Origin of the sequence: Shinella sp. AETb1-6, from assembly GCF_009826875.1 — a bacterium.
In the GTDB taxonomy this organism is placed as follows: Bacteria; Pseudomonadota; Alphaproteobacteria; order Rhizobiales; family Rhizobiaceae; genus Shinella; species Shinella sumterensis.
The window spans coordinates 223,659-446,082 of the sequence record NZ_WUMM01000004.1; the positions used below are offsets into that span (position 1 = coordinate 223,659).

Here is a 222,424-nt window from a genome sequence, read left to right on the forward strand (position 1 = left end):
CGTTCCGCTGATAACAAGCCTGTTGCCTTTGTCTTGGCGGCGAGTCGCCAAGCGCGTTTTGAGTAAAGTAGATCCGAGAGGGAGTTGAAATGTCGGCGGCAACAGGTCAGCGCGGAGAACTGGCGGTTTCGATCGTTGCTGCCGTAGTTGCATTGATTGTCGGCGTAGCGGATTTTTCCGGCTCATTCCGGCAGGTTGATGTGCTGGATTTCGGTAGTGACACCCTCATAACCATATCACGCGCGCTCGCCCAGTATGATCCTTCAATCTATGCGGGCGATTTTCTCTTTTCTTCGCCGCAAAACTATAAATTCTACAATAATGCAAGCGTGTGGTTCTTCTACCTCGTTGAGTCCCTGGGGAGCGGCAACTTCTCTACTTGGTACCGCGCACTGAATATTCTCGTGGTGGCGCTGTTCCTATTTTCTTGGTTTTTTCTTGCGTATCGGCTCTATCGCTCAAGCATTTGTGCGGCAGCGTTTACGGTGAGCTGCGCTGTCGCGATCCCGGTCTTAAGCGGGGACTACTGGGGGTTGTTCAATGAGCCTCAGGCGCGGCAAATGTTCAGCGCCGTCCTTCCTCTGATCATCCTTACCGCCCTGGAAGCTCGTCCGCGGGTGCTGGACTGGATGGGTGTGTTCCTGCTGATGGGCATGGCCATGTGGCTTCATCCCGCGTCCGGGCCGCCGATCGCCCTTGCAATGCTCCTAGCCATGATGGCGTCCCAATACGAAAAGAAGCAGCTGCCGCTCCTCGTTTTGCGCGCTGCCCTGGGTGGGATCGTCTTTCTGGCATTCGCTCTCCCTAACATCTGGCAATACTATTTAGGAATCCGGGAAGCGGCGGTTGGCGCGGATCCGCAGCTCGTACGAATGGCTTGGGAACTACGTTATTCCAGCGACTACACCGATCCAGTGAACGGTGTTTTGGCGGCTGTCACCCGCGCCTTTGGTGGCTGGCGCCTTGTCCTGCCGATCTGTGCAACGATTGGGGCCTGCTTGCTTCTTCGCCGAAATGACAGCGAGATACGGTCGAAAGTCAGGATGATATTGGTCTTCACTCTGGCGATTGCATTTCTTGCTGGAGGAGTTCCTGTCATCGAGGCGGGAGTTGCCCGCGCGATGGGCCGTACCCCGATGCAAATGGACCTCGTCCGCGGTCTCCGTTATTTGGTACCTATGCTGCTGCTCATCGCATTCTGGAGTGTCGCGCATCACGTCAGGGCGACCAAGGCGATGCAAATTTTCGTTTCCCTCACCCTTGCTACGGTCTGGATAGCTGCAAGCCAGCTTAGCCCCCGCTATCGTCAGAATGATAATGTGCTGGCGGGGATAAAGTGCTGGCTCAAAGCACATCCGATTTGCCCGACCACAGGCGAAACAGACTTGCAGCGCGTCCTTGCCGAACTATCTGACAGCGAGGCGTTTCCAGGCAAGGTCTTCTCACCAGAGTTTGGTTTGCAGATCCGTTCCTATGCGCGCCGGGAGCTTGCATTCGATTGGAAAGACACTGGATGGCTAGCCTATTCCAACCATAAAAAGCTCACCGACAATTTGAGCAATATGGAAACCTACAAGGCCATAGCCTCGATGCCGGATGGACCGGAAAAGCAAAGGGCGTGGCTTGCTTTCGGCTCGAGCGTCGGAGCCGACGTCGTTGTTGTCGACGCAATCGCTGGATTCTCTGACCCCGCATTTCCAACTCTGCGGAGGTTTGGCGATCTGGCGATCTATTCAAATCCTTAGATTAAATTGATTGCTCAGCTGGCAGGCTGCTCTTGCATGACCAGGTATCCACGGTCACGCATGCCGGAAATCAAAAGTCTGCTGCCCCATATCGAAAGATGCCCATTGTCGGAATAGACTGGCTTTCCGTCCGCGGTGAAGTTCATACAGCTTCCGTCGTTGCAGAGAAAATCGAAGGGATCGGTGAAACGCGCAATGCCCGACAAGGCGGCTTTCAGTCTCTTGTTGAACTCTTCTTTCGAGGCGATGGACTGAGCTGAGCGGTCGCCGCGGCTGCAGTCGAAATCGGTTTTGAGCGGTCGCGTTGCGCAATCGACTGGCGAAACGGTCATGCCGCTCATCGGGACCGCCCCCACAACTAAGACCGGTGTTTTTGAATCCCGCCGCAGGATATCGATTTGATCCGCGACAAAGCGGGCAAACTTTTCCGGTCCCTGAGTGTCGAGTACGTCGGAAGGATTCTTGTTGCTGTAGACAGGTAGCTCCACGTGCCCCAGCCAGGATTGGTGGATGATAACTGGTGCCGGGTGTTTTTTTATCTCGTTGAAAGCGTCTCGTCTTGCCTCGGCACAAGATGCAGAGCCCCGTGCCGTGATGTACGTTTCAGAGACGAAAAGGCATGCGCTTGGAGCATATATGATGAAGTTAATTTCAGGGATCTCTGCTTTGAGTCCCTCAGCAAGCGCCCGCGCATGAGAGTCTCCCAGTAGATAAATGGTCGCCTTTCCTGAGCCTGGCTGCGTCTCGCATCTCGGAATCTTACAGGAATGCCCGCCGTAATAGGCTGAATGGAATTTCTTCGGTTCGCCGATATAGCGTAATTCCCGGAGCGTGGGAGGGCTGCGCCAGGCCATTCCGTCAACGGCAGCCCAGGTAAGAGGTAGGCACGCGACGGCGAGGGTTGCGGTAACGGCAATCAGCAAGGGTCTTGTTGGGATTCTGAAGCTCGTCATCCCCCGTCTGCGGAATGGCATCTCCACAAAACGATAGCTCAGGAATGAAAGCAGAAGAATGGCGCCAGCGGCCAGCATCGTCTCTGCCGTGTTGAGATCACGCATCAAATAGTATTTGGCCATAACGATAACTGGCCAATGGACGAGATAAAGTGAGTAGCTGATCTTCCCAACGAAGACGCACAAACGGTTCGATAGAACAGAGGCCGAGGCCGCTTTTGAGCCGAAATATATGACAGCGCCGGCGCCGAGGCAGGGAAGAAGCGCGGTTATGCCTGGAAATCTCGTTTCCTGCGTATATACGACTGCCGGGACGAGAATGAGAAGAAGCCCCAGAAGGAAACCGCCTTCGCGAACCCGAGCACCGTGCTGGCTTGTACCGGCAAGCACGATAAGTCCGCCCAAGGCGAGTTCGCTGAAACGTGCGGGCAAAAGAAAATATGCGGCGGTAGGGTCTCTTTGGAGTATAATCTCGGCCGCAACGGTGGACGCTATGATCAGGGCCAGAAAAACAACAGGCCGAACTAGCTTGCGCCGAAATAGCCAAACCAACAGCAGCGGCCATATGAAATAAAACTGCTCTTCCACCCCAAGTGACCATGTGTGCAGTAACGCCTTGGTATCTGCCGCTGCATCGAAGTAACCGCTTGTCTGCCAAAAGTAGATATTCGAAACCGACAAAATCGCCGAAAATGCGCTCTCGGCCAGTTCCTTCAAAGCAGCCGGTGAATAGATCAGAGCGGCGATGACGCAGGTGGCGATGATTGTTGCAAGCAGTGCGGGGGCAATCCGCCGAATACGGGCGATGTAGAATTCGGTAATCGAAAAGTGTCCTTTTTCAAGGTCATGCAGGATTTTGCTGGTGATGAGGAAGCCGCTGATCACAAAGAACACGTCAACGCCGATGAAGCCTCCGGAGACTGTAGTGGAGCCGAGGTGAAAGAGGAGGACCAGGGTAACTGCGACGGCACGCAGGCCGTCGACTTCCGGGCGATATCGCATTGCATCTTGTGACAAAGTAGCGCCCTCGCTTCGCTTTCCTCGGCGAGGCCTAGCACGGCATTGTCACTTTTGGGATGCGCACCGATCCATTTTTTGTGAGAGCCGGGCTGGTTTGCACAAATAAAGAAGGACATCTCGTCATGACGTATTGAGTCGGCGCTTACCCGTGATACTCACATGCGTAGTGCGCAAAGAAATCGGAATCTAAATATGCCGTCGATTGTAATCCTACTTTGCCTTTCCGTGACGATCACAGCTGCTCAAGTCGTCATGAAGTTCGCGGCGCAAGCTTCCAATGAACTCGGAGGCTTCATGCATTTTCGGGTATTGTCGTTGGTGGCTGTTAGCTTTGTTATGTCGTGTCTTGGGCAACTTGTCTGGCTATACGTGCTCAAGGTCTCCACGCTGGGAAGCAGCTATCTGTTCCTATCCTTGGTTTTCGTCTTGGTACCCTTGTGCAGTATATTTTTTTTCGGAGAACGTATGACCGTGCTGCAATCCGTCGGGATATCTTTCATCCTCATTGGTATTGCCATTCAGGGATATGCTGGCCAGCGTTGAAGTGAGGCTCGGCGAGGAACGACCGAACATGACCGCAGCAGCCGCCGTTACGAATGAAAATAAACCCGCGCTCACTCTTTTTGGGCTTTTGGTAGCCTGCTTCGGATTGTTTTATGTCCTGAACGTCATCGGGAAAATCGGCGCTCCGTTGTCGCCCCAAAGCCTTGTGCTATTGGTCGCAGTCGCCTTACCCGCCATTCGACTGCGAGCCAGAGACCTCCCGTCGCAATTCGTAGTGATCGCCTATGCGATCAACGGATGCTGTGTCTTTTATCTGATCGGGATGCATCGCACCTATGATCTCGGTTTACCCTCGCTCTTCAACAGTGTCTGGGCGCCTGTTTTCGTCGGGATGCTCGCATTCAGGTGGCCTGCACTTATAGCCTTCCCGGCATTGGCAGCGCGTTGGGCTAAACTTCATACACAGTTCGAAACCGGCCTCGGCGCACCAAACAGCGCTGATTTCGTCATTATTCCGGATCTCGCCCTCTTCCTATCGATCGCCGTAAGCATCTATGCCGTCTACCGAATTTTAGAAGATCGTTTGCCCGTCACGCGTGTTCGAAAGGAGACATTCTTCAATGCCTGCATCATGATGGCATCGGGAATCCATCTCTCCAACTACTTTCATTCTGGTTGGGAAAAGCTGTTCCTGCCAGATAGCACACCACTTACCTGGGTCTTGCAGAATCCGACCTACTTCCTCGCAATTCATTCGACGGATGCAGGCGCCTTGACGATCCTCGATCTCTTTCCCGATCGGGATACACTGGTACCTTTTCTCACCTGGCTTAACGTTCCCTTGAATGCGTGGGTTCTCGTTATCCAGCTATACGCTCTAGTCAGTCTGCTTTCGCTTCGTGGTAGCGCATGGCTTACGTTCCTTTATGACGTGATGCATGTCGGAATATTTGTCCTAACCGGAATTTTCTTCTGGAAGTGGATTGTTCTCAATGTAGCGTTCATCCTGGCATTCCGGAAAATGCAAAAGGGTGAGCGGCCAAGTGTGGCTATTCGAAGCCTGGGATGTGTTATCGTCCTTGTGGCTCCACTTTTATCGTTCCATATCGTCAAGTTGGCCTGGTTCGATACTGGAGGCGTAAACGACGCATATTTCGAGGCTGCCAATCAGAAGGGCGAGATTCTGCGGGTTCCGTCGGCCTTTTTCCTCAATAAGTCCATTAATGTTGCGCAACAACGAATTGCGCGCCCGACAAATGGCTTCTTGCCGACCGGCACCTGGGGTACCACCAGCCGGGCCTCTATCATGTTTGCCTTGCGGGACCATTGCTCTGCTGAAGCTCGGGATTGGGCGCTTTCAGACGAACAGAAAACACAGCTCGGCAAAATGGTTCGTGCGCATCAAGCGCTCGTGGTCCGCCTCGCCGATGAAAGCGGACGGGTCGCCTATGATCTCTATCCGCATCATATCTGGTCCGCTCCTTGGCTATTTGATGATTTCGCGAAGCTTGATGTTCGTCAGATACGTTCCTATTTCTTCGTTGTCGAAAGCCGTTGTGTATCTATCGGGACGGACGGCCAAGTCATCCGCGAGCCAGTTAGGCGAGAAAGATATGAATTCAAACTTTGACTTGGGGGCACATCCTGAATGGGAAGGCAAATCGGTCGTGATCTATGACGGTGAATGCCCATTTTGTTCAAACTATGTGAAATTTCAACGACTTCGCGAGACTTTGGGCAATGTGTTACTGCTTGATGCACGAGCGGTCCCGGGTCTCGTTCGCGAGTTTGAGGCTGCAGGAAAGCCGCTTGATGACGGCATGGCGCTGATCATGGGCGGGCGGATTTATTACGGCGCTGATTGCGTGAATCGTCTGGCTCTGTTGAGTTCGCGCCGAGGCTGGTTCAACAAGCTGAACGCGCTGATCTTCAGTTCGCCGACGGTAGCGAACGTTCTTTATCCGTTCATGAAGTTTGGCCGCGCGATAGTACTTCGCGTGCTCGGTCGCAAGAAACTTACGGCCGCAGAAGGCGTGTCGGCTGATAGCAACCACACGGCATAGCGGTTACTTGGTGCCTATTACCGTCCAACTGTAGCCGTGGCGGTGATAAAGGCGCACATCAACAAAACCAGCCTTCTCGAGCAGGGCTCTCGCTTCGGCTTCAGTGTAATACTTCGCCCAACGGGGATTCAACTGGTCAACGATGACGAGTCGAATTGCCTTTCCACCGATCGGTTTTAGAACGTTGCGCATGTAATGTCGCATTGGGAGTGGAAGAAACCGGCAAAGTGCAATGTATGCCGCCAAGGGTGGATACATGATAGCTGCCAGCGCTGAATTCATCCATACGGGCAACTTGCGCGTCACCCAACGCAATGGTTCGACGACAGCCAAATAAGCGAAATTGCCTTCGCGTCCGTAGAGCCAGACGATTGCTTTGCCGCCGGGTTTGAGCGCGCCATGCATTTTCTCAACGGTGGACGCAGGGTCTGGAATATGGTGCAGCACGCCAATAGAAAAAATGTAGTCTATATCTTTTATCTCGAACGTATGACCTGCCTCGGCCAGAATTGTTACCCGCTCTTGGAATGAGGCTAGATTCCGTTCCAAAACCGTTTTGGCCTTTGAGGGTTCAATTGCGGTGACATGACCTGCGCCCGCACTGAGCAGCATCGCACTAATCCGGCCAGTGCCCGCTCCTACTTCGGCGCAACGCTTTCCCTGCAAGTCGTTCGCGTCCAATAGAGGCCCGAGAATATCAAGCAGCATGCCTTGGCTGGCGTAATACCCCTCATTTTCGGTGTAAGTCGTCCACTGGTTTCCAAAATCGGCGATCGTTTGCTGTGTCGCCTGCTGAAAATCTTTCGTCATCGGCTAGCGCTCCAAATGCCGACGCCACTGTGCGAAGGTCATGAGTGTCCAGAGAAGGTAAGCGCGGTTCGTTTCCCCGCTCAGATGCTCCGATACCAGCCTGCGAACGGCATTCGGGTTCAAGTACGGCGATACGTAGTCTTCGCGGACGAGCAGGTCGGTGATAACCGACCTGTAGTCCGTGCGGAGGCGATGGGCCAGAGGTACGTTGAAACCAGTTTTTTGCCGCTCTGTAATAGCGGCGGGCAAGGCATAGGAGACGGCCAGATCGCGCAGCACCGGTTTCGTCCGCTTGCCATTTGGCAATCGGAGGCTGCCTGCAATGTGGCTCGTGTATTTTATGAACTCGATATCCAGGAAGGGTACGCGTACTTCAAGGCCATGTGCCATGCTCATCCTGTCGACTTTCATCAACATGTCACCAGGAAGGTAGTAGCTCAGGTCAGCATCCTGGCCCCAACTGGCAGGATCAGCGCTCGAACTCCTGCCCCGTCCGGTATCGATTGCCGCATAATACGCGCGCGCTCCGTCGTCGATCACATCACGCATCTCTGACGACGCGATATCCCGGAGATCCCAAGGCATCCCATACCGTCGCCATTCCGCGTGAGCATGGGGACCCAAGGGAAGCCCTTGCAGAAAGCGGCCGGCCAGTTCCATTGCGGGGTAACGCATGCTGGCAGTATTGTTCTTCGCCAGTAGCTGTCGCGCCATCCATTGCGAAGGCGCCTGTGGAGTAAAAGCAGCGAGGCGGGATGCCAGGCGGGTCGCTCCATACGTTGCGTAACCTCCGAAAAGTTCATCTGCTCCGTCGCCGGACAAAACCACGGTAGCGTGGGGCTTCGTTGCTGCAGAGAGCTTTTTGACGGCCAAGGCGGAACTGTCTGCCAGTTCTCCGTCCATATGCCAAACGACGGAGGAGAATGTTTCAGCCGGTTCCTCGTCGTCGTGAAAAGACGCGACGACCGCTTCCGACTTGAGATGAGTGGCGACCAGACTTGCGTCGCTGCTTTCATCGAAGTCCCCGACGTCACTAGCAAAAATCAGCGAACGGGGACGAGGAGTCGAGCAGGCAGCATTCACCAGGCTGGAATCAATGCCGCCGGATTGCCAGACTGCCAGCGGCACGTCGGAGACGCGCTGGCGCATCACCGCGGCTTCGAATTGTGCTTTTAACTCATCCGGATCAAACGCGTGGATACTGTCGCTGAACCAGCGTGGGGCGAGGTTTCCAATATTCGATATCTGGCCTGCGGGAGATATGCGTAAAACTTGGCCGGGGGCCAGGCTCGTCACGTCCTGCATCAGTGACCGATTGGGGCCGACATATCCCTGGGTGAGAAACGTGGAAAGAGATACGGTGTCGATTGCCCTGCCGAAGGCCGGAATCCCCAAGAACGCTTTGACCTCGGAGGCAAAGGCGATCGCTGAGCCTGATTGAGATTTCCAGATATAGAGGGGCTTGATACCGATCGGATCACGAGCGAGAATTGTCTCGCCGGTCTCGCGATCGTAAAGAGCAAAAGCAAAAATGCCGTTGAAGCGATCGATGTATGACGGACCGAATTGCTCCACTGCCGCTAGGAGCACTTCCGAGTCGCAACGAGACCGCATCTGAAAGTCGGATGCTTTCTGAAGATCGTGGATCAGCGCCGTCTCGTTGTACAGTTCGCCGTTGTAGACGAGCATCGAACGACCGGAATGGCTCGCCAGCGGTTGTCTGCCATTTTCCGAAAGGTCGCGAATAGAAAGGCGACGATGAGCAAGACCCACCGTATGCCCGTGTCCTTCCGTGCTCCAGATGCTCGCCTGATCTGGTCCACGGTGCGCAATGAGCTCTGACATTGCCGCAAGTTCGGACGCAATCGGTCCTCCATCAAATCGGATGATGCCTGCGATACCGCACATGAGATCAGAGCTTTTCCGCGACAAACAGGTTATTCAACCCGTAGCCGAAGCGCTTGTGCAGGGTAAGCTTGAGGCCCGCGCGCTCGAACAGGCCGACAACATCATTGGTATCCATGCCCATGAGCTCATCGGGATGCATCTCGCGTTCCTTGTCCTCACTGTACCACCACAAGGCGTGGCCGATCTTGCCGACGAACGAGCCTATCATGGTGGCTACAACACGCCCACCGGGTCTCAGCAAGCGCGCGGCCTCTTGAATGGCCTCGACACGTTCGGGGATGTGATTGAGGCAGGCAATATAAGAGACGGTGTCGAAGCTGGCGTCATCAAAGCTGAAGTGCGCAGCGTTCTCGATCAGCATGACGTCATCGGACCAAGCGGTGACATCCGCACCAACGCTTTCGGTTGCAGCACAGCTACGATTCTTTTCCCGGTAAAGGCGGAGCAGCATGTTGTCACCGCAACCGACGTCGAGAACACGACCGCGAAGCTCCGGAAGCACCATTCGCAGGCGTTCTGCGCGAAGCGAGGTGAAGCCGAATCGTTCGGATTGGTAGTCCGGCAGGACGACCATTCTGAGCGGTGCTCCGATCAGATCCCACAGCATCTGCGGGGGTGATTTCCGGTGTCGCAACGCCCATTCCGGCGGCGGATTTGAGTGAAAGGCATGAGCTATCTTGGCGTTCCCCGTCATGGCTCAGTTTCCCTTCTTCCAGTTGGCCAAGTAGTTCAGGCCGAATGCGGCGCAATGCTGAAGCCGCAACAGGCCGATTTGGTCTGCAATGATCGCGACGGTCATGATCAATAGAGAAGAGATCAGCAGGAGCGCGCCAAGCACCGGCAGTCCCTGCCCGTTATAAAGGATAACCAGCGCACTGTAGGCAAGACCGGCGGCAAAAAGGGCTCCGGCGAGACTGCCGAACAATCTCAGCGGTTGCAGGAGACTTGCAATCCGCAGAACGGTGACCAAAGTTCGGAAACCGTCAAACAGCTTGACCTTGCTTTGCCCGACCCTTGTTCGCAGCTCGATCTGTTCGAAAGCGAAAGGTATCCGTGATTTGATGAGAAGGAAGGTACTGGTGGTGCTCGCACTGTATCCCGTAGGCAAAAGCAAAAAGAAGCGGAAATACGCTTCTCGCCGGAACACGCGCAGACCACAATTGAAATCCTTGACATAGCCAAGCCCAAGGAGGAGCGCGAACAGGCGGATGAGCATCTTTCCAATTCCTCGGGTACTGGAAACCGAGCCTCCCCGTTGTCCGAGCACGGCTCCCAGGCGCTCGTCTTCCAGACGATCCACCATCCGCGCCAAATCCTCGGCCCGGTGTTCGTTGTCCCCGTCGAACCAGGCGATGAGTTCCCGCGTTGCTGCCAAGGTTCCCTGGCGAAGGGCACCGCCGTAACCTTGGTTGTAGGAGAGTTGCAAAAGCTCCGTATCCGGATAAGCCATCACAACCTCAGGCGTGCTATCTTTGCTGCAATCATCGACGACAAGGATTTGACAGCCGGGCACATGCTGGTGCAAGTCTTCAATCACGGAAGCGATGGCATCCTGCTCATTATGTGCCGGAATCAAAACCGATAGATTGGCATAGTCTCGTTTCAAGCTTCGATCCCTTGTGCTTGCAAAAGAGGATGATCTCGCCGCTTCGCTTGCCAGCACCGAAACGACCGGCGGGCCGACGAGCTGCAGGTCTGCGAATTCGGAGAACCTTTAGTGGCTTTGATGGTCTGCTGCAATACGACCAGTATCGTCACAGTTCTCGTCAAGGCCTTTATCGCCGCCGTCACCCAAGACAGATCAGCCAGACTGTCGGCCGCGCGTTTCTTGTCCATTTGCAACGATTTTTTCTCATGAACGGCGAGCGGTGAATCGCGAGGGGCAAATTTATCACGTCTCGGCGTTTGGAGTGGCCCGCGCAGATAAAGTAAAGGTCGTGTCCGCACTCCTATGGAGATAAAACGGCAGTCGCATTCCCTCGGTGTTGCATCAGAATTTCGGCGATCGCCTTAGAGAATTCCGTTCTGCCTTTCTCGGTTAGATGTGAGCGAGTGGCAAAGTAACTATCGGGATACTCGCTTGGTGTGTTCAATACATGCGAAGCATCGATTTTAAGGAGACGAGCTATCGCTTTCTTTGCCCTTATAAAGCCGCCATCCGATTGTCCGAGAGGAACTGGAGGAATGAGTAGATACACTTTGGATCGATCTATGCCGTCGAGTGCACGGAGTAGCGGCTGCTGTAGCTCCTGAAACGAGTCTGGCATATTTTGATCTATCACTGCCTTGGTGAGAGCTTTCTGGCTGGGATCGACCAGCGACCCACTTGCCGCAATCTCTCGCACAAGTGCTCTAGCGGTCGGATATCGTGCCGTGAAGGCCCCTTTCAGCCTGCCGAAATCTATCGACTCAGGGGCGATGGAGTAGCCGCACAGCCGATCGCTGGAGCACGCCTGAACCAAGTCCTTCCACCGCTTCGGAATTGCCGCTCTGGAAAGTTGCAGGGGGTGGATTACGAGTATGATTTTATCAGGGAGCTTACCACGTTCTCTGAGCAAGCTGATCGCTGCTGCATCCCCTACGGCGCCTACCGATCCAAACATGCAGTATGACGCGATTCGATCTCCGGTTATCTCCGAAATCGTCGGCGGATGGATGCCCGTAAGGCACGAACTGTCGCCGAAAAAGGCCACATCGGTTTGCTCTCCCTGCGCTGCCCGTTTCAGTTGCTCTCTTACGATGTACGTTTCCGATGTCCACTCTCTTGGGATGGAACTTGCTATCCATGTAGTCGCGCCACCTGCAAACAGGAGGAAGCTTCCCAGAACGATGGCCGGCTTGAATATTCCTTGTGGCCGCCATTCGCGCACCGGATTCTCTATGAAATGCCAAGTCGCTGCGGCTAGCACCATCGTGATTGCCAGCAGTAAGAGCGCAGCCAGAATGCCCAGGCTACTTTCAGCGAAATAGAACTTCGTAATGACGTACAATGGCCAGTGCCAAAGATACGCTGAATAGGAAATAAGTCCGACAAACCTGAGAGGAAACCACTTAAGCCCTCGGCTAACGAAACTCGTGGCTTCATGGGCAGGCCAAATGATAAGCGCTGCGCCTAGACAGGGGATGATCGCCCAAAAGCCAGGATACGGATATGCAGAGGTGAAAGTCAGCACCGAAATGGCGATCAGGATGATGCCGGCGGCTCTCATTAAGGCCGACATCTTGCGCGTCGCTATGGTGGGGGCAAGCACCAGGGCTGCTCCAAGTGAAAACTCCCACGCCCTTCCGAAGATCAGATAGAATGCCCCTCGTGGGTCAGATTGCATCTGCAATTGGCCGTATATGAAGCTGATCAGGCCAATGAAGGCAATGAGTGAGAGCAGTACGGCCGGACGCCTGCGGGATACGAGCGAAATTGCGACGAGCAGTGCTGGCCAGAGGATGTAGAACTGTTCCTCAACTGCCAAGCTCCAGAAGTGCAAAAATGGCTGCGCTTCCGTGTCAGCGGCGAAGTAGTCGGAACCGGCGTTGTAATAGAGGTTAGCAAGAAACGTTGCTGCGAAGAATGCGCTTTCCCGGAATTCCACGAAGTCCTGTGGCGGGTATACGCAATATCCGGTGATCAGCGTTGCTCCTACAACGACAAACATCGCGGGCAAAATCCGTTTTGCCCGCCGGGTATAGAAATCGATAAAGGAAAATCTGCCGGCACTGATAGATTCCAGAATTATGCGGGAAATCAGGAACCCGGAGATGACAAAGAAAACATCAACACCGATGAAACCTCCCGTTAGGAAGGGCACCTCGAAGTGATATAGAATAACGGACAGGACGGCGACGGCCCGCAGACCGTCGATCTCATCGAAATAAGTGCTGCTGCTTCCTAAACCCCGCCGCAAAAGCATCTTCCCTACCGCGCCTCGTTGCAGCCGCATCCGATACAGAAAAATGGATATCAAATCTACAGGGCAGGTACGAGGTCGTCATCAGTTTTAGCGGACAAAAGAGAAAAACGGCATGTGCTACAGACTTTACATGTTGATAATCTTCAGCCAGCCACATCAATTTCGTTGGAGGCGTGGCCTGAGCAACAAGTTTTTACCTGCAATACACGTAACCAGATAGGTTTGGGGAATAAGGGGGAGGTGTTTGATTTCAATTAAGCCACCGGTGTTGGTATATGTTCGAAATTGCCCGGGAAGTCGAGAAAACCTTGGGCGGAGGGTTGAACTAGGACGATGAATCACAGACCTGCTTATCTGGCGTGGTTAGAGCAGTCCCTTTCTCGCCGGAGGCTCGTATGGTCATCAACGTAACAGTCGCAGGCATCGGTTATGTCGGTCTCTCAAATGCCGTGCTGCTTGCCCAGCATAATGATGTGATCGCATACGATATCGACGCTCAGCGTGTTGCGATGCTGAACGAGCGCATTTCGCCGATCGCCGATACGGAGATCGAGAATTACCTGCGAACAAGGCCGCTGCATCTGCGGGCAACGACGGACAAGGTAGAAGCCTTTGCCACGGCCAACTTCGTTGTCATCGCGACTCCCACTAACTACGACCCCGACCATAATTACTTCGATACAACGACCGTCGAGGCCGTTGTCGAAGATGTCCGGCAGGTCAACCGGGATGCCACTATCGTCATAAAGTCCACTATCCCGGTGGGTTATACCGCGTGGCTGCGCGCGGCCCGTGGCGACGAAAAAATCCTGTTTTCACCGGAATTCCTGCGCGAAGGCAAGGCGCTTTATGACAACCTCCATCCTTCGCGCATCGTCATGGGAGCGGACACTCCGGAGGCTCGCCAATTCGCCGGTCTGTTACAGCAAGGCGCGGTGAAGGCGGACGTTCCAGTGCTCTTCACCGGTGCCGGCGAGGCGGAGGCGATCAAGCTCTTCGCCAACACCTATCTTGCCATGCGCGTCGCCTATTTCAACGAACTCGACTCCTATGCCATGACCCATGGCATCGACACGCGCCAGATCATCGAGGGCGTCGGCCTCGATCCGCGTATCGGCCAGCACTACAACAACCCCTCCTTCGGCTATGGGGGGTATTGCCTTCCGAAGGACACGAAACAGTTGTTATCGAACTTCAGCGACGTGCCGCAGAACCTCATCCGCGCCATCGTCGACGCGAACACAACACGAAAGGAGTTCCTGGCCGCAGATATCGTGGCGCGTGACCCGGGTGTTGTTGGTGTCTATCGCCTGGCGATGAAGAAGGGATCGGACAATTTCCGCGAGTCCTCTATCCAGGGCATTATGAAGCGTATCAAAGCAAAGGGAATCCCGGTCATTATCTACGAGCCGGATTTCGAAGGGGACACGTTTTTCCGCTCGGAGATCGTGCGCAACCTTGACGACTTCAAGCGCCGCGCCGACGTCATCATCGCCAACCGCCGTTCCGAGGACCTCGACGACGTCTGGGATAAAGTCTACACGCGTGACGTTTTTTTAAGGGATTAATGACGCGTTAAGCGAGTAGTTCTGCGTTGAGTGCGGTCTTGTGAAGTGCGGCAACCATTGAAAGTTAAGCGCGCCGAATTTGGCTGAGGTCGCTTGCTGTCATATCCGGTTCATAAACAGCAAAGAGCGCCCGATCTCACGTGGGGCAAGTCTTCCTCAACCACGAACTTTCGAGCCATGACACAACTCCATCGCCTCGGCGATGGAAAATGGCGGTCGCCATCCCAGCAAATGGCAGGTAGGTGCCGCATCGACTTGAAGATTCTCCGTCAGGCGCGCGACAGCCTCTTGGTGCCTCGTAAGCATCCCGATACCACGCAGGAAGGCAGGAGGAACCGGAATGCTCCTTGGCCGGTGCCCCGCTGCCAAGGTCAATTGTGAAAGCAGTTTATGCGTCGAAAGGTCATGCCCGTCGCTTGCCAAGAACACTTGGTTCGCTGCGTTGGGATGGTCGAGCATTGTGATCAGGAGATCGCAAAGGTTTCCGACATGAATGAAGGAGCGCTTATTCCTGACGGCCGAGAAGATCGAGGGTATGCCGAGGGCTGCCCATTTCATCAGACTGCGGAAATTGCCACCAACCCCCGCACCGTAAACGAGCGGAGGACGGACGATCACAATTTCCAGGCCGGTTTGCCGGCCCAAAGCTGTAAGCGCTGCTTCTGCTTCGGCTTTTGATATACCATAAGGGTCTTGTGGATCCAGTGGGTCGACGGCGGTGAACGGTTTTCCGGGTTCGGTCCGCTCACCGTTTGCCTTGATCGAACTGACGAAGACGAATCGACGTACTCCCGCCTTGGCGGCTTGACGGGCAAGATTTGTTGTCGCGGTAACATTGGCTTCGCGAAACACAGCAAGCGGGTCTGCGGTCGTCTCGCGCATGACATGAACGCGCGCCGCGAGATGCACCACAGTATCGACGCCTATCAGATAGTCGCGCCAATCCATTTCGGGCCCGTAGGAGGGCACCGTTACCAGGCCCGGCAGCGTTTGTCGGCTGATACCCCGGGCGGGCAAGCCGCGACGCGCCATCTCGGCCATTAAATGGGATCCGACAAATCCCGAGGCCCCTGTGATCAGTGTTGTTCCCATGGGAAATCTTTCTCAGCCCTGCGGTCAGCCGTGCGCGATCGCCTGTTCCGGCGGATCCTCGGCGGTAATCAGGGCAAATAGAAGTTTCTTGGCCTGCACTTCGTCTCCGGCAAGTATCGCCTGTTCGATATCCCGAAGCCAGGCTGCTATGTCATAGCGAGCGATCCCAGTCGAATCCGCCCGCATGATTTTCGGATGGCGTGTCGGCCGAGCGTTGTTGCGGTCGTAAAACAGTTCCTCGAAGAGTTTTTCTCCCGGTCGTTTACCGATCACCTCGATGGCAATGCCGTTGTCGGGGTTCTTGCTGTCCCGGACATGGAAGCCGGCCAGCCGGATCATGTTCTCGGCAAGGTCCCCGATACGCACGGGTTCGCCCATGTCCAGCAGGAAGACATCCCCTCCGACAGACAGAGCGCCTGCCTGGACGATCAGTTCTGCGGCTTCCGGGATCGCCATGAAGTAACGGGTCATGTCCGGATCGGTGACCGTTACGGGGCCGCCCTTGGCGATCTGCTGTTTGAAGAGTGGCACGACCGAGCCGTTCGAGCCGATTACATTGCCAAAACGAACGGCACAGAAGACTTGCTTCTCCGATTTTGAATGCGCCTCGATCGCCATCTGCCGAACGATGAGTTCAGCCCAGCGTTTCGTTGCCCCCATCACATTCGTAGGCCGAACCGCCTTGTCGGATGAGATCAGCACGAAGCTTTCGATTTTCTGCTCCAACGCAATGGTCGCCACAGTCAAAGTGCCGAAAACGTTGTTCCGGATTCCTTCAAGCACATTCGCCTCAACGAGCGGGACGTGTTTGTGTGCCGCGGCGTGATAGAGAACCTGGACGCCATGGGTCCGGATGGCTCGTTCCACCGTCTTGGGGTCTGTCACTGAGCCAAGAACCGGGACGATCGGGTAGTCTCCCGCCGCCAGCAGTTCCTGCTCGATCCGGTAAAGCGAGTATTCGCTCGCTTCGAACAGAACGAGCTTCTTCGGTTTCCGGCGGACGATAAGACGACACAGCTCCGAGCCGATGGAGCCACCGGCGCCGGTGACCATGACGGTCTTGCCGGTAAGCGCTTGGTCGAGCAGCTCATTGTCGGCCGGCACAAAAGATCTTCCGAGCAGTTCATCAATCTCGATTTCGCGAATTTGGCTGACGATGTAGCGTCCGTCCACGAGGTCCGAAATATCCGGCAGGCTACGAATCTTGATGCCGAGGCCCGTCACGCGGCTAAGCACGGCCTGTCGTCTAGTCACTGGGATGGACGACATGCTGAGCACTATTTCCTTGATTCCATATCGATCGATGAGTGACGACAGGTCATTGGAAGAAAAGACGCGGTAACCGCCGAGGTCGCGGCCATGATTGGCAGGATCGTCGTCGATCAGCCCCATGACGTAGCGATTGCCATGGCCTTTAAGGGCACGTGCCAGTTGGGCGGCAGCTGGCCCTGCACCGTAGATGAAAATCGGTTCTTCGCCGCGACGCAAGCCTGTACCTGAAACGAGGATACACTTGGCAGCAAAGCGCATACCGCCGATCAGGAGTGTTCCCAGGATGAAATAAAGGAAAGGTACGGATCGGGGGACGATGCCCTGGCCTGCCATTTCCATTAGAAAGATGATAATGACCCAGCTCATCGTGGCGATGAGCATCGCCTTGATTATGGTCCAGATTGCCGCCTCCGGCAGGTAGCGAATCACGGACCGGTATAAGCCCAGCCGAATGAACACGGGAATCGCGACCACAGGAGCTAGCGCTGCAAGAAGCAAGCGCTGGCTTGTTATCGCCGGCGTCCAAATGGACAGGCGGATGGCATAGCTTGCCCAGAGCGCGAACATCAGAGCCATGATGTCGAAAATGATCATCAAAACCCGCTTCCAGAAGCGGGGCGTTCGGATGATTCTTTCCCTAAGGCGCCTGACCAGAGGTCGGTCGATCCATTCCGAGGTCAACATGATCCTGCCACTAAACTCGCTAATGTTGAATGCCGGTTGCGCCGACCACTTTTATGACGGTCATGGCCAGAATGCGCAAATCGAAAAGAAAGCTTTGTCGCCTAAGGTACTCGGTATCCAATGCAACCTTGTCTTCAATCGCCAGCTCGTCCCGACCATTTACCTGTGCCCAGCCTGTGAGCCCAGGCAAAAGCAAATGTACATCCCTTGATGTGCGTGCGGCTATTAGATCTTCCTGATTGAAAAGAGCAGGGCGGGGCCCCACGAAGCTCATCTCCCCCTTAAGGATGCACCAGAGTTGCGGAAGTTCATCCAGACTTGTCTTGCGCAGGAAGCTGCCGAGAGGGGTCAGGTGTCTTGCAGGATCCCCAAGCAGATGGGTGGCGACGACGGGCGTATCGATCTGCATCGTACGAAATTTGGGCATCCAAAACAGATGATTGCCACGGCCGACGCGCTGCGACCAGTAGAGAATTGGCCCTTTTGATGTGGTGCGGACTGCAGCTGCAAGGACAGCCATAGGTAGAGCGAGAGCGGCAAGCGCAGCGAAGGCCAGGGCGATATCGCATGCACGCTTCATAACCATCGTTAATCGCCTCGAACTGGGTTTACGGATAGACAATCCGCGCGTGAATAGGACAAATTGCTTCCAATCACCAGCGTCATGAGGCGCAGACTAAGAGCCATCGGAACAGGAGCAAGGCGATGTGATATAATGCTGCCGCTTCAGCAGGTGACCGGGGGCATCACAGCCACGTCCTTCGCTGCGCCACGATGCATGATAATCGCGTTCGCTAGAGCAGCCGAAGGCGCGGTCCAGAGCAGTGTAGGTCGCTACGAAACGCTGTGTTATCAAGATTGGATGAGCGTTCTATCATAAGCCACTTGCAGACATGCGGCGGAGAGTGTTACGCGCAAACCGCGAGACGGTGAGGCTCGTTTGCGATCGTATCAGTGACGATCTGTGTATCAGGAAAATGGTTTGGGGATGAGCATTCGTATCTACGCGATCAATCTTGACCGTTCGGTCGATCGCTGGAGGAGTCTATCTCTAAGTGCAGACGCTTTTGGCTTTGATCTAGTTCGAATTTCGGGAGTTGATGGTGCAGAAACGCCGCCCGAAGAGCGCATCGACTGTGATTCAAAAAAATTCAAACGTAACAATGGCCGTGGCATGCTGCCTGGCGAATACGGCTGTTATCGAAGCCATTTGGGAGCACTTGCCACATTCTACGCGACGGGTGAACTCACAGCTGTCATTGTGGAAGATGATATTAAGCTGTCTGTGGATCTTGTTGTGCGTGCCGACGCAGCTATCAAAGCCATTCCGGATGCAGACGTCGTGAAGCTATGCAACCACCGCGTTGTCGGTTTCAAGCATGTCACGACTTCGGAAGCGGGCGATGAGATCGGCCGTGCGGTGCATGGTCCGCAAGGATCCGCTGCGTGTTATGTCGTTACGCGGAAAGGCGCCAAGCGTTTGCTCGAAGGCCTGAACATCATGGAATATCCGTGGGATGTCGCCTTGGAGCGTGGCTGGGCTTATGATGCGCAAATCTACACGACGCGTTATGACGTGGCCGCTCCAGGGCGTGATAGCACGACGATTGCCACAAGTTCTGTATACCGTTCCACCAAGTTTCCCTGGTGGAAGCGGTTCAGGACATACGCTATCCGAATCCGGGAGACTATTTGCAGGATCGGATATGCGCGAAATGGCTGAGCAACCTACGGTATCGCGCACTCGTGTGAACGCCGTGCTGTTTTCTGTTTTATGGGCGCTCATGGCATCCGCTATGCTGGTGGAGAGCGATACCTATCGCTATATCTCCATCGCCTTGGTCGTATTCGCCGTTGTCTGGCAGAAGGATGACGTTCGACGTGTTTCCCGGGACTGGTTGACGACTGCCTGCTACGTTTGGGCTCTTTACGCGGCTGGCCGCTTTCTCTTTGGCGTGTTTGTCGCCGGAGAGAAGGGTACATCGGAATGGCTCTACATCTTCCCAGCCGTGTTTCCGATTGTTGGTGTGGCCCTCTACGCCACCAGAGCCTATGTGTTCGCGGCCGCCACGTTGATTGTTTTCGTTGGTTTTGTGGCGCTCCTGACTACGCTGAGTCCTACCACGATCCTGGCAGGTGCGAGGGCGGCGCCGCTATTTCACAACAATCCCATTCATGCGGGGATTGGCAGTTGCATGCTTTTCTTGACCTCAGTCTTCTGGTCGCTCTACGCGGCGGAGACCGGGCGTTTGAGAGGCCGTTTCAAGTTGCCGGTGTTAGGGCTGGGTGTACTCACGGCCATTCTCAGTCTTTTCGGCGCTCTTGGCGCGCAATCGAAAGGCGCTTGGTTGGCACTCGTCTTCGTCATGGTTCTGATGGCTACTCTCACGTTGCTCCATCATGCGGGCAGATGGCGGTTGCATCTCTTGAGCGGTCTCTTCTTGACTGCGGTGGCGATGGTTTTGATTTCAACCTCCTATGTCGAGAAGGTTGCAGGCCCCACGATCGAAGCCGCGGCGAAACTGACGGATGACACCGTTACGACGGAGGGGCCGATTGCATCCATGCAAAGGGCGATCGCTGACCCGTCGACACCGTCACCCATGCGCGAACGTCTGAAATTGTGGTCGAATGCCATTGAGTTGATCCAGGCCGCTCCGCTCTTTGGTTGGGGCAATGAATGGCTGCGTGAGTGGCGCAAAACGACCTATGCGGACGTCGACTTCACGTTGATCCACAATGGTTATCTCGAAATCATGGTTCGCCACGGCATTCTCGGAATAGCCCTCCTGCTTGTTTTCGTGGTGATCTCCGTCCGCCGCATCCATGCTGCGCACCGCAGTGGTGTCATCTCCTCCAGCCTTACAGCCTATTTGTACAGTCTCGGCTTCTTCTTCTTCTGCACGATAACGACGAACTCCAACAACCGTCTCGCTCTGGGTGAATCCTTCTTCATTCTGGGAGCTGCGGCCGTGTTTGCGATCAGTCTCGCGCAGGAAGATTGGATGCGACGTGAGGACCGCGAGCGTTTGTCCGTCAAGATTTAACCCGCGTCTCGGCAAGCCCACCGGATTACGGCTCCCTGCGCGAGCCGGAGAAGCGGCCCCTAATCGACCTACTCGATTAATTCCCCTCTCTCCGGCATCTTGCCGGCTGTCCGGCACCCCGGAATACTTGGCGTCAAATTGTCATTGAGGGTGTTGTGCGGGATGAGTGCTCTTGAAGCTGTAATCGATGGTGTTGGCGATCGCATCGATGGTCTCGTGGCGGCGCATCGGGCGGGGCATGGGCTGGCGAGGGCGTTTTATCAGGATGCCGAGATTTACCGGCGCGACATGGAGCGGGTGTTCCGCCGGCACTGGCACTGTATCGCGCATGAGAGCGTGATCCCCAACGCCAACGATTTCGAGGTCTTCCGCATCGATACGGAGCAGGTGATCGTCACGCGTGCCGCGGATGGCAGCATCCATGCGGTGCTGAACGTCTGTCGCCATCGCGGGGCCGAGGTCTGCACGAAACAGAAGGGCAATGCGCGCGTTTTCGTCTGTCCCTACCACGCCTGGACCTACGGCAACGACGGCAGCCTCAAGGCCGCGCGGCTGATGCCGAAGGATTTCAGGCGTGAGGATCATGGCCTGAAGACGCTCAACGTCCGCGTGGTCGAAGGGCTGATCTTCATTTCCTTCGCCGAACAGCCGCTCGATTTTTCCGAAGTCGAGAACCTGCTGCATGCCACCTGTGGGCAATATGGCTGGGCGAGCGCGAAGGTGGCGCATCGCGAGACCTATCCGGTGGCGGCGAACTGGAAGCTCGCCGTCGAAAACTATGTCGAATGTTATCATTGCGGCCCGGCGCATCCGGAATATTCGCAGACCCATGCGCTCGAACAGCCGCTGCATATGATCGAGGCGCTGAACGAGGCGATGGAGGCGCGCACCTGCGCGCTCGGCATCGAGGTCGGATCGGGCAATCACTGGCAGACGTCGCGCGAGGGCCGCGAGGCGATCCACGCCTTCCGTTATGCGCTCTATGACGGCGTTCAGAGCGGCAGCGAAGACGGCAAGGCGGTCGCGCCGCTGATGGGCCGCTTCACCGATTTCGATGGCGGCGTCACCTCCATCCATCTCGGCGGCACCACGTTCCTCGTCTGCTATCCCGATCACGGCATGATCTACCGCTTCATTCCGAAAACGGCTGAAAGCTGCGAGATGGAGCTGATCTGGCTGGTCGACGGCAAGGCGGAGGAGGGCAGGGATTACGACCTCGCCAAGCTCACCTGGCTGTGGAAGGTCACGACGGAAGAGGACAAGGCGATCATCGAGCACACCGCACGCGGCGTGCAGTCGCACTACTTCGTGCCCGGGCCGATCGCGCCGATGGAGCAGAACGAGCTGCGCTACATCGAGTGGTATCTGGACGAGATCAGCCGCCCGTAATTGTTCTCATGGCTCGGAATATCCGGGCCATCGCTCCCTTCGCGGGATGGCCGGCATCGTCACGGCGATCGTCGCGCTGCCGGCGCGCGGCGCCGGTTATGCAGGTCGCGCGTGACGATTTCCGATCGCGGACACCATTTCAGGCGCGCCGCCGATCGAGGAAATATTGGATAACCGATCATAGCTGTTGACGCATTTTTTACCTCGTCTACTATATCTTGTGTTCGAGGTTCCTTCGATTCGAAAGTGTCGAGGGCTAAGATGGGAACCCGGGGCGGCCATGATGGCCGCATTGTCCGGGGCTGCCCCCGCAACTGTAAGCGGTGAGCGTTCATCCGATGATGTCACTGAGGCGCCAATGCCTTGGGAAGACGGATGACCGTGTCGACCCGTGAGCCAGGAGACCTGCCTCGCGCATGAACGTCCACGGGCGGGGTGTCCGGATGGCGAGCGACGGGTCGCGAATGATCTCGCCCCCGCGTCTCCCTGTGCACCCTGCTGAAACTGTCTCTCGGGGTGAAGCCATGTCGATCTTGTTTACAGTCTCTCCGCGCGTTTAGGCGGACGCCCCTGACCGGTCGTCCCGCGGGCGGTCGCTTATGTCTCTGCAATATTTCGAACGGTCATCGGCGGATGGCCGATCGCTTCCCCATGCCTGATCGAAAACGAGGAAAACCATGTCCATAACAGTCTATTCCAAGCCCGCCTGCGTCCAGTGCACCGCGACCACCCGCGCGCTCGATCGCCAGGGCATCGATTACAGCGTCGTCGACGTCTCCGAGGATGCCGATGCCTTCGCGCTCGTGCAGGGTCTCGGCTATCGCCAGGTTCCCGTCGTCATCGCGGGCGAGCGGCATTGGGCCGGTTTCCGCCCGGACATGATCAGCGCGCTCGCCTGAACGGGCCGATGGGCGGGCTCGTCTATTTTTCAAGCCGGTCGGAGAACACCCGCCGCTTCGTCGAGAAACTCGGCGTCGCGGCCGTCCGCCTGCCGGTCGATGCGACGGACGAGCCGCCGAGGGCGCAGGCGCCCTTCGTGCTGGTCTCGCCGACCTATGGCGGCGGCGGGGAAAAGGGAGCGGTGCCGAAGCCGGTGATCCGCTTTCTGAACGATCCGCACAATCGAAGCCTGATCCGCGGTGTCATCGCGGCCGGGAACACCAATTTCGGCACCGGATACGCGCGTGCAGGCAACATCGTCTCCGCGAAATGCGCCGTGCCGTACCTCTATCGTTTCGAACTGCTCGGAACGGATGAGGATGTCGACAACGTCAGACAAGGGCTGGAACGATTTTGGACACGATGACGATAGACAAGCCGGCAAAGGTGCCGGAAATCACCGCGCAGGACTATCACGCGCTCAACGCCATGCTGAACCTCTACGACGAGGAGGGCAAGATCCAGCTCGACAAGGACCGGCAGGCGGCCAAGCAATATTTCCTCCAGCACGTCAACCAGAACACGGTGTTCTTCCATAATCTTCGGGAAAAGCTCGATTATCTGGTGACAGAGGGCTATTACGAGCAGGAGGTGCTGGACCAGTATTCCTTCAATTACGTGCGCGACCTCTTCGACCACGCCTATGACAAGAAGTTCCGCTTCCCGACCTTCCTCGGTGCGTTCAAATATTACACGTCCTACACGCTGAAGACCTTCGACGGGAAACGCTACCTCGAGCGCTACGAGGACCGCGTCTGCATGGTGGCGCTTGCACTGGCGCGCGGCAACGAGGCGCTTGCCCGCGACCTCGTCGACGAGATCATTTCCGGCCGCTTCCAGCCGGCGACGCCGACCTTCCTCAATGCCGGCAAGAAGCAGCGCGGCGAACTCGTCTCGTGCTTCCTGCTGCGCATCGAGGACAACATGGAAAGCATCGGCCGCGCGATCAATTCGGCGCTCCAGCTTTCCAAGCGCGGCGGCGGGGTGGCGCTGTCGCTCACCAACCTTCGCGAAATGGGCGCGCCGATCAAGCAGATCGAGAACCAGTCCTCCGGCGTCATCCCGGTCATGAAGCTGCTGGAGGATAGTTTCTCCTACGCCAACCAGCTCGGTGCGCGGCAGGGCGCCGGCGCCGTCTATCTCAACGCCCACCACCCCGACATCATGCGCTTCCTCGATACCAAGCGCGAGAATGCGGATGAGAAGATCCGCATCAAGACGCTGTCGCTCGGTGTCGTCATCCCCGACATCACCTTCGAACTGGCGAAGAACAACGAGGATATGTATCTCTTCTCGCCGCATGACGTGGAACGCGTCTACGGCGTCGCCTTCTCCGAGATTTCGGTCACCGAAAAATACCGCGAGATGGTCGAGGACAGCCGCATCAAGAAGAAGAAGATCAAGGCGCGCGATTTCTTCCAGATCATCGCCGAGATCCAGTTCGAGAGCGGCTATCCCTACATCATGTTCGAGGACACGGTGAACCGGGCGAACCCGATCGCCGGCCGCATCTCCATGAGCAATCTCTGCTCGGAAATCCTGCAGGTGAGCGAGCCGAGCGCGTTCAACGCCGATCTCTCCTATGCGAAGATGGGCAAGGACATTTCCTGCAATCTCGGCTCGCTCAACATCGCGGCCGCGATGGATTCGCCGGATTTCGGCCGGACCATCGAGACCTCGATCCGGGCGCTCACGGCCGTCTCCGAGATGAGCCACATCTCGTCCGTTCCCTCCGTGGAAAAGGGCAACGACGACAGCCACGCCATCGGGCTCGGCCAGATGAACCTGCACGGCTATCTCGCCCGCGAGCGCATCTTCTACGGCTCGGAGGAAGGCGTCGATTTCACCAATATCTACTTCTACACGGTGACCTACCACGCCCTCCGCGCCTCCAACCGGCTGGCCGTCGAGAAGGGCATGAGCTTCAAGGGTTTCGAGAACTCGAAATATGCCTCGGGCGAATATTTCGACAAATATACCGGGCAGGAATGGCTGCCGGCGACGGAGAAGGTGCGCGGCATCTTCGAAGAGGCCGGCATCCATATCCCCACGCAGCAGGACTGGCTGGAGCTGAAGGCGGCCGTCATGGACGGCGGGCTCTACAACCAGAACCTCCAGGCGGTGCCGCCGACCGGCTCGATCTCCTATATCAACCACTCGACCTCCTCGATCCATCCGATCGTCTCGAAGATCGAGATCCGCAAGGAAGGCAAGATCGGCCGCGTCTACTACCCCGCCGCCTTCATGACCAACGACAACCTGGACTATTACCAGGACGCCTACGAGATCGGCCCGGAAAAGATCATCGACACCTATGCGGCGGCCACCCAGCATGTCGACCAGGGCCTGTCGCTGACGCTGTTCTTCCGCGACACGGCAACGACGCGCGATATCAACCGGGCGCAGATCTACGCCTGGAAGAAGGGCATCAAGACCATCTATTACATCCGCCTTCGCCAGATGGCGCTGTCCGGCACGGAAGTGCAGGGCTGTGTCTCGTGCGCGCTGTGATTTCGGGGAAGACCATGAATATCCAAGTGAAGACCAAGGCCCCGAAGGCCGCCGCCGCGGTGCGCGCCATCAACTGGAACCGCATCGAGGACGACAAGGACCTGGAGGTCTGGAACCGCCTGACGGGCAATTTCTGGCTGCCGGAAAAGGTGCCGCTGTCCAACGACATTCCCTCCTGGGCGACGCTGAAGCCGGAGGAGCAGAAGCTCACCATCCGCGTCTTCACCGGGCTCACCCTGCTCGACACGATCCAGAACGGCGTCGGCTCCGTCCGGCTGATGGAGGATGCGGCCACGCCGCATGAAGAGGCGGTTCTGTCCAACATCTCCTTCATGGAGGCCGTGCACGCGCGCTCCTATTCCTCTATCTTCTCGACGCTCTGCCTGACGCCCGATGTGGACGACGCCTATCGCTGGTCGGAGGAAAACGAGTTCCTGCAACGGAAATCGGCGCTCATCATGGAGCAGTACGCGTCCGCCGATCCCTTGAAGAAGAAGGTCGCTTCCGTCTTCCTCGAAAGCTTCCTGTTCTATTCCGGCTTCTATCTGCCGATGTACTGGTCGAGCCGGGCGAAGCTCACCAACACCGCCGACATGATCCGCCTCATCATCCGCGACGAGGCCGTGCACGGCTATTACATCGGCTACAAGTTCCAGCGCGCCACCGAGCGCCTGAGCGCTGAGAAGCAGCAGGAAATCAAGGACTTTGCCTTCGATCTGCTGCTGGAGCTCTACGACAACGAGGCCCGCTATACCGAGGAGCTCTATGACGGCGTCGGCCTCAGCGAGGACGTCAAGAAGTTCCTGCACTACAATGCCAACAAGGCGCTGATGAACCTCGGCTACGAGGCGCTGTTCCCGCCCGAGGCCTGCAAGGTCAATCCGGCGATCCTCTCGGCGCTGTCGCCGAACGCCGACGAGAACCACGACTTCTTCTCCGGCTCCGGCTCGTCCTATGTCATCGGCAAGGCGGTCGCGACCGAGGATGACGACTGGGATTTCTGAGCCCCGGGATGTCCTTCGGCGGCGTGTCGCTCGGGGCGCCGTCGATGTCGTATTCCCGAGGGTCCTTTGGCCTGCCAGATGATTTGCTGGGTGCGTACAGGGTGCCGTCCCGGCCATGCCGGGATGGATAATTGGGAAGCCGGTCGAATACCGGCGCTGCCCCCGCAACGGTAGCGGAACGAAAGCTCCGGCAGAGACCACTGGCTATCAGGCCGGGAAGGTGCCGGCAGCGTCCGAAAGGACAGTTCCGAAGCCCGGAAACCAGCCCTGGAACGATGACTCGGCCGATTGCGGTGGGCGATCGAGAGGTGAACGGCGTCCTCTCGATAGGCCCGTTTCCTTCTCCTCTCCATCCTTCGTCGAGCGACGTTCCGCGCTCCGCCGCTTGGCGTGCGCGGTCGTTCCGAGAGGATCCGGCGCGCGCCAGGCGGGCCGGACGAGGCAAAACCCAGGAGGAGACAGAACATGAGCAGGAACAGAGGCGTCGTCTATATGCGACCCGGCAAGGTCGAGGTCCGCGACATCGACGACCCGAAGCTGGAGGCCCCCGATGGCCGCCGTATCGAACACGGCGTGATCCTCAAGGTCATCTCGACGAATATCTGCGGCTCCGACCAGCACATGGTGCGCGGCCGCACGACGGCCATGCCCGGCCTCGTCCTCGGCCACGAAATCACCGGCGAGGTCATCGAGAAGGGCATCGACGTCGAGATGCTCCAAATCGGCGACATCGTCTCGGTGCCGTTCAACGTGGCCTGCGGGCGCTGCCGTTGCTGCAAGTCGCAGGACACCGGCGTGTGCCTCACCGTCAATCCCGCGCGTGCCGGCGGCGCATACGGTTATGTCGACATGGGCGGCTGGATCGGCGGCCAGGCCCGCTACGTCACCATCCCCTATGCCGATTTCAACCTGTTGAAGTTCCCGGACCGCGACAAGGCCATGTCGAAGATCCGCGACCTCACCATGCTCTCCGATATCTTGCCGACGGGCTTCCACGGGGCGGTCAAGGCGGGTGTCGGCGTCGGCTCGACGGTCTATGTGGCCGGTGCCGGCCCGGTCGGGCTTGCGGCGGCCGCGTCCGCGCGCATTCTCGGCGCGGCGGTCGTGATGATCGGCGACTTCAACAAGGACCGTCTGGCCCATGCCGCCCGGGTGGGTTTCGAGCCGATCGACCTCTCCAAGAGCGATCGCCTCGGTGACATGATCGCCGAGGTCGTGGGCACGAACGAGGTGGACAGCGCCATCGACGCCGTCGGCTTCGAGGCGCGCGGCCATGCGGGCGGCGAGCAGCCGGCCATCGTGCTGAACCAGATGATGGAGATCACCCGCGCCGCCGGCTCGATCGGCATTCCCGGGCTCTATGTCACGGAAGATCCGGGCGCCGTCGACAGCGCGGCCAAGCAGGGCAGCCTGTCGCTGCGCTTCGGCCTCGGCTGGGCGAAGGCGCAGTCCTTCCACACCGGCCAGACGCCTGTTCTCAAGTACAACCGGCAACTCATGCAGGCCATCCTGCACGATCGCCTGCCCATCGCCGATATCGTCAACGCGAAGATCATCGCACTCGACGATGCAGTCCAGGGCTACGAGAGCTTCGACCAGGGCGCGGCGACCAAGTTCGTGCTCGACCCGCATGGCGACCTGCTGAAGGCCGCCTGACAAACCGGCCGCGCCGGCTGTAGAAGGCCGGCGCGGTCCACGCCGCCGATGCAACGCCGCGGCGTTCAATCGAGACGGAGGAAACCATGGCGGATATCAGGGATGTCCTGATCGATCATCTCATCGACCGGCGGGCCGGGTGGAGCATGGGGTCTTACGGCGCCGTCGCGGAATTTCACCAGGACCCGGGCGAATATCTGCAGGCCGATGCGCCGACGCTCTTCGTGCGCGCCACGCCGCGTGGCGCCATCCGGCTCGATGCCGATACGGTCGGGCAGATCGTGCCCGTCGCCTATGAGGCGCTGAGCTGCCGCCCGCAGCGCTGGAGCCACGGCGTGGCGCTCTGCCTGCCGCAGCGCGACGCGGCGATGAACGGCCGCAAGGCGCTGACCGAACTCGGCCCCGACACGGAGGCCGTGCGCGTGACGGACCGGGCCGCCATCCTCTTCGATCTCGGCCTTGCCCTGCCGCAATGCGATTTCTGCATCCGCACCGACGATCCGGCCCTTCTCGCCATCCTGCGCGCCGAGATCGGCCGCAGCCTGTTCGATCCGCACAATCCGGCGACGGCGGCCATCCAGAAGGCACACCCGCATCGTGTCGCGCTGACCCGCCTCGGCCGCATCGAGGTCTTCCAGAAGATCGGCGGCCCGGATACGGGCGGTGTCTCGCCGCCGGGACCGCACACCCATCTCCTGCCGCACCTCATCCGCTCGCGGCGCACCCATTCGGCCAACACGCCGATCCCGAAATACCATGCGCCGCTCGGCTATCTGCATCCCGCCAATCCTGTCATGGACAGCCTGGGCCGCGATCTCGATTTCGACATCGACGACCATGCGCGCTTCCAGGATCTCTTTTCGCAGTTCGCGCGCCCGGACCTGCCCATCCTGCGCAAGGCGGTGCTGGATGGGCTGGCGCGGCGCGTGGAACCGGAATCCTTCCTGTCCCACACGGATCGGTTCAGCCGCGCGACGGTGCGCATCACGCTGCGCCAGCAGGACAGGATGGCGCGGCGCTTCGGTGGCGGCTCCTATCTGGCGCTGGTCTCGCAATGGCGCGCCGTCCTCGACAAAGGCGCGGAGGGTATCGCGGCGGACGAGGACGCGCTGGGCCACGAGGCGACGGGCGCCATCGTGCCGTTCCTGCCGCTCGCCGCAGCGGGCTGAGGCGTCACGCGCCGCCGTCGGGACCAGCCGGGGGCGACGCCGTGCCGAAACCGCGCAGCGCCCAGCGGCGCCCGTCGCTCGACAGGTCGAGAAAGCCGAGCGGCTCGACATCGATGCGCCAGACCGCCGTAAGCGGCGCGCCCACCACATGCGCGAAAACCAGCTTGAGCAGCATGGCGTGCGTCACGGCAAGGATGCGCCCGCCCGTGCCGTGCACTTCATCGAGCCAGCCTGTGGCACGGCCCGCCGCCGCCTCGAAGCTTTCCCCGCCATGCGGGGCCGCGGCCGGATCGGCCATCCAGTGCCGCAGCGCCTCTGGAAAGCGTCCCGCGATCTCGTCCACCGTCTGTCCGCTCCACGCACCATAGTCGACATCGCGCAGTGTGGGGCAGGGGGTTGGTGCGGCGGAGAAGGCCGCCGCCGTTTCGGCCGCACAGGCCTCCGGCGCGCAGAACACGCGGTCGAAGGGCCGCAAGCTTTCCGCAAGCGCCGCCGCGCGGGCCGGTTCCTTCGGCAGGAGGCTGCCCTCGGCGGAGAACCGCGCCTGCCGGTTGGCAGCGGTGGCGCCGCGGCACAGCAGGGTGACGCGGGTCGCCCGGCGCGGGCGCGCTGCGGGCGCGTCTTCTGGCATAGTCACGATCTGTCATGCTCCTGACGGGGGCGCTCGGTTTTTCGATTGATAGTCGCATCGGCGCCGGTGGCCAAGCGGCTTTGAAAATCGCATTTGCCGTGTCCGGCGACGGAAGGTGCTTCGCGCGCGGGGGCGGAAGGTGCTATCAACGGTTCTCATTCGAAGACGGGAGACAGGCATGAGCGAGAACAAGGTAGCGGTGATCACCGCCGGCGGCAGCGGCATGGGCGCGGCCTCGGCGCGGCGGCTGGCGGCAGATGGTTTCAAGGTGGCCATCCTGTCGTCGTCCGGCAAGGGCGAGGCGCTGGCCGCCGAGCTGGGCGGCATCGGCGTCACCGGGTCCAACCAGTCCAACGACGACCTCAAGCGGCTCGTCGACCTCGCCGTCTCGACCTTCGGCCGCATCGATGTGCTGGTCAACAGCGCCGGCCACGGCCCGCGCGCCGAGATCACCGCCATCACGGACGAGGATTGGCACAAGGGCATGGACGTCTATCTGCTGAACGTCGTCAGGCCCGTGCGGCTGGTCGCGCCGATCATGAAGGCGCAGAAGTCCGGGTCGATCGTCAACATCTCCACGGCGTGGGCCTTCGAGCCGTCGTCGATGTTCCCGACCTCGGCCGTCTTCCGCGCCGGGCTTGCCGCCTATACGAAGATCTTCGCCGACACCTATGCGGCCGACAACATCCGCATCAACAATGTGCTGCCGGGCTGGATCGACAGCCTGCCGGGCACCGAGGAGCGGCGCGACAGCGTGCCGATGAAGCGCTACGGCACCAGCGAGGAGATCGCCGCGACCGTCGCCTTCCTCGCCTCGGAGGGTGCGGGCTACATCACGGGCCAGAACATCCGCGTCGATGGCGGCCTGATGCGTTCCGTCTGAGGAAACGTCTGGGGGAACGCCTTGGGGGGCGTCAGGCGAGCGTGCCGAGCGGGATGAGCTCGCGCGCGCCGGGCGTCCAGGCCTTGCCCTGCCAGTCGCCGTACCAGCGCTCGACCCGCAGGCCGGCGTCGGCAATCAGCGCCTCCAGCTCTTCCTTGGTGGGAAAGGCGATGCGCGAGGCGGCCGACAGGCGCTGGCCGGTCTGCTCTATCTCGTAATGCGTCTCATAGGTCACGATGCCGGTGCCGGCGTCGAAGGCCGCATCGTTCCAGGCCTGCACGGCGCCGAACCGGGGATGCTCGAGGCGGCGTCGCGATTCCTCCGGCCCCCATTCCTCCCATTCGCGGCAGGCCGGCTCGCGGCTGTCGAAGATGAAGCGGCCGCCGGGCGCCAGATGCGCGGCGATGGTGGCGAGCGCGGCACGCCGGTCCTCGCGCGTGAGGAACACCTGGAAGGCGTGCCCTGTCAGCATGACGAGCGCAAAGCGCCGGCCAAGCCGCAGCGTGCGCGCATCTCCCTCGATGAAGTCGACATGCGCCGCACCCGGCTTGGCGCGCGCGATCTCCAGCATGGCGGGCGCCGGATCGACGCCGACGACCATCCTGTCGCCGGACAGCGCGACGGCAAGTTCCCCCGTGCCGCAGCCAAGGTCGAGCACGCTGTCGGCATCGGCGGCGAGCGCCTGGCAGAAGGTGAAGTCCTCGGACCGGTCCCAGCCGTTTTCGAGATCGTAGAAATCGGCAAGGGCGGGGTCGTGGTAGAGGCGGTCTTCCATGTGTTCCTCCATGAAAAAAAGGCCATGCGTCGCCGCATGGCCCTTGTCAGATCTGCGGGGTCAGCCGCCCGTCACGCCTTCGCGGCGTCGAGCACGGTCTCGCAATGGCTCGGGCCGCCCTTCGGGTCGACGCGGTCGCCGATCGCGCGGATATTGGTGATACGGTAGGCGTCGTTCACGGTCAGCTCGACGGAGCAGGAACGGCCCTTGGAGAAGCCGCCGCGCCACTTGTAGAGCGTCGTGCCGCCCGTGCTGGTGTCGGAAATCGGCGGGCCGTAGGCGGCGAAGAAGCTGCCGGCGGTCTTGCCGTTCCAGCGCGCCTGCAGCGGGTTCGTCGGAACGCTCACGGTGGTGCATGCGGTAAGGGCAAGCGCCAGGCCTGCCAGGATTGCGATGCGGGAGTTCATATGTGCCATTTCCTTGGACTTCGTTCAGCCGTACCCGGTGACTCGGGACGGGCCCCTGATTTCGCCATAGCGCAGTGCTCGCAAAAGGGGAATCATCTCCACGCCAAGTTTGTGGTCATCCCCGGACATGAGGCGGGAAACGTGCGGATTTGCAACAGTGGGCTGCAACCGCCAATCTGGCGCCAAGCGGCGTCATGGCCCGAACCGACGTCTCAGAAATCGATGAAGTCCCGGGCAATCACTTTCACCATGGGGCCAGTCCATTTACGGTGAGGGAATTGAGTGCGGTGTGACCGTTACCGCCGGGCAAAAAGATGGCTCACGACCACCAGCCCGATGACCGCCAGCAGCGCCAGGCTCGACGGGAAGAGACCGATCACGAAGGCGAGCAGGGCAAATCCGATGCCGGCAGCCGAAACGCAAAGCAGCGCGGTCGCTATCGTCTGACGCGTCATCCAAGCTCCCGATTCAAGCGTTTTTGACACGATAACAACACGCGCAAACGCCGGCAACTGCCGCAGCCATCGTCGAAATTCTGAAAGGGTTCGGGAAACATTCAACCGCGCGATCTTCCAGCGGTTTCAGCTGGTCGGAGTGGAGTGATTCGAACACTCGACCCCCACGTCCCGAACGTGGTGCGCTACCAGACTGCGCTACACTCCGTGACCAGCGGCGCCTCTATAGAACAGGCTCAGCCGTTCGACAAGCGGAAAAGTTCAAAAAAATCCGCGATCTTGGGGAAAGCCCGGGGAGGCCGCGGGATTTTTCTCGCACGGGCTCAAATCGCAGACCGGGGACGGCGTGGGCCGGTGTCGCGTGATGGAAATGCGGGCCGCGCGGCCGGCCGTTACACCCGCCGATACCCACCCTTGGTGGAACAAAATCGCGGTGCGCGCATTCCTCGTCCAACGCAATAAAGGAAAGGAAACAACCATGGCTCGCGCTTTTATTCTCTGGTTGATGGGCGTTCCGCTCTTCGCAGTCCTGCTGATCTGGTACTTCTTCTTCTGAGGATTTTCAGATCGGCGGCCGCACAGGCGCCGGAGCCCGGATCATGACAGGCACCCTCGCACCAGGCTTGCTGGCGAAGGGTGCCTTTCTTTTGCGTAGCCAAAACGAAAAGCGGCGCCCGAGGGGCGCCGCTTCTGCGTCTATCGATGGACGGCGACCTATTCGTCCAGATCGCCCAGGATTTCCGCGGCGCGGCCGGCGGTGGTGTGGCGAATGTCCACATCCTGACGGCGGCTTGCGAAGAGTTCGCTCGCCATGATCTTTTCCGCGAGATCGGCGGGCAGCGAGAGCAGCACGCGCTGGTCGTCCTTGTGGATGCCGCCCAGCTCCGAGCGCCGCCCCGTGATCATGCCGCCGGCCACCGTGTTGTTGGTGTCGGGGTCGATCAGGATGAAGGCGCCGGTCGTGCGGTTCTGCTCGTAGGTATCGAAGATCGCCTGCTCGTCGAAGGCGAGATGCACCTTGCCGATGGCGTTCATGCCGAGCCGCTCGGCGGTGCTCCATTTCGACGTCTTCAGGTCGAGCTGGCTCACGGGCTCGATGAGCACGCGCTGGCGGCGCGAGCCGCTTTTCAGCCAGTAGCGCTTGCCCGGCTCGATGCCCTCGGGCTGCAGCGCCACGATCTGCGCGTCGAAGCCGCGGCCGGTCATCGGCTGGCTGTCGATGGCCACGATCATGTCGCCGCGCGACACGTCGACCTGCCGGTCGAGCACGAGCGTGATGGCATCGCCCGCGACGGCCGCATTGCGCACGAGGTCGAAGGTCACGATCTTGGTGACGTTCGCCACCATGCCGGACGGCAGGACGACGACCGAATCGCCCGGCTTCACCGAGCCGCCGGCGACCGTGCCCTGATAGCCGCGGAAGCTTTCGCCCGGGCGCGACACGCGCTGCACCGGCAGGCGGAAGCCGACCGTCTGGTTGGAGCGGGTCGTGGCCTTTTCCAGCGTCTCGACGAGCGTCGGGCCGTCATACCAGGGCATGCTGGCGCGGCCGTCATAAACGACGTTTTCGCCTTTCAGCGCCGACATCGGAATGGCGGTGATCTGCGTCACGCCGAGCGTCAGCGCGAACTCCTTGAAATCATGCACGATCTCCAGGAAGCGGGCGCGCTCGTAATTCGTCAGGTCGATCTTGTTGACGGCGAGCACGAACTGCCGGATGCCCATCAGCGACGCGATGGTGGCATGGCGGCGCGTCTGCTCGAGAATGCCGGCGCGGGCATCGACCAAGAGCACGGCGAGGTCCGCCGTGGAGGCGCCGGTGGCCATGTTGCGGGTATACTGCTCGTGGCCGGGCGTATCGGCGACGATGAACGAGCGGCGGTCCGTCGAGAAGTAGCGATAGGCCACGTCGATGGTGATGCCCTGCTCGCGTTCGGCCTGGAGGCCGTCCAGCAGCAGCGCGAAATCGGGCAGGCCGAGATCGTTCTGCTTGCCGCTGTCGCGGTGCAGCGTCGCGGCCTGGTCTTCCTTGACGGCCTTGGTATCCCAGAGCAGGCGGCCGATCAGCGTCGACTTGCCGTCGTCGACCGAGCCGCAGGTGATGAGGCGAAGCGGGCGGGAATCGCGGATCGCGCGGGCCTGTTCAGCGGCCGGCGCTTCGATCGGAAGCACTTCGGCGGTTGCAGTGGCGGAAACGGTCATCTCAGAAATACCCTTCGCGTTTCTTCTTTTCCATGGAGCCGGACTGGTCGCGGTCGATCGCGCGGCCCTGGCGTTCGGAGACGGTGGCCGTCTCCAGCTCGGCGATGATGTCGTCGAGCGTGGTGGCGTTGGAGCGGATGGCGCCGGTCAGCGGGAAGCAGCCGAGCGTGCGGAAGCGGATGACGCCCTCCTGGCGCACTTCGCCGGGCAGCAGCTCCAGGCGCGGATCCTCGGCCATGATCATCATGCCGTCGCGCTCCACGAAGGGGCGCTTCTTCGCGAAGTAGAGCGGCACGATCGGGATATCCTCGGCCTGGATGTAGCGCCAGATATCGACTTCGGTCCAGTTGGAGAGCGGGAAGGCGCGCACGCTCTCGCCCTGGCGGATCATGCCGTTATAGATGTTCCACAGTTCCGGGCGCTGGTTGCGCGGGTCCCAGCGATGGTCGGGCGTCCGGAACGAGTAGATGCGCTCCTTGGCGCGCGAGGCTTCCTCGTCGCGGCGCGCGCCGCCGAACGCCGCGTCGTATTTGCCGGCATCGAGCGCCTGGCGCAGCGACTCGGTCTTCATGATGTCGGTATAGAGCGCCGAACCATGCGTTAAGGGCGTGACGTTTTCGGCTGCGCCGCGCGGATTGATGTGCTCGATCAGGTCGAGATCGTATTCCTTCACGATGTTGTCGCGGAAGGCGATCATCTCGGCGAACTTCCAGCCCGTGTTGACGTGCAGGAGCGGGAAGGGCACGCGGCCGGGATAAAAGGCCTTGCGCGCCAGATGCAGCAGGACGGAACTGTCCTTGCCGATGGAATAGAGCATGACGGGGCGCTCGAATTCGGCAGCGACCTCGCGGAAGATGTGGATCGCCTCGTTTTCCAGCGCCTTGAGGTGCGGATCGAGCGGCGGCTTGGGCGTTGCGTTCTGCTTCGCTTCCGCCTCGTTACGGATGTCGGACATGGAAATTCTAAACTCCGGATGGGGCGCCTTGGGAGGGCGGGTGTCTGTCAGGCGGCGCTCGGGGCCGGGATGGTGGAAGCGGCGGCCTCATGGACGTGCAGGCCGCATTCGCGCTTCTCGTCGTTTTCCCACCACCAGCGGCCGGCGCGCTCTGGCTCGCCGGGCTTGATGGCGCGCGTACAGGGCTCGCAGCCGATCGAGGGATAGCCGCGATTGTGCATCGGGTTCACCGGCACGGCATTGTCGGCGACATAGGCCTTGATGCGGTCGATGTCCCAATCCGCCAGCGGATTGATCTTGATCAGGTTGCGATCGGCATCGAATTCGGCGAAGGGCGTATCCGCGCGATTGCCGGACTGGCCGCGGCGCAGGCCGGTGATCCAGAAGGATGCCCCTTCAAGTGCACGCGCAAGCGGCTTCAGCTTGCGCACGCCGCAACAGGCGTGGCGGGCTTCCACGCTCTCGTAGAAGCCGTTGAGACCGTACTTCGCCGCATAGGCGTCGATATCGTCCTGCGCGGGAACGTAGCGGGCGATGGTGATGCCGTACTGGCCTTCGGTCTCGTCGATGAGATCGACGGTTTCCTTGAAGAGGCGTCCGGTCTCCAGCGTCACGACATCGATGTCCAGCCGCTCGGTGCCGATGGCCGCCGTGATGACCTGGTCCTCGATGCCGAGGCTGGTGGTGAACACGGCGCGGCCGCCAAGCTCGGCCACGAATGCGAGGCGCCCGGCAAGGTCGAGGCCTGCGAGTTTGTCATTGAGGGCCTGCGCGGTCCCGTTTCCGGTGAGAGCAGTCATTGCGTTCCATGCCTTTGCGAGAATTTGCCGGATTATCGCAGGAGCAGGGACACCGAGACAGCAAAACGGGTTTCTCAAATGTCGGCGCAGGAGCAAATATCTCTCCATTCGCCAAGAAGAGAAGAAATACTGCCGCACGGCCTCGAAAGGCGCTTTATTTCTTTATATTCTACATAAATAGTGGAAAATTATGGTTGCACGAGACTATATTTGGGTCTGCAATGAGGGAGAGGCTGTCATGGTGCGGCGGGCCGCTCGGCGTCGGCCCGCTGGTGTGCCCGGCTGGCGCGGATCGAGTCGGCAATGAAGGCGCGCGACAGGCCGTGGTAAAGCGGCTCGGATGAGATGAACCGGGCCGCGATGTAGCCGAGCATGGAGGCCGCCATCAGTGCGATGACGCTTTCCCGGCTGTCCGACATCTCCAGGATGATGACGAAAGCCGTCATCGGCGCCTGTACCACGCCGGCGAAATAGCCCGCCATGCCGACAAGCGCCCCCAGCGAAATGCTCGCGCCGAGCAAGGTTGCCACGGTACTGCCGAAACCGGCGCCGACGGAGAGCGAGGGGGCGAAAATGCCACCGGGAATACCCGACATCATGGAAATGAAGGTGGCGGCAAGCTTCTCCAGAAAGAAGAAGGGCGAGGGGGCCGTGCCTTCCACGGCAGCACGCGCCTGCTCGTAACCCGTGCCGAAGGTCGCACCGGAGGACAGGATGCCGAGCAGCGCGATGGCAAGCCCGCTAGCGCCGGCCAGCATCAGCATGCGGCGGCGGATATCGGGCTGCGCCCAGCGCTTGATGCGCCGCGCTCCGCGAAGTGCGGCCGTGCTGAAGATCGCCCCGAGCAGGCCCCCGCCGATGCCGCAGATCACGACCATCCACCAATCGGAGGCGTGCAGGGCGGCGGACGGAGCACCGCCGAAATAGGTATAATTGCCGTTGAGGCCGAGCGCGGCGATGCCGGCGAGGATGACGGCCGTCAGCACCGCGCCATTGGTGCGTGACTCGTAAGTGCGACTCATTTCCTCGATAGCGAAGACAATGCCCGCGAGCGGCGTGTTGAACGCTGCCGCAATACCCGCCGCCGAGCCCGCAAGAATGAGGCCGCGGGCTTGCTCGACGCCGCCCCACCGCGCCGCCTGCAGCATGATCGAGGCGCCGACCTGGACGGTCGGCCCCTCGCGCCCGATGGACGCGCCCGACAGGAGGCCGGTGATGGTCAGCACGATCTTTCCGACGGCGAGTTTGAGATTGAGCAGGCGCGCGCGGTCTTCACGGTCATGCAGATGCCGCGCGGCGATCGCCTGCGGAATGCCGCTGCCCTGCGCGTTTGGAAAGAACTGCATGGCCAGCCATGCGCAAAGCACGAAGCCGAGCGGCGTGATGACGAGCGGCAGCAGGAAGGTCCATTGCCCGGCCGTGCGCGCGGTGCTGAACAGATGCTGGGCGACATCGGCAAGCCGCGCAAAGCCGACGCTGACGGCGCCGATGGCCAGTGCGCCCAGCCAGAACACCAGCCGCATGCGCCAGACCTGATACGAGCCCCACATTGCGCGGCCGCGGCGCAGGAGTTTCGACTTGCTGTAATATCGTGACATGGCGGCACACTGTCACGCTCGTCACGCAGGCGACAAGACGCGGGAACGAATTTTCCCGCATCCGGCCTGCCAACGATGCGGGCTTTACCGATCGCTCACCGCCGCCCGCGGATTGACCCAGGGCTCCTGGTTGGAGCGGGCAAGCGGCTGGCGGCCGAGGATGTGGTCGGCGGCCTTCTCGCCGGTCATGATCGACGGCGCGTTGAGGTTGCCGTAGGTCACATGCGGGAAGATCGACGAGTCGGCCACGCGCAGGCCATCCACGCCGATGACGCGGGTCTGCGGGTCGACCACCGCCATCGGGTCGTCGGCCGCGCCCATGCGGCAGGTGCCGCAGGGGTGGTAGGCGCTTTCCAGGTGTTCGCGCAGGAAGGCGTCGATCTGCTCGTCCGTCTCGACGGCCGCGCCCGGCTGGATCTCCGGGCCGCGGAACTCGTCGAAGGCCTTCTGGCCGAAGATCTCGCGCGTCAGGCGCACGCAGTGGCGGAACTTGATCCAGTCTTCCTCGTGGCTCATGTAGTTGAACCGGATGACGGGATCGGCCATCGGGTCGGCGGACCTGAGCGTCACGTTGCCGCGCGATTTCGACAGGTTGTAGCCGACATGGACCTGGAAGCCGTGGCTCTTGGCCGCCGCCTTGCCGTCGTAGGAGATGGCGACGGGCAGGAAGTGATACTGGATGTCAGGCTGCTTCAGCCCCGGCGCGGAACGCAGGAAGGCGCAGGCCTCGAACTGGTTGGACGCGCCGAGCCCGCCCTTGGACAGCAGCCATTGCGCGCCCGCCACGCCCTGCCAGAACCACGGCAGCCAGGAATAGAGCGAGACCGGCTTGGTGGAGATCTGCTGGAAGTAGAACTCCATATGGTCCTGAAGATTGGCGCCGACGCCCGGCCGGTCGACCTTCACTTCGATGCCCATGTCCTTCAGGTGCTGCGCCGGGCCGATGCCGGACAGCATGAGCAGCTTGGGCGAGTTGAAGGAGGAGGCCGAGACGATGACCTCCTTGTTGGCCCGCACCACCTCGACAACGCCGTTGCGCTCGATCTCGACGCCGACGGCCCGGCCGTTCTCGATGACGATCTTGCGCGCGAAGCACCGCACCAGCGAAACATTCGGCCGCTTCATGGCGGGCCGCAGATAGGCATTGGCCGCAGACCAGCGCCGGCCGTTGTGGATGGTCTGCTCCATCAGGCCGAAGCCTTCCTGCTTGGAGCCGTTGTAATCCTCGGTCATCTCGAAGCCGGCCTGCTGGCCCGCCTGGATGAAGGCGTGGAACAGCGGGTTCGTCATGGGGCCGCGCTGCACGTGCAGCGGCCCGTCGGTGCCGCGCCAGCCGGCCTCGCCGCCATGCGAGGTCTCCATGCGCTTGTAGTAGGGCAGCACGTCCGCATAGGCCCAGCCCTGCGCGCCGAGCTCCTCCCAGCGGTTGAAGTCCTCCGCATGGCCGCGCACATAGACGAGGCCGTTGATGGAGGACGAGCCGCCCATCACCTTGCCGCGCGGCGCGGTGATGCGCCGGTTGTTGAGGTTCGGCTCGGGCTCGGAGAGATAACCCCAGTTGTAGCGCTTCATGCTCATCGGCCACGCCAGCGCCGCCGGCATCTGGATGAACGGCCCGATATCCGAGCCGCCATATTCCAGCACCATGACCGTATGCTTGCCGTCTTCCGAAAGCCGGTAGGCAATGGCCGAACCGGCCGAGCCGGACCCGATGATGATATAGTCTGCGTTCTGCATGGCGGTTCTTCTTCAGTTGTTGCAGCGGGTCGGTTGTAAACGGTGAGAGAGGTACGCTGAATTGCTAGAGGCCATCGGGGTGGTCCGATAGCCAATCCGCATATTTGTGTCGGAGAGTTTGGACATGTGCGTGCGATGTCGGGAAGAGATCAAAGCCGCCGTCATAGGGTGCGAAGATCGCGCCATTGGCGCGCTTGAACCATAAGATGGGTCCTGTAAGATCCTTCGCAATCTGCCACAGCAACCGGCGAGATGATCCAGTCTTCCACTTTATTGGACATACATAGGTGGTCCACTCAAAATCGTCGTCCAACTCCGTGATTTTCAAGGCCGCTATGCCTTTGGTTTTGGTTGCGAGACGCTGGCTGTCGGTATCGCCCCTGCATTCGACGAGCCAGCACTCTGATCCATGTCCCAACATGTCAGTTGCCAGTTCATCTGCCCGGCTCAGGATTATGTTCTTTTCCTCCGGCGTCTCTGCATAGCGCTTTGAATTGGGCAGTGCATGGAACCTGAGCCAAGGGCGGAGACGCTCTGCACGAAGATGGTGTGCGAGCGGCCCCGTTGCGCCGATATGCTGAGCCCAGTCGCTAGCAAAAGCTGCTGCTGTCTGGTTCTCAGGCATAGCTGTTCCCCCAAAAAGACTGGTGCCGGATCAATACGGCGCCTCGACCTTGCCCATGGAGACGTAGACCGTCTTCAGCTCCGAATAGTGTTCCAGCGCGGCGAGCGAGTTCTCGCGGCCGAAGCCGGATTGCTTGGAGCCGCCGAAGGGGATTTCCACGGGGGCGAGGTTGTAGGTGTTGATCCACAGCGTGCCGGCCTCCAGCTGGTCGACCACGCGGTGGGCGCGGGTGATGTCGGACGTGAAGACGCCGCCGGACAGGCCGAATTCCGTGGCATTGCCGCGTTCGATGACCTCGTCCTCGTGATCGAAGTCGAGCACGCACATGACCGGCCCGAAGATCTCCTCGCGTGCGATGGTCATGTCGTCGGTGACGTCGGCGAAGACGGTCGGCTGGATATAGGTGCCTTCGGCTGAAACGTCGTTCGGAATGCCGCCGCCGGTGACGAGCGTCGCACCCTCGGCCTTGCCCTTTTCGATATAGTCCAGAACCTTGTCGCGCTGCGCCTTCGAGACCATCGGGCCGAGCTGGGTCGCTTCGTCCAGGGGATCGCCGATGACGATCTTTTCCGTGCGCTCCTTCAGGCGGGAGAGGAACCTGTCCTTGATGCCCTTCTGCACGAAGACGCGGGTGCCGTTCGAGCAGACCTGTCCCGTCGAATAGAAATTGCCGAGCATCGCGCCCCCGATGGCGCTTTCGAGATCGGCATCGTCGAAGACGATGAGCGGCGACTTGCCGCCGAGCTCCATCGTCACATGCTTGAGGTCGGAAGCCGCAGCGCCCGCCACCTTCTTGCCCGTCGGCACGGAGCCGGTCAGCGAGACCTTGGCGACATCAGGGTGGTTGACGAGCAGCGGCCCGGTCGTGCGGTCGCCCTGGATGACGTTGTAGAGACCTTTCGGCAGGCCGGCCTCGACAAGGATTTCCGCGATCTTCAGCGCGCCGAGCGGCGTGTTCTCCGAGGGCTTGAAGACCATGGCATTGCCGCAGACCAGCGCCGGCGCGCCCTTCCAGCAGGCGATCTGCTGGGGATAGTTCCAGGCGCCGATGCCCACGCACACGCCGAGCGGCACGCGTTTGGTGAAGGCGAAATCCTGGCCGAGCGGGATGTAATCGCCGTTGAGGCCCGCCGCCGCGATGCCGCCGAAGAATTCGAAGGCGTCCGCACCGGAGGTCGGATCGGCGATGATGGTTTCCTGGATCGGCTTGCCGGTGTCGAGCGTCTCCAGTTCGGAAAGCTCGCGGTTGCGTTCCCGCATGATTTCGGCGGCGCGCTTGAGGACGCGGCCGCGCGCCGTCGGGCTCATCGCCGCCCATTCCTTCTGCGCCCGCTTGGCGGATGCAATGGCCTTCTCCACGATGGCGGGCGTTGCGGCATGGAGCTTCGCGATCACCTCGCCGGTGGCGGGGTAGATGCTCTCGAAGGGCGTGCCGGCGGCATCCTCGATATACTCGCCATCGATGAAGTGCGATGCTTTCGGTTGGGCTCTCATGTCATTCTCCCCGCGGGTAACGTTTGGATTCCTCGAGATTGTCGAGGTTCATGTGGTTGCGCATGTAGCGCTCGGATGCCTTTTGCAGCGGCTGGTGATCCCAGGGATAATAGCTGCCGTTGCGCAGCGCCTCGTAGACCACCCAGCGCCGCGCCTGGCTTTCGCGCACCGCCGCGTCGAAGGCGGCCATGTCCCAGCGCGCCTCGCGCATCTGGCGGAAGGCATCGAGCGTCGCCTTGACGACGCTGTCTTCCGATGTCGCGAGGTTGTTGAGTTCGTGCGGATCGGCGTCCAGGTCGTAGAGCTGTTCGGGATCGAGTTCGCAGTGAATGTACTTCCACTTGCCCTCGCGGATGCCGACGATGGGCGCATAGGAAGCTTCGGCGGCATATTCCATCAGCACGGGCGTCGTGCGCTCCGCGCCGTTGATGACGGGCAGCAGGCTCTCGCCGTCCGTCCAGGGCATCACCGCGTCCATGGAAATGCCGGCGAGGTCGCAGAGCGTCGGCGTCACGTCGAGATTGGAGGAGGGGGCGAGGTGCAGGCCGGGCGCCACGCCGGGACCCGATATCATCAGCGGCACGCGGGCGGACCCCTCGAAGAAATTCATCTTGAACCACAGGCCGCGCTCGCCCAGCATGTCGCCATGGTCCGAGCAGAACAGGATCAGGGTGCGGTCCAGCATGCGCGTGCGCGTCAGCGTGTCGACGAGCTCGCCGACCTTCTCGTCGAGATAGGAGATATTGGCGAAATAGGCCTGGCGCGAACGGCGCACATGCTCGCCGGTGATGGCGAACTTGGCATAGTCGCAGGAGTGCAGGATGCGGGCGGAATGCGGGTCCTGTTCGTCCAGCATGCCGACGTCGGGCAGCAGGTGCTCGCAGTCCTCGTAGAGGTCCCAGAATTTCTTGCGCGCCACATAGGGGTCGTGCGGATGGGTGAAGGAGACGGTGAGGCACCAGGGACGCCGCGCCTCGTCGTCGTTTTCGCGCGAGAGCTGGTAGAGCTTCTGGTTGGCGAGGAAGGCGACCTCGTCGTCATATTCCATCTGGTTGGTGATCTCCGCGACACCCGCGCCCGTCACCGAACCCATATTGTGATACCACCAGTCGATGCGCTCGCCCGGCTTGCGATAGTCCGGCGTCCAGCCGAAATCGGCCGGATAGATATCCGTCGTCAGCCGCTCCTCGAAGCCGTGCAGCTGGTCCGGCCCCACGAAATGCATCTTGCCCGACAGCGCCGTGTAATAGCCGGCGCGGCGCAGGTGATGCGCGAAGGTCGGGATGGAGGAGATATATTCGGCCGCATTGTCATAGACCTGCGTGCGGCTCGGCAGCTGGCCGGCCATGAAGGAGGCGCGGGCAGGGGCGCAGAGCGGCGAGGAGGTATAGTTGTTGCGAAACCGCGCGGAGCGCGCAGCAAGCGCCTTCATGTGCGGCGCACGCAGCCAGTCCGCCGGACCATCCGGAAACAGCGTCCCGTTGAGCTGGTCGACCATGATGATCAGGATATTCGGCTTGGCGGTCACGGACAGGTCCTTGCGTAATGAAACGTTGGTCTCGAATGTCTATCGCGGCTGTATGACGGGTGCGCGTTTGCCCGCGTCGGCGGCCGCAACGCCTGCGACGGCGGCGAGCTGCGCGTCCACATAACTCTCGGTCAGCGCAATGGAGGATTCGATGCTGACGGGTGCGGAGCGAAGGCCCTGCCGGAGATAGAGCCCGTCGATCATCGCCGCCGCGCCGTCGGCGATGGCGGCGGCTTCCTGTGGTGTGCACAGCCGCTTCAGGCTCGACAGCAGGTTGGAATTCAGCCGCCGCGCATAGACGACGAGGAGGCGCCGCACCTCTTCCGAGCGTTGCGCCTCGGTGTAGAAGGCAAGCCACGCCGCCACCGTCTCCGGCGCGAACTGGTGCGCCTGGAAATTGACGCGGATGACAGCCGAAATCCTGTCGCGCGGCGTGGCGGCCTGCCGAAGCCCTGCCACGGCATCCTCGCGCAGCGTGCGCAGCAGGCTGCGGATCGTCTCGATGACCAGCTGTTCCTTGGAGCCGAAATAGTGATGCGCGAGTGCCGGCGACACGCCGGCATGACGGGCGATCTCCGACATGCTGACGGTGAGCGAGCCATGGTCGCCGACGGCCCGCAACGTGGCGTCCACCAGCGCCTTGCGGCGTAACGGCTCCATTCCGATCTTGGGCATCGCGGTCTCCTGACGTTCATCAAGAATATTTTTAATTGATCGATCAATCAATAAAAAAGTTAGAGCCGTTCACACCGCAATCAGATGTCGTGACGCGACCGTTTTTCGTGCTAGGGTCGGGCGTTCTCATCCATTCTTCGAGGTGCATCATGGTCCTCTCCCCTGGAATGAACCCCCTCTCCGAAGTGCGCGCGAAATGGGGCTGGTTCGTCGCCCTCGGCGTCGTCCTGCTCGTCTTCGGCGGCATCGCCGCGGCCAATCTCTTCATCGCCACCGTCGCCTCCGTCTATTATGTCGGCATGCTGATGATCGTCGGCGGCGCGGTGCATCTGGCCCATGCGTTCCAGGTGAAGGCATGGCGCGAGACGATCGCCTGGGCGCTCAGCGCGCTGCTCTATCTCGCTGCCGGCGTGCTCGCCTTCGTCAATCCCATCCTGACATCGGCGGTGCTGACGCTGCTGATGGCGGCGGCGCTGCTGGTGGCTGGCCTCTTCCGCATCTTCGCGGCGTTTCGCGTGCGGCCGGAAAGCGGCTGGGGCTGGCTCCTGGCCGGCGGTATCGTCACGGCGCTGGCCGGCATCGTGTTCTTCCTCGGCTGGCCGGTCAACAGCCTCTGGCTGCTCGGCCTGTTCCTCGCCTTCGATCTCGCCATGCAGGGCTGGGCGCTCATCGCCTTCGGCCTCGCGCTGCGCAAATAGGCGCCCGACGACCGCCCGCCGACCGAACGGTGCTGCGGGCGGCGTTTGACACGCCGGAATGCAAAGCCTAGAAATTCCGGCGTGGGATGGGGATGGCGTTCCCCGACAACCGCCGACGATCGGCTGATAGCGCCTGCCGGACCGGCCGATGACGGCCGTCATGGGCAGGCGCATGTCTTGCGGCCGCCCGAGGGCGGTTTTTTGTTGTCCGGATGTCGAAACAGCGGACCATGAGGCAGCACGCATGAACTATCTGATCGTCTTTCTCGGCGCGGGGCTTGGCGGAGCGGGCCGGCATGGGGTGAATGTGCTGGCCGCGCGGCTGGTCGGCACGGCCTTTCCGGCCGGCACGCTCGTCATCAACGTGCTCGGCTGCCTGCTGATGGGCCTGATCGCCGGTGCCTTCGCCTTGCGTGTGAACCTGCCGCAGGAGGCGCGGCTGTTCCTGACCACGGGCATTCTCGGCGGCTTCACCACCTTCTCCGCCTTTTCGCTCGATGCGGCCCTGCTCTGGCAGCGCGGGGAGGCGGGTCTTGCGGCACTTTATGTCGGCGCATCGGTCATTTTTTCGCTGCTCGCCGTCGCCGCCGGGCTCGCGCTGGCGCGCATCATGCTCGCAGGAGGTGCATTGTGAAGGCGATCCTGACGTCGTGGCAGGTCTGGGCGCTCGGTTCGGCGGTCTTTGCGGCACTGACGGCGATCTTCGCCAAGATCGGCATATCGGAGGTCAATTCGGACTTCGCCACCTTCGTGCGCACCGTCGTCATCCTGCTGGCCATCGCGATGATGCTGACGCTTGCCGGCAACTGGCAGGCGCCCGGCACGGTGCCGCTGAAGAGCTGGATCTTCCTCGTTCTCTCGGGTTTGGCGACCGGTGCATCCTGGCTTTGTTATTTCCGCGCGCTGCAGATCGGCAAGGCCGCGCAGGTCGCGCCCGTCGACAAGCTCTCCGTCGTGCTCGTCGCCGTCTTCGCCGTGCTCTTCCTCGGCGAGCAGCTTTCGACCGCCCACTGGATCGCGGTGGTGATGATTGGCGGCGGCGCCTTGCTGCTGGCTTTTCCCATATGACGTTTTTCTTTTTCAACCCTTTGTAGTCGTTGAAGTTTCATCGAACTGTCACACTACGGAAACGGTTTTTTCAGGGATCGGGCGAGAGACTTCGGCGCAGTGTCAAAGCCCCGGAGCCCACCATGTCCGCCGCCGAACTGCTAGCCCTTCGTCGCTTTGGCGATGGTGAGATCGTCACCCTCGCCAAGCTGGTGATCGAAACGGCATTCCAGCCGATCGTCGAGGCCGCGACCGGCTCGGTCTTCGGCTACGAATCCCTGATGCGCGGCTTCGATCGCCTTGGCTTCCAGTCGCCGCTCGATCTCATCGACCGGGCGCACGAGGCCGGCCAGCTCATGGCGCTGGAGCACATGGTCAACAGCCGGGCGATCGCCGCCTTCGCCGCGCTGCCGGATTTCCGCGCACGCACGCTGTTCGTCAATCTCGATTCCCGCCTCGTGTCCGAAGGTTCGGTTCTTGTCGACCGCCTTGCCGGCCATCTGCAACGCGCCGGCATTCCGGCGTCGTCGATCTGCTTTGAAATCTCCGAACGCTTCGACAACGATACCCTGCCGGACTTCGCCGATCTCGTGCGCAAGCTGCGCCTTGCCGGCTTCAAGCTCGCCATCGACGATTTCGGCGTGGGCCATAACGGCCTGAAGCTGCTGTGCGATCACCCGGTGGATTACCTCAAGATCGACCGGCATTTCATTTCCGGCATGGAGGCCGATGCGCGCAAGCGCCATCTCGTGCGCCACACCGTCAATGCCGCCCATGTGCTGGGCACCCGCGTCATCGCGGAAGGCGTGGAGACGGAGGCGGAGTTCATCGCCTGCCGCGACGCCGGCTGCGATCTCGTGCAGGGCTGGTTCATCTCGCGGCCGGTGACCGACTTTTCGGCGCTGAGCCCGGTCTATCCGCAGGTCGACCGCGCCGGCGGCATCCGCCGCAACTCCCGCACGCTCGACAGCATCCTCATCCGCCGCGAGATCGAGCATGTCGCGGTGCTGCGCGAGAATGAAAGCCTGGAATCCGTCTTCGAGTTTTTCCGGCGCGATCCCAAGCGCACCTTCTTCCCCGTGCTGAACGCCAATGACGAGCCGCGCGGCATCGTGCACGAATATCATGTGAAGGAGCTGAGCTATCATCCCTTCGGCCGCGATCTCCTGAAGAACAAGCTCTACCAGAAGGGCCTCTCGCATTTCGTCACGACGGCGCCGATTGCCGATCTCGACACGCCGGCCGAACAGCTGCTCGACGTGTTCACCGGCATGGGCGGCAACGAATGCGTCATCCTGACCGAGCGCATGCGCTATGCCGGCATCCTCTCGGCATCGTCGCTCATCAAGATCATCAACGAGAAGCGCCTGAAGACGGCGGAAGACCAGAACCCGCTGACCGGGCTGCCGGGCAATCGCTCGATCCGCGATTACCTTCAGGACAAGGCGCTCGACGGCGATCAGCTGCGCTGCCTGTGCTACTTCGACTTCGACAATTTCAAACCGTTCAACGATCACTACGGCTTCCACAAGGGCGATATGGCGCTCTCGCTCTTCGCCTCGCTGCTGCGCCGGGAATTCGTCGGCGACGATGCCTTCATCGGCCATGTCGGCGGCGACGATTTCTTCGCCGGCGTTTCCGGCCGGCCCGTCGCCGACGTGCGCATCATCCTGGAACGCCTGCTTGCCGATTTCAGCCGCGAGGTGCGCCTGTGTTACTCGCCGGAAGACCAGCTCGCCGGCGAAATCCGCGGCCATGACCGCGCGGGGCAGGCGGCGCGTTTCCCGCTCATGCGCTGCTCGGCCGTCGTGCTCGTCGTGCCTGAAGGCGAGATCATCAGCGATGCCGGGCAGATCAGCAGCCGGATCGCCACGCTGAAAGCCGATGCCAAGGCCAGCGCCGTAGGGCTCGTGCTGGCGTCGACATCCGCCCACGACGAGCCTTTGGCCGGCACTGAGATTTCGTTGCCTTCCTGAAGCTCTGCGAAAACATGCGCAAACCGGGGCAAGCGATTCAAAGGATTCACGCTTTCGGCTAGAATCGCTGCAACAAGGAAGACAGCGCAAACGACCGGGAGGTTTCCATGCCCCATCCAAATTCCATGCTCCATGTCGGCCTGAACGGCTTCGGCGGGCCGGAGGCCATGACCGTGACGGAAGGCCCGGTGCCGCAGCCGAAGGACGGCGAAATCCTCGTGCGCGTCGCGGCGGCCGGCATCAACCGGCCGGACGTGCTCCAGCGCAAGGGCGAGTACCCGCCGCCGCCGGATGCAAGCCCCATCCTCGGCCTGGAGATCGCCGGCGAGGTCGTGGCGGTCGGCAGGGACGTGAAGGGTTACGCGCCGGGTGACATGGTCTGTGCGCTCGCCAATGGCGGCGGCTACGCGCAATACTGCGTGGTGCCCGCCGGCCAGGCCCTGCCGTTCCCGAAAGGCTACGATGCGGTGAAGGCCGCGGCGCTGCCGGAGACCTTCTTCACCGTCTGGGCGAACCTCTTCATGATGGCCGGGCTGAAGAAGGGCGAGAGCGTGCTCATCCACGGCGGCTCCAGCGGCATCGGCACGACGGCGATCCAGCTCGCATCCGCGCTTGGCGCGCGCGTCTTCGCGACGGCCGGATCTGCCGAAAAATGCGAGGCCTGCCTTGGCCTCGGCGCAAGCCGCGCCATCAACTATCGCGAAGAGGATTTCGTCGCGGTTATCGCGCAGGAGACGGGCAACGCCGGCGTCGACGTCGTTCTCGACATGATCGGTGCCGCCTATTTCGAGCGGAACCTGAAGTCGCTCGCCCGCGACGGGCGCCTGTCGATGATCGCCTTCCTCGGCGGCGCCGTGGCCGAAAAGGTCAACCTCGTCCCCATCATGACGCGCCGCCTGCATGTCACCGGCTCGGCCATGCGGCCGCGCACGGCGGCGGAAAAGCAGGAGATCCGCGACGCGCTCCTGGCCACGGCCTGGCCGCTTCTGGAAGCCGGGCGCGTCACCCCGGTCATCCATGCCGTCATGCCGTTCGACAAGGTTGCGGACGCGCACCGGATGATGGAAGAGGGCGATCACATCGGCAAGATCGTGCTGACCTTCTGACGGTTACGATTGCGCCCGCTCGATGCGGTCGCGGCCGAGATGTTTGGCGCGATAGAGCGCCCGGTCAGCCCGTTCGAACAGGTCGTCGGCTGCGTTGCCGCAATATTCGGCGACCCCTGCCGACATCGTATAGGTGCAGTCGAGGCCGGGCTGTGGCTCCTCGCGCGGCAGGTGGCGGCGCAGCCGCTCCATCGCGGCCGTCGCCTCGCCGAGGCTCGTGTCGGGCATCAGCACAAGGAACTCCTCGCCGCCGACGCGGGCGAGCATATCGCCGCCGCGCAGGTGCTGCCGGCCGGTGGCCGCGAAATGGCGCAGTACGTCGTCGCCGCGCGCATGGCCGTAGCGGTCGTTGATCGATTTGAAATGATCGAGATCGATGAGCGCGAGCGACAGTGCCGTGCAGTTGTGGAAGGCGTGCTGCATGGCGGCATCCAGCCGCTCCATCGCCGCGCGGCGGTTGAAGAGGCCCGTCAGCGGGTCCGTATCCGCCGCATGCCGCGCCGCCTCGTGCGCGCGCTGCAGCACCTGCTCGTGCGATTTCAGCAGCGTAATATCCGTGAAGACGTGCCACAGCCAGCCGCCCGGAAGCAGCGTCTCGTCCGCCTGAAGCCAGCGCTCGTCGCTGGTCTCGATCTCGAAGACACGTTGCGGGCTGCTGCGCCGCTTCAGCCGGGCCATGGCCAGAAAGTCCTCGATCGGGGCTTCCATTTTCGGGCCGACCCGCTCCAGATGACAGTGGCGCATGATGTCGGCGAAGGTGCGCGCGCCGGGCTGCACGTCGAACAGCAGCTTGAAGGCGGTCGAGCCGTAGGACAGTTCGTCATCCGGCGAAAACAGCGCGAAGGCCACGCCGGAGGCCTCCAGCCCGGAGAGGATCAGACCCGTCGTCGTGCTGTCACGCAGCAGGGACGGCGGAAGAATCGTCTCCAGCGGCATCTCGCCATGCTCGATCCATCCTTGCCGGCTGTTTTCGCTCATCTTTTCCTCCAGCGACAGAATCGCCGCCCGCCGGTGACGATAGCGGCGCTTTGCACCGGAAGCGAGCAATGTCGTGATTGCGCCGCGCGTTTGTCGTTAATACGCTATGAACTTCAGCCTCTCCTGATCCATTCCGGCACGAAAACCGCTCAGATGCCGATACGGCCGATGGCGGGGATCTTGATGGCCGGGCGCATCAGGTCGACGCCCGCGACGAGGCCCATGATGTGGAGCTCCAGGCCGCTGCGCAGGCCGGCGGAAACCCCGAGCAGGCCGTAGAGCGTGGCATGAACGTCCCTGCCGTCCGCGTCGAGCGCAAACAACTTCCCCTCGGGCAGGTAGTCGCGCCCCACCGCGTCCGGCGGCAGCACCACGCCGAGTTCCGGCACGGAGCGCAGCACATGCGCGACGAAGGTGTTGGAGTTCGGCCCCGGCCAGATGCGGTAGGCGCCGGGCGTCGCATAGGGATAGTCGGCGATCGCCTTCTCGATCTTCGGGATCAGCCGCGCGGCCTCGTCGCCGCTGACGGACACCACGACGCGCGGCGTGTTGGAATACCAGTAGGCATCGGGCGCATAGCCGTTCTTGCGCACGGGCGTGCCCCAGCCGACCTTGTCATAGCGGTTGTAGCCGGCCGCGTTCGCCTCCTTGGTGACGATCCAGGCGTGGCTGGCGACTGCACCCTTCATGCCGCCCGTGGCAGCGGAGAAGATGTGGATCGTCGCCTGCGGCGTGTCCTTCGCGGCGGGCAGGATGCCGGCGGACTTCCAGTTGGCCTCGCGCCAGCTGTGCGGCCGGTCCTTGATGTACCAGTAGCCTGCCGAGGCGAGCGCCGGCATGAGATAGATGACCAGGAACAGGACCAGGACGTTCCTCAGAAGTTTCATGCGGGGCATCTCCGAAAATCGCGTGTGCGCAACCGTGTTTTCGGATAATACCGCACCGGAAACCGGAAATTTGAGGGCATCATCATGGCAAACCCCGTCCTTGTCGAAGTCACGCGCGGCAATCTTGTCGAAAGCCGCCATCGCGGCATGGTCGTCGTGGTCGACGGCGATGGCAAGGTGGTGTTTTCGCAGGGCGATGTCGAGGCCGGTGTCTTCCCGCGCTCGGCCTGCAAGGCCATGCAGGCGCTGCCGCTCATCGAGAGCGGTGCGGCCGATGCCCATGCCTTCGGCAACCAGGAACTGGCGCTCGCCTGCTCCTCGCATAACGGCGAGGCGGCCCATGCGCGCCTTGCCGGCACGATGCTGGCGGCGGCCGGCGTGGATGAAAGCGTGCTGGAATGCGGCGCGCACTGGTCCTTCGAGCAGCCCGTGCTGATCAACCAGGCGCGCCTGCTCGACCGGCCGAGCGCCCTGCACAACAACTGCTCGGGCAAACATGCCGGCTTCGTCTGCGCCGCCTGCCACACCGGCAAGGACCTCGAAGGCTATGTGCGCTACGAGCATCCGGTGCAGGCCGAAATCCGCGGCGTCATGGAAAGCCTGACGGGGGCCGCACTCGCGGTCGACAATTGCGGCGTCGACGGCTGCTCCATCCCCACCTATGCCGTGCCGCTGAAGAGCCTCGCGCACGGCTTCGCGAAGATGGCGACGGGCACGGGCCTTGCGCCCGAACGCGCCAAGGCCTCGCGCCGGCTGATCGAGGCGTGCATGGCCGAACCCTTCTTCGTCGCCGGCACGGGCCGCGCCTGCACGCGTCTCATGGAAACCGCGCCCGGCCGCATCTTCGCCAAGACGGGCGCCGAGGGCGTGTTCTGCGCCGCCATTCCCGAACAGGGCGTCGCGATCGCGCTCAAATGCGAGGACGGCACGACGCGCGCCGCCGAAAGCATGGTCGCCGCCACGCTCGCCCGCTTCTTCACCGAGGAGCCCGATATCCACGCCGCGCTGATGGCGCAGGCCAATCGCTCCATGTCGAACTGGAACCGCATCCATGTCGGCGATATCCGCGTGACGGACGCGCTGGTCGCCTGATCAGGCCTCGATGACCTCGACGCCCATATCGCGATAGGGCGCCAGCACGTCAGAAGACAGTCCGGCCGGCACGATGAGGCCGCTGGCCGCAGCGAGCGGCATGATCTTCCATGGCGAGGCGAGGCCGAGTTTTTCCCGGGTCAGCAGCACGAAGGTCGCGGCCGCGTTTTCCGCGACGCTGCGCTTCGTCGCGGCTTCCTCCATGTCGCCGGTGGTGAGGCCGTGGCTCGGATGGGCGGCGGTGACGCCCATGAAATAGAGATCCGCCTTCAGGCCGCGAATGGTCTCGAGCGCCTGTGCCCCCATTGCCACCATCGAATGTTTGTAGAGCCGGCCGCCGACGAGCACGACATCCGCGCTCGGGTGGCGTTCGAGCTCGCAGGCGATGGTCGGGCTGTGCGTGACCACCGTGAAGGCGAAACAGCGGGGCAGGGCGCGGGCGAGTGCCGCGGTCGTCGTGCCGCCATCGAGAAAGATCACCTGTCCCGGTTCGATCATCGCGGCCGCGCGGGCGCCGAGCGCGGCCTTCTCGTCTGTCGCAAGCGATTGGCGGGCCGCAAAATCGGGCAGCGGCGGCGAGAGCGGCAGCGCTCCGCCATGCACCCGCTTCAGCAGGCCTTCCGCCGCCATGTCCCGCAGGTCCCGCCTGATCGTGTCCTCCGAGAGGTCCAGTTCCGTGGCAAGCGTCTTGGCGATAATCTCGCCGTCGCGGTTCAGCCTCTCGACGATCATGGCTCTTCGCTGGCTTGTCAGCATGTTCGCGCTCCATCTTGACTCTGCATGAAATTACACGAATATGCATGAAGTATCCAGAAAATTCCGGATATTTCATGCATTATTGTGAGGAGTACGACATGCTGATCCTGATCGCCGGCCCCTATCGCTCGGGCACGGGAGACGACCCGCAAAAGATGGCGGAGAACCTGAAGCGGCTGGAGGCGCCGTCCTATGCGCTGTTCAAGGCGGGACATGTGCCGATGATCGGCGAATGGGTGGCGCTGCCCGTCTGGCATGCGGCAGGCGGCGAAACGATCGGTGATGCGTTGCACGAAGAGATCTTCTATCCCGTAGCCCATCGCCTGCTTGAACTGTGCGAAGGTGTTCTGCGATTGCCAGGCGCCTCGAAGGGGGCGGATAACGATGTGCGCATCGCGCAGGCGCGCGGCATCCCGGTCTGGTACCGACTGGAGGACGTGCCGGGCTGCGCTGCCGCATAAATTAATGCAGCCGCATGTCGGGAATGGGCCCGCCGTCACGTCCTTGTGGCATGACGGGGTGACCGTGCCCCGCCGCGCAACCAACAAGGAGGACATCCATGCGCATGATCTTCGTCAACCTGCCCGTCAAGGACCTGGCCGCCACGCGCCGCTTCTTCGGCGCGCTCGGCTTTTCCTTCAACGAACAGTACAGCGACGACACGGCCATCTGCATGGTCGTGGACGAGAACATCTACGTCATGCACCTGACGGAGGAGAAGTTCGCCCAGTTCGTGACCGGCAAGGTCGGCGACCCCGAACAGCAGACGCAGGTCCTGACCTGCCTTTCGGCCTCCAGCCGACAGGAGGTCGATGACCTCAAGGCCAAGGCGCTTGCCGCCGGCGGCCGCGAATGGAAGCCGAACATGGAGTTCGGGCCGATGTACGGCTGCTCGTTCCAGGATATCAGCGGCAATGTCTGGGAGATCATGTACATGGACCAGGCCGGCGGCTGAGCCCACATCGTTGAAAGCAAAAGGCCTGCGCCGGAAACGACGCAGGCCTTTGCATATCCGCGTATCAGGCCGAGCGCCTGCCGCAGTCCTCCGCCATGTCGCGCGCGCGAAACAGGCCGAAGGGCAGGTCGCCCAGGGCGCGGCCGTCCATCGCGCTGATATCGGGATGGGACAGCGGGTCTCGCGCCCAGACAGGCGTGTCCGACCCGTCGGCATCGGACCTGAACATATTCGCCAGCCTGGAGAAAATCTTGAACATTGCCTTCTCCTCGCGATGCGTTACCATTGATGATGGCTGATAATCGCGCCGGAACGCCAAAGCTGCAATCGAGTAGTTCGGGACAAGATTATAGAAAATCTATATGAAGAACCTCAACCAGGTGCATCTGAACGGCCTGCGGGCGCTTGAAGCGGTGGGGCGGCTCGGTTCGCTTCAGGCGGCAGCCGATGAGCTCGGCGTCACGGTCGGCGCCGTCAGCCAGCAGGTCATCAGGGCAGAGGAGCAGCTGGGCCGCCCGATCTTCGACCGTACCGCGCGCGGGCTGCGCGAGACGGCGTTCGGCGGGCCGTTTCTGGCCACGTTGTCGGCGGGCTTTCGCCAGTTGTCCGAAGCGGTCGCCACCACGCGGCGCAGCGACGATGCGATCCTGACCATTTCCGTCGCGCCGATCTTCGCCTCCCGCTGGCTCATCCACCGGATCGACCGCTTCGCCGCCCTTCATCCGGATATCAGCCTGCGCATCGAGGCGACCACAATGCTGGTGGATCTCGCCCGTTCCGATGTCGACCTGTGCATTCGCGTCGGGCCGGGCGGCTGGCCGGATGTGAAGACGGACTATTTCCTGCCGCAGGTGCTGTTTCCGGTCTGCGCGCCGGCGCTGGCGGAGAAGATCAGGACGCCGAAGGACCTTTCAAAGCAACCGGCAGTCGTCGATGGCAACGAGGCCTTCACCTGGGAGCGCTGGCTGGAGGCCGCGGGCCTCGACGTGCCGCCGCCCCGGGCGCGGCATGTCTTTTCCGATGCGTCGCTCTGCCTCGATGCCGCCATGGCGGGGCAGGGGGTGCTGCTCGCCTTTCCCGTCCTCGCCTCATGGGCGCTGCGCGAGGGGCGGCTGGTCGCGCCGTTCCCCATCCGGGTGGAAACCGGCATGGGCTACTATTTCGTGACCGCCCCGGGCGTGCCGGAGCCGCGCAAGGTCACCGTCTTCAAGCAATGGCTGCGTGCCGCCATGGCGGAGGATGCGGACGGCTTTTCCGGCGCCGTCATTCCAGCTCGCCGCTCCGCGTCTCCATCATCGCCTTGAAGGCCGGCCGCGCCTGGCAGCGTGCGAGCCATGCCTTCACATTCGGCGCGGCGTCGAACAGCGCCGGCTGGCCCATCGCATAGCGGAAGACCTCCGCAAGGTTGAGGTCCGCCACGGTGAAGCGGTCGCCGACGACGTGGCCCGTCGCGGCAAGATGCTGGTCGAGCCTCTTGAAGCCGCGCGCCAGCGCTTCCGAGGCCTTGGCGATGACGCTGCGGCCTTCCTCGCTGTCCTGAATGCCGGTATCGAAGGCCAGCACGATCTTCACCGCATGCGGCTCCACTTCGGTGGCCGCCCACATCGTCCATTGCAGCATCTCGGCCTCTTCGGTCACGGTCCGGCCGGAGAGCGGGCCGCCATGCTTGCGGGCGAGATAGAGATTGATGGCAAGCGATTCCGTCATGACGAAACCGCCGTCGTCGATGCAGGGAATGAGACCGGTCGGATTGACGGAAAGGAAGTCCGGCGACTTGGTGTTGAGCGGCGCATCCGCCGCATAGGGCTCTGCGACACGCCGCGCCTGCATGACGGGGACGGAGACGAAGGGCAGGCCGAGTTCGCCGGCGAGCCAGTAGTTGCGCGAGGCGCGCGAGCGGTAGACGCCGTAGATGGTCAGCATGGGCCCTCCTGGTAACGTTGGTTTGCGCGAGAACGAGGCGTTCCCTTCGCCGCCGTCTGGAACGATGATGCGGCGATATCGATCCTGCCGCACCATAGGCGAGGGGCGGGTGCCGGAGTAGCGTGCGGGCCTGATCGATCCATGAATTGTGGTGATGGCTGCCCGCTTTGTCGCATTGACCTTGCCCTGGCGCGGGGTTAAGGCCGAAGGATCCGCCGTCGCGGATGGAGACGAACGATGACGGGACGCATGACACGCTTTGCTGTCTGCCTGCGCATTCTCTGCGCAGTCGCCCTGCTGTTCGTCGGCTTCGCCCATCAGCCGGCGACGGCCGGAAAGCCCAGCGTCCTCGAACTTGCCGACTATGTCCTGCCCGATGGCAGCATGGCCGATCTGTGCATCGGCAACATTGTGGACGGCAAGGCGAAGCATGCCGGCCCCGTCAAATGCGAGGCCTGCCGCATCGGCGGCGCCATGCTGATGCCCGAGCCGGCCGATCTTGCCGGCGTGGCGCTGGCCTATCGGGTCGTCGCCGCTCGGCCCCTCGTGGCCGAGGCGCTGCATTCCAGGCGTGATCGCCCCGGCGCGCCGCCCCGCGCACCACCCTTCCTGTCCGCCTGATGATCCGCCCGCGTGCCGGCCTTCGCCGTCGCGCGTCGCAACCGGCCTGACAGGGCCATTCTACCCGCACGGTATCGACTGCCGGCCATGGCCGCCGTTGCGGGCCCCCATTCCGATCCTGAACTGACAAAGGACACGCTCATGAAACGCATCCTCGCAACCGTCGCCGCCCTCGCCCTTTCGGCAGGCGTCGCCTTCGCCCATGATTACAAGCTCGGCAACCTGGAAATCCATCACCCGGCATCCAAGGCCACGCTGCCCGGCCAGCCTGTCGGCGGCGGCTTCCTGACCGTCACCAACAATGGCAGCGAGGCCGACCGCCTCGTCTCCATCACCGCGCCCGAGGTGTCGGATGACGTGCAGATGCACGAAATGGCCGTCGAGAACGACGTGATGAAGATGCGCCAGCTGACCGATGGCATCGAGATCCCGGCCGGCGCCACCGTCGCGCTCAAGTCCGGCGGCCTGCATGTGATGTTCATGAGCATCAAGCGCCCCTTCAAGGAGGGCGAGAGCTTCAAGGCGACGTTGAATTTCGAGAAGGCCGGCGCGGTCGACGTCGACTTCAAGGTGGAGGCCGCCAAGCCCGGTTCGGGTGCGGGCGAGGGGCACAACCACGGCGGCTGAGCCGCGCGATGAAGGCGGACGAGGGGGCGGCCCGGACGCTACCCCCTCGTCCCATGCGTCTCTTTGTTCGGGCAGAAAAAGAGACGCAACCGAAACGGGCTCAGCCCGTCCTGTTCCGTTCGATCGTCAGGTGCGGATAGCTTTCTGACGCCGTCGCAAGGTCGTCCGTCGTGCGCTCGTTCCAGCGGAAGCCGGCGATGGCGGCGGTTCGGGTTTCCTCGAAGATGTTGCCGGAGATCAGCGCCGAGCCCGCGCCCTCCACCACGCTCACGGCGCAGCCGATCGGGCTGTTGCGCACGAGGTTTCCGTTCACGACGAGGCCGCGCATATAGGGCCCCCAGCCGAGCGCCAGCCCCCATTTCGGTGCGTTTTCCACGGTGTTTCCGGACAGGACCGTATCGGCCTCCACCGCGATGCCGAAGCCGAAGCCCGCGCCGTCGTGGATATAGGGCCCGTCGAGCTTCAGGTTGCGCACGACATTTCCGGTGACGGTGGCAAGCCGCCCGCCCTCGTTGAAATTGACGATGAGGATGCCGTTGGCCGCGCCGTCGATCAGGTTGCCGTTGACGATGGCGCCGGTGAAGCCGAATTCCGAATAGATCGCCGTCTCGCCGCTATCGAGGCAGGTATTGCCCGATATCTGCACGTTCGAGCCCGCATTGGCGCGGATTGCCGAGAAGGCGCAACCGGAGACATGGTTGTTGGTGATCATCACGTCGTCGGCGCGGAAGATATTGATGCCGTTGCCATATTGGCCGGTGCCGCCGCGCGTGGCGGAAATGCGGGCGATGCGGTTGCCCGAGACGATGCTGCCGTCGCGGCCGGCCTGCCAGCGGTGGATGAGGATGCCGCCATTGCCGCAGTCGAAGACGTGGTTGCCGGTGACCGAAAGCGTCTGGCTTTCGACCGCATGGATCGCATGGTCGGCCGCGCCGGAAATGCGGCTGCGTTCGATGCGCCCGCCCGAGCGCTCCATGTAGATCGCGCTCTTGGCCGAGCCCTGGATTTCGCAGTTCTCGATGGTGACATCAGCGACGGCGGAGACGTTGAGCAGACCCTGCACGGTGTCGTCTAGCCAGCGGTTCGCCCCGTCGATGACGAGATTGGCAAGCTCGATGCGGGTGGCGCCATCGGCGGCGAAGAGGTGGCCGTCGCCGCCATAGACGATGCGGGTGGCGCCGGGTACGCCGGTCAGCCGCGTGTTGTCGGGCAGGGTCAGATTGGAGATCACATAGTCGCCGGGCGGCAGGAACACCGGCATGTTCTTCGCCGCCGCCTCCTTCAGCAGCTTGGCGAAGGCCTTGCTCTTGCGGTCGCCCGCGCCGGGGCGAATGCCATGCGCGGCCGCGTCGATGCTGCCCCTCAGGTCGACATCCAGGACCGGGACGCGCTGCGTCTGCGCGCGGGCGCCCGTCGCGGCGCCGGCCGCTCCCAGCGCAAGACCCGACAGAAATGACCTTCTGGTAACCATCACAGCTCCTTTGCCGACGTGCTGCAGGAAGCGTGCCAGATGGATTTGTGTCGAAACGGCACAGGCGGCTTTTCCGCCAGCGTGGGTTGTCATGCTTCCCGAAATGCGCCGGATGCGCGGTATTTCGCCGGTTTCGTTCAGGATTGGATAACGAGTCGAGGTGTACGATTTCCCGGTTGTGTGAGAGGAGGCGGCGACAATGCGCATCCTCGCGTTCGGGAATGCAAGGGTTCATGTCGACGCAACTGTCTCACCTTGGCAACGATGAAGCCGACGCGACGGCCCGGCTGATGTCGGCCAGCGAACGCCTGATGGCCGAGGCGGCCCGGTTGTTTCCGCTGGCTGCGGCGCAGAGCGAGCGCACCATCTGGCTCGAAGCCATGATCGACGAGGTGCCGGACTACCTCTATTTCAAGGACCTGTCCTGTCGCTTCGTCGTCGCCAACCGCGCGATCACCGCCGACAACGGGCGCGAGAGCCTGGTGGGCCTCTCCGATTTCGAACTCCACCCCGAGGCCACGGCCCGTCATTTCTTCAACACCGAGCAGGAGATCATCCGCACCGGCCGGCCCATGCTCGACATGGAGGACCAGATCCGCGATGCCGCCGGCAACCTGAAATGGATGCTCTCCTCCAAGCTGCCGGTGCGCAACGGCAACGGCGAGGTGATCGGCATCGTCGGCACGGCGCGCGACATTACCGAGCGCAAGCTGGCGGAAAGCCTGCATCGCGGACAGGCGGATCTTCTCAAGATGATCGCGCTCGGCGAACCGCTGACCGATGTCTTCTCCGCCCTTATCCTCCTGATCGAGGCGCATGTGCCCGACGTGATCGGATCGATCCTGCGGCTGTCGCCGGATGGCCGGCATATCGTCAACGGGGCCGCGCCCAATCTCGATGCCGGCTATTGCAGGCTGATCGAAGGGCTGGAGATCGGCCCGACCGTGGGCTCGTGCGGAACCGCCATGTGGCGTGGCGAACCGGTCATCGTCGCCGATATCGAGACCGATCCCCTCTGGGCCGATTTCAGGCACCTCGCGCTGGGCATCGCTTCCCGCGCCTGCTGGTCCTGGCCCATCCGCTCCTATCAGGGCAGGGTGCTCGGCACCTTCGCGCTCTATAGCCGCGAAACCGGCGAGCCGTCGGCCGAATGCACGAAACTCGTCGGCATGGCGACCCACATCGCCGGCATCGCCATCGAGCGCAAGGAAGCCGAAGACAGCATCCAGTACATGGCGCATCACGACACGCTGACCGGCCTTCCGAACCGCAGCATGCTGGACGAGCGCGTGGCCTCCGCCATCGAGGCGGCCGACGATCGCGGCGGCTCCATGACGCTCGCCTTCATCGACCTCGACAACTTCAAGCTGGTCAATGACAGCCTCGGCCACCACGCGGGTGATGAACTCTTGAAGATCGTGGCGGCGCGCATGCAGGGCTGTATCCGCGCAAGCGACAGCATCGTGCGCCTGGGCGGCGACGAGTTCGTCATCCTCATCAGCGGGGCGATGCGCCGTGGCGAGGCGGTCGAGGACCGGCTGCGCTCCGTGCGTGAGGCCGTGGCCGAGCCCGTCGAGATCGACGGCCGGTCGTTCCAGGTGACATGCAGCATGGGTGTCGCCGTCTACCCCGAACACGGCCGCAATGTCAGCGAGCTGCTGGCGCGCGCCGACATGGCCATGTACCGCGCCAAGGAGATCGGCCGCGACGCGGTGCAGGTCTTCACCTTCGAGCTTGCCGACCGCGCCCACGAGAAGCTGGAGCGGCAGGAGGAGCTGCGCCGCGCGCTCGCCCAGACCGAATTCTTCCTCCAGTACCAGCCGCAGATGGACCTCGTGACCGGCCGCATCTTCGCCGTCGAGGCGCTGATCCGCTGGCGCCATCCCGAACGTGGCATCGTCTCGCCGGGCGAGTTCATTCCGCTTGCCGAGGAAACCGGCCTCATCGGCCCGATCGGCGACTGGACGCTGCGCACCGCCTGCCGGCAGAACAAGGCCTGGCAGCTGTCCGGCCTGCCGCCCATCGTCGTCAGCGTCAACGTCTCCGCTCGCCAGTTTCAGGAACGCGACTGGGTCGAGCGCGTCGCGGCAGCCCTTGAGGAAAGCGGTCTGGAGGCACGCTACCTGGAGCTGGAGCTGACCGAGAGCCTCATCATGGAGGATGTGCAGCAGGCGGTGGAGACCATGCACCGGCTGGAGCAGCTCGGCGTTCACCTGGCCATCGACGATTTCGGCACGGGTTATTCCAGCCTCAGCTCGCTCAAGCGCTTTCCCGTGGGCCGTCTCAAGATCGACCGTTCCTTCGTGCAGGACCTGCCCGGCGACAGCGACGATGCCGCCATCGCCACGGCCGTCATCTCGCTCGGGCACTTGCTGCAGCTGCGCGTCATCGCCGAGGGCGTGGAAACGCGCGAGCAGCTGGATTTCCTGCGCGAGGCCGGCTGCGACGAGATCCAGGGTTATCACATCAGCCGCCCCATCGATGCGATGGCCCTCCAGGCCCTTCTCTGCCTGTCGGAGTGCTGATGCGGGCCGGCATCGCGGCGGTCGCCCCTTGACATTGCCGTGGCGGCGCCAACGTTACCTGGCATGAAGCCCGATCAGCTCCTCCGCCCGGCCCCCGCCGGCCTCTATTGCCCCGCCGGCGATTTCTATATCGACCCCGTCCGGCCGGTGGCGCGCGCGCTGGTCACCCATGGCCATTCGGACCATGCCCGTGCCGGCCACGGCGCCGTGCTCGCCACGCAGGAAACGCTCGACATCATGGAAATCCGCTACGGCGTGGATTTCTGCGGCACCCGCCAGTCCGCCGCCTTCGGCGAGCGCATCGGGGTCAACGGCGTCACCGTCTCCTTCCATCCGGCCGGCCATGTGCTCGGCTCGGCCCAGATCGCCGTGGAGAAGGACGGCCTGCGCATCGTCGCGTCGGGTGATTACAAGCGCGGGGTCGACCCCACCTGCGCGGCCTATGAGCCGGTGCCCTGCGATATCTTCATCACCGAGGCGACCTTCGGGCTGCCGGTCTTCCACCATCCAGATCCGAAGGCGGAGATGGGAAAGCTCATCACCTCGCTCCGGCAGTTTCCCGAGCGCAGCCATCTCGTCGGCGCCTATTCGCTCGGCAAGTCGCAACGCGTCATCCGCCTCTTGCGCGACTGCGGCTACGATGCCCCAATCTATATCCACGGATCGCTCGCCAGGCTCTGCGATTACTATGTCAGCCGCGGCATCGAACTCGGCGACCTGCGCCCGGCGACCGTCGAGAAGGGCGACAAGACGGATTTCCGCGGCGCCGTCATCGTCGGACCGCCCTCGGCCTTCGCCGACCGATGGGCGCGCCGCTTCAACGAACCGCTCATCGCCTTCGCCTCCGGCTGGATGATGGTGCGCCAGCGTGCCAAACAGGGCGGCGTCGAGTTGCCGCTCGTCATCTCCGACCATTGCGACTGGCCGGAACTGACCGAGACGATCCGTGAACTCGCGCCGCAGGAAGTATGGGTCACCCACGGCCGCGAGGAGGCGCTGGTGCGCTGGTGCGAACTCGCCGGCCTGCCGGCACGGCCGCTGCATCTGGTGGGCTATGAGGACGAGGGGGATTGATGGTGGGAGGCCTTTCCCGAAGGCGCGGTGCGGCCTTTCCCTTCTCCCCGGTGGGGAGAAGGTGGCCCGAAGGGTCGGATGAGGGGGCCTGCGCGACCCTCACCGTCAGTGCAACCCCCTCATCCCGCTGCCGCGACCTTCTCCCCGTGGGGGAGAAGGGGCAAGAAGCGCAGGCTCGGGCGATAGACGACGGTTTCGAAAAAAAGGTCTCGCGGGGCGGGTTCATCGTGGAGTTGCGCCCATGAAAGCCTTCTCCACCCTTCTCGACCGCCTTGTCCTCACCCCGTCGCGCAACGGCAAGCTGAAGCTGCTGGCGGACTACTTCCGCGATACGCCGGACCCTGATCGCGGCTATGGCCTTGCCGCCATCGCCGGCACGCTCGACCTGAAGAGCGTCAAGCCGGCGCTGCTGCGCGAACTGGTGCTCGAACGCATGGACGCGGTGCTGTTTCGCTATTCCTACGACTATGTCGGCGATCTTGCCGAGACCATCGCGCTGGTCTGGGACCAGGAGCGCAAGGAGCGTGTGCCCGATGAGGCCGAGCCGAGCCTGAGCGCCGTCGTCACCCGCATGAACGCGCTCGGCCGCACGGAGGTGCGCGGCGCGGTGCGCGATCTGCTCGACCGGCTCGATCCCTCAGGCCGCTTCGCCTTCCTGAAGCTCGCCACCGGTGCCCTGCGCATCGGCGTCTCGGCGCGTCTCGCCAAGCAGGCGCTCGCCGAATTCTCCGGCATGGACGTGACCGAGATCGAGACGCTGTGGCACGGGCTGGAGCCGCCCTACGAGCCGCTGTTCGCCTGGCTGGAGGGCAGGGCGGAGCGCCCGGTTCTGGCCACGCCGGCGATCTTCCATTCCGTCATGCTGGCCAATCCGGTGGGGGACGGCGATCTCGTCAATCTCGACCCCGCCGATTTCGCCGCCGAATGGAAATGGGACGGCATCCGCGTGCAGATGTCGTCATCAGGCGCGACGCGGCGGCTCTATTCCCGCTCCGGCGACGATATCTCCGCCGCCTTCCCGGATGTGCTCGACGCCATGAATTTCGAGGGCGTGGTGGACGGCGAGCTGTTGGTCGGCGGCACGGCGCGCATGAACAGCCCCACGCGTACTTTCTCCGATCTCCAGCAGCGGCTGAACCGCAAGACGGTCAACACGAAGATGCTGGAGGACTATCCCGCCTTCGTGCGCGCCTATGACGTTCTGTTCGAAGGCGAGGTGGATGTGCGCCCGGCCGCCTTCACCGAACGCCGGAAGCGACTGGCCGGCCTCATCGACAAGACCCCGCACGACCGCTTCGACCTCTCGCCGCTCGTGCCCTTCGCGACGTGGGAGGAACTGGAGGCCATCCGCCGCGATCCGCCCGATCCGGTCATCGAGGGCGTGATGATCAAGCGCCTCGACAGCCCCTACCAGGCCGGCCGCATGAAGGGCCCGTGGTTCAAGTGGAAGCGCGATCCGTTCAACATAGATGCCGTCATGATGTATGCGCAGCGCGGCCATGGCAAACGCTCGAGCTACTATTCGGATTTCACCTTCGGCGTCTGGACGGAAGGTCCTGACGGCGATGTGCTGGTGCCGGTCGGAAAAGCCTATTTCGGCTTCACCGATGCCGAACTCGAAGTGCTCGACCGCTTCGTGCGCAACAACACGACCGAGCGCTTCGGCCCCGTGCGCGCCGTGCGTGCCGAACCCGCCCACGGCTTCGTGCTGGAAGTGGCCTTCGAAGGCATCAACCGCTCGAACCGCCACAAATCCGGCGTCGCCATGCGCTTCCCCCGCATCGCCCGGCTCAGGCAGGACAAGCTGCCCGCCGATGCCGACCGGCTGGAGACGCTGATGGCGATGATCGATGCGCGGGAAGATACCCGCTAGTTGAGGCCGTAGGCTGTCATGGCGTAAATGAAATATGTGAGAGGCACCAGTATACCGCCGAGGAAGACGCCAACAGAAACGTTGTATCTGCGCCCAATAAATATTGCCAATGTCGCGGGCGCCGTAATGACGAGCAGTAAGTACAGGACAACAAGATTAACCGGCAGTGTCTTGCTAAAGCCGTTGACTATTGTCCAGGCATAGAGCCAGAACGCTACCCCCATGAGAAGCCAAATCACGCCGGCAAGCAACAACCCGTATTTGCGGTAGACTCTTAGCGATTCCGGAAGCGTCGCTGCCAATCCCAAAGCAGATATGACCCATATTGATATCTCCATACTACAGCCCCAGCGCTGACAGATCCGGCCCGAGCGGCACGATGCGGTTGGGGTTGAGCGACTTGATCGAGTAGTAGCCCTGCTTGATGTGGTCGATATTGACGGTGTCGCGCACGCCCGGCAGGTCGAGCACGCGCTTCGTATAGGCTGAGAGCGCCGCATAGTCGGCCAGGCGCTGGCGGTTGCACTTGAACAGGCCGAAATAGGCCGCGTCGAAGCGGATGAGTGTCACGAAGAGGCGGATATCGGCCTCCGTGAAGGCCTCGCCGGTCAGGAAGGCGCGGCCGTCGGACATGCGGGTTTCGAGCTCATCCAGCATGGCGAAGACGCCCTGATAGGCTTCCTCATAGGCGACCTGGGTCGTGGCGAAGCCGGCGCGGTAGACGCCGTTGTTGAGCGCGGGATAGATGCGCTCGTTGAGGGCATCGATTTCGGCGCGCAGCGGCTCGGGATAGAGGTCGACGCTTTCATCGGCAAGCGGGCCGAAGCCGCTGTTGAGCATGCGCACGATATCGGCGGACTCGTTGTTGACGATGGTCTTCCTGTCCTTGTCCCACAGCACGGGCACGGTCGCGCGGCCGGTGAAGGTGGGCGCGGCGCGGGTATAGAGCTCGTGCATGTAGGTCGCGCCGTTCAGGTCGTCGCGGTTGGAGCCCGGATAGTCGCCGAATTGCCAGCCCTGGTCGGAGAGCGCCGGCTGCACGACGGAGACGGAGATCACGTCGTCGAGCTTCTTCAGCTTGCGCGCGATCAGCGTGCGCGAGGCCCAGGGGCAGATATAGGCGACGTAAAGCTGGTAACGGCCCTTTTCGGCGGGAAATCCGCCTTCGCCCGTCGGCCCGGCGCTGCCGTCGGGCGTCACCCAGTTGCGGAAGCTCGAAACCTGCCGCACGAAACCGCCCTTGGCGTCCGTCGCCTGAACCGGCTGCCAGTCTTCCGTCCACTTGCCATTGACGAGCATCGCGTCACCTCATGTCCTTGCCTCTGCTCCAGCCGTAGCCCGCGCGCGCGAAAACGGCAATTCGCGCGGTGATTGACACAGCGTTCACAGGGCGGGGGCGGCGTGATGTGGAGATTGTCGCCCCGACCTCTGCTTCCCCTTCTCCCCCACGGGGAGAAGGTGGCCCGAAGGGTCGGATGAGGGGGGCTTGTGCTTCGTTTGCCGTCTGCGCACCCCCTCATCCGCCTGCCGGCACCTTCTCCCCGTTGGGGGAGAAGGGGAAAGTGGCGAGGTATCGGGCATGCCGACCGTCTGCGTCGAGATTGCCGTCGGCCGAGTGGGCTATGTTCACTCCATCAGCCGGTCGATCAGCGCCGAGGCCGCATCCGCGATCACGGTTCCGGGTGGGAAGATGGCGTCGGCGCCGGCCTGTTCCAGCGCGGCGAAATCCTGCGGCGGGATGACGCCGCCCACCGCGATCAGCATGTCGCGCGCGCCGCGCTTGGTCAGCGCCGCCTTGAGTTCCGGCACCAGCGTCAGGTGCCCGGCGGCAAGCGACGAGGCGCCCACGATATGCGCGCCCTCGCGGATGGCCAGTTCCGCCACTTCCTCCGGCGTCTGGAACATGGCGCCGACGATGACATTGAAGCCGAGATCGGCAAAGGCCGTGGCGATCACCTTCTGGCCGCGGTCGTGCCCGTCCTGTCCCATCTTGGCGACAAGGATGGCGGGCTTTTCGCGCTTTGCCTTTTCGAAGGCCGCGACCTTGCCGATTGCCGTGTTGAAGGCCCGGTCGTCCGCGCCCATCTCCTTGCGGTAGACGCCCGAAATCGTGCGGATTTCCGCGACATGGCGGCCGAAGGCCTTTTCCAGCGCGAGCGCGATCTCGCCCACCGTCGCCCGGGCGCGCGCAGCCTTCACGGCGAACTCCAGGAGGTTGCCGTCGCCGCTTTTCGCAACGTCGGTCAACGCATCGAGCGCGCTTTCGGCGGCCGCGGTGTCGCGCGTGCCCTTGAGCTGCTGGAGCTTGGCGAGCTGGCGCGCCCGCACCTCCGAATTGTCGACCTTGAGCACATCGACCTCGATATCGCGCTCCGGCCGCGAGAAGTTGACGCCGACGACGGTCTGCTGGCCTGAATCGATGCGCGCCTGCGTGCGCGCTGCCGCCTCTTCGATCCTGAGCTTGGGAATGCCCTTCTCGATGGCCTTCGCCATGCCGCCAAGCGCCTCGACTTCCTCGATATGGGAGAGCGCGCGCGCGGCAAGATCGTGCGTGAGACGCTCGACATAGGCCGAGCCGCCCCAGGGATCGATGATCCGCGTCGTGCCGCTCTCCTTCTGCAGCAGGATCTGCGTGTTGCGGGCGATGCGGGCGGAATGATCGGTGGGCAGCGCCAGCGCCTCGTCGAAGGAATTGGTGTGCAGCGATTGCGTATGCCCCTGCGTGGCCGCCATCGCCTCGACCATGGTGCGCATGACGTTGTTCATCGGGTCCTGCGCGGTCAGCGACCAGCCGGAGGTCTGGCAATGGGTGCGAAGCGCCAGCGACCTTGCATCCCTGGGCGCAAAATTCTTCTCCATCAGCGCGGCCCAGATCAGGCGCGCGGCGCGCATCTTGGCGACTTCCATGAAGAAGTTCATGCCGATCGCCCAGAAGAAGGAAAGCCGTGGCGCGAAGGTGTCGATGTCGAGCCCGGCGGCGACGCCCGCGCGGGCATATTCGATGCCGTCGGCGATGGTATAGGCGAGCTCCAGGTCCGCCGTCGCGCCCGCTTCCTGCATGTGGTAGCCGGAAATCGAGATCGAGTTGAACTTCGGCATGCGCCGGCTGGTATAGCTGAAGATGTCGGAGATGATCCGCATCGAGGGCTGCGGCGGGTAGATATAGGTGTTGCGGACCATGAACTCCTTGAGGATATCGTTCTGGATGGTCCCGGACAGCTTGTCCTCGGAAACGCCCTGTTCCTCGGCCGCGACGATGAACAGCGCCATGATCGGCAGCACCGCGCCGTTCATGGTCATCGACACGCTCATCTGATCGAGCGGGATACCGTCGAAGAGCTGGCGCATGTCGAGAATGGAATCGATCGCCACGCCCGCCATGCCGACATCGCCGGCCACGCGCGGGTGGTCGCTGTCATAGCCGCGATGGGTCGCAAGGTCGAAGGCGACGGAAAGCCCCTTCTGGCCGGCCGCGAGGTTGCGGCGGTAGAAGGCGTTGGATTCCTCCGCCGTGGAAAAACCGGCATATTGCCGGATCGTCCAGGGCTGCTGGACATACATGGTGGGGTAGGGACCGCGCAGATAGGGTGCGGCACCCGGCCAGGTATCGAGATAGGAAAGGCCGGCGAGATCCGCCTCGCCATACGCGCCGGCCACCGAAATGCCCTCCGGCGTCTGCCATGCGGCCTCGCCGGCGGGGGCGGCGGGGGTGGCGGGTTTCGACCAGGCGATGGATGAGAAGTCCGGGATCCGGCTCATGCGGCGGCTCCGCGTCTGCCGCGGCGTGAGGCCACCCTGCGTATCTCGCCGCCAACAAGTTGGCGTAACGTTGCCGCTTCCCCCTTCTCCCCCACGGGAAGAAGGTGCCGGCAGGCGGATGAGGGGGCGGCACAGACGCCACCCGTCGCGGACACCCCCGCATCCGACCCTTCGGGCCACCTTCTCCCCGGGGGGGAGAAGGTGGAGGAAGGTACGTTGCGATTCCCATAGACGCGCGCTGTGGAAGTGGCCGATGCCCGGCAGCGCAGAGGGGGGTAGGTCATCCGCATCACGCCGCCTCCACGCAGTCCGCCAGCAACACGGGCCGAAGCCCCGGCGTGGCGACGTCCGACAGAGGCCCGAGCACGGTCACCGGACGCTCCGCCTTCAGCGCAAACAGCGTGGTCCCGACAATGGGCCGCACGCGTCGCGCCGCACGCGCTGCCTCCACCATCGCCTTGATCCTGCCCGAGGCGATCGCAGCCGAAAGCCCGCCGGCCTTTTCGATATCCGCAAACACCTCCCACGCTCTTTCCGCCAGCGCATCCGTCAGCGCCTCGATGCCACCCGCGCCCGCGGCGGGGTCGGCGACATGGGCGAGGTGGCTTTCGGTGATGAGCACGACCTGCGTGTTGCGCGCGATGCGGCGCGCGAAGGGATCGGGCACGCCGAGCGCCAGCGTGTGCGGCAGCACGGTGATCTCGTCGGCGCCGCCGGTGCCGGCGGAAAACACCGCGATGGTGTTGCGCAGGATGTTGGTTTCGGGATCGAGCCGCGTCAGCATGCGCCAGCTCGTCTCGGCATGGATATGCGCCGGCTTCGGTTCCGAAATGCCGCAGGCCGCCTGCATGCGCGCATGGAGGAGCCGCGCGGCGCGGAATTTCGCTGTCGTGAGGAACTGGTCCTGGTCGGCCGCAAGACAGAGCGCGGTGGCGGCAAACGTCGTTTCCGGCGCGAGGCCGACGGCATCGAGCCGGCGCAGGTTTTCCGCCAGCGCGGCCGCGACGATGGCGAGTTCCAGCGCTTCACCCGCGCCGGCATTGTGCGCAAGGCGGCCGTCGGCATTCAGCACCGTTCCGGAAAAATTAAAGCCGATCAAGTCCTTGGCGCGGGCAGCGGATTCTCCTGCTTCACTGGAGGTGCCGGAAAGGGCCGCACTGTGGGGATCGAGCCCGAAATGCACGGGCGCGCTGCGGGCATCCGCCTTGTCCAGCGCGCGGGCGAGCGTCGCGGACAACGCCTTGTCTCGGAAATCGGCTTCGAGGCGCAGCGAAAACGGCGTGGCGGCGCGAGCGGCCGCCGTTTGGGCGAAGGCGGTTTCGCCGCTCGCGGCCATCCCCGCGCCATGGGCGGCGGCGCTGCCCTTGAAGACGAGGGCGATGCCCGTTGCGCCATTCTCCAGGTCGTCGGCCATCTGCGCGCGGGCGCGGGATGTGTCGGCGTCGTCGCGGCGCTGGTTGACCGCCCAGGCGCCGCCGGCATGCGGCGTGGCGGCATGGCTGTGGGCGAGCGGCAGCGCGCCCTCGCGGCGCGGATAGATCGGCTGGATGGCGATGCCATCGTCAGTTTGCGACAGCAGCGCCGCGTCGAAATCCGCGCCCTTGAGCGCCTTTTCCGCCAATGCCCTCCAGCCCGCCGCGTCGACGGGCGCAAAGCCCGCCGTCCTCAAGATGCTCGCATCCATGCCGTCGCCATCTCCCGTGTTGCGGCATTTCTATTCATCCGGGATACAGCGTAAAGGGCCACTTTGGTAGAGTGACGCATTGGTGACACCGGACCGCAATTGTGGCGCGCAAGCCTGACACCAGCCGCATTTGCCACATTTATGGCAGGGTTGTGGACCTAATTCGCCCTGCATTCGTTAGTGATTCAGCCTCGCTTCTCCCGCCTCCGTCAAACGGATACCGACCCTTCCATGACCGATACCGCGCTTTCCCGCCGCCGCTTTCTCCAGTTTTCCGGCCTTGCCATGGCCAGCGGCCTTGCCGGCTGCACCTCGTCGATGAACACCGACGAGTTCCGCGAGCAGACCCGGCCTTATTTCCGCAATCCCGCGCTCGAGGGCCGGCCGGAATATCTCGACAACCGCGGACCGATCAGCATCTACGGCCAGACGCCGCCCTCCGGCCTGCTGCCCGATTCCTCGCGTTATGCCGCGATCTACGGCCCGGTCTATGACGGCGGCTTCCAGGTGCCGGCCGTGCCCTACCAGCAGATCGATCCGCGCTTCTATCGCCAGGAAGTGGAAAGCCCCTTCGCCGAGCGGCCGGGCACGATCATCGTCGATACCGGCAACCGCTTCCTCTACCTGATCCTCGCCAACGGCCGCGCCATGCGCTACGGCGTGGGCATCGGCCGGCAGGGCTTCGCCTGGTCGGGCCGCGGCGTCATCCAGTGGAAGCAGGCCTGGCCGAAGTGGACGCCGCCCGACGAAATGGTCAAGCGCCAGCCGGAACTGGTGAAATATTCCGGCGCCAATGGCGGCATGGCCGGCGGCCTCAACAACCCGCTCGGCGCGCGCGCTCTTTATATCTTCCAGAACGGCCAGGACACGCTCTACCGCCTGCACGGCTCGCCGGAATGGAAATCGATCGGCAAGGCCGTGTCGTCCGGTTGCGTGCGCATGCTCAACCAGGATGTGATGGACCTCTACGACCGCGTGAAGGGCAAGGCGCCGATCCTCGTGATCTGATGGCGGGCACAATCTTCCGCCAACCTCTCCTCCGTCATGGTCGGGCTTGACCCGACCATCCACGCTCCGGGCGCAGATTGATCCTCGGGTTAAACCCGAGGATGACGCTGTAGGTTGAAGTGAAGGTCCGGGCCGAAAGAGGATTCTAAACCGCCGGCGAAATCAGATGCGCGCCGTCGCTCTGCGGCAGGTCGCCGGATGTCACGGTCTTGCCGCCCTCCATGCGCACCTTGCCGTCCGCCACGAGCCGCAGCGCGAGCGGATAGCTCTTGTGCTCGACCGTCAGCACGCGGGCGGCCAGCGTATCGGCGGTATCGGCCGGCAGCACCGGCACGGCGGCCTGAACGATCACCGGACCCTCGTCCATGCCCTCGGTCACGAAATGCACCGTGCAGCCGGCAAGGCGCATGCCCGCGTCGATGGCGCGCTGGTGCGTGTGGAGCCCCGGAAAGAGCGGCAGCAGGGACGGGTGGATATTGAGGATGCGGCCTTCATAGCGGTTGATGAAGGCGCCGGAGAGCAGCCGCATATAGCCGGCAAGGCAGATGAGATCGGGCGAAAGCGCTTCCAGCGCCGCAAGGATCGCCGCCTCGTGGGCCTCCTTGTCGGCAAAGTCCTTTCGCAGGAAGGTGCGCGTCGCAATGCCGAGTGCTTCGGCCTTGGCAAGCCCGCCGGCATCCGCCTTGTCGGAGAAGACGGCGACGATCTCGGCCGGGAAATCCGCCGCTTCCGCCGCCTTCGCCAGCGCCAGCATGTTGGAGCCGCCGCCTGAAATGAAGGCGACGACGCGCTTGCGGGCAGGGGTCGTCATAGGGCGAGCGTGCCCTTGTAGATCGTGCCGGCGGCACCCTCTTCACGGCTGACCATGCGGCCGAGCCGGAAGACGGTCTCGCCTTCGGCGGAAAGCACGGTGGCAACGGCATCGGCCTTGTCGGCCGGCACGACGGCGATCATGCCGACGCCGCAGTTGAAGGTGCGCAGCATTTCATGGGCTTCCACGCCGCCGGTGCGGGCAAGCCAGGAGAACACGGCCGGCGCCTCGACGGCGTCGAGGTCGATTTCGGCGGCAAGGTGCTTGGGCAGCACGCGCGGAATGTTTTCCGGGAAGCCGCCGCCGGTGATGTGGGCCAGCGCCTTGATGGAACCGGTTTCGCGGATCGCCTTGAGAAGCGGCTTCACATAGATCTTCGTCGGCGTCAGCAGCGCCTCGCCGAGCGTCTTGCCGGCCTCGAACGGGGCGGCCGCGTCCCAGGCGAGGCCGGAGAGCGAAACGATCTTGCGCACCAGCGAATAGCCGTTGGAATGCACGCCGGAGGAGGCGAGGCCGAGGATGACGTCGCCTTCGGCGATGTCGCCGGCCGGCAGCAGCTGGCCGCGCTCGGCCGCACCGACGGCAAAGCCCGCGAGGTCGTAGTCGCCGTGCGAATACATGCCCGGCATCTCGGCGGTCTCGCCGCCGATCAGCGCGCAGCCGGCCTGGCGGCAGCCCTCGGCGATGCCCTGCACGATGGCAGCACCCTGGTCCGGGTCGAGCTTGCCGGTGGCGAAGTAGTCGAGGAAGAACAGCGGCTCGGCGCCCTGCACCACGAGATCGTTGACGCACATGGCGACGAGGTCGATGCCGACGGTGTCGTGGCGGTCGGCGTCGATGGCGATCTTCAGCTTGGTGCCCACGCCGTCATTGGCCGCCACCAGGACCGGATCCGTGAAGCCGGCGGCCTTGAGATCGAACAGGCCGCCGAAGCCGCCGATCTCGCCATCCGCGCCCGGGCGGCGCGTCGAGCGCACGGCCGGTTTGATCTTCTCGACCATCAGGTTGCCGGCATCGATATCGACGCCTGCATCGCTATAGGTCAGACCGTTCTTCTCCGACTGGCTCATGCTCTCGTCTCCGGTTCAGGCTGTTCGCGCCCGATTGGCATGATGGCGCGGCAAGTGCAAGTCGAATGCCGGGAAATCAGGGATTTTTTCACCGATCTGCATGCCGCACCGAGCATGGCGGCGACCAGCGTCCGACGGGCCCGGCGTCTCCCCGCAAGGCAATCCGCTATAGCATGTATAATGCGACGTCGCCGTTTCCCTTCTCCCCGGCGGGGAGAAGGTGGCCCGAAGGGTCGGATGAGGGGGCCTGCACGACAGGTGACGCTTGCGCCACCCCCTCATCCCCCTGCCGGAACCTTCTCCCCGCGGGGGAGAAGGGGGATGCGGCATGGCTTTCCTTGTGGATGCGCATCCTGTGCCCTTAGGACGAAACTCCGGAGTTCGGGAGCAGTTGCCACCAATGACCGCAGTCGGCCCAAAGCGGACGTTGCGGGATGTCAACGGGTGGGCCTCAGCACGACGAGGGAGGCCAGCTACTCGAGAACCCCTACTGCTGGACTCCCAATCTTGCGTATCTCTTTGGGGGGAAATGGATTCATGTCGATTAGCTTCAGGTCCTGTGCCTGAGCAAGCATGCTCATGTGTGGCAAGGAGTTATAGATTGCGATATTACCTGCATCTCGGGTTCCGCCGAAAGCCAGGATAGGTCTGAAGCCGTAGATTTGGTCAGCCTCCAGTCGTCCAAGCCGCGCACGCACAGCTTCGAAGAGCGGTCTTCCCTCGGCATCCAGGGGATCGAAGGAAACATCATCAACCAACAGCAACCGCGTAAGGACCGTCATGTTCGGATCGATGCCTTGCTTAGGGCTAACCAACCAGCGGCAGGACACTTCACCGTCCACGAGATCGATACGCACGTCACGAAAATCTTCATTCCAGGCGATGATTTCGCCGAAAGCACTGAAGCCGATCACGAAAGTTCTTCTTGCATCCAATTCATGGTCGTGGCCAAGCGCCTGCTCAAGAATTGGTCGGTAATCATCGGGATCACAAAGTTGGAAGTAGCCGCTTAGGAAGACGCCGAGGCCAATACGTTCCCATAGCTGCAAAACGCTTTCTGGAAGACGTCCTCTATAGCTCGTAGCATTCTTAGGACCCTTTCCAGAACTCTTCACATCGGCTGACATGAATTTTGTAACAATGGCGTCTAGCCGTTCCCGATATTGCACCATCCACTTCTTCTCCACCAGTTCCTCGTGGACGACATAAAGCGCCATTTCACTTTTCAAGATGGTGTCGTCAAGAGTGAGCACCTACCTCATTGCCGGAGCGAAAACTCGGATGGCTGCACATGGCGCAAAACTGCCAATGCGGGCTGATCTGGTGGCAGTTGGTACCGAACTACGCGAAACTCCGGGAAGGGCCACGGGCGCACGAAGCCGGCATCGCGCGAACAATGGGGAAATCGAGGAAAACACAGCACCGGTTCCACTTATAGCCGCCGAGCCTTGACGTTTCTCCGGCCCGCATCCTATCTGCTGGTATAACGGCAAACACGGGAAGAGGCGCGATGGCAGCCCATATCAGCGGCGCGGGACTGAAGCGGCAGGTGGTCTTCTGGATCCTGGCGCTCATCGTCTTCGTGATCTTCCTCCTGATTTTCAGCGATATCCTGCTGCCCTTCATCGCGGGCATGGCGCTGGCCTATTTCCTCGATCCGGTGGCGGACCGGCTGGAGCGGCTCGGCCTCAGCCGCATGATGGCGACGGTCCTGATCCTCGTCGCCTTCGTCGTGCTCTTCGCGCTGTCGCTGATGATCATCATCCCGCTTCTGGCGACCCAGGCCGCCGATTTCCTGGAAAAGCTGCCGGCCTATGTCACGCAGCTCCAGCAGCTGGTCGCAAGCTTCAACCCCGATCTGCTGCCGAGCTGGATCAGCAGCCAGATGGACACGATCAAGCAGAGCTTCTCCTCCATTCTGGCGGAAGGCGCGGGTTTCCTCGGCACGGTCTTCAAGCAGCTGTGGAATTCCGGCATGGCGCTGGTCAACATCGTCTCGCTGCTGGTCATCACGCCCGTCGTCGCCTTCTACATGCTGCTCGACTGGGACCGCATGATCGAGAAGGTGGACAGCTGCGTGCCGCGCGACCATGTCGCCGATGTCCGCCAGATCGCGTCGGAAATGGATGCGGCGATTGCCGGCTTCGTGCGCGGGCAGGGCTCCATCTGCATCATCCTCGGCCTTTACTACGGCGTCGGCCTGTCCTTCGCCGGCCTGAATTTCGGCCTGCTGATCGGCCTTTTCGCCGGCATCATCAGCTTCATTCCCTATGTCGGCTCACTGGTCGGGCTGGTTCTGGCCATCGGCGTGGCCGTCGTGCAGTTCTGGCCCGATTACTGGATGATCGCGCTCATCGCCGGCATCTTCTTCTCCGGCCAGTTCATCGAGGGCAATATCCTCCAGCCGAAGCTCGTGGGCTCGCGGGTCGGGCTGCACCCGGTCTGGCTGATGTTCGCGCTGGTCGCCTTCGGCGCACTGTTCGGCTTCGTCGGGCTGATGATCGCCGTGCCGGCGGCCGCCGCCGTGGGCGTGCTTGTCCGCTTCGGCCTCAACCGCTACCTTGACAGCGACCTGTACTACGGCAGCAAGAAGCCCATTCTCCTGGAGGAGAGCCTGCCGCAGGAAAGCCTGCCGCGCGGTGAGTGAGACAGAGTACCCGGGTAGACGCATGACCTCGCGCAAGACCGCCGAACAGTTGCCGCTGGCCTTCGGGCACGATCCCGCCACGGGACGGGACGACCTCCTGGTCGCCGGCCCCGTCGACGCGGCCGTCGCCATGATCGATGCCTGGCCGCACTGGCCCGCGCCCGTCGTCGTCATCGCCGGTCCCGTCGGCTCGGGAAAATCCCATCTTGCCGCGATCTGGCGCGAGCGGAGCGGCGCACGCCTCATCGAGGCGGTGCCGGGAACCGGCGCCGAAGAGGCTGCCGAACAGGGGCCCGTGCTCATCGAGGATGCCGACCGCGCCGGCTTCGACGACCGCACCCTGTTCCACATCATCAACAATGTGCGCCAGCACGGCCACACCCTGCTCATGACATCGCGGCTCTGGCCGATGTCCTGGGTCGTCGAGCTGCCGGACCTGCGCTCGCGCCTCAAGGCGGCGACCGTGGTGGAGATCGGCGAGCCCGACGACGAGCTTTTGTCGCAGGTCATCGTCAAGCTCTTCGCCGACCGCCAGCTCTTCGTCGATGACAGGCTGGTCGCCTATATCGTGGCGCGCATGGAGCGCTCGCTGGAGGCGGCGCAGACGCTGGTGGACCGGCTGGACCGGCTTGCCCTCGCCCGCGGCAGCCGCATCACCCGCCAGCTGGCGCAGGAGGTGCTGGGCGAGATGGTCGGCCCCGGTGATCTCGACGAATAGCGTGGCCGGTCGCTGCCACCCCCTCCGATCTGTCGGCCGCCTCTCCTTCTCCCCCACGGGGAGAAGGTGGCCCGAAGGGCCGGATGAGGGGGACTGCTCGACGTAACGCCCCCTCATCCCGCTGCCGCGACCTTCTCCCCGACGGGGAGAAGGGAGTATGACGGACCCGCACGATTCCATAGGCAAAGCGCCCGGTTGTCAGGGAGACGCCCTAACGAAGAAACGCCGCTTTCGGGGTCCGTCGGCAACCTTTTCCATCGTCGCCGATTGACTGTCACAGTTCTGTCGTCAAACTGCGCTAAGCGCTTCGCGTTAAAGCAGAAATCGTTTCCGTCATGGATGGCGGCAGACAGGACGGACTTCTCATGGACACGGCGAACCCGGACCTTTCCCCCGAAAATCCCGTCGCGGATGCGCAGCCGGACGGCGCGAGCGTCGATGTCGAAGCGCTGATGGCGAGCCCGGAGCGCTTCATCAACCGGGAATTCTCCTGGCTCCAGTTCAACCGCCGCGTCCTTGAAGAAACCCTCAATACAGCCCATCCGCTGCTCGAGCGCGTGCGCTTCCTGTCGATCTCCGCGGCCAATCTCGACGAGTTCTTCATGGTGCGCGTCGCGGGCCTCGAAGGCCAGGTGCGGCAGGGCATCGCCATCCGCAGCCCCGACGGCAAGACCTCGGCCGAACAGCTTGACGACATCCTGAAGGAGATCGACAATCTCCAGATGGAGCAGCAGGCCTCGCTTGCCGTGCTCCAGCAGTATCTTGCCAAGGAAGACATCCTGATCGTGCGCCCGGTGGCGCTGACGAGCGACGACAAGGTCTGGCTCCAGCAGGAGTTCAACCAGTCGATCTTCCCGGTCCTGACCCCGCTGTCGATCGATCCGGCGCACCCGTTCCCGTTCATTCCCAACCTCGGCTTCTCCATCGGCCTCCAGCTGGAAAGCACGATGGGCAAGGAGCCGATGACGGCGCTGCTGCGCCTGCCGGTCGCGCTCGACCGCTTCATCCGCCTGCCGGATGCCGAGGGCGCCATCCGCTACATCACGCTGGAGGATGTGGTCGGGCTGTTCATCGGCCGGCTCTTCCCCGGTTACATCGTGCGCGGCTCGGGCACCTTCCGCATCATCAGAGACAGCGATATCGAGGTGGAGGAAGAGGCGGAAGATCTCGTGCGCTTCTTCGAGACCGCGCTCAAGCGCCGCCGCCGCGGATCGGTGATCCGCATCGAGACCGATTCCGAGATGCCGGAATCGCTGCGCCGCTTCGTCGTCGGCGAACTCAACGTGCCGGACAACCGCGTCGCCGTCCTGCCGGGCCTGCTTGCCCTCAACACGCTGTCGGAGATCACCAAGGCTCCGCGCAACGACCTGAGGTTCGAGCCCTACAATGCGCGATTTCCCGAACGCGTCCGAGAGCACGCCGGAGACTGCTTCGCCGCCATCCGCGAAAAGGACATGGTCGTCCACCACCCCTACGAAAGCTTCGACGTGGTGGTCCAGTTCCTTCTCCAGGCTGCGCGCGATCCTGACGTTCTGGCGATAAAGCAGACGCTCTACCGCACCTCCAACGACAGCCCCATCGTGCGCGCGCTGATCGATGCCGCCGAGGCCGGCAAGTCGGTGACGGCGCTGGTCGAGCTCAAGGCGCGCTTCGACGAGGAGGCCAACATCCGCTGGGCGCGCGACCTGGAACGCGCCGGCGTGCAGGTCGTCTTCGGCTTCATCGAATTGAAGACCCACGCCAAGATGTCGATGGTGGTGCGGCGCGAGGAGGGCAGGCTGCGCACCTATTGCCACCTCGGCACGGGCAACTACCACCCGGTCACGGCGAAGATCTACACGGACCTGTCCTTCTTCAGCTGCAACCCGACCATCGCCAACGATATGGCGAACATCTTCAACTTCATCACCGGCTATGGCGAACCCGAGGCCGGCATGAAGCTCGCCTTCTCGCCCTATACGCTGCGCCCGCGCATCCTGCGTCACATCGACGAGGAGATCGCGCATGCGAAGAACGGCGCGCCGGCGGCGATCTGGATGAAGATGAATTCTCTTGTGGACCCCGAAATCATCGATGCGCTTTACCGCGCCAGCCAGGCGGGCGTGGAAGTGGATCTGGTGGTGCGCGGCATCTGCTGCCTGCGCCCGCAGGTGCCGGGCCTCTCGGACAATATCCACGTCAAATCCATCGTCGGTCGCTTCCTGGAGCATTCCCGCATCTTCTGCTTCGGCAACGGCCACGGGCTTCCCTCCGACAAGGCGCTGGTCTATATAGGCTCCGCGGATATGATGCCGCGCAACCTGGACCGGCGGGTCGAGACACTCGTGCCTCTGATCAACCGGACGGTGCATGAGCAGGTACTCTCGCAGATCATGCTGGGCAATCTCATCGACAACCAGCAGAGCTACGAGATTCTTCCCGACGGAACGTCCCGGCGCATGGAAGTGCAGCCCGGTGCCGAGCCGTTCAATGCTCAGCACTACTTCATGACCAACCCCAGCCTGTCCGGCCGGGGCGAGGCCCTGAAGTCCTCGGCACCGAAGGCGATCGCGGGCTGGCAAGGCCGCCGCAAGAAGTAAAACTGGATATGCATGGTCGAATCTGAAGCGCAGGGGCGGTTGCCTGGAATTGCCCCGGTCTCGGTCGTGGATATCGGTTCCAACTCGATTCGTCTTGTCATCTACGAGGGCATGAGCCGGTCGCCGGCCACGCTCTTCAACGAGAAGGTCATGTGCGGCCTCGGCAAGGGGCTGGCGCGGACCGGCCGCATGGACCAGGCGAGCGTCGACCGCGCGCTGGCGGCCCTTCATCGTTTCAAGGCCCTTTCCGTCCAGGCCCGCGCCACCACCATGTTCGCGCTGGCGACGGCGGCGGCGCGCGAGGCCGAGAACGGCCCCGATTTCATCCACCAGGCCGAAATGATCCTCGGCCGGAAGGTGCGCGTGCTGACCGGCGAGGAGGAGGCCTATTTCTCCGCGCTCGGCGTCATCAGCGGCTTCCATGATCCTGACGGCATCGTCGGCGACCTCGGCGGCGGCTCGCTGGAGCTGATCGATGTCGCGGGCGGCGCGATCGGCAAGGGCATCACGCTGCCGCTGGGCGGCATCCGGCTGTCGGAGGCCTCCGGTGGCTCGCCCGCGCAGGCGCGCATCGTCGCGCGCAAGTTCCTGCGCACCGCCAACCTCCTGAAGAACGGAGCCGGCCGCACCTTCTATGCCGTGGGCGGCACCTGGCGCGCCATCGGTGCCCTGCACATGGAAGTGCAGAACTATCCGCTCCACATGATCCAGGGCTACGAGCTGAGCTTTTCCGACGCCATGGATTTCCTGACCGATATCGTCACGGCCAAGGACCAGAAGGATCCGGCCTATGCGGCGATCTCCAAGAGCCGTCGCAACCTGCTGCCCTTCGGCGCCGTCGCGCTTCAGGAGACGATCGCGATCATGAAGCCGTCGCGGGTCCTCTTCTCCGCCCAGGGCGTGCGCGAGGGTTATCTCTATTCGCTGCTGCCCGAACGCGAGAAGGCGCGCGATCCGCTGCTGGCCGCCGCCGGCGAACTCGCCATCCTGCGCGCCCGCTCGCCCGAACATGCCCGCGAGCTTGCCGAATGGACCGGCCGCGCGATGCCGCTGTTCGGCGTGACGGAGACTGAGGAGGAGCGGCGCTATCGCGAGGCGGCCTGCCTGCTCGCCGATATCAGCTGGCGCGCCCATCCCGATTATCGCGGGCTTCAGGCGCTCAACCTCATCGCGCACGGCACGTTCATCGGCATCACCCATCCCGGCCGCGCCTTCATCGCGCTGACGAACTACTACCGCTTCGAGGGCCTGAACGACGATACGGTCAGCAGTTCGCTCGCCTCCATCGCCACGCCGCGCCTGCGCGAACTCGCCAAGCTGGTGGGCGGCCTCTTGCGCGTCGTCTATCCGTTCTCGGCCTCCATGCCCGGCGTTGTGCCGCATCTCGCCTTCCGCAAGTCGAGCACGCCCGATGTCGATCTCGAGCTGATCGTGCCGCCGGAACATGCGGAACTCGCCGGCGAACGGCTTGATGCGCGCCTCCAGCAGCTTGCGCGGCTTACCGGCAAGAAGCTTGCCTACAGGTTCCTGTGAGGCCGACCATGCGTATGACGAGCTTTCTCATCGGCCTTTTCCTTGCCACCGGCGCCATGGCGCAGGACTGGCAGGCGGTGGAGCGTGTCGAACCCTATTCGGTGCAGGGTGCGACGGGTCTCGACATCTACCGCTCCATCGGCGAGCGCGGCCCGAAACTCGGCGTGGCCCGTGTCATCGCCCATACCGGCTTCAAGCTGACCTGGACGCGCGAATACGAGCGGCAGGGCAATGCCTGCGTCATCACGGTCAACAAGCCGAAGCTCATCATCACCTACACGCTGCCGCAGCTGAAGACCAAGCTTTCCGAGCCGTTGAAGAGCCGCTGGGACACCTTCATCGCCGGCGTGACCGCGCATGAGAAAATCCATGGCGACTTCATCAAGGACATGGTGAAGGAGATCGAGGCGATGAGCGTGGGCATGCGCGTCGAGGACGATCCGGCCTGCAAGAAGATCCGCCCCGCGCTCCAGGCCCGCCTCGGCGAGCTCTCGCAGGCCCAGCGCGCCCGCAGCCGCGATTTCGACAAGGTCGAAATGAGCGAGGGCGGCAATGTCCACCAGCTGATCCTGCAGTTTGTCGATCCGCGGTAACCGACGGCTCTGACTTTTCCTTCTTCATCCTCGGGCTCGACCCGAGGATGAAGAAGGAGAGGTTGTTCAAAGCCAGACGGCGGCGATGGGAAGGCCGCCGCCTGGCATAACCGGTTCGCGCAGCCTCACTCCGCCTTCAAGAACGCGCCCGCTTCCAGCAGCACGAATTCGTTGTCGTCGGCCTTGTCGAGCGCGCGGCCGGCCGAGAAGGGCAGGTTGTTGTCGTTGCCGACGATGATGTGCGTGTCGTCCACGCGATCGACATTCTCGATGGTCACGAACGGCATGTCGTAGAAGCCGTCGCCGCCGCCTTGACGCTTCCTGTTATCAGGGTCGGCGATCTTCAGGAGGTCGATATAGCCGATCTTGCGCACGGCCTTGCCGGCATTGTCGTCCGTCATGGATATCTTGTAGATGCGCTTGACCTTGGAAGGCGTGGCGAAGCAGTCCGGCTTCGGGTCCTTCGGATCGGCGCAGGCCTTGTCGGCCGTGCCCGCGCCGTTGTCGCGCTCGATCACCAGTGCCGTCGTCGCGTCCAGCATGTTGAAGTCGCCGATGGCCTCGCCGCCTTCGGCCAGCGGATAGAGCCAGCTGCGGCCCGTCCAGGCCTTGGATGCGACGTCGAGTTCGATGATGCGCAGCGCCGGGCGGCCGTCGGCCTGCTCGACGGTGGCATTGTCGCGCCAGATCGGGCCTTCGAGCAGGCCGTAGAGCTTCGAGCCGTCCTTCGACAGGGCCAGACCCTCGTAGCCGCCGGAGCGCTTGAGGTTGAAGGCCGGCATCGCCTTGGACGGATCGGCCTGCACGGCAAGCGTCGGATTGTCGGGGGAGGCCACCGGCTTGCCGTCGACCGCGGTGGCGATGACGTCGGTCAGCCGGCCCTCAAGGTCGAATTTCAGGATATAGGGGCCGAATTCCTCGCCGATCCAGAAACCGTCCGCGACGGGCTGGATGGATTCGACATCGAAATCGGCGCCGGTGAGGTAGCGCTTGGCCGCACCTTCCATCACGATGGGGAAGGGCGCCTTCTTGTCCGGGTCTGACAGGAAGAGCGTCGTGATCGGCTCCATCGTGCCCTTGTCCCAGTCGAAACGCACATGATGCAGCATCAGCATGGCGTCGGAAGAATTCAGCTTGGTGCCGAAGCCGTTGTCCGAAAGCGTCCAGAACGTGCCGTCTTCCATGGCCTTGATGCCGGAGAAGCCCTGCATCGGCTGGCCGGCGAAGGGCAGGGCGAGGCCGGTCTCGCGCACGCCGTCCTTGCCCATGACCGTGCCGAGCGCTTCCGTGCGCTTGCGGTCGGCGGTGGTGAACTTGCCCGAGGTCTTCAGGTAATCGGCCGCGTCATCGGGGGCCGCGAGGATCGTGTTGGCCGGGAGGATGGCGTGCGCCTTCAGCGTGGCGGTAAATTCGGTCTCCGCGGCAAATGCGGTCGTGGTCATCAGCAGCGAAAGGGCAGCGGTCGTGAAAAGGTGCCTGGTCATCATCATCCCCATGGGTTTGCAAAGCGACGCCAGTTGATAGGCATCGCGCATGACCGCTGCTTGACAGTTGCTTGTCGCTTTCGTGACGGAGTGTGGATCAGGCGCGCCCTGCGGCAAGTGCCGCGAAGCGGCCGGGCGTCATGCCGTGCGCCTTCTTGAAGTGGCGGCTGAGATGGGCCTGGTCGGCGAAGCCGCTGGCGAAGGCGGCCTCCGCGAGGCTCTCGCCCGCGGTGATCAGGGCGCGCGCGCATTCCAGGCGGCGCATGACGAGATAACGATGAGGGCTGGTGCCGAGCATCCGCCGGAACTGCCGGGCGAGCGCAAAGCGGTCGAGGCCGGTCACCTCTTCGAGGTCTTGAGCGCTGACCTGGCGGACGATGTTTTCCCGCAGGAAGGCGCAGGCCCGCAGCACCTCCGGCTGTGCGAGCCGTTCCGCCCGAGCCTGCGGCGCACCCGCATGGTCGAGCAAGGCGGTGGCGATCTCCGCCATGAGCTCGTCAAACTTCAGCTGTTCGAACGCTTCGCCCATGCTGCCGAAGGCTTCGAGCATCAGCCGCGCCAGCCCGATATCGTCGACGACGGGGCTTGCCACGAAGGGCAGGGCGCGGCCGCGCTCGGCCGTCGCCGGCAGGAACCGTTCCGGCGGGATATACATCATGCGGTAGGTCAGCCCGTCATCCGTGCCGGCCGCGCCGTCGTGCAACTCGTCGGGATGCAGCACGATGACATTGCCGGGCGGGCTGAACCGGGATGCGCCGCGATAGCGGAAGGTCTGGATGCCGGCCATGGTGACGCCCAGCGCATAGGTATCGTGCCGGTGCAGGTCGAAGCCCTTGCCGCGGAACCGCGCCTCGATCCGCTCGATGCCGGCAAGCTCGGGCGCCACGACGATGCGGTCCTTGTCCCTGTCCGTGCACGAACGTTCAAGCGGGCCCTCGACCGCGCCTGCTATCGCATTGTCAGCGGAATGGTCCGCAGCCTTTTCCCGGGAGTATATCCGAATGTTCGATACCAAGTTCGCCGTCGTGCTGCGCGAGGATCTGGAGGTGTGGCAGAAGCTCAATGTCACCGCGTTCCTGTCGAGCGGCATCATCGGCCAGAAGCCGGACCTGATCGGCGAAGCTTATCGCGATGCGGCCGGCCATGTCTATAACGCGCTCAGCGTGCAGCCGATCATCGTCCTGTCGGCCGACGGTGCGACGCTGTCGAAGATCCATGCCCGCGCGCTCGAACGTGCGGTGCCCGCATCCGTCTATATCGAGGAGATGTTCTCGACCGGCCATGACGAAGCCAATCGCGCGGTCTTCGCGACGTTCGGCCCTGACGATGCCAAGATCGTCGGCATCGCGATGCACGCCGACAGGAAGAGCGTGGACCGCATCACCAAGGGCGCCCGGCTGCATGCGTGAGGCTTAAAGCTCGACGGCCTCGATCTTCTTGTCGACGAAGCGCAGCGCGACCTTGCCGCCGATGAGGTTGAGGGCGGTCTCGCCGAACAGTTCGCGGCGCCAGCCGGAAAGGGCGGCGACTTCGGCCGCCTCGCCCTCGATGGCGATCTTTTCGAGATCGTCGGAATTGGCGATGATCTTGGCCGCGACGCCTTCCTTTTCGGAGACGATCTTGAGCAGCACCTTCAGCATCTCGCTGGCCGAGGCCGCACCTTCGGGCACATGGTTCTGGCGCGGCAGGCGGGGCAGGTCGGTCTTGGGGATGGCGAGCGCCTCGCCGATGGCCTCCAGCAGTGCGGCGCCCGACTGTGAGCGCTCCCACCCCTTGGGAATGGTGCGCAGGCGTGCCAGCGCCTCGGCATCGGCCGGCTGCTGCTGGGCGATTTCGTAGATCGTGTCGTCCTTGAGGATGCGCGAGCGCGGCACGTTGCGGCTGCGCGCCTCGCGTTCGCGCCAGGCGGCCACCTTCTGCAGCACGGCCAGCTCCACCGGCTTCTTGACGCGCATCTTGAGGCGGCGCCAGGCGTCATCGGGATGCAGGTCGTAGGTCTCGCGCGATTCCAGCACGGCCATTTCTTCCGTCAGCCACAGCGAGCGGCCCGCTTCCTCCAGCTTTTCCTTGAGCGCCAGATAGACGTCGCGCAGATGGGTGACGTCGGCCAGCGCATATTCCAGCTGCTTTTCGGTGAGCGGCCGGCGGCTCCAGTCGGTGAAGCGCGAGGACTTGTCGATATGCACGCCCTTGATCTTCTGCACGAGCTGGTCGTAGGACACGCTGTCGCCGAAGCCGCAGACCATGGCCGCGACCTGCGTGTCGAAGATCGGATGCGGCAGCAGGTTGCCGCGGTTGAAGATGATCTCGATGTCCTGCCGTGCGGCGTGGAACACCTTCAGCACATCGGGATTGGCCATCAGCTCGAAGAAGGGCGCAAGGTCCAGGCCCTTGGCCAGCGGATCGACGATGACCTCGGTCTCCGGACCGGCAAGCTGGATCAGGCAAAGCTCCGGCCAGAACGTCGTCTCCCGCAGGAACTCCGTGTCGATCGTCAGATACTCGGAACGGGCGAGCGTCTCACAGGCGTCGCGAAGGGCTGCGGTTGTCTCGATGATCTGCATAAGGACTTGGCCGGCTTTCTCGATTTTTTGGATCGGGCAGCTTTAGACGTTCCACGGTTTTGCCACAATCGAAAATTTGAGCACGGGTGCCCGTGCCCCAACCACCATCGTCATCCTCGGGCTTGACCCGAGGATCCACCGGCGTCCGGGGCGTGGATGCTCGGGTCAAGCCCGAGCATGACGGAGGAGAGGTTATGCCACCCGCACATAGCTCGTCATGCCGGTCTTCTGGTGCTCGATGATGTGGCAATGGAAGACCCAGTCGCCGGGATTGTCGGCAACCAGCGCGAGCTGCACCTTCTCGTCCGGCAGGATGAGATAGGTGTCGGAGAAATGCGGGCGAAGCGCCTGCTTGTTGGAATTCATCGGCTTGAAGGCGAGGCCGTGCAGGTGGAGCGGGTGCACCTGCGGCGTCGGGTTCTCGACGTTGAAGATATAGGTCCTGCCCACCTTCATCTCGGCGAGCGGCGCGGTCGGGTCGCCGCTGTCGTCGGCCCACGGTACCTTGTTGATGGCCCAGAAATTGTAGCCGAGCGAGCCGCAGATGCCGTCCTTCGGGCGCTCTTCCGCCGAGGCCGACAGGATGAACGGGATTTCCGTCGCCGCCGAAAGGTCGGGTTCGGAGAGGGGATTGGCGGCCAGCGCCGGCAGATCCTGGAGATTGCGCTTCAGCGATGCGCCGGTGGCGCGGAAGGTGACGAGCGTCGTGGGCTTGGTGCCGCGCAGGTCCATCAGCGCGGCAATGGCGCCCTCGGTCTCGGGCATACGCAGCGCGAGGTCCAGTCGCTGGCCGGGGCCGATCATCAGGTGATCGAGCGCAAAACGGTCTGCCGCGGGATTGCCGTCGGCGGCGATGACGAGGGCGTCCGCGCCATCCACATTGAGAGTGAGGATGCGGGTGACGTCGGTGGCGGCGATGCGCAGCCGCACGAGCCCGCCCGCCGGCGCGTCATATTGCGGCGTCTGGCGCCAGTTGGCGGTGCGCACCGTGCCGAACGTGCCGGCGCGGGCGGCGTCGCGCGGCTTGAACTGCGCGATGAACTGCCCGTCGCCGCCCAGCCGCCAGTCGCGCAGGTTGAGCACGATCTCGGCGTCGAAGACGGGATCGGCCGGGTCCTCCACGACGATCACGCCGGCAAGGCCGCGGCCCATCTGCTCCAGCGTGTTGCAATGGGGGTGATACCAGAAGGTACCGGCATCGGGCGGCGTGAAGGCATAGTCGAAACCGTCGCCGCCATAGACATAGGGCTGCGTGAGGAAGGGCACGCCGTCCATCCTGTTGTCGATGCGCAGCCCGTGCCAGTGCACGGTCGTCGGCTCGTCCAGCCCGTTTTCGAGGCGCAGCGCGAAGGGTACGCCCCGTCGCATGCGCAGCACCGGCGGCACCTCGGCGTCGCCATAGGTCATGGCCGCCCTGGTCGGCCCCTTGTCCGTGATCAGCGCATCGGTGCGGCGGGTCAGAAGCGTGGTTGCCGCCTTGGCGCTCGCCGGTTTGCCGAGCTGGCCGGCAAGGCCCATGCCGCCCGCATAGGCGCCGGCGACGAGTGCGCCCTTCATCAGCGTGCGGCGTGTCAGCATGGCGGTTCCCTCGGTAACGTTCAGCGCAACCCCCTCATCCGCCTGCCGGCACCTTCTCCCCGAGGGGAGAAGCGATGTGCCGCAGCGTTTCCGTTTCCCTCTCCCCTCGGGGAGAGGTCCGCCGAGCGAAGCGGAGGCGGGGTGAGAGGGCGACGCGAAATGCCTTATCCTTCTAAACCTGAGCGCATATCTCAGCAATAACCTGCGCGCGATCAGATTGCCGCAGGCTCAGAGCTTGGTGTCACGCTCCTTTTCCGGAGCGGCCAGCTTGTTGAAGAAGAAGGAGGTGCGCAGCAGGTTGCGGAAGCGGCTGCGGCGCGCGCCCGTCGGCACGCCCGGCCGCGCGCTGATGCGCAACGCCGTATAGCCCATGAAGGCGAAGAGGATGATGGCGGTGTAGAGAAACAGCGCCTGCGGCCCGAAGAACTGCAGCAGCACGGACGCAAAGAGCGGCCCGATGATCGCGCCGCAGGACCAGAAGAACAGCATGCCGGCCGAAACCAGCGCATGTTCGCCTTCGCCGGCATGATCGTTGGCGTGGGCCGAGCAGAGCGAATAGAGCGGCATGGCGAAGGCGCCGAAGACGAAGATGCCGACGAGGTTCTTCCATTCGTTGCCGCCGGCGAAGAAGGCGAGATAGAGCGCGGCAAGCGTCGAGCCCAGCGTGGCGACGAGGATGATCAGGCGCCGGTCGAGCCGGTCGGAATAGATGCCGAGCGGATATTGCAGCACCACGCCGCCGACGATGCCCGCGCTCATGAAGCTCGCGATGGCCGTCACCGAAAGCCCGATGTCGTGGGCGTAGATCGGTCCGAGATTGCGGAAGGCCGCATTGGTCAGGCCCACGACGATGCAGCCGACGGTGGCGAGCGGCGAGATGTTCCACAGTTTCTTCACGTCGAAGCGGATCGCCTCCGGCACGGTGGGACTGGAGCGGTCGGCAAGCGAGATCGGCACGAGCGACAGCGACAGCGCCATGGCGATGAAGGCGAAGATCTCGAACCCGCCGATGCCGAAGCCGGGGATGACATATTGCGCCGCTGTCACCGAGCCGAGGTCGACCAGACGGTAGACGGAGAGCGTGCGCGCCCGGTTGGAATTGGTGACGGCGGCGTTCAGCCAGCTTTCGACGGTGGCGAAGAGGCTGGCGAAGCAGATGCCGGCGACGAGCCGCATGGCGAACCAGAAGACGGGATCGATGACCAGCACCATGGCGATGGCCGAGGCGGACGCGATGGCCGCCATGGCGGAGAAGGTGCGGATATGGCCGATGGCCCGCAGCACGCGCGTCACGTAGATGCAGCCGATGGCAAAGCCGATGCTGTAGCCCGCGCCGACGATGCCGATCACCGAGGTCGAGAAGCCTTCATTGGCCGCGCGCAACGCGATGAACGTGCCCTGCAACCCATTGCCGCCGATCAGGATGCCGGCGGTGATAAGAAGCGGAATCAGGGGGCGAATCGTGGACATGCGCCCACTATGGCGAAGCTTTCACGGAAAGGCAGGCGGGAAAGCGAAACGGGGTGCAAATCGTTTGGGTTGTGGGTGGTGGCCACAACCGAGAACGCCCCGAACCGCCTCAGCCCAGCAGTTCGTCCATCATGCGCAAGTGGTCGGGCACCAGCGGCTTTTCGAAATAGCTCTTGACGAAATCGTACTGCATGGCCCGCTCGCGGTCCTTGCCGAGACGCGAACTGGTCAGCATGGCGACGATGGGGGCATGGACCTCGAATTCCTCCGCGTAACGGTCCAGGAACTCGAAGCCGTTCATCACGGGCATGTTGATGTCGAGGATGATGGCATCGGGCGTGTCGCCGCGCAGCACGTCGAGCGCTTCCGCGCCGTCGAAGGCCTTCAGCACATGGATGGCCGGGTCGTATTTGCGGATCGTGTACTCGCAGATGAACTGATCGTTCTCGTCGTCATCGACGACCAGGATCGACTGGATTTTCATGTTTTTCCTCGACGGGAAGCTCGATGATGAACCGGCTGCCCTTGTCCCTTGCCTCGTAAAGCGCGCTGCCGCCGAGCGATTCCGCGCTTTTCCTCAATATATAAAGGCCAAGCCCGCTGCCGAAGGACCGGTTGGGGTGCAGCCGTTTGAACATCCTGAACAATAAATGGCGGCTGGCGGGCGGAACGCCCAGACCGTTGTCCTCCACCGACAGTCGTATCCCGCCGGCGGAGCGGAGGACGCGGATATCGATCCTCGGCTGCGCCTCCTGCGGATCGTGATACTTGATCGCGTTGGAGAGCATGTTGCCGACGATGACGTCGAATTTCGATGGATTGCTAATAATTGTCAATTCTGCGGCGATGTGATTTTCGATGTGGATGCGCCTGAATTCCTCCAGGTGAGAGAGCGAATCCACGGCATCGGAGACGGCGGCACGCAGCGCGATCGGGCGTTTTTCCTCCTCCATCAGGCGGTTGCGCGTGATGGTGATGATGTTCTGGATGAGGTGGTCGAGCCGGCCGAAATTCTTCTCCATGCGCTGGAGCGTCTGGCCGAGCCCCTTGAGGTCGCCGTCGGCCAGCATCATGCGCGAAATGTTGAGCAGGCCCATCGACGAGGCGATCGGCGAGCGCAGGTCGTGCGAGGTGCGATAGGCGAATTCCTCGAGCTCGGCATTGGCTTCGATCAGCGCGTGCTCGCTCTCCTTCCGGTCCGAAATGTCGCGCACGATGCCGCTATAGACCGTCGAGCCGTGGCGATCGATGCGGGCGACCGCCAGGTCGAGCGGGAAGACCTCGCCGTTCTTGCGCCGGCCCTCCGCCTCGCGGCCGATGCCGATGACCTTGGCCTCGCCGCTGCGCTGGTAGTTGGCGATATAGCGGTCGTGCTCGCGGTGGTAGGGATCGGGCATCAGCATCTTGACGTTCTGGCCGATCATCTCGTCGGGATCGTAGCCGAAGATGCGCGTGCAGGCCGCGTTGACCTTGAGGATGGTGCCGCGGTCGTCGATCAGGATGATGCCGTCGACCGCGTTGTCGATGATGGCGGCAAGCTGAGCGCGGCTTTCGGCGAGGTCGTCCGCCATGCCGCGTGCCCGGCGCGACGAAAAATAGAGATGCGCGACCAGCCCGCCATAGAGGAGGCCGGAGATCACGATGAGCGAGGTGAGCGTGGAGCGCGGATTGCCGGTATCCGCCGTAAACGTGATGCCGAAGGCGACCTCGTAGCGGGTCAGCTCGTAATAGGCCATCGCCAGCAGCACGAGATAGGTGGAAAGGCCCAGGATGCTGGCGAGGGTGGAGCGATGGAAGCCGGTCTCCTCGGTCTCGACGAAAACGATGGAAATGCCGAGCGCGATGAAACAGCTGGCGCTCGGGATGGACATGCGCGTGAAGCGGATCCAGTCATGCGCGATATCGAGCGCGATCGCATAGCCGATGAGGGCCGCGGCGGCGATGATGATGGCCGAGAGCCCGAGCACGACCTGCACGGCGTCGGTCTTGCGCCTGATGATACGCAGCAGCAGCGCCAGGCTGACGAGAATGAAGCAGAGGGCGGTGTTCGGCGCGATGCGGCCCGGCCGGCTGGTGCCGATGTCCACGAAGGGCGTGTTCAGGAGCGTGTCGATGCCGATATCGATCGCAAGGACGTGCTGCGACAGGGCCAGCACACCATAGATCAGGACCACCACCAACATCAGCGCGGGCAGGGTCCGCAAACCGCGAGACGTGAAGAGGACGGCGGCACCGGTCATGGCGGCCGCGAGAGCCGCATTGAACTTCATGCCGAGAAGGGCGGGCAGGCGGGCGGCAAGAGCGGCCGGCTCCGCGAGCCAGAACGTCATCATGCCCATGCCGATGACGAGGCACCAGGTGCCCGCCGCAATGTTTGCCCGTTGCCAGGACCACTGCCGGTTCAATCGTTCCCCCAGACGCGGCTCTGATCCGCCGCGTGGCGCACTCTAGCGGGAAGGGGCGGCCGGCTAAAGGTCTGCGGATGAAGGAACTGGGGAAAGGCCGCGTTCAGGCGGCCGTATCGTGCCGCGCGGCGGCTTCCAGCCGTGCGGTGAGCTGTTGCAGCTCCCCCGTCAGCGACCGCACGCTCTCCAGGGTGCAGCCCGTCGCCTGGCGGATCGCCTTGAGGATGCCGATGGCCGAACCCTGCATCGCCTTGCCCTTGTCCGTGAGGGTGATCAGCACCTGCCGCTCGTCGGCCTTGTCGCGGGCGCGGCGGATATGGCCTGCCGCCTCCAGCCGCTTGAGGAGCGGCGAGAGCGTGCCGGAATCGAGCCCGAGCGTCTCGCCCAGCGCCTTGACCGTGCGGCCGTCCTCCTCCCACAGCGCCATCAGCACGATATATTGCGGATAGGTGAGGCCGTAGGGATCGAGCAGCGGCTTGTAGGTGCGGTTCATCGCATGCGCCGCGGAATAGACGGCAAAGCAGAGCTGCTGGTCGAGGGCCAGCGCGCCCGGCGGAATGTCGTTGGTCTCGGCTTCGTCACGTTTGTCTGTCATGGTGCCATTGTCGCATGGAACGACCGAAATTGCAATTTTGCAAAATCATATTGCGCACAATCTAATTTTGCGCTATCAACAATCATCAACACAGGAAAGGAGACACCCATGCCCATTCTCTACAGGACTAAGGCTTCTGCAACCGGCGGCCGCGCCGGCCATGGCGCAACCGAAGACGGCACCGTCGATGTCACGCTGACCGTTCCCAAGGAACTCGGCGGCGATGGCGCCACCGGCGCAAACCCCGAAAAGCTCTTCGCTGTCGGCTATTCCGCCTGCTTCCTCGGCGCGCTCAAGTTCGTCGCCGGCAAGGAGAAGGTGAAGATCCCGGATGATGCCAAGGTCACCGCGACCGTGGGCATCGGCCCGCGCGAAGATGGCGGCGGCTTCGGCATCGAGGCATCGCTGGAAGTGTCCGCCCCCGGTGTCGACAAGGCCGTGCTGGAAGACCTCGTCAAGAAGGCGCATGTCGTCTGCCCTTACAGCCACGCCACCCGCGGCAACCTGGACGTCAAGACGACCGTCGTCTGATCGGGCGCCCGAATTCGAAAGGCCGTCCCGTGTCCGGGGCGGCCTTTTGCTTGTTCCCCCGGAAACAGCGCATGCGGCCGCGCCGTGAGACCTTCTGATCACCGGACGAGAACAGCTCGTCACCCCAGAGATCAGGAGAGACCCATGCGCACGTTCATCGTTTCCGCCACCATCGCCCTCGTCGCCGCCGTTTCCTTCGCCGCACCCTCGCAGGCCGGAAACTACAGCTACGGCTACAAGCCCCAGTGCTTCATCAAGAAGGTGAAGTCCTACGATTACTACGGCAATGTCGTGATCAAGAAGATCAAGGTCTGCAAATAACCCTTGTCGTTCATGACCTCCCCGAAGGCCCGGATGTCCCCTGCATCCGGGCTCTTTGCCGTCGATACGGTCCTGAGCCGATTGGATCCGCACGATCCACCTCTCCCTTGTCATTGGAAAAATATAGGCTATATTCTTTCTCATGAAAGGAGATCGCATCATGCAGCGCAAACCCGTTCTTCAGGCCAATGCCGAAGGCGTCGTGCTCACCAAGGCGGCGGTCAATGCGGCCGAGCGGCTCGGGCTGACGGCGCGCATCCTCTCGGCGGTCATCGGCGTTTCCGAGGCGACGGTCTCGCGGCTCAAGCGGCAGGATGTGCTTCTCGAACGCGGCACCAAGCCCTTCGAACTCGCCGTGCTGCTCGTGCGCCTGTTCCGCTCGCTCGATGCCATCACCGGCGGCGACGAGGGGGTGGCCCGCGCCTGGATGAGCGCGGAGAACACGGCTCTCCAGGCCCGTCCCGTCGATCGTATCGTTTCCATTTCCGGCCTTGTCGATGTCCTTGCCTATCTGGACGCCCGTCGCGCTCTCGTCTGAGGCGCGGCCCTTCGCAGGCGAGGTCTGGCGGCTCGTCGAGGCGCAGCACCGCGTCTCCACGCTGAAGCTCGTCGATACCCTGGACGAGCAGGCGCTGCTGGAGGACCTGCTCGAAGACAGCAAGCCCGTGCTGCCGCCCGAATGCGCCGGCCTCGATTACCTGCTTGCCACACCCTTCCGCTATGGCGCGGCCTATCCGCACGGCTCGCGGTTCCGCCGCGCCGGCCGCACGCTCGGCGTCTACTATGCCGGCCTGACGGTGGAGACGGCCTTGGCCGAAATGGCCTTCTACCGGCTGCTGTTCTTTTCCGAATCCCCCGCGACGCCGCTGCCGGCCAATGCCGCCGACTACACCGCCTTTTCCGCCGCCATCGCCACCGAACAGGCGATCGATCTCACCCGCCCGCCGCTCGACCGCGATGCGGCCTCATGGACGCACCCGACCGATTACGCCGCCTGTCAGGCGCTGGCCGATGCCGCGCGGCAAGCCGGCATCGACGCCATTCTCTATCGCTCGGTGCGCGATCCCGGCGCCGGCGGCAACATGGCCTTGCTCACCGCGAAAGGCTTTGCCGCGCCGAAGCCGGTGGAGCGCCAGACCTGGCGCATCCGGCTTTCGCCGCTTGGCGTGCAGGCGCTCTGCGACCACCCGCCAAGACGCATCGGCTTTTCCCGCGAGGATTTTGCAGGCGATCCGCGCATTGCCTTACGCAAATAGCGCGGCTTCCTCGAAGAAGTCTTCCGGACCGTCCACCTCGACCAGCCGCCGCTTCTCGATGAGCCAGAAGCGGTTCGCCACCGTCCGCACGAAGGCGCGGTCGTGCGATACGAAGAGGCAGCTCGCCTGTTGGGCGGTCAGCTCCCGTTCCAGCGCTTCCTGTCCCTCGATATCGAGATGGTTGGTCGGCTCGTCGAGCACATAGAAGTTCGGGTTGGTGAGGCGCAGCACCAGCATGCCGAGCCGGGCCTTCTGCCCGCCCGACAGCAACCCGACCGGCCGGCCCTGCATCTCCATGGAAAAACCCGCGCCGGCCAGCAGGCTGCGCGCCCGCTGGTCGCCCACATCGAAGCGGTGGATGATCGTGCCGTGCGGCGTCTCGTCGTCCGACAGGTCCGAAAGCGCCTGGTCGCCATAGCCGAGCACCAGCGAGGGCGTCGGCTTGATGCCCTCCTGCGCCTCACCCTCGATGGCCGCCTTCAGCCGCCGCACCAGCCGTGTCTTGCCGGTGCCGTTGAGGCCAAGCAGCACGATCCTGTCACCCTGGCAGATGAATTTTTTGCCGGTGCGGAAGAGAAGCGTGCCGTCGGGTGTTTCGACCGGACAATCCTCCAACGTCACCAGCACCTTGGCATGGGTGCCGCGATTGGCGAGCCGGATGGCGCCGGCGGCATTCTCCTGATGGGCGGGACGCGCCGCATCCTCGATCCGCTCCGCACGGGCCTTGAGCTGCTTGGTCTTCACCATGAGCAGGTCGCTGCCGGAGTTGACGCCGATATTGTGCAGCTTCGCCGCCTGCTGGCGCAGCTGCGCCGCCGTCTTCATGTCCTTCTCGAAGCGCCGCTCCTCGGCGGCATCCGCCTCGTCCAGCGCGGCGCGGGCGCGGGAATAGGGCAGGGCGAAGAGCTGCGAGCGCTCGGGCCTGAGGAACAGCGTGCGGTTCGTCACCGCATCGAGAAAGGCGCGGTCGTGGCTCGAAAGGATGACCGGCATGTCGCGCGGCAGGGTGGCGAGCCAGCTTTCCAGCCGGGCGATCTTTTCCAGGTCGAGATGGTTGGTCGGCTCGTCGAGCAGAAGCACGTCCGGCTCGCCGACACGCACGCGGGCGATCAGCGCGATGCGTTGCCAGCCGCCGCTCAGCGCCGCAAGCGGACGCTCGCGCAGGTCCTGCGGCACCTCCAGTTCCTCGAGCGTGACATCCGCCCGCCAGCTTTCGCTGTCCCGCTGCTCGGCCGGCAGCGCATCGAGCACCGCCTCACGGAAAGTCAGGGCCTCAAGCCCGGGCGCGATATGCTGCTCCATATGGCCGACGGTCAGGCCGCGGGCGCGGGTGATCTCGCCCGTCGTCGGCTCGAAGGCGCCGGTGATGCATTTCAGCAGCGTGGATTTGCCCCGCCCGTTTGCGGCGATGAGCCCGATGCGGTCGCCGCTGGCGACGGCAAGGCTGAGATTCGAAAAAAGCGGGGTGGAAAACGTGACGCCGAGCGCACGGATATTGATGAGCGACATGAAAGTTCTCTGGTCTTCAAGGCCCCGCGGCGCGGCATCGGCCGTCGGTCACGCGGAGGCACAAGGACATTCGATGCGGTGGACCGCATCGCCGGAAGGGCAGACCAGAAAAGAAAGTGTGTTCGTTCCGATCAGCCCTGCAAACGCATTTGCAGGGCAAAACCAGGGCCATGTGTGCGATGTGGCAGGAAGCCGACCTTCACGGCACAGCCCTCTCTTACGTGTTGCGAACGGCAGATGGGTAACATCGGCGGGACCGATTGGCAACGGGGCGGGTGGGTTACCCCCCCTCTGCCCTGCCGGACATCTCCCCCACAAGGGGGGAGATTGGCTGGAAGGGCAGAGGGGGTGAGCGGCTAACTCCGATGCAGCCCTACCGCCGCAAGCTCCCCAGGATGCCGCGCACCAGCGCGCGGCCGAGGGAGGACGCCACGGTGCGTGCCACGGATTTCATCGCCGCTTCCGCGACCGTCTCGCGCTGATAGCCCGCACGGGGCTTGGCCTGCTTGGGGGCGGACGTGGCGGCGGGCTCCTCGTCGCCGAAGCCGGGCAGGGTCCAGCGGCTGCCGCCGGAGGGCTGCTGGCTCGTCTGGTCGGCGTCGGCCTGCTGCTGCGCGGCGGCGGCATCGACCGCCTTCTTGGCCCGCGCCGTCAGGATTTCATAGGCCGACTCGCGGTCGAAATCCTCGTCATAGAGGCCGGCGACGGGGCTCACCTTCATGATCGCCTGGCGCTCCGCCTCCGTGACGGGGCCAAGCCGCGAGGCCGGCGGGCGGATCAGCGTGCGTTCCACCATCGAGGGCGCGCCCTTGCCCTCCAGCGTCGAGACCAGCGCCTCGCCGGTGCCGAGATTGGTGATGACCTCGGCGCAGTTGAAGTCCGGGTTGGGGCGGAATGTGTCGGCGGCGGTCTTCACCGCCTTCTGCTCGCGCGGCGTATAGGCGCGCAGCGCATGCTGCACGCGGTTGCCGAGCTGGGCGAGCACCGTCTCGGGCACGTCCAGCGGGTTCTGCGTGACGAAATAGACGCCCACGCCCTTGGAGCGGATGAGGCGCACGACCTGCTCCACCCGCTCGATCAGCACCTTCGGCGCATCGTTGAACAGGAGATGGGCCTCGTCGAAGAAGAACACCAGCTTCGGCTTGTCGGGATCGCCCACTTCCGGCAGCACCTCGAAGAGCTCGGAGAGCATCCACAAGAGGAAGGTGCCGTAGAGGCGCGGGTTCATCATCAGCTTGTCGGCGGCCAGCACCGAGATTGCGCCGCGCCCGTCATTGGTGGTGCGCATGATGTCGGAAATCTTCAGCGCCGGCTCGCCGAAGAACTGCACGGCGCCCTGCTGTTCGAGGATCAGCAGTTCGCGCTGGATCGAGCCGACCGAGGCCTTGGAGATGAAGCCGAACTGGTTGGAAAGCGTCGAGGCGTTCTCGCCCATATAGTTGAGCAGCGCCTGGAAATCCTTGAGGTCGAGCAGCGGCAGGCCGCCCTGGTCGGCGATCTTGAAGGCGATGTTGATCACGCCTTCCTGCGCATCCGTCGCGTTCATCAGGCGCGAGAGCAAAAGCGGGCCCATTTCGGAGATGGTGGTGCGGACACGGTGGCCCTTCTCGCCGTAGAGATCCCAGAAGATCACGGGGAATTCCTGGAATTCGTAGGGCGTGAGCCCGATCTGGTCGGCGCGCTTCTGGAGAAAATCCTTCGGCTCGCCGATCGCGCCGATGCCCGAGAGGTCGCCCTTCACGTCGGCGCAGAACACCGGCACGCCGGCATTGGAGAACCCTTCCGCGAGGATCTGCAGCGTCACCGTCTTGCCCGTGCCGGTCGCGCCCGTCACGAGGCCGTGGCGGTTGCCGAACTTCAGGTCGAGATATTCGGGCTTGTTGTTGGTGTCGTCGGGCTTGCGGCTGGTGCCGATATAGAGTTTTCCGTCCTGAAGAATGGAATCCGTCACGTTGAAACTCCCTGACTGCCGGTTCCTGCCACGATTCCCGTGACGGGGCGGATCGCCGCGCCGAACGGTTTTCATTGAATCGTCTCAGGGAGGTTATAAGGATAGTCAGGCACGGGAACAACACGCTTTCACGGCCGCCACCCGGCGGTCGAATTCGCGGCCCACCGGCTTGAGTTTGCCGGAGAACTCATTTACCTTGACGTTAACGTCAATTCCTTTGGAGGATCGTCCATGAATGAACTCGTCACTCGCGTCGCCAATGCCGTCGGCATCGAGCCTGCCCTTGCCGAAAAGGCCATCGGCATGATGCTGGGTTTCCTTCAGCGCGAGGCGGCCGATGGCCCCGTTGCGCGCATGATCGAAGCCATTCCCGGCGCCTCCGACCTCGTCGCCCAGTATAACGGCGAAGGCGAGGGCAAGGGCCTGCTCGGCGGCCTGATGAGCGCCCTCGGCGGCGGTGGCGTCATGGGTCTCGGCCAGCAGCTGATGAGCCAGGGCCTCGGCATGGGCGAAATCACCGGCCTCGCCAAGGAAACGCTCGCCGTCGCCCGCGAACACGCCGGCGCCGAGACGGTCGACGAAGTCGTCGATTCGGTCCCGGGCCTCAGCCAGTTCGTCTGATTTTTTCGATCGCCATCCCGCTCAAGGGCGGGATGGCCTCCTCATGCTGCCTGCGCCTTCAGCCACTTGCGCAGCCGGCCGCGGGCATTGGCATAGCAGCCTACCGCTTCCGCGCCTTCATCATGAAAGCCGTAAAAACCACCAGCCCGATGCCCACCGAGAGCGGTCCGGCCTTGGGGCCGCCGGCTTCCATGATGGCGCCCGTCAGGCCCGATCCCGCCCCGCTGCCGGCCGCATAGGCGAGCGCGAAGGCAGCGCTGCCGGCGACCAGCATGGCGCCGCTGTGGCGTTCGCCGAGCATGGTGAGCGCGCAGGTGTAGAGCGAGAAGGTGGCCGTGCCCATCAGCGCGAAAACGGAGAGGATGGCGATCTCCGAGGTCATGGAAGGCAGGAGCAGGTAGCTCGCGGCCGCCACGGTGACGGCGGTGAGTGCGACGCGTTCGCGCGGGAACCGGTCGAGCAGCACGCCGATGAAGGGCTGGGCGATGGCCGTGGGCAGGGCGAGCACGGTGACGCTGACGGCCGCGAAGGCCTCGCTATAGCCCATCTTCACGAAATAGACCGGCATGGCGGAGATCGCCGCGATATCGGCAAAGCCGAAGACGAAGACCATGCCGGCCAGGAGCGGCGCGGCGCGGAGGAAGCGGAAGACATCGCCGGTGGAGGACGGTTCCGGCACCGTCTTCGTCGAGAACATCAGCATGGCCGTCGCGAAGGCGACGATGGCGAGATAGATCGCCGTCATGGCGAAGCCGATGCCGCTTGCGCTGCCCAGAAGCGGGATGGCGAGCGGCCCGGCGGCAAAGCCCGCGCACATGCCGGCACCATAGATGCCGGAGACGCGGCCGCGCAGGCGGTCCGGGCAGGCGGCGTTCAGCCACGCCTCGCCCAGCATGAAGATGAGGCTGGCGAAGAAACCCAGCAGGAAACGCGCGAGAAGCCAGACGGCGAAGGAGCCGGAGGCCGCGAAGGTGGCAAGGCACAGCGAGCAGCCGATGAGGCTTGCGATGATCAGCCGGTCGGCGCGCCAGCGGGCCGTCAGCGTGCCGAGCATCAGGGTGGAGGCGGCAAGGCCGCCGGCGAAGGCCAGCGCGTTGACGCCGATCAGCCCCGGCGAAAAGCCGCGCGCCTCCAGCGTCAGCGAGATCAGCGGATAGGTCAGCCCCTGCGCGACGGAAAAAGCGGTCACGCCGAGCACGACGGCGACGATGGCCGGCCAGTCCGGCGAAAAGACGGTTGAAGACGAGGATTGCATGAGGGGCTCCCAGCCGCACGCGCGGCGGCGGCTCCATCCATATCCGGCCGCCGCGCCTTTGGGAAGCGGGGCTATTTTTCGCGGTGGAGGCTGGGATTGCCGGGTCTGAGGCGAGGCGGTTCAGCTTCCCTTCTCCCCTTGGGGGAGAAGGTGGCCCGAAGGGTCGGATGAGGGGGAGAGTGAAAGCTGAGCGGCTCCTTGCCTGCGGCATCCCCCTCATCCGCCTGCCGGCACCTTCTCCCCGCGGGGGAGAAGGGGAAACTGAACTGCCTTGCTCCCTATTCGGCGCTTGGCAGAAGCGTATCAGGCAGCCACATCCCACGCCGGGGCGAGGCCGTCCGGGCTGACGATGCGGCCGTCGGCGCGGGCGAGAGCGTGGATGCGCTTCATCTCGTCCGCCGTCAGCGCGAAGTCGAAGATCCCCAGGTTTTCGGCAAGCCGCGCCTCGGTCGCCGTCTTGGTGAGGGCCACCACGTCCGGCTGCTGGATCAGCCAGCGCAGCGCGACCTGCGCGGCCGACTTGCCATGGGCGGCGGCGATCTCCTTCAGCACCGGCGCGGCCGGCACCTTGCCATCAGCCATGGCGAAGTAGGCCGTGAGCGCCATGCCGTAGGTCTCTGCCGCTGCGTGCACCTTCGTCTGGTCGAGGAACGGGTGGTACTCGACCTGGTTGGTGGCGAGTGGTGCTGCGCTCAGGCGCACGGCCTCGGCCATCAGGGCGGTGTTGAAGTTGCTGATGCCGATATGCCGGGTCAGGCCGCGTTCGCGCACGGCATTGAGTTCGGCGATCTGCACGTCGAGCGGCACGGCATCGTTCGGCCAGTGCAGCAGGAGAAGATCGACATGGTCGGTCCTCAGCTTGCGCAGGCTTTCCTCCACCGAGGCGGCAAATGCGCCCTTGGCGTAGTTCGCGACCCAGACCTTGGTGGTGAGGAAGATGTTTTCCCGCGCGATACCCGAGCGCTGGATGGCCTCGCCGACGGCGGCCTCGTTCTCGTAGATCTGGGCGGTATCGACATGGGTGAAGCCGGCCTGCAGCGCCTTCGGCAGGATCGAGAGGACGTCGTTTTCCGGCATGCGGAAGGTGCCGAAGCCGAGCTGGGGAATGTGGGCGCCATTGGCGTCGACGGTTTTCATAAGGTCTCCTTTTGAGGTTGGTGGCCCGCCGGACCGAGAAGGATCGTCCGGCGGGAGAGGGGTTCAGGCAAGCTCGGCGGCGGCGCCCGGCTGGCTGCGTTCGCGGCGATCGAGCGCGCCGCTGAGGAGCGTCAGGCCGAGCGCGCCTGCCACGAGGATCGCGCCGACCCAGGGCGTTGCGCCAAGCCCGAGCGGCGAAGCGACGACGAGCCCGCCGATCCAGGCGCCGGCCGCGATGCCGAGATTGAAGGCGGCGATGTTGAGCGCGGAGGCGACATCGACGGCGGCGGGGCGGTGACGCCGGGCCATGTCGACCACGTAAAGCTGGAGGCCGGGCACGGTGGCGAAGGACAGGAAGCCGATGGCGGCGAGCGTGACCAGCGCCAGGACCGGGGAGGGCGCGGTCAGGGTCAGCACGGCGAGCGCCGCCGCCTGGAGCGCGAACATCACGGCAAGCGCCTGCACCGGATCGCGGTCCGCGATCCTGCCGCCGACGAGATTGCCGATGGCGATGGCGACGCCGTAGAGCACCAGCACGAGGCTGACCATGTTGGCGGAGAAGCCGGTGATGTCCTGCAGCAGCGGCGACAGGAAGGTGAAGGTGACGAAGGTGCCGCCATAGCCGAGCGCCGTCATGGCGAAGACGACGAGGAGGCGGCCCGAGCCGAGCACGCGCACCTGCTGCATGAGGCCGGCCGGCGTCTCGCGCTTGAGATCGGAGGGCAGCAGCAGCGCGATGGCGGCGAGCGCGACGACGCCAAGGCCGGCCACGGCCCAGAAGGTGGCGCGCCAGCCGAAGGTCTGGCCGATGAAGGTGCCGAGCGGCACGCCGGTGACGATGGCGACGGTCAGCCCCATGAACATCATGGCGATGGCCGAAGCGCGGCGGTCCGGCGCGACGAGATCGGCGGCAATGGTGGCGCCGACGGAGAAGAACACGCCGTGCGCGAAAGCCGAGAGCACGCGGCCGACAAGCAGCATCTCATAGGTCGGCGACAGCGCGGCCAGCGCGTTGCCGGCGATGAACAGCGCCATGAGGCCGACCAGCAGCGGCTTGCGGCCGAGCCTGCCGGTGAGCGCGGTCAGAACCGGCGCGCCGAAGGTCACGCCGAGCGCATAGACGGAGACGATGAGGCCGGCGAGCGGCAGGGTGATGTCGAGGTCGGAGGCGACGGTCGGCAACAGGCCGACGATCACGAACTCCGTGGTGCCGATCGCGTAGGCCGCGACGGTCAGGGCAAAGAGGGCAAGGGGCATGGAACACCTTCACGGGGTTACGGGCGCGCAGGGCTTGAGAATGGCCCCGGTCGCCGCGCGGAACGGATGGTGCGAATATGCGGCCTCGCCACTTGAATGATAATCGGCAGCAATGGATAAATGGCTGTGAAACAAATTCACAGGATGGGACCCATGGACAACCGCACCGGCGAAATGGAGGTCTTCGTCTCGGCGGCCGAGACGGGTAGCTTCTCGGCGACGGCGCGCCGCCTGAAGCTCACGCCCTCGGCGGTCAGCAAGCTGGTGACGCGCATCGAGGACCGGCTCGGCACGCGCCTTCTCGTGCGCACCACGCGCTCGCTGCTGCTGACGCCGGAAGGCGAGACCTATCTGGCGCGCGCCCGGCGCGTGCTGGCGGAAATCGACGAGATGGAACGGCTGGTCGCGCAGGGCGCGCAGGCCAAGCCGCGCGGGCTGCTGCGCGTCAATGCGACGATCGGGTTCGGCGAGTGCTACATCATCCCGCTCGTCGGCGAATTCCTCTCGCTCTATCCGGATGTGCGGCTGGAGCTGTCGCTCAGCGACGGGCTGATCGATCTCGTGGAGGAGCGCACGGATATCGCGTTCCGCACCGCACCCATGGCCGATTCATCGCTCAAGGCGCGCAAGCTCCTGGTCAGCCATCGCATCACGGTCGCCACGCCGGGTTATCTCGCCGTGCACGGCACGCCGCAGGTGCCGGCCGATCTCGCGAACCACAACTGCATCACCTTCACCTTCGGGCGTGCGCCGGGCGAATGGCCGTTCCTCGATCCCGGCACGAGCACCGTCTATCCCGTGCCGGCGCCGGGCAATGTCATGGCGGCAAGCGGCTCCGTCGCGCGGCTGCTCTGCCTGGAGGGCGTGGGCATTGCCCGCATCGGCAAGTTCCATGTCGACGGCGACATCGCCGCCGGCCGCCTTGTCGAAGTGCTGGCCGATTACAATCCCGTGCAGGAGGAGCAGGTGCACGCCGTCTATGTCGGCCACGAGCACCTGGCCGCGCGCATCCGCGCCTTCATCGATTTCCTCGCCGAGAAGATCTGACGCCGCTTACGCCTTGACCGCGATGACGAACAGCCGCGGAAAGCGTAGCAGACGCCGTCCGTCCGCAAGGGGCGGGTAGGCGGCGGCGATACGCCCTTCGTAATCGGCGAGGAAGGCTTCGTGGTGTTCGGCGGGGATATGGTCGAGATAGCGCCTGAGGCCGGTGCCCTTGACCCATTCCACGATGGCGCCGGCATCGGCCATCGGATGATTGTAGGCGGTATGCCACACATCGACGCGCGCAGCCTTGGGCGCGAGCGCATCGAAATAAGCGGCGGGTGGGGGAAGGCGCTTTCGGCGCGGCGCGCCGTCGGCAAATACGCTCTGCCAGGGACCGGCCAGCGCGCTTTCCTCCATCAGCCTGTGCGAGGGCTCATCGAAATTGTCCGGCATCTGCACGGCAAGCACGCCGCCGGGGCGCAGCCCGTCCATCAGCGTCGCCATGAGCGCCAAATGATCCGGCAGCCACTGGAACACGGCATTGGCATAGAGCAGGGCGGCGGGTGCCGGCGGACGCCATGTCGCAAGGTCGCATTCGACGAAATCCACGCCCGGCAGGCGCGCCCGGGCCGCCTTCAGCATGTCGGCCGCATTATCGACGCCCTTCACGCCCCGCCCGGGGAAGCGCTGCACCAGAAGTTCGGTGGAATTGCCCGGGCCGCAGCCGAGATCGTAGACCGTACCCGCCGGCAGATCGACCGGCACCTGGGCCAGAAGGTCGCGCGCGGGCCGCGTGCGTTCGTCTTCGAATTTCAGGTACTGTGCGGCGGACCAGGCCATGTCAGAGGCTTTCGAGCGAGGGAAGGATGAGCGCGGGGCCGAGGTCGAAATATTCGTCCGGCATGTCGGCGCGGTTGATCCAGACGGTGCGGAAGCCGAATTTCGTCGCACCCGCAATGTCCCAGCGGTTGGAGGACTGGAAGGACACGGCATCGGGATAGAGCCGGTAACTGGTCGTGACGAGATCGTAGACCGCGGGCGCGGTCTTGTAGGTCTTCAGCGCATCGACGGAAAAGATGTCGTCGATGACGGTGTCGAGCGCGGCGTTCTTCACCGCGGACGCGAGCATGGCGGGCGAGCCGTTGGAGAGAATGGCGATATGCGCGCCCCGGCTCTTCAGCGCCTTCAGCACCGCCGGCACTTCCGGATAGCAGTCGAGCGTCCAGTAGGCATCGAGCAGCTTCGACCGCAGCGCCGGATCGACGCCGCTGACGCGCTGGAACGTGTAGTCCAGCGCCTGCTCCGTCAGCTGCCAGAAATCGGCGTAAGCGCCCATCAGCGCGCGCGTCCAGGAATATTCCAGCTGCTTGGCGCGCCACATCTCGGAAAACAGCCGGTAGTCCGGCCCTACATCCCCCGCATGCCGCCGCACCGCCGCATGCACGTCGAACAGCGTGCCATAGGCATCGAACACATAGGCGGCATGGGACATGGCAGGCGATTCCCCCGGTTTCCTCGCTCGCGATTGGCGGTGATTGGCGAGGGAATGTCAATCGCACCGCGGGAGACGCGCTTCCTTGCATTCAGGGGGAGGCGGAAGCGATCGTCTTCAGCACGTCGATGAAGGCGCTGGTGCGCACACCCGACGGGTTCTGCTTGAGATCGACGGTCTGCACCACGACGAGCCGCTTCGACGGCACGACGGCGATGATCTGCCCGCCGTAACCGGACGCGTAGAAGGCATGCGGTCCCCAGGGGTCTTCGGGAAGCGTCCACCACATATAGCCATAGCCCTGCCGCATCCGTTTCGCCTGCGAATAGGCCGTCGTCGATTCCCGGACCCATGCCCGCGGAACGATCTGCTTGCCGCCCCACATGCCCTCGTCAAGGAAAAGCTGGCCGAAACGCGCGGCGTCCCGCGCGCTGAGCCGAAACGGATAGGCCGGGTGCTCGGACACCTTCTCGAGGACATAACGGCCGTCGCGAAGCGAGAAATCCTCCATGCCGATCGGCCGGGCGATCCGGTTCTGGAAGCTCGCGAAGATGTCTTCCCCGGTCCGCTGCCGGTAGATCGTGCCCAGCGTGTTGAAATCCCAGTTGTTGTAGAACCAGAAGGATCCCGGCGGATGGCTGCCGCGCTCCGGCCGCTGGCGTTTGATCGCCGCCGTCTCATGGGCGGCTTTATGGTAGATGCCCGATCGCGCCATCAGCAGATCGCGCACCGTCGCCGTTTTCTCCTCTTCTGTGAGGCGGGGCGCGGTGTCGTCGATGCCGAGTTCGGCAAGCGTGCTCGACAGGTCGATGCGACCATCGGCGACGGCAATGCCATAGAGCGCGCTGAGCAGGCTTTTGCGCACGGACGCCATGTTGACCTTGCGCGACGTGTCGCCCCACCGGGCAACGGCCCGACCGTCGTGAACGATCATCAGCGCGGTCGGCTTGAGTTTCTCCGCCTGCAGGCGCGCGGCCGCAAGCCGTTCCACGGACCAGCCGGCAGCGGCCGGATCGACGTCCTCCCACGCCTGGGCGCGGGCTTGCCCCGAGATGAGAACGCTCACGAAAAGCAGGCATGCGAAATAGCGAGCGAACATGGCCCCTCCCGTTTTCAACAGGCTGACCATCCAATCATGGCGGCTTTCCGGCTACTGACGCGACTGCCGGCACGCGCGGGATTTTTTCCGTGAGCAGGCGGTTCTTCAGGCCCGCCGCAGGGCGGCCATGTCGCCGCTGCTCAGTGCCGGCAGGTTGGCTTCGATCCTGTCGAGCGGCCAGTCCCACCAGGCGAGGCCAAGCAGCTCGTCGATGACGTCGTTCGAATAGCGCATCCGGATGACGGATGCCGGATTTCCGCCGACAACGGCATAAGGCGCAACGTCCCGGGTAACGACCGAGGCGGCGGCGACGATGGCGCCAGAACCGATATGGACGCCGGGCATGATGGCCGCATTCTGGCCGATCCAGACATCGTGATCCACGATCGTGTCTTTGACGGGCAGGTCCTTGTAGCCGAATGTCTCCGGCTTGAAGATGCGAAACGGATAGGTGGTGAAGCCGGCCATCGGATGGTTGGCGGAACTCGTGATGAAGTAGCTTCCGCGCGCGATCTGAACGAACTTGCCGATCACCAGCCTCTCGCGACATGCGTGCCCCAGATAGGGCGCCAGGATCAAGGCCGTGTCTTCGCGCCTGCCGGAATGCGTAAAATAGCTGAAGTCGCCGATCTCCATGCGCGGATGATCGATGACGTTCTTCAGGTAAACCGTGTCCCGATAGACGGTCCCGTCGGGCAGGGTGATGGGATGGATGGCCTGTGCATCAAGAAGAGCCATGGAGCACCTTTCAGGCATTCCGCCATCCCGCCATGCCGAAACGGCATTCCGGTGAACTTGGCGGCTGGTGCATCCACGCTATTGTCGCCGGACCGGGAAATCCATCGCGGCCCGGATATCGCTGCGATGAATAATTTTGATACCGAAACCAGACGCCGCGTCAGAACCGCGTGATCACGCTGATGCCGAGATCGGTGGCCTTGTCCATGGCCATCAGCGCCGGCACGGCCTCGTCGAGGCTGATATGGCGGCCGATCAGGTTTTGCGGGGCGAGCTTGCCGCTTTCGATCATGGCGAGCATGGCGTCGTAGCGCCAGGCCTGCATGCCGTGGCTGCCGTAGATTTCCAGCTCGTGGCCGATGACCTGCGCCATCGGGATCTGCGGCGCGGCATGGTCTGCCAGCATCAGGCCGACCTGCACATGGCGGCCGCGGCGGCGCAGGTTCTTGATGGAGTTGAAGCAGGTGACGGGCGAGCCGAGCGCATCGACGGAGGCATGTGCGCCGCCGCCCGTGATATCGCGCACGGCGTCCGCGACATCGACCACGTCCCTGGCATTGATCGTGGCGACGGCGCCCATCTTGCGGGCGAAATCGAGCTTCTCGTCGGAGATGTCGATGGCGACGGGGTTTGCGCCGAGGGCTGCCGCGATCATGATCGCCGAAAGGCCGACGCCCCCGCAGCCATGCACCGCCACCCATTCGCCGCCCGTCACCCGTGCCTGGTCCACCACGGCGCGGAAGGAGGTGGCGAAGCGGCAGCCGAGGCTGGCGGCGGTCGCATAGTCGATCGCCTCGGGCAGGTGCACGAGGTTCTGGTCGGCGTAGTCGATCGCGACATATTCGGCAAACGAGCCCCAATGGGTGAAGCCCGGCTGGAACTGCTCCTCGCAGACCTGCTGGTTGCCCGAGCGGCATTCGCCGCAATGGCCGCAGCCGGAGACGAACGGCACCGTCACGCGCTGGCCTTCGCGGAAGCGGCGCACACCCTTGCCGACCGCCACGACCTTTCCGGCAAGTTCATGGCCCGGCACATGCGGCAGCCTGATATCAGGGTCGTGGCCCATCCAGCCATGCCAGTCGCTGCGGCACAGGCCCGTCGCCTCCACCTTGACCACCACGCCGCCCTCCGTTGGCGTCGGGTCCGGCAGGGTGCGGACGTCGGGCGTGGCTTCGAAGGCTTCGAAATACATGGCGCGCATGGCTGTCTCCTTTTGCCCTCTATCGCATGCGCTCCGCGGCCTCTCAATCGCGCCACCCATGATAAGACCTGATGCACCTATTCAACATCTTGAATGGACAAGCGGCGCGCTGTGTCCGAAGTCAGGCGGACTTGACCGGCCCGGCCGGCCCGGCCTTGATGGGCGAAAAGGAGTTTTGAAAAATGCCAGTCGATACCTCACCGCGCTCGACGACCTGGACCTTCGTGGACGGCGAATGGATTTCGGGCAACCCGCCGCTCATCGGCCCCACCTCGCATGCCATGTGGCTCGGCTCGACCGTGTTCGACGGCGCACGCTGGTTCGACGGCATCGCGCCGGATCTCGACCTGCATTGCCAGCGCGTCAACCGCTCGGCGCAGGCGCTGGGCCTCAAGGCGACCGTGTCGGCCGAGGAGATCGAGGCGCTGTCGTGGGAAGGCGTGAAGCGGTTCGACGGCAGGACGGCCATCTACATCAAGCCGATGTACTGGGCCGAGCACGGTTCGTTCAGCGTCGTGGCGCCCGACGCGGAATCGACCCGCTTCGCGCTCTGCCTGTTCGAGGCGCCGATGGGCGATCCGAAGGCGGCCTCGTCGCTCACGGTCTCGCCCTTCCGCCGCCCGACGCTGGAATGCATGCCGACGGATGCCAAGGCCGGCTGCCTTTACCCGAACAATGCCCGCATGCTGGTGGAGGCCCGCAAGCGCGGCTTCGACAATGCGCTGGTGCGCGACATGCTGGGCAATGTCGCCGAGACCGCGTCGTCCAACATCTTCATGGTGCGCGACGGCGTCGTCTTCACGCCGGCCTCCAACCGCACCTTCCTCGCCGGCATCACGCGCTCGCGCGTCATCGGCCTGCTGCGGGAAGCGGGTTTCGACGTGATCGAGAGCGCGCTGACGCTCGCCGATTTCCAGGCCGCCGACGAGATCTTCACCTCCGGCAACTATTCCAAGGTCGTGCCCGTCACGCGCCTCGATGACCGCGACCTCCAGCCCGGCCCCATCACCGCCAAGGCCCGCGACCTCTATTTTGACTGGGCGCATTCCAACGGCGATGCCTGAACGACGAGAGCCGGTCGAAAGACCGGCTCTGCTGCCTGGGGCTATCTGTCGGGCATCACTCCTGCCCGGCCGGGTCCTGCGTGGTGTTGTCGCCGGTTTCGGCCTTCTTCTCGGCCGCTGCGGCGCGCTCGCTTTCGCGCACCACATGCAGGAAATCCGCGGTGATCGGCGGCGACATCTCGACCGTCTTCTTCTGCTTGTCGTAGATGCAGACATAGGTGATCTGGCTCTTGGCCTCCGGCGACAGGCCCTCGATTGCCGCGATGCCGTAGGATTCCGTGCCGGTCGGCTCCACGAAGACCGTCGGCGTTCCCAGGGCTTCCGGCAGGCTCGCCAGGCAGCTTTTCTCCACATCCGCGCGGAATTCCTCCCAGGCCTCGGGCGAGGAGGCATGCGCCAGCGGGGCGGTGAGGGAAAGGGCGATCATGGCAAGGGGAAGGGCGCGCATGGCAGGCTCCGTGTTGCGGTGAGGGGCGAAATGTCCCGAATCGGAATTCGTTCCGCTTCATCATTGATCTGACAGGCAAAAACGAAAGGATTTTGTCGAAGGTCGGGAAAATTTGGGAACCGGGCGGGTTGCCTCTTCCGGTTGCCGCTCCTATGTTCCGCTCACGGATTTCCTTGAAAAATTCCGTCGCCAAGAGGAGACATCACCATGGCTTTCGAACTTCCGCCGCTTCCCTACGATTACGATGCGCTTGCGCCCTTCATGTCGCGCGAAACGCTCGAATATCACCACGACAAGCACCACAAGGCCTATGTCGACAACGGCAACAAGCTGGCGGAAGAAGCCGGCCTCGCCGACCTCTCGCTGGAAGAGATCGTCAAGAAGTCCTACGGCACCAACCAGGGCCTCTTCAACAATGCCGGCCAGCACTACAACCACGTCCATTTCTGGAAGTGGCTGAAGAAGGACGGCGGCGGCAAGAGCCTGCCGGGCGCCCTGCAGAAGGCGATCGACAGCGATCTCGGCGGCTATGACAAGTTCAAGGCCGACTTCATCGCCGCCGGCACCACGCAGTTCGGTTCGGGCTGGGCCTGGCTCTCCGTCAAGGACGGCAAGCTCGCCATCTCCAAGACCCCGAACGGCGAAAACCCGCTGGTCCACGGCGCAGAGCCGATCCTCGGCGTCGACGTCTGGGAACACTCCTACTACATCGACTACCGCAACGCCCGCCCGAAGTACCTCGAAGCCTTCGTCGACAGCCTGATCAACTGGGACTACGTCCTGGAGCGCTACGAAGCCGCCACGAAGTAATTCGCTGACATGTGAATTTCAAAAAGCCCCGGTCGGGAACGGCCGGGGTTTTTGTTTGTCGACATGAGGCCAGATTGATGGCATAAATGCCAACATGGACGCCGTGCTTCTCGAACGTTCGAAGACTGTCCTGCCGGATGGCTCGATCATCGAGATCGTCTTGTGGCGGGTTCCCGAACCCGTTGCGGGGAGCGCGCATTCCTACAAATACCGTCTGTTTTACGGGCGTGATGGCCGGCGCATCGTCGGCTTCGACAATGAGCGCGGCAAGGGCGATCATTGCCATCTCGACGGGCGGGAATTCCGCTATGCTTTCACGACCGTCGCGGCCCTGCTCGATGATTTTCGAGCCGAAATTGCGAAAAGGAGGCCCTGAATGAGACGCGCACGCATCCAGATCCGCAGCGACGCCGAAGATGCACTGGCCGAGAGCCTGGCCCGCGCAACCGAGGCCGCGCGCACGGGAAAACCCTCCGATCCGGTCGCGACCTTCACCTTCAGCTCGCCCGCACAGCTCTTTTCGGTAATCAGCCCGAAACGCTGGGAATTGATCGAGCACCTGCAAAAAATCGGCCCGAGCAGTATCCGGGCGCTTGCCCGCTCGCTGGGGCGGGACGTGAAGCGCGTGCACGAGGATGTCGTCGCGCTGGCGGATTGGGGCATTGTCGATCGAACGGAGGAGGGGAAGGTCGAAGTACCCTTCGATGTCATCCATGCCGATTTCGATTTGCGGGCCGTTGCCTAACGCTGATTCTCCGCCCACCCGGCAATCCACAATTGCCTGAGCCCATCCCCTTCGCTGCGGAAATACGCCCCGGTCCTCTCGCAGGCCTTCACCCGGTCGGCGCGGAAGTTGCGGATGGCCTGGCGCAGCTCGCACCAGGCGACGATGTTGGCCGTCTCCGAATAGTAGATGAGGGCGATGGGGCGGATTATGCGTTCGGTGGCGCGAGCATATTCGTCGCGATAGTCGATCGATAGTTTTTCTTCGTCGCGGATGGCGCGGCGCACGGTGGCGAGGTCGATGCCCTCGGGCTGGCGCGGCACGCTGCCCCAGGCATGCAGCGCGCGGGCCGAGAGCGTGTGGCGCAGCGGCGGTGGCACGGCGCCGGCAATCTTGTCGGCGACGCGGCCGGCGGCGGCTTTCAGCTCGGTGTCGCCGGTGCGCTCCAGCAGCGCCAGCGCCAGCACGATCGCCTCCGTCTCCTCGATGGAAAACATCAGCGGCGGCAGGTCGAAGCCGGGGCGCAGGATATAGCCGATGCCGCGCTCGCCCTCGACGGGCACGCGCATCGCCTGAAGGGCTGCGATGTCGCGATAGATCGAGCGCACCGTCACCTCCAGCCGGGCGGCGATCTCGGCGGCGGTAACGGGCAAGCGGGCGAGCCGCAATATCTGGATGATCTCGAACAGCCGCGAGGCCTTGCGCATCGGTTTCTCCATCACAACTGACACATCCCTGTCAGTTGGCTTCCGTTATAGCACGCACCAAGCGCTTGAAACAAAAGGCAGCATAGGGCCGCCGCGCGGAAAACGGCAACGGACAACTGACGTGACCTACAGCGAAAACCTCTGGCTCTTCTTCCTGCTCGTGTCGGGCATCATCATCGTGCCGGGCATGGACATGGTCTTCGTCATGGCGAGCTCCCTCTCAGGCGGGCGCAAGGCCGGGCTGTCGGCCACCTTCGGCATCATGGCGGGCGGGCTGGTGCACACGCTCTATGCCGCGCTCGGTGTCGGCGTGCTGCTGCATTTCGCGCCGCAGCTCTTCAATATCCTGCTGGTCGCCGGCGCGCTCTATGTCGCCTGGATCGGCTGGCAGCTGTTTCGAAGCGCCATCGTCATCGATTCCGTCGATGGCATCGACCGGCGCGGTCTCGTCACCCGCTTCCGCCAGGGCGCGCTGACGAGCCTGATGAACCCGAAAGCCTATCTCTTCATGCTCGCCGTCTTCCCGCAGTTCCTGCGCCCGGAATTCGGCCCCGTCTGGCGGCAGGCGACCGTCATGCTGCTGGTCATCTGGGTAACGCAGCTTGCGGTCTATGGCGGGCTGGCGCTGGCGGCGGCCCGCAGCCGCGATGCGCTGACCGGCAACCCGGCGGTCACGCGCTTCATCGGCCGGGCGGCGGGCGTGCTCCTGGTCGTCATTGCCGTCGTTACCCTGTGGCGGGGATGGGGCAGCGTCTGATCCAAAAGGATTTCGGCCGTCAAAAAGATTTTACTTTCATGCGGTTCGCAAAATGCCATCATGCCGGCGCTAGCGTAAACCGGCGGCGTGGAATCAACCCGCCGCCAAGGATCGGGAGAACGCGATGAAGTTGAGGATTTTGGCGACAGCGGCCGCGCTCGCAATCATCGGCGCGAGCGCCGTGGTGGCGGCGGACGAGCCGCAGGTCGTGCGCGCGCAGATGATGAAGAAGGTCGGCGGTGCCATGGGCGCGCTGTCGGGCATCGCCAAGGGCGAGAAGCCCTATGACGCCGATGTCGTGAAGACATCGCTCACCACGATGAGCGAAGTCGCCAAGGCGTTCCCGGAGCAGTTCCCGGCGGGCTCCGAAACGGGCCACGACACGGAAGCGAGCCCGAAGATCTGGGAACAGACGGACGACTTCAAGGCGAAGGCCGCCAAGTTCGGATCGGATGTCGATGCAGTGCTGGCGAACCTGCCCGCGGACCAGGCGGGCGTCGGTGCGGCGCTGGGCACGATCGGCCCCAATTGCGGTGGCTGTCATGAGGTCTACCGCGTCAAGAAGTAGGCGGTAGACCCGACAATCCCCTGGAAGACACGACACTGTCCCGGCGCCGGCCGCCGGGGCGGTGTGTCATGGTGTGGGGTCGCGGGGCGACATGTCCGCAACCGGCGAGAGGAAACGGCGCATGGGTTTCAAGAAAATCATCGGCGGCATCGTCGTGCTGGGCGCGATCGGCGCGGGCGCTTTCCTGTTCATCACCGCCCCGCAGCGCCTGCCGGCCGAAACCTGGGCCGCTGCCGGCGCGCCGGACCTTGCCAATGGCGAGCGCATCTTCCATGCCGGCGGCTGCGTGAGCTGTCATGCGGCGCCGGGCGCGGCCGACGACCAGAAGCTGGTTCTCGCTGGCGGCATGGCGCTGAAGAGCCCCTTCGGCACCTTCCACGCGCCCAATATCTCACCCGACGAGACGGCCGGCATCGGCGCCTGGACGCTCGCCGAATTCGGCGACGCCATGAAGCGCGGCACGGGCCGCAACGGCGAGCATCTCTATCCGTCCTTTCCCTATGCCTCCTATTCGCGCATGACGGTGAAGGATATCAACGATCTCTACGCCTACCTGAAGACGCTGCCCAAGAGCGGCAATGTCGCTCCCGGCCATGAGCTGCCGTTCCCGTTCAATATCCGGCTCGCGCTCGGCGGCTGGAAGTTCCTCTATCTCAACGAGGCGCCGCGCGTGGACCTCGCCAATGCCGACGAAACGGTGAAACACGGGCAATATCTCGTGGAAGGCCCCGGCCATTGCGGCGAATGTCATACGCCGCGCGATGTGCTGGGCGGCCTGAAGACCGACCAGTGGCTCGCCGGCGGACCGAATCCGGAAGGCGAGGGGCGCATCCCCGACATCACCCCGGCCGAGGGCGGCTTCGGCAGCTGGAGCGCCGGCGATATCGCCAACTACCTCGAAACCGGCTTCACGCCCGATTTCGACAGCGTCGGCGGCTCGATGGTCTCGGTGCAGAAGAACATGGCGCAGCTGCCCAAGGAAGACCGCGACGCCATCGCGGCCTATCTCAAGGCGATCCCGGCGCGATAGGGGATGTCGTCGAACCGGGCCGCCGCCGGCAAAAGCGGCGGCCGGCCTAGTACATGCTCTGCCGGTAGTCCTCCTCCAGGCCCTCATCCATCTTCCGCATCTCGTCCTTGTCGTCGGGCGCGCCTGTCGTGTCGTCCAGGATCATCTTGATGAGCGAGGGCATCGCGGCGCGGTCCTGGAAATGCTCCGCGCTCCACAGGCGGGAACGACGGAAAGCCTTGGCGCAGTGCAGGAAGACCTCGCTGACGCTGACGACGATGGCAAGCTTCGGCGCCCGGCCCGCCACGGCCATGCTTTCAAGGAGGGCGGGATCGCGCGTGAGGGTCGCCTGTCCGTTGACGCGCAATGTGTCCTCGAAACCGGGAATGATGAACAGCAATCCGACGGTCGGATTGGCGATTATGTTGCTCAGCGTATCCAGCCGGTTGTTGCCGGGCCGATCCGGGATCGCCAGGGTGCGCTCATCCAGGATCGTCACGAAGCCCGGCGGGTCGCCGCGCGGGCTGACATCGGCTCTTCCATCCGCGCCTTGCGAGCCGATGCACAGGAACGGCGAGCGCCGGATGAAGTCCTGTGCATGTTTCCCCAATGAATTCCGGCACTTCTGCATGGCAAGATCGTGCGTCGGCGCAAACAGGCTCCGCAATGAGTGTTCGTCCGCGATGATGAAATCCGGATTGAGCTGCACCTCCGTCATGATCCGCCTCCCAGGCTGTTTTCGGTATGATTTTCCCTCAGAACACACACCGCATAGTCAACGCCCGTCTCCCCGGCGTTAAAATGATGTACGTACATCAAGACGATTACATCAATATCCTGAAGGGATCAATGCGGTTTGTCTTATCTGGAAGGCCGGGTTGAGGCAGGATGGTTGCCGGTATGATCGTTGAGCAGACCGACACGGCGGAGCGCGCGCGTCGCGCTGCGGATGCCGGCCAACGGCTTGCCGGCCGCTACGACGCGCCAGGCCGGAGCCGACAGGTCGGGTGCGTCGTTGTTCTCCCGGATCGTGCCGCCGGACGTCAGCACGGTGGCCCGTCGTCTGGCCATCGTCGGCTCCGGTCGGGCATCAGCCGAGCGCCTGCACATAGCGCATGCCGGTGACCGGGCCGGCGCGGAAGTTCATCTGCTCGTAGAAGCGGTGGGCGCCGAAGTTGCCGGTCGCCGCGCTGACGGAGAGGTAGCCGCAGCCGGCGACGCGGGCATGGTCGCGGGCGCGTGACACGAGGTGGCGGCCGATGCCCTGTCCGCGGTGGTCCCGGCGCACGAAGATCTGGTGCAGTTCCATGCCGCGCACGCCGTCGCCGGCGCGGTACATCGGCACGAGCAGGGCGTAGCCGATCAGGCGTCCGCCGGCTTCGGCGACGAGCGCGGTGATCCAGGGGTGCACGCCGAAGAGGTCGCGGTCGAGATCGGCGGCGGAAATCTTCGCCGTGTCGCCATGGCATTCGGCATGCAGCGCGATCATGTCGAGGATCTGTTGCAGATCGCCCTGCCGGGCGGCGCGGATGTTCAGCATCGCCGGGCGTTCGGCGGCATGCGGTTCGAGCTTGATGACGGTGTTTTGCATTTCGGGCTCCTCGGGTTTCGTGCCATCAGGAGCGTTAAAACAACAAAGCCGCCTGATGGCGGCTTGTTGACATGATCAGACAGCCGCTCCTTATCGGAACAGCCAAAAATACGTCGCGGCGATGTGCGTGCTCTTGATCATGGACGCGATATTCTCGAATTCACGCCGTTTGTCAATTGCCTTTCTCACCGCGACGTAGGATCGAAGCGGAGGCTGGTCAGGCCTCCGCTTCCTGCGGGCCGGCGGCGGCTTGCCCGTCCGTTTCGCCGGCCTGTGCCGTTTCGTCGACGCCGAGGCGTTCCTTGATGGCCTGGCGGATCTGCTCGTTGATTGCCGATCGCTCTTCCGGCGGCAGCTGGGCGAGGCTGTCCTCGGTGAGGCCCATCTCCTCGAGCAGTTCCTTGCGCAGGCGCTCGATCGCCGTCATCTTCGAAAGATCGAGGAATTCCGCCAGCACTTTCTGGCTTTCCTCGTGCATCTTGTCCAGCTTGGACGCGTTCAGCCAAAGGGCGTTGGCAAGGCCGGATGGCATGGAGGAGGCGGACGTTTCGACGGTCGGGATGTTGCGTGCGCCATTGCCGTCGCCGCCGCTGAGGCCGGCCGGAATGCCGGCGTCGCCGGAGGGCGCGCGCTGCTGGCGGGCGAGTGCATAGGCGGAAAGCGAATTGCCGTCGATCTTCATGGAAAGGGCTCCCTGAAAAATGTTCCGGGAGCATGGTTAGGCGGCGCAGCTTTTGCGAGGCTTTCGGTCAGGCGCTCGCGTCGCGATGGCCGCCGGTCAAGTGGACGACATGGTCGTCGGGCGCGATGACGCTCTTGCGATGGGTGACGGCGAGGATCGTCACCTCGCCGGCGAGGCTGCGCACATGGCGCATGATTTCCGCCTCCGTCGTCTCGTCCAGCGCCGAGCTCGCCTCGTCGAGGAAGAGGAACTGCGGATCGGCATAGAGCGCGCGGGCAATCGCGATGCGCTGGCGCTCCCCGCCCGAAAGCTTCATGCCGCGCTCGCCCACCACCGTCTCGAAGCCGTCGGGCAGGCCTTCGATGAAGGGCAGGATCGCCGCCTTCTCCACCGCGCGCCGCAGCTTCGTCTGGTCCAGCGGCCGCCCGAGCACGATGTTGGTGGCCAGCGTGTCGTTGAGCAGCGTCGGCTCCTGCGGCACGATGCCGATCGCCGCATACCAGTCGCGCTGCGAGACGCTGGCGAGATCACGCCCGTCGACGCTGATGCGTCCCGATGTCGGGGAGAGCGACTTCAGCGCCAGCCGCAGCAGCGTCGATTTGCCGGAGCCGGTCTCCCCGACGAGATAGGTGATCCGGCCGCGTTCGGCCGCAAAGCTCACGTCCGCCACGCCGCGGCCGTTGTCATGGGAAAACGAGACGGCTTCGAAGGCGAGGCGGCCGTCACCGGCGAAAAACCCGCCCGGCGTTGCGACATCCGTTTCTTCCGGTGCTGCCCAGATGCGGGCGAGCGGCAGGAGGGAGGCGCGCGCCCGCACGAGATCGTCGATCGCGTGGCCGATCATCTCGAAGGGCTGATTGAGCTGGAGCAGCAGCGTGTTGAACAGCACGAGATCGCCGACCGTGAGTTCCCCGGCCTGATAGCGCGGCAGAAGCAGCGCGAAGGTGATGAGGAACTGCGCGGCAAGGCCCGCGCCCATCAGCGAGGAATAGCCGATGCGCCGGCGGCAGAAGGTCGCCCAGTTGTCGCGCTCCTCGCGCGCCTTGCCGGAAAAGCGCGCCTGCATCCAGTCCTGGCTGCCGAAATGGCGCAGCGTCTCCATCGCCGTCATGGCGTTGCCGATGAACTTGGCGTTCTCCTGGCCGGCGGCGATGGCCGCGTCGAGATAGCTGCGCGTGCGGTGGTTGGCGATGGCGGTCAGGGTGATGAACACGACGCCATAGGCGATGACGACGAGCACGACCTCCATGTTGATCGCCGCGCCGAGCATGGCGAGCGAAAGCAGGATCTGGGTCGTGCCGGGAACGAAGACGATGAGGGCGAGCTGCACCAGCGTCATCATCGCGCTTTCGCCACGCCGGCCTGCACTTTCGATCTCGGCCGGATTGTGCTCGGCGAAGAAGAGCGCGCGTTTGCGAAGCAGCCGTTCGAACAGGCTGGTGCTGGCGATGAAGCTCAGGTTCTGCGCGCTCATGAAGGAGAGGTACTGCACCATGTTCTGGAGCGCGGCGCTCGCACCGATGAGCAGCGCGTAGAGGGCGAAGCCGACGGCCAGCATGGCGGCCATGCGGTCGGCCGTCATGGTGTCGATGAGGCGTGAGAACAAATAGGGCGCGGCGACGGCGGATACCGCCGACAGGAAGACGATGACGCAGACGAGCGCGAGAAGCCCGCGCGAGGCGCGCCAGTAGTTCGCAAGGATGATCCTCACCGGCGCGGCGATCAGCCGCCAGTCGTCGTTCATGGCGAATCTCCCGAGGATTGGGACCGCATAATGAAAAGGCCGGCGCGGGGAAGCAACCCTGCGCCGGCCTTCCATGATTGCGACAGGCGGCTGCGGAGGCCGCCCCGTCGTCCCGCCTTACGGCAGCGTATAGGCGATGACGTAGTCGCCCGGCTTGGTGCCGACGGAGCCGTGGCCACCCGCGACGATCAGCACATATTGCTTCTCGCCGACCGTGTAGGTCATCGGCGTCGCCTGCCCGCCGGCGGGAAGGCGGCCTTCCCACAGCTGGCGGCCCGTCGTCACGTCATAGGCGCGGATATAGTCGTCCACCGCCGCGCCCAGGAAGGCGACGCCGCCCTTGGTGATGATAGGCCCGCCGATGCCGGGCACGCCGACCTTGAAGGGCAGCGGCAGCGGCGTCATGTCGTAGACCGTGCCGTTCTTGTGCTTGTAGGCGATCTTGCCGCTTGCGAGGTCGGCGCCCGCGACATAGCCCCATGGCGGCGCCTGGCAGGGAATGCCGAGCGGGCCGAGGAAGGGACCCATGAACACGCCATAGGGCGCGCCCTCGTTGCGGTTGAGGCCCTGTTCGGAACCCTTTTCGTCCTGCCCCTTCGGCGGGATCTGGTCACGCGGCACGAGGCGCGAGGTGAAGGCGAGGTAGGTCGGCATGCCGAACATCACCTGCCGTTCCGGGTCCACCGCGACCGAACCCCAGTTGAACGTGCCGAAATTGCCGGGATAGACGAGCGTGCCCTGCAGGGACGGCGGCGTGTAGCGGCCTTCATATTTGAGCGACAGGAAGTCGATGCGGCACTTCAGCTGGTCGAACATGCTGATGCCCCACATGTTCTTCTCCGTCAGCGGCGGCGGCGAGAAGGTGAGGTCGGAGATCGGCTGCGTCGGGGCGGTGAAATCCTCCGGGATCGCACCTGTTGGTGCCGGGATTTCCTTGATGCCGATGATCGGGTCGCCGTTGCGGCGGTCCAGCACGTAGATGTCGCCCTGCTTGGTGGGGCCGACAAGCGCCGGAATGGTCGCGCCGTCCTTGGTGATGTCGATCAGCGCGGGCTGCGCCGGCACGTCCATGTCCCAGAGGTCGTGATGCACGGTCTGGCGCACCCAGCGCACGGCACCCGTCTTGATGTCGAGTGCGACGATGGAGGACGAGTATTTCTCGACATGCTCGCTGCGGCCCATGCCGAGCTGGTCGGGCACGCGGTTGCCGAGCGGGATATAGACGAGGCCGAGCGCATCGTCATAGCTGAAGACGGACCAGGAGTTCGGCGAGTTGACCGTATAGACCTGACCCTCCGGCAGCGGCGTGGTGACATCCGGATTGCCCGAATCCCAGTTCCAGATCAGCGCGCCGGTCTTCACGTCGAAGGCGCGGATGACGCCCGATTGCGAATGGATGGAGTAATTGTCGTTGACCGCACCGCCGATGATGATCTTCTCGTCGGTGATGACGGGCGGCGATGTGGAGTAGTAGTAGCCGGCCGGATTGTACGGCATGCCCTGTTCCAGGCGCAGCACGCCGTTCTGGGCAAAGCTGGTGCAGACGTCGCCGGTCTCAGCGTCGAGCGCGATCAGCCGGGCGTCCGAGGTCGGCAGGTAGACGCGCGTGGCGCAGGTCGTGCCCGCCGTCGCGGCCGGATCGGCATAATAGGTCACGCCGCGGCAGGTCTGGTGCTGGCGGTCCGGGTTCATGCCGGAGTTGGAATCGTATTTCCACTTTTCCTTGCCGGTCGCCGCGTCGACCGCGATGGCCCAGTTGTGCGGCGTGCACATGTAGAGCGTGTCGCCGATCTTGAGCGGCGTCACCTGATAGGTCGTCTCGCCGACATCGTCGGGCAGCTTCACGTCGCCCGTCTGGTACTGCCAGGCCACCTTCAGCGTGTTGACGTTTTCCGTGTTGATCTGGTCGAGCGGCGAGTAGCGCTGGCCAAACGGCGTGCGGCCATATTGATGCCATTCGCCGGCCGGCACGTTGCCGCCGAGCGCCGGCGTGGCGTTGACCACGTTCGTCGGCAGTTCGCCCGCAAGATCGTGCGGGTCCTGCGTCATGGAATAGCCGGCCACCGCGATGGCCACGATGGACGCCACGGCCAGCGGCAGGGCGGATGCCGGGTAGCGAATGCCGGTGGGGCTTGCGATGCCGAGCGGCCGGCGGATGGCCGGCAGCATCAGCCACAGGCCGAGAAGCACGATGATGCCGCCACGCGGACCGAGCTGCCACCAGTCGAAGCCGACCTCCCACACCGCCCAGCCGAGCGAGCCGAGAATGACGAGGGCATAGAGCCACAGCGCAGCGCTCGAACGGCGCAGGAGGAGATAGGCGGTGACGAGGAAGGCGAGGCCGGTGATGAGGTAATAGGGGCTGCCGCCGAGCGACAGCAGCCACCCGCCTCCGCCCGTCAGCACCACTCCGATGATGGCAAAGAGGACGGCAGTCAACGTGAGCAACATGGGAAACTCCATTTGTGATGGCGGCCGGAAGAGGGCCGACATGACGTCCGGCTCCGCAGAGCGGACGCTTCAGGAATTAGGGCGAAAAGGTGGCTCTTCAATGCCCCGGGTCATACGTTATTGCACGGCTGCGCTACCATGACTGCATGTCGGCTGCGGCGCAAGGGCGTCTTAGGTGCCGCAGAACGTCGCCGCGATCTCCTCGCCCGGTTCGGGCGGCAGGGCATAGGCGGTAAAGCGCGGCTGGTCCTCGTAGGGCCGGGCGAGCACGTCGTTCAGCGCCGCAAAGAGTGAGAAATCGCCGTCGTCTATGGCCGCGTTGAGCGCTTCCTCGACCTTGTGGTTGCGCGGGATGAAGGCCGGGTTGACGCGCCGCATCGCCTCGGCGCGCGCCGCAGGCGCGGTCGCCTCCTGCGCCAGCCGTGCCCGCCAGGCGGAAAGCCATGGGGTAAGCGCCGCCGGGTCCTCCAGAAGCGCGCCGAGGGCGGGATCGGCGGCATCGTCCTGTGCGCAGTCGGCAAGCCGGCGAAACGCCAGCGTATAGTCCGCCTTCTGCTCGTAGAGCGTGACGAGAAGCTCGCGGATCAGCTCCTGGTCCTCTTCGCGCGCGTCGTCGCCAAGGCCGATCTTGGCGCGGATGGTGCGTGTCCAGTGCGCCTGGAACCGTTCCATGAACCGGCTGACGGCCGCGTTGGCGGCTTCCGCGGCCTTGTCCTGGTCGTCATCCAGGATCGCCAGCATGGCCTCGGCGAGCCGCGCGATGTTCCACTGGCCGATGCCGGGCTGGTTGCCGAAGGCATAGCGGCCGTTGCGGTCGATGGAGGAATAGACGGTGCGCGGGTCGTAACGGTCCATGAAGGCGCAGGGCCCGAAGTCGATCGTCTCGCCCGAGATCGTCATGTTGTCGGTGTTCATCACGCCGTGGATGAAGCCGACGCCAAGCCATTTCGCAATCAGCGACGCCTGCCGGTCGGCGACCGCGTCGAGCAGCGCGAGATAGGGCTTTTCCGCGCCCTTGAGCTCGGGATAGTGCCTGTCGATGACATGGTCGGCGAGCACGCGCACATTCTCCGTGTCGCCGCGCGCGGCGAAGAACTGGAAGGTGCCGACGCGGATATGGCTGCCGGCGACGCGCGTGAAGACGGCGCCGGGCAGGACGCGGTCGCGATAGACCGGCTGGCCGGTCGCGACGGCGGCGAGCGCCCGCGTCGTCGGGACGCCGAGCGCGTGCATGGCCTCGCTGATGATGTATTCGCGCAGGACCGGGCCGAGCGCCGCCCGCCCGTCGCCGCGCCGCGAATAGGGCGTCGGCCCGGCACCCTTCAGCTGGATGTCGCGCCGCTTGCCGTTGCGGTCGATCACCTCGCCGAGCAGGATGGCGCGCCCGTCGCCGAGCTGCGGCACGAACTGGCCGAACTGGTGCCCGGCATAGGCCATGGCGAGCGGCAGCGAGCCGGGCAGGGCAACGTTGCCGGAGAAGTATCCCGCGCCATGCCGCTCCAGCCTGTCGGCATCGAGCCCGAGTTCCTCGGCGAGCGGCCGGTTGAAGGCAATCAGCATCGGCGCTTCCACCGGCGTGGGGTCGACCGGCGTGAAGAACGCATCCGGCAGGCGCGCATAGCTGTTGTCGAAAGGGATGGCGCCGGTCGCGCCCGCCTGTGCCGTCGTTGCCGTGCTCATGATCCATCCATCCTTTGCCGCTTTCCTTTCAGATAGGGTGTCCGGGCAGCAAACGAAAGGCTTGGGGGGCGTATGCCTCATGCGCGGCGGCTCCGGATGGCCTCGGGCCGCCTTTCCTTTCCCGGCCCACGTCCTATCCTCGTCGGAAAGGAGTGTTGCATGAAGAACCTGACCTGCCTGTTGCCCGGCCTGCCGGCCCTTCTCCTGCTGGCCGCCTGTAGCGCGCCATCGGCGCAGACGCCGGCCGGCGAGCGGCCCATGGACGAGGTGCCGCGCCAGACGCGGCTTGCAAACGGCGACCGGCAATATGCGTTCCGCAACGGCTGCGTGATCGTTCTGGAGGCGCGCCGGGCGGTGGTGAAGAGCGAGGGCGATGTCTGCGCGCTCCATCATCGCGATATCGCGCTGCTTTACGCCTCCGGCGACTGATCGCGTCCGGCCTCTTCCGCCAGCCTGCGGTCGATGAAGTCGTACATCAAGGTGAGCGCTTCCGCGCGCGGCACGCCGCCGGATTGCAGGCCGTGCCGCAGCCACAGGCCGTCGATCAGGCCGCTGATGAGGAGTGCGGTCCGGCGCGCCGCCTCGGCCGGCATGAGTAGCCGGAGCGCCGACATCAGGTTCGAATGCATGCGGGCATGGATGACCGCCTGGATGCGGGCGAGTTGCGGTTCGCGCGGCACCTCCGCGCAGAGCGCAAGCCAGGCATGGGCGATCCCGGGCTGGTAGAAACGCGGGTCGAAATTGCCGTCCACCACCGCCGCGATGCGCTCGCGCGGCGTCTTCGCCCGGCGCAACCGCTCGGCCACGGCGTCGCGCAGATTGGCATTCGCCTCGCGCATCGCCTGCTCGAAGAGCTCCTGCTTGTTGCGGAAATAGTGCAGCACGATGCCCTTGGAGGCGCCGGCATGGGCGGCGACCTTTTCCAGCGTCGCGCCGGCCATGCCCTCGCGCTGCAGCACCTCGAACGCGGCCTGCCGCAGTTCCCTGCGCCTGATATCGACCAGTTTCGTGAGCTTTCCCGCCATGTGATTCCCGCTTTTCGTGCGGGAAGATTGACATTTTTTCCGCGAAGTTCAAGAATTGTCCCGCTGGTCAATCTTTGATCCAGTCGGACAAAGTTCAAAAAAGGGGAACGCCGATGAAACGCGCCATTGCCTGCGCCGCCGCATGCCTCATGACGATCGGGGCCGCCCGGGCGGCCGAACAGGAGAGCTGCCGCAAGGTGCGCCTCGCCGAACCCGGCTGGAACGACCTCGCCTTCACGACCGGTGTCGCGCAGTCGCTGCTGCATGCGCTGGGCTACGAGACGCAGAGCGACCTGCTCGGCATCGACGTCATCTACCTGAGCCTCAAGAACAAGGATCTCGACGTCTTCCTCGGCTACTGGGATCCCGCGATGCGGACCTATTTCGCGCCTTACGAGAAGGACGGCTCCGTCGAGACCGTCAAGCAGAACCTGACGGGCGCGAAATACACCTTCGCCGTTCCCGCCTATGTCTGGGATGCCGGCGTGAAGGATTTCGCCGACCTCAAGACCCATGCCGACAAGTTCGAGAAGAAGATGTACGGCATCGAGCCGGGCTCCAACCAGCTGATGCTGGACGCCATCGCCGATCCGTCGCTGGGCATCGCAGACTGGGAGGTCGTGGAATCGAGCGAGCAGGGCATGCTGGCCGAACTCGCCCGCCACATCGACATGAAGGCATTCTTCGTTTTCCAGGGCTGGGCGCCGCATCCGATGAACACCGCCTACGACATCCGCTACCTCACCGGCGGCGACACGTTCTACGGCCCGGATTTCGGCGCGGCGACCGTCTCCACGCAGGTCCGCAAGGGCTATCTCGCGGAATGCCCCAATGTCGCGCAGCTTCTGAAGAACCTCACCTTCGACATCGACTTCGAAAACCGCGGCATGGGCTACCTGATGAATGACGGCATGGCGCCCGAGGATGCCGGCCGCAAGGCGATCGGCGAGGAGCCGAAACGGCTCGACGCCTGGCTTGCCGGCGTGACGACCGTCGACGGCGAGCCCGGTCTTGCCGCCGTCCGCAAGGCGCTCGGCCTGTGACGAAAGTGGTCGATCAAGCCGGCTGGAACGACCGCAAGCGCGTCCTGACGACCGATGGCCGGCGCCTCGCCTATATCGACAGCGGCGAGGGGGAAATGCCCCTGTTCCTGCTGCACGGTTACACCGACAGCAGCCGCAGCTGGTCGCTGATCGAGCCGTATCTCGCCGGGCACCGGCTGGTGATGCCGGACCTGCCGGGGCATGGCCTTTCGACGGCCATGCCGCTGGCGACGCTCGAAGCGTTCGCCGATGATATCGTCCGGCTGGCGGATGTGCTGGGCATCGAGCGCTTCGCGGTCATCGGCCATTCGATGGGGGCCATGACGGCCCTTGTGCTGGCAGCCCGGCACGGCGCACGCGTCACCGCGCTCGCCAGTCTTTGCGGCAGCCTTCAACCGGGTCTGCTCGCGGAAACGACGCTCGGTGCGGAAATCCGTGCGCTTGTCGATCCCATCGATTCGCAAAGCCCGTTCCTGCGCGAGTGGCACCGATGCGCGCAGCCGGTCGATGCGGATTTCATGGCATGGATCGCACGGGAGGCGGCGACCATGCCTGCCGCCGTCTGGCAGGCGCTCTACGCGATGATCGAAGCCACCGATTTGCGGCGAGCGGCAGAGCGGATCGATGCGCCGGTCCTGCTTCTGGCGGGGGATGAGGACGCACTGTTCGACGAACCACACCGGGCCGCGTTGCGGACGGCTTTTCCGCAGGCCGCGACGGAAATCCTCGCCGGCCACAGCCACAATCCCCATTGGGAATCGCCCGCCCTCGTGGCGGCCGCGCTTGCCGGTTTCCTGGCAGCGCAGCCGCTCTGAGGCCTACATCTTCCCCGCCACCTTGATGGCGAAGGCATATTCGAAGGCGATCTCCTCCAGCCGCTGGAAGCGGCCCGACGCGCCGCCATGGCCCGCACCCATATTGGTCTTGAGCAGGATCGGTTCCTTGCCGGTGGTCTTCTCGCGCAGCTTCGCCACCCACTTGGTCGGTTCCCAATAGGTGACGCGCGGGTCGGTCAGGCCGGACAGCGCGAGGATCGCGGGATAGGGCTTGGCCTCGACATTGTCATAGGGCGAGTAGCTCGCCATCAGCTGGTAGAAATCCTTGCTCTCGATCGGATTGCCCCATTCGGGCCATTCCGGCGGCGTGAGCGGCAGCGTGTCGTCCAGCATGGTGTTGAGCACGTCGACGAAGGGCACGGCGGCGATGATGCCGCCGAACTTCTCCGGTGCCATGTTGGCGATCGCACCCATCAGCATGCCGCCGGCCGATCCGCCCTCGGCGACGATGTTGACGTAGGACGTGAACTTCTCCTGATTCAGATAGTCCGCCGCCGCGATGAAGTCCTTGAAGGTGTTGGTCTTCTTGTCCATCTTGCCGTCTTCGTACCAGGCGAAGCCCTTGTCCTTGCCGCCGCGGATATGGGCGATGGCATAGACGAAGCCGCGGTCGACCAGCGACAGGCAATTGGTGTTGAAGGACGCCGGGATGGTGATGCCGTAGGCGCCGTAGCCGTAGAGCAGGCAGGGCGCGGAGCCGTCCAGCGGCGTATCCTTGCGGTAGAGCAGGGTGACGGGCACGCTCTCGCCGTCCCAGGCAGGCGCGAAGACGCGGCGGGTGACGTAATCGTCCGGGTTATGGCCGGACGGCACTTCCTGCGTCTTGAGCAGCGTGCGCTCGCGCGTCGCCATGTCGTAGTCGAAGAGCTGCGAAGGCGTCGTCATCGAGGAATAGGAGAAGCGGATGACGTCGGTATCGTATTCCGCCGCCCCCGACAGGCCGAGCGAATAGGCTTCCTCGGCGAAGGCGATGGCGTGTTCCTCGCCGCTCGCGCGGTCGCGCACCACGATGCGCGGCAGGCCTTCGTGACGCTCCAGCCACACGAGATGACGGGCGAACGCCATGTGGCTGAGGATCAGCGTGCCGGGCCGGTGCGGCACGACCTCGGTCCAGTTCTCGCGGCCCGGCGCCGTCACCGGCGTCTGCATGATCTTGAAGTCCTTGGCGCCGTCGGCATTGGTCAGGATGTAGAAGACGTCGCCGCCCTCCGTCATCGAATATTCCAGCCCCGTCTGGCGCGGGGCGACGACAACGGGCGTCGCCGTGAGGTCCTTGGTGGAGAGCAGGCGGTATTCGCTCGTCTCGTGGTCGTGGATATCGATGTAGATGAAGTCGTCGATCAGCGAGCCGCCGACGGACATGAAGAAGCCGGCATCCTTCTCCTCATAGACCAGCCGGTCGTTCTCCTGCTTGTCGCCGAGGATGTGGTGGAAGATCTTCGAGGGGCGGTGGTTCTCGTCGAGCGCGGTGTAGAAGAAGCTCTTCGCATCCGGCGCCCAGACACCGCCGCCGCCGGTGTTGGAAAGCGTGTCGGCACGGTCCTCGCCGGTCGCGAGGTCGCGCACCTTCAGCGTGAAATATTCCGATCCCTTGTCGTCGTAGCCCCAGATGCCGATGGAATGATCGGTGGAATGATCGATGCCGGCGAGGCGGAAATAGTCCTTGCCTTCAGCCTCCTTGTCGCCGTCGAGCAGGATGACGCGTTCGCCGCCGTCGCGCGGCTCGCGGAAGTAGCGCGGCTGCTCGCCGCCGGTGACATAGGCCGTGCCATAGGCATAGGGACCGTCCTTCACGGGCACGGAGCTGTCGTCCTCCTTGATGCGGCCGCGCATCTCGGCAAACAGCGTCTTCTGCAAGGCCTCCGTATCGGCCATCGCCGCCGTCATATAGGCGTTCTCGGCCTCCAGATGCGCGCGGATTTCCGGCTGGAGGATCGAGGGATCCTTGAACATCGCCTGCCAGTTGTCGTCGCGGAACCAGGCATAGTCGTCGGTGCGGGTGATGCCGTGGCGCGTATCCTCCTGCGGCTTCTTGGCAGCGATCGGGGCGGCGGGCAGGTTCTTGAAGACGGACACGATTTCACTCCGGTGGATCGACAGGCGGGACCAGAGAGATAGAGAGCCGCGCCCCCGGCATCAAGCAAGCTTTTGACGCCGGGGTGTTTTTGCGTCACCCCGGCAGGATGCGCTTGGCGGCCTTGCGCTTGGCGGGGCGCAGTTCGTCGGCGATGGTCTTGGCGATGATGGAGAGCGGCAGGGCGAGCATGGCGCCGGCGGCGCCCCACATCCATGTCCAGAAGATGATCGCGGTGAAGACGATGAAGGCGTTGACCTCCAGCCGCTTGCCCATCACCGCCGGCATGACGAGGTTTTCGATGGCAAGGTGCACGAGGAAGAACAGGAAGGCCGGCATCAGCCCCATCACGATCGTGTCGTGGGTGAGAAGACCCGCCGAGGCGAGCGCGATCGTCATCAGCGTCACGCCGAGGAAGGGCACGAAGCTGGAGATGAACGCAAACAGGCCCCACAGCACCGGCATGCCGAGCCCGCCGAACCAGGCGATCAGGCCGGTGATCACGCCGAGCGAGCCGTAGACCAGCGCCGCCGTCGCGAAATAGTAGCCGAGCGCGGAATCGATGGCGTTCATGATGCGGATCGTCGTCAGCCGCTGGCTGCGGCGCGGAAACGTCATGATGAGCATCTGGCGCAGCTTGAGCCGTGCGGAGAGGAACAGCACGAGTGCGGCAAAGAAGATCATGCCCTGCAACAGGGCGGGGGTGAGGCTGGACGACAGGATGCTCAGCACGCTGCCGGTGTTTTCCAGCACCTTCTCCATCGACATCTGCCCGGTCTCGAAGGCGGCCGGATTGACGTTGAGCCAGCCGAAACGGGAAAAGAGCGGTGTGATGCGATCATAGGCGTCGCGCACCAGATCCGGGGCATTGGCCGCAAGCTCTGTGATCGGCTCGGCCAGCGCGCCGGCGATGAGGAACAGGCCGACACCGAAGGCGCTCGCCAGGAGGAGGGCGGCGGGCAGCGGGGGAATGCCCATCTTGTTCAGCTTCTCGGCGGCGACGCCGAAGATCAGCCCGATGACGACGGCCAGCGACAGCGGGATGAGGATGGGCGCCATCAGATAGACGATGCCCATGGCCATGATGGCAAAGATGCCGATGATCGCCCAGGACGAGGCGGTCAGCAGCCCGTCGCGTCTTATCGAGACGTCCTCGACGTCGTCTTCGTTTTCGAGGCTGCTCGCCAGCAGGCGGCGTTCGGCTGGCTTTGCGGTCATGTCGTGCATGGAAGGATCCCCCTGTCTGCGCCACAAACGCCGCCGGTCGGTGGAAGTTCCATAAGCAAATGCCGTTGTAACCTCTGGTGGGTTGCCGGCCGTCGTCAAATCGACATATTGCCGGGCAAACCCCAACGAGCCGTCGAAAACGACGCTGCGAAGAGGATTGAGAATGGTAAACCGGCAGACCCGCGGCCTTCGACTTGCCCTGTGCGTGCTTGCGCTGCTGCCCGTCGGCCTGTCGCCCGCCATGGCGATGGACGCCCGGGTGCGCGGAGAGTTGCAGAAGCTCGACCCGGAAGAACGGCTCGAGCAGCGGTGCGACATGGAAGCGATGGACAAGATCAGCGGCGCCAGGGAAGGCTACCGTCCCGACAAGGTCATCGCCTACGCGTTCGGCGATCCCAAGGTCGACGGCACGACGCTGAAGACGAAGGGCGCGGTGTTCCGCAGCAAGGGCGAATGGTACCGCCTGTCCTACAAGTGCGAGACGAGCGCCGACCGCCTGGAGATCAACGCCTTCAAATACACGATCGGCGAGCCCGTGCCGCACGATCAGTGGGCCGCGCACTACCTTTACGACTGATCGGACCTTTACGACGGAAGGGATGGGCGCGAGAAGCGGCGCTCAACGCCTGCCTCTCGCGCCTGTGGCCTAAGCCGAAAGCTTCAGTCCGATGCCCCAGGGATCGACGAGCGAGACGGTGTCGCCGGAGCGGGTGGTCGGGATGGCCAGTTCGTCCAGCTTTGCCACGGCCGCGTCGAGCTTGGCCTTGTCGTTGAAGCGCAGCGTATAGTCCGAAAGACCGGTCATGCCGTCCTGCCGCTTCGGCCGGCCGCGCGAGTTCCACACATTGGCCGCCACATGGTGGTGGTACTTGCCCGTCGAAAAGAAGCTCGCACCCGGATAGGTCGCCATGATGTCGAGGCCGAGCACGTCGCGGAAGAACGCGTCGGCTTCTGGGATATCCGAGACCTGCAGGTGGATATGGCCGATGACCGTGCCGTTTTCCTGGCCCGTCCAGCCGTCCTTCGGGGCCTCGTCGTAGAGCGCCTGGAGGTCGAGCCGGTTCGTCGCCATCTTCACCCCGCCGTCGGGAACATAGGTCCATTCCGAGCGGTCACGGTCGCGATAGATCTCGATGCCGTTGCCCTCGGGGTCATCCAGATAGATCGCCTCGCTGACGAGATGGTCGGATGCGCCGGTCAGCGGCACGTTGTTGTGGGCGGCATGCGCCAGCCACCGGCCGAGCTCCTTGCGGTTCGGCACGAGAAAGGCCGTGTGGAACAGGCCGGGTGCCGTGCGCGGCGCGCGGGCGGCGTTGCTGCCGGTGGTCAGCGTCAGCAGCGGACGTCCGCCCACGCCGAGCGTCTCGCCCGAGGCGGACGTGTCCAGCACCGAAAGGCCCATGGCCTTCTGGTAGAAGGAAGAGACCATCGGCAGGTCGATGACGTTGAGATGCGAATGGTCGACGAAGGCCGGCATATTGACGGCATGGTCGGTCGTGGCTGTCATGGATGCGGTCTCCGCGTGAAGGGGCAGGGCGGCGGCGCCAGCGATGCCCGCGGCGGCTGCGCCGAGAAAGGTTCGTCTGTCGAGAGCCGTCATGATGATGTCCCTGTTTCGGTTTCCCTCGGAAACCGTTCTGTCGGGAGGAATATGGCCGGCCGGCATCGTTCACGAAAGATGGCGTTTCGGCGATTTACTGTCAACACAGTGTTGACGGTCTGCGTGCGCGGCGTGACGAGCCGGCCAGCGTTTCAGCCGGCAATGATTGTTGATCCGGCCTCGGCGCTCTCTCCCTTGCCTCCGCGCTGCAAAGATACCACCATAGGAAGGAGTATCATGGCAGGCAGGGCATCGTGGAAATAAAAGGCGTCAAGTGGAACTATGACCGGTACGAGGTGATCGCCGACGGTGTCGTGCACGGCATCGGCGTCGTCTTCGCGCTGATCGGGGTGACGGCGCTGATCTTCTATGCGACCGTCTGGGCCAGCAGCGGCCAGCTTGCCGCCGCCTGGGTCTATGGCGTGGGGCTGGTGCTCTCTCTCGGCATTTCCTTCGCCTACAATATCTGGCCGGTCTCCACGGTGAAGTGGCATCTGCGCCGCTTCGACCATTCCGCGATCTTCATCCTCATCGCCGCGACCTACACGCCGTTCCTGCAACGCGGCATCGACGATCCGTTCCTGGCGGCCATGCTCGTCGGCATCTGGGTGATGGCGGCGGCGGGCGTGGCGCTGAAGTTTTTCTTCCCCGGCCGCTACGACAAGCTGGCGATCCTCATCTACCTCGCCATGGGCTGGAGCGGCGTCTTCGCCGCCGGGCCGCTCACCACGCACCTTTCCGCCGCCACGCTGGCGCTGATCGTCGTCGGCGGTGTGCTCTATTCGGTCGGCGTCATCTTCCATGTCTGGGAAAAGCTGCGCTTCCAGAATGCCATCTGGCACGGCTTCGTCGTGGCCGCCGCCGCCGTGCATTATTCGGCCGTCCTGACGAGCGTCGTCGCCGGCGTCTGACGCCGCCGCCTATTGCGCGGCGGGTGCCGCGCCCTGCGCGTTCGTGCAGCCCTGCGCCGGCCGCAGCGATTTCACCAGCCGGCCGACCAGCGGGGAAATCTCCGCCTTCATCGTATCAGGGTATTCCAGCACGAAGGAGGCGGCGGCACCCTCGCACAGCGCGATCGTCCGGTGATAGAGGATCGACGTGCCGCGCGTGCCCGAAAGGCTGGCCCAGCCGGCCGTCTGCCGGTCGTAACTCAGATCCCAGCCCTCCCGCGCATAGGTCGCGCGCCGTTCCGCCACGTCCTCCTTGAAATCGCCCTCGGCCAGCGTGTGGCCCCAGACGGCAAGCCTCGCCTCGCCATTGGCATAGCTCTGCCCATCGCCGTTGTCGGCCTCGCGCACCAGCGCAAAGCCCGGCGGTATCTCCACCGCAAAGCCGAAACGGGCATTGGCATAGGGCGTCCACTCCGCGGCAATCGCGGCGAGAGGCAGGCAAAAAACACCGATCAGGACGAGAAGAAGGCGCACGTTTTGAGGTCTCCGGTCATCAACAGGGAGGGAACGGACAGGCTAGGCCATTTCTTCGTGGATCAAAACACGCACTGGACAGCTTTCCCGCCCTTCCTGTAATTCATTCATAGAAGCCGGGGGAACCATGGACATCACGATACGCGACGCCACGGAAGGCGACCTTCCGGGCATCATGGACATTTACAACGACGCGGTTGTCAACACGACGGCGATCTGGAACGAGGCCGTCGTCGATCTCGACAACCGCAAGGCCTGGTTTGCCGCTCGTCGGGAACGGGGTTTCCCGGTCCTGGTGGCGCTGCGCGGAAAACAGGTGATCGGCTACGCCTCCTACGGCGACTGGCGCGCCTTCGACGGCTACCGCCACACGGTCGAGCATTCCGTCTATGTGCGCAGCGACACGCGCGGCGCGGGGACCGGCGGCAAGCTGATGAAGGCGCTGATCGACCGCGCGAGCTTCAACGGCGTCCATGTCATGATCGCGGGCATCGAGGCGGAAAACACCGCCTCGATCAAGCTGCATGAAAAGTTCGGCTTCCGCACCGTCGGCCGCTTCAGCGAGGTGGGCATCAAGTTCGGGCGCTGGCTGGACCTGACCTGCATGGAGCTGAAGGTGCCGAAGCGGTAAGCCCTCAGTCCGGATCGAAGCTGAGCGCCACGCCGTTCATGCAGTAGCGCAGGCCCGTCGGAGGAGGGCCATCCGGGAACACATGGCCGAGATGGGCGTCGCAATCCGAACAGCGGATTTCCGTGCGCGTCATGCCGTAGGAATAATCGGCGTGATCGGTGACGGCGCCGGGCTCGATCGGCTCGTAGAAGCTCGGCCAGCCCGTGCCGGAATTGTATTTCGCCTCCGACCGGTAAAGCGGCCTGTTGCAGCAGATGCAGCGATAGGTGCCCTTCTTCGACAGGTCGAAATCGGGGCTCGAGAAGGCGCGTTCCGTGCCGTGCTCGCGGGTGATGCGGAACTGCTCGGGCGTCAGGATCTGCCGCCATTCGTCCTTGGTCTTGTTGACCTTCAATGTCGTCGTCTCGCTCATGGGAACCTCCAGTTGCTCCATAGATAGGACGCCAATTGTGGCAAGACAATCAGCCCCCCGGAACAAGCCCGACGTTCCGCCGCCTGTGCCGCCCGTTGTCATATTCTCGTGAGCAAACGCCGGGTCGTGCCGATCGAGGGTGGTCATTTCCGCACAGGCATCCTAGAAACGGCACCGGAATGATCGAACGAAGACGGTCGAAGCCGCACGTGAGGGAGATTGAATGACAGGCACCATGGGCTTCACCTTGCTGGCCTTTTGCCTGCCGTTTATCGGCGCGTTCGTTGCACCCTTCCTGACGCGCCTGCTCGGGCACAATGCCGCCTGGCCGCTGGCGCTCATTCCCTTCGCCGTCTTCCTGCATTTCCTGGGCTTCAACGCCGATATCGCGGACGGCCGCATCGTCACGGGCGGCTATATGTGGGTGCCGTCCTACAATGTCAGCTTCTCCTGGCTGATCGACGGCCTGTCGCTGACCTTCCTTTTGCTGATTTCCGGCATCGGCACGCTGATCGTGCTTTACGCCGGCGGTTACCTGAAGGGGCACCCGCAGCAGGGGCGGTTCTTCTCCTTCATCCTGATGTTCATGGGCGCGATGCTCGGCCTTGTCGCCTCCGACAGTTTCCTGATGCTGTTCGTCTTCTGGGAGCTGACCTCGATCACCTCCTTCCTGCTGATCGGTTTCGACCATGCGCGCGAAGCCTCGCGCCGTGCGGCGCTGCAGGCGCTGATCGTGACGGGCGGGGGCGGCCTGTTCCTGCTGGCGGGCCTGCTGCTTTTGTGGGACGTGACCGATGTCACGCAGTTCTCGCTGCTCATGTCCTTCGGCCCGGAGCTGCGGGCAAGCCCGTTCTATCTGGCGATCCTGTTTCTCATGCTGGGCGGCGCCTTCACCAAGTCGGCGCAGTTTCCGTTCCATTTCTGGCTGCCCAACGCCATGGAGGCGCCCACACCCGTCTCGGCCTACCTGCATTCGGCGACCATGGTGAAGGCCGGCGTCTACCTCCTGATGCGGCTCAATCCGGTGATGGGCGGAACACCCGCCTGGGAGACGATCCTGCCGGCCATCGGCGGCCTCACGCTGCTGGTGGGAGCCGTGCTCGCCATCCGCCAGACGGACCTGAAGCTGATGCTCGCCTATACGACGGTGGCCTCGCTCGGCCTGCTGGTGATGCTGACCGGCTTCGGATCGGAACATGCGATTGCGGCGGCGGCGCTCTATCTCGTCGCCCATTCGCTGTTCAAGGGCGCGCTCTTCATGGTGGCCGGCCTTATCGATCACGAGACCGGTACGCGCGACGTCACGAAGCTCGGCGGCCTGCGCCGGGCCATGCCCATAACCTTCCTCGCCGCCCTTCTCGCCGCGCTCTCCATGGGCGGGTTGCCGCCCTTCTTCGGCTTCCTCGCCAAGGAAGAGATCTACGCTGCACTCGCCGGCGGCAATGTACGCGCCATCGCTTTCACCGCTGCCGCCGTTATCGGCAATGCGCTGATGTTTGCCGTCGCCTTCGCCGTTGCGCTGAAACCGTTCCTCGGCACTGCCGTCGCAACGCCGAAACGGGCGCATGAAGGCCCGGCGCTGCTCTGGATCGGACCGCTGCTGCTGGCGGTAAAGGGGCTCGCCATCGGCGTCTTCTCGGGCCTCGCCCATGTGCTGCTGACGGTGCCGCTCGCCTCGGCGATAGCAGGCACGCCGCAGACCATCACGATTTCGGCCGTGCCGCATATGGGCATCGCGCTCTATCTCTCGCTGCTGACCGTCGCCATCGGCGTCTTCGTCTTCCTGAAGCTGGATGCGGCCCGCGCGGCGGCCGACCGGCTGATCGAGGATATCGGCTGGGGCCCGGACAGGGGCTTCGACCAGGCGATGCGCGGCCTCGTGCGCGTCGCGACGCGGGTCACGCGCCTGACCCAGCCCGGCCTCATGGAAATCTACATGACGGCAACCTTCGTCGTGGTCGCGCTGGCGCTCCTGGTGCCGCCGGCGGTGTACGGCGAATGGCCGCGCGCGCCGGTCTGGCCCGCCGACATGCCGTTCCACGAACTGGCGGTGATGGCGCTGGCCGCGCTCGGCATCGTCGCCGTGCTGATGGCCAGCAACCGCCTGACGGCCATCGTGGCGCTCGGCATCCAGGGCTTCTGCGTCGCGATGCTCTTCCTGCTGTTCGGCGCCCCGGACCTCGCCTTCACGCAGTTCATGATCGAGACGCTCTCCGTCGTCATCCTGGCGCTCGCCATGACACGGCTGAAGCTGACGCCGCGCGACCATCGCCCGCTGCGCGAAAAGATCCCCGACGCCGTGATCGCCACCGCCTGCGGTGTCGGCTTCGCGCTCTATCTGCTGCGGGTCACGCAGGGGCGCTTCGACAGCGCGCTCACCGATTTCTTCAACCTCTATTCCAAGACAATCGCCCACGGCGCCAATGTGGTGAACGTCATCATCGTCGATTTCCGCGGCACCGATACGCTGGGCGAAATCGCCGTCGTCATGGTCACGGGGCTGGCGATCCTTTCGCTGATCCGCATCCGCAAGGGGAGAGTCGGTTCGTGATCGTTCGTGCCCGTTGCTACCCCCCGCATAGTGTCCACGCCGATGCCGCTCTTCCCTTCTCCCCGGCGGGGAGAAGGTGGCCCGAAGGGTCGGATGAGGGGGTGAAACAAACGAAAGTCCCGATCTTCCGGCGTCCCCCTCATCCGCCTGCCGGCACCTTCTCCCCGAGGGGAGAAGGGACGGGTGGCAATGGGCTCGTGCGGCATGCGATTGCTCCCCTCTTGTGGGGGAGATGCCCGGCAGGGCAGAGGGGGGTGTGCCGGTCTGCCGCCCTCGTGGAGGCCGCGGCATGAACACCCTGATCTTCCGCACCGTCGCGCCCTTCCTCACCGCGCTCATGGTGCTGTTTTCGCTGTTTGTGCTGCTGCGCGGCCATAACGAGCCGGGCGGCGGCTTCATCGGGGGGCTGATCGCCGTTTCGGCGCTCGCCATCTTCGGCATCGCCAACGGCATTGCGGCCGTGCGCCGGGCGCTCTGGTTCCATCCGATGGCGATTTCGGCCTTCGGGCTGTTCATCGCCTGTCTCGCCGGGCTGATGTCGATCTTCTTCGCAGTGCCCTTCATGACCGGGCTGTGGATCACGCCTGTCATCCTCGGCGTGGAAATCCCGCTGTCGTCGGTGATGCTGTTCGATACCGGCGTCTATCTCGTCGTGGTGGGATCGATCACTTCCATCGCGCTGGCGCTCGAGGCGGGGGACGACGCATGATGGAGTTTCCCTTCGCGCTGCTCGTCGGCCTGTTCTTCGCCGCCGCCGTCTATCTCATGCTGTCGAAGTTCCTCGTGCGCGTGCTGCTCGGCGTCGTGCTGCTCGGCAACGGCGTCAATCTGCTGATCTTCACCAACGGACGCATCCTGCGCGAGGTGCCGCCGATCATCCCCCACGGCCACGACGTGCCGGTGGCGCTGACGGCCAATCCGCTGCCGCAGGCGCTGATCCTGACGGCGATCGTCATTTCCTTCTCCTTCTTCGCCTTCCTCCTCGTGCTCGTCTACCGCGCCTATCAGGATCTCGGCACCGATAACGGCAACGAGATGCGTGCCTCCGAGCCGGAGAACGATCCCCTTCCGCCCACCGGCTACTGACAGGAACCGACCCGCCAATGGCCGAAAGCCCCGCCGATCTCTCCGCAGCCCTCCTGATGACGCCGGTCCCGACCGCCGACTGGCTGGTTGTGCTGCCGCCCGCCTGGTGCATCCTTGCCGGCGCGGTTCTCCTGATGCTGCGCAAGTCGCTGCACCTGCAGGCCTGGCTCGCGGTGCCGGCGCTTGCCATCCTCGTCGTGCTCGACGGGTTGCTGCTGCGCCATGTCCTCGCCAACGGTCCGGTGACCATGGTGATGGGCCGCTGGCTGCCGCCGTTCGGCATCGCCTTCACCGCCGACCTGGCGGGCGTGCTCTTCGCGCTTGCCGGCGCCGTGGTGGCGCTGGCGGGCGCGGTCTATGCGCTTGCCGATATCGACGGCAGCGCGCGGCGCTACGGCTTCTACCCGTTCCTGCTGCTGCTGATGGCCGGCGTCTCCGGCGCCTTCCTGACCGGCGACATCTTCAACCTCTATGTCTGGTTCGAGGTGCTGCTGATCGCGTCCTTCGGCCTGATCACGCTGGGCTCCGAGCCGCGCCAGATCGACGGCGCGATCAAATACGCCTTCCTCAACCTGATCGCCACGACGCTCTTCCTCGTCACGACGGGTTACCTCTACGGCATCTTCGGCACGCTCAACATGGCCGACATCGCGGTGAAGGCGGCGGCCGGGCGCGACAGCCTGCCGCTGATGACGCTCGCCACGCTCTACCTGCTGGCCTTCGGCATGAAGGCCGCTGCCTTCCCGGTGAACTTCTGGCTGCCGGCCTCCTACCATACGCCGCGCATCGTCGTGGCCGCGCTCTTTGCCGGCCTGCTCACCAAGGTCGGCATCTATGCGCTGCTGCGCACGCTCATCATGCTGTTTCCCGTCGAGCGCGAGGAACTGAGCTTCGTCATCGCGCTTGCCGGCACCGCCACGATGATCGTCGGCGCGCTCGGTGCGCTGGGCAACAGCGATATCCGCCGGGTGCTCGGCTATGTCGTCATATCCGGCATCGGCGTCATGCTGGCCGGCCTGTCGCTCGGCAGCCCGGGCGGCGTCGGCGGCGCGATCTTCTATGCGCTGCATTCCATGGTGGTGATGGCGGCGCTCTACATGGCCGCGGGGCTGGTGGGCCGGCTGGCCGGCAGCTTCGACCTCAACCGCCTCGGCGGGCTCTATGGCCGTTCGGCGCTGTTTTCCGCGCTGTCGCTCGTGCTGTTCTTCGCCGCATCGGGCCTGCCGCCCTTTTCCGGCTTCTGGCCCAAGGTCATGGTCGCCAAGGCGGCGCTGGATATCGGCGCCTGGTGGCTGGTGGCGGCCGTCTTCCTCACCGGCTTCCTCGTCACCATCGCGCTTGGCCGCGTCTTCGCGCTCGCCTATTGGCGGCCCGCGCCGGAACCGCTGCCGGCCACGGCCATCCCCGCAAGCCTGCTGCTGCCGCTGGCCGCCCTGACGGCGCTGACGGTGGCCTTCGGCCTGTTTCCCGAGGCCCTGCTGTCGACCATCCAGGCGGCCGCGCAGGGGCTGTCCGATCCGAGCGCCTATATCGGCTCGGTCTTTCCGGGAGGGACCTGACATGCGGCCTGCCGTCACCGTCGCGCTCTTCGCGCTTGTCTGGCTTGCCGTTTCCGGCAGCTTCACCATCCCCAATCTGCTGCTGGGTCTTGCCGCCGGGGCGCTGTCGCTCTGGCTCATCCGGGGCCATATCCGGCCCGACGGCCGGCGCTTCCGGCCGCTGAAGGTGCTGTCGCTCGCCGTGCTGTTCATCAAGGAGCTGGCGCTGTCGGCCTGGAAGGTCGCGGTGCTGGTGGCGAGCCCGAAAATGGCGCTGAGGCCGGGCATCTTCGCCTTCCCGCTGACGGTCGACCGGGATTTCGAGATCACGCTGCTCGCCAACCTCATTACGCTGACGCCGGGCACGCTCTCCGTCGATGTCTCCGAGGACCGCAAGGTGCTCTATGTGCACGCGCTCGACTGCTCCGACCCGGCCGGCGCGCGGCGCGATATCGCCAACGGCTTCGAGAGGAAGATCATGGAGGCCTTCCGCTGATGGGCGCTGCAACGATCCTTTCCGCCGCCTCGACGCTCGCGCTCGCGCTGATGTGCGTGGCCTTCTTCCTGACCGCATGGCGCGTCATCCGCGGCCCGACCCTGCCGGACCGCATCGTCGCGCTCGACATGCTGGTGGCCATCGCCATCGGCTTCATCGCCGTGATCGCCATCCGCACGGGCTTCAACCTCTATATCGACATCGCCATCGCACTCGGGCTGGTCGGCTTTCTCGCCACCGTCGCCTTCGCACGCTTCGTGCTGAGCCATGGCATGGCGGACGAAGGGGAGGAGTCGGCAGCCTCGCCGGCAAAGCCGGCGCGCGGCAAGGGCCGGCGCAAGGGGAGGGTGCGCTGATGCTCGATATCGTGCTCGCCCTCATCGTCGCCGTCATGCTCGTTTCCGGCGGCATCTTCGTCTTCCTGGCGGCGCTCGGCATCGTGCGCCTGCCCGATGTCTATACCCGCATGCACGCGGCCTCGAAGGCCGGCACGGTGGGCTCCGGCCTCATGCTGTTTGCGGCGGGCATCCACGCGCTCGATATCGCGATCTTCATGCGGGCCTTCGCCGGCTTCGTGTTCTTCGTGCTGACGGCGCCGGTGGCGGCCCATCTGCTCGCCCGGGCCGCGCACAAGGCCGGATATCGCCTCGCCAGGGTATCGGCGGTAGACGAGATGCGCGACGCGGAACGGCGGGACGCCAAGAAACGCTGACATTGCTTCCAATAGTATATTCTAAAACTTGGAATAGTTCTCACATTCTTGTGCACGCGGAGACTTGCGAAAATCTATCGCTTTGCGATTGCAAGATAATGCTGGACATTGAATTGTGGAATGATATTTCAGATGAAGTAAAGCTGATGCGCTGATTTAATTCATGCCCATTTTTCCTGCTTAGGTTGTGCGTCTTCGTAATCTAGCTCGCCCGCTATAGGTTTCGTCGAGATCGCCGTGCAGAGCGGATTGTGCGCTGGAGGGAATTATATTGGCGTAAAATTTCGGTGTTTTGGCTGACGCGCCCGCAAATCGGCGCCGTTTCGCGGCCCACTCACCGGGAACAAGGCTTTGTTCACAAATTGAAGTGTAGGCGGATGGAAAGAGACTATCGGCTTGCGCGCGTGCGACAGGAGAAAGACATGACTGATAATACCCTTGCTTCCGGCTCCACTCTGCTCGTTGAACTGACCGCCGACATCGTGGCCGCCTATGTCGGCAACCACGTCGTGCCGGTTTCCGAACTGTCGGGCCTCATCGCCGATGTGCATTCCGCGCTGAACAACACGACGCAGCCTGCCGCTGCCGTCGAGGCGCCGGTTGTCGCCGAAAAGCCGAAGCCGCCGGTCCCGGTGAAGAAGTCCGTGCAGAACGACTACATCATCTGCCTGGAAGACGGCCAGAAGTTCAAGTCGCTCAAGCGCCACCTGATGACCCACCACGGCATGACGCCCGAGGAATACCGCGAGAAGTGGGACCTGCCGGCCGATTATCCGATGGTCGCACCCGCCTATGCGGAAGCCCGTTCGCGCCTCGCCAAGGAAATGGGCCTTGGCCAGCGCCGCAAGGGCAAGTAAGCGCCGCATCGTCGTCGCAGGGATTGAAGGGCCGGCGTCTTTGGGGACGCCGGCCTTTTTCATGCCGCAAAGGGAAGGGTTAATAAGGAATAAAAGCCTACATGCGGGGATGAATTTCAAAAAAATGTTAAGGTTTTCAATGGATGGTTGCATTAAAGCGCTTCATTCGTCCCCGTTTGCGCTCTAGGGTGTATGAATAAATTCCTATCAACGGAGTGGCTCTTCATGCATCAGTTTCTTGTCCAGCACGCCCGCCCGCCCTGCCGGCCCGTTTGCGCCGAGGCCGCGCCGGAAACCAAGAGCGCCGGACGGCTGGGCCGCCCGGCGCCAGGCCGCGCCATGGATGGTCCGGACGGGCCTATCGTGCCGCCCGACATCGCCTGCCGAATCGTCCGCCACCTCGTGCTGGAAATGACGGCGCTGGCGAGCGACCGCCCGCTGTGGCGCCGCGACGGGCGCCGTTCCACCAGCCATGTGCGCCAGGTCGCCATGTATATATGCCATGTGGTGCTGAGCCTGCCGCTTGCGGAGATCGGCGCGGCCTTCGGGCGCGACCGTACCACGGTCGGCCACGCCTGCCACAGGGTGGAGGATCGCCGCGACGACGCCTCTTTCGACGCCTTCGTCGCGTCGATCGAACGCGCCGTGCTGGCCGTCTTCGGTCCTTCGGGGATCGGCAGCCATGCGTGAGGCGGCAATCGGGAAGGACGATGCGGCGCTCGCAAGGCTCCTGCGGTTCGTGCTCGCCGCAAGGGTGGCGACGCTCGGCGATGACGGCAGCCTGACGGACAGGGACGGGCGTACGATGCCCGCGACACCTGCGGTTCTCGCCCGGGCGCTGCGCGACGGCCTGCTCCGGCAGGAGGCGAGCCGGCTTGAGGCGACGCCCGAGGCGCGGGCCTATCTGAAGCGGCGGCTCGCCACCGCCGAAACGCCTTTCGCCGGCCAGCACCGCGACCTCGCGGGCGTGACGGTGGTGCGGGACGGTGCGCGCGCGATGGCGGTGATGAACCGGCTGGAATCGCCGTTGTCAGGCATCGCACGGCTGAAGGAGAAATCCGGCGAGGCCTATCTGCCGGAAAGCGCGATTGCCGCCGGCGAGCGCCTGCATGCGGATTTCACCCGCGGCGGCCTGCAGCCGCGCATGACCATGTCCTGGGAGCCGCGCATCGCCAGCCGCCAGAAGGGTGAGGCGGGTGCGGCCCGTGAGATCAGCGACACGGCGCTGGCGGCACGCCTGCGCGTCGCCCGTGCCGTGGAGGCCATCGGCCCGGAACTGTCGGGCGTGGCGCTGGATGTCTGCTGCTTCATGAAGGGGCTGGAAACGGTGGAGCGCGAACGGCAATGGCCGGCCCGCTCCGCCAAGCTGATGCTGCGCGCCGCGCTCATGGCGCTCGCCCGCCACTACGCCCCGCCGCCGCCTGCCGGAGGGCCGCGTGCGCATCGATGGGGAGCGGAGGGCTATCGGCCGGAACTGGGGCGGTGAGTGTGGGATGAGGGGCCTTGCGGCGGCGAGCGCTTACGCCGCGGCCTTCATCGCGGCTTCCTCGCGGATGCGCTTGACCATGGAGCGCAGGCCGTTGGCGCGCTGGGAGGAGAGGTGTTCGACGAGGCCGATCTCGTTGAATGTGTCGATGGCGTCGAGTGCGGCGATCTCGGAGGCCCGCTTGCCGGAATAGATGGCGAGCACGATGGCGACGAGGCCGCGCACGATATGCGCATCCGAATCGCCCTCGAAGGTCATGACCGGGTCTGCGCCGCCGGCGCTGTGGCTGACGAGCCAGACCTGGCTGGCGCAGCCCTGCACCTTGTTGGCCGCCGTGCGCTTGTCTTCCGCCAGATCCGGCAGCGCCTTGCCGAGCTCGATGACATAGCGGTAGCGGTCCTCCCACTCGTCGAGAAAGGCGAAGTCGTCGATGATCTGCGTAAGCTCTGCCATGGTCCGTCCATTCCGCTGTTCGCCTTCATATAGGCGAGGGCACGGGCGATTTGAACCGAAAACCGCCTGCTCGGGACGCATGAAAAAAGGAAACGCCGCAGGGAACGGGTCCGTGCGGCGGTTGCAATGCAACGAGTCAGGCAGGCAGTAAAAGGTGAAAGAGGCTCAGCTCTTGCGATCGGGACGACGGGTCGGGATGGCGACGGTGCCGGTGATGACCTCGTCCTCGGCATTGATGGTGGCGACGGCCGGAAGCGGCTGGTTCAGCGCTTCCTTCTTCGAATGGGCGGTCTGGGTGGCCTCGTCTTCGGCGAACTGGGTGTCGAGGAACTGGTAGGCGATGCGCGCACCCTCGCGGGCCCGGTGGCCGAGTGCGACGAAGGTTTCGCTGCCCTTCTCGCAGACGTCGGGTTTTTCCAGGCACAGCGCCGTCAGGTAGTGAACGGCTTCCGTGGCGGCGGTGAAGGTATCGCCGATCTGCACGGTCGGGCCGTTTTCCAGCTTCGACGCCGATTCAGGGCTCAGGAACGGGAGCAGGACCAGAACCAGTGAGAACCAGAACGTTCCCTTGATCAGAAACCACATCGCTTGCCATCCTCGTTAGGGCCTCGGCTCTTTGCGGCCTTCGGCTTGATTGGTCCTTGGCGAACCGTTGATGCGAGAATAGGGCCCGGAAGGAAATTCCCCTTTGCAAGAATCATTCGGGTTTTGCCCAGTTTTGATTAAAATTCGAACGAATCCGACCTTCCCGGGCATTTGAGGCAGATTTTAGCATTCCCCGTTAAGGATGATGGCGTCGTCCACAGCCGCGAGCCCCCGGAATGCCCGAGGACGCCATGGGACCGCTTTGCCCCAGAAGTTAATATGAACAGAAAAATGCCGCAAAATGAGGCGCTTACGCCCCGTTAACCACGCCGGACGAATGGCCGTTGGATTGCCCCGAAATGGGATTTTTCGGCCTTTTTCGCCCCCTTCCGGGCCCCTGCGTTTATTGTTTCCTTAAGTCGCCGGTGCGATTTTGGGCTCACATAAAAAATACATGAACGGCAGGGTTTTGCGTTGCGCCACATGAACAACATCGCTGACAGAATGGCCGCCCGTCTGGGCGCCGTTGCCGGCGTTGCTGGTGCCGATACTGCTGATACGCGCCCCTCTGCCGCGTTGCGCGCGACCACGCTTGCCCTTCTGGCCGCCGTGCCCGGCCTGCCGCTGGTGCTGTCCGCCGTCATGCCCGCCTCCGCGGCGCTCCCGGCCGGCGTGGCGCTTGCCGGCGCCGGCGCGCTTTTGGCGACGGCCGCAAACGCCGTGCGCAAGCCCGCGCCCGCACCCGTGCGCAGCTTCTCCGAAGAACTGGCCGTCACGGCGCCGGAAGCCGTCTCGCCCTACGATCTCTTCGCCGGCCTGGTGACTTTGCACGATGCGCGCGGTTTCGTGACCGCCGTGCACGGCCGCGACAAGGCCGACGTGCTTTCCTGGATGCGCGACCCCATCGGCCGCGGCTATCTCGACCAGATCCATGTGTCCGACCGGATCGGCTTCCTCGCCGCGATCGACCGCCTGCGCCAGGGCGCCACGCGCGAGACCGTCGATATCCGCATCGACCGGCCGAGCCTCGGCGCCGATGCCGAGCAGTTCATGCATATGCGCGTGGAAATGACGGCGCTTGCCGGCCCTGACGGCGCGCTGATGGCCGTCGTCGCCCAGTCGCACGACATTTCCGCCGAGGCCCGGCTGAAGGGCGAGAACGTGCGCCGCGCCGCCGACGCCGAATCGGCCAACGACGCCAAGACCCGCTTCCTTGCGGCCGTCAGCCACGAGCTGCGCACGCCGCTCAACGCCATTCTCGGCTTCTCCGACGTGCTGTCGGGCGAGTATTTCGGCAAGCTGGAAAACGATCGCCAGCGGGAATATGTCGCGCTCATCCATCAGTCAGGTTCGCACCTGCTGTCGGTGGTCAACACCATGCTGGATGTCTCCAAGATCGAGGCGGGCCGCTACGAGCTTCTGACGGAGCCGTTCGTCGTCGCCGACAGCGTGAAGGCCTGCGAGCAGATGCTCGGCCTCCAGGCGCGCGACAAGGGGATCCAGCTGACGAGCCGCGTGCCGCGCGCCGTCGGCGAGGCCGTGGCCGACCAGCGGGCGATCCAGCAGATTCTCATCAATCTCGTCGGCAACGCCATCAAGTTCACCGACCGCGGCGGCATCGTCACCATCGATGCGGCGCGCGAGGGCAAGGACCTGCTGCTCATCGTCAGCGACACCGGCATCGGCATTCCCGCCGACAAGCTGGCGCTGATCGGCCAGCCCTTCATGCAGGTCCAGAACGAATATACGCGCAAATACGAAGGCACCGGGCTCGGCCTGTCGCTGGTCAAGGGGCTCGTCGCCCTGCATGGCGGCAGCCTGACGATCCAGAGCCAGCCGGGCGAGGGCACCGTCATCACCGTCCGCATCGCGGCGGACGGTTCGGGCGTCGTGAACGACGCGAGCGGCCGGGCGGCATCGTCCACCGTCGATTTCCCGCCCCGCCTTGCGAGCGACAAAGAGACCGTTTACGAGCCGTCGAACGATGGCAAGGACACGCAAGATGAACGCGCACGTCAGAAGACAGCCTGAGCGGGGGCCGAAGGGCCAGGCCCGCAAGGGCCGGTCCGGCGGACGCAACCAGCCGCAGCGCCGGCCGAATGTCGCGATCACCGCGCTTTCGGCGCTGGGCGGCCTTATCGCGCGCTATCCCGGCACCGTGGGCGGCACCGCCGCCTTCGTCGTCGTCTTCTCCTTCGTGGCGGCCAATGCGCTGTGGTATCAGCCGGGCGGCCATCCGTCGCCGTTCCTGAAAACCCGGTCCGCCGACAATTCGCTGGGCTTCACCGCCACGCAGCCGGAGCCGAAGGACGTCACGACCTTCGTCATCGAGCGCGAGGGGGAGGAGGGCGACCAGCCCGAAGTGACCGACGTCACACCCGCCGAGCGCCCCTTCGACGAGGTCGCCGCACTGGTGGAGAAGAGCGCCGCCGAGGTGCCTGTCGCCAAGGAAGAGGCCGATCCGGTCGCCGCCGCCATCCTGCGCGCCGAGGCCGATCCGGGCGTGACCTCGGCGGTGGCCAAGCCCGTTCCGAGCGAGCTCGTGATGCAGATCCAGAAGGGTCTGAGCAACATCGCCTATGCCGACATCGCCGTGGACGGGCTGATCGGCGAGAAGACGCGCACCGCCATCCGCCATTTCGAGAAGCATTACCGGCTGCCGGTCACGGGCGAGCCCAACGAGCAGGTTCTTGCCAAGCTCAAGGATATCGGCGCGCTGTAAGGGAGGCTTAGACGAAAGTCTTAAGCCTACAACGTGCCGCTACGTCAGGTTGTCTTAAAGGAAGCGTTAACCCTGTCCCCGGATGATTGCGCGATCATCGGGAGGATCGACGAGCCATGTCCAACGCCGCCTTGCGCGAGGAGACGCAGGTCTTCGAAGAGGAAACGCCGGCAGACGCCGCCGCGCTGCGCCGGGTCATCGGCTCGCTGGCGGGGGAGGCGTCGGACCTCGGCATGCATCTCGTCGATATCGCCGGCTCGATCCAGGACACCGCCGCGCAAACGCGCGAGCATGCCGTCCTCTTCACCCGCCTCAACCAGTCGGCGACCGCGATTGCCGGCACCAACGGCGATATCGCCCGCGCGCTCGGCGAGACGGACGCGCTCGCCGGCAGCGCGCGCAAGGTGCTGGGCGAGCAGGCGGTGCAGCTCGACGGCTCGATTGCCGCCATCGACCACATGGTCACGGCCTCCCACGAGATCGGCACGGAAATCTCGGCCTTCGCCGGTGCGCTGGCCGATGTGGGACGGCTGGCGGACGCCATCGGCACCATCGCGCGCCAGACGAACCTGCTTGCGCTCAATGCCGCGATCGAGGCGGCGCGCGCCGGCGATGCCGGCAAGGGTTTCGCCGTGGTGGCGGCCGAGGTGCGCACGCTGTCGCTCCAGACCTCCGAGACCACCGCATCGATCCAGAAGACCTTGCAGGCCTTGCGCGCGCGCATCGACAAGCTGGAGGCGGCGGGCGAGGAGGCGCGTATTTCCGCCGAGGATGTGAAGACCACGGCCGCCGAGGTGCAGGGATCGTTCTCGGATGTCGAGCAGGTCATGTCGAAGATCCTCGACAGCGCCTCCTCGCTGGCCGCGACCGCCGGCGCGGTGGACCGGGAATGCAGCGAGTTCGCGCGCGCCATCGGCGCGGCCTCCACGGATATCATCCGCACCAACGAGGTCCTGCAGGGCGCGTCCGCCAAGGTGGGCGAGGTGGTGACGATTTCCGAACGCATCATCCAGGCGACGGCGCGGGCGGGCATCGATACGCCCGACAGCCCCTATATCCGCCTCGTGCAGCAGCTGGCCGAAGACGTATCCGGCCGCTTCACCGCGGCGGTGCGGCAGGGCGAGATCGGCCTTGCGGCGCTGTTCGACCGCCACTACCGGCCGATCCCCGGCACCGACCCGGTGCAGATGATGACCGCCTTCACGGACTTCACCGACCGGGTGCTGCCGGCGATCCAGGAGCCGGTGGTGGCCGGTGATACGCGCGTCGCCTTCTGCGCGGCGGTGGACGAGAACGGCTACCTGCCGACCCACAACCGCGCCTTCTCCGCGCCGCAGCGGCCGGACGATCCGGCCTGGAACACCGCCAACTGCCGCAACCGGCGCATCTTCAACGACCGCGTCGGCCTGTCCGCCGGCCGCAACACCGAGCCCTTCCTGGTCCAGACCTATCGCCGCGACATGGGCGGCGGGCAATATGTGCTGATGAAGGACATTTCCGCCCCCATCACCGTCGACGGCCGCCACTGGGGCGGCCTGCGGCTGGCGATCCGGGTGTAGGAGGGCGGCGGCTAAGGGCGGTGAAGGTTGCGCCGGGGCGGCTTGCTCCGATACACCACGCCGTGTATGCCGCCGTGATGCGCGTTCGTACCGACATCTTCGTTTCCGCCCTGATGCGCCGGGTCTTCGCGCGCGGCGATTTTGCGGCCGTGGAGGTGAAGGGCGCGGAGGCGGCGGGGGCGGTCTTCGTGCGGCAGATGTTCCGCGACGGCACCGAGAGCCTGCATGCCCCGGCCCCGCAAAGCGTCTTCGACAGCGAGGAAAGCGACACGCGCCTGTTCGAGACGCGGCTGGAGCGTGTGGCGGGGGAAACGGTTGCCGAGGCGATCGGCCGGGAGCGGCGCTTCGACAGCGATCTGTGGGTCGTGTCCGTCGAGACCGACGATCTCGCGGGCCTGATCGATTTCGCGGAAGACAAGCCGAAGGACGATGGCTTTTTCCGGCGCTAGGCTGGACCTGTTCCAAAGGAAACAGCGGCGAACCGGCCGCCATGGGAAAACGGGGTCACGCCGGCACGGGCCGGCGCTTCACCCTGGAGGTCCCCATGTTCATCGTGCTGCCCGCGCTTGCGCTGCTGATTTCGGGAATGTTCGTCGTGACGATGGTTGCCGCGCTGTCGGCCGGGCGGGATGACGCAGCGGCAATTCGCGCACCGGCAAAGCGCCGGTTCTTCTGAGAAGCTGTCAAACGGCGGCGCGTTGCCGTCTCGTCTGAGAGGATTTGCCGTGGTTATCCAGCCCCTTCGCCTGCATGTCATCGGCCATGCTATCGGCCCTGTCATCGGCATTGGCCGCCGCCGGAAGGCTGTCGCCATTCGTGTAGCTGTCCGCCCGCTGCCAGCTTTCGATGCGTCGCACCGCCTCGGCGGCATCTAGCGCGGCAAGCAGGGTTTCGGCCCCGCCGTCGGCCAGGTGCGGGTAGATCGTCGACAGGACGTACAGGCTGTCGGCCTCCGGCACGCGAAGCGCCAGCAACGTTTCGGCAAGCTGCCGGCCCGAAACGTCGAGCAGGATGCGCTCGGACAGCCACTGGCTGGACGACAGCGCGTCGGCGAGCGTCACGGCGATCATGCCGATATCGCCGGTGCGGGCGAAGCGCACGAACAGCGACTGGTGCATCTCGGTTGCGGGAAACAGGCGGATCGGCACTTCGACGGCGGGTGTCGCGGCGCGCACGAGGGCGCGCAGCTCGTCGCGCATCCTCTCTTCGCGGTCGAGCCGCGCGGCTTCGCGCAATGCGGCGTCGCGGTCCTCGCCCGTGCGGCGGCTGGCATGGTCCTGGTGGGTGCCGACCAGCGCCTCGATGATGGCCGGCGAAAGATCGTCGCGCCGCCCGATGGCGCGCGCATGTTCGGGGCCGGCAATGCGCAGGATCTGCTTGAGCGTCGCATCCGTGAGCGTCTTTGCGCCCATGAGGAAGATCGCGGCGATGGCGATCGGCTGGCGGGCGATGAAGAGGGCGGTTTCCTCGGGGATCTGCGGGCAGCGCGACAACGCCGCGACCGCCTGTCGCCGGGCCTCCTCGGACGAGGCCATGTAAAGCGGCTCGAAAAGCTCACCGAACTGGCGCAGGTCCGACTTGGAGGGAAAGCGCAGGCTCTCGAAGCTGGAGACCGTGGCCATCAGCACGATGTCCTTCGGCCGCCCCGCCTGCGGTCTCTCCAGTTCGCGAAACCTGTCCGCCACGAAACACCTGTCATCCCCGGACCGGCCGCCCCTGGCCGATCATCCGTCATTCCCGAAAACCGAAGGAAAGGCGTCTGTCTGTTGCCGCGATGTGCATTTGGCGCAATCGTTTGAAAAACAATAGACTTTCCGAAAATCACTTTCCTGCGAACGACATACGCCGCTCCCGCCTACTGTAGGTCCTTCATGATTAACGGACGGTAAAGGCACCGCCCTTGCCTGTGCACAATCGGGGCGGAAGGCATGGCAACCGGGCCTGGCGCTGACAGCCGGAGCGCGTCTTGAAAACACAATTGCAATCGCCCGCGATAAGCGGAAAATGCCATCACACCGGCTGGAGGGCTCCATCGTGTTTCGCGCTATACTGGTCAGCATTTTCTTGCTCGTGGCAGGAACCGCCACCGCGCAAACCAAGGTGGCGTTGCTGATTGCCAATGCGAACTACACCGCCGTCACCGCCCTGAAGAATCCGCCCAACGACATCGCCATCCTGCGCGGGACGCTGGAAGCGGCGGGCTTCGACGTCAGCCTTCTGGAAAACGCCACACGTGCGGAGATGTCGGCAGCGCTCGGGGCCTTCGAGGAAAAGGTGGAGAACGCCGATATCGGCATGGTCTACTATTCCGGCCATGGCATCGAGGTGAACGGCGAGAACTTCCTCATCCCCGTCGATGCCGCGTTGCGGTCGGACCGGGACATCAAATACGAGGCGATCGTCTTGAGCGACGTCATCGCGACGCTCTCGAAAGCGCGCGCCTTCAAGCTGGTTCTTCTCGATGCGTGCCGGGACAATCCCTTTCTGCGCACCATGAAACACGGCTTGACCAAGGGCGTCCCGACACGCGGCCTGGCGCGCGTGGATTCATCCGAAAGCAATCTGCTCATCGGTTATGCCACGGCGCCCGGCGATGTCGCGACGGACGGCGACGGCGCCACCAGTCCCTACGCACAGGCCCTTGCGCGCCATATCGCCACGCCCGGACTGGAAATCGAGGCGGCGCTGCGCGCGGTCGCCAAGGAGGTTTTCGAGGCAACCGGCGGCAAGCAGCGGCCCTTTAAGACGGGTTCGCTGTTCGACACGGTCATGCTCGGGCCAGACGGCACGGCCCCTGTCGTGCTGCAGACTGAGGATGCGTGCCGGGACGCGGCCACCCACTGGGCGGGCATCAGCGCGACGACGGACCGCGCCCTGTTCGAAGAGCATCTCCGGAATTTTCCCAACTGTGCCTTCGCCTCGCTCGCCCGCATGCGGCTGGCTTCGTTGAGCGTTGATCAGGGCGCGGGGCAGGCGACCATCGCCATCCCCGCCGCGCCGGTCCATGAGAGCGAGGATAACGTCCCGCAAACGGAATGCGATCTCCTCGCATCCGCGCCCGACGACAAGATGAAGATCGCCGCCCTGGCGGGCGTGGCCTTCACGGCGATCCCGACGGACCGGGCGGTGGAGGCGTGCCGCGTCGCCGTGGATCAGTATCCGCGAACGGCGAGGCTCTGGTATCAGCTCGGCAGAAGCCTGCACAAAGCGGGCGACTACGCCAAGGCGTCGGAAGCCTACATCGTTGCCGGCAACTATGGCAGCGCCGCCGCGATGAACGGCCTCGGGCGGCTTCTGTCGCTTCTGGCGCGCGAGGGCAGGACGGACGAGTTCGCGCCGGTTCTCGCCTGGTATCAGGACCATGTCGCGAAGGATCAGGCGGCGACGGCGGTGGAACTGGCAGGCGCTTTCGAGGAAAAGGCGCAACTGAGGCGGGCCTTCGATATGTATACCGTTGCCGCCAGGTTCGATGAGCCGAACGCGCTGTACAAGTTGAGCTGGCTTGCCGACCGCGGTGCGCTCGGGCCGCGTGATCCGACCCTGGCTGCCACCTACATGGTGCGGGCCTTGAAGAGCGGATTGCTGACCTCTTTCCAGTCCGATGTCTGGTATGGATCGCCCCGCATTGCCGAGGAAAGCGCGTGGTCCTACGAGTTTCGCGTCGCCCTGCAGAAGGAAATGACGTCTGCCGGTGTGTACAGCGGCAAGATCGACGGCCGGCTTGGCCCGTCCACGGTCAAGGCCGTGGAGCGGCTGCGCAAGAAGCTGTGACGGCATCGCCATCGCGGAAACGCTAAAATTTACAAGGCCCTGCAGAGCGCCTATAAGGGGCCCGGCCTATTCGACAGGCCTTGCCCAAGGCAGGAACCCATGCGCAAGCCGCTCTCGGATGCGTTCATCATACTTCTGCGTCTCGAGGGGCTGGCGGTCGCGGCGGTCATGATCGCCGCCTACTTCAAGCTTCATGACGGGTGGGGACTGCTGGCACTTCTCATTCTGGCGCCGGACCTTTCCATGGCGGGCTATGCCTTCGGTCCCAAGGTGGGGGCCGTGAGCTACAATATCGTGCACAGCTACATCTTCGCCGCAGGCATCGCGGCGCTCGGCTTCATCTGGCCGGTTCTGTTTCCCGTCGCCTGCATATGGAGCGCTCATATCGGGCTGGACCGCGCGCTCGGCTATGGCTTGAAGTCTGTCACGGCTTTCAACGAGACCCATCTCGGCCCCATTGGCCGCCGCCGCTGAATGCGCCTGTCACCGCGGTAACAGCCGTCACGCCGAGATCACGCGAGTATTAATAGCCTGTTAACCAGACTGTCGTTAGTTTTGAGGACGTGGTTCGGCTCGTCTCCCGCACGGGGTGTGGTAGGCTCCGGCCATGGTGGTGGTCCCCGTACCGCCGTCAATGGGAAAGGTGCGATGTTCCGGTTTCCGGTCGGTCGCCAGACACATTCCCGTGATGGGAAAACTTCTGGTCCCGTATCGCCGTTTTCTACCCGTATGCGACAGGCTCGACAGCAGGCTCACGTCGCATCCGGAGGACGGACCGGATGCACCGGCTCGCAAAAACGGGCAGGGTGAGATTTGTAGAGTACTTCATCCGTCTCGATTCTTCTTTTGGAGGCGAGAATGGCAGACGTGGTACGATTGACGGATTGGATGGGACGCACGCCGAGGCGCGATGACGTCCGTCCGGCGGAACCGGCACAGGTTCTTCTCTTCACGGGTGTGCGCTACGAGCGCCTTGCCCCCGTTTTGCCCGCACCGCGCGGCAAGACGGCAAAACACGGCGGCCCCGACACGGCCCGCCGCACCTAGAGCGCGTCACGCGCCCCGGGCCGGATACGTGCGCCAGACGCGCGCGTTCCTAGCGGTCGGCCGTGAACGGCTCGCAGCTTGCGCCCGCCAGAAAGGCGGCGGCCTCTTCCTGACGGCTGCGGCTCGGCACGAATGTGCGCAGCACCGCATAGCCTTCCTCCCCCCGCATTTCGACAAGGATCGACTGTTCCAGCTCTTGCGGCACCGCCTTGCGGATCGCGATCAACTGGACGGGTGTCGCGACCAGCGTATCGAGCGCGCCGCCGACGGACGTGCGGTCGTTCATGCTGAACACCTCGTTGGAGGCGCTGTCATAGACGGCGAGCGACCAGAACGGCACGTCGCCTTCCGCGAAGAGACGGACGGGACCGTTCTCCACCGAAAAGGCGCAGACGGCCGTCAGCATCGCCGGGTCGTCGTTGATCGGCAGCAGCGTCTGTCCGCTGCTGGCCAACGGGAAGAAGCGGTTGGGTTCGTCGAAGGCCTGGACGCGCGTATAGGCGTCGCGTCCGGTGAAGTTCGGCAGCGACAGGATGATGACGATATGCAGCAGGGCGGCGCCGACCAGCCCGACCACGATGGCGTAGAAAAAGCTACGCATCCGCGCAGTCCAGCCGGTTGATGGCGGGCATGGAAAGGTCGATCACCCCGGAACTGCCGGCGGTGGGCGTGTCGAGCAGCGTCATGACGAGAAGGAAGGGCGCGCGCCCTTCCGGAATGGCCAGCCAGTTGCCCGCAGACGCCGAGGACGAGATGCGGATGGAAAAGGCGCTGTCGGCACCGCGCAGTACCGACCAGGCGTTGACGCCGGTCGGCAGGCCATTGCCGGTGCCTTCGAGCGGGTTGCCCGCGCTGTCGGCGGCATGCAGCGTCCACAGCCGCGCCGGCGGCGTCAGGCCCGCGATCTCGTAGCGGCAGTTTTCCACCAGCGTGCGCTTTTCGCTGTCGCGGGCGGCGGTGAAGGTCAGGCCCTCGGCGCTGCCCAGCAGGAGCTTGCCGTCACGCGCGCGGTGCGCCTTGGCATAGGGATCAGCGTCGATCGTCTGGGCATTGGGAAAGGCCGTCCACGGTCCGAGCGCGATGGCGCCGAAGCCGACCGTCGCGCGCAGCGCGTAGATCGAGCTCAGGATGCCGAACCCGAAGGCGACGGCGAGCGCTGTGGCGATGACGAGGGGTGTGCGGAACAAGACGATCGACCGTTGGAATCAGCTGCGGGTTACTCTGTCCGGTTCGCTCTAGGCAGGTCAAGCGCATCGTCCAGCGCGGCCACGCGGCCATCCGGCTTGAGGGGCTTGGCCTCGTCGAACTGGCGGGCGACGTCTTTCAGGAGTTTCGTGACATCCGTGGACAGCGAGCGCGGGCGCACGAGGGCGGGCAGGGCGCTCTCATCGGGATTGGTCTGCGCGACCTCCGTGGCCTTCTTGCCATCCGGCAGCGGGTTTTCGATGCCGGGAATGGGACGAAGCTCGATACCCTGGTGGGCGTAATCCATCAGGCGCTTGAAGGTCATGGCGGGCAGGGAGCCGCCGGTCATGTTGTTGGTGGACGTATAGTCGTCGTTTCCAAACCACACCGCGGTCGTGTAGTTGCCGGTGAAGCCGACATACCAGGCATCGCGATAGGCCTGCGTCGTGCCCGTCTTGCCGCCCGACACGATGCCGCGGTCGAGCGCGCCGCGCCGCGCCGTGCCGCTGACGGGAATGGTGACGAAGATGCGGTTCATCGAGGACGTCGCCTGGTCGGAGAGGATTTGCCGGGCGGGCGGCTCGTCACGGGCGAAGTCGTAGAGGATGTCGCCGTCGTAATTGATGATCTGGCTGATGCCGTGGCGGCGCGCCAGCTTGCCGCCGGCCGGGAAGACGGCATAGGCCGTCGCCTGGTCGAGCACGGTAACCTCTGTCGTGCCGAGCGGCATGGTCTTGTCGGTGCGCAGCGGCGTTTCCACGCCCATTTCCTTGGCAAGCTCGGCGATGCGCTTGGTGCCGAGCTTGTCCTTGGCAAGGCGGACGGGCACGGTGTTGATCGATTTCGCCATCGCCGTCATCAGCGTGACGCGGCCGGCATAGCTGCGGCCGTAATTCTGCGGCGACCAGCCACCCCAGCTGATCGGCCCGTCGACGATGGTCGTCTCGGGCGTCATACCGGCTTCCATGGCGGCTGCATAGGTATAGGCCTTGAAGGACGAACCCGGCTGGCGCAGCGCGCGTGTCGCGCGGTTGAACTGGCTTTCGCCGTAATCGCGCCCGCCGACCATGGCGCGCACGGCCCCGCCGTTCTCCACCATGACCAGCGCGCCCTGCTTGACGCGGTAGCTGTCGCCATACTGGCGAAGGCCGCTTTCCACCGCCTCTTCGGCGGCGGCCTGCAGGCCCATATCGATGGTGGTGCGCACGACCAGCGAATGCTGGGCGAAGGGCTTTGCGATGCGCTGCACTTCGTCGAAGGCCCAGTCGAGGAAGAAATCCGGCGCCGTCTTGTCCTTGCGGTCGATGACGGTGGCGGGATTGCGCCGCGCGGCGATCACCTGTCCCTCGGTCATCAGCCCGCTCTGGACGAGATTGGTCAGAACCTCGTTGGCGCGGCCGCGTGCGGCCGGCAGGTTGACGTGCGGGGCATAGCGGGCGGGCGCCTTGAACAGGCCGGCGAGCATGGCGGATTCGGCAAGGTTCACATCCGTGATGTTCTTGCCGAAGTAGAACTGGGCTGCCGCTGCCGCGCCGAACGTGCCGCCGCCCATATAGGCGCGGTCGAGATAAAGCCGCAGGATCTCCTTCTTGGAGAGGTTGGCCTCCAGCCACAGCGACAGGAAGGCTTCCTTGATCTTGCGCTCCAGCGTGCGCTCGTTGGTGAGGAAGAGGTTCTTGGCCAGCTGCTGGGTGAGGGTGGAACCGCCCTGCACGACGCCGCCGGCGCGGGCGTTCTCGTTCATGGCGCGGGCGAGGCCGAGGAAATCGATGCCATAATGGCTGAAGAAGCGACGGTCTTCCGTCGCCAGGACCGCCTTGATGAGGTGGTCGGGCAGCTCGTCGATCGGCACCGAATCCTCGTGGATGATGCCGCGATGGCCGATTTCGTTGCCGTAGCGATCAAGGAAGGTGACGGCGAAATCGCTCTGGGCGCGCCAGTTGCCCTTGGTCTCCTCGAAAGCGGGAAGGGCGAGCGCGAGCAGCAGCACGAAGCCCGCCGTGCCGAGGTTCATACCTTCGCCGGCCAGCTCGAAAACCGCCTTCTTCCAGCCGCGCACATGGAAGCGGCGGGAGAAGATCGTGATCTCCTCCCAGATCTCGCCCAGGCGGAACCCGGCGTTCCAGACCGTGGAATCGATCCACGAATCCAGCCGCAGCAGGAAGTGCCGCTTGCGGCGGCGGGGTCGTTCGGGGGTCGGGCTGTCGTCTTCCACGTCTCTTCCCTGGTCGGAGGCGGCCGCAGCCTGCCCGCATCCGGTTAACGTCCTGTGACCACCGGCTTATTCTCGCACGATACCAGTCTTTTCCAAGGCAAAGAACGGATTTTCCGCAGGAAGGTTAGCGTGCACGCCTCTTGACCTTTGCGGCCGACGGGTTCAGGGGTCGCGCATGACCAAGCCGATGACCGAAACCCCGCAGGATCTGCCGTTCTGGAAGACCAAGACGCTCGCCGAGATGAACGACGCGGAATGGGAAAGCCTGTGCGACGGCTGCGGGCTCTGTTGCCTCAACAAGCTGGAGGACTGGGAGACCGGCGAGATCGTCTGGACCTCGATCCGCTGCACGCTGCTCGACGGCGAGAGCTGTCGCTGCTCGGACTACGAGAACCGGCAGGCGACCGTGCCGGACTGTATCCGCCTGACGGTGGAAAGCGTATCGGAAATCTCCTGGCTGCCGCCGACCTGCGGCTATCGCCTCGTGCGAGATGGCCTCGACCTCTACTGGTGGCATCCGCTGGTTTCCGGCGACCCCGACACCGTGCACCAGGCCGGCATTTCGGCACGCGGCCGCACGATCAGCGAGGACGGCATCGATATCGATGACTACGAGGATTACCTCGTGACCTGGCCGCTGGAAGTGGGCGAGAAGACGTAGCGCTGCCAGGCGCTTACGCGAAAAATCGAAATAATAGGAAAATAGTCCTTGACGGCGTGACGGTCGTTTGATAGGGTTATGGCATAGTCGGAAAGGTGCGGGCGGATGGATCGCCGGGCTTTCCGGAGGTTGATGGCTTCGGCGGCATCCGCCCGCGGCCGGCTTGAGAAAATTTTGTTAGGCGCTCGTTCCTATGGACCGGGCGCCTTTTCGTTTTCGGGTGTGCGATGGACCAGTTTTCGACGATCGATCTCGACCTGTTCGGCATTTCGCCTGACATGGCGGTCTATGACGGGCTCGGCGCGCGCCGGGCCGTTCTCGGCGGTGGAGCGGCGCCGCTGCTCGACACCAAGGCCGCCGCGCCGGGCGACCCCTTTCTCGACATGCAGGCGATGCTTCTCGAAATGACGAAGGAGCTGCGCGAGCGCTTCCAGCGGTTCCAGAGCCAGAAGGTTCTGGCCGAAGAGGATGCGGCCGCGGCCGTGGACGACGCGGCGCGCAAGGTCGCCCAGACCGACGCCAAGGCGGCCATCGAGGCCGTGTCGCTCATCGTGCGCACGCTGGAGAAGATCGACAGCCTCCAGCGCACGCTGATCAACGAGCGGGCCGAGGCGGACGCGGCCGGCGGTGACGACGAGAACGAGGCGGCGCTGATCGAGGAGTTCGAGCGGCTTGTCAACGTGCGCGTGAAGGAGCGGATGAATGCCGCCAAAAGCGAATGGATGCGCGAAATCCGGGCTGGCGGCGATGCTGCCGCGGGAATGGAAGGCGGGCCGTAAGGAACGGCGGGCCTGCCGTGCGATCGGAAAGAAGTCGGATGGGACGGTGAGGGCGGCGGCCGCGGGCTTGAGCATGATCGAGGAAAATCGTGGGCTGGCGGCCTTGCGGAATGCGGCCGATACGCTCGAAGGGGGACTGGGGCGGCGCGGCGCGGACGGCGAGGATGACCCCTCATCCCCCTGCCGGAACCTTCCTCGCGCAGGCGCAACGGCGGGCGCGTCACAAGCGCTTTCGGATGCCACGAAGCGGATCGTTCTCGACAATCGACGGCGGCTCGGTGGCTGGCATTTGACCGCGCGGCTGGCGCAGACGCCGCCTGAGGGCGATTGGCGGGTGTGGCTGCTGATGGGCGGCCGCGGCTCCGGCAAGACGCGGGCCGGGGCGGAGTGGGTGCAGGATATCGCGCTCAAGCAGCCCGGCATCCGTATCGCGCTGGTGGCGGAAACGCTGGGCGATGCGCGCGAAGTGATGATCGACGGCGTCTCCGGCATCTGCCGGATCGCCGGGCGCGGCAGGCCGGAATTCGAGGCCTCGCGCCGGCGGCTCGTCTGGCCGAACGGCTCGATCGGGCAGATCTTCTCGTCCGAAGACCCGGAAAGCCTTCGCGGGCCGCAGTTTCATTTCGCCTGGTGCGACGAGCTCGGCAAGTGGAAACACGCGCAGGAGACCTGGGACATGCTGCAATTCGGCCTGCGCCTCGGCGCGGATCCGCGCGTGCTGGTGACGACGACGCCGCGGCCGGTGCCGCTGCTGCGGGCGCTTGCGGCCGATCGGGCGACGGCCGTGCAGCGCATCCGTACCGACGACAATATCGACAACCTGTCTCCCGGCTTCCTGCGCGCCATGGCCGACCGTTACGGCGGCACGCGGCTCGGCCGGCAGGAGCTGGACGGCGAGCTGATCGCCGACCGCGAGGACGCGCTGTGGAGCCGCGCGCGGCTGGAGGCGATCCGCCTTCGCAACCCCGGGCCGCTGTCGCGCATCGTCGTGGCTGTCGATCCGCCGGCGACGGCGTCTGCGGCCTCGGTCTGCGGCATCGTCGCGGCGGGGCTCGACCAGACCGGGCGCGCCGTCGTGCTGGCCGACTGCTCGGTGACGGGCGCAAGCCCGGCGGGCTGGGCGGGTGCCGTGGTGCGTGCCTTCCGGCGCTTCGACGCGGACCGCGTCGTGGCGGAAGTCAACCAGGGCGGCGACATGGTGACGGCGATGCTGCGCAGCGTCGACGCCGACCTGCCGGTTTCGACGGTCCGGGCGACGCGCGGCAAATTCCTGCGCGCCGAGCCGGTGGCCGCCCTCTACGAACAGGGCCGTGTGGCCCATGCGGCGGCCTTTGCCGAGCTGGAGGACCAGATGTGCGATTTCGGCCCGGACGGGCTGTCTTCCGGCCGCTCGCCGGACCGGCTCGATGCGCTCGTCTGGGCGCTGACGGCGCTGGTACTCGACCGGCAGGGCGAACCGCGCGTGCGGGGGATATGACGATGGTAATCGATCGCAAGGGCTTTTTCGACGGCGTGCGCGGGCCGCTCTATGGCGGGCGGCTGGCGCGCGCGCAGGTGGCCGGCATGACGGCGCTCATCGACCGTTTCGAAGCGGGCGGCGGGACGTACGGCGAAACGGGCGACCGGCGTTTCCTCGCCTATATGCTGGCGACGGCGCATCACGAGACGGGCGGGCGCATGCAGCCGGTGCGCGAGACCTTCGCGGCGAGCGACGACACCGCGATCGCCCGCCTCGACCGGGCCTTTGCCGAGGGCCGCCTGCCGCAGGTCTCCGCGCCCTACTGGCGGCGCGACGCCGACGGGAGGACCTGGCTCGGGCGCGGGCTGGTCCAGATCACGCACCGGCGCAACTACGAGAGGCTGTCATCGCTGATCGGCGTCGATCTCGTGCAGCGCCCCGAGCGGGCGATGGAGATGGCCGTGTCGGTGGAAATCCTCGTCGTCGGCATGCTGCGCGGGGCCTTCACCGGCCGGCGGCTGGCCGACTGTTTTTCACCCGGCCGCGCCGACTGGATCGGCGCGCGGCGCATCATCAACGGACTGGACCGCGCCGAGCGTGTGGCGGGGTACGGGCGGGCGTTTTTCGCCGCGCTGGGCGGGTAGGCGGCGGCGGTACTGCCCCCTCATCCGGCTGCCGCCACCTTCTCCCCGACGGGGAGAAGGGGATTGGGGGACCGTTTTCCCGGAGAAACCGCCTTCAATGGCGAGGAAACCGTCTCAACCTGCTCCTTCGCCCCGCTTGCGGGGGGAAGGTCCCGGCAGGGGATGAGGGGCGCTTCCCTGCACGAACCGCATCTTGCAACGAACCGAGGGCATCATGAAACTGCCATCCATTTTCTCCCGACGGCGCGCGGCGCCGGCGGAAACCAAGGCGTCGGGCTTCTTCACGCTGACGGCCGAGGGGCGGGCGCACTGGTCGAGCCGGTCCTATGCCTCGCTGTCGCGCGAGGGCTTCATGAAGAACCCGATCGCGCACCGGGCGGTTCGGATGATCGCGGAGGCCGCCGCCTCGGTGCCCTGGCTTGCCTATGAGGGCGAGAGCGAGCGGCCGGGCGACGGGCGTCTTGCGCTGCTGTCCCGGCCGAACGGGCGCATGGCGGGCACGGATTTCTTCGAGACGCTCTACGGGCATCTGCTGCTTGCCGGCAATGCCTTCGTCGAGGGCGTGCGGGTGGGCGACGAGTTGCGCGAACTGCACCTCCTGCGGCCCGACCGGGTGCGCATCGTCGAGGGGCGCGACGGCTGGCCGGAAGCCTATGAATACCGCACCGGCAACCATGTGCGCCGGCACCGCGCGGGCGACGGGGCTGCGGGCGAGGGGCAGGCGATCCTGCATCTGCGGCTGTTTCACCCGCTCGACGACCAGCTCGGCTTCGCACCGCTCGAGGCCGCCTCCATGGCGCTCGATCTCTCCAATGCCGCGGCGATCTGGAACAAGGCGCTGCTCGACAATTCGGCGCGTCCCTCCGGTGCGCTCGTCTACCAGCCCAAGGAGGGCGGCAATCTTTCGCCCGACCAGTATGCGCGGCTGAAGAGCGAACTGGAGGACGGCTATTCGGGCGCGGCGCGTGCCGGGCGGCCGATGCTGCTGGAAGGCGGGCTCGACTGGAAGGCGATGGGGCTTTCGCCGCGCGAGATGGATTTCGTGGAGGCCAAGAACGGTGCGGCGCGCGACATCGCGCTCGCCTTCGGCGTGCCGCCCATGCTGATCGGCGTGCCCGGCGACGCGACCTACGCCAACTACCAGGAGGCCAACCGTGCCTTCTGGCGGCTGACGGTGCTGCCGCTGGTGAGCCGCACCGCCGCCGCCTTCGCCAACTGGTTCTCCGAGGAAGGCGAGGCCGCGCTGCGGCTGGTGCCGGACCTCGATCAGGTGAGCGGCCTGGCCGCCGAGCGCTCCGAACTGTGGGCGCGCTTGGGAGCGGCCGGTTTCCTGACGGACGAGGAGAAGCGGCGGGCGGTGGGGTATTGAGGGGCGATGGGGCTGCCCTCTGATCGCTTGCGCGAGAGGTGCGGACGCGAAGAACTCTGGCGGTTAGGTTTGAGGGTGCGGTGCACCCCCTCTGCCCGGCAGGGCAGAGGGGGTGATCCTCCGAAAGCACTCTAAAAATCAGTACGTTGCCCGCAGGACCTGAATCGTTTTGCCGCCATCCGGATTCAACATCTGAACGCGTTGAATCGGATTTCGAGGAAAGCGCGCCAAGGGATTCAAAAGACTCAGCGTTTGCCGCGCCCGCTGCAGAGAAGCCGGCGTGTTCTCGGCCATTTGGCCGATGCTTCTGGATTTCATAATAATCTGAAAGGCTTAACAATGGCTGACTTCGGAAACGACGGCGGGCTGTGGACGGCCCGCCTGGTCGGGGCGTCGGCGGGTGCCGCCGTCTCGTTGATCTACCTGCTGCCCAAAAGCCGTCGCGAGGCGGCGTGCCGGTTCTTCACCGGCCTTGCCTGCGGGCTCGTCTTCGGCGGCCCGGCCGGGCTGTGGATCGCCGTCCGCCTCGGCATCGCGAGCTATCTCGGGCCGGTGGAGGTGCTGTTGACCGGATCGGCTGCGGCAAGCCTCTCGGCCTGGTGGGGCCTCGGCGTCCTGGCGCGGGCGGCGGAGCGGATGAGGCAGTGAGGGAGCGAATAGCGAATAGCGAATAGGGGCCGGCAGGCGATGACCGGTCCGCCCCCCAATTCGCTACTTCCAATTCGTTATTCGCCCTTTTCCAATCCAAACATCGGAGCAACCCATGACAACCGACGACCTGCCGGTCTGGCGGACGAAGAAGTATGCCGATCTGACACTGGCCGGGGTTTCCGGCGACGGGGCGTTTTCGGGCTATGCGAGCCTGTTCGGCGAGGTGGACCTGGGCAAGGACGCGATTGCGCCTGGCGCCTTCGTGCAATCGCTCGCCAAGCGCGGCGCTTCGGGCGTGCGCATGCTCTTCCAGCACGATCCGGCCGAGCCCATCGGGCGCTGGCGCACCATCCGCGAGGACGAGCGCGGGCTTTACGTCGAGGGCGTGCTGTCGCCCGGCGTGGCGCGGGCCCGCGAGGTGCTGAACCTCATGAAGTCGGGCGCGCTCGACGGCCTCTCCATCGGTTTCCAGACGGTGCGCTCCCGCACCGACCGCTCGAGCGGCGTGCGGCGCATCCTGGAGGCCGATCTCTGGGAAATCTCGATCGTCACCTTTCCCATGCTGCCTTCGGCGCGGGTGTCGAACGTGAAGAATGCGCGGTGGTTCCGCGACAAGGAAACGGAGCTCGTGCGCACCATGCGCCGGGCGGCCCGGATGATGCAACGCTAACAGGAGCACAGCACGACATGACGCAGACACCGAAGACCGCGCCGGAAATCAAGGCCGTGCCGGAAACCATGACCGCCGCCTTCGACGACTTCATGGAGGCCTTCGAATCCTTCAAGGAGACCAACGACCGAAGGCTCGGCGAGATCGAGCAGAAACTGACCGCCGACGTGGTGACCCGCGAGAAGGTGGACCGCATCAACCGCGCCATGGACGACCACAAGCGCGTGCTCGACCAGCTGGCGCTGAAGAAGGCGCGGCCGGCGCTTGGCGGCAGCGGCGCCGTCAGCCTGGAAGCGGCCGAGCACAAGGCGGCGTTCTCCGCCTATATGCGCCGCGGTGACGAAAGCGCCCTGCGCGCGCTGGACGAAAAGGCCATGTCGGTCGGCTCGGCGGCCGACGGCGGCTATCTCGTGCCGCCGGAAACCGACACCGAAATCGGCCGCCGGCTTTCCGCGGCCTCGCCGATCCGGGCGCTCGCCACGGTTCGCCAGGTTTCGGGCGCGGTGCTGAAGAAGCCGTTTGCAACATCGGGCATGGCCTCCGGCTGGGTGTCCGAAACGGCCTCGCGGCCGCAGACCGGCACGGCGCAGCTTGCCGAACTCTCCTTCCCGACCATGGAACTCTACGCCATGCCGGCGGCGACGGCGGCCCTGCTCGACGATGCGGCGGTGGACGTGGAAAGCTGGATCGCGTCGGAGGTGGACATCGTCTTCGGCGAGCAGGAGGGCACCGCCTTCGTTTCCGGCGACGGCACCAACAAGCCGAAGGGTTTCCTCAGCTACACCAATGTGGCGGATGCCGCCTGGAGCTGGGGCAATATCGGCTATATCGCCACGGGGGCGGCCGGCGCCTTCAAGGCGAGCGGCCCGTCCGACACGCTGATCGACACGATCTATGCGCTGAAGGCGGGGCACCGGCAGAATGCCAGCTTCGTGATGAACCGCAAGACGCAAGCGGCGATCCGCAAGTTCAAGGATGCCGACGGCAACTATCTGTGGCGCCCGCCGGCAACGCCGGGCCAGGCCGCCTCGCTGATGGGCTTCGCCATCGCCGAGGCCGAGGACATGCCCGACGTGGCGGCCGACAGCTTCGCCATCGCCTTCGGCGATTTCCGTGCCGGCTATCTCGTCGTCGACCGCACGGGCGTGCGCGTGCTGCGCGATCCCTATTCGGCCAAGCCCTATGTGCTGTTCTACACGACCAAGCGCGTGGGCGGCGGCGTGCAGAACTTCGAGGCGATCAAGCTGGTGAAGTTCGCGGCGAGCTGAGGCTGCGGCCGCCAGCTTTTCCGCTCCCTCTCCCCGCTTGCGGGGAGAGGGTTGGGTGAGGGGCGATCCGGCTTGGGACCTGCCGTGGATTGCCCCTCATCCGGCTGCCGCCACCTTCTCCCCGCAAGCGGGGCGAAGGGGTTATGGAGCGCCGCTTTCCTTCCTGCAATTTCCCTCGCACCGGCGGTCGTCCCCTGCCGCCGGTGCCGGCGGGCGCGGTTCTTCCTCCCGGCCGCGCCCGCATCCCTTTCATCGCAAGAGGACGACCATGACCATAACCGAACTTCTGCCGCCCGCGGCCGAGCCGATCACGCTCGCCGAGGCGAAGGCGCATCTGCGCCTGGAGACCGGCGACGAGGATGCGCTGCTTGCAGCACTCATCCGCACCGCCCGCAATCACCTGGAAAGCGAGACGGGGCTCTGCCTCATCACGCGGACGCTGAGGCTTTATCTTGACGACTGGCCGGACGGACAGGTGATTCAGATTGCCAGAGGGCCGGTGCAAACCGTTGAAACCGTGACGGTTTACGATGAGCTGGGCGACCCGGTGGAGGTGGCGCTTGCAGGCGCCGTGCTCGACGGTACCGCCCGGCCCGCCCGGCTCCTCCTGCCGGACCGTCCGGAAACCAGGCGCGCGCTCAACGGCATCGAGATCGATTTCACCGCCGGCTTCGGCGAAAGCGGCGCGGACGTGCCCGACACGCTGAAGCGGGCGCTGCTGCTGCATGTGGCCACGATGTTCGAGCTGCGCGGCGTCGTCTCGCTGGACGACCAGCCGGGCGCGGTGCCGCAGGGCTACGACCGGCTCGTCGCACCCCATCGCCTGCGGAGGCTGTGATGACGAAACCCATCGACCCCGGCGCGCTGAGCGTGCGGCTGGTGCTGGAGCACCCGGTCGAGACGCCGGACGGGCAGGGCGGCGTGGAAACCGGGTTCGCCGCCCTTGCGACGCTCTGGGCGCGCATCGAGCCGGTATCGGCCGGCCTCAGTGAGGCGGGCGGCGCGCTGCAACGGCGGGTGACGCACCGGATCTGGCTGCGCGCGCGCGGCGATCTCGACGGCGGCATGCGGCTGCGCAAGGGCGCGCGCATCTTCGCGCTCGTCGCCTTCCGCGACCCGGACGAAACGGCGCGCTACACGCTCTGCGACTGCGAGGAGATGACCCCATGAGCGCGGCATCGGCCCTGCAGAAGGCGATCTTCGGACGGCTTTCATCCGATGCGGCGCTGACGGCGCTCGTCGGCCCCGGCGGCATTACAGATCGCCGGCTTTCGCAGCCGGCAGCGCCGCTTCTGGTGATCGCCGGCATCGACAGCGTCGATCATTCGACGGCGAGCGAGCCGGGCGAGCAGCACACGGTGCTGCTGGAGGCCTGGAGCGAGGCGGCGGGCCACAAGACGGTGCAGGCCATCGCGGCGGCGGTTCGCGCGGCCCTGCACGATGCGGCGCTCACACTGGACGGCCATCACCTCGTCTTCCTGCTGCACCTCGACACGCAGCTGCGGCGGGACGGCAAGTCGCGCTTCCACCGCGCCGAAATGCGCTTTCGGGCCGTGACCGAGCCCGTTTTCTAACAACGTTTCACGGAAAGGATCGGGCCATGGTGGCACAGAAGGGGCGGGATCTGCTGCTCAAAGTCGATAACGGGACGGGCTTTGCCACGGTTGCCGGGCTGCGCTCCAAGCGGCTGTCGTTCAACACGCAGCTCGTCGATGTGACGGACGCCGAATCGGCGGGACGCTGGCGGGAACTGCTGGGCGGGGCGGGTGTGCAGCGCGCGGCCATCTCCGGCAGCGGCATCTTCAAGGACCAGGCATCGGACGCGCTGGTGCGCTCGCTGTTCTTTGCCGGCACGATCATGCCGTGGCAGGTGGTGATCCCGGATTTCGGCAAGGTCTCCGGCGCCTTCCAGATCGCGGCGCTGGAATATTCCGGCGCGCATGACGGCGAGGTGGTCTTCGAGATCGCGCTGGAATCCGCGGGACAACTGACCTTCGAGGCGGTGTGATGGGCGCGCGGGCGAACCGCCACCGCGGCGAGATCGAAGCCGATCTCGACGGCGAGCGGCGGGTGCTGTGCCTGACGCTCGGCGCGCTGGCCGAACTGGAAACCGCCTTTGCCGTCGACAGTCTGACGGGGCTTGCCGAGCGCTTTTCATCGGGCCGGCTGAAGGCGGACGACCTGATCCGCATCATCGGCGCGGGGCTGCGCGGCGGCGGCAACCTGTTCAGCGACGAGGAGGTGGCGGCGATGGCGGTGGCGGACGGGCTTGCGGGCTTCGCGCGCATTGCCGCCGAACTGCTGCAGGCGACCTTCGGCGGGGCGGCGCAAAACGAAAACCCTTGAGGGCCGCATCCGGCGCGTCCGGCGCGGCACCTGCCTTCCCCTGGGAGGCGGTGCTGCATGCCGGGCTGTGCCGCATGCGGCTTTCCGCACGCGACTTCTGGGCGATGACGCCGCGCGAGCTTGGCTTCGCGCTCGGCCTGTTGCGGCCCTCGGCGGTGGTGCCGGGGCGCGGGGCCTTGACCGCCCTCATGCAGGCCTTTCCCGACGAGATGGAGTGAGACATGGCGACTTCGGACGACAATGGACGATCCGCCTCGCTTGCCGACACGCGGCAGCAGGCCGAGGCGCTGACCGACGTCTTCGACGACCTGGAGGCGCGCTCGCGCTCCTTCGGCTTCGCGCTGACCTCGGCGCTGAAGGGCGCGGTGGTGGACGGACGCGGGCTCGACAGCGTGCTGCGCGGGCTCGCGCTGCGCATGAGCGACATCGCGCTTTCGGTGGGCCTGAAGCCGCTGGAAGGGTTGCTTTCGTCGGGCATTTCCACCCTGCTCGGCGGCGCGACGCCCTTTGCCAAGGGCGGCGTCGTGGCGGCGCCGACCTATTTCGGCGGCGGCGGCGGGCTTGGGCTGATGGGCGAGGCGGGGGCGGAAGCGATCCTGCCGCTGAAGCGCGGCCCGGACGGTTCGCTCGGCGTTGCCGCCGGCGGGGGCGGGGCGTCGCAGATCGTCTTCAACGTGACGACGCAGGATGCGGCAAGCTTCCGCAAATCCGAGGGACAGATCGCCGCCATGCTGACGCGTGCGGTGGGACGCGGGCAACGGAGTTTGTGAGCGTTCGGGAGCGGGAACCCTTCTTCCCGCAGGCTGGGAGAAGGGGCTGGGGGCGCGGGTTTGCCAGATCGCCGACGCGCATCGTTGGGGATGGCGTTGCTGTAACCGCCTTCCCTTTTGGGACAAGGCGGCAGTGCAGCCATATTCTTTGGAGATATCCGGATGGCAGGATTTCATGATGTGCGGTTTCCGTTGCGCGTCGCGCTCGGCACGAGCGGCGGGCCGGTGCGGCGCACGGATATCGTCAGCCTTTCCAACGGGCGCGAGAACCGCAATCGCCGCTGGCAGGATGCGCGCCGGCGCTACGACGCCGGCTCGGGCGTGCGCTCCGTGGACGATCTCTACGCGGTGCTGAACTTCTTCGAGGCGCGGGCCGGGCAGTTCAACGGGTTCCGCTTCCGCGATCCCGTCGACCACAAGTCCTGCGCGCCCGGCGCGACCGTGAGCGCGAGCGACCAGTTGCTCGGCACCGCGGACGGGACGACGGCGATGTTCCGGCTGGTGAAGCGCTATGCGGATGCCGGCGGCGAGACGGTGCGGCCGATCGAAAAACCCGTGGCGGGCACGGTGGTGGTCTCGGTGGCGGGTGCCGTGGTGCCGGCGGGCGACTATGTCGTCAACCACGCGGCCGGTCTCGTGACCTTCAAGCCGGACAGGATTCCGGCTGCGGGCGCGGTGCGGGCGGGCTTCGAATTCGACGTGCCGGTGCGCTTCGATACCGACCGGATCGATATCGATCTCGCGCAGTTCGATGCGGGTCGCATCCCGTCCATCCCGCTGGTGGAGATCAGGCCATGAGGACGATCCCGGCAGGGCTGCAGGCCCATCTCGACGGCGAGGCGACGACACTGTGCAACGCCTGGCGCGTCGTGCGCCGCGACGGCGTCGTTCTCGGCTTTACGGATCATGACCGCGACCTTGACTTCGACGGCCTCACCTATCTCGCGGCGAGCGGCTTCGAGGCGAGCGAGACGGAGGACGGCAACAGCCTTTCCGCCGAGGGCGGCGATGTCTCCGGCGGTTTTTCGGCGGATGCGATCACGGCGGAGGACCTGTCGGCCGGGCGCTATGACGGCGCGAAGGTCGAGGTCTTCCTGGTCAACTGGCAGGCGACCGGGCAGCGGCTCCTTCTGCGCACCGCCGAGCTCGGCGAAGTGCGCCGCGAGGGCGGGCTGTTCCGCGCCGAGCTTCGGCGCCTGACGCACACCCTCGATCAGGTGAAGGGCCGCATCTATGGCCGCCAGTGCGACGCCGTGCTGGGCGATGCGCGCTGCGGCGTCAATCTCGCGGCCTACCGCGCGACCGCGACGGTCAGCGCGGTCACGGATGACATGCACATCGAGGTGACCGGCCTTTCGGGTTTCGCGGAGCGTTTCTTCCGCTACGGCGTGCTTTCCTTCACCGGCGGGGCCGCGGCCGGGCTTTCGGCCGATATCGAGGATCACCGCAAGGCGGCCGGTGCCGATTCTCTCACGCTCTGGCTGCCCATGGCGGCGGGTGTGGCCGTCGGCGATACGTTGCAGGTGACGGCGGGCTGCGACAAGCGCTTTTCCACCTGCAAGGCGAAATTCAACAACAGGCTGAACTTCCAGGGTTTTCCCCATATGCCGGGCAGCGATTTCAGCTACGGCTATGCCGACGGCCAGACGGTGCATGACGGGAGGCCGCTCTATGGCTGACGATTTCGGCGACCGGGTCGTGGCCGTGGCGCGCGGTTTCATCGGCACGCCCTACCGGCATCAGGGATCGCGGAAGGGCGTCGGCTGCGATTGCCTGGGGCTGGTGCGCGGCGTCTGGCGCGAACTCTACGGCGCCGAGCCGGAGGTGCCCGCACCCTATGCGCCCGACTGGGCGGAGCGGGCAGGCGAGGAGCGGTTGCTGCTCGCCGCCGCGCGGCACTGCGGGCCGGCGCTGCCCGCCTCGGCGCTCAGGCCGGGCGATCTCCTCATCTTCCGCTGGCAGGAGGGGGCGGCGGCCAAGCATGCCGGCATCGCCGCGCCGGATGCGCGCTTCATTCATGCCTATGAGCAGGCGGCGGTGATCGAATCGCCGCTCATTCCCTCCTGGCGCCGGCGCATCGCCGGCGTCTTCCGTTTCCCGGAGCTTTCCTGATCCATGGCGACCATTCTCTTTCAGGCTGCGGGTGCGGCCCTCGGCGGCGTGTTCGGCCCCGTCGGCGCCATCGTCGGCCGTGCCGTCGGCGCGCTCGCGGGCTCCATCGTGGACCGCTCCCTCATCAACGGTTCGAAGACGATCACGGGCCCGCGGCTGGGCGATGCGCGCCTGCCGGGCGCCGACGAGGGCACGGCGATCGGCCGCGTCTACGGCACGATGCGGGTGGGCGGCACGCTGATCTGGGCGACGCGCTTCGAGGAGGAGGTGTCGGTCGAGCGGCAGGGCGGCAAGGGCCGCGGACCGCGCGTCGAGACCTATCGCTACTATGCGAACCTTGCGGTCGGCATCTGTGAAGGGCCGATCGCGGCGGTGCGCCGCGTCTGGGCCGACGGCCGCGAACTCGACCTGCGCTCCGTCGAGATGCGCATCCACAAGGGCACCCGCACGCAGCAGCCCGATCCTCTGATCGAGGCCAAGCAGGGCGCCGGCAACACGCCGGCCTATCGCGGGCTCGCCTATGCGGTGTTCGAACGCCTACCGCTCGACAGCTACGGCAACCGCCTGCCGGTGCTGCAATTCGAGGTGCTGCGGCCGGTCGGCGCGCTGGAAACCGATATCCGCGCGGTCACGATCATTCCCGGCTCGAGCGAGCACGGCTACGATCCCGGCCTGGTGACGGAGAACTTCGGCAACGGCTCGGCGCGCCATGTCAACCGCAACACGCTGACCGCTTCCACCGACTGGCAGGCCTCCATCGACGAACTCCAGGCGCTGTGTCCCAACCTCAAGCGCGTCGGGCTGGTGGTGGGGTGGTTCGGCACGGACCTGCGGGCAGGCCAGTGCCGGATCGTTCCGGGCGTCGAGGTTTCCGCGCGCGGGCAGGAAACCCGGCCCTGGCGGGTTTCGGGCATTGCCCGCGGCAACGCCCATGTGGTGAGCCGCAACGGCGGCTCGCCTGCCTATGGCGGCACGCCGTCCGATGCCGGCGTGATCGCGGCGATCCGCAATCTGAAGGCGCGCGGGCTGGAGGTCTATCTCTACCCCTTCCTTCTGATGGATGTTCCCACCGACAATACGTTGCCGGATCCCTATGGCGCGGCCCGGCAGGCGCCCTATCCCTGGCGCGGCCGCATCACCTGTTATCCACCGGGCGCCGACAAGACGAACGCCGCGCGCAGCCAGGTCCAGGCATTCCTCGGCAACGCACAGGCCGGTCACTTCTCGGTCTCAGGCGAGACGGTCACGGGACCGGCCGGCGACAGCGGTTTTCGCCGGCTGATCCTGCATTACGCACATCTGGCCGAAGTGGCGGGCGGCGTGCACGGCTTCCTCATCGGGTCGGAGATGCGCGGCCTCACCTGGCTGCGCGACGCGGCCGGGCGCTTTCCCTTCGTCGACGGCCTCTGCGACCTGGCGGCCGATGTGCGCGCGGTGCTGCGCGCCGGCACGAAGATCACCTATGCGGCCGACTGGAGCGAGTATTTCGGTTTCCAGCCGGGCGATGGCAGCGGCGAGGTGCGCTATCACCTCGATCCGCTCTGGGCCTCGTCCGCCATCGATGCCGTCGGTATCGACAATTACATGCCGCTTGCCGACTGGCAGGACGGCGACACGGTCGCGGGCAATCCCGACGGCTTCCGCCATGCGGAGGACGCGGCCGCGATGCGTGCCCATATCACGAGCGGCGAGGGTTTCGACTGGTACTATGCCAGCGCCGCCGACCGCCGCACTCGCAACCGCACACCGATCACCGACGGCATGGCGGGCAAGCCCTGGGTGTACCGCTACAAGGACATCGAAAGCTGGTGGGCGAACCGCCATTACGAGCGCGGCCCCGGCGGCACCGAGCTTGCCAGTCCGACGGCGTGGCTGCCGCGCTCCAAGCCCATCTGGTTCACGGAGCTCGGCTGCCCGGCCGTGGACAAGGGCGCGAACCAGCCCAATGTCTTCGTCGATCCGAAAAGCGCGGAAAACGCGCTGCCCTATCATTCGGGCGGTGCGCGCGCCGATTCGATCCAGCGTCGTTTCCTCGATGCGCATCACGGCTGGTGGCAGGGGCCCGGCCCGGAACCCGGCATGGTCGATCCCGGGCGCATCTTCCTGTGGACCTGGGATGCGCGGCCCTATCCGGCCTTCCCGCAAAAAACCGGGCTCTGGTCCGACGGCAGCAACTGGCAGCGCGGCCACTGGCTGAGCGGGCGGCTCGGCGCCGGCACCGTCGCCGACGTCATCGCCGCCATCCTGCGCGACCACGGCTTCGAGGATTTCGACGTGTCGGGCGTTTCCGGCGACCTGCCGGGCTTCGTGCAGGGCGAGCAGGCTTCGGCGCGGTCGATGATCGAGCCGATCATGGCGGCGTTCCAGATCGACGCGCTGGAGGCCAACGGCCGGCTGACCTTCCGCTCGCGGCTGAAATCCGCGCTGCCGCCCGATGACCTCGATGTGCTGGCCGAGCGGCCGGACGAGACGCTGTTCGAGGAAAGCCGCGCGCATATCAGCGAGTTTGCCGGCGAAGCGATCCTCGATCACTTCGACGATGCCGGCGCCTATGCGCATGCCACGACGCGCTCGCGCCGCATGGCCGGCGGCACGGACCGGGTGTTGCGGCTCGGCCTGCCGGCCGTGCTGCATGCGGGAGCGGCCGCCTCGGCGGTGGAAACGGCCTTGCGCGACCACCGGGCGGCGCAACGGCGGGTGACATTCCGTCTGCCGCCGACGGCGCTCGACATCACGCCCGGCGATGTCGTGCGGCTGGCGGACGGACCGGCAGGCCGTTTCCTGATCACCGACATCACCGACGGGCTGGTGCGGGAGGTGGAGGCGCGGGCGATCGCCGCCGGCGACGCCGGCGCACCGACCCTGGGCGAGGGCGGCGCGGACCCCGTGAACGGTCCGGGCCCGTCGGATGCCTTCGCACCCGAGATCGTCCTGCTCGACCTGCCGGTTCTCGGCTCCGGCGGCGCGCAGGATTTCGCGCGTGTCGCGGCCTATGCCAAGCCGTGGCGCGCCATGGTCGTCTCCAGTTCCGAGGGGCTGGAAGGGTTCAGGCCGCGGGTGCGGCTGGACAGGCCCGCACGAATCGGCCGGCTCGTCGAGCCGCTCGCGCCAGGGCCGGTGGGACTGTTCGACCTCGCCAATGTCATCGTCCTCGATCTGCCGGGCGGCGAGCTTGCCTCGGCCGATACCGTCAGCGTGCTCAACGGCGCGAATCGCATCGCCGTGCGCGGTGAAAACGGGGCATGGGAGGTGATCGGCTTCCAGGAGGCGAGCGAAATCGCCGCCGCCCGCTGGCGGCTCTCGGGCCTTTTGCGCGCCCTGCACGGCACGGAGGACGTTATGCTCCCGGGCCACGCCATGGACACGCAGGCGGTGGTGCTGGACGAGACGGTGCGGCCGCTCGGGCTCGATGTCGAGGAGGTGGGACGGCTCTCCAACTGGATCGTCGATGCCGTGGGCAGCCCGGAAGGCCAGGCCGGCCCCTATGCCTTTGCCGGCGGCGAACGCGCGCTGACGCCGCTCGCTCCGGTGCATCTGCGCGGCGAACGTGGGCCGGACGGCGCGGCGCGCTTTTCCTGGACACGGCGCGGCCGGATCGATTCGGACACCTGGCTTGCGACGGACATCCCGCTCGACGAGCCGAACGAGGCCTATCGCCTCGATATCCTCTCCGGTTCCACGGTGGTGCGGCGCTTCGAGGTGACGGCGCCGGCCTGCCTTTATCCATCCGCCAGCGAACTTGCCGATTTCGGCGCCGCGCAGGCGTCGATCACCATTCGTGTGCACCAGCTTGGCCGGGCAATCCCGCTCGGCCTTGCCGCGCAGGCAACCCTGAACCTCTAGGAGAAGACCATGAACGATGTGAAAGCCTGGTATCAGTCCCGCACCGTCTGGGGCGCGCTGATCGCGATCCTCGCCTCCTTCGCCCACGCGCTGGGGATCGAGGTGACGGCGGGCGACGAGGGCGAACTCGCCGACCTGATCGTCGCGGCCGTCGGCGTCGTGGGTGGGCTCGTGGCGCTGATCGGCCGTCTTTCGGCACGCCGGCGCGTCGGCTGACGCTTTGCGGAAAGTCTGCCCGGCATTCATTTGCCATTCAGCGAGGATCGTTTATTGCTTGCGTCACACTGATGAGCACCTGAAAGTATGTCGATGGCCTCGCCAATTCTCATAACCGCACTTGCGGCCAGCCTGATGCACCCGGTCCCGTTCGATGCGGGCATCCAGCGGGATGTCGTCTCGGTTTCGGGCGACTGCAGCAATGCGGCTGCGCAGGTGGTGGCCCAGACGGGCGGCGAACTGCTCTCGGCGGAGCCGAGCGGCGACAGCTGCGTGGTGACTGTGCTGGTGCCGGGCAAGGACAATGCCCGGCCGCGCAAGGTGACGGTACGCGTACCGATGTAAGACCGTCGGGCCAGCCGGCCCGGCGAGGGGATTGCTGATAGAAAGAGGGCGCATGCGAATCCTGGTGGTCGAGGACGACGTCAACCTGAGCCGACAGCTCAGCGAGGCCTTGAAGGAGGCCGGCTACGTGGTGGACCAGGCTTTCGATGGCGAGGAAGGGCATTATCTCGGCGACACCGAGCCCTATGATGCGATCATTCTCGATATCGGCCTGCCGGAAATGGACGGCATCACCGTACTGGAAAAATGGCGCGCCGACGGCAAGGGCATGCCCGTGCTGCTTTTGACGGCCCGCGACCGCTGGAGCGACAAGGTGGCCGGCATCGATGCCGGCGCCGACGACTATGTCGCCAAGCCTTTCCATGTCGAGGAGGTTCTGGCCCGCATCCGCGCCCTGATCCGCCGTGCGGCGGGCCATGCCAGCCCCGATATCGTCTGTGGCCCGGTGCGTCTCGATACCAAGGGTTCGAAGGCGACGGTCAACGGCGAGACGCTCAAGCTGACCTCGCACGAATACCGGCTTCTCTCCTACCTCATGCATCACATGGGCGAGGTCGTCTCGCGCACCGAACTGGTCGAGCATATGTACGACCAGGATTTCGACCGTGATTCCAACACGATCGAGGTCTTTGTCGGCCGGCTGCGCAAGAAGATCGGCGTCGACCTGATCGAGACCGTGCGCGGCCTCGGTTACCGGATGCAAGCCCCCGCCAATGGCAAATAACGCCAGACGCTCCCGCTCGCTCACCTTTCGCGTCCTTTTTCTCGCCTCCCTCTGGGCCGCGGTGGCGCTCGTCGTCATTGCCGTCGTCATCTCGACACTCTACCGGCAGAGCGCGGAGAAGAGTTTCCGCGACCTTCTGCGCGCGCAGCTCTACAACGTCATCAACTCGATCTCGACCAGCGAGAACACGCGTCTGGCCGGCACGCCGCAGCTCGGCGACCTGCGGTTCTTCCAGCCGCAATCCGGCTGGTACTGGATCGTCGAGCCGATCGGCGGCGCGCTGGAGGGCGAGGCGCTGACCTCCTCCTCGCTCGGCACGGGCAGCATTCCCATCCCCGACACCGACAGCATTCCCTTCGACACCCGCTACGAGCGCTTCTACACGACCATCGATTCCTTCGGGAACGAGGTCGAGGTGGGCGAGACGGAAGTGGTGCTCGACGACGAGGGCCGTACGGCGCGTTTTCGCGTGGTCGGCAACCGCGACGTGCTGGAAAGCGATATCAGCGATTTCTCGGGCAGCCTTTATCTGGCGCTGGCGGGTTTCGGCGTCGGCAGCCTGCTGCTCAACGCGGCGGCGATCCTGATCGGTCTTCGGCCGCTCGACCGCGCCCGAAAGGCCCTGGAAAAGATCCGTGCCGGGGAGAGCGAGCAGCTCGACGGCGATTTCCCGCGCGAAATCCTTCCGCTCGCCAGTGAGGTGAACGCGCTGATCGACAGCAACCATCGCATCGTGGAGCGGGCGCGCATGCAGGTGGGCAATCTCGCCCACTCGCTGAAGACGCCCATTGCCGTGCTTCTCAACGAATCGCGGCTGATCGCCGCGCCGCAGGGCGAACTGGTCAAGACGCAGGCCGAGGCGATGCAGGGCCAGGTGCAATCCTATCTCAACCGCGCCCGCATCGCCGCCCAGCGCGAATCGGTGCTGGCCCGGACGGAAGCGCTGCCGGTGCTGGAGCGGCTGGTGCGCGTGATGCGGCGGCTGAATGCCGACAAGCAGTTTCCCCTTCATGTCGATCCGCCCGGCATCATGCTGGCGATGGAGCAGCAGGACATCGAGGAAACCGTCGGCAACCTCCTCGAAAACGCCGCGCGCTATGCCAGAACCACCGTCAGCCTGCGCGTCTTCATGGCGCCCGCCGATCTGCGCGGGAGCGACGATGCGCGCAAGAGCTGGGTCATCGTCGAAGTCGAGGATGACGGGCCGGGCCTGGAGCCCGACGAGATCCGCGAGGCGATGAAGCGGGGTAAACGGCTGGACGAAAGCAAGCCGGGCACCGGCCTCGGCCTTTCCATCGTCAGCGAGATCGCGTCGGAATACCAGGGTGTTTTCGGACTGTCCCGCGGCGAAGGCGGCGGGCTTCTCGCGCGTCTCGTTCTGCCTGCCGTTACAAAGGATGTTGCCTGACACGGCGGACAATGCAACAAGGGATGGTCCGCGATATGAGGATCGCGGAATTGAAGAATGACGGCGGCGTGCCGCCCTTGTGTGAGAGACGGTTCCAGCGGATGAAGACGGGTTTGCGCGGCGCCTTTTTCCCCCTCCTTCTGGCGACAGTGACGGTTTCGGGATGTACGACCACATCGGGTGGAAAGACCGCCCTCGGCGGCTCGTCATCCGGCGGCCTTTCCGGTCCTGGCACCTATATCACGGCCCTTCAGGGCGGCCTTGTCAGCCGCAACACGGCGACACAGCTGTCGAAAGCCGATATGCAGCGTGCGCTCGAGGCCGAATATCGTGCGCTTGAAGCCGCCCCCGGCGGCCAGCCCGTCGTCTGGCAGGGCAAGGGCGTCAGCGGTTCGGTGGTCGCGGCCGCGCCTTACCAGGTCGGCTCGCAGAACTGCCGGCAGTACAGCCACACGCTGACGGTCGAGGGCCGCGAAACCGCCACGCGCGGTGCGGCCTGCCGCAATCCCGAGGGTGCCTGGACGCCCTTGTCCTGAGCCTGACGGCCCGTTGCGGCGAAACGCCTCAAATTCGCGTCATTGTTCCCTGGGGAATTGGAAACGCCTGCATGTTCCAGTAATGGAACGGGCATGCTTTTCTGGATTCTCGTCGCCATCCTGACGGCAGCGGTCGCCGCCGTCCTTCTCCTGCCCCTGCTGCGCCGGCCTGCGGCCGCCGCGGGCGACGCCAGCCATGATGTCGAGGTCTACCGCGACCAGCTCGAGGAGCTGAAGCGCGACGAGGCCACCGGGCTGATCGCGGCGAACGAGGCGGAACTCGCCCGCGCCGAAGTCGCGCGCCGGCTGATTGCGGCGAGCAAGGCCGAGGCGAAGGAACAGGCAGCCCCCGCGACGCGCCGCAACCGGCTGGCGCAGGCCTTCGTCATCGTGATCCTGCCCCTCACCGGTCTCTGTCTTTACATCGCCAACGGCCGGCCGGACCTGCCGGCGCAGCCGCTGGCGGAGCGTCTCGCCAATCCCGGAAACGACGTCAATATCCTGATCGCGCGGGCGGAAAGCCATCTGGCGCGCAATCCCGACGACGGCGCGGGCTGGGATCTGCTGGCGCCGATCTATTACCGCAACGGCCGTATGGAAGACGCGGCCAACGCCTTCTCGCAGGCGATCCGGCTGCTCGGCCCCAACCAGGAGCGGCTCGACGGCTATGCGGAAACGCTGATCGCCCAGGCGAACGGCATCGTGACGGCGGATGCCCGCGCGCGGCTCGAACAGTCGCTGGCTTTGCAGGCCGACAATCCGCGTGCGAAATATTACCTGGCGCTGGCGCTGGAGCAGGACGGCCGCCGCGCCGAGGCCCGCGCCGCCTTCGAGGCCATGGCGAAGGACGCCCCGGCGGACGCGCCCTGGCTGCCGCTGGTCAACCGGCATATCGCGGCGCTCGCCGGGGGCACGGAAACCGCGCCGGGCGGCGCGCTCGGCAATCCCACGGCGGGCGACGTGGCGGCGGCGGAGGAAATGTCGGCCGGCGACCGCCAGCAGATGATCGCGGGCATGGTCGACAGCCTTGCCGCCAAGCTTGCCGACGACCCTGACAATCTCGAAGGATGGATGCGCATCATCCGTTCCTATGTTGTGCTGGATCAAAGGCCGAAGGCGGAGGCCGCGCTACAGACGGCGCTCAAGACGTTCCCGGCGGACAGCGAAAACGGCAGGCAGCTCGTGGCGCTCGCCCGGGACCTGTCAATCTCGACCGGGGGAGGCGGACAATGACACGCAAGCAAAAGCGTCTGGCGGTTATCGGCGGCGGCGTCGCCTTTCTCGTGGCGGCCGTGCTGCTCGTGATGTTCGCCTTCAGCCAGTCCATCGCCTATTTCTATGTGCCCGGCGATCTGGCCAAGGCGAGCGTCCCGCCCGGCACGCGCATTCGCCTCGGCGGCCTCGTCGAAGACGGCACGGTCAAGCGGGGCGAAGGATCGACCGTTACCTTCACGGTGACGGATACGCTGGCGACGGTGCCGGTAACCTATACCGGTATCCTGCCCGACCTGTTCCGCGAAGGGCAGGGCGTGGTGGCCGAAGGCGCCTTCGGCACCGATGGGCTGTTCGTCGCCGATACGGTGCTTGCCAAGCATGACGAGACCTATATGCCGAAGGACGTGGCGGACAGGCTCAAGGCGCAGGGCGTGGAACTCTCCGGCAAGGAAACGATCAAATGATCATCGAGCTCGGCCATTATGCTCTCATCCTGGCGCTGGCGACCGTCATCATCCAGGCGGTGCTGCCGCTCATCGGGACGATCCGCAACGACCGCGCGCTGATGGCCGTGGCGCCGGCCGCGGCCTTTGCCGGTTTCCTGCTCGTGCTGTTTTCCTTTTCGGTGCTGACCTTCGCCTATGTCGTTTCGGATTTCTCCGTCGCGAATGTCTGGGAGAACTCGCATTCGCTGAAGCCGATGATCTACAAGATCTCCGGCGTGTGGGGAAACCATGAGGGCTCGATGCTGCTCTGGCTCCTCATCCTGGTCTTCTTCAGCGCGCTGGTCGCAAGCTTCGGCGCCAACCTGCCCGAGCGGTTGCGGGCCAATGTGCTGGCCGTGCAGGGCCTGATCTCGACGGCCTTTGCGCTCTTCATCCTCCTGACGTCGAACCCCTTCATCCGCCTGTCGCCGGCGCCCGCCGAGGGGCAGGACCTAAACCCGGTCCTGCAGGATATCGGCCTCGCCATCCACCCGCCGCTGCTCTATCTCGGCTATGTCGGCTTTTCCGTCTGTTTCTCGTTTGCGATCGCCGCGCTGATCGATGGCCGCATCGATGCGGCCTGGGCGCGCTGGGTGCGGCCCTGGGCACTCACCGCCTGGTCGTTCCTGACCGCCGGCATCGCCATGGGTTCCTACTGGGCCTATTACGAATTGGGTTGGGGCGGCTGGTGGTTCTGGGATCCGGTGGAGAATGCCTCGTTCATTCCCTGGCTCGCCGGCACCGCGTTGCTGCATTCGGCGCTCGTCATGGAAAAGCGCGAGGCGCTGAAGATCTGGACCGTGCTGCTTGCCATCCTGACCTTTTCCATGTCGCTGCTCGGCACCTTCCTGGTGCGCTCGGGCGTGCTGACCTCGGTGCACGCTTTCGCGACAGACCCGACGCGCGGCGTCTTCATCCTGGCGATCCTCGTCTTCTTCATCGGCGGCGCACTGTCGCTCTTTGCCTTCCGCGCGGCGACCCTGAAGGCCGGCGGCCTGTTTGCGCCGATCTCGCGGGAGGGCTCGCTCGTTCTCAACAACCTGATCCTCACCACGGCCGCCGCGACGGTGCTGACGGGCACGCTCTATCCCCTCGTGCTGGAGGCGCTGACCGGCGAGAAGATTTCCGTCGGACCGCCGTTCTTCAACCTGACCTTCGGCCTGCTGATGCTGCCGCTCCTGCTGGCGGTGCCGTTCGGTCCGCTGCTGGCCTGGAAGCGTGGCGATATGCTTGCGGCAGGGCAGCGGCTGTTTGCGGCTGCCGCGATCGGCCTCGTGGTGGCCGCGGCGGTGATGTACGCCCATAGCGGCGGGCCGCTGCTGGCCTATTTCGGCATCGCCATGGGCTTTTACATGATCGCCGGCGCGGTCACGGATCTGTGGCTGCGCGCCGGTATCGGCAAGGTGGCCGGCAATGTCGCGTTCCGCCGCTTCGTCGGCCTGCCGGGCTCGGCGTTCGGCACGGCGCTCGCGCATATCGGCGTCGGTGTCACGGTCATCGGCATCGTCGCCGTCACCGCCTTCGAGACCGAGCATGTCGTGGAAATGAAGCCGGGCATGCAGGTCGAGGCCGGCGGCTTCACGCTGACCTTTGACGGCATGCGCCGTGGGCAGGGGCCGAACTATTCCGAGGAATCCGGGCACTTCACCGTGGCCCGCGGCGGCACGGTCGTCACCGACATCTGGTCGTCGAAGCGGTTCTACACGGCGCGGCGCATGCCGACGACGGAGGCGGGCATCCGTACGTTCTGGTTCAGCCAGCTCTATGTTTCGCTCGGCGATGCCATGGCGGACGGCGGCATCGTCGTGCGGGTGTGGTGGAAGCCGATGATCCTGTGCATCTGGATCGGCACGCTCATCATGATGGCGGGCGGCGCGGTCTCGCTGTTCGACCGGCGCCTGCGCGTCGGCGCGCCGCAAAAGGCCCGCAAGGGTAAGCCGGCCCTGGAGGCGGCCGAATGATGCGCCGCCTGCTCCTCGCCGCCGCGTTCCTGCTCGCCGCGTTTCCGGCCTTTGCGGTCAATCCCGACGAGGTGCTTTCCGATCCGGCGCTGGAAGCGCGCGCCCGGGCGCTGTCCGCCCAGCTTCGCTGCATGGTCTGCCAGAACCAGTCGATCGATGATTCGAATGCCGAACTCGCCCGCGACCTGCGCCTTCTGGTGCGCGAGCGGCTGACGAATGGCGACAGCGACGAGGCCGTCATTAATTATGTCGTCTCGCGCTACGGCGAATTCGTGCTGCTCAATCCGCGCCTGCGTGGCGAGACGCTCCTCCTATGGGGCGCGCCGGTCGTGCTGTTTCTCGCGGGTGCCGCGGCCATGGTCCTCTTCGTGCGCAAACGCGGCGGCAAGCCCACGGGAACGCCGCTGTCCGATGCCGAAAAGGCCGAACTGGATCGCGCCCTGCGCCGCGACTGACAGGAAAATTCCAACATTACGAAAAATTCATGCGGCGGATAGTGTGCCGTAATGTGCGACCGCCTATCTCTTCTTCATCGGCTGCCTGGCGCAGCCCCTGAAAGAAGAGAGAAGGTGCACAGAATGGCCAAGATTTCCGCGTTCCGTCCGAGCCTCAAGGCCGCGTTGCAGACGACCACCGTCGCAGGGCTTGCAGCCGTCATGCTCGCGACCGGCATCCCCGCGCGCGTTACCGAAAGCTATGCAGAAGCCGTTTCCGTCCAGGCGCCGCAGGTTGCGAGCTTCGCCGACGTCGTTCAGGCCGTTTCCCCGGCCGTGGTTTCCGTCCGTGTCGAATCCGATGCCAAGCCGTCCAATGACGAGAGCAATTTCTCGTTCAACTTCGGCGGTCGCGGCTTCGACGAGTTGCCCGACGACCACCCGCTGAAGCGCTTCTTCCGTGAATTCGGCGGCCAGGACCAGTTCCGCGGCGACCGTGGACCCGACCGTCGCTTCGGTGACCGCCGTGGCCCGGGCCGCAAGCCGCATCTTCGCCCGACCGCACAGGGCTCCGGCTTCTTCATCTCCGAAGACGGCTATATCGTCACCAACAACCATGTCGTCAGCGATGGCTCGGCCTTCACGGTCGTGATGAACGACGGCACCGAGCTGAAGGCCACGCTCGTCGGCAAGGACAGCCGCACCGACCTCGCCGTGCTGAAGGTCGATGAGAAGGACAAGCGCAAGTTCACCTATGTGAGCTTCGCCGACGACAGCCAGATCCGCGTCGGCGACTGGGTCGTGGCGGTCGGCAACCCGTTCGGCCTCGGCGGCACCGTGACGGCGGGCATCATCTCCGCCCGCGGCCGTGACATCGGCTCCGGACCCTATGACGACTACCTCCAGGTGGACGCCGCCGTGAACCGGGGCAATTCGGGTGGCCCGACCTTCAACCTCAACGGCCAGGTCGTCGGCATCAACACCGCCATCTTCTCGCCGTCGGGCGGCAATGTCGGCATCGCGTTTGCGATTCCCGCGTCGGTCGCCAAGGGCGTCGTCGCCAACCTGATGAAGGATGGCAAGGTCGACCGTGGCTGGCTCGGCGTGCAGATCCAGCCGGTCAGCCGCGACATCGCCGATTCGCTCGGCCTGGCGGATGCCGCCGGTGCCCTCGTGGTCGAGCCGCAGGCCGACTCGCCCGGTGCCAAGGCCGGCATCAAGAAGGGTGACGTGATCACCGCGCTTGAAGGCGAACCGGTCAAGGATCCGCGTGACCTCGCCCGCCGCGTCGCCGATATCGCACCCGGCAAGACGGTCGATGTCGCCGTCTGGCGCGATGGCAAGTCGCAGACCATCAAGGTCGAGATCGGCACGCTCGCCGGCGAAGCCATCGAGGCGGCCACGACCACGGATGACGCTGCTCCCGCAGAGGAATCCAGTGAACAGGCGCTCGCCGATCTCGGCATCTCCGTCACGCCCGGCAATGACGGCCTGACCGTCTCCTCCGTCGATCCGGACTCCGACGCCAGCGATCGCGGCCTCAAGGAAGGCGACCGCATCACCTCCGTCAACAACCAGACGGTCAAGTCCGCGGACGAGGTGATGAAGGTGATCGAGGCCGCCCGCAAGGATGGCCGCTCCAAGGCGCTGTTCCAGGTCGAGACCAAGGACGGCAGCCGCTTCCTGGCGCTCCCCATCGACCAGGGCTGACCGGCTCCGTAAATCATCGCATTGACGGCGCCGCGGGATCGCACGATTTCGCGGCGCTGCCGTATCCGGCGCGTGCTGCTGGTAAAGCCCGCCGAACATGCTGTAAGGTTCCGCCATGAAGTTATTGATTGTGGAAGACGATCTGGAAGCAGCCGCCTATCTCGCGAAGGCCTTTCGCGAGGCCGGCATCGTTCTCGATCATGCCAGCGATGGCGAGAGCGGCCTCTTCCTGGCCACGGAAAACAGCTACGACGTGCTGGTCATCGACCGCATGCTGCCGCGGCGTGACGGCCTTTCGCTGATCTCCGAGCTGCGCCAGCGCAACATCCACACGCCCGTGCTCATCCTGTCCGCGCTCGGGCAGGTCGATGACCGCGTGACCGGCCTGCGCGCCGGCGGCGACGACTACCTGCCAAAGCCCTATGCCTTCAGCGAGCTTCTCGCCCGCGTGGAGGTCCTCGGCCGCCGCAAGGGCACGCCGGAACAGGATATGGTCTACCGGGTGGGCGATCTCGAACTCGACCGTCTGTCCCACACCGTCAAGCGCGCCGGCAAGGAAATCCTGCTCCAGCCGCGCGAGTTCCGTCTGCTCGAATATCTCATGAAGAATGCCGGGCAGGTGGTCACGCGCACCATGCTGCTCGAGAACGTCTGGGATTATCATTTCGATCCGCAGACCAACGTCATCGATGTGCATGTCTCGCGGCTGCGTTCGAAGATCGAGAAGGATTTCGACCAGCCGCTGCTGCGCACCGTGCGCGGCGCGGGCTATATGATGAAGGAAGAGGCGGCGGTCTGATCCCATGCAACGACTGCTTGGCCGGCTGACTGCCCTCTACCGCACGACCGCCGTGCGCCTTTCGGCGGTTTATCTCCTGCTGTTTGCCGCCTGCGCGGCCGTTCTCGTCTTCTACGTTTCCTCCATGTCCGAAGGCCTACTGCAACAGCAGATGCGCGAGGCCGTGGGGCAGGAGGCCGAGCAGATCGAGCGCATCTTCGACAACAACGGCATGAACGGCCTCCTGCGCACGCTCGAGCGGCGCGCACGCCAGCCGGGCGCCAATCTCTACATCATCGCAAGCCCCACCGGCGAGGTGCTGGCCGGCAACGTCGCCTCCATCCAGCCGGGCGTGCTGGACACGGAAGGCTGGACGGAAACGCCCTTCCGCTACCAGCGCTATCAGGAGGAGACGCGCGGCACCAACCGTCCCATGGCCTATGCGCAGGTCAACGTTCTGTCGAACGGGCTTCGCATCCTTGTCGGCCGCGACCTCGGCGAGCCCGAGAACTTTCGCAAGCTGGTGCGGCAGGCGCTGATGGTGGCGCTGGGCGTGATGGGCGTCGGCGCGCTCGCCATCTGGTACCTCATCGGGCGCAACGCGCTGAAGCGCATGGACCGCATGTCGGATGCCAGCCAGCGCATCATGGCCGGCGATCTGTCCCAACGCCTCCCCACCAGCGGATCCGGCGACGAATTCGACCGCCTCTCCGAATCGCTCAACACCATGCTCGGCCGCATCGAGAAGCTCGGCGAGGGGCTGAAGCAGGTTTCCGACAACATCGCCCACGACCTCAAGACGCCGCTGACGCGGCTGCGCAACAAGGCGGAAGCGGCGCTTGCCGGCGGGGATGGGGCCGATCACCGCGCGGCACTGGAGGAGATGATCGGCGAATCCGACCAGCTCATCCGCACCTTCAACGCTCTCCTGATGATCTCCCGCGTCGAGGCCGGTCAAGCGCCGGCGGAAATGAGCGCGGTGGATATCAGCGGCATCGCGCATGACAGCGCCGAACTCTATGAGCCCGTCGCCGAGGATTGCGGCCTGAAATTCACGACCGACATCGCAGACGGTATCGAGGTGAAGGGCAATCGCGAGCTTGTCGGTCAGGCGCTCGGCAATCTCATCGACAACGCGATCAAATATGCCGAGGGCAGCGGCGGGGAGCCGGATATCCGCATCTCGCTGGCAAGGCGGGACAACGAGGTCGTGCTTGCCGTGGCAGACAGCGGCCCGGGCGTGCCGGAAGACAAGTATGGCGACGTCGTCGAACGCTTCGTGCGCCTCGATGCCAGCCGTTCCAAGCCCGGAACGGGGCTCGGCCTGTCGCTCGTCGGGGCGGTCATGGAAATGCACCACGGCCGCCTGGAACTGGACGCCACCCATCCCGAACGGGAAAACAACCGTGGCCTGACGGTCAGAATGGTTTTCCCCGTCCTGCCGGACTGATACATCTCCTCCTCAAAAGGCGAGGAGACATCATGACTGTAACGACGGCAACGCGGCTATCCGATCTTGCGGCCTCTCCCATCCGGCCCCTGAGCCAGACGGATGCCAAATCGGTCCTCTCCGATCTCAAGGACTGGGGCCGCGATCACCCGGCGATTGCCGGCCTTGCCGCCACCGAAGGTCCCCTCAAGGACTTCATCGTCGCGGCATTCTCCCTCTCCCCCTATCTGCGTGACACCGCCCGCATCGATCCCGCCCTCTTGGCACGCGCGCTGGAGGAGCCGGTTCTGCCCGCCATCGAGGCGGCCATTGCCCGCGCCCGTAAAGCCTGGCAGCCGGGCGAGGGGGAGGTGACGGAGGCGGTGCTGATGACGCGGCTTCGCGTCGCCAAGCGCGAGGTCGCCTTCCTCACCGCGCTTGCCGATCTCGCCCGCATCTTCGATGCCCGCCGGACGACGGCGCTTCTGACGGAGCTCGCCGAAGCCACCACGTCGGCGGCCATCGATCATCTGCTGCTGTCGGCCCATGAAAGCGGCAAGGTGAAGCTGCCGGACCCCGCCCATCCCGGCGAGAAATCCGGCCTCATCGTGCTCGGCATGGGCAAGCTCGGTGCGGCGGAACTCAACTACTCCTCCGATATCGACCTCGTCGTCTTCTTCGATCCGATGGCCGACATCGCGACGGATCCGACGGAGGCGGTGGAGACGTTTTCCCGCCTCGTGCGCCGCCTCATCCGCATCATGCAGGAGCGCACGGCCGACGGTTACGTCTTCCGCACCGACCTGCGCCTGCGGCCCGATCCCGGCGCCACGCCGCTTGCGATCTCCTTCGATTCCGCCATGCTCTACTACGAGAGCCGAGGCCAGAACTGGGAGCGCGCCGCCTTCATCAAGGCCAAGCCCGTCGCCGGGGACATCGAGACCGGCCGCAACTTCCTCAAGGGTCTCGTTCCCTTCGTTTTCCGCAAGTATTTGGACTATGCGGCGATTGCCGACATCCATTCGATCAAGCGGCAGATCCATGTCCACAAGGGGCATGGCGAGATCGCCGTAAAGGGGCACAACGTCAAGCTCGGCCGCGGCGGCATCCGCGAGATCGAGTTCTTCGTGCAGACCCAGCAACTCATCGCCGGTGGCCGCGTGCCCGCGTTGCGCCTGCGCGCGACCGAGCCGATGCTCGCCGAACTCGCCAAGGCCAACTGGATCGACGAGGCGACCGCCGACGAGCTGACGGAGGCCTACTGGTTCCTGCGCGACGTCGAACACCGCCTGCAGATGGTGCGCGACGAACAGACCCACACCCTGCCCGAGACCGAAGCCGAGCTGAAACGCATCGCCTTCATGCTCGGCTTCGAGGACACGGCGCACTTCTCCGACAAGCTGGTGTCCGTGCTGAAGACCGTCGAGCGCCGCTATGCCGCCCTGTTCGAGCAGGAGGCGAAGCTGTCGTCGGAGGCTGGCAATCTCGTCTTCACCGGCCAGAAGGACGATCCCGATACGCTGGAGACGCTGAAGAAGCTCGGTTTCGAGCGCCCCGCCGACATTTCCCGCACCATCCGGACCTGGCATTACGGCCGCTATCGCGCCACGCAGTCCGTCGAGGCGCGCGAGCGGCTGACGGAACTGACACCGGAACTGCTGCGCGTCTTCGGCCAGAGCAAGCGGGCGGACGACGCGCTGCTGCGTTTCGACAGCTTCATTTCCGGCCTGCCGGCCGGCATCCAGCTGTTCTCGTTGCTCGGCAACAATCCCGCGCTGCTCTCCCTCATCGTCAACATCATGTCGTCCGCGCCGCGCCTTGCCGAAGTGATCGCGGCAAAGCCGCATGTCTTCGACGGCATGCTGGATCCCGGCCTTCTGGCGGAATTGCCAACGCGCGCCTATCTCGCCGATCGCATCGAGGGCTTCGTTTCGGGCGCGCGCCACTATGAGGAAACTCTCGACCGCCTGCGCATCATCGCCGCCGAGCAGCGCTTTCTGATCGGCATCCGCCTGCTGACGGGTGCCATCACCGGAAAGCAGGCGGCGCGCGCCTTCACCCATGTCGCAGACCTTATCGTCGCGGCGGCGCTGAAAGCGGTGCTCGACGAGGTTGAGGCGGCGCACGGCAAGTTCCCGGGCGGGCGCGTGGCGCTCGTCGGCATGGGCAAGCTCGGCAGCTTCGAGCTGACGGCCGGCTCCGACATCGACCTCATCCTTCTCTATGATCACGACAGCGACGCCTTCGAGTCGGATGGCGTAAAGCCGCTCGACAACATCAAGTACTTCACCCGCATCACCCAGCGCCTGATCGCGGCCCTTTCCGCGCCCACGGCGGAGGGCGTGCTCTACGAGGTGGACATGCGCCTGCGGCCCTCCGGCAACAAGGGCCCGGTCGCCACCCGCATCACATCCTTCGCAAAGTACCAGGCCGAGGAGGCATGGACCTGGGAGCACATGGCGCTGACCCGCGCGCGCCTCCTCTGCGGCGATGACAGCCTGGTGGCCGAGGCGGGAGAAATCTTCCGTGGCGTGCTGGGCCGCAAGCGCGATGTCGCCAAGACGGCGAAGGACGTGGCGGAGATGCGCACGCTCATCGATCAGGAAAAGCCGCCGAAGGACATCTGGGACCTCAAGCTCATCCCCGGTGGCCTGATCGATATCGAGTTCATCGCCCAGTTCCTCGCGCTGGTCGCCCCGGCGCGTGGCGCCGCCCAACCGGATAAGGCGCTTCCGACCTGGGAAGCGCTTGCCGAACTCGGCCACGCCATGATGGATCCGAACGACCTGGAGACCGTGCAGGGCGCGCTGTCGCTCTATACGGAAATCTCGCAGATCGTGCGCTTGTGCGTGGATGGCGGTTTCGATCCGAAGGAGGCGCCGGCCGGGCTCATCGACCTCGTCTGCCGGGCAGGCGAGTGCCCGGACCTGCGCACGCTCGAGGCGGAAATCCGCCGTGTCTCCAAGGCGGTGCGCAAGATCTTCCAGGCGACGGTCAAAGGCTGACCGTCGCGCCCGTCAGGCCGCCGCCAGATGCAGCGCGGCGAGCCGTTCGCGGTCGGGAATGCGCACGGAGATGATCGTGCCCTTGCCCTCGTCGGAGCGGATGCGCATGGCGCCGCCGTGCAGGTGGGCGAGCGAGCGCGAGATGGCGAGGCCCAGCCCCGAACCGCCCTTGCTCTTGGCGTACTGGCTCTGCACCTGTTCGAAGGGCTGGCCGATCTTCTGGAGGGCGGATTTCGGAATGCCGATGCCGGTGTCGGCGATCGTCAGCGTGACGGCGCCGTTCACCCGCCGCGCCCGCACTTCCACCTTGCCGCCCTCGTTGGTGAACTTCATGGCGTTCGACAAGAGGTTCAGCAGGATCTGCTTCATTGCCCGGCGGTCGGCCACCGTGACGAGGTTGCCGGGGCAGGCCTGCTCGACCGTGATGTTCTTCTTTTCTGCCTGCAGCATGGTGAGACGCAGCGTCTCCTCGATCAGCGGCGCCAGGTCCACCGCCTCGCAGCTGATGCGCATGTGCCCCGCCTCGATCTTCGACATGTCGAGAATGTCGCTGATGACGTTGAGCAGGTGCTTGCCGCTTTCGTGGATGTCGCGGGAATATTCGCGGTACTTGTCCGAGCCGATCGGGCCGAACATCTGGTTCTGCAGGATTTCGGAGAAGCCGAGGATGGCGTTGAGCGGCGTGCGCAGCTCATGCGACATGTTGGCAAGGAATTCCGACTTGGCGCGGTTCGCCGCCTCGGCGCGTTCCTTCTCGGCCTGATAATTGGCATTGGCGAGCGAAAGCTCGGTCTTCTGCCGCTCCAGCTTGGCGCGCGAGGCCGAAAGGTCGCCGATGGTCGCCATCAGGCGGCGCTCGGATTCGCGCAGGCGCACCTGGTGGCGCTTCATCATGGTGATGTCGGTGCCGACGGAAACGCGTCCGCCGTCGCGCGTGCGGCGCTCGTTGATCTGCAGCCAGCGTTCGTCCGCCAGCTGCACTTCGGTGGTCTGCGAAACGCCTGTGCCGTCGGCATCGGCGATACGCCGCTCGATGACGGGGCGGGCGGCCGCGGCATTCACCACGGCGCGCTCCGTGCCGGGCACCAGCACCTCGTCCGGCAGGCCATAGGCCTGCTGGTAATGCGCATTGCACATGACGAGCCGGTCGTTCTTGTCCCACAGCACGAAGGCTTCCGACGTGCATTCGATGGCGTCGGCAAGCCGCTCGTCGGCTTCCTGGTAGCGCTGGGCGAGGCGGTGCTGTTCCGTCACGTCCATGGCGATGCCGATCATGTGCATGCGGCCGGAGGACATGCGGATGAGCTGGGCGCGCGCCCGCATCCAGACATAGTGTCCGTCGGCATGGCGCATGCGGAAGACCTGGTCCACCTGCTTGGCCTCGCCGCGGGCAACCGCGCGCGCCACCTGGTAGATGCCGTCGTCGTCGGGATGCATCAGCCGCGCGGCGTCCCCGAAGGACAGCACGCTGTCGCGGGCGGGCATGCCAAGCATCTCGTACATCGAGCTCGACCAGAACAGCCGGCGATTTTCCAGGTCGAAGTCCCACAGGCCGCAGCGGCCGCGTGCCAGCGCCGTTTCCACCCGCAGGTTGGATTCCGCGAAGATGGCATCGGCGTCGCGCGCGCGCTTCGCCTGGATGTAATAGGCGTAGAGAATGACGAGCAGGATCGCCGAAATCCCGGTGAAGAGCGTCACGTTCAGGGCAATCTCGTCGCGCCAGAAGAGCGCGGTCTGGCCCAGCGGATTGGCCACCACGATGAAGCCGCCCTTGCGCGGCATTTCCACGAGCGAAGCGTAATAGTCTTCGCCGGCGATGCGCGTGCGGAAGACGGTGGCGGGTTCGCCGAAATACTGGATGGCGGCAAGCTCGGGCGAGAAGCGCGCGAGCGACTGGCCGACATAGCGCGAGGCCGCCAGCGAGCTGCCGAAGACGCGGCCGTTTTCCGCAACGAACAGCACGATGCCGCCCGGCTGCATGCGATCCTGCGGCAGGTTGACGGACAGCGTCGCCTCCACCGCCATGCGGTCGGCCTCGGCAAGGCTTTGCGCCATCTTGCCGGAGAAGGCGGCGCCGACGGCCAGCGCCGTCAGCGAGGTCGTGTCGCGCACGCTCGTTTCCATCCGGTCATGTTCGACCAGAATGCCGACGACCCGCGATATCGCCACGACAAGCAGGAATGCAATGATCAGGATCGGTATAGACCGTTTCAGCACGGGCTCCGCCCGTGACAGACGCCGTGCGGTCGGCCCCGCGAAAATCTTCGCTGGCCCCGTCGCCTCGCATTTCCAGGCCGCCATTCCCGGAAATTTGAGACGAGTCCACCCGCCGGCTGCGCGTCCTCGTTGCGCGTCCGCCATAGTCTTCAAACCTTTGTAACCCTCTCGTGATTCGGCGCGCCGCTCGCCCGAATCTGCCCTAATGAATCAATTGTGATTCGGCTTGTCCATAGAAAAGGTAAAACTTTTTTAACCATTTTTGACGGGTGCGATTTCGCAGTCCGGACCGGCACTTAAGCGCCGCTTTGGCCGCTGTCGGGCTGCCGTCGCATGCTGTCCTGCGTGCGCCAATCCTTCAAGAGCTGGGCGCGCCGGCGGGGATAGCGGCTCTCCAGAAGCGTGATTTCGCGCATGCGGTCGGTGCGGAAATGCCGGAAGTCGTTGCGCGCCTCGCACCAGGCGACCAGCATGCGCGTCTCCTCGAAATAGCCGAGCGCGACCGGCCAGACGACCCTGTCCGTAAAGGTGCCGGCAACGTCCGCATAGGCGAGCCGCAGCTTGCGCTCGCGACGGATGGCGCTGCGCAGCAGCACGAGATCCACCACTTCCGCATCCACCACCCGGCGCGGCCCCACCAAAAGCGCCGTGTTTTCCAGCTCGTCGCGCAGCTCCGCCGGCAGCACGGCGGAAATCTTGGCAAGCGCGTCCGATGCCGCCTTGGTCATCGGCATGTCGGCGAACTTCTGCACCCAGCGGAAGCCGAGCATCAGTGCCTCCAGCTCGCTTTGCGAGAACATTAGCGGCGGCAGCATGAAGCCGGGGCGCAGCACATAGCCGACGCCCGGCTCGCCCTCGATGTCGGCGCCCTGTGCCTGCAGCGTGGCGATGTCGCGATAGAGCGTGCGAATGCTGACGCCAAGCTCGTCCGCAAGCGTCGCGCCGCTCACCGGATGCCGGTGGCGCCTGAGAAGCTGGAGAAGGGCAAGCAGTCTTTCGGAACGGGCCATGGCACGATACTGCCATTTTCTGGCAGTGGTGTCGCCTAGTATCTTTTCGTCAACACAGCGAAAGGACGCGTTCCATGACCTCTCCCAACCTCCTGATCCTCTATGTCGAGAATGCCCTTGAAAGCGCTCGGTTCTACAAGATGATCTTCGGCACGGCGCCGCTCATCCAGTCGCCGGGCTTCGTATCCTTCCGGTTCGATAACGGTCTCGGTCTCGGGCTCTGGGCGACCAGCTCGTCTGAATTCGTTTCGGGCGGCACGGGTCACCGCGGCGAGATCGCCATCGTCGTCGATGAGGATGCGCAGATCGACAGGCTGCATGAGGAATGGAGCGCCGCGGGCGTTGCCATCGAGCAGCCGCCGTTCACGGCCGCCTTCGGCCGCACCTTCGTCGCGCTCGACCCTGATGGCCACCGCATCCGCGTCTGCCCGCCGGACAAGTAAGCGAAGAGGGCTCAGCCCTTCAGCATGCGCTCCACGATGTCGGAGACGTCGGAGGAGAGCTTCTCGCCCGCAGCGATGGTGCGCAACGCGTTGCGGGCGTGATCGGACCGGACCGCCTCCAGCGCGCGCCAGGAGCGCATGGAGGTGAGGATGCGTGCGGCGAGCTGCGGGTTCTTCGGGTCGATCTCCAGGATCTGCTCGGCCAGGAAACGGTAGCCCGCGCCATCCGCCCGGTTGAAGCCGGTCGGGTTGGAGAAGGCGAAGGTGCCGACGAGCGCGCGAACGCGGTTCGGGTTCGACTTGGTGAAATGCGGGCTCGTCATCAGCGCCTGGACGCGGGCAAGCGCCCCGTCGCCCGGAATGGTCGACTGGATGGCGAACCACTTGTCGATGACGAGCGCATTGTCCGCAAAGCGGGCGCGGAAGGATTCAAGCGCCTCCGCCGTTTCCGTCGCAGCCGGGAAGCGATGCGCCAGCACCGTCAGCGCGGCGCTGAGGTCCGTCATGTTGTCGGCGCTCGCGAAGGCCTCGGCCGCACGCGCCGGCGTGCCGTCGCTGACGGCGAGATAGGAGAGGGCGGCATTGCGCAGCGCGCGCTGCCCCGCACTTGCGGCATCCGGCGTGAAGGCGCCCTGCGTGCGGTGACGTTCGAACAGCGTCGCGAAGACCTCGGCGCCGCGATTGGCGATGAAGGCCAGCACGGCTTCGCGGCCGGTGCGGATGGCATCGGGATCGTTGTTGCTGCCCAGTTCCCGGGCGATATCGGATTCCGACGGCAGCGCCAGCGCCTGCGCACGGAAGGCGGGCTCCAGGCTTTCGTCGCCGGCAATGGCGATCAGCGTATCGGCAAGCATTGCGGTCGTCTCGACCGTCTCGCCGGCGCGCGCCTTGCTCGCCGCCTCGACGAGGCTCGGCAGGGCTAGATCGTTCAGCGCCTGCCAGCGCGAGAAGAGATCGCTGTCATGGCGCGCGATATGGGCGAGATCGGCCGGCGCCTGTTCGAAATGCAGGTTGACGGGCGCAGAGAAACTGCGGTTCAGCACCAGGACCGGACGCGACGGAATGCCGGAGAAGGTCACCGTCTGGCGACGCTCCTTCAGGTGCAGCACATCGCCGGTGATATCGGCCCCGCTGACGGCGGCGACCTTCGCCTCCGAACCATCCTCCAGCAGCAGGCCGAAGCGCAGCGGGATATGCATCGGTTCCTTGATGCTCTGGCCGGGCGTCGGCGGGATCATCTGCTCCAGCGACAGCGTGAATTCGCCCTTCGCCTGGTCGTAGGCGCAGGAAACGCTGACGAGCGGCGTGCCGGCCTGATGATACCAGAGCGAGAACTGCGCGAGGTCGACGCCGTTGGCGTCCTCGAAGCACTTCACGAAGTCTTCGATCGTCGCGGCATCGCCGTCGTGGCGCTCGAAGTACAGGTCCATGCCCTTCTTGAACCCGTCCTTGCCGACGATGGTCGCGATCATGCGCGTCACCTCGGAGCCCTTCTCATAGACGGTCGTCGTGTAGAAGTTGTTGATTTCGCGGTATTTCGTTGGCCGCACCGGATGGGCGAGGGGGCCGGCATCCTCGGGGAACTGCTCCGATTTCAGGTGGCGCACCTCCGCGATGCGCTTGACCGGGCGCGAGCGCTGGTCGGCGGAGAATTCGTGGTCGCGATAGACCGTCAGGCCTTCCTTCAGGCACAGCTGGAACCAGTCGCGGCAGGTGACGCGGTTGCCGGTCCAGTTGTGGAAATATTCGTGGGCGATGATCGCCTCGATATTCGCATAGTCCTGGTCCGTCGCCGTTTCCGGATCGGCCAGCACGTATTTGTCGTTGAAGACGTTGAGCCCCTTGTTCTCCATGGCGCCCATGTTGAAGTCGGAGACGGCGACGATCATGAAGATGTCGAGGTCGTATTCGCGGCCGAACACCTCTTCGTCCCACTTCATGGAGCGTTTCAGCGCGTCCATCGCATAGGCCGCACGCGCTTCCTTGCCGTGTTCGACATAGATCTTCAGCGTCACCTCGCGGCCGGACATCGTCGTGAACGCGTCCTCCACGACGCCGAGGTCACCGGCGACGAGCGCGAAGAGATAGGATGGCTTGGGGTGCGGATCGAACCAGGCCGCGAAGTGCTTGCCTTCGCCATAGCCGGCGCCACCGAGGAAGTTGCCGTTGGAAAGCAGCAGCGGGCAGCTCGCCTTGTCGGCGATGATGTTGACCGTATAGACCGCCAGGACATCCGGCCGGTCCGGGAAGTAGGTAATGCGGCGAAAACCCTCGGCCTCGCACTGCGTGCAATAGACGCCATTCGAGCGATAGAGGCCCATCAGCTGGGTGTTGGCCTCCGGGTTGATCATCGTTGTGATGGTGATTTCGAAGGGCTCGCTTGCCGGCAGGTCGCGGATGGTCAGGCTATCAGGCGTGGCGTCATAGCGTGCCGCGTCCATCTCCATCTGGTCGAAGAGCAGGCCCGTCATGACGAGCTCGTCGCCGTCGAGAACCAACGGGGCGGCCGTATCGGCGCCTTCGCGGCGGTGGAAAATCAGGCGCGCCTCGACCTTGGTTTCCGTGGGGTCCAGTTCGAAAGTCAGGTCGACGCGCTCGAGAACGAAGTCAGTCTGGCGATAATCCGCCAGATGGATGATCTGGCCGTTCTCAGTCCGCATGGATATGTCCTGTTCCTATCGCTCCGGCCTGTCCCGCTCGTGCATGACGCGACATCCCGCCGGGCGCATTGCCCCCAAATTCCTCCGATTGATATGCTTATCCGCTTAACATCTCATTTCCACGGAACCGCCGTTCACAACTTTGTGCTAACGTGAGACAGTTTCCAGGCGTCCGCCGGATGGGAAGGCCCTTGGCTGCGCGCAAGCCTTGAGCATTTTTCCGCGACATATCATGAGATTTGATGCCACCGGCCGGCGTGTCCGGCTAGAGTGGCCGCGTCCGGATCGATTCCCGATGCGCCAACCGTCTGACGCCGCGACCTGCCGGTCGCGCAGAGCTTTTCATGGATATGCCGCACCACGACCCCATGCGGGGTATTTTCCTCAAGATCGCCTCGGTGGTGATCTTTCTGTGCATGTCCACGCTGATCAAGGCGGCGGGCAAGGATATGGCGGCGGGGCAGATCACCTTCCTGCGCTCGGCCTTCGCCATGGTGCCGATCATCGTCTTCCTGGCGTTCAAGGGGCAACTCGTCGATGCCTTTCGCACCCGCGATGTCATGGGGCACCTGAAGCGCGGTTTCGTCGGCATCCTTGCCATGGGCTTCGGCTTTTATGGCCTCGTGCACCTGCCGCTGCCGGAAGCCATCGCCATCGGCTATGCCATGCCACTCATCGCCGTCGTCATCGCGGCGGTTTTCCTCAAGGAAAAGGTCGGCATCTATCGCTGGTCGGCGGTGCTCGTCGGACTGACCGGCGTCTTCATCATCACGTGGCCGCGGCTGACCCTGTTCCGCGAGGGCGGCGTCGGCTCGGCGGAGGCGATGGGCGCGCTCGCGGTGCTGCTGTCCGCGACACTGGGTGCTGTTGCGATGGTGCTGGTCCGCAAGCTCGTGAAGACGGAGCGCACGCATACGATCGTGCTCTATTTCTCGCTTTCGGCCTCCGTCTTTTCGCTCGCCACGCTTCCTTTCGGCTGGAATGCACTCGGCTGGGAGGCGCTCGGCCTTCTGGCCATGGCGGGCTTCTGCGGCGGGGTCGCGCAACTCCTGCTGACGGCAAGCTACCGCTATGCCGACGTCTCCACCATCGCGCCCTTCGAATATACGTCGATCGTTCTCGGGCTGGCGGTCGGTTACTTCCTGTTCGGTGATATCCCGACGTCGGCGATGCTGATCGGCACGGCCATCGTGGTGAGTGCCGGCATCTTCATCATCCTGCGCGAACACCGGCTCGGTCTGCAGCGCCGCGCGGCGCGCAAGCACGTCACCCCTCAGGGCTGACGCCACTCCGGCGTCGTCGTGTCTTCCATCGGCTCCTCCGTCGGCGCGTCGGGCTGCAAGGCGGCCGCGGCCGCATCGGCGCCGAGCGGCTGCACCGCCATCGCCTGGAAATCCGTCTTGGCGACGAGGCCGTCGTTTTCCTCGCGGCGGCTGATGCGCCAGGCGGCGTAGGTGCCGTAAAGGGTGAAGTAGAAGGCCAGCACGATAAAGAGCGAGCCGGGGCCGAAACGGTCCATGATCGGCCCCACCATCAGCGGACCGGAAATCGTCCCGAAACCGTAGACGATCATCATGCCCGAGGAGACCTCGACATATTCGTCCGGCTGGGCGAGGTCATTGGCATGCGCGACGTTCAGCGCATAGATCGGGAAGATGACCGCACCCACGCAGGCCGCGACCAGATAGAGCACGACCGTCGGCCCGCCGGAAACGGCGGCCATGACGAGGCAGGAAAGCGCGCCGAACGCCCCGCAGGCGACCATGACGCGCCGCCGGTCCATGCGGTCGGACGCACGCCCGATGGGAATCTGCGACAGGGCGCTGCCGATCAGCACGGAGGCGAGCAATGTTGCGCCCTCTGCCGTCGTCAGTCCGGTGCGCTGGGTGAACACGCCGCCGAGATTGAGCCATGCCCCGGATAGCGCGCCGGCGAGGAAGGCGCCGATGACGGCGACGGGCGAGCGCCGATAGAGCGTCGGCACGTTGAAGCGCGCCTGCGTCGGCGGGGCCGGCAGCGGGGAGGAGGTCAGCGCCGTCGGTAGCAAGGCGACGGAGAAGATGATGCCGCAGAGAATGAACAGCGATGTGTTGGTGGGATCGCCGAGCGGCACGAGATATTGCCCGCCGATCGTGCCGACCATCGTGGTGATGAGGTAGACGGAGAAGATCGAGCCGCGGTTGTCGTTCGTCACGCGCTCGTTGAGCCAGCTTTCGATGATGAGATAGCTGCCCGCGATGGCAAAGCCCGATACGGCGCGAAACAGCATCCACGCCCGCCAGTCCACCACCAGCGCGCAGAGCAGGATGCCGATGGCGAGAAGCGTGATGAGCGCCACGAACACGCGGACATGGCCGACCAGCAGCACGAATTTCGGCGTGACGATGCAGGAAAGCGTGAAACCGACCGTATAGCCCGTGGCGATCATCGCGATGGTCTGCGTCGACCAGCCCTCGGCGACCGCGCGCACCGGCACGACATAGCTTTGCAGGCCGAAGGCCACCATCATCAGGAGGGTGGACAGCATCAGGCTCAGGATGGAGACAAGGCTTGCCAGCATGGGGGCTCCGCAGAAGGGCATCCGGTTTCAGAATGTCGCTCTATTGCGCCGGCCATGCTCTGTCCATGGCGACAATCGCTGGCGTAACCAGGAAGATTTTCCGAAGCGTGGAAATTTCGCGGAAGAGTTGTGTTATGAAGAAGATGCCGGGTGCATGCCCGGCATACCGAAAGGAGGTGAGACGTTTGAAAATCCGGGTTTCGGTTATTGTCAGACTGTTCGGTTGGCGCCTGACTCTGACAGTAAGCCGATAACAGAACGGAGATCGGGCTTCGGCCCGGTCTCCACCGGAAGGAAAGGCGTCTCACCTCCTCACGGCGAAGATCATACCACGGCTTTGGCCGTGGACAAAGCCGGTCAGTTCGGCAGGAAGGCCTTCAGCGGATCATGCCGCTGGGCGGCGTCGCGCGGCAGCGATGCCAGCACGGAATATTCGCGCGCGGCATTCACGGCCGCGCGGATATCGGCGATGTCGGAAACCAGTCGGCGAAATTTCAGCATGGCTTGCTCCTGTGTGCATCTGCCGGGCGCGCGGCTGCGCACCCGGTCCGCATCAGCGTGTGACGAACTCGGCGAAGAGCTGGGCAGGACGGTTGATGCGGGAAAAGCCGATGGCCGTAAGCTGCTCGTTGGCCGGCGCGCAGATGCCGCCGAAACCACGGCCGGCGCGAAGACCGGAATGGCGGAGCGTCTCAAAGCTCGAATGGATGGGCCGAAAACGGGCGGTCATGGGTTCAGTTCCTTAAATCCTGTCCCTCCCATGTCCACATATTGCGCCGCAACATGGATTTTGCAATGCGACATTCTGCCCGGCAGATATGTGTAATTCGCATGGCTGATGAAACATTCTGTTCATGCTTGAGGCAGAATTGCGGCTGCGCGAGTGGCTGTCATCTAGTGGCGTTCGCCAAGTTATTGAAAATAAAGAGCGCGGGTGAAATGCCTAGGCTTTCAGCCCTGCACGAAAAGCGAGCAAATCCTGCCAAGCGAGCCGCTTGCTGATCGGTGCCGTGACCAGATCCTGTGGATGCAGCGTCGCAAAAGCTGGAATTGTGCGGCCGGAAACGTCGATTTCGCGCCATTCGCCGCGCAACTGATGGATCGTATCATTCGACCTGAACAGGAAACGGGCGGCGAAATTGCCGAGAACGAGCAGGTGATTCGGCTCGGCAAGCGCAATCTGCCGCTCGATGAAGGGGCGGCAGATGTCGGCCTCGCGCTGCGAGGGCGGGCGGTTGCCCGGCGGCCGCCACGGCACGACATTGGTCAGCAGGATATCGGCACGCGCGAGCCCAATGCCGGCGAGCATGCGGTCCAGCATCGCGCCCTGCCGGCCGGAAAAGGGTTGGCCGTCGCGGTCGTCGTCGGCATTCGGCATGGCGCCGATCACCATGACGGCGGGTTTGGCGTTGCCCTCGGCGAAGACGAGGCAGCGCGCGCTGGTCTTCAGGTTGCAGCCGTTGAAGGCTTCCATCGCCGTGCGCAGTTCCTCCAGCGAACGGGCGCTGCTGGCGACAAACTCCGCCTCGGCGACCGCCTGGCTGTCCGGGATGGCGACGTTCGGCAGGGGGGCGGGTGCGGCGGCGCGGGGCTGTTCCTGCCGTTGCGGCGCCTGGCGGGCGGGGCGCTGCGGTTCCGGTGCTGCCTCTTGCCGGGCCGGCATGCCGCGCGCCGCGCGCATCGCCTCGAATTCGGCGATGCGATCGACAGCCTCCTCCTCCAGCAACCAGTCGACGCCCGCATCCGCATAGAAATGCAGAAGCGCGCGAAGCTGCTCGGGATGGAGGTCGCTGGCGGTGGTCATGGCCGCACCTTAGCGAAGCGGCGGCGCGGAGGAAAGCGCCGCCCTCATGCAACCCACGTCGCGATGTCGTCGCTTTCGCCGATCAGCGCGAGACCGTGGGCGATCGACAGAAGCTCGCCGCCGCTTTCGATCTTGTCGCCATCGAATCGACGCGTGAAGATCCCCCGCACCGCGGGCACGAACGATGTGCCGCCGGTGAGAAACACCTTGTCGACAGCCGACGCCGGCGTCCCGGTCTTCTCCAGCACCTCGTCGAGCGCGCCCTCGATACGGGCAAGGTCGGGCGCGATCCATTGTTCGAAATCGGAACGCTTCACCGTTTTGCGGCCGGCGGCCCTGAGCGGCGGGAAGTGGAAGGCCGCTTCCTCCTCGACCGACAGCGCCATCTTGGTCGCCGAGATCGCCTGATAGAGCGGGTAGCCCTCGTCGTGGTCCACGAGGTCGATGAAGAGTTCCAGCTTCTCCGGCTCCAGCGCGGAGCGCACCAGCGACTTCAGGTCCGCGAATTCGCGCGTCGTCTTGAAGATCGACAGCTGGTTCCAGCGCGAGAAGTTGGCATAGTAGCCGGAGGGCACTTCCAGCACCTTGTCGAAGCTCTTGAAGTGCGAACCCTTGCCGATTTCCGGCGCCACGAGATGCTCGATCATACGGGAATCGAAATGGTCGCCCGCGACGCCGACGCCGGAATGGCCGATCGGCGTTGCCGTCAGCCGCCCCGCCTGCCGCTCGAAGCGGATGAGCGAATAGTCCGTGGTGCCGCCGCCGAAATCCGCGACGAGCACGGTGGCGTCGCTTTTCAGCGTCTGCGCGAAGTAATAGGCGGCCGCGACCGGCTCGTAGACATAGTGGACTTCCGGAAAACCGAGCTTCGTCAGCGCGGCATTGTAGCGCTCGATCGCGAGATCCGGATTGGGGCTCGCGCCGGCGAACTGCACCGGCCGGCCGGTGATCACGCGCGATACGTCTGCCGGCCATCCGTCGCCGGCATAGGTTTTCAGGCGGCGCAGGAAGATTTCCATCAGGTCGTCGAAGCTGTGGCGGCGCGCGTGGACCAGCGTGCCCTGGAAGAGCGCGCTCGCCGCAAAGGTCTTGATCGACTGGAGGAAGCGACAGTCTCCGGGATTGTCGATGAACTGGCGGATCGCCGCCTGGCCGGCCTCCACCTTCAGCGCCTGCGCGCCAACGACCGGATCCTTCATGAAGGACAGCGCCGTGCGCATCGTGTCGGTGACGCCGGCGCTGCTTTCGAAGCGCATGGATCGCGTGTCGCTGCCGCCGGTGGCCAGCGCCATGACGGTGTTGGTCGTGCCGAAATCGAGGCCGAGTGCCCGTGCCATTGCCGTGCCCCTGTCATTGCCGAAATGGATTGAACCGGGGCCGTTGGCCCCGCGCGAGGAGGCGCGTCGGGCGCGCCCTGATTTTGGAGAGCGCGCCAGATGGCACAGCCGGCGCGCGATGGCAAGGGGAGGTGGCGGCTCAGAGCGAGCTTGCCGCCCCGCCGTCGCAGCGAACGAGGCTGCCGGTGACATAGCTCGCCGGCGCGCTGCACAGGAAGGCGGCGGTGGCGGCGAATTCCGCCACGGTGCCGTAGCGCCGGGCGGGGATGGCCGCCTCCGAGGCGGCGCGCACCTCTTCCACGCTCTTGCCGCTACGCTCCGCGGCGGTGGCATCCAGGCTGGTCAGGCGGTCGGTCATGATGGAGCCGGGCAGCAGCAGGTTGCTGGTGATGCCGTATTGCGCGACCTCGCCCGAAAGCGTCTTCGACCAGCCGGCCAGCGCCGCCCGCAGCGTGTTGGAGAGCGCAAGCCCCGGGATCGGCTCGATCACGCCGGAGGAGGCGACGGTCAGGATACGGCCCCAGCGCTGCTCCTTCATGCCGGGCAGGAGCCGGTTCGTCAGCGTGATGATGCCCAGCACCATGGACTGGAAATAGGTCGTGAGCTTTTCGACGCTCATGTCTTCCGTCGAACCCGGCGTCGGGCCGCCCGAATTGTTGACGAGGATATCGACCCCGCCGAGCTTTTCGGCAACGGCACTCGCCACCGTATCGACGAAGCCGTCGTCCGAAAGATCGGCCTGCACCCAGTCCGCGCGGCCCGGGCCCTCGGCGTTGATGGCCTCGCAGTTCGCCTTCAGGGTTTCCGCGCTGCGGCCGCAGAGCAGAACATGGGCACCCTCGCGGGCGAGCGCGACGGCGATGCCCTTGCCGAGGCCGCGGGAGGAGGCGAGAACGAGGGCGCGTTTGCCGGCGATGCCGAGATCCATGATGTCAGTCCTTGCGTTGGGCGCCCCGTTGGCGCGATGGCGTTGTGCCGCGATGCATTTCGACCGGGAGGCAGGCGTGAACGGCGCTGACGCACGACAGGTCCACAGCCGGGCCATCGCCTCCGATATGGTAAAGCATGCCGCCGAAATCGTTGAAGTCCAGTGCGGGCATTCGGGTAGTCTCGCAGATGGCACGGTTTGTGTGGACGGCTTTGCCGCGCATGCCTAGCCCTGCCATGGAGCGGAATCAAGTACGGGGCGGCGCAGCAGCTGTCAGAGCAGTTGACGTTTACGTTAAAGTCAATAAAAATTCATCCCGTGTCATCATCTCATGCGCAAATGCGCGGACGCTCTGTCGCAGAACGGCTCGACAAGATTTCTGGTATTTGTCATGAGAGGGTTCACCAGAGGGTATTTCCGCGGCTTTCGAGGGTTGCGGCGAGGAGAGAAAATTGAGCGAAGAAATGGAACTCCCCGAACGCGAAAGCATGGAATTCGACGTCGTGATCGTCGGTGCGGGGCCTGCCGGCCTTTCGGCGGCGATCCGGTTGAAGCAGGTCAATCCTGATCTCACCGTCGTCGTGCTCGAAAAGGGCTCGGAGGTCGGCGCGCACATCCTGTCGGGCGCCGTTGTCGATCCCATCGGCATCGACCGCCTGCTGCCGGACTGGCGCGAGGATGCCGATCATCCCTTCAAGACCGAAGTCAAGGACGACCATTTCCTGTTCCTCGGCCCGGCCGGTTCGGTGCGCCTGCCGAACGCCTTCATGCCGCCCTTGATGAACAACCACGGCAACTACATCGTCTCGCTCGGCAATGTCTGTCGCTGGCTGGCGACGAAGGCGGAAGAGTTTGGCGTCGAGATCTATCCGGGCTTTGCCGCCACCGAAGTCCTCTACAACGACGAGGGCGCGGTCATCGGTGTGGCCACCGGCGACATGGGCATCGAGCGCAACGGCGAGCCCGGCCCGAACTATACCCGCGGCATGGCGCTTCTCGGCAAGTACACGTTGATCTCCGAGGGCGTGCGCGGGTCGCTCGCCAAGCAGCTGATCGCGAAGTTCGACCTCCAGAAGGATCGTGAGCCCCAGAAGTTCGGCATCGGCCTCAAGGAACTCTGGCAGGTCAAGCCGGAGAACCACAGGCCCGGCCTCGTGCAGCACTCCTTCGGCTGGCCGCTCGGCATGAAGACCGGCGGCGGTTCGTTCCTCTACCACCTCGAAGACAACATGGTCGCCGTCGGCTTCGTGGTGCACCTCAACTACAAGAACCCCTATCTCTATCCCTTCGAGGAGTTCCAGCGCTTCAAGACGCATCCGGCGATCCGCGGCACCTTCGAGGGCGGCAAGCGGCTGTCCTACGGCGCGCGCGCCATCACCGAGGGCGGCTACCAGTCGGTACCGAAACTGTCGTTTCCGGGCGGCGCGCTGATCGGCTGCTCGGCGGGCTTCGTCAACGTGCCGCGCATCAAGGGCAGCCATAATGCGGTGCTCTCGGGCATGCTGGCCGCAGAAAAGCTGGCGGATGCCATTGCCGCCGGCCGCGCCAATGACGAGCCGATCGAGATCGAGCAGGGCTGGCGCGACAGCGCGATCGGCTCCGACCTGAAGAAGGTGCGCAACGTCAAGCCGCTCTGGTCGAAGTTCGGCACGGCGGTCGGCGTGGCGCTGGGCGGCCTCGACATGTGGACGAACACGCTTTTCGGCTTCTCCTTCTTCGGCACGCTCAAGCACGGCAAGACCGATGCGGCCTCGCTCGAGCCGGCGGCCAAGCACCAGCGGATCGATTATCCGAAGCCGGATGGCGTGCTGACCTTCGACCGCCTCTCCTCGGTGTTCCTGTCGAACACCAACCACGAGGAAGACCAGCCGGTCCACCTGCAGGTCAAGAATCTGGAGCTGCAGAAGACATCCGAACTCGACGTCTATGCCGGCCCCTCGACGCGCTACTGTCCGGCCGGTGTCTACGAATGGGTCGAGAAGGACGGTCAGGACGTCTACGTCATCAACGCGCAGAACTGCGTGCACTGCAAGACCTGCGACATCAAGGACCCGAACCAGAACATCAACTGGGTCCCGCCCCAAGGGGGCGAAGGACCGGTCTATCCGAACATGTGATGCGGACGCGTTGGGGACTTTTCCCTCTCTTTCGTCATCCTCGGGCTTGACCCGAGGATCCACACTTCGCGAAAAACCCTGCATTTGTGGCATGGATCCTCGGGTCAAGCCCGAGGATGACGGAGCGTGGGGTGAGATTTGTGGACAGCCAGGGCCGCCCTCGCAAGGCGGCCTTTTTGTTGCCATGCTCGTTAAGAAACCCTGCAACCGCAGCGCGCCGATTAACCCTCGATTAACCATAACTGCATAGTTTTCGCCCCGACGGATCATATATTCAGGGGGCTTTAACCATGTCGATTTCCCGCCGCGGATTCCTGCTCGGTGCATCCGCGCTGCTCGCAGGCTGCGCCACCAACGGCACCAGCGACCGCGCCAATTACGGCGATCGTCTGGATGAACGCCATCCGCTGAAGGCGATGCCGCTCGACAAGATCAAGCCGGAGCTGCGGCGCCAGGAAGTCGCCTATGCCACGACGCACGCCCCCGGCACCGTTGTCGTGGATACGCCGGCGCGCCGGCTCTACTACGTGCTCGGCGACGGCAGGGCGATACGCTACGGCATCGGCGTCGGCCGCCAGGGCTATTCGCTGGCCGGCAGCGCCTATATCGGCCGCAAGGCGGAATGGCCGAGCTGGACGCCGACGCCGAACATGATCCGCCGCGATCCCCAGAAGAACCTGAAATATGCCGGCGGCGTTCCCGGCGGCCTGAACAATCCGCTCGGTGCCCGCGCCATCTATCTTTACCAGAACGGCAACGACACGATGTTCCGAATCCACGGCACCAACCAGCCGTGGTCGATCGGCCAGGCCATGTCGAGCGGTTGCGTGCGCATGCTCAACCACGATGTGATCGACCTTTACGAGCGCGTGAAGACGGGTGGGCGCGTGCACGTTATCCAGGGTCGCCGCGAGGCCTGAGTTTCCGGCGCACACAGCATCGTCGCAAAAGGTCAAAAGGCCGGCGAAAGCCGGCCTTTTCCTTTTTAAGGTTGAAAAAGCTGTTCGTTATCATAGGATTGCGGGCATCCCCGCGGGGCTGGGTGCACTTCCGGTGGTATTAATAAAATGATACCACATGACGCATCGGGTTTAGTGGCAGACGCATTCATACCGGCATTCGACGCAGTAGCTGCAAAAGTCGAGGGTGCGGTAATCGCGGATTTGGCGCTGCATCAACGGCCTGTCCGCACACGATCCGCGGAGGATAACGGGCTCGGCGGCGGTGCAGCGGGCCCGATGGGGCACAACGACACCGCCATAAAAAGGGAACCATCATGAAACATCTTCTCGCTTCCACCTGCCTCGTCGTCGGTCTCATGGCCATGACGGGTGCGGCGCGCGCCGAATGCGGCAACGTGACCATTGCCAGCATGAACTGGCAGAGCGCCGAGGTTCTCGCCGCGCTCGACAAATTCATCCTGAGCGAAGGCTATGGCTGCAACGCCGAGGTCATCGTCGGCGACACGGTCCCGACCATCACCTCCATGACCGAGAAGGGCGATCCCGACCTCGCGCCGGAAGGTTGGGTCGACCTGCTGCCCGACGTTGTCAACCGCGGCATCGAGGAAGGCAAGCTGGTCGGTGCGGCCGTCGCGCTTTCCGACGGTGCCGTTCAGGGCTGGTGGATCCCGAAATACATCGCCGACGCGCATCCCGACATCAAGACCATCGACGACGTGTTCAAGCACCCGGAACTGTTCCCGGATCCGGAAGACAAGAGCAAGGGCGCCGTGCACAACGGCCCGCAGGGCTGGGGCGGCACGGTCGTGACCAGCCAGCTCTACAAGGCTTACGGCGGCGAGGCGGCGAACTTCACGCTGGTCGACACCGGCTCGGCAGCCGGCCTGGACGGCTCCATTGCCAAGGCCTACGAGCGCAAGGAAGGCTGGGTCGGTTACTACTGGGCGCCCACCGCGCTGCTCGGCAAGTACGAAATGGTGAAGCTCGAGCACGGCGTTCCCTATGACGAAGCCGAGTGGAAGCGTTGCAACACGGTTGCCGATTGCCCGGATCCGAAGAAGAACGACTGGCCGAAGGACAAGGTGCAGACGCTCGTCACCAAGAAGTTCTCCGAACGCGCCGGCGAGGACGTCATGGGCTACCTCAACAAGCGTGCCTGGACCAACGACACGGTCAACAAGCTGATGGCCTGGATGACCGATAACCAGGCGAGCGGCGACGACGGCGCCAAGCATTTCCTCGAGGAAAACGAGGCGATGTGGAAGGAATGGGTCTCGCCGGAAGCCGCCGAGAAGATCAAGGCAGCACTCTGATCGCCTGACACGATGCGGCGGCGCGCAGTGCGTGCCGCCGCTCCACGTTTCGTTTCGGTGCATGCCCATGGCGCAAATCGATGCGCACTTTCCTTCGGCATACATCAGGGTTGGGCTCGCAAACCGGCGCAAGACCGGTGGAGCGGAAGGGGACTGACATGGAATGGTTGACAAAATTTCCGACGATGGACGCGGGATCGCTCCGTGACCTGAAAAAGGCCATCGACGAGGGCTTCCGCGGTTTCACGCGCGCCTATGGTGACAGCATCGAATCCCTTTTCGAGCCGTTGCAGCATTTTCTGATCTGGTCAGAGCGCTTCATGACGCGCACGCCCTGGCCGATCATCCTCATTCTCATCGCCCTCATCGCATGGTTCGCCAGCCGCAACTGGAAGATCGTCGTCGGCGCCGTCGCCACGCTTCTCGTGATCGGCTATCTCGACATGTGGGACGACACGATGAAGACGGTCTCGATGATCTTCGTCTGTACGGTGCTCTCCATCGTCATCGGCATTCCGATCGGCATTCTGATGTCGCGCTCGGACCGGGTGCAGAACGTCGTCAATCCGATCCTCGACGTGATGCAGACGATGCCGAGTTTCGTCTACCTCATTCCCGTCGTCATGCTGCTCGGCATCGGCAAGGTGCCCGGCCTGATCGCCGTGGTGATCTACGCCATCCCGCCGATGATCCGCCTCACCAATCTCGGCATCCGCCTGGTGGACAAGGACGTGCTGGAAGCCGCCGATGCGTTCGGGTCGTCCGGCTGGCAGAAGCTGAAGAACGTGCAGATGCCGCTGGCGCTGCCCACCATCATGGCCGGCATCAACCAGACGATCATGATGGCGCTCGCCATGGTGGTCATCGCCTCGATGATCGGCGTGCAGGGCCTCGGCCAGCCGGTGCTGAAGGCCATCTCCAACCAGTACTTCACGCTCGGCATCTTCAACGGGCTGGCCATCGTCGGCATCGCGATCATCTTCGACCGCGTCAGCCAGGCCTTCGGCAAGCGTCTGCAGAAGCATCGCGAGATCGTGCACGGCTGATCGGCGATCGGTTCGCAAGACGAGGGCGCCCCGGCGAAGGCCGCGGCGCCCTTTTTCGTTCAGCGGGCCGTCTTCCAGGCGACGACCATCAGGGCGCCGATGACGGTGATGTGTTCCATCACGACATAAAACTCGACGGTGCGCATCGGCTCTTCCATGGTCCAGAAGTTGTGGGCGATCGGAATGGTCAGCGCGGTGAAGACGGCGAGCATGCCGGCCCCCAGCCAGGTCCAGCGGTTGGCGATGATCAGGGCCGAACCGACGAGTTGCACCAGGGCGGTGGCGATGTTGAAGAGTGCGGGCGGCTCGAGGCCGAAATGCGCCATTTCCGCCACGCCGCCACTGAAGTCGGCCAGCTTGGCGATGCCGGACAACCAGAACATGGATGTAAGGACGAGGCGGGCAAGCAAGCCGAAGGCCCGGCTGCCGGTAATGCTTTCGACGAGGGCAGTCATTCATGTCTCTCCCATGACGGGGCCGCGACGGGCCGGTTCGCCCGCTCCGCGCGCCTTTCGGCAACCGGAGCGGCACGATCCTGTCTAGCAGAGATTCGACGCGGGTTGTGCTGCGGGCAAGACAACCCTCATAAATTTCAGAGGGAGGTCAGAAGCCCTCCAGCACCAGCTTGCCGCGGGTCCGGCCGCTCTCGATCAGGGCATGCGCCTTGCGCAGGTTCTCGGCATTGATCGTGCCGAGCGTCTCGGCGAGCGTCGTGCGGATCTTGCCCTCATCGACAAGCTGCGACACCGCGTTCAGCAGATTGTGCTGCTCGATCATGTCGGGTGTGTGGAAAAGCGGACGGGTGAACATCAGCTCCCAGTGGGTCGACACCGCCTTGCGCTTGAAGGGCATGACATCGAGCGTGGCCGGGTCGTCGATCAGTCCGAAGCGGCCTTGCGGCGCGATGGCTTCGACGATGGCGGGCAGGTGCTCCGTGGTGTTGGTGGTGGAGAACACGAAGGCCGGGGCGCCGATGCCGAGTGCGGCCACTTCCGCCGCCAGCGGCTTGCTGTGATCGACGACGTGGTGGGCGCCGAGCTCCTTCACCCATGCCGCCGTCTCGGGCCGCGATGCCGTGGCGATGACAGTGAGATCCGTGAGGCTGCGGGCGAGCTGTACGGCAATGGAGCCGACGCCGCCGGCCCCGCCGACGATGAGGATGGCATTCGCGGCACCCGGCACGCCGTCGCGCACCTTCAGCCGGTCGAACAGCATTTCCCAGGCCGTGATGGCGGTCAGCGGCAATGCGGCGGCGGCGGCGAAGTCGAGCGAAGCGGGTTTGCGGCCGACGATGCGCTCATCGACGAGGTGGAATTCGGCATTCGTGCCGGGCCGGTCGATGGAGCCCGCATAGAAGACGGCGTCGCCGGGCTTGAACAGTGTCACGTCAGGCCCGACGGCCTTGACGATGCCGGCGGCGTCGAAGCCCAGCACGCGCCATTCGCCCTCCGGCGGCGGCGCCTTGCCGCGAAGCTTCGTATCGACAGGGTTCACCGAAACGGCCTTGATCTCGACCAGCAGGTCGCGGCCCAGCGGCGCGGGCGTCGGCAGCTCGATATCGACAAGAGCGGTTTCGGCGGTGATGGGCTGTGGGGTCTGGTAGGCGATCGCGCGCATCGTGGGTTCCTTTCGCGTTGAATGGAACCTAGATGAAGGGTAACGTCGCTTCACGCAAGAATGCACAAATAGTGTCCATAGTATCGAAAAGGATACCGTCGATGTCGCGTCCACGCGCCAAGCTCACCAGCAGCTTCCCCGGTTGCCCGGTCGAATCGACCCTGTCCTTCCTGGATGGAAAATGGAAAGGCGTGATCCTTTTTCACCTGTTGGACGGCAAGCTGCGCTTCAACGAACTGCGCCGCAAGCTTCCGAGCGTCACGCAGCGCATGCTGACCAAGCAGCTGCGCGAGCTGGAGGAGGCGGGCATCGTGTCGCGCACCGTTTTCCCCGTCGTGCCGCCGCGGGTCGATTACGCGCTGACGGACGTCGGCTGCAGCCTCAAGCCGGTCATCATGGCGCTTGCGGCATGGGGCGCGCGCAATGTCGTCTGCCACAACGGCCGCAACGTCATCCGCCTTGCCGATGAAACGGAAACGGCGTCCCCCGGAAGGGACGCCGCCTGAAGGTTGGCGATCGACCGGAGGCTTTCACTCCGCCGGGTAGGCCGGGGATGCGGTCCGCTCCGCCTTTTCAAGCGCAAGCGAGACGAGGAAGACGCCGAAGCCGACCACCGCCGTCGCAGCCCCCACGAAGCCCATCGATTCGTAGCCGTAGCCGGCATTGATCGCCATGCCGCCGAACAGGGCGCCGAGCGCATTGGCGATGTTGAAGGCGGAGTGATTGAGGGCGGCGGCCAGCGTCTGCGCGTCGCCGGCCACGTCCATCAGGCGCGTCTGCAAGGCGGGGCCGACCACGAAGCTGCACCCGATGAGGAAGCAGCACAGACCGAGCAGCACGGGATTGTGCGCCGTCAGCGACAGGGCGACGAGAACGCCGAAATACAGGACCAGCGACCAGCCGATGGTGCGCATCAGCGAGAGATCGGCAAGCTTGGCGCCGAAGAGGTTGCCGACGATCATGCCCGCGCCGAAGATCGCCATATAGACCGGCACCATGCCGACATTGAGCCGGGCCACGTCCGTCACGATCGGCGAGATGTAGGTGAAGACCGCAAACATGCCGCAGAAGCCGGTCGCTGCGATACCGAGCGTCAGCCAGACCTGCTTGCGCTGCAGCGCGCCGAGTTCCGTCAGCGCATTGACGCCTTTCGGAGCCTTGTCGCGCGGCAGGAAGGCGGCAATCAGGCCCACCGTCAGAAGCCCGGTCACGCCGACGGCGACGAACATGAACTGCCAGTTGAGGATCTGCCCGAAGAAGGCGGCAAGCGGCGTGCCGATCAGGGTGGAGACGGTCAGGCCCAGCATGACCTTGCCGACAGCCTGCGTGCGCTTGTTGACCGGCACCATGGAGGCCGCGACCAGCGCGGCCACGCCGAAATAGGCGCCGTGCGGCAGGCCGGAGAGAAACCGGAACAGCATGAAGCTGTGAAAGCTCGGCGCGGCCGCGCTTGCGAGATTGCCGGCGGCGAAGATACCCATCAGCACCAGCAGCAGGTCGCGGCGGCGAAAGCGCGCGCCGATGACGGCGATGACGGGCGCGCCGACCACGACGCCGAAGGCATAGGCGCTGATGACATGACCCGCCGTCGCGTTGCTGACGCCGAACGTACCCGCGACATCCGGCAGGAGGCCCATGATGGCGAACTCGCCCGTGCCGATGCCGAAGCTGCCGACGGCCAGCGCCAGGATGATGAGGGTGACGGTCAAGGCCGGAAGCGGCGGCTGCCCGGAGGAGAGGGCGGCATTGGGCAATTTATGTTCGGACACGGTGGCTCCGCAGGATGTGGCCATGCGGCACACCCGGCCATGAACCCTCACAAGGGCGGCCACTCCTCCTGGCTGCTTTGCGGTGCGGTTCGGCCGGACTGGCCGCAATGGGAATAGATATCGGCCGGCAGCGTCTTCACGACGCAGGCGGCTGCTTGAGATATAGCAAAACGGGTGCGGATGCCTACTGTGATTTTTGGCCCGCGCCGGTCAAGCGGCTCGCGACGACTTCACGATTTATTGCATTCCCGTGTCCGCCCGCCTGTGAATCGCCGCTTTCTCTCCTATCTAATGCAGCCAAAGAGGGCCTTCAGGCGTTCTCGGCCAGGATGCGGAGTAGACGAATGAGAGTTCAGGCGATTTTCAATCGGGATGGCGGAACGTTTCGGACCACCGACATGGAGGCCTATGCCCGCCATGCGGAAGAAGTTTTCGCCGCGGCGGGGCACCATCTCGACTGTGACATCGTCGAAAGCTCCGATATCGAGATGGTGCTGCGCCGCTGTGCGGAGCGCACCGATCTGGACGCGATGCTGGCCGGTGGCGGCGACGGCACCATTTCGGCGGCGGCCGGGCTTGCCTGGCAGAGCGGCATGCCGCTCGGCATCATCCCGGCCGGCACGATGAACCTCTTTGCCCGCTCTCTGAAGATTCCCCTCGATATCTGGCAGGCGATCGATGCGCTGGCGGATGGCGATATCTCCGCCGCCGACATCGGCACGGCGGACGACCGACCCTTCGTGCACCAGTTTTCCGCAGGCCTCCACGCCCGCATGGTGCGCCTGCGCAATGCCATGACCTACCGGTCGCGCATGGGAAAGATCGTCGCCAACACGCGCGCCGCCCTGGGCGTGATTCTCGATCCGCCGGAATTCGAGGTGGAATTCGAGGTCGATGGCGTTGCGGAAAGCCGCAAGGTCTCGGCCATCAACGTCTCCAACAACCGGTTCGGCGACAACGGCCTGCTGTATGCGGATGACCTGTCGGGCGGTCATCTCGGCTTCTACACCACCAGCCCGTTGAAGCCCGCCGGCGTGGCGCGGCTTGCCTTCGATATCCTGCGCGGCAAGCTGCGCGAAAACGCCGATGTGCGCGAGATGACCGGCCGCGAAGTCGAGTTGCATTTCCCGCGGGTCGATCGGTCGATCAACTGCGTCATCGACGGCGAGCTGTTGCCGATGGACCGCGACGTCTCGATCCGCCTGCATCCCGGCGAACTCAAGGTCATCGTGCCGAAGGTTCAGGTGGGCAACATGCCCACGACAGCGACGGCGGCGGCCTGAAAACAGGCTCGTCCTTCGCCCCGCATATGGGGCGAAGGTGGTCGGCGGGCGAAGCCGAACTGCTCAGATTCGCGGCAGATAGGTCTGGTAGTCGAAATCCGAGACCGTGCGCAGATAGGTGATGGCCTCCTTGCGCTTCGTATCGCCGTAAAGCTTCTGGTAGGCTTCGCCGAACGCGTCCTTGATGAAGGGCGAGGCCGAGAACTCTTCCACCGCGGTCAGGAAATCGTGCGTCAGGCGCGTGGCGGGCGGCGCGTCCTTGCCGGGCTCCGTCACCGGCCCCGGATCGAGTTCGTTGTCGAGCCCGAGCAGGATGCCGCCCAGGATCGCCGTCAGCAGCAGGTAGGGGTTCACGTCGGCGCCCGCCACACGGTGTTCGACACGCGCCGCCGGGCCGTCCTTGTCGGGAATGCGGATCGCGGTGCCGCGATGGCCGAAGCCCCAGGTCAGGTCGACAGGCGCAAACGAGCCCGGCTGGAACCGGCGATAGGAGTTTGCGAACGGGGCGAAGACGAGCTGCGCGTCGCGCATCGTCTGCAGCATGCCCGCGCAGATCGACTTCAGCTTCGCCGGATCGCCGCCCTTGGCGTCGAGAATGTTCTTGCCGTCCTTGTCGATGACGCTGCAATGCACATGCAGGCCGGAGCCTGCATGCTCGGCATAGGGCTTCGCCATGCAGGTCGATTTCAGCCCGAATCGGCGTGCGGCCTGTTCGGCGATGCGCTTGAGGTAGATGCAGTCGTCGGCGGCGGCAAGCGCGTCCGGCCGGTGCAGCAGGTTGATCTCGAACTGGCCGGGGCCGAACTCCGCCGTGGTCGCGTCCGCCGGCAGGTCCATCTCCTTCGCCCAGGCGCGTACTGTCTGGATATAGCCGTCCAGCGCATCGGTGGCGCGCATGTCGTAGAGCTGGAAGCCGTTCGGCTCGTCGCGGTACATCAGGGCGGCCGGCGGGCGCGGCTTGCCGGTCTCACGCCAGTCGTCCTCGACCACGTAGAATTCGAGCTCGGTCGCCACGACCGGCGTCAGGCCACGGTCCTCGAAGCGCTTCACCATGCGTGCAAGAATGGCGCGCGGGTCCATGAAGGAGGCCGTGCCGTCGAATTCGTGCATGGTGGCCAGCACCTGGCGCGAGCCCTCGGGCGCCCAGGGCATCGCCGTCAGCGAGCGACGGTCGGGAATGCACACGCCATCGGGGTCGCCGACCGACAGCGACAGGCCGGTGATGTCGTCGTTGTCATCGCCCCAGATGTCGAGCGACTGGGTGGAGGAGGGCAGGCGAACCGAACCATCCCAGATCTTCTTCTCGGCTTCGGGCGGAATCTGCTTGCCGCGCAGGTCGCCGTTCATGCCGACGAGAAGGATTTCGATACGGGCCTGGGAATTGGTGGGCGCGTTGGCCGGCGGCGAACCGGCAGCCTTCTTGTCGTTTGTCATGGTGCCTGCTTTTGGTTGGGCGGGAAGCACCGGCCGGAAATTTTGCTCGCGCAGCATCTCTTGCCAAATGCCTGTTACATGGGCATTTTCGTAACCCATTCTGTCCCGTCGTTCAATAAGGCGGGTTCCACCTGCAAGGATGTATTCAAATGTCGCAGACCAGTGCAGCAGCCGTTTCGAACCTCGGTGCCCTCGATGCCGCCCACCATCTTCATCCGTTCTCGGACATGAAGAAACTGAACGCGGCCGGCACCCGCATCATCGAACGCGGCGAAGGCTGCTACATCTTCGACAACCACGGCAAACGCTATCTCGACGGCTTCGCGGGCCTGTGGTGCGTGAACATCGGTTACGGCCGCAAGGAAATCGCCGATGCCGTCGTGCGGCAGATGAACGAGCTGCCCTACTACAACACCTTCTTCGGCACCACGACGCCGCCGGCCGTTCTGCTTGCGCAGAAGATCGCCTCGCATGCCGGCCCCAACATCAATCGCGTCTTCTTCACCGGCTCGGGTTCGGAGGCCAACGACACCTGGTTCCGCATGGCCCGCGTCTACTGGGGCGCGATGGGCAAGCCGACCAAGAAGGCCATCATCGCCCGCAAGAACGGCTATCACGGCTCCACCGTCGCCGGCGCCTCGCTCGGCGGCATGAAGTGGATGCACGAACAGGGCGACCTGCCGATCGCCGGCGTGCACCATATCGACCAGCCCTTCTGGTACGGCGAGGGCGGCGATCTCACCTCCGACGAATTCGGCCTGAAGATGGCCCGCCAGCTGGAAGAAAAGATCGACGAGCTCGGCGAGGACAATGTTGCCGCCTTCGTCGCCGAACCGATCCAGGGCGCGGGCGGCGTCATCGTGCCGCCGGCCACCTACTGGCCGGAAATCGCCCGCATCTGCAAGGCGCGCAACATCCTGCTCGTCACGGACGAAGTCATCTGCGGTTTCGGCCGCACCGGCCACTGGTTCGGCCACCAGCATTTCGGCGTCGAGCCGGATCTGGCGCCCATCGCCAAGGGCCTGTCCTCCGGCTACCTGCCGATCGGCGGCGTCATGGTCTCCGACCGCGTCGGCAACGTGCTGGTCGAGGAGGTCGGCGACTTCAACCACGGCTTCACCTATTCCGGCCACCCGGTCTGCGCCGCCGCGGCACTGGAAAACCTGCGCATCATCGAGGATGAGAAGCTGGTCGAGCGCGTGCACGACGATATCGGCCCCTACCTCGCCGCCGGCCTGAAATCGCTGGAGGACCTGCCCATCGTCGGCGAAGTCCAGCAGGTCGGCCTGATGGCCGCCGTCCAGCTCGCCGAGGACAAGACGACGCGCAAGCGCTTCGAGGACAAGGAAAAGGCCGGGGTCACCGTGCGCAACCATTGCCTGGAAAACGGCCTGGTGCTGCGCGCCACCGGCGACCGCATGCTCTTCTCCCCGCCGCTCGTCATCACCCATGCGGAAGTCGACCAGATGATCGACATCACCCGCAAGGGCCTGGAGCACGCCTGGACGGTGATGAAGGGCTGAGGTCAGGCCTGAAGCGAAAGGATTTCCGCTTCCACGACACGGCTTTGCGGCGCATGGCCGGGGCATTGGCTCCGGTCATCGGCGCTTCCCGGATGGACCATCATCAATGTGTCGGCGGCGCGTGCGCTCAGGAGCGTGGGCAACCATCGCGCGACGTCGTCCGGCCTGTCGAGCGGCAGGAAGCCGGAAAAATCGCTGTTCGTCTCCCAGCCCGCCCTGCGGAACGTCCTTGCCGCGAGATGTGCGAGGATCATGACCAGGACGGTCTTTGGCCCGCCTGCGCGCATGTTGAGCATGCGGCCGGCCCACGTCCGGGGCAGCGGCACACGCATCCACACGCGATCTTCCCGGGGCAGCGTTGCCGCAATCCGGTCGAGACCGGGAAAACAATGGCAGTGCTGATGGCCGTCATAATAGTCAGGCAGAAAGCCGAAGGTGGCGTGGAACGTCTCCGCTTGTCTGTGAAAGGCGCCTTGCGCCTGTTGCGGCAACCGGCCGGTGAGGCAGAGCCGCAGCAGATCGCCGACTGGCCGGTGAAAATGACGGCCTGAAAAGTCGTGCGTGAGGTTGAGATGCAGCCCGACGGCGGCGCCGCGCTCCCGCAGCTGGCGCAGCCGCTCGATATCCCGCGGTTCGATGTCGCCGTCGATCATGACGGATGTGCCGTCGATCTTCCCTCGTTCGAGAAGATCGAGGATCACTCTGTCATGGTCCCGGCCGAGGCCGAAGTCGTCTGCAATCAGCATGCGCACCTGCCCTGGCCGTCATCTCGGCCAGACATACACCACCGGCATCTGAAATGGCAGCTTGCGGGGAAAGCGAATGCCCGAGCGTGCGATCGTGAACGTGACCTCTTCCGATTGCAGTCCGTGAAGCGACGCCCAGGCCTTGGCTTCCCGTATGCAGTCCGACGCGTCGGAGCCCTCCACCTCAACGGGGCAGGTGATGATACCGGCCTCGTTCTTCCAGTTCGCGCGCTCCGGATAGTAGGATGGCAGCGCATCGGGCGGCGTCGGCAGTGCTTCTATCGGCGTCGGCGAGAAGAATGCGATCATTGCAGCGAGATTGCCGCTTGAGACCCAGGAAAGCGGCATGTCGTGGCGCTTGTTCCAATGTTCGACGGCCGCCACCGCCTGTTCCTGTTCCGGCCGGTAGTAGTTCACGTTGTCGCTGTAGGCGTCCATCGTTGCCGCGATGACGCTGCCAACGAGCATGATCGGCCAGATGACGCGAAAGGCTGCGATGATCTTCGGCCCGTTTTTCTGCAGAAGCTGCGGGTCGGCATTGGCGATGCCATAGAGCATGAAGGCGAAACCGATCGGGATCGCCCAGGGCGTCGACAGTTCGACAAGGCCGACGACCGCGAAGAAAAGCGTCAGCAGCCATGGCCCGAGTGCCAGCACACCGAGAAGGGCATTATCCCGCGGCAATCGCGCCAGCTGCGCGCAACGGCTGAGGAAAGAGCCCTTGACGAGGAAAAGTCCGGCCAGAATGAACGGAATGGGCCAGTAGAAGAGAGGGGCCGTGATGAATTTCGCGATGTAGTAGAGACGCTTGCCGGCCGGGTCGTCTCCCGCCTGTTCGCGGGCATAGGTGATGGCATCCTGATGGACCAGGAGCCAAAGAATGTGCGGCGTGGTCACGGCAAGATAGACGGCAATAGCCACCCACGGGGTCGCTGTGCGCCAGATCCGGCGCTGGTTCGAAAGGAACGTAAAGGCAAAAAGCGGCAGGATGAGAACGATGGAATAGTACTTGCTGAGCATGGAAAGCCCGGCGAGCAGGCCAAACAGCGCCGCATGAAGCATGCGCCTTTCGCTCCGCTCCGATGTCGCCTTCACGAACGCCCAGGCCGTCCAGGGCCAGATCGAAAGGCATATCGCGTTCATGTTGAGCTTGTCGGCGAGCGTCAGGTACGGGAACGCCAGCGCTCCCAGGGCCAGCGCGACAAGCACCTGGAGGTCTCCCAGGCGCAGCGCACGGCCGAGCGCGAGGATACCCAGCATGGCCACGGCGAGATTGACGGCCGACAGCAGATAGATCGAGGCCACGGTCTTGGGCGCCACCAGAAACCAGATCTTGGCCATCCACGGCAGGAATTGCGGATGCTTGCTCGATCCCGCCAGCCAGTGTTGCGACCAGGCATAGACTTCGGCCATGTCGCCATAGCGATCGAGATTGGGCTTGGCGACGAGGATCATGATCCACCAGACGAAGCAGTGAATCACGACGAAGAGGGCCGGCCTGGAGGAGAAGGTCTTGAACATTCAGGAGGAGATTTCTGTCTGTGCGGACGCCGCCGCGTCCGTGGCCGGCGGTGATATCACACGCTTCTCGGCCAGGATGTAGGGGGGGCGTCGCTTCGCTTCGAGGACGGTCTTGCCGATATATTCGCCGAGCAGGCCGAGGAAGATCATCTGCATGCCGCCGAAGAAGGCCATCAGCGCCAGAACGGAGGCGATGCCGATGCTGTTGGCGGTGAAGAACAGCCGCTCCACGACGATATAGACGCCATAAACCGCGCTGACGCAGGCAATGACGAGCCCGGCCAGCGCCATCAGGCGCAGGGGTGCTGTGGTAAAGCTCGTCATGGCGTCGAACGACATCGCCATGAGCCGCGCACCATTGAAGCTCGTGGTGCCGCGCTCGCGCGGCGGTGGCGTGAGCGGCAGGCCGCGCTGGGCAAAGCCGACCCACCCGTAAAGCCCCTTCATGAAGCGCTGGCTTTCCGGCAGCAGGCGCAGCGCGTTGGCATAGCGCCGGCTGATGAGCCGGAAGTCGCCGGCGTTCTCGGTGATCGAGAAGCGCGCGCCCCGGTTCATGACCCAATAGAAGATGTGCGAGAGCGTGGCCTTGAGGACACCTTCCGAAGCCCGGCGATGCTCCTTGTAGGTGAAGACGCTATCGACGCCCTCGGTTTTCCAGACGCGCACGAGATCGACGAGAAGTTCGGGCGGATGCTGAAGATCGGCATCCATCATGATGATCGCGTCGGCATCGGTCGCTGAATCGATGCCGGCGGAGAGGGCGGCTTCCTTGCCGAAATTGCGTGAGAATTGCAGGAGCGTCACGCCTTGCCCGGCATAATCGAGCGCACCGAGCGCATCGAAGCTCCCATCGGAACTGCCGTCATCGATGAAGACATAGTGGATCGTGTCGATCCCGAACTCATGGCGAATGCGTTCGCAAACCATGTTCAGGCGGCTGACGAGATAGGAGAGGTTCTCCGCCTCGTTGAAAACAGGAACGACGATGGACAGGCTTTGGCCGGAGGTCATTGGCGTCCTTTCATGAAGACCAGCATCGACGAGGCTGCGAAGTTGGCGACGGAAACGACCACGATGGCCACTGCCACGGCGATGAAGACGGGAAGCGCCGCGGCGATGAGCAGTTCAAGGATCACGACACGTAGCGCCAGGACGATCGCCGCGAGCATCATGAACTTGACGTAGCGTTTCAGCCAGCCCGCCCCGGATGTGCGGAAGGTGATCCTGTCGTGATAGAGGAAGACGACGGAGGCGCTGATCACCATGGAGAGGCTGAGCGCAAGGGAGGGCGGCATGTCCAGAAGACCATGCGCGCCGAGCGTCACCACATAGTCGATAATTGCGCCGACGACCGAGCCGCCACTGAAAACCAGAAAATTCCTGACGGTGGATAAGGTTTTGTGAAAGTCGGGCATGGGCGGTAAATCGGCTGTGCGAGAGCCCGCCGAAAGGCGTTTGGCGCGCGCTGCGGATGGCAAAGCGCGCCGGGACGAAAATATCCCGACGCACTCAAGTTACCGGCTCAGTAGACCTTAAGGATCGGTCTGTCCACTGTCGTTTTTTACTGAAACGCCGTCTCGAAAAAGCTTCTCAGTTTGCGGGAATGCAGCTTTTCCGTCGGCATGCCGGCGAGTTTTTCCAGCGCGCGGATACCGATGCGCAGATGCTGGTTGACCTGGGTGCGATAGAAGGCCGTGGCCATGCCGGGCAGTTTCAGCTCGCCGTGCAGCGGTTTGTCGGAGACGCACAGAAGCGTGCCGTAAGGCACGCGGAAACGGAAGCCGTTGGCGGCAATGGTCGCCGATTCCATGTCGAGCGCGATGGCGCGGGACTGGGAGAGGCGCTTCACCGGCCCGCGCTGATCGCGCAGTTCCCAGTTCCGGTTGTCGATCGTCGCCACGGTGCCGGTGCGCATGATGCGCTTGAGGTCGTAACCCTCGAGGCCGGTGACCTCCTCCACGGCGCCTTCCAGCGCGACCTGGATTTCCGCCAGCGCCGGGATCGGCACCCAGACGGGCAGATCGTCGTCCAGCACGTGGTCCTCGCGCACATAGGCATGCGCCAGCACGTAGTCGCCCAGCGTCTGGCTGTTGCGCAGGCCCGCGCAATGGCCGAGCATCAGCCAGGCATGCGGGCGCAGCACCGCGATATGGTCGGTGATCGTCTTGGCATTGGAGGGGCCGACGCCGATATTGACCATGGTGATGCCGCCATGGCCCTTCTTCTTGATGTGATAGGCCGGCATCTGCGGCAGGCGGCCGGGGGTGATGTCCGGGTCCGGCCTGTCGGAGCCCGCGTAGGTGACGATGTTGCCGGGCTCGACGAAGGCCGTATAGCCGTTGCCGCCCTCGGCCATCTGCTGGCGCGCCCATTCGCAGAATTCGTCGATATAGAACTGGTAGTTCGTGAACAGCACGAAGTTCTGGAAATGCGTGGCGCTGGTCGCCGTGTAATGGCTGAGGCGCGCAAGCGAATAGTCGATGCGCTGCGCGGTAAAGGGCGCGAGCGGCGAGGGCTCGCCGGGGCCGGGCTCATAGGCGCCGTTGGCGATCTCGTCGTCGGTGTTGGAAAGGTCGGGCGCGTCGAAGAGATCGCGCAGCGGCAGCTCGATGCCCTCGGCCACGTTCGCCTCCACATGCGCGCCTTCTCCGAACGCGAAATGCAGCGGGATCGGCGTCGTCGATTCCGAGACGATGACACGCACGCCGTGATTGCGCATCAAAAGCCCGAGCTGTTCGATCAGATAGTGACGGAAGAGCTTCGGGCGGGTGATGGTGGTCGTGTAGACGCCGGGCGAGGCGACGTAGCCATAGGACAGGCGCGAATCGACATGGCCGAAGCTGGTGGTCTCGATGCTGACCTGCGGATAGCAGGCGCGAAAGCGCGTCTGCGGCGTGCCGATGTTGGCCAGCGAGGCAAAGGCGTCTGTCAGGAAGCTCGTATTGCGGTCGTAGAGCGCTTCGAGTGCATCGACGGCGGCCACCGGATCGTCGAAGGACCGGGCCTCATAGGGCGCGGGCGTGGCGTAGGAAAGCGGCTTGGGCGAGAAGATTCGTTTGCTCATGAATCACTATAGGTGTTGTCTTTTGACAAGCAAACGACAACTTCGGCGCGCCCGCAAGCCTTATCGCAAGCCCTATCGCGGGGCCGCGAGAATGACGCCGGCGCCTACGAGCGCCAGTGTCGCGCCGGCAAGGTCGAAGCGATCCGGCCGCATGCCTTCGGCAAGCCACAGCCAGAGCAGCGAGGCCGCTATATAGACGCCGCCATAGGCCGCATAGGCCCGGCCCGCAAACGCGCTGTCGACCTGCGTCAGCAGCCAGCCGAACAGGGCGAGGGAAATCATGCCGGGAACGAGCCAGAGAATGGACTTGTCCAGCCGCCACCAGGCCCAGAAGGCAAAGCAGCCGGCGATTTCGGCAAGTGCGGCGGCGGAAAACAGAAGAAGGGATTTCATCCGGGCTCCGGTGAGACTTGGCAGTCTCCCCGTTTACCACGGATCAGCCGGCTGGAAAGCCGCCTGGAAAGAATGGCGTCAGCTCATCGACTGGCGCTGGAGCGTGACGAAGAGAACGAGGCCGGCGCCCTGCTTCTCGATCCCGAGCCCGCCGGCATTGCTCCAGGCGAGACCGCCGACCGGCGCGATCATCATCGCCGAGAGGGCGAAGATGCGCAGAAGCGTCGCGGCGGTGTGGGTGAGGGCGGTCATCGGGTTCGTCTTTCGGTTTGCTATCAGATAGAGGCGCGGCACATCTGCGGTGCGGAGCACGCGACGAGCTTGCCGTTGGAATTGTGGGCGTTGCGGCGGTAGTCCGTCTCGACGGCAGCAGCGAGCATGATCGCGAAAATCGCCATCAGAAGCGTGATGATCGTGAGGCGGCGAGCGAGAATGTCCATTGTCTTGTCCCTGAAGCAGAATGTTGCTGTGGTGCCTTTGTCGCATTCCGGGACTGAACGCTCCCTGAGAGGCCGGTTCATCTCCCGTTCAGAAAAGGTGTGAATGCGCCTTGAAGGAGCCCCGGGCACCCTCTACGTCTGGCCCTCTACGTCCGGAACGACACCAAGGAGAGACCGAAATGACCGCGCCGATCGAAGTCTATTACTGGCCCACGCCGAATGGCTACAAAGTCACGATCATGCTGGAGGAGCTGGGTGTTCCCTATGACGTCAGCTATATCAATATCGGCAAGGGCGAGCAGTTCGCGCCTGATTTCCTGAAGATCGCGCCCAACAACCGCATGCCGGCGATCATCGATCCGGACGGACCCGGCGGCGCGCCGATTTCGATCTTCGAGTCCGGCGCGATCCTGCAATATCTCGGCCGCAAATACGGGCAGTTCTATCCGGCGGACGAGCGCCGGCGCGTCGACGTCGACCAGTGGCTGTTCTGGCAGATGGGCGGGCTTGGACCGATGGCGGGACAGGCGCATCATTTCCGCGATTACGCACCTGAGAAGATCGCCTACGGTATCGACCGCTATACCAACGAGGTGAACCGTCTCTACGGCGTGATGAACCGGCGGCTTGCCGATCGCGACTATCTGGCCGGCGATTATTCCATCGCCGATATGGCATGCGTCGGCTGGGTGCGCTCCTACGAAAAGCAGGGGCAGGATCTGAACGACTTTCCGCATCTCAAGCGGTGGTTCGAGACGGTGATGGCGCGGCCGGCCGTCGAGCGCGGCATCGCGGTCGGTCAGGAAGAGCGGGCCCGTCAGGCCAACCTTGCCGAGGACAAGGAAGCCCAGAAGATCCTGTTCGGCCAGCGCGCGCGATAATCGAGACGGCAAAGCCGGCGCTTGGCGCCGGCTTTTCGATTTTTTAGAGCCGTGTCCAGGTCTGTGACTTGCACAGAACCGCCAGCACGCAGCCCTTCATGCGCAGCGAGCTGCCACTCACCGTGCCGGAGCCGCTATAGGTCTTGTCCGTTTCCGGGTCGGTGATCGAGCCGCTGTAGTCGGTGCCGGCGCCCTTCATCTGGCCGATGCGCTTGCCGGCATGTTTTCCCGTCTTCAAGGTAATGCAGAAGCCGCCGCCGCATTTGGCGATCGCCGCGGTCGCGCCGCTTGCCGTCTTCCAGTTGCCTTCGATCGGCTCGGCGGCATTGGCGACGACGGGCATGGCGAAAAGGGCAGCAATGAGCAAGGTCCTCAGTTTCATTCTCTTCCTCCTCCAGAATGAGCGCGCAGAATATCTTACGCAAACGTAAAGGTAAATATGCGTGAAACGCGAATCCCGCGCGGTGGAAAAGGGGCGGAGCGACCGTAAAATCGTGGTCCGGAAATTTGCCGCCGTTCGCCGTGGTTAGCGAAGCGTTGAAATCGTCGTTTGAACAATCGGTAAATTTTGAAGCAAATCCGCCGGATTTCAGAGGGTCCGATGTTTAACGAAAATCCAATTTTACCAAGCGTTTGGATTTTGTTCGTCTCAAATTAAGCATGCCTTTTAAGCGCATTTTGAAGGCCCCGCGGCATAGTGGAGCCATAAGACGAGCACGGGATAACCGGCCGGCAAAACTCTCGGGGAAGACCAAGGCCGCGCAGACGGCAGGCGCCACGAGAGGCCCGAAAGGGCAGGTAAAACAGGACAAAAGAACAGAAAACCAGTCAGACAGGGACTATCGAAATGGCACGCTTTGATTTTCAGAACACCGAAACGGCCGCCATGACTGGCGGTGACAACCGCGCCGAAACCTTCTGCGACATGGGCCTGATGTATGCGACGGGTCGCGGTTGCGATATCGATGTCGTCCAGGCGCACAAATGGCTCAACATCGCCGCGATCAAGGGCTGCGACCGCGCCGCCGAACTGCGTGCCGATCTTGCCGCGACAATGACGAAGACCGACCTTGCGCTCGCGCTGCGCGCCGCCCGCGAGTGGATGACGCTGCATTGAGTGAATAGGCATTAGGCGATAGGCAGTAGGCATTAGCGATAGGCGATTGCGGCGAAGAAGAAACTTGAAAACCAAGCCGCCGTCGTAAAATCCTACTGCCTACTGCCTACTGCCTACTGCCTACTGCCTACTGCCTACTGCCTTCAGAACCAGCGGCAGGGCTTCCTCCAGCAGGGCCATGTCGCTCTCCGGTCCCGTGCTGATGCGGATGCATCGGTTGAGGGGCGCGATACCGGGCATGCGGATGAACACGCCATGCTCCATCAGGCCGTCGACGATGGCCTTGGCATGCACGCCGTCGCGACCGCAGTCGATGGTGACGAAATTCGTCGCCGACGGCAGCGGCGCAAGACCGTTCTCCTTGGCAATGGCGGTGATGCGTGCGCGCGACGCCGCGATACGGACGATCACATCCTTCAGATACGTCTGGTCCTCGAGGGCGGCGAGCGCCGCCGCGATCGACACCCGCGCCATGCCGAAATGGTGGCGGATCTTGTCGAAGGCCTGCGCATTGCCGAGCGTGCCGATGGCATAGCCGACGCGCGCGCCCGCCAGTCCGTAGGCTTTCGAGAAGGTGCGCATGCGCAGAATGTTCGGCTGGCCGATCAGCGCGGCAATGGACGGAATGGTTCCGGCCGGCGCCGTCTCGCCATAGGCCTCGTCCAGCACGAGCAGCGTCGTTTCCGGCAAAGCCTGCGCGAAGGCGACGATGCTGTCGGCATCCCACCAGCTGCCCATCGGGTTGTCGGGATTGGCGAGGTAGACGAGCGGGGCGTTTTCCCGCCGCACCGCGTCCAGCAGGCCGTCGAGGTGCTCCCGGTCGCCCGCATAGGGCACCGTGACGAGCCGGCCGCCGTAGCCGTTTACATGATAGTTGAACGTTGGATAGCCCCCGAGCGAGGTCACGACCGGCGTGCCCGGCTCCACGATCAGCCGTGCGATGTCGCCGAGCAGGCCGTCGATGCCACTGCCGATGGCGATGTTGTCGCGCGATATGCCGTGATGAAGGGCAAGCGCTTCGCGCAGCTCGAAATTCTCCGGATCGCTGTACATCCACGTCGCCGCCGCCGCCGCGCGCATCGCCTCGATGACGGAGGGGGCCGGGCCGAAGCCGCTTTCATTGGCGCCGATGCGGGCGCGCACCGCAAGGCCGCGGGTGCGTTCTATGGTTTCGGGGCCGACGAAGGGAACGGTGGAGGGCAGTGTCTGGGCAATGGCAGTGAAGCGGGAGAATGCGGACATGATAACGCCTGGGATCGGGAAGGGACATAGTGCCGGAATCGGTTTTGCAGGCACCCTAGCCAATAATCCCCGGTCGCGAAACGGTCAGGTGATGCGCGATCCCACGCCGCCTTTTTCGATGCCCACCATGTAGCGCCGCTCCGGCACTTTCGGCTTTGCCGCGCCGCCACCGGTGAAGTAGTCGGCGCGCACGATGGTGTGCAGCAGTTCCTCGTCAATTTCCTTGATGAACTGCACGCCGATGCGCTTGTCGGTGCGATAGACCTCCGCGCAGCCGATACGCGAAGCGACACCCACGACGGAGAGATAATAGTGCAGCGGCAGGCCGATCGTCGTGGTGACGCTGAAGCTCGCGCCGCCCTGCGAGATGTCGATCAACTGGCAGCTGCGCATTTTCGGCGCGCCCAGATCGAAGCCCACGGTCATCAGCATGCCCTGCCGGTTGACGGAGTAACGCTCCCACTTGCGTTCATAAAGGCCCGCGGCGGAACGCGGATCGGCGCCAATGCTCATTGCGATACTCCCGAGGAGGACGATCATGTCCGACACAGATGGGCAGTGTCGCAGCGGAGTATTTTGTTTCGCTGAAGCAAATTTTTAAAAGTTTAATCGACGCATTTTTCCGTGCGGCCGATCAGGCTTCCTGGAGGTCGGCCGGTCGCCCCAGCACCACCTTGAGGAAATCCGCATCGAGGAACATGTTGAAGCGCACCACCATCTCGTCGCCGTCGCGCTTGAACTCGGTGCAGGGAATGCCGTCACGGATGCCCTGGATTTCCAGATAGAAGTTTTCAGGCAGCGTCAGCGTCCGGTTGATGGAGAGCACCGCACCCGCGCTGGAAATGCTGCGGATCAGGCAGGTATAGCGCAGCGCCGTGCTGAGGTGGTGGCCGATCGGTGTGATGAAGCCGGGCCTGTCCAGCCTGTACTGGACGAAACTGCGCTTGGGCTGCCGTGGATGGGCCTGTTCGTGGAGATGTTCGAGAGGCATGAAGCCCTCCCGCTTCTGTTGCCGGACTGGGATTGTACCGAAACGGGATGGAGAAAGCGTAAAAGCGGCCGCCCGTATTCTAACGAGCGGCCGCAGAATTTGCGAAATGCCAGTTTGCGAAATGTCAGCCCGGCTTACTGGAAGGCCTGGAGGCCGGTCTGCGCGCGGCCGAGGATCAGCGCGTGAATGTCGTGCGTGCCCTCGTAGGTGTTGACGGCTTCCAGGTTCATGACGTGGCGGATGACGCCATACTCGTCCGAAACGCCGTTGCCGCCGTGCATGTCGCGGGAAACGCGCGCGATATCGAGCGCCTTGCCGCAATTGTTGCGCTTCATCAGCGAGATGAGCTCGGCAGGCGCGCGGTGTTCGTCGAACAGGCGGCCAAGCCGCAGCGCGCCCTGCAGGCCGAGCGCGATTTCGGTTTCCATGTCGGCGAGCTTCTTCTGGATGAGCTGCGTGGCGGCGAGCGGCTTGCCGAACTGCTTGCGGTCGAGCGTGTACTGGCGCGCGGCGTGCCAGCAGAATTCGGCAGCTCCCATCGCGCCCCAGGCGATGCCGTAGCGGGCGCGGTTGAGGCAGCCGAAGGGACCGGCGAGGCCCGCAACTTCCGGCAGCAGGTTTTCATCGGGAACGAAGACGTCCTGCATCATGATCATGCCGGTGACGGAGGCGCGCAGCGAGAACTTGCCCTCGATCTTCGGCGTCTCGAAGCCCTTCATGCCGCGTTCCAGCACGAAACCCTTGATCTTGTTGTCATGCGCGTCGGACTTGGCCCAGACGACGGCGACATCGGCGATCGGCGAATTGGTGATCCAGTTCTTCGCGCCCGAGATCAGGTAGCCGCCGTCGACCTTCTTCGCGCGGGTGATCATGGAGGAGGGGTCCGAACCGTGGTCCGGCTCCGTCAGGCCGAAACAGCCGACCCATTCGCCGGAAGCAAGCTTCGGCAGGTACTTCTTGCGGGTCTCTTCGGTGCCGTAGGCGAAGATCGGGTGCATGACGAGCGAGGACTGCACCGACATGGCCGAGCGATAGCCGGAATCGACGCGTTCCACCTCGCGTGCGACGAGGCCGTAGGACACGTAGTTGGCGCCGACGCCGCCATATTCCTCCGGCACGGTCGGGCCGAGCAGGCCGAGTTCGCCCATCTCGGTCATGATCTCGCGGTGGAAGATCTCGTGGCGGTTGGCTTCGGTCACGCGGCTGGCGAGCTTGTCCTGGCAATAGGCGCGCGCGGTGTCGCGGATCATGCGCTCCTCGTCCGTCAGCTGGTCCTCGAGCAGGAAGGGATCGGCCCAGTCGAAGGGCGCCATCTTGGCGCGCGCCTGCTCGGGGGTGGCGCTGTGGTGCTCGCTCATGGGGTTCCTCCTGTCGCGGATCTGTCGTGGCAGAAGTGCTACATCAGCTTGGCCAGGTTCGAAAGGCCGGGAACGAAATGCGGGGCTCCGCACTTTGGCTATTTATGAATGCCCTCATGAATCCACAGAATGAGCCTTCCCCGCTATTTCGCTGCCTGCGCCTTGATCCTGCCGCGCGCGCTGCGCACATTATCTGACAATGAGCAATTCCATGAAAGAGAGGCCGAGCATGCGGGACCGCTTCAAGCGATCGGTCGAGCGACTGTTACCGGACCAAACGCGGCTGAGCGACCTGTTCTGGCCGTTCCAGCCGACCACGGAACGCAAGACGCCGGCCGTACGCCGCCGGGCCGGCACGAATTCGCCGCTTGTCGAGACGAACGATTTCGGCAGCAATCCCGGTGGCCTGCGCATGTTCATGCATGTTCCCGCGGGGCTGCCGGCCGGGCGTCCGCTCGTGCTGGTGCTGCATGGTTGCCGGCAGGATGCCGAAAGCTACGATCGCGCCGCCGGCTGGGCATCGCTGGCCGACGAGCGTGGCTTTGCCGTCGTCTATGCCCAGCAGCGCGAGGCGAACAATCCGCGTCTGTGTTTCACCTGGTTCCGCCCGAGCGAGGTGACGCGCGACCGCGGCGAACTCATGTCGATCCGCCAGATCGTGAGCCATGCGGCCGGCCTTGCGGCAAGTGACCCGCAGCGCGTCTTCATAACGGGTCTTTCGGCCGGCGGCGCCATGACGGCAGCGATGCTGGCGAACTATCCGGACGTCTTTGCCGGCGGTGCGATCATCGCCGGCCTGCCATTCGGCGCCGCCCGCGATGCCACGCGCGCCTTCGATGCGATGGCGCAGGCCCCGGATCACACGCCCCGCGCCTGGGCCGATCTGGTACGCCTCGTTTCACCCCGAATGCCGCACAAGCCGGCAATCTCCGTCTGGCATGGCACCGCCGACGAGACCGTCGCGCTCTCCAACGGCCGCGCGCTGGTCGAGCAATGGCGCGACCTCTACCGCCTGCCCAAGGACGCCTTCGTGGAAAAGCGCCTGAAAGGCCGCCGCACCCGCATCTGGCCGGACAAGGACGGCAAGCCGCTCGTCACCTTCCACGAAATCGACGGCATGGGCCACGGCACGCCGGTCATGGCAGGCGAGGGCGGCGGCCACGCCGTCTCCAGGGAGCCGTTCATGCTGGACGCAGGGTTCTCCTCGACGCTGGAGATCGCGAAGGAATGGGGGCTGACGCGGAAGTGGAAGCGGTAGAGCTAGAGCTAGAGCTAGAGCTAGAGCTAGAGGCCAGCCTGTTCATGCGCCAATCACGCCCACCACTGCCGTGACGCGTACCACCCGGATATCGCCCGCAAACCTCTCCTTCGTCATCCTCGGGCTTGACCCGAGGATCCACACATCCGCACCGTCTCGCTTGTGGAATGGATCCTCGGGTCAAGCCCGAGGATGACGAAGGAAAGGACGGGGTTTACCGTGAGCCTACGAGCAAGCCGGTCGCTTGCCGAATGATATGCATGCCTACTTCAGCAGCCACTCATGCTCCCTCGCGTTGTGGAACTTCCAAACGCGCTTCGGCCCCGCCATCACATT

Annotated in this window: 219 protein-coding genes, 1 tRNA gene, 1 pseudogene and 3 riboswitches (2 of these 224 only partly in view); of the genes and pseudogenes, 119 read left to right on the forward strand and 102 right to left on the reverse strand. The window is 64.4% G+C overall.

Annotated features, from left to right (window positions below):
- Together GR158_RS08845 and GR158_RS08850 are read left to right on the forward strand one after the other, a co-directional pair.
- Positions 1-88, forward strand: partial view of a glycosyltransferase gene (locus GR158_RS08845; RefSeq protein WP_160870790.1) — the final stretch only. It extends 725 nt beyond the left edge of the window; the window shows 88 of its 813 coding nt (coding positions 726-813); its start codon lies beyond the left edge, outside the window; the stop codon is at positions 86-88.
- 1 nt (position 89) lies between these two features.
- Positions 90-1,745 (forward strand): hypothetical protein, encoded by a 1,656-nt coding sequence (locus tag GR158_RS08850; protein WP_160870791.1) that lies wholly within the window; start codon positions 90-92, stop codon positions 1,743-1,745.
- 14 nt (positions 1,746-1,759) lie between these two features.
- Here GR158_RS08850 and GR158_RS08855 read toward each other — a convergent pair whose 3' ends face one another.
- Positions 1,760-3,715, reverse strand: a complete 1,956-nt coding sequence (locus tag GR158_RS08855; protein ID WP_160870792.1) for an acyltransferase family protein — start codon at positions 3,713-3,715, stop codon at positions 1,760-1,762.
- Between the two features lie 195 nt (positions 3,716-3,910).
- Here GR158_RS08855 and GR158_RS08860 point away from each other — a divergent pair, with 195 nt between their 5' ends.
- From GR158_RS08860 to GR158_RS08870, 3 genes are read left to right on the forward strand one after another with little or no spacing between them, the layout of a single operon-like run.
- Positions 3,911-4,261 carry an EamA family transporter gene (locus tag GR158_RS08860; protein WP_160870793.1) on the forward strand — a complete coding sequence of 117 codons (351 nt, stop codon included), beginning with the start codon at positions 3,911-3,913 and terminating at the stop codon, positions 4,259-4,261.
- 28 nt (positions 4,262-4,289) lie between these two features.
- The gene (locus GR158_RS08865) at positions 4,290-5,852 is read left to right on the forward strand and encodes a hypothetical protein (protein WP_160870794.1); all 1,563 of its coding nucleotides are present in this window, start codon (positions 4,290-4,292) and stop codon (positions 5,850-5,852) included.
- Complete coding sequence (locus tag GR158_RS08870; protein WP_160870795.1) at positions 5,836-6,285, forward strand: DUF393 domain-containing protein; 450 nt, start codon at positions 5,836-5,838, stop codon at positions 6,283-6,285. Before GR158_RS08865 ends, GR158_RS08870 begins: the two co-directional genes overlap by 17 nt.
- A gap of 3 nt (positions 6,286-6,288) precedes the next feature.
- Here GR158_RS08870 and GR158_RS08875 read toward each other — a convergent pair whose 3' ends face one another.
- From GR158_RS08875 to GR158_RS08895, 5 genes are all read right to left on the reverse strand, one after another.
- Positions 6,289-7,095 (reverse strand): bifunctional 2-polyprenyl-6-hydroxyphenol methylase/3-demethylubiquinol 3-O-methyltransferase UbiG, encoded by an 807-nt coding sequence (locus GR158_RS08875; RefSeq protein ID WP_160870796.1) that lies wholly within the window; start codon positions 7,093-7,095, stop codon positions 6,289-6,291.
- 3 nt (positions 7,096-7,098) lie between these two features.
- Positions 7,099-9,003 (reverse strand): asparagine synthase (glutamine-hydrolyzing), encoded by a 1,905-nt coding sequence (gene asnB, locus GR158_RS08880; RefSeq protein ID WP_160870797.1) that lies wholly within the window; start codon positions 9,001-9,003, stop codon positions 7,099-7,101.
- A gap of 4 nt (positions 9,004-9,007) precedes the next feature.
- Positions 9,008-9,697 (reverse strand): class I SAM-dependent methyltransferase, encoded by a 690-nt coding sequence (locus GR158_RS08885; protein WP_160870798.1) that lies wholly within the window; start codon positions 9,695-9,697, stop codon positions 9,008-9,010.
- A 3-nt stretch (positions 9,698-9,700) separates the two neighbouring features.
- Positions 9,701-10,609, reverse strand: a complete 909-nt coding sequence (locus GR158_RS08890) for a glycosyltransferase family 2 protein (protein WP_160870799.1) — start codon at positions 10,607-10,609, stop codon at positions 9,701-9,703.
- Positions 10,610-10,952: 343 nt separating this feature from the next.
- A complete protein-coding gene (locus tag GR158_RS08895) occupies positions 10,953-12,908 on the reverse strand; it encodes an acyltransferase (protein ID WP_160870800.1) in 1,956 nt (651 codons plus the stop codon).
- Between the two features lie 395 nt (positions 12,909-13,303).
- Here GR158_RS08895 and GR158_RS08900 point away from each other — a divergent pair, with 395 nt between their 5' ends.
- On the forward strand, positions 13,304-14,476 hold the full coding sequence (locus GR158_RS08900; protein WP_202402208.1) for a nucleotide sugar dehydrogenase: 1,173 nt from the start codon (positions 13,304-13,306) through the stop codon (positions 14,474-14,476).
- Between the two features lie 156 nt (positions 14,477-14,632).
- Here the strand turns inward: GR158_RS08900 and GR158_RS08905 are convergent, their stop codons facing one another.
- The 3 genes from GR158_RS08905 to GR158_RS08915 form a co-directional block, all read right to left on the reverse strand.
- Positions 14,633-15,568: an NAD-dependent epimerase/dehydratase family protein gene (locus tag GR158_RS08905; protein ID WP_134651678.1), complete on the reverse strand. Its 936-nt coding sequence runs from the start codon at positions 15,566-15,568 to the stop codon at positions 14,633-14,635.
- Positions 15,569-15,592: 24 nt separating this feature from the next.
- Positions 15,593-17,434, reverse strand: a complete 1,842-nt coding sequence (locus GR158_RS08910) for a nucleoside-diphosphate sugar epimerase/dehydratase (protein WP_246665590.1) — start codon at positions 17,432-17,434, stop codon at positions 15,593-15,595.
- A gap of 109 nt (positions 17,435-17,543) precedes the next feature.
- Positions 17,544-18,110 carry a sugar transferase gene (locus tag GR158_RS08915; protein WP_202402209.1) on the reverse strand — a complete coding sequence of 189 codons (567 nt, stop codon included), beginning with the start codon at positions 18,108-18,110 and terminating at the stop codon, positions 17,544-17,546.
- Positions 18,111-18,512: 402 nt separating this feature from the next.
- Between GR158_RS08915 and GR158_RS08920 the strand changes: the two genes are divergently transcribed.
- From GR158_RS08920 to GR158_RS08960, 9 genes are all read left to right on the forward strand, one after another.
- The gene (locus GR158_RS08920) at positions 18,513-19,247 is read left to right on the forward strand and encodes a glycosyltransferase family 25 protein (RefSeq protein ID WP_134651676.1); all 735 of its coding nucleotides are present in this window, start codon (positions 18,513-18,515) and stop codon (positions 19,245-19,247) included.
- Complete coding sequence (locus GR158_RS08925; RefSeq protein ID WP_160870802.1) at positions 19,231-20,571, forward strand: O-antigen ligase; 1,341 nt, start codon at positions 19,231-19,233, stop codon at positions 20,569-20,571. Before GR158_RS08920 ends, GR158_RS08925 begins: the two co-directional genes overlap by 17 nt.
- Before the next feature lie 162 nt (positions 20,572-20,733).
- Positions 20,734-21,960 (forward strand): SRPBCC family protein, encoded by a 1,227-nt coding sequence (locus tag GR158_RS08930; RefSeq protein WP_160870803.1) that lies wholly within the window; start codon positions 20,734-20,736, stop codon positions 21,958-21,960.
- A gap of 210 nt (positions 21,961-22,170) precedes the next feature.
- Positions 22,171-22,388: riboswitch (cobalamin riboswitch) on the forward strand.
- 249 nt (positions 22,389-22,637) lie between these two features.
- Positions 22,638-22,859 carry a glutaredoxin-like protein NrdH gene (gene nrdH / locus GR158_RS08935; protein WP_160870804.1) on the forward strand — a complete coding sequence of 74 codons (222 nt, stop codon included), beginning with the start codon at positions 22,638-22,640 and terminating at the stop codon, positions 22,857-22,859.
- A gap of 8 nt (positions 22,860-22,867) precedes the next feature.
- Complete coding sequence (gene nrdI / locus GR158_RS08940) at positions 22,868-23,266, forward strand: class Ib ribonucleoside-diphosphate reductase assembly flavoprotein NrdI (protein ID WP_134651670.1); 399 nt, start codon at positions 22,868-22,870, stop codon at positions 23,264-23,266.
- Positions 23,263-25,410, forward strand: coding sequence for a class 1b ribonucleoside-diphosphate reductase subunit alpha (nrdE, locus tag GR158_RS08945; protein WP_230640339.1), 2,148 nt, complete (start codon positions 23,263-23,265; stop codon positions 25,408-25,410). The genes nrdI and nrdE overlap by 4 nt, the downstream gene beginning before the upstream one ends.
- Positions 25,411-25,424: 14 nt before the next feature.
- The gene (gene nrdF, locus GR158_RS08950; RefSeq protein ID WP_134651666.1) at positions 25,425-26,414 is read left to right on the forward strand and encodes a class 1b ribonucleoside-diphosphate reductase subunit beta; all 990 of its coding nucleotides are present in this window, start codon (positions 25,425-25,427) and stop codon (positions 26,412-26,414) included.
- A gap of 82 nt (positions 26,415-26,496) precedes the next feature.
- Positions 26,497-26,699, forward strand: a riboswitch (cobalamin riboswitch).
- Between the two features lie 180 nt (positions 26,700-26,879).
- Positions 26,880-28,070 (forward strand): formaldehyde dehydrogenase, glutathione-independent, encoded by a 1,191-nt coding sequence (gene fdhA, locus GR158_RS08955; RefSeq protein ID WP_160870805.1) that lies wholly within the window; start codon positions 26,880-26,882, stop codon positions 28,068-28,070.
- Between the two features lie 86 nt (positions 28,071-28,156).
- Positions 28,157-29,239, forward strand: coding sequence for a hypothetical protein (locus GR158_RS08960; RefSeq protein WP_160870806.1), 1,083 nt, complete (start codon positions 28,157-28,159; stop codon positions 29,237-29,239).
- A gap of 4 nt (positions 29,240-29,243) precedes the next feature.
- Here GR158_RS08960 and GR158_RS08965 read toward each other — a convergent pair whose 3' ends face one another.
- A complete protein-coding gene (locus GR158_RS08965; protein WP_246665608.1) occupies positions 29,244-29,870 on the reverse strand; it encodes a histidine phosphatase family protein in 627 nt (208 codons plus the stop codon).
- A 178-nt stretch (positions 29,871-30,048) separates the two neighbouring features.
- On the opposite strand from GR158_RS08965, the gene GR158_RS08970 reads away from it, so the two are divergent.
- Positions 30,049-30,753, forward strand: a complete 705-nt coding sequence (locus GR158_RS08970; protein WP_134651658.1) for an SDR family oxidoreductase — start codon at positions 30,049-30,051, stop codon at positions 30,751-30,753.
- A gap of 31 nt (positions 30,754-30,784) precedes the next feature.
- Here GR158_RS08970 and GR158_RS08975 read toward each other — a convergent pair whose 3' ends face one another.
- The 4 genes from GR158_RS08975 to GR158_RS08990 all read right to left on the reverse strand — a co-directional run bounded on the left by GR158_RS08975 (position 30,785) and on the right by GR158_RS08990 (position 32,598).
- Positions 30,785-31,528: a class I SAM-dependent methyltransferase gene (locus GR158_RS08975; RefSeq protein WP_160870808.1), complete on the reverse strand. Its 744-nt coding sequence runs from the start codon at positions 31,526-31,528 to the stop codon at positions 30,785-30,787.
- 71 nt (positions 31,529-31,599) lie between these two features.
- Positions 31,600-31,935: a hypothetical protein gene (locus GR158_RS08980; protein WP_160870809.1), complete on the reverse strand. Its 336-nt coding sequence runs from the start codon at positions 31,933-31,935 to the stop codon at positions 31,600-31,602.
- A gap of 296 nt (positions 31,936-32,231) precedes the next feature.
- Positions 32,232-32,390, reverse strand: coding sequence for a hypothetical protein (locus tag GR158_RS08985; RefSeq protein ID WP_160870810.1), 159 nt, complete (start codon positions 32,388-32,390; stop codon positions 32,232-32,234).
- A 131-nt stretch (positions 32,391-32,521) separates the two neighbouring features.
- A tRNA-Pro gene (locus tag GR158_RS08990) sits at positions 32,522-32,598 on the reverse strand.
- Positions 32,599-32,754: 156 nt separating this feature from the next.
- Between GR158_RS08990 and GR158_RS25090 the strand changes: the two genes are divergently transcribed.
- Positions 32,755-32,946: a hypothetical protein gene (locus GR158_RS25090; RefSeq protein WP_202402210.1), complete on the forward strand. Its 192-nt coding sequence runs from the start codon at positions 32,755-32,757 to the stop codon at positions 32,944-32,946.
- Between the two features lie 158 nt (positions 32,947-33,104).
- Here the strand turns inward: GR158_RS25090 and cysN are convergent, their stop codons facing one another.
- The 9 genes from cysN to betI (GR158_RS09035) form a co-directional block, all read right to left on the reverse strand.
- Complete coding sequence (gene cysN / locus GR158_RS08995) at positions 33,105-34,592, reverse strand: sulfate adenylyltransferase subunit CysN (protein ID WP_134651761.1); 1,488 nt, start codon at positions 34,590-34,592, stop codon at positions 33,105-33,107.
- A gap of 1 nt (position 34,593) precedes the next feature.
- Entirely contained in the window at positions 34,594-35,547 is a 954-nt protein-coding gene (cysD, locus tag GR158_RS09000; protein ID WP_160870811.1) for a sulfate adenylyltransferase subunit CysD, read from the reverse strand.
- 47 nt (positions 35,548-35,594) lie between these two features.
- A complete protein-coding gene (locus GR158_RS09005; protein WP_134651757.1) occupies positions 35,595-36,347 on the reverse strand; it encodes a phosphoadenylyl-sulfate reductase in 753 nt (250 codons plus the stop codon).
- Between the two features lie 236 nt (positions 36,348-36,583).
- Positions 36,584-37,945, reverse strand: coding sequence for a chloride channel protein (locus GR158_RS09010; RefSeq protein WP_160870812.1), 1,362 nt, complete (start codon positions 37,943-37,945; stop codon positions 36,584-36,586).
- Positions 37,946-38,029: 84 nt separating this feature from the next.
- Positions 38,030-39,682 (reverse strand): choline dehydrogenase, encoded by a 1,653-nt coding sequence (gene betA / locus GR158_RS09015; RefSeq protein ID WP_160870813.1) that lies wholly within the window; start codon positions 39,680-39,682, stop codon positions 38,030-38,032.
- A gap of 64 nt (positions 39,683-39,746) precedes the next feature.
- The gene (locus tag GR158_RS09020) at positions 39,747-40,307 is read right to left on the reverse strand and encodes a hypothetical protein (RefSeq protein ID WP_160870814.1); all 561 of its coding nucleotides are present in this window, start codon (positions 40,305-40,307) and stop codon (positions 39,747-39,749) included.
- Positions 40,308-40,337: 30 nt separating this feature from the next.
- A complete protein-coding gene (gene betB / locus GR158_RS09025; protein ID WP_160870815.1) occupies positions 40,338-41,801 on the reverse strand; it encodes a betaine-aldehyde dehydrogenase in 1,464 nt (487 codons plus the stop codon).
- A 1-nt stretch (position 41,802) separates the two neighbouring features.
- A complete protein-coding gene (gene betC, locus GR158_RS09030) occupies positions 41,803-43,329 on the reverse strand; it encodes a choline-sulfatase (RefSeq protein ID WP_160870816.1) in 1,527 nt (508 codons plus the stop codon).
- A gap of 39 nt (positions 43,330-43,368) precedes the next feature.
- Complete coding sequence (betI, locus tag GR158_RS09035) at positions 43,369-44,004, reverse strand: transcriptional regulator BetI (protein WP_160870817.1); 636 nt, start codon at positions 44,002-44,004, stop codon at positions 43,369-43,371.
- A 149-nt stretch (positions 44,005-44,153) separates the two neighbouring features.
- Between betI (GR158_RS09035) and GR158_RS09040 the strand changes: the two genes are divergently transcribed.
- From GR158_RS09040 to GR158_RS09060, 5 genes are all read left to right on the forward strand, one after another.
- Positions 44,154-44,702, forward strand: coding sequence for an HdeD family acid-resistance protein (locus GR158_RS09040; protein WP_134651746.1), 549 nt, complete (start codon positions 44,154-44,156; stop codon positions 44,700-44,702).
- 79 nt (positions 44,703-44,781) lie between these two features.
- Positions 44,782-44,845, forward strand: a riboswitch (Fluoride riboswitch).
- Between the two features lie 101 nt (positions 44,846-44,946).
- On the forward strand, positions 44,947-45,336 hold the full coding sequence (gene crcB, locus GR158_RS09045) for a fluoride efflux transporter CrcB (protein ID WP_134651743.1): 390 nt from the start codon (positions 44,947-44,949) through the stop codon (positions 45,334-45,336).
- Positions 45,333-45,770, forward strand: coding sequence for an EamA family transporter (locus GR158_RS09050; protein ID WP_134651741.1), 438 nt, complete (start codon positions 45,333-45,335; stop codon positions 45,768-45,770). Before crcB ends, GR158_RS09050 begins: the two co-directional genes overlap by 4 nt.
- Positions 45,771-45,892: 122 nt before the next feature.
- Positions 45,893-47,725, forward strand: a complete 1,833-nt coding sequence (locus GR158_RS09055; protein WP_160870818.1) for a bifunctional diguanylate cyclase/phosphodiesterase — start codon at positions 45,893-45,895, stop codon at positions 47,723-47,725.
- A gap of 107 nt (positions 47,726-47,832) precedes the next feature.
- Positions 47,833-48,831: an NAD(P)H-quinone oxidoreductase gene (locus GR158_RS09060; RefSeq protein WP_160870819.1), complete on the forward strand. Its 999-nt coding sequence runs from the start codon at positions 47,833-47,835 to the stop codon at positions 48,829-48,831.
- Positions 48,832-48,834: 3 nt separating this feature from the next.
- Here GR158_RS09060 and GR158_RS09065 read toward each other — a convergent pair whose 3' ends face one another.
- Complete coding sequence (locus GR158_RS09065; protein WP_160870820.1) at positions 48,835-49,809, reverse strand: sensor domain-containing diguanylate cyclase; 975 nt, start codon at positions 49,807-49,809, stop codon at positions 48,835-48,837.
- Positions 49,810-49,958: 149 nt separating this feature from the next.
- Positions 49,959-50,696 (reverse strand): DUF3750 domain-containing protein, encoded by a 738-nt coding sequence (locus GR158_RS09070; protein WP_160870821.1) that lies wholly within the window; start codon positions 50,694-50,696, stop codon positions 49,959-49,961.
- A gap of 84 nt (positions 50,697-50,780) precedes the next feature.
- Between GR158_RS09070 and GR158_RS09075 the strand changes: the two genes are divergently transcribed.
- A complete protein-coding gene (locus tag GR158_RS09075; RefSeq protein WP_160870822.1) occupies positions 50,781-51,788 on the forward strand; it encodes an asparaginase in 1,008 nt (335 codons plus the stop codon).
- On the opposite strand, the gene GR158_RS09080 is transcribed toward GR158_RS09075, so the two are convergent.
- Positions 51,789-52,544: a DeoR/GlpR family DNA-binding transcription regulator gene (locus GR158_RS09080; RefSeq protein WP_160870823.1), complete on the reverse strand. Its 756-nt coding sequence runs from the start codon at positions 52,542-52,544 to the stop codon at positions 51,789-51,791.
- Between the two features lie 98 nt (positions 52,545-52,642).
- Between GR158_RS09080 and GR158_RS09085 the strand changes: the two genes are divergently transcribed.
- Complete coding sequence (locus GR158_RS09085; protein WP_134651775.1) at positions 52,643-53,005, forward strand: DUF4406 domain-containing protein; 363 nt, start codon at positions 52,643-52,645, stop codon at positions 53,003-53,005.
- A 98-nt stretch (positions 53,006-53,103) separates the two neighbouring features.
- On the forward strand, positions 53,104-53,499 hold the full coding sequence (locus GR158_RS09090; protein WP_160870824.1) for a VOC family protein: 396 nt from the start codon (positions 53,104-53,106) through the stop codon (positions 53,497-53,499).
- A gap of 64 nt (positions 53,500-53,563) precedes the next feature.
- On the opposite strand, the gene GR158_RS09095 is transcribed toward GR158_RS09090, so the two are convergent.
- Complete coding sequence (locus GR158_RS09095; RefSeq protein ID WP_160870825.1) at positions 53,564-53,758, reverse strand: hypothetical protein; 195 nt, start codon at positions 53,756-53,758, stop codon at positions 53,564-53,566.
- Between the two features lie 103 nt (positions 53,759-53,861).
- Here GR158_RS09095 and GR158_RS09100 point away from each other — a divergent pair, with 103 nt between their 5' ends.
- On the forward strand, positions 53,862-54,803 hold the full coding sequence (locus GR158_RS09100) for a LysR substrate-binding domain-containing protein (RefSeq protein ID WP_160870826.1): 942 nt from the start codon (positions 53,862-53,864) through the stop codon (positions 54,801-54,803).
- On the opposite strand, the gene GR158_RS09105 is transcribed toward GR158_RS09100, so the two are convergent.
- On the reverse strand, positions 54,763-55,422 hold the full coding sequence (locus tag GR158_RS09105) for a glutathione S-transferase family protein (RefSeq protein ID WP_160870827.1): 660 nt from the start codon (positions 55,420-55,422) through the stop codon (positions 54,763-54,765). The genes GR158_RS09100 and GR158_RS09105 overlap by 41 nt on opposite strands.
- A gap of 237 nt (positions 55,423-55,659) precedes the next feature.
- Here GR158_RS09105 and GR158_RS09110 point away from each other — a divergent pair, with 237 nt between their 5' ends.
- Together GR158_RS09110 and GR158_RS09115 are read left to right on the forward strand one after the other, a co-directional pair.
- On the forward strand, positions 55,660-56,043 hold the full coding sequence (locus GR158_RS09110; protein ID WP_160870828.1) for a hypothetical protein: 384 nt from the start codon (positions 55,660-55,662) through the stop codon (positions 56,041-56,043).
- Between the two features lie 141 nt (positions 56,044-56,184).
- Positions 56,185-56,670, forward strand: coding sequence for a copper chaperone PCu(A)C (locus GR158_RS09115; RefSeq protein WP_160870829.1), 486 nt, complete (start codon positions 56,185-56,187; stop codon positions 56,668-56,670).
- A gap of 100 nt (positions 56,671-56,770) precedes the next feature.
- Here GR158_RS09115 and GR158_RS09120 read toward each other — a convergent pair whose 3' ends face one another.
- Positions 56,771-58,141 carry a TIGR03808 family TAT-translocated repetitive protein gene (locus tag GR158_RS09120; RefSeq protein WP_160870830.1) on the reverse strand — a complete coding sequence of 457 codons (1,371 nt, stop codon included), beginning with the start codon at positions 58,139-58,141 and terminating at the stop codon, positions 56,771-56,773.
- Positions 58,142-58,374: 233 nt separating this feature from the next.
- Here GR158_RS09120 and GR158_RS09125 point away from each other — a divergent pair, with 233 nt between their 5' ends.
- From GR158_RS09125 to GR158_RS09135, 3 genes are all read left to right on the forward strand, one after another.
- A complete protein-coding gene (locus GR158_RS09125) occupies positions 58,375-60,666 on the forward strand; it encodes a bifunctional diguanylate cyclase/phosphodiesterase (RefSeq protein WP_246665591.1) in 2,292 nt (763 codons plus the stop codon).
- Positions 60,667-60,729: 63 nt separating this feature from the next.
- Positions 60,730-61,740, forward strand: a complete 1,011-nt coding sequence (locus GR158_RS09130) for a ligase-associated DNA damage response exonuclease (protein WP_160870832.1) — start codon at positions 60,730-60,732, stop codon at positions 61,738-61,740.
- A gap of 241 nt (positions 61,741-61,981) precedes the next feature.
- Positions 61,982-63,613 carry a cisplatin damage response ATP-dependent DNA ligase gene (locus GR158_RS09135; protein WP_160870833.1) on the forward strand — a complete coding sequence of 544 codons (1,632 nt, stop codon included), beginning with the start codon at positions 61,982-61,984 and terminating at the stop codon, positions 63,611-63,613.
- Here the strand turns inward: GR158_RS09135 and GR158_RS09140 are convergent.
- The 4 genes from GR158_RS09140 to GR158_RS09155 all read right to left on the reverse strand — a co-directional run bounded on the left by GR158_RS09140 (position 63,610) and on the right by GR158_RS09155 (position 69,056).
- Positions 63,610-63,951, reverse strand: a complete 342-nt coding sequence (locus tag GR158_RS09140; RefSeq protein ID WP_160870834.1) for a hypothetical protein — start codon at positions 63,949-63,951, stop codon at positions 63,610-63,612. The two genes, GR158_RS09135 and GR158_RS09140, sit on opposite strands and share 4 nt — an antisense overlap.
- Position 63,952: 1 nt before the next feature.
- Positions 63,953-64,912 (reverse strand): glutathione S-transferase family protein, encoded by a 960-nt coding sequence (locus tag GR158_RS09145; RefSeq protein WP_160870835.1) that lies wholly within the window; start codon positions 64,910-64,912, stop codon positions 63,953-63,955.
- Positions 64,913-65,239: 327 nt separating this feature from the next.
- Positions 65,240-67,372, reverse strand: a complete 2,133-nt coding sequence (gene scpA / locus GR158_RS09150) for a methylmalonyl-CoA mutase (protein ID WP_160870836.1) — start codon at positions 67,370-67,372, stop codon at positions 65,240-65,242.
- Positions 67,373-67,661: 289 nt separating this feature from the next.
- Entirely contained in the window at positions 67,662-69,056 is a 1,395-nt protein-coding gene (locus GR158_RS09155; RefSeq protein ID WP_160870837.1) for a methylmalonyl-CoA mutase family protein, read from the reverse strand.
- Positions 69,057-69,287: 231 nt separating this feature from the next.
- On the opposite strand from GR158_RS09155, the gene GR158_RS09160 reads away from it, so the two are divergent.
- Positions 69,288-70,064 carry a L,D-transpeptidase gene (locus tag GR158_RS09160; RefSeq protein ID WP_202402211.1) on the forward strand — a complete coding sequence of 259 codons (777 nt, stop codon included), beginning with the start codon at positions 69,288-69,290 and terminating at the stop codon, positions 70,062-70,064.
- A gap of 145 nt (positions 70,065-70,209) precedes the next feature.
- On the opposite strand, the gene purN is transcribed toward GR158_RS09160, so the two are convergent.
- From purN to GR158_RS09175, 3 genes are all read right to left on the reverse strand, one after another.
- Positions 70,210-70,875, reverse strand: coding sequence for a phosphoribosylglycinamide formyltransferase (gene purN, locus GR158_RS09165; RefSeq protein WP_160870838.1), 666 nt, complete (start codon positions 70,873-70,875; stop codon positions 70,210-70,212).
- Entirely contained in the window at positions 70,872-71,945 is a 1,074-nt protein-coding gene (gene purM / locus GR158_RS09170) for a phosphoribosylformylglycinamidine cyclo-ligase (protein ID WP_160870839.1), read from the reverse strand. Before purM ends, purN begins: the two co-directional genes overlap by 4 nt.
- 473 nt (positions 71,946-72,418) lie before the next feature.
- Entirely contained in the window at positions 72,419-73,162 is a 744-nt protein-coding gene (locus GR158_RS09175) for a GAD-like domain-containing protein (RefSeq protein WP_246665592.1), read from the reverse strand.
- Positions 73,163-73,455: 293 nt separating this feature from the next.
- Here GR158_RS09175 and GR158_RS09180 point away from each other — a divergent pair, with 293 nt between their 5' ends.
- The 5 genes and pseudogenes from GR158_RS09180 (at position 73,456) to GR158_RS09200 (ending at position 80,015) form a co-directional block, all read left to right on the forward strand.
- A complete protein-coding gene (locus GR158_RS09180) occupies positions 73,456-74,592 on the forward strand; it encodes an AI-2E family transporter (protein WP_160870840.1) in 1,137 nt (378 codons plus the stop codon).
- 22 nt (positions 74,593-74,614) lie between these two features.
- Positions 74,615-75,310 carry a DnaA regulatory inactivator HdaA gene (hdaA, locus tag GR158_RS09185; RefSeq protein ID WP_160870841.1) on the forward strand — a complete coding sequence of 232 codons (696 nt, stop codon included), beginning with the start codon at positions 74,615-74,617 and terminating at the stop codon, positions 75,308-75,310.
- Positions 75,311-75,759: 449 nt separating this feature from the next.
- A pseudogene (locus tag GR158_RS09190) lies at positions 75,760-77,889 on the forward strand (RNA degradosome polyphosphate kinase); the annotation flags it as partial.
- Positions 77,890-77,901: 12 nt separating this feature from the next.
- Positions 77,902-79,422, forward strand: a complete 1,521-nt coding sequence (gene ppx, locus GR158_RS09195; protein WP_134647716.1) for an exopolyphosphatase — start codon at positions 77,902-77,904, stop codon at positions 79,420-79,422.
- Between the two features lie 8 nt (positions 79,423-79,430).
- Entirely contained in the window at positions 79,431-80,015 is a 585-nt protein-coding gene (locus GR158_RS09200) for a DUF922 domain-containing Zn-dependent protease (protein ID WP_160870842.1), read from the forward strand.
- Between the two features lie 125 nt (positions 80,016-80,140).
- Here GR158_RS09200 and GR158_RS09205 read toward each other — a convergent pair whose 3' ends face one another.
- The gene (locus GR158_RS09205) at positions 80,141-81,499 is read right to left on the reverse strand and encodes an esterase-like activity of phytase family protein (RefSeq protein WP_202402212.1); all 1,359 of its coding nucleotides are present in this window, start codon (positions 81,497-81,499) and stop codon (positions 80,141-80,143) included.
- Between the two features lie 97 nt (positions 81,500-81,596).
- Positions 81,597-82,514 carry an AraC family transcriptional regulator gene (locus GR158_RS09210; RefSeq protein WP_246665593.1) on the reverse strand — a complete coding sequence of 306 codons (918 nt, stop codon included), beginning with the start codon at positions 82,512-82,514 and terminating at the stop codon, positions 81,597-81,599.
- Here GR158_RS09210 and GR158_RS09215 point away from each other — a divergent pair.
- Complete coding sequence (locus GR158_RS09215; RefSeq protein WP_160870843.1) at positions 82,501-82,908, forward strand: DUF2000 family protein; 408 nt, start codon at positions 82,501-82,503, stop codon at positions 82,906-82,908. The two genes, GR158_RS09210 and GR158_RS09215, sit on opposite strands and share 14 nt — an antisense overlap.
- 3 nt (positions 82,909-82,911) lie before the next feature.
- Here the strand turns inward: GR158_RS09215 and rnd are convergent, their stop codons facing one another.
- The 6 genes from rnd to GR158_RS09245 all read right to left on the reverse strand — a co-directional run bounded on the left by rnd (position 82,912) and on the right by GR158_RS09245 (position 90,111).
- Complete coding sequence (rnd, locus tag GR158_RS09220) at positions 82,912-84,057, reverse strand: ribonuclease D (RefSeq protein ID WP_160870964.1); 1,146 nt, start codon at positions 84,055-84,057, stop codon at positions 82,912-82,914.
- A gap of 198 nt (positions 84,058-84,255) precedes the next feature.
- Positions 84,256-85,641 (reverse strand): multicopper oxidase family protein, encoded by a 1,386-nt coding sequence (locus tag GR158_RS09225; protein WP_160870844.1) that lies wholly within the window; start codon positions 85,639-85,641, stop codon positions 84,256-84,258.
- Positions 85,642-85,869: 228 nt separating this feature from the next.
- Positions 85,870-87,111, reverse strand: a complete 1,242-nt coding sequence (locus GR158_RS09230; RefSeq protein WP_160870845.1) for an MFS transporter — start codon at positions 87,109-87,111, stop codon at positions 85,870-85,872.
- A gap of 109 nt (positions 87,112-87,220) precedes the next feature.
- A complete protein-coding gene (locus tag GR158_RS09235) occupies positions 87,221-87,595 on the reverse strand; it encodes a response regulator (protein WP_134647704.1) in 375 nt (124 codons plus the stop codon).
- Positions 87,564-89,516 carry a PAS domain S-box protein gene (locus tag GR158_RS09240; RefSeq protein WP_160870846.1) on the reverse strand — a complete coding sequence of 651 codons (1,953 nt, stop codon included), beginning with the start codon at positions 89,514-89,516 and terminating at the stop codon, positions 87,564-87,566. The genes GR158_RS09235 and GR158_RS09240 overlap by 32 nt, the downstream gene beginning before the upstream one ends.
- Positions 89,517-89,619: 103 nt before the next feature.
- Positions 89,620-90,111, reverse strand: a complete 492-nt coding sequence (locus GR158_RS09245) for a MarR family winged helix-turn-helix transcriptional regulator (protein ID WP_160870847.1) — start codon at positions 90,109-90,111, stop codon at positions 89,620-89,622.
- Between the two features lie 108 nt (positions 90,112-90,219).
- On the opposite strand from GR158_RS09245, the gene GR158_RS09250 reads away from it, so the two are divergent.
- The 4 genes from GR158_RS09250 to GR158_RS09265 all read left to right on the forward strand — a co-directional run bounded on the left by GR158_RS09250 (position 90,220) and on the right by GR158_RS09265 (position 92,219).
- Positions 90,220-90,642, forward strand: coding sequence for an organic hydroperoxide resistance protein (locus GR158_RS09250; RefSeq protein ID WP_134647698.1), 423 nt, complete (start codon positions 90,220-90,222; stop codon positions 90,640-90,642).
- 144 nt (positions 90,643-90,786) lie between these two features.
- The gene (locus tag GR158_RS09255) at positions 90,787-90,963 is read left to right on the forward strand and encodes a hypothetical protein (RefSeq protein ID WP_160870848.1); all 177 of its coding nucleotides are present in this window, start codon (positions 90,787-90,789) and stop codon (positions 90,961-90,963) included.
- A gap of 160 nt (positions 90,964-91,123) precedes the next feature.
- On the forward strand, positions 91,124-91,501 hold the full coding sequence (locus GR158_RS09260; RefSeq protein WP_134647696.1) for an MbcA/ParS/Xre antitoxin family protein: 378 nt from the start codon (positions 91,124-91,126) through the stop codon (positions 91,499-91,501).
- The gene (locus GR158_RS09265) at positions 91,461-92,219 is read left to right on the forward strand and encodes an RES family NAD+ phosphorylase (protein WP_160870849.1); all 759 of its coding nucleotides are present in this window, start codon (positions 91,461-91,463) and stop codon (positions 92,217-92,219) included. The genes GR158_RS09260 and GR158_RS09265 overlap by 41 nt, the downstream gene beginning before the upstream one ends.
- Here GR158_RS09265 and GR158_RS09270 read toward each other — a convergent pair.
- Together GR158_RS09270 and GR158_RS09275 are read right to left on the reverse strand one after the other, a co-directional pair.
- On the reverse strand, positions 92,208-93,728 hold the full coding sequence (locus GR158_RS09270) for an ABC-F family ATP-binding cassette domain-containing protein (protein ID WP_160870850.1): 1,521 nt from the start codon (positions 93,726-93,728) through the stop codon (positions 92,208-92,210). The two genes, GR158_RS09265 and GR158_RS09270, sit on opposite strands and share 12 nt — an antisense overlap.
- Positions 93,729-94,101: 373 nt before the next feature.
- The gene (locus tag GR158_RS09275) at positions 94,102-95,667 is read right to left on the reverse strand and encodes a helicase HerA-like C-terminal domain-containing protein (RefSeq protein ID WP_160870965.1); all 1,566 of its coding nucleotides are present in this window, start codon (positions 95,665-95,667) and stop codon (positions 94,102-94,104) included.
- 243 nt (positions 95,668-95,910) lie between these two features.
- On the opposite strand from GR158_RS09275, the gene GR158_RS09280 reads away from it, so the two are divergent.
- Positions 95,911-96,300, forward strand: a complete 390-nt coding sequence (locus GR158_RS09280) for a hypothetical protein (RefSeq protein ID WP_134647690.1) — start codon at positions 95,911-95,913, stop codon at positions 96,298-96,300.
- 100 nt (positions 96,301-96,400) lie between these two features.
- Here the strand turns inward: GR158_RS09280 and GR158_RS09285 are convergent, their stop codons facing one another.
- From GR158_RS09285 to GR158_RS09295, 3 genes are all read right to left on the reverse strand, one after another.
- Positions 96,401-97,555 (reverse strand): MFS transporter, encoded by a 1,155-nt coding sequence (locus GR158_RS09285; RefSeq protein ID WP_160870851.1) that lies wholly within the window; start codon positions 97,553-97,555, stop codon positions 96,401-96,403.
- A 303-nt stretch (positions 97,556-97,858) separates the two neighbouring features.
- Positions 97,859-98,692 carry an aldo/keto reductase gene (locus GR158_RS09290; protein ID WP_160870852.1) on the reverse strand — a complete coding sequence of 278 codons (834 nt, stop codon included), beginning with the start codon at positions 98,690-98,692 and terminating at the stop codon, positions 97,859-97,861.
- A gap of 63 nt (positions 98,693-98,755) precedes the next feature.
- Complete coding sequence (locus GR158_RS09295; RefSeq protein WP_160870853.1) at positions 98,756-99,949, reverse strand: MFS transporter; 1,194 nt, start codon at positions 99,947-99,949, stop codon at positions 98,756-98,758.
- Between the two features lie 153 nt (positions 99,950-100,102).
- Here GR158_RS09295 and GR158_RS09300 point away from each other — a divergent pair, with 153 nt between their 5' ends.
- Positions 100,103-100,996: a LysR family transcriptional regulator gene (locus GR158_RS09300; protein WP_160870854.1), complete on the forward strand. Its 894-nt coding sequence runs from the start codon at positions 100,103-100,105 to the stop codon at positions 100,994-100,996.
- 6 nt (positions 100,997-101,002) lie between these two features.
- Here GR158_RS09300 and tam read toward each other — a convergent pair whose 3' ends face one another.
- From tam to GR158_RS09325, 5 genes are all read right to left on the reverse strand, one after another.
- Positions 101,003-101,776: a trans-aconitate 2-methyltransferase gene (gene tam / locus GR158_RS09305; RefSeq protein WP_160870855.1), complete on the reverse strand. Its 774-nt coding sequence runs from the start codon at positions 101,774-101,776 to the stop codon at positions 101,003-101,005.
- 1 nt (position 101,777) lies between these two features.
- On the reverse strand, positions 101,778-102,428 hold the full coding sequence (locus GR158_RS09310) for a haloacid dehalogenase type II (RefSeq protein ID WP_134647678.1): 651 nt from the start codon (positions 102,426-102,428) through the stop codon (positions 101,778-101,780).
- A 91-nt stretch (positions 102,429-102,519) separates the two neighbouring features.
- Positions 102,520-103,527 (reverse strand): serine hydrolase, encoded by a 1,008-nt coding sequence (locus GR158_RS09315; RefSeq protein WP_160870856.1) that lies wholly within the window; start codon positions 103,525-103,527, stop codon positions 102,520-102,522.
- Between the two features lie 105 nt (positions 103,528-103,632).
- Entirely contained in the window at positions 103,633-104,265 is a 633-nt protein-coding gene (locus tag GR158_RS09320) for a CatB-related O-acetyltransferase (protein WP_160870857.1), read from the reverse strand.
- 160 nt (positions 104,266-104,425) lie between these two features.
- The gene (locus GR158_RS09325; RefSeq protein WP_160870858.1) at positions 104,426-105,466 is read right to left on the reverse strand and encodes a zinc-dependent alcohol dehydrogenase family protein; all 1,041 of its coding nucleotides are present in this window, start codon (positions 105,464-105,466) and stop codon (positions 104,426-104,428) included.
- A 182-nt stretch (positions 105,467-105,648) separates the two neighbouring features.
- On the opposite strand from GR158_RS09325, the gene GR158_RS09330 reads away from it, so the two are divergent.
- Positions 105,649-106,530 carry a branched-chain amino acid aminotransferase gene (locus tag GR158_RS09330; protein WP_160870859.1) on the forward strand — a complete coding sequence of 294 codons (882 nt, stop codon included), beginning with the start codon at positions 105,649-105,651 and terminating at the stop codon, positions 106,528-106,530.
- Between the two features lie 55 nt (positions 106,531-106,585).
- Here GR158_RS09330 and GR158_RS09335 read toward each other — a convergent pair whose 3' ends face one another.
- Entirely contained in the window at positions 106,586-106,978 is a 393-nt protein-coding gene (locus GR158_RS09335) for a hypothetical protein (RefSeq protein ID WP_202402215.1), read from the reverse strand.
- A gap of 207 nt (positions 106,979-107,185) precedes the next feature.
- On the opposite strand from GR158_RS09335, the gene GR158_RS09340 reads away from it, so the two are divergent.
- The 3 genes from GR158_RS09340 (at position 107,186) to GR158_RS09350 (ending at position 108,533) form a co-directional block, all read left to right on the forward strand.
- On the forward strand, positions 107,186-107,788 hold the full coding sequence (locus GR158_RS09340; protein ID WP_134647666.1) for a superoxide dismutase: 603 nt from the start codon (positions 107,186-107,188) through the stop codon (positions 107,786-107,788).
- Positions 107,789-107,882: 94 nt separating this feature from the next.
- Positions 107,883-108,164 (forward strand): DUF6516 family protein, encoded by a 282-nt coding sequence (locus GR158_RS09345; protein ID WP_160870860.1) that lies wholly within the window; start codon positions 107,883-107,885, stop codon positions 108,162-108,164.
- Positions 108,165-108,533 carry a transcriptional regulator gene (locus GR158_RS09350; RefSeq protein ID WP_117369025.1) on the forward strand — a complete coding sequence of 123 codons (369 nt, stop codon included), beginning with the start codon at positions 108,165-108,167 and terminating at the stop codon, positions 108,531-108,533.
- Here GR158_RS09350 and GR158_RS09355 read toward each other — a convergent pair.
- A complete protein-coding gene (locus GR158_RS09355) occupies positions 108,530-109,219 on the reverse strand; it encodes a YafY family protein (protein WP_160870861.1) in 690 nt (229 codons plus the stop codon). The genes GR158_RS09350 and GR158_RS09355 overlap by 4 nt on opposite strands.
- A gap of 121 nt (positions 109,220-109,340) precedes the next feature.
- Between GR158_RS09355 and GR158_RS09360 the strand changes: the two genes are divergently transcribed.
- The 3 genes from GR158_RS09360 (at position 109,341) to GR158_RS09370 (ending at position 111,574) form a co-directional block, all read left to right on the forward strand.
- Positions 109,341-109,976: a LysE family translocator gene (locus GR158_RS09360; protein ID WP_160870862.1), complete on the forward strand. Its 636-nt coding sequence runs from the start codon at positions 109,341-109,343 to the stop codon at positions 109,974-109,976.
- Positions 109,977-110,100: 124 nt separating this feature from the next.
- The gene (locus GR158_RS09365) at positions 110,101-110,544 is read left to right on the forward strand and encodes a cytochrome c (protein WP_134647660.1); all 444 of its coding nucleotides are present in this window, start codon (positions 110,101-110,103) and stop codon (positions 110,542-110,544) included.
- A gap of 121 nt (positions 110,545-110,665) precedes the next feature.
- Entirely contained in the window at positions 110,666-111,574 is a 909-nt protein-coding gene (locus GR158_RS09370; RefSeq protein WP_246665594.1) for a cytochrome c, read from the forward strand.
- 46 nt (positions 111,575-111,620) lie between these two features.
- Here the strand turns inward: GR158_RS09370 and GR158_RS09375 are convergent, their stop codons facing one another.
- The 7 genes from GR158_RS09375 to GR158_RS09405 all read right to left on the reverse strand — a co-directional run bounded on the left by GR158_RS09375 (position 111,621) and on the right by GR158_RS09405 (position 119,701).
- Positions 111,621-112,271, reverse strand: a complete 651-nt coding sequence (locus GR158_RS09375) for a pyridoxamine 5'-phosphate oxidase family protein (protein WP_160870864.1) — start codon at positions 112,269-112,271, stop codon at positions 111,621-111,623.
- A 143-nt stretch (positions 112,272-112,414) separates the two neighbouring features.
- Positions 112,415-112,624, reverse strand: coding sequence for a hypothetical protein (locus tag GR158_RS09380; RefSeq protein ID WP_160870865.1), 210 nt, complete (start codon positions 112,622-112,624; stop codon positions 112,415-112,417).
- A 19-nt stretch (positions 112,625-112,643) separates the two neighbouring features.
- Complete coding sequence (locus GR158_RS09385; RefSeq protein WP_160870866.1) at positions 112,644-113,144, reverse strand: GNAT family N-acetyltransferase; 501 nt, start codon at positions 113,142-113,144, stop codon at positions 112,644-112,646.
- A 217-nt stretch (positions 113,145-113,361) separates the two neighbouring features.
- Positions 113,362-113,826, reverse strand: coding sequence for a hypothetical protein (locus GR158_RS09390; protein ID WP_160870867.1), 465 nt, complete (start codon positions 113,824-113,826; stop codon positions 113,362-113,364).
- A 67-nt stretch (positions 113,827-113,893) separates the two neighbouring features.
- Positions 113,894-115,570 (reverse strand): ABC transporter ATP-binding protein, encoded by a 1,677-nt coding sequence (locus GR158_RS09395; protein ID WP_160870868.1) that lies wholly within the window; start codon positions 115,568-115,570, stop codon positions 113,894-113,896.
- Positions 115,571-115,687: 117 nt separating this feature from the next.
- Positions 115,688-118,021, reverse strand: a complete 2,334-nt coding sequence (locus GR158_RS09400; RefSeq protein ID WP_160870869.1) for a glucose/quinate/shikimate family membrane-bound PQQ-dependent dehydrogenase — start codon at positions 118,019-118,021, stop codon at positions 115,688-115,690.
- 171 nt (positions 118,022-118,192) lie between these two features.
- Positions 118,193-119,701 (reverse strand): YdiU family protein, encoded by a 1,509-nt coding sequence (locus tag GR158_RS09405; protein ID WP_160870870.1) that lies wholly within the window; start codon positions 119,699-119,701, stop codon positions 118,193-118,195.
- Positions 119,702-119,860: 159 nt separating this feature from the next.
- Between GR158_RS09405 and GR158_RS25095 the strand changes: the two genes are divergently transcribed.
- On the forward strand, positions 119,861-120,130 hold the full coding sequence (locus GR158_RS25095) for a hypothetical protein (RefSeq protein ID WP_202402217.1): 270 nt from the start codon (positions 119,861-119,863) through the stop codon (positions 120,128-120,130).
- On the opposite strand, the gene betI (GR158_RS09410) is transcribed toward GR158_RS25095, so the two are convergent.
- The gene (betI, locus tag GR158_RS09410; RefSeq protein WP_160870871.1) at positions 120,112-120,726 is read right to left on the reverse strand and encodes a transcriptional regulator BetI; all 615 of its coding nucleotides are present in this window, start codon (positions 120,724-120,726) and stop codon (positions 120,112-120,114) included. The two genes, GR158_RS25095 and betI (GR158_RS09410), sit on opposite strands and share 19 nt — an antisense overlap.
- A 113-nt stretch (positions 120,727-120,839) precedes the next feature.
- Here betI (GR158_RS09410) and choX point away from each other — a divergent pair, with 113 nt between their 5' ends.
- Positions 120,840-121,769: a choline ABC transporter substrate-binding protein gene (choX, locus tag GR158_RS09415; RefSeq protein ID WP_160870872.1), complete on the forward strand. Its 930-nt coding sequence runs from the start codon at positions 120,840-120,842 to the stop codon at positions 121,767-121,769.
- On the forward strand, positions 121,766-122,584 hold the full coding sequence (locus GR158_RS09420; RefSeq protein ID WP_160870873.1) for an alpha/beta fold hydrolase: 819 nt from the start codon (positions 121,766-121,768) through the stop codon (positions 122,582-122,584). The genes choX and GR158_RS09420 overlap by 4 nt, the downstream gene beginning before the upstream one ends.
- 3 nt (positions 122,585-122,587) lie before the next feature.
- On the opposite strand, the gene GR158_RS09425 is transcribed toward GR158_RS09420, so the two are convergent.
- Together GR158_RS09425 and GR158_RS09430 are read right to left on the reverse strand one after the other, a co-directional pair.
- Positions 122,588-124,681: a S9 family peptidase gene (locus tag GR158_RS09425; protein WP_160870874.1), complete on the reverse strand. Its 2,094-nt coding sequence runs from the start codon at positions 124,679-124,681 to the stop codon at positions 122,588-122,590.
- Between the two features lie 94 nt (positions 124,682-124,775).
- The gene (locus tag GR158_RS09430) at positions 124,776-125,906 is read right to left on the reverse strand and encodes an AI-2E family transporter (RefSeq protein ID WP_160870875.1); all 1,131 of its coding nucleotides are present in this window, start codon (positions 125,904-125,906) and stop codon (positions 124,776-124,778) included.
- 163 nt (positions 125,907-126,069) lie between these two features.
- Here GR158_RS09430 and GR158_RS09435 point away from each other — a divergent pair, with 163 nt between their 5' ends.
- A complete protein-coding gene (locus GR158_RS09435; protein WP_134647635.1) occupies positions 126,070-126,483 on the forward strand; it encodes a DUF930 domain-containing protein in 414 nt (137 codons plus the stop codon).
- A 69-nt stretch (positions 126,484-126,552) separates the two neighbouring features.
- Here the strand turns inward: GR158_RS09435 and GR158_RS09440 are convergent, their stop codons facing one another.
- Positions 126,553-127,413, reverse strand: a complete 861-nt coding sequence (locus tag GR158_RS09440; protein ID WP_160870966.1) for a VOC family protein — start codon at positions 127,411-127,413, stop codon at positions 126,553-126,555.
- Between the two features lie 344 nt (positions 127,414-127,757).
- Here GR158_RS09440 and GR158_RS09445 point away from each other — a divergent pair, with 344 nt between their 5' ends.
- Positions 127,758-128,417, forward strand: a complete 660-nt coding sequence (locus tag GR158_RS09445; protein WP_160870967.1) for a hemolysin III family protein — start codon at positions 127,758-127,760, stop codon at positions 128,415-128,417.
- A 9-nt stretch (positions 128,418-128,426) separates the two neighbouring features.
- Here GR158_RS09445 and GR158_RS09450 read toward each other — a convergent pair whose 3' ends face one another.
- Entirely contained in the window at positions 128,427-128,930 is a 504-nt protein-coding gene (locus tag GR158_RS09450; protein ID WP_160870876.1) for a hypothetical protein, read from the reverse strand.
- Between the two features lie 127 nt (positions 128,931-129,057).
- Here GR158_RS09450 and GR158_RS09455 point away from each other — a divergent pair, with 127 nt between their 5' ends.
- Entirely contained in the window at positions 129,058-129,561 is a 504-nt protein-coding gene (locus GR158_RS09455) for a GNAT family N-acetyltransferase (protein ID WP_134647627.1), read from the forward strand.
- A 4-nt stretch (positions 129,562-129,565) separates the two neighbouring features.
- Here the strand turns inward: GR158_RS09455 and msrB are convergent, their stop codons facing one another.
- Positions 129,566-129,973, reverse strand: a complete 408-nt coding sequence (gene msrB / locus GR158_RS09460) for a peptide-methionine (R)-S-oxide reductase MsrB (RefSeq protein WP_160870877.1) — start codon at positions 129,971-129,973, stop codon at positions 129,566-129,568.
- Between the two features lie 223 nt (positions 129,974-130,196).
- On the opposite strand from msrB, the gene GR158_RS09465 reads away from it, so the two are divergent.
- From GR158_RS09465 to GR158_RS09510, 10 genes are all read left to right on the forward strand, one after another.
- Positions 130,197-132,524, forward strand: coding sequence for a putative monovalent cation/H+ antiporter subunit A (locus GR158_RS09465; RefSeq protein WP_160870878.1), 2,328 nt, complete (start codon positions 130,197-130,199; stop codon positions 132,522-132,524).
- 289 nt (positions 132,525-132,813) lie between these two features.
- Positions 132,814-133,233 carry a Na(+)/H(+) antiporter subunit B gene (locus GR158_RS09470; RefSeq protein ID WP_134647624.1) on the forward strand — a complete coding sequence of 140 codons (420 nt, stop codon included), beginning with the start codon at positions 132,814-132,816 and terminating at the stop codon, positions 133,231-133,233.
- On the forward strand, positions 133,230-133,610 hold the full coding sequence (locus tag GR158_RS09475) for a Na+/H+ antiporter subunit C (RefSeq protein WP_202402218.1): 381 nt from the start codon (positions 133,230-133,232) through the stop codon (positions 133,608-133,610). Before GR158_RS09470 ends, GR158_RS09475 begins: the two co-directional genes overlap by 4 nt.
- Before the next feature lie 17 nt (positions 133,611-133,627).
- Complete coding sequence (locus GR158_RS09480) at positions 133,628-135,169, forward strand: Na+/H+ antiporter subunit D (RefSeq protein ID WP_160870879.1); 1,542 nt, start codon at positions 133,628-133,630, stop codon at positions 135,167-135,169.
- A 1-nt stretch (position 135,170) separates the two neighbouring features.
- Positions 135,171-135,644 (forward strand): Na+/H+ antiporter subunit E, encoded by a 474-nt coding sequence (locus GR158_RS09485; protein ID WP_160870880.1) that lies wholly within the window; start codon positions 135,171-135,173, stop codon positions 135,642-135,644.
- The gene (locus tag GR158_RS09490; RefSeq protein ID WP_160870881.1) at positions 135,644-136,000 is read left to right on the forward strand and encodes a cation:proton antiporter; all 357 of its coding nucleotides are present in this window, start codon (positions 135,644-135,646) and stop codon (positions 135,998-136,000) included. Before GR158_RS09485 ends, GR158_RS09490 begins: the two co-directional genes overlap by 1 nt.
- Positions 136,000-136,356: a monovalent cation/H(+) antiporter subunit G gene (gene mnhG, locus GR158_RS09495; protein ID WP_134647616.1), complete on the forward strand. Its 357-nt coding sequence runs from the start codon at positions 136,000-136,002 to the stop codon at positions 136,354-136,356. The genes GR158_RS09490 and mnhG overlap by 1 nt, the downstream gene beginning before the upstream one ends.
- A gap of 422 nt (positions 136,357-136,778) precedes the next feature.
- A complete protein-coding gene (locus GR158_RS09500; protein WP_134647614.1) occupies positions 136,779-137,213 on the forward strand; it encodes a MucR family transcriptional regulator in 435 nt (144 codons plus the stop codon).
- A gap of 225 nt (positions 137,214-137,438) precedes the next feature.
- Positions 137,439-137,903 (forward strand): helix-turn-helix domain-containing protein, encoded by a 465-nt coding sequence (locus tag GR158_RS25310; protein ID WP_230640034.1) that lies wholly within the window; start codon positions 137,439-137,441, stop codon positions 137,901-137,903.
- The gene (locus GR158_RS09510; protein ID WP_160870882.1) at positions 137,896-138,699 is read left to right on the forward strand and encodes a DUF6456 domain-containing protein; all 804 of its coding nucleotides are present in this window, start codon (positions 137,896-137,898) and stop codon (positions 138,697-138,699) included. The genes GR158_RS25310 and GR158_RS09510 overlap by 8 nt, the downstream gene beginning before the upstream one ends.
- 33 nt (positions 138,700-138,732) lie before the next feature.
- Here GR158_RS09510 and GR158_RS09515 read toward each other — a convergent pair whose 3' ends face one another.
- Positions 138,733-139,152 (reverse strand): SufE family protein, encoded by a 420-nt coding sequence (locus tag GR158_RS09515; protein ID WP_134647610.1) that lies wholly within the window; start codon positions 139,150-139,152, stop codon positions 138,733-138,735.
- A 165-nt stretch (positions 139,153-139,317) separates the two neighbouring features.
- On the reverse strand, positions 139,318-139,737 hold the full coding sequence (locus tag GR158_RS09520) for a DUF5330 domain-containing protein (RefSeq protein ID WP_160870883.1): 420 nt from the start codon (positions 139,735-139,737) through the stop codon (positions 139,318-139,320).
- A 483-nt stretch (positions 139,738-140,220) separates the two neighbouring features.
- Between GR158_RS09520 and GR158_RS09525 the strand changes: the two genes are divergently transcribed.
- From GR158_RS09525 to GR158_RS25510, 5 genes are all read left to right on the forward strand, one after another.
- Positions 140,221-141,768, forward strand: a complete 1,548-nt coding sequence (locus tag GR158_RS09525) for a HAMP domain-containing sensor histidine kinase (protein ID WP_134647606.1) — start codon at positions 140,221-140,223, stop codon at positions 141,766-141,768.
- Positions 141,740-142,459 carry a peptidoglycan-binding domain-containing protein gene (locus tag GR158_RS09530; RefSeq protein WP_160870884.1) on the forward strand — a complete coding sequence of 240 codons (720 nt, stop codon included), beginning with the start codon at positions 141,740-141,742 and terminating at the stop codon, positions 142,457-142,459. Before GR158_RS09525 ends, GR158_RS09530 begins: the two co-directional genes overlap by 29 nt.
- A 116-nt stretch (positions 142,460-142,575) precedes the next feature.
- Positions 142,576-144,018, forward strand: a complete 1,443-nt coding sequence (locus GR158_RS09535) for a methyl-accepting chemotaxis protein (RefSeq protein WP_160870885.1) — start codon at positions 142,576-142,578, stop codon at positions 144,016-144,018.
- Between the two features lie 77 nt (positions 144,019-144,095).
- Positions 144,096-144,467: a DUF1491 family protein gene (locus tag GR158_RS09540; RefSeq protein ID WP_160870886.1), complete on the forward strand. Its 372-nt coding sequence runs from the start codon at positions 144,096-144,098 to the stop codon at positions 144,465-144,467.
- A 95-nt stretch (positions 144,468-144,562) separates the two neighbouring features.
- Positions 144,563-144,694 carry a hypothetical protein gene (locus GR158_RS25510; protein ID WP_256365807.1) on the forward strand — a complete coding sequence of 44 codons (132 nt, stop codon included), beginning with the start codon at positions 144,563-144,565 and terminating at the stop codon, positions 144,692-144,694.
- 7 nt (positions 144,695-144,701) lie between these two features.
- On the opposite strand, the gene GR158_RS09545 is transcribed toward GR158_RS25510, so the two are convergent.
- Positions 144,702-145,703, reverse strand: a complete 1,002-nt coding sequence (locus GR158_RS09545) for a hypothetical protein (protein ID WP_160870887.1) — start codon at positions 145,701-145,703, stop codon at positions 144,702-144,704.
- A 385-nt stretch (positions 145,704-146,088) separates the two neighbouring features.
- Between GR158_RS09545 and GR158_RS09550 the strand changes: the two genes are divergently transcribed.
- From GR158_RS09550 to GR158_RS25100, 3 genes are all read left to right on the forward strand, one after another.
- A complete protein-coding gene (locus tag GR158_RS09550) occupies positions 146,089-147,789 on the forward strand; it encodes a caspase family protein (RefSeq protein WP_160870888.1) in 1,701 nt (566 codons plus the stop codon).
- A gap of 99 nt (positions 147,790-147,888) precedes the next feature.
- Complete coding sequence (locus tag GR158_RS09555; RefSeq protein ID WP_134647597.1) at positions 147,889-148,263, forward strand: DUF4260 domain-containing protein; 375 nt, start codon at positions 147,889-147,891, stop codon at positions 148,261-148,263.
- Positions 148,264-148,647: 384 nt separating this feature from the next.
- Positions 148,648-148,836, forward strand: coding sequence for a hypothetical protein (locus tag GR158_RS25100; RefSeq protein WP_134647594.1), 189 nt, complete (start codon positions 148,648-148,650; stop codon positions 148,834-148,836).
- 49 nt (positions 148,837-148,885) lie between these two features.
- On the opposite strand, the gene GR158_RS09560 is transcribed toward GR158_RS25100, so the two are convergent.
- Genes GR158_RS09560 through GR158_RS09570 form a run of 3 tightly spaced genes read right to left on the reverse strand, consistent with a single transcriptional unit; the run spans position 148,886 to position 152,236 of the window.
- Positions 148,886-149,437, reverse strand: coding sequence for a DUF1254 domain-containing protein (locus tag GR158_RS09560; protein WP_134647592.1), 552 nt, complete (start codon positions 149,435-149,437; stop codon positions 148,886-148,888).
- Positions 149,430-150,023: a DUF1214 domain-containing protein gene (locus GR158_RS09565; RefSeq protein WP_134647591.1), complete on the reverse strand. Its 594-nt coding sequence runs from the start codon at positions 150,021-150,023 to the stop codon at positions 149,430-149,432. Before GR158_RS09565 ends, GR158_RS09560 begins: the two co-directional genes overlap by 8 nt.
- Positions 150,024-150,052: 29 nt before the next feature.
- Positions 150,053-152,236, reverse strand: a complete 2,184-nt coding sequence (locus GR158_RS09570; protein ID WP_160870889.1) for a PBP1A family penicillin-binding protein — start codon at positions 152,234-152,236, stop codon at positions 150,053-150,055.
- A gap of 175 nt (positions 152,237-152,411) precedes the next feature.
- On the opposite strand from GR158_RS09570, the gene GR158_RS09575 reads away from it, so the two are divergent.
- From GR158_RS09575 to GR158_RS09730, 32 genes are all read left to right on the forward strand, one after another.
- A complete protein-coding gene (locus GR158_RS09575; RefSeq protein ID WP_230640035.1) occupies positions 152,412-152,897 on the forward strand; it encodes a YcgN family cysteine cluster protein in 486 nt (161 codons plus the stop codon).
- Between the two features lie 227 nt (positions 152,898-153,124).
- Positions 153,125-153,676 carry a hypothetical protein gene (locus tag GR158_RS09580; protein ID WP_134647587.1) on the forward strand — a complete coding sequence of 184 codons (552 nt, stop codon included), beginning with the start codon at positions 153,125-153,127 and terminating at the stop codon, positions 153,674-153,676.
- A 73-nt stretch (positions 153,677-153,749) separates the two neighbouring features.
- The gene (locus GR158_RS09585) at positions 153,750-155,153 is read left to right on the forward strand and encodes a DNA-packaging protein (protein WP_246665596.1); all 1,404 of its coding nucleotides are present in this window, start codon (positions 153,750-153,752) and stop codon (positions 155,151-155,153) included.
- A 2-nt stretch (positions 155,154-155,155) separates the two neighbouring features.
- Positions 155,156-155,779 (forward strand): glycoside hydrolase family 19 protein, encoded by a 624-nt coding sequence (locus tag GR158_RS09590; RefSeq protein WP_160870890.1) that lies wholly within the window; start codon positions 155,156-155,158, stop codon positions 155,777-155,779.
- A 214-nt stretch (positions 155,780-155,993) separates the two neighbouring features.
- Positions 155,994-157,148: a phage portal protein gene (locus tag GR158_RS09595; protein WP_160870891.1), complete on the forward strand. Its 1,155-nt coding sequence runs from the start codon at positions 155,994-155,996 to the stop codon at positions 157,146-157,148.
- Between the two features lie 339 nt (positions 157,149-157,487).
- On the forward strand, positions 157,488-157,796 hold the full coding sequence (locus GR158_RS09600) for a DUF6107 family protein (protein ID WP_134647580.1): 309 nt from the start codon (positions 157,488-157,490) through the stop codon (positions 157,794-157,796).
- Between the two features lie 115 nt (positions 157,797-157,911).
- Complete coding sequence (locus GR158_RS09605; RefSeq protein ID WP_134647578.1) at positions 157,912-158,469, forward strand: HK97 family phage prohead protease; 558 nt, start codon at positions 157,912-157,914, stop codon at positions 158,467-158,469.
- 17 nt (positions 158,470-158,486) lie between these two features.
- Positions 158,487-159,737, forward strand: a complete 1,251-nt coding sequence (locus GR158_RS09610) for a phage major capsid protein (RefSeq protein WP_160870892.1) — start codon at positions 158,487-158,489, stop codon at positions 159,735-159,737.
- A gap of 268 nt (positions 159,738-160,005) precedes the next feature.
- Positions 160,006-160,575, forward strand: a complete 570-nt coding sequence (locus GR158_RS09615; protein WP_160870893.1) for a phage head-tail connector protein — start codon at positions 160,006-160,008, stop codon at positions 160,573-160,575.
- On the forward strand, positions 160,575-160,907 hold the full coding sequence (locus GR158_RS09620; protein WP_160870894.1) for a phage head closure protein: 333 nt from the start codon (positions 160,575-160,577) through the stop codon (positions 160,905-160,907). The genes GR158_RS09615 and GR158_RS09620 overlap by 1 nt, the downstream gene beginning before the upstream one ends.
- Positions 160,904-161,311, forward strand: a complete 408-nt coding sequence (locus GR158_RS09625) for a DUF3168 domain-containing protein (protein WP_160870895.1) — start codon at positions 160,904-160,906, stop codon at positions 161,309-161,311. The genes GR158_RS09620 and GR158_RS09625 overlap by 4 nt, the downstream gene beginning before the upstream one ends.
- A gap of 26 nt (positions 161,312-161,337) precedes the next feature.
- Entirely contained in the window at positions 161,338-161,745 is a 408-nt protein-coding gene (locus GR158_RS09630) for a phage major tail protein, TP901-1 family (protein ID WP_134647567.1), read from the forward strand.
- Positions 161,745-162,083: a gene transfer agent family protein gene (locus tag GR158_RS09635; RefSeq protein ID WP_160870896.1), complete on the forward strand. Its 339-nt coding sequence runs from the start codon at positions 161,745-161,747 to the stop codon at positions 162,081-162,083. The genes GR158_RS09630 and GR158_RS09635 overlap by 1 nt, the downstream gene beginning before the upstream one ends.
- Positions 162,080-162,301, forward strand: a complete 222-nt coding sequence (locus GR158_RS09640; protein WP_134647563.1) for a rcc01693 family protein — start codon at positions 162,080-162,082, stop codon at positions 162,299-162,301. Before GR158_RS09635 ends, GR158_RS09640 begins: the two co-directional genes overlap by 4 nt.
- A 3-nt stretch (positions 162,302-162,304) precedes the next feature.
- Positions 162,305-162,853, forward strand: a complete 549-nt coding sequence (locus GR158_RS09645; protein WP_160870897.1) for a phage tail tape measure protein — start codon at positions 162,305-162,307, stop codon at positions 162,851-162,853.
- A 162-nt stretch (positions 162,854-163,015) separates the two neighbouring features.
- Entirely contained in the window at positions 163,016-163,651 is a 636-nt protein-coding gene (locus GR158_RS09650; protein WP_134647559.1) for a DUF2460 domain-containing protein, read from the forward strand.
- Positions 163,648-164,532 (forward strand): DUF2163 domain-containing protein, encoded by an 885-nt coding sequence (locus GR158_RS09655; RefSeq protein WP_160870898.1) that lies wholly within the window; start codon positions 163,648-163,650, stop codon positions 164,530-164,532. The genes GR158_RS09650 and GR158_RS09655 overlap by 4 nt, the downstream gene beginning before the upstream one ends.
- Positions 164,525-164,965, forward strand: a complete 441-nt coding sequence (locus tag GR158_RS09660; protein ID WP_160870899.1) for an NlpC/P60 family protein — start codon at positions 164,525-164,527, stop codon at positions 164,963-164,965. Before GR158_RS09655 ends, GR158_RS09660 begins: the two co-directional genes overlap by 8 nt.
- A 3-nt stretch (positions 164,966-164,968) precedes the next feature.
- Positions 164,969-168,808, forward strand: coding sequence for a glycoside hydrolase/phage tail family protein (locus GR158_RS09665; RefSeq protein WP_160870900.1), 3,840 nt, complete (start codon positions 164,969-164,971; stop codon positions 168,806-168,808).
- A gap of 9 nt (positions 168,809-168,817) precedes the next feature.
- Positions 168,818-169,024 (forward strand): hypothetical protein, encoded by a 207-nt coding sequence (locus GR158_RS09670; RefSeq protein ID WP_134647551.1) that lies wholly within the window; start codon positions 168,818-168,820, stop codon positions 169,022-169,024.
- Between the two features lie 93 nt (positions 169,025-169,117).
- Positions 169,118-169,369 carry a hypothetical protein gene (locus GR158_RS09675; protein WP_134647549.1) on the forward strand — a complete coding sequence of 84 codons (252 nt, stop codon included), beginning with the start codon at positions 169,118-169,120 and terminating at the stop codon, positions 169,367-169,369.
- A gap of 52 nt (positions 169,370-169,421) precedes the next feature.
- Positions 169,422-170,093, forward strand: coding sequence for a response regulator transcription factor (locus GR158_RS09680; protein ID WP_134647547.1), 672 nt, complete (start codon positions 169,422-169,424; stop codon positions 170,091-170,093).
- A complete protein-coding gene (locus GR158_RS09685; protein ID WP_160870901.1) occupies positions 170,083-171,501 on the forward strand; it encodes a HAMP domain-containing sensor histidine kinase in 1,419 nt (472 codons plus the stop codon). Before GR158_RS09680 ends, GR158_RS09685 begins: the two co-directional genes overlap by 11 nt.
- 101 nt (positions 171,502-171,602) lie before the next feature.
- Positions 171,603-172,037 (forward strand): hypothetical protein, encoded by a 435-nt coding sequence (locus GR158_RS09690; RefSeq protein ID WP_134647542.1) that lies wholly within the window; start codon positions 171,603-171,605, stop codon positions 172,035-172,037.
- A gap of 93 nt (positions 172,038-172,130) precedes the next feature.
- Positions 172,131-173,270, forward strand: a complete 1,140-nt coding sequence (gene ccmI / locus GR158_RS09695; RefSeq protein ID WP_160870902.1) for a c-type cytochrome biogenesis protein CcmI — start codon at positions 172,131-172,133, stop codon at positions 173,268-173,270.
- The gene (gene ccmE / locus GR158_RS09700) at positions 173,267-173,716 is read left to right on the forward strand and encodes a cytochrome c maturation protein CcmE (RefSeq protein WP_134647538.1); all 450 of its coding nucleotides are present in this window, start codon (positions 173,267-173,269) and stop codon (positions 173,714-173,716) included. Before ccmI ends, ccmE begins: the two co-directional genes overlap by 4 nt.
- Positions 173,713-175,698: a heme lyase CcmF/NrfE family subunit gene (locus GR158_RS09705; RefSeq protein WP_160870903.1), complete on the forward strand. Its 1,986-nt coding sequence runs from the start codon at positions 173,713-173,715 to the stop codon at positions 175,696-175,698. The genes ccmE and GR158_RS09705 overlap by 4 nt, the downstream gene beginning before the upstream one ends.
- The gene (locus tag GR158_RS09710) at positions 175,695-176,153 is read left to right on the forward strand and encodes a cytochrome c-type biogenesis protein (protein WP_160870904.1); all 459 of its coding nucleotides are present in this window, start codon (positions 175,695-175,697) and stop codon (positions 176,151-176,153) included. The genes GR158_RS09705 and GR158_RS09710 overlap by 4 nt, the downstream gene beginning before the upstream one ends.
- 123 nt (positions 176,154-176,276) lie before the next feature.
- Positions 176,277-177,842, forward strand: coding sequence for a Do family serine endopeptidase (locus tag GR158_RS09715; RefSeq protein WP_160870905.1), 1,566 nt, complete (start codon positions 176,277-176,279; stop codon positions 177,840-177,842).
- A gap of 115 nt (positions 177,843-177,957) precedes the next feature.
- Positions 177,958-178,641 carry a response regulator transcription factor gene (locus tag GR158_RS09720; RefSeq protein ID WP_134647530.1) on the forward strand — a complete coding sequence of 228 codons (684 nt, stop codon included), beginning with the start codon at positions 177,958-177,960 and terminating at the stop codon, positions 178,639-178,641.
- Between the two features lie 4 nt (positions 178,642-178,645).
- Entirely contained in the window at positions 178,646-180,070 is a 1,425-nt protein-coding gene (locus GR158_RS09725; protein ID WP_160870906.1) for a HAMP domain-containing sensor histidine kinase, read from the forward strand.
- A gap of 32 nt (positions 180,071-180,102) precedes the next feature.
- Entirely contained in the window at positions 180,103-183,054 is a 2,952-nt protein-coding gene (locus tag GR158_RS09730; protein WP_160870907.1) for a bifunctional [glutamine synthetase] adenylyltransferase/[glutamine synthetase]-adenylyl-L-tyrosine phosphorylase, read from the forward strand.
- Between the two features lie 12 nt (positions 183,055-183,066).
- Here GR158_RS09730 and GR158_RS09735 read toward each other — a convergent pair whose 3' ends face one another.
- Both GR158_RS09735 and GR158_RS09740 read right to left on the reverse strand, forming a co-directional pair.
- Positions 183,067-185,424: a PAS domain-containing sensor histidine kinase gene (locus tag GR158_RS09735; protein WP_160870908.1), complete on the reverse strand. Its 2,358-nt coding sequence runs from the start codon at positions 185,422-185,424 to the stop codon at positions 183,067-183,069.
- Between the two features lie 143 nt (positions 185,425-185,567).
- Positions 185,568-186,281 (reverse strand): YafY family protein, encoded by a 714-nt coding sequence (locus GR158_RS09740; RefSeq protein ID WP_160870909.1) that lies wholly within the window; start codon positions 186,279-186,281, stop codon positions 185,568-185,570.
- 74 nt (positions 186,282-186,355) lie between these two features.
- On the opposite strand from GR158_RS09740, the gene GR158_RS09745 reads away from it, so the two are divergent.
- Positions 186,356-186,724 (forward strand): VOC family protein, encoded by a 369-nt coding sequence (locus tag GR158_RS09745; RefSeq protein WP_134647522.1) that lies wholly within the window; start codon positions 186,356-186,358, stop codon positions 186,722-186,724.
- Between the two features lie 11 nt (positions 186,725-186,735).
- On the opposite strand, the gene pepN is transcribed toward GR158_RS09745, so the two are convergent.
- The gene (gene pepN, locus GR158_RS09750; protein ID WP_160870910.1) at positions 186,736-189,384 is read right to left on the reverse strand and encodes an aminopeptidase N; all 2,649 of its coding nucleotides are present in this window, start codon (positions 189,382-189,384) and stop codon (positions 186,736-186,738) included.
- 344 nt (positions 189,385-189,728) lie between these two features.
- On the opposite strand from pepN, the gene GR158_RS09755 reads away from it, so the two are divergent.
- Positions 189,729-190,667 carry a DMT family transporter gene (locus GR158_RS09755; protein ID WP_134647520.1) on the forward strand — a complete coding sequence of 313 codons (939 nt, stop codon included), beginning with the start codon at positions 189,729-189,731 and terminating at the stop codon, positions 190,665-190,667.
- On the opposite strand, the gene GR158_RS09760 is transcribed toward GR158_RS09755, so the two are convergent.
- The 6 genes from GR158_RS09760 to GR158_RS09780 all read right to left on the reverse strand — a co-directional run bounded on the left by GR158_RS09760 (position 190,658) and on the right by GR158_RS09780 (position 196,013).
- Positions 190,658-191,944, reverse strand: coding sequence for an MFS transporter (locus GR158_RS09760; RefSeq protein ID WP_160870911.1), 1,287 nt, complete (start codon positions 191,942-191,944; stop codon positions 190,658-190,660). The genes GR158_RS09755 and GR158_RS09760 overlap by 10 nt on opposite strands.
- Positions 191,945-192,301: 357 nt before the next feature.
- A complete protein-coding gene (locus GR158_RS09765) occupies positions 192,302-192,445 on the reverse strand; it encodes a hypothetical protein (protein WP_160870912.1) in 144 nt (47 codons plus the stop codon).
- 52 nt (positions 192,446-192,497) lie between these two features.
- A complete protein-coding gene (locus GR158_RS25105; RefSeq protein ID WP_167718880.1) occupies positions 192,498-192,674 on the reverse strand; it encodes a hypothetical protein in 177 nt (58 codons plus the stop codon).
- A 213-nt stretch (positions 192,675-192,887) separates the two neighbouring features.
- Positions 192,888-193,748 carry a uracil-DNA glycosylase family protein gene (locus GR158_RS09770; RefSeq protein WP_134647518.1) on the reverse strand — a complete coding sequence of 287 codons (861 nt, stop codon included), beginning with the start codon at positions 193,746-193,748 and terminating at the stop codon, positions 192,888-192,890.
- Positions 193,749-193,792: 44 nt separating this feature from the next.
- On the reverse strand, positions 193,793-195,085 hold the full coding sequence (locus GR158_RS09775) for an Hsp70 family protein (RefSeq protein WP_160870913.1): 1,293 nt from the start codon (positions 195,083-195,085) through the stop codon (positions 193,793-193,795).
- Positions 195,086-195,224: 139 nt separating this feature from the next.
- Positions 195,225-196,013, reverse strand: coding sequence for an SDR family oxidoreductase (locus GR158_RS09780; RefSeq protein ID WP_160870914.1), 789 nt, complete (start codon positions 196,011-196,013; stop codon positions 195,225-195,227).
- 452 nt (positions 196,014-196,465) lie between these two features.
- Between GR158_RS09780 and GR158_RS09785 the strand changes: the two genes are divergently transcribed.
- The 4 genes from GR158_RS09785 to GR158_RS09800 all read left to right on the forward strand — a co-directional run bounded on the left by GR158_RS09785 (position 196,466) and on the right by GR158_RS09800 (position 201,451).
- Positions 196,466-198,130, forward strand: a complete 1,665-nt coding sequence (locus tag GR158_RS09785; RefSeq protein ID WP_160870915.1) for an electron transfer flavoprotein-ubiquinone oxidoreductase — start codon at positions 196,466-196,468, stop codon at positions 198,128-198,130.
- 290 nt (positions 198,131-198,420) lie between these two features.
- Positions 198,421-199,050, forward strand: coding sequence for a L,D-transpeptidase (locus GR158_RS09790; RefSeq protein ID WP_160870916.1), 630 nt, complete (start codon positions 198,421-198,423; stop codon positions 199,048-199,050).
- A gap of 356 nt (positions 199,051-199,406) precedes the next feature.
- Complete coding sequence (locus GR158_RS09795) at positions 199,407-200,405, forward strand: ABC transporter substrate-binding protein (RefSeq protein ID WP_134647510.1); 999 nt, start codon at positions 199,407-199,409, stop codon at positions 200,403-200,405.
- Positions 200,406-200,563: 158 nt separating this feature from the next.
- Positions 200,564-201,451: a proline/glycine betaine ABC transporter permease gene (locus GR158_RS09800; RefSeq protein ID WP_160870917.1), complete on the forward strand. Its 888-nt coding sequence runs from the start codon at positions 200,564-200,566 to the stop codon at positions 201,449-201,451.
- 59 nt (positions 201,452-201,510) lie between these two features.
- Here the strand turns inward: GR158_RS09800 and GR158_RS09805 are convergent, their stop codons facing one another.
- Together GR158_RS09805 and GR158_RS09810 are read right to left on the reverse strand one after the other, a co-directional pair.
- Positions 201,511-201,906: a DoxX family protein gene (locus GR158_RS09805; RefSeq protein ID WP_134647506.1), complete on the reverse strand. Its 396-nt coding sequence runs from the start codon at positions 201,904-201,906 to the stop codon at positions 201,511-201,513.
- 148 nt (positions 201,907-202,054) lie between these two features.
- A complete protein-coding gene (locus GR158_RS09810) occupies positions 202,055-203,068 on the reverse strand; it encodes a zinc-binding alcohol dehydrogenase family protein (protein WP_160870918.1) in 1,014 nt (337 codons plus the stop codon).
- A gap of 101 nt (positions 203,069-203,169) precedes the next feature.
- Here GR158_RS09810 and GR158_RS09815 point away from each other — a divergent pair, with 101 nt between their 5' ends.
- A complete protein-coding gene (locus GR158_RS09815) occupies positions 203,170-203,574 on the forward strand; it encodes a helix-turn-helix domain-containing protein (protein ID WP_160870919.1) in 405 nt (134 codons plus the stop codon).
- 24 nt (positions 203,575-203,598) lie between these two features.
- Here GR158_RS09815 and GR158_RS09820 read toward each other — a convergent pair whose 3' ends face one another.
- The gene (locus tag GR158_RS09820; protein WP_160870920.1) at positions 203,599-204,861 is read right to left on the reverse strand and encodes an MFS transporter; all 1,263 of its coding nucleotides are present in this window, start codon (positions 204,859-204,861) and stop codon (positions 203,599-203,601) included.
- A gap of 320 nt (positions 204,862-205,181) precedes the next feature.
- On the opposite strand from GR158_RS09820, the gene GR158_RS09825 reads away from it, so the two are divergent.
- Entirely contained in the window at positions 205,182-206,120 is a 939-nt protein-coding gene (locus tag GR158_RS09825; protein ID WP_134647498.1) for a diacylglycerol kinase family protein, read from the forward strand.
- Positions 206,121-206,183: 63 nt separating this feature from the next.
- Here the strand turns inward: GR158_RS09825 and GR158_RS09830 are convergent, their stop codons facing one another.
- Positions 206,184-207,554 (reverse strand): glutamine synthetase family protein, encoded by a 1,371-nt coding sequence (locus GR158_RS09830; RefSeq protein WP_134647496.1) that lies wholly within the window; start codon positions 207,552-207,554, stop codon positions 206,184-206,186.
- Between the two features lie 149 nt (positions 207,555-207,703).
- On the opposite strand from GR158_RS09830, the gene GR158_RS09835 reads away from it, so the two are divergent.
- Positions 207,704-209,077: an aspartate aminotransferase family protein gene (locus tag GR158_RS09835; protein WP_160870921.1), complete on the forward strand. Its 1,374-nt coding sequence runs from the start codon at positions 207,704-207,706 to the stop codon at positions 209,075-209,077.
- A 2-nt stretch (positions 209,078-209,079) separates the two neighbouring features.
- Here the strand turns inward: GR158_RS09835 and GR158_RS09840 are convergent, their stop codons facing one another.
- The 8 genes from GR158_RS09840 to GR158_RS25115 form a co-directional block, all read right to left on the reverse strand.
- Positions 209,080-209,823, reverse strand: a complete 744-nt coding sequence (locus tag GR158_RS09840; RefSeq protein WP_160870922.1) for a ChbG/HpnK family deacetylase — start codon at positions 209,821-209,823, stop codon at positions 209,080-209,082.
- An 18-nt stretch (positions 209,824-209,841) separates the two neighbouring features.
- The gene (locus tag GR158_RS09845) at positions 209,842-211,344 is read right to left on the reverse strand and encodes a glycosyltransferase family 39 protein (protein ID WP_160870923.1); all 1,503 of its coding nucleotides are present in this window, start codon (positions 211,342-211,344) and stop codon (positions 209,842-209,844) included.
- Positions 211,345-212,355, reverse strand: coding sequence for a glycosyltransferase family 2 protein (locus GR158_RS09850; RefSeq protein ID WP_134647488.1), 1,011 nt, complete (start codon positions 212,353-212,355; stop codon positions 211,345-211,347).
- A complete protein-coding gene (locus GR158_RS09855) occupies positions 212,352-212,759 on the reverse strand; it encodes a GtrA family protein (protein WP_160870924.1) in 408 nt (135 codons plus the stop codon). Before GR158_RS09855 ends, GR158_RS09850 begins: the two co-directional genes overlap by 4 nt.
- A 146-nt stretch (positions 212,760-212,905) precedes the next feature.
- Positions 212,906-214,408, reverse strand: coding sequence for an AMP nucleosidase (locus tag GR158_RS09860; RefSeq protein ID WP_160870925.1), 1,503 nt, complete (start codon positions 214,406-214,408; stop codon positions 212,906-212,908).
- A gap of 72 nt (positions 214,409-214,480) precedes the next feature.
- Entirely contained in the window at positions 214,481-214,801 is a 321-nt protein-coding gene (locus GR158_RS09865) for a YnfA family protein (RefSeq protein WP_134647482.1), read from the reverse strand.
- A 78-nt stretch (positions 214,802-214,879) separates the two neighbouring features.
- A complete protein-coding gene (locus GR158_RS25110; RefSeq protein WP_167718877.1) occupies positions 214,880-215,053 on the reverse strand; it encodes a hypothetical protein in 174 nt (57 codons plus the stop codon).
- A 23-nt stretch (positions 215,054-215,076) separates the two neighbouring features.
- Positions 215,077-215,241, reverse strand: coding sequence for a hypothetical protein (locus GR158_RS25115; protein ID WP_167718835.1), 165 nt, complete (start codon positions 215,239-215,241; stop codon positions 215,077-215,079).
- Positions 215,242-215,420: 179 nt separating this feature from the next.
- On the opposite strand from GR158_RS25115, the gene GR158_RS09870 reads away from it, so the two are divergent.
- A complete protein-coding gene (locus GR158_RS09870) occupies positions 215,421-216,122 on the forward strand; it encodes a glutathione binding-like protein (protein WP_160870926.1) in 702 nt (233 codons plus the stop codon).
- A 43-nt stretch (positions 216,123-216,165) separates the two neighbouring features.
- Here GR158_RS09870 and GR158_RS09875 read toward each other — a convergent pair whose 3' ends face one another.
- Positions 216,166-216,504, reverse strand: a complete 339-nt coding sequence (locus GR158_RS09875; RefSeq protein ID WP_160870927.1) for a DUF2147 domain-containing protein — start codon at positions 216,502-216,504, stop codon at positions 216,166-216,168.
- A 465-nt stretch (positions 216,505-216,969) separates the two neighbouring features.
- On the opposite strand from GR158_RS09875, the gene GR158_RS09880 reads away from it, so the two are divergent.
- A complete protein-coding gene (locus GR158_RS09880) occupies positions 216,970-217,239 on the forward strand; it encodes a sel1 repeat family protein (RefSeq protein WP_134647476.1) in 270 nt (89 codons plus the stop codon).
- A 120-nt stretch (positions 217,240-217,359) separates the two neighbouring features.
- Here GR158_RS09880 and GR158_RS09885 read toward each other — a convergent pair whose 3' ends face one another.
- The 4 genes from GR158_RS09885 to GR158_RS09900 all read right to left on the reverse strand — a co-directional run bounded on the left by GR158_RS09885 (position 217,360) and on the right by GR158_RS09900 (position 220,830).
- The gene (locus GR158_RS09885; RefSeq protein WP_160870928.1) at positions 217,360-218,481 is read right to left on the reverse strand and encodes a pyridoxal phosphate-dependent aminotransferase; all 1,122 of its coding nucleotides are present in this window, start codon (positions 218,479-218,481) and stop codon (positions 217,360-217,362) included.
- Between the two features lie 84 nt (positions 218,482-218,565).
- Positions 218,566-218,994, reverse strand: coding sequence for a PilZ domain-containing protein (locus GR158_RS09890; RefSeq protein ID WP_246665597.1), 429 nt, complete (start codon positions 218,992-218,994; stop codon positions 218,566-218,568).
- Positions 218,995-219,115: 121 nt separating this feature from the next.
- The gene (locus GR158_RS09895; protein ID WP_160870929.1) at positions 219,116-219,472 is read right to left on the reverse strand and encodes a hypothetical protein; all 357 of its coding nucleotides are present in this window, start codon (positions 219,470-219,472) and stop codon (positions 219,116-219,118) included.
- A 134-nt stretch (positions 219,473-219,606) separates the two neighbouring features.
- Positions 219,607-220,830 (reverse strand): acyl-CoA dehydrogenase, encoded by a 1,224-nt coding sequence (locus tag GR158_RS09900; protein ID WP_160870930.1) that lies wholly within the window; start codon positions 220,828-220,830, stop codon positions 219,607-219,609.
- A 229-nt stretch (positions 220,831-221,059) separates the two neighbouring features.
- On the opposite strand from GR158_RS09900, the gene GR158_RS09905 reads away from it, so the two are divergent.
- Positions 221,060-222,088, forward strand: coding sequence for a PHB depolymerase family esterase (locus GR158_RS09905; protein ID WP_210253299.1), 1,029 nt, complete (start codon positions 221,060-221,062; stop codon positions 222,086-222,088).
- Between the two features lie 264 nt (positions 222,089-222,352).
- Here GR158_RS09905 and iolB read toward each other — a convergent pair whose 3' ends face one another.
- Positions 222,353-222,424 carry the 3' end of a 5-deoxy-glucuronate isomerase gene (iolB, locus tag GR158_RS09910; protein WP_160870932.1) on the reverse strand. 723 nt of this gene lie beyond the right edge of the window, so only the last 72 of its 795 coding nucleotides appear in the window; the start codon falls outside the window, past its right edge; it ends in the stop codon at positions 222,353-222,355.

Bases quoted from the DNA above. Each gene is read 5' to 3' on its own strand.
- GR158_RS08850 (WP_160870791.1), top strand. From the start codon at position 90: ATGTCGGCGGCAACAGGTCAGCGCGGAGAACTGGCGGTTTCGATCGTT.
- GR158_RS08860 (WP_160870793.1), top strand. From the start codon at position 3,911: ATGCCGTCGATTGTAATCCTACTTTGCCTTTCCGTGACGATCACAGCT.
- GR158_RS08865 (WP_160870794.1), top strand. From the start codon at position 4,290: ATGACCGCAGCAGCCGCCGTTACGAATGAAAATAAACCCGCGCTCACT.
- GR158_RS08870 (WP_160870795.1), top strand. From the start codon at position 5,836: ATGAATTCAAACTTTGACTTGGGGGCACATCCTGAATGGGAAGGCAAA.
- GR158_RS08875 (WP_160870796.1), bottom strand. From the start codon at position 7,095: ATGACGAAAGATTTTCAGCAGGCGACACAGCAAACGATCGCCGATTTT.
- asnB (WP_160870797.1), bottom strand. From the start codon at position 9,003: ATGTGCGGTATCGCAGGCATCATCCGATTTGATGGAGGACCGATTGCG.
- GR158_RS08885 (WP_160870798.1), bottom strand. From the start codon at position 9,697: ATGACGGGGAACGCCAAGATAGCTCATGCCTTTCACTCAAATCCGCCG.
- GR158_RS08895 (WP_160870800.1), bottom strand. From the start codon at position 12,908: ATGCTTTTGCGGCGGGGTTTAGGAAGCAGCAGCACTTATTTCGATGAG.
- GR158_RS08900 (WP_202402208.1), top strand. From the start codon at position 13,304: ATGGTCATCAACGTAACAGTCGCAGGCATCGGTTATGTCGGTCTCTCA.
- GR158_RS08905 (WP_134651678.1), bottom strand. From the start codon at position 15,568: ATGGGAACAACACTGATCACAGGGGCCTCGGGATTTGTCGGATCCCAT.
- GR158_RS08910 (WP_246665590.1), bottom strand. From the start codon at position 17,434: ATGATCATTTTCGACATCATGGCTCTGATGTTCGCGCTCTGGGCAAGC.
- GR158_RS08915 (WP_202402209.1), bottom strand. From the start codon at position 18,110: ATGGTTATGAAGCGTGCATGCGATATCGCCCTGGCCTTCGCTGCGCTT.
- GR158_RS08920 (WP_134651676.1), top strand. From the start codon at position 18,513: ATGAGCATTCGTATCTACGCGATCAATCTTGACCGTTCGGTCGATCGC.
- GR158_RS08925 (WP_160870802.1), top strand. From the start codon at position 19,231: ATGCGCGAAATGGCTGAGCAACCTACGGTATCGCGCACTCGTGTGAAC.
- GR158_RS08930 (WP_160870803.1), top strand. From the start codon at position 20,734: ATGAGTGCTCTTGAAGCTGTAATCGATGGTGTTGGCGATCGCATCGAT.
- nrdH (WP_160870804.1), top strand. From the start codon at position 22,638: ATGTCCATAACAGTCTATTCCAAGCCCGCCTGCGTCCAGTGCACCGCG.
- nrdI (WP_134651670.1), top strand. From the start codon at position 22,868: ATGGGCGGGCTCGTCTATTTTTCAAGCCGGTCGGAGAACACCCGCCGC.
- nrdE (WP_230640339.1), top strand. From the start codon at position 23,263: ATGACGATAGACAAGCCGGCAAAGGTGCCGGAAATCACCGCGCAGGAC.
- nrdF (WP_134651666.1), top strand. From the start codon at position 25,425: ATGAATATCCAAGTGAAGACCAAGGCCCCGAAGGCCGCCGCCGCGGTG.
- fdhA (WP_160870805.1), top strand. From the start codon at position 26,880: ATGAGCAGGAACAGAGGCGTCGTCTATATGCGACCCGGCAAGGTCGAG.
- GR158_RS08960 (WP_160870806.1), top strand. From the start codon at position 28,157: ATGGCGGATATCAGGGATGTCCTGATCGATCATCTCATCGACCGGCGG.
- GR158_RS08965 (WP_246665608.1), bottom strand. From the start codon at position 29,870: ATGCCAGAAGACGCGCCCGCAGCGCGCCCGCGCCGGGCGACCCGCGTC.
- GR158_RS08970 (WP_134651658.1), top strand. From the start codon at position 30,049: ATGAGCGAGAACAAGGTAGCGGTGATCACCGCCGGCGGCAGCGGCATG.
- GR158_RS08975 (WP_160870808.1), bottom strand. From the start codon at position 31,528: ATGGAAGACCGCCTCTACCACGACCCCGCCCTTGCCGATTTCTACGAT.
- GR158_RS08980 (WP_160870809.1), bottom strand. From the start codon at position 31,935: ATGAACTCCCGCATCGCAATCCTGGCAGGCCTGGCGCTTGCCCTTACC.
- GR158_RS08985 (WP_160870810.1), bottom strand. From the start codon at position 32,390: ATGACGCGTCAGACGATAGCGACCGCGCTGCTTTGCGTTTCGGCTGCC.
- GR158_RS25090 (WP_202402210.1), top strand. From the start codon at position 32,755: ATGGAAATGCGGGCCGCGCGGCCGGCCGTTACACCCGCCGATACCCAC.
- cysN (WP_134651761.1), bottom strand. From the start codon at position 34,592: ATGACCGTTTCCGCCACTGCAACCGCCGAAGTGCTTCCGATCGAAGCG.
- cysD (WP_160870811.1), bottom strand. From the start codon at position 35,547: ATGTCCGACATCCGTAACGAGGCGGAAGCGAAGCAGAACGCAACGCCC.
- GR158_RS09005 (WP_134651757.1), bottom strand. From the start codon at position 36,347: ATGACTGCTCTCACCGGAAACGGGACCGCGCAGGCCCTCAATGACAAA.
- GR158_RS09010 (WP_160870812.1), bottom strand. From the start codon at position 37,945: ATGTCACGATATTACAGCAAGTCGAAACTCCTGCGCCGCGGCCGCGCA.
- betA (WP_160870813.1), bottom strand. From the start codon at position 39,682: ATGCAGAACGCAGACTATATCATCATCGGGTCCGGCTCGGCCGGTTCG.
- GR158_RS09020 (WP_160870814.1), bottom strand. From the start codon at position 40,307: ATGCCTGAGAACCAGACAGCAGCAGCTTTTGCTAGCGACTGGGCTCAG.
- betB (WP_160870815.1), bottom strand. From the start codon at position 41,801: ATGAGAGCCCAACCGAAAGCATCGCACTTCATCGATGGCGAGTATATC.
- betI (WP_160870817.1), bottom strand. From the start codon at position 44,004: ATGCCCAAGATCGGAATGGAGCCGTTACGCCGCAAGGCGCTGGTGGAC.
- GR158_RS09040 (WP_134651746.1), top strand. From the start codon at position 44,154: ATGGTCCTCTCCCCTGGAATGAACCCCCTCTCCGAAGTGCGCGCGAAA.
- crcB (WP_134651743.1), top strand. From the start codon at position 44,947: ATGAACTATCTGATCGTCTTTCTCGGCGCGGGGCTTGGCGGAGCGGGC.
- GR158_RS09055 (WP_160870818.1), top strand. From the start codon at position 45,893: ATGTCCGCCGCCGAACTGCTAGCCCTTCGTCGCTTTGGCGATGGTGAG.
- GR158_RS09060 (WP_160870819.1), top strand. From the start codon at position 47,833: ATGCCCCATCCAAATTCCATGCTCCATGTCGGCCTGAACGGCTTCGGC.
- GR158_RS09065 (WP_160870820.1), bottom strand. From the start codon at position 49,809: ATGAGCGAAAACAGCCGGCAAGGATGGATCGAGCATGGCGAGATGCCG.
- GR158_RS09070 (WP_160870821.1), bottom strand. From the start codon at position 50,696: ATGAAACTTCTGAGGAACGTCCTGGTCCTGTTCCTGGTCATCTATCTC.
- GR158_RS09075 (WP_160870822.1), top strand. From the start codon at position 50,781: ATGGCAAACCCCGTCCTTGTCGAAGTCACGCGCGGCAATCTTGTCGAA.
- GR158_RS09080 (WP_160870823.1), bottom strand. From the start codon at position 52,544: ATGCTGACAAGCCAGCGAAGAGCCATGATCGTCGAGAGGCTGAACCGC.
- GR158_RS09085 (WP_134651775.1), top strand. From the start codon at position 52,643: ATGCTGATCCTGATCGCCGGCCCCTATCGCTCGGGCACGGGAGACGAC.
- GR158_RS09090 (WP_160870824.1), top strand. From the start codon at position 53,104: ATGCGCATGATCTTCGTCAACCTGCCCGTCAAGGACCTGGCCGCCACG.
- GR158_RS09095 (WP_160870825.1), bottom strand. From the start codon at position 53,758: ATGTTCAAGATTTTCTCCAGGCTGGCGAATATGTTCAGGTCCGATGCC.
- GR158_RS09100 (WP_160870826.1), top strand. From the start codon at position 53,862: ATGAAGAACCTCAACCAGGTGCATCTGAACGGCCTGCGGGCGCTTGAA.
- GR158_RS09105 (WP_160870827.1), bottom strand. From the start codon at position 55,422: ATGCTGACCATCTACGGCGTCTACCGCTCGCGCGCCTCGCGCAACTAC.
- GR158_RS09110 (WP_160870828.1), top strand. From the start codon at position 55,660: ATGACGGGACGCATGACACGCTTTGCTGTCTGCCTGCGCATTCTCTGC.
- GR158_RS09115 (WP_160870829.1), top strand. From the start codon at position 56,185: ATGAAACGCATCCTCGCAACCGTCGCCGCCCTCGCCCTTTCGGCAGGC.
- GR158_RS09120 (WP_160870830.1), bottom strand. From the start codon at position 58,141: ATGGTTACCAGAAGGTCATTTCTGTCGGGTCTTGCGCTGGGAGCGGCC.
- GR158_RS09125 (WP_246665591.1), top strand. From the start codon at position 58,375: ATGTCGACGCAACTGTCTCACCTTGGCAACGATGAAGCCGACGCGACG.
- GR158_RS09130 (WP_160870832.1), top strand. From the start codon at position 60,730: ATGAAGCCCGATCAGCTCCTCCGCCCGGCCCCCGCCGGCCTCTATTGC.
- GR158_RS09135 (WP_160870833.1), top strand. From the start codon at position 61,982: ATGAAAGCCTTCTCCACCCTTCTCGACCGCCTTGTCCTCACCCCGTCG.
- GR158_RS09140 (WP_160870834.1), bottom strand. From the start codon at position 63,951: ATGGAGATATCAATATGGGTCATATCTGCTTTGGGATTGGCAGCGACG.
- GR158_RS09145 (WP_160870835.1), bottom strand. From the start codon at position 64,912: ATGCTCGTCAATGGCAAGTGGACGGAAGACTGGCAGCCGGTTCAGGCG.
- scpA (WP_160870836.1), bottom strand. From the start codon at position 67,372: ATGAGCCGGATCCCGGACTTCTCATCCATCGCCTGGTCGAAACCCGCC.
- GR158_RS09155 (WP_160870837.1), bottom strand. From the start codon at position 69,056: ATGGATGCGAGCATCTTGAGGACGGCGGGCTTTGCGCCCGTCGACGCG.
- GR158_RS09160 (WP_202402211.1), top strand. From the start codon at position 69,288: ATGACCGATACCGCGCTTTCCCGCCGCCGCTTTCTCCAGTTTTCCGGC.
- purN (WP_160870838.1), bottom strand. From the start codon at position 70,875: ATGACGACCCCTGCCCGCAAGCGCGTCGTCGCCTTCATTTCAGGCGGC.
- purM (WP_160870839.1), bottom strand. From the start codon at position 71,945: ATGAGCCAGTCGGAGAAGAACGGTCTGACCTATAGCGATGCAGGCGTC.
- GR158_RS09175 (WP_246665592.1), bottom strand. From the start codon at position 73,162: ATGGCGCTTTATGTCGTCCACGAGGAACTGGTGGAGAAGAAGTGGATG.
- GR158_RS09180 (WP_160870840.1), top strand. From the start codon at position 73,456: ATGGCAGCCCATATCAGCGGCGCGGGACTGAAGCGGCAGGTGGTCTTC.
- hdaA (WP_160870841.1), top strand. From the start codon at position 74,615: ATGACCTCGCGCAAGACCGCCGAACAGTTGCCGCTGGCCTTCGGGCAC.
- ppx (WP_134647716.1), top strand. From the start codon at position 77,902: ATGGTCGAATCTGAAGCGCAGGGGCGGTTGCCTGGAATTGCCCCGGTC.
- GR158_RS09200 (WP_160870842.1), top strand. From the start codon at position 79,431: ATGCGTATGACGAGCTTTCTCATCGGCCTTTTCCTTGCCACCGGCGCC.
- GR158_RS09205 (WP_202402212.1), bottom strand. From the start codon at position 81,499: ATGACCAGGCACCTTTTCACGACCGCTGCCCTTTCGCTGCTGATGACC.
- GR158_RS09215 (WP_160870843.1), top strand. From the start codon at position 82,501: ATGTTCGATACCAAGTTCGCCGTCGTGCTGCGCGAGGATCTGGAGGTG.
- GR158_RS09225 (WP_160870844.1), bottom strand. From the start codon at position 85,641: ATGCTGACACGCCGCACGCTGATGAAGGGCGCACTCGTCGCCGGCGCC.
- GR158_RS09230 (WP_160870845.1), bottom strand. From the start codon at position 87,111: ATGTCCACGATTCGCCCCCTGATTCCGCTTCTTATCACCGCCGGCATC.
- GR158_RS09235 (WP_134647704.1), bottom strand. From the start codon at position 87,595: ATGAAAATCCAGTCGATCCTGGTCGTCGATGACGACGAGAACGATCAG.
- GR158_RS09245 (WP_160870847.1), bottom strand. From the start codon at position 90,111: ATGACAGACAAACGTGACGAAGCCGAGACCAACGACATTCCGCCGGGC.
- GR158_RS09250 (WP_134647698.1), top strand. From the start codon at position 90,220: ATGCCCATTCTCTACAGGACTAAGGCTTCTGCAACCGGCGGCCGCGCC.
- GR158_RS09255 (WP_160870848.1), top strand. From the start codon at position 90,787: ATGCGCACGTTCATCGTTTCCGCCACCATCGCCCTCGTCGCCGCCGTT.
- GR158_RS09260 (WP_134647696.1), top strand. From the start codon at position 91,124: ATGCAGCGCAAACCCGTTCTTCAGGCCAATGCCGAAGGCGTCGTGCTC.
- GR158_RS09265 (WP_160870849.1), top strand. From the start codon at position 91,461: ATGTCCTTGCCTATCTGGACGCCCGTCGCGCTCTCGTCTGAGGCGCGG.
- GR158_RS09270 (WP_160870850.1), bottom strand. From the start codon at position 93,728: ATGTCGCTCATCAATATCCGTGCGCTCGGCGTCACGTTTTCCACCCCG.
- GR158_RS09280 (WP_134647690.1), top strand. From the start codon at position 95,911: ATGAATGAACTCGTCACTCGCGTCGCCAATGCCGTCGGCATCGAGCCT.
- GR158_RS09285 (WP_160870851.1), bottom strand. From the start codon at position 97,555: ATGCAATCCTCGTCTTCAACCGTCTTTTCGCCGGACTGGCCGGCCATC.
- GR158_RS09290 (WP_160870852.1), bottom strand. From the start codon at position 98,692: ATGAAAACCGTCGACGCCAATGGCGCCCACATTCCCCAGCTCGGCTTC.
- GR158_RS09295 (WP_160870853.1), bottom strand. From the start codon at position 99,949: ATGCCCCTTGCCCTCTTTGCCCTGACCGTCGCGGCCTACGCGATCGGC.
- GR158_RS09300 (WP_160870854.1), top strand. From the start codon at position 100,103: ATGGACAACCGCACCGGCGAAATGGAGGTCTTCGTCTCGGCGGCCGAG.
- tam (WP_160870855.1), bottom strand. From the start codon at position 101,776: ATGGCCTGGTCCGCCGCACAGTACCTGAAATTCGAAGACGAACGCACG.
- GR158_RS09310 (WP_134647678.1), bottom strand. From the start codon at position 102,428: ATGTCCCATGCCGCCTATGTGTTCGATGCCTATGGCACGCTGTTCGAC.
- GR158_RS09315 (WP_160870856.1), bottom strand. From the start codon at position 103,527: ATGTTCGCTCGCTATTTCGCATGCCTGCTTTTCGTGAGCGTTCTCATC.
- GR158_RS09320 (WP_160870857.1), bottom strand. From the start codon at position 104,265: ATGGCTCTTCTTGATGCACAGGCCATCCATCCCATCACCCTGCCCGAC.
- GR158_RS09325 (WP_160870858.1), bottom strand. From the start codon at position 105,466: ATGCGCGCCATGTATTTCGAAGCCTTCGAAGCCACGCCCGACGTCCGC.
- GR158_RS09330 (WP_160870859.1), top strand. From the start codon at position 105,649: ATGCCAGTCGATACCTCACCGCGCTCGACGACCTGGACCTTCGTGGAC.
- GR158_RS09335 (WP_202402215.1), bottom strand. From the start codon at position 106,978: ATGCGCGCCCTTCCCCTTGCCATGATCGCCCTTTCCCTCACCGCCCCG.
- GR158_RS09340 (WP_134647666.1), top strand. From the start codon at position 107,186: ATGGCTTTCGAACTTCCGCCGCTTCCCTACGATTACGATGCGCTTGCG.
- GR158_RS09345 (WP_160870860.1), top strand. From the start codon at position 107,883: ATGGACGCCGTGCTTCTCGAACGTTCGAAGACTGTCCTGCCGGATGGC.
- GR158_RS09350 (WP_117369025.1), top strand. From the start codon at position 108,165: ATGAGACGCGCACGCATCCAGATCCGCAGCGACGCCGAAGATGCACTG.
- GR158_RS09355 (WP_160870861.1), bottom strand. From the start codon at position 109,219: ATGCGCAAGGCCTCGCGGCTGTTCGAGATCATCCAGATATTGCGGCTC.
- GR158_RS09365 (WP_134647660.1), top strand. From the start codon at position 110,101: ATGAAGTTGAGGATTTTGGCGACAGCGGCCGCGCTCGCAATCATCGGC.
- GR158_RS09370 (WP_246665594.1), top strand. From the start codon at position 110,666: ATGGGTTTCAAGAAAATCATCGGCGGCATCGTCGTGCTGGGCGCGATC.
- GR158_RS09375 (WP_160870864.1), bottom strand. From the start codon at position 112,271: ATGACGGAGGTGCAGCTCAATCCGGATTTCATCATCGCGGACGAACAC.
- GR158_RS09380 (WP_160870865.1), bottom strand. From the start codon at position 112,624: ATGGCCAGACGACGGGCCACCGTGCTGACGTCCGGCGGCACGATCCGG.
- GR158_RS09385 (WP_160870866.1), bottom strand. From the start codon at position 113,144: ATGCAAAACACCGTCATCAAGCTCGAACCGCATGCCGCCGAACGCCCG.
- GR158_RS09390 (WP_160870867.1), bottom strand. From the start codon at position 113,826: ATGAAGATCGACGGCAATTCGCTTTCCGCCTATGCACTCGCCCGCCAG.
- GR158_RS09395 (WP_160870868.1), bottom strand. From the start codon at position 115,570: ATGAACGACGACTGGCGGCTGATCGCCGCGCCGGTGAGGATCATCCTT.
- GR158_RS09400 (WP_160870869.1), bottom strand. From the start codon at position 118,021: ATGTTGCTCACGTTGACTGCCGTCCTCTTTGCCATCATCGGAGTGGTG.
- GR158_RS09405 (WP_160870870.1), bottom strand. From the start codon at position 119,701: ATGAGCACGGCAACGACGGCACAGGCGGGCGCGACCGGCGCCATCCCT.
- GR158_RS25095 (WP_202402217.1), top strand. From the start codon at position 119,861: ATGAAGAACCTGACCTGCCTGTTGCCCGGCCTGCCGGCCCTTCTCCTG.
- betI (WP_160870871.1), bottom strand. From the start codon at position 120,726: ATGGCGGGAAAGCTCACGAAACTGGTCGATATCAGGCGCAGGGAACTG.
- choX (WP_160870872.1), top strand. From the start codon at position 120,840: ATGAAACGCGCCATTGCCTGCGCCGCCGCATGCCTCATGACGATCGGG.
- GR158_RS09430 (WP_160870875.1), bottom strand. From the start codon at position 125,906: ATGCACGACATGACCGCAAAGCCAGCCGAACGCCGCCTGCTGGCGAGC.
- GR158_RS09435 (WP_134647635.1), top strand. From the start codon at position 126,070: ATGGTAAACCGGCAGACCCGCGGCCTTCGACTTGCCCTGTGCGTGCTT.
- GR158_RS09440 (WP_160870966.1), bottom strand. From the start codon at position 127,413: ATGACAGCCACGACCGACCATGCCGTCAATATGCCGGCCTTCGTCGAC.
- GR158_RS09455 (WP_134647627.1), top strand. From the start codon at position 129,058: ATGGACATCACGATACGCGACGCCACGGAAGGCGACCTTCCGGGCATC.
- msrB (WP_160870877.1), bottom strand. From the start codon at position 129,973: ATGAGCGAGACGACGACATTGAAGGTCAACAAGACCAAGGACGAATGG.
- GR158_RS09465 (WP_160870878.1), top strand. From the start codon at position 130,197: ATGACAGGCACCATGGGCTTCACCTTGCTGGCCTTTTGCCTGCCGTTT.
- GR158_RS09470 (WP_134647624.1), top strand. From the start codon at position 132,814: ATGAACACCCTGATCTTCCGCACCGTCGCGCCCTTCCTCACCGCGCTC.
- GR158_RS09475 (WP_202402218.1), top strand. From the start codon at position 133,230: ATGATGGAGTTTCCCTTCGCGCTGCTCGTCGGCCTGTTCTTCGCCGCC.
- GR158_RS09480 (WP_160870879.1), top strand. From the start codon at position 133,628: ATGGCCGAAAGCCCCGCCGATCTCTCCGCAGCCCTCCTGATGACGCCG.
- GR158_RS09485 (WP_160870880.1), top strand. From the start codon at position 135,171: ATGCGGCCTGCCGTCACCGTCGCGCTCTTCGCGCTTGTCTGGCTTGCC.
- GR158_RS09490 (WP_160870881.1), top strand. From the start codon at position 135,644: ATGGGCGCTGCAACGATCCTTTCCGCCGCCTCGACGCTCGCGCTCGCG.
- mnhG (WP_134647616.1), top strand. From the start codon at position 136,000: ATGCTCGATATCGTGCTCGCCCTCATCGTCGCCGTCATGCTCGTTTCC.
- GR158_RS09500 (WP_134647614.1), top strand. From the start codon at position 136,779: ATGACTGATAATACCCTTGCTTCCGGCTCCACTCTGCTCGTTGAACTG.
- GR158_RS25310 (WP_230640034.1), top strand. From the start codon at position 137,439: ATGCATCAGTTTCTTGTCCAGCACGCCCGCCCGCCCTGCCGGCCCGTT.
- GR158_RS09510 (WP_160870882.1), top strand. From the start codon at position 137,896: ATGCGTGAGGCGGCAATCGGGAAGGACGATGCGGCGCTCGCAAGGCTC.
- GR158_RS09515 (WP_134647610.1), bottom strand. From the start codon at position 139,152: ATGGCAGAGCTTACGCAGATCATCGACGACTTCGCCTTTCTCGACGAG.
- GR158_RS09520 (WP_160870883.1), bottom strand. From the start codon at position 139,737: ATGTGGTTTCTGATCAAGGGAACGTTCTGGTTCTCACTGGTTCTGGTC.
- GR158_RS09525 (WP_134647606.1), top strand. From the start codon at position 140,221: ATGAACAACATCGCTGACAGAATGGCCGCCCGTCTGGGCGCCGTTGCC.
- GR158_RS09530 (WP_160870884.1), top strand. From the start codon at position 141,740: ATGAACGCGCACGTCAGAAGACAGCCTGAGCGGGGGCCGAAGGGCCAG.
- GR158_RS09535 (WP_160870885.1), top strand. From the start codon at position 142,576: ATGTCCAACGCCGCCTTGCGCGAGGAGACGCAGGTCTTCGAAGAGGAA.
- GR158_RS09540 (WP_160870886.1), top strand. From the start codon at position 144,096: ATGCGCGTTCGTACCGACATCTTCGTTTCCGCCCTGATGCGCCGGGTC.
- GR158_RS25510 (WP_256365807.1), top strand. From the start codon at position 144,563: ATGTTCATCGTGCTGCCCGCGCTTGCGCTGCTGATTTCGGGAATGTTC.
- GR158_RS09555 (WP_134647597.1), top strand. From the start codon at position 147,889: ATGCGCAAGCCGCTCTCGGATGCGTTCATCATACTTCTGCGTCTCGAG.
- GR158_RS25100 (WP_134647594.1), top strand. From the start codon at position 148,648: ATGGCAGACGTGGTACGATTGACGGATTGGATGGGACGCACGCCGAGG.
- GR158_RS09560 (WP_134647592.1), bottom strand. From the start codon at position 149,437: ATGCGTAGCTTTTTCTACGCCATCGTGGTCGGGCTGGTCGGCGCCGCC.
- GR158_RS09575 (WP_230640035.1), top strand. From the start codon at position 152,412: ATGACCAAGCCGATGACCGAAACCCCGCAGGATCTGCCGTTCTGGAAG.
- GR158_RS09580 (WP_134647587.1), top strand. From the start codon at position 153,125: ATGGACCAGTTTTCGACGATCGATCTCGACCTGTTCGGCATTTCGCCT.
- GR158_RS09585 (WP_246665596.1), top strand. From the start codon at position 153,750: ATGATCGAGGAAAATCGTGGGCTGGCGGCCTTGCGGAATGCGGCCGAT.
- GR158_RS09590 (WP_160870890.1), top strand. From the start codon at position 155,156: ATGGTAATCGATCGCAAGGGCTTTTTCGACGGCGTGCGCGGGCCGCTC.
- GR158_RS09595 (WP_160870891.1), top strand. From the start codon at position 155,994: ATGAAACTGCCATCCATTTTCTCCCGACGGCGCGCGGCGCCGGCGGAA.
- GR158_RS09600 (WP_134647580.1), top strand. From the start codon at position 157,488: ATGGCTGACTTCGGAAACGACGGCGGGCTGTGGACGGCCCGCCTGGTC.
- GR158_RS09605 (WP_134647578.1), top strand. From the start codon at position 157,912: ATGACAACCGACGACCTGCCGGTCTGGCGGACGAAGAAGTATGCCGAT.
- GR158_RS09610 (WP_160870892.1), top strand. From the start codon at position 158,487: ATGACGCAGACACCGAAGACCGCGCCGGAAATCAAGGCCGTGCCGGAA.
- GR158_RS09615 (WP_160870893.1), top strand. From the start codon at position 160,006: ATGACCATAACCGAACTTCTGCCGCCCGCGGCCGAGCCGATCACGCTC.
- GR158_RS09620 (WP_160870894.1), top strand. From the start codon at position 160,575: ATGACGAAACCCATCGACCCCGGCGCGCTGAGCGTGCGGCTGGTGCTG.
- GR158_RS09625 (WP_160870895.1), top strand. From the start codon at position 160,904: ATGAGCGCGGCATCGGCCCTGCAGAAGGCGATCTTCGGACGGCTTTCA.
- GR158_RS09630 (WP_134647567.1), top strand. From the start codon at position 161,338: ATGGTGGCACAGAAGGGGCGGGATCTGCTGCTCAAAGTCGATAACGGG.
- GR158_RS09635 (WP_160870896.1), top strand. From the start codon at position 161,745: ATGGGCGCGCGGGCGAACCGCCACCGCGGCGAGATCGAAGCCGATCTC.
- GR158_RS09645 (WP_160870897.1), top strand. From the start codon at position 162,305: ATGGCGACTTCGGACGACAATGGACGATCCGCCTCGCTTGCCGACACG.
- GR158_RS09650 (WP_134647559.1), top strand. From the start codon at position 163,016: ATGGCAGGATTTCATGATGTGCGGTTTCCGTTGCGCGTCGCGCTCGGC.
- GR158_RS09655 (WP_160870898.1), top strand. From the start codon at position 163,648: ATGAGGACGATCCCGGCAGGGCTGCAGGCCCATCTCGACGGCGAGGCG.
- GR158_RS09660 (WP_160870899.1), top strand. From the start codon at position 164,525: ATGGCTGACGATTTCGGCGACCGGGTCGTGGCCGTGGCGCGCGGTTTC.
- GR158_RS09665 (WP_160870900.1), top strand. From the start codon at position 164,969: ATGGCGACCATTCTCTTTCAGGCTGCGGGTGCGGCCCTCGGCGGCGTG.
- GR158_RS09670 (WP_134647551.1), top strand. From the start codon at position 168,818: ATGAACGATGTGAAAGCCTGGTATCAGTCCCGCACCGTCTGGGGCGCG.
- GR158_RS09675 (WP_134647549.1), top strand. From the start codon at position 169,118: ATGGCCTCGCCAATTCTCATAACCGCACTTGCGGCCAGCCTGATGCAC.
- GR158_RS09680 (WP_134647547.1), top strand. From the start codon at position 169,422: ATGCGAATCCTGGTGGTCGAGGACGACGTCAACCTGAGCCGACAGCTC.
- GR158_RS09685 (WP_160870901.1), top strand. From the start codon at position 170,083: ATGGCAAATAACGCCAGACGCTCCCGCTCGCTCACCTTTCGCGTCCTT.
- GR158_RS09690 (WP_134647542.1), top strand. From the start codon at position 171,603: ATGAAGACGGGTTTGCGCGGCGCCTTTTTCCCCCTCCTTCTGGCGACA.
- ccmI (WP_160870902.1), top strand. From the start codon at position 172,131: ATGCTTTTCTGGATTCTCGTCGCCATCCTGACGGCAGCGGTCGCCGCC.
- ccmE (WP_134647538.1), top strand. From the start codon at position 173,267: ATGACACGCAAGCAAAAGCGTCTGGCGGTTATCGGCGGCGGCGTCGCC.
- GR158_RS09705 (WP_160870903.1), top strand. From the start codon at position 173,713: ATGATCATCGAGCTCGGCCATTATGCTCTCATCCTGGCGCTGGCGACC.
- GR158_RS09710 (WP_160870904.1), top strand. From the start codon at position 175,695: ATGATGCGCCGCCTGCTCCTCGCCGCCGCGTTCCTGCTCGCCGCGTTT.
- GR158_RS09715 (WP_160870905.1), top strand. From the start codon at position 176,277: ATGGCCAAGATTTCCGCGTTCCGTCCGAGCCTCAAGGCCGCGTTGCAG.
- GR158_RS09720 (WP_134647530.1), top strand. From the start codon at position 177,958: ATGAAGTTATTGATTGTGGAAGACGATCTGGAAGCAGCCGCCTATCTC.
- GR158_RS09725 (WP_160870906.1), top strand. From the start codon at position 178,646: ATGCAACGACTGCTTGGCCGGCTGACTGCCCTCTACCGCACGACCGCC.
- GR158_RS09730 (WP_160870907.1), top strand. From the start codon at position 180,103: ATGACTGTAACGACGGCAACGCGGCTATCCGATCTTGCGGCCTCTCCC.
- GR158_RS09740 (WP_160870909.1), bottom strand. From the start codon at position 186,281: ATGGCCCGTTCCGAAAGACTGCTTGCCCTTCTCCAGCTTCTCAGGCGC.
- GR158_RS09745 (WP_134647522.1), top strand. From the start codon at position 186,356: ATGACCTCTCCCAACCTCCTGATCCTCTATGTCGAGAATGCCCTTGAA.
- pepN (WP_160870910.1), bottom strand. From the start codon at position 189,384: ATGCGGACTGAGAACGGCCAGATCATCCATCTGGCGGATTATCGCCAG.
- GR158_RS09755 (WP_134647520.1), top strand. From the start codon at position 189,729: ATGGATATGCCGCACCACGACCCCATGCGGGGTATTTTCCTCAAGATC.
- GR158_RS09760 (WP_160870911.1), bottom strand. From the start codon at position 191,944: ATGCTGGCAAGCCTTGTCTCCATCCTGAGCCTGATGCTGTCCACCCTC.
- GR158_RS09765 (WP_160870912.1), bottom strand. From the start codon at position 192,445: ATGCTGAAATTTCGCCGACTGGTTTCCGACATCGCCGATATCCGCGCG.
- GR158_RS25105 (WP_167718880.1), bottom strand. From the start codon at position 192,674: ATGACCGCCCGTTTTCGGCCCATCCATTCGAGCTTTGAGACGCTCCGC.
- GR158_RS09770 (WP_134647518.1), bottom strand. From the start codon at position 193,748: ATGACCACCGCCAGCGACCTCCATCCCGAGCAGCTTCGCGCGCTTCTG.
- GR158_RS09775 (WP_160870913.1), bottom strand. From the start codon at position 195,085: ATGGCACGGGCACTCGGCCTCGATTTCGGCACGACCAACACCGTCATG.
- GR158_RS09780 (WP_160870914.1), bottom strand. From the start codon at position 196,013: ATGGATCTCGGCATCGCCGGCAAACGCGCCCTCGTTCTCGCCTCCTCC.
- GR158_RS09790 (WP_160870916.1), top strand. From the start codon at position 198,421: ATGTCGATTTCCCGCCGCGGATTCCTGCTCGGTGCATCCGCGCTGCTC.
- GR158_RS09795 (WP_134647510.1), top strand. From the start codon at position 199,407: ATGAAACATCTTCTCGCTTCCACCTGCCTCGTCGTCGGTCTCATGGCC.
- GR158_RS09800 (WP_160870917.1), top strand. From the start codon at position 200,564: ATGGAATGGTTGACAAAATTTCCGACGATGGACGCGGGATCGCTCCGT.
- GR158_RS09805 (WP_134647506.1), bottom strand. From the start codon at position 201,906: ATGACTGCCCTCGTCGAAAGCATTACCGGCAGCCGGGCCTTCGGCTTG.
- GR158_RS09810 (WP_160870918.1), bottom strand. From the start codon at position 203,068: ATGCGCGCGATCGCCTACCAGACCCCACAGCCCATCACCGCCGAAACC.
- GR158_RS09815 (WP_160870919.1), top strand. From the start codon at position 203,170: ATGTCGCGTCCACGCGCCAAGCTCACCAGCAGCTTCCCCGGTTGCCCG.
- GR158_RS09820 (WP_160870920.1), bottom strand. From the start codon at position 204,861: ATGGCCACATCCTGCGGAGCCACCGTGTCCGAACATAAATTGCCCAAT.
- GR158_RS09825 (WP_134647498.1), top strand. From the start codon at position 205,182: ATGAGAGTTCAGGCGATTTTCAATCGGGATGGCGGAACGTTTCGGACC.
- GR158_RS09830 (WP_134647496.1), bottom strand. From the start codon at position 207,554: ATGACAAACGACAAGAAGGCTGCCGGTTCGCCGCCGGCCAACGCGCCC.
- GR158_RS09835 (WP_160870921.1), top strand. From the start codon at position 207,704: ATGTCGCAGACCAGTGCAGCAGCCGTTTCGAACCTCGGTGCCCTCGAT.
- GR158_RS09840 (WP_160870922.1), bottom strand. From the start codon at position 209,823: ATGCTGATTGCAGACGACTTCGGCCTCGGCCGGGACCATGACAGAGTG.
- GR158_RS09845 (WP_160870923.1), bottom strand. From the start codon at position 211,344: ATGTTCAAGACCTTCTCCTCCAGGCCGGCCCTCTTCGTCGTGATTCAC.
- GR158_RS09850 (WP_134647488.1), bottom strand. From the start codon at position 212,355: ATGACCTCCGGCCAAAGCCTGTCCATCGTCGTTCCTGTTTTCAACGAG.
- GR158_RS09855 (WP_160870924.1), bottom strand. From the start codon at position 212,759: ATGCCCGACTTTCACAAAACCTTATCCACCGTCAGGAATTTTCTGGTT.
- GR158_RS09860 (WP_160870925.1), bottom strand. From the start codon at position 214,408: ATGAGCAAACGAATCTTCTCGCCCAAGCCGCTTTCCTACGCCACGCCC.
- GR158_RS09865 (WP_134647482.1), bottom strand. From the start codon at position 214,801: ATGAAATCCCTTCTTCTGTTTTCCGCCGCCGCACTTGCCGAAATCGCC.
- GR158_RS25110 (WP_167718877.1), bottom strand. From the start codon at position 215,053: ATGACCGCCCTCACCCACACCGCCGCGACGCTTCTGCGCATCTTCGCC.
- GR158_RS25115 (WP_167718835.1), bottom strand. From the start codon at position 215,241: ATGGACATTCTCGCTCGCCGCCTCACGATCATCACGCTTCTGATGGCG.
- GR158_RS09870 (WP_160870926.1), top strand. From the start codon at position 215,421: ATGACCGCGCCGATCGAAGTCTATTACTGGCCCACGCCGAATGGCTAC.
- GR158_RS09875 (WP_160870927.1), bottom strand. From the start codon at position 216,504: ATGAAACTGAGGACCTTGCTCATTGCTGCCCTTTTCGCCATGCCCGTC.
- GR158_RS09880 (WP_134647476.1), top strand. From the start codon at position 216,970: ATGGCACGCTTTGATTTTCAGAACACCGAAACGGCCGCCATGACTGGC.
- GR158_RS09885 (WP_160870928.1), bottom strand. From the start codon at position 218,481: ATGTCCGCATTCTCCCGCTTCACTGCCATTGCCCAGACACTGCCCTCC.
- GR158_RS09890 (WP_246665597.1), bottom strand. From the start codon at position 218,994: ATGAGCATTGGCGCCGATCCGCGTTCCGCCGCGGGCCTTTATGAACGC.
- GR158_RS09895 (WP_160870929.1), bottom strand. From the start codon at position 219,472: ATGCCTCTCGAACATCTCCACGAACAGGCCCATCCACGGCAGCCCAAG.
- GR158_RS09900 (WP_160870930.1), bottom strand. From the start codon at position 220,830: ATGAGCGAGCACCACAGCGCCACCCCCGAGCAGGCGCGCGCCAAGATG.
- GR158_RS09905 (WP_210253299.1), top strand. From the start codon at position 221,060: ATGCGGGACCGCTTCAAGCGATCGGTCGAGCGACTGTTACCGGACCAA.